This is a genomic window from Mesorhizobium sp. CA16, assembly GCF_020165175.1.
Lineage (GTDB): Bacteria > Pseudomonadota > Alphaproteobacteria > Rhizobiales > Rhizobiaceae > Mesorhizobium.
Map to the genome: position 1 here is coordinate 1 of NZ_JAIUHP010000004.1, position 228,087 is coordinate 228,087.

At 63.9% G+C, this 228,087-nt stretch carries 209 protein-coding genes, 1 tRNA gene, 1 pseudogene and 1 riboswitch (1 of these 212 only partly in view); of the genes and pseudogenes, 108 read left to right on the forward strand and 103 right to left on the reverse strand.

The annotated features are described in order from the left end of the window. The coding region (locus tag LB525_RS07735; RefSeq protein WP_224544185.1) for an Ig-like domain-containing protein at positions 1–1,979 on the reverse strand (1,979 nt) is incomplete at its 3' end. 324 nt (positions 1,980–2,303) lie between these two features. On the opposite strand from LB525_RS07735, the gene LB525_RS07740 reads away from it, so the two are divergent. Then, positions 2,304–3,248, forward strand: a complete 945-nt coding sequence (locus LB525_RS07740; protein ID WP_224544186.1) for a transglutaminase-like cysteine peptidase — start codon at positions 2,304–2,306, stop codon at positions 3,246–3,248. A gap of 84 nt (positions 3,249–3,332) precedes the next feature. On the opposite strand, the gene LB525_RS07745 is transcribed toward LB525_RS07740, so the two are convergent. From LB525_RS07745 to LB525_RS07760, 4 genes are read right to left on the reverse strand one after another with little or no spacing between them, the layout of a single operon-like run. Then, on the reverse strand, positions 3,333–3,974 hold the full coding sequence (locus LB525_RS07745) for a ribbon-helix-helix domain-containing protein (RefSeq protein WP_224544187.1): 642 nt from the start codon (positions 3,972–3,974) through the stop codon (positions 3,333–3,335). Further along, positions 3,964–5,253: an HlyD family type I secretion periplasmic adaptor subunit gene (locus LB525_RS07750; RefSeq protein WP_224544188.1), complete on the reverse strand. Its 1,290-nt coding sequence runs from the start codon at positions 5,251–5,253 to the stop codon at positions 3,964–3,966. The genes LB525_RS07745 and LB525_RS07750 overlap by 11 nt, the downstream gene beginning before the upstream one ends. 15 nt (positions 5,254–5,268) lie before the next feature. Then, positions 5,269–7,401 (reverse strand): type I secretion system permease/ATPase, encoded by a 2,133-nt coding sequence (locus tag LB525_RS07755; RefSeq protein ID WP_224544189.1) that lies wholly within the window; start codon positions 7,399–7,401, stop codon positions 5,269–5,271. Positions 7,402–7,439: 38 nt separating this feature from the next. Next, entirely contained in the window at positions 7,440–8,828 is a 1,389-nt protein-coding gene (locus LB525_RS07760; protein WP_224544394.1) for a TolC family protein, read from the reverse strand. A gap of 471 nt (positions 8,829–9,299) precedes the next feature. On the opposite strand from LB525_RS07760, the gene LB525_RS07765 reads away from it, so the two are divergent. Beyond that, positions 9,300–10,640, forward strand: a complete 1,341-nt coding sequence (locus LB525_RS07765; protein ID WP_224544190.1) for an NAD(P)H-dependent oxidoreductase — start codon at positions 9,300–9,302, stop codon at positions 10,638–10,640. Here LB525_RS07765 and proC read toward each other — a convergent pair. From proC to LB525_RS07780, 3 genes are all read right to left on the reverse strand, one after another. Further along, positions 10,615–11,430: a pyrroline-5-carboxylate reductase gene (gene proC, locus LB525_RS07770; protein WP_140847437.1), complete on the reverse strand. Its 816-nt coding sequence runs from the start codon at positions 11,428–11,430 to the stop codon at positions 10,615–10,617. The two genes, LB525_RS07765 and proC, sit on opposite strands and share 26 nt — an antisense overlap. Before the next feature lie 80 nt (positions 11,431–11,510). Next, positions 11,511–12,830: an O-antigen ligase family protein gene (locus LB525_RS07775; RefSeq protein WP_224544191.1), complete on the reverse strand. Its 1,320-nt coding sequence runs from the start codon at positions 12,828–12,830 to the stop codon at positions 11,511–11,513. Next, complete coding sequence (locus LB525_RS07780; protein ID WP_224544192.1) at positions 12,799–13,797, reverse strand: glycosyltransferase family 2 protein; 999 nt, start codon at positions 13,795–13,797, stop codon at positions 12,799–12,801. Before LB525_RS07780 ends, LB525_RS07775 begins: the two co-directional genes overlap by 32 nt. 168 nt (positions 13,798–13,965) lie before the next feature. On the opposite strand from LB525_RS07780, the gene LB525_RS07785 reads away from it, so the two are divergent. Genes LB525_RS07785 through LB525_RS07795 form a run of 3 tightly spaced genes read left to right on the forward strand, consistent with a single transcriptional unit; the run spans position 13,966 to position 16,849 of the window. Further along, on the forward strand, positions 13,966–15,138 hold the full coding sequence (locus LB525_RS07785) for a glycosyltransferase (RefSeq protein ID WP_224544193.1): 1,173 nt from the start codon (positions 13,966–13,968) through the stop codon (positions 15,136–15,138). Then, positions 15,135–15,929: a WecB/TagA/CpsF family glycosyltransferase gene (locus tag LB525_RS07790; protein WP_224544194.1), complete on the forward strand. Its 795-nt coding sequence runs from the start codon at positions 15,135–15,137 to the stop codon at positions 15,927–15,929. The genes LB525_RS07785 and LB525_RS07790 overlap by 4 nt, the downstream gene beginning before the upstream one ends. Then, entirely contained in the window at positions 15,926–16,849 is a 924-nt protein-coding gene (locus LB525_RS07795) for a DUF6492 family protein (RefSeq protein ID WP_224544195.1), read from the forward strand. Before LB525_RS07790 ends, LB525_RS07795 begins: the two co-directional genes overlap by 4 nt. Before the next feature lie 126 nt (positions 16,850–16,975). Here the strand turns inward: LB525_RS07795 and LB525_RS07800 are convergent, their stop codons facing one another. Further along, positions 16,976–18,271, reverse strand: a complete 1,296-nt coding sequence (locus LB525_RS07800) for a lipopolysaccharide biosynthesis protein (protein ID WP_224544196.1) — start codon at positions 18,269–18,271, stop codon at positions 16,976–16,978. Between the two features lie 199 nt (positions 18,272–18,470). On the opposite strand from LB525_RS07800, the gene LB525_RS07805 reads away from it, so the two are divergent. The 4 genes from LB525_RS07805 to LB525_RS07820 all read left to right on the forward strand — a co-directional run bounded on the left by LB525_RS07805 (position 18,471) and on the right by LB525_RS07820 (position 24,929). Then, a complete protein-coding gene (locus LB525_RS07805; protein ID WP_224544197.1) occupies positions 18,471–20,951 on the forward strand; it encodes a GumC family protein in 2,481 nt (826 codons plus the stop codon). 219 nt (positions 20,952–21,170) lie between these two features. Next, the gene (gene folD, locus LB525_RS07810; protein WP_224544198.1) at positions 21,171–22,070 is read left to right on the forward strand and encodes a bifunctional methylenetetrahydrofolate dehydrogenase/methenyltetrahydrofolate cyclohydrolase FolD; all 900 of its coding nucleotides are present in this window, start codon (positions 21,171–21,173) and stop codon (positions 22,068–22,070) included. 108 nt (positions 22,071–22,178) lie between these two features. Continuing rightward, complete coding sequence (locus LB525_RS07815; protein WP_095765643.1) at positions 22,179–23,186, forward strand: GlxA family transcriptional regulator; 1,008 nt, start codon at positions 22,179–22,181, stop codon at positions 23,184–23,186. Positions 23,187–23,273: 87 nt separating this feature from the next. Continuing rightward, positions 23,274–24,929 carry a vWA domain-containing protein gene (locus LB525_RS07820; protein ID WP_224544199.1) on the forward strand — a complete coding sequence of 552 codons (1,656 nt, stop codon included), beginning with the start codon at positions 23,274–23,276 and terminating at the stop codon, positions 24,927–24,929. 72 nt (positions 24,930–25,001) lie between these two features. Here the strand turns inward: LB525_RS07820 and edd are convergent, their stop codons facing one another. From edd to zwf, 3 genes are all read right to left on the reverse strand, one after another. Then, positions 25,002–26,825 (reverse strand): phosphogluconate dehydratase, encoded by a 1,824-nt coding sequence (gene edd, locus LB525_RS07825; RefSeq protein WP_224544200.1) that lies wholly within the window; start codon positions 26,823–26,825, stop codon positions 25,002–25,004. 61 nt (positions 26,826–26,886) lie between these two features. Continuing rightward, on the reverse strand, positions 26,887–27,603 hold the full coding sequence (pgl, locus tag LB525_RS07830; protein ID WP_224544201.1) for a 6-phosphogluconolactonase: 717 nt from the start codon (positions 27,601–27,603) through the stop codon (positions 26,887–26,889). Then, on the reverse strand, positions 27,585–29,054 hold the full coding sequence (zwf, locus tag LB525_RS07835) for a glucose-6-phosphate dehydrogenase (RefSeq protein WP_140847468.1): 1,470 nt from the start codon (positions 29,052–29,054) through the stop codon (positions 27,585–27,587). Before zwf ends, pgl begins: the two co-directional genes overlap by 19 nt. 305 nt (positions 29,055–29,359) lie before the next feature. Here zwf and LB525_RS07840 point away from each other — a divergent pair, with 305 nt between their 5' ends. Then, positions 29,360–30,106 carry an SDR family oxidoreductase gene (locus LB525_RS07840; protein WP_140847471.1) on the forward strand — a complete coding sequence of 249 codons (747 nt, stop codon included), beginning with the start codon at positions 29,360–29,362 and terminating at the stop codon, positions 30,104–30,106. 135 nt (positions 30,107–30,241) lie between these two features. Beyond that, the gene (locus tag LB525_RS07845) at positions 30,242–31,552 is read left to right on the forward strand and encodes a Mur ligase family protein (RefSeq protein WP_224544202.1); all 1,311 of its coding nucleotides are present in this window, start codon (positions 30,242–30,244) and stop codon (positions 31,550–31,552) included. On the opposite strand, the gene LB525_RS07850 is transcribed toward LB525_RS07845, so the two are convergent. The 6 genes from LB525_RS07850 to LB525_RS07875 all read right to left on the reverse strand — a co-directional run bounded on the left by LB525_RS07850 (position 31,536) and on the right by LB525_RS07875 (position 37,741). Beyond that, positions 31,536–32,426, reverse strand: a complete 891-nt coding sequence (locus LB525_RS07850) for an SH3 domain-containing protein (protein WP_224544203.1) — start codon at positions 32,424–32,426, stop codon at positions 31,536–31,538. The two genes, LB525_RS07845 and LB525_RS07850, sit on opposite strands and share 17 nt — an antisense overlap. A gap of 258 nt (positions 32,427–32,684) precedes the next feature. After that, positions 32,685–33,971, reverse strand: a complete 1,287-nt coding sequence (locus LB525_RS07855) for an NAD(P)/FAD-dependent oxidoreductase (RefSeq protein ID WP_224544204.1) — start codon at positions 33,969–33,971, stop codon at positions 32,685–32,687. Between the two features lie 36 nt (positions 33,972–34,007). Continuing rightward, a complete protein-coding gene (locus LB525_RS07860; protein ID WP_224544205.1) occupies positions 34,008–34,376 on the reverse strand; it encodes a four helix bundle protein in 369 nt (122 codons plus the stop codon). Between the two features lie 45 nt (positions 34,377–34,421). Beyond that, positions 34,422–35,864: a glutamine synthetase family protein gene (locus tag LB525_RS07865; protein ID WP_411971006.1), complete on the reverse strand. Its 1,443-nt coding sequence runs from the start codon at positions 35,862–35,864 to the stop codon at positions 34,422–34,424. 78 nt (positions 35,865–35,942) lie between these two features. Beyond that, positions 35,943–36,917 carry an ATP-grasp fold amidoligase family protein gene (locus LB525_RS07870; protein ID WP_224544206.1) on the reverse strand — a complete coding sequence of 325 codons (975 nt, stop codon included), beginning with the start codon at positions 36,915–36,917 and terminating at the stop codon, positions 35,943–35,945. A gap of 11 nt (positions 36,918–36,928) precedes the next feature. Further along, positions 36,929–37,741 (reverse strand): class I SAM-dependent methyltransferase, encoded by an 813-nt coding sequence (locus LB525_RS07875; RefSeq protein WP_224544207.1) that lies wholly within the window; start codon positions 37,739–37,741, stop codon positions 36,929–36,931. Between the two features lie 87 nt (positions 37,742–37,828). On the opposite strand from LB525_RS07875, the gene LB525_RS07880 reads away from it, so the two are divergent. After that, positions 37,829–38,536, forward strand: coding sequence for an HAD family hydrolase (locus LB525_RS07880; RefSeq protein WP_176477188.1), 708 nt, complete (start codon positions 37,829–37,831; stop codon positions 38,534–38,536). 11 nt (positions 38,537–38,547) lie between these two features. On the opposite strand, the gene LB525_RS07885 is transcribed toward LB525_RS07880, so the two are convergent. The 3 genes from LB525_RS07885 to aceA form a co-directional block, all read right to left on the reverse strand. Then, positions 38,548–38,997, reverse strand: coding sequence for a response regulator (locus LB525_RS07885; RefSeq protein WP_140839547.1), 450 nt, complete (start codon positions 38,995–38,997; stop codon positions 38,548–38,550). Positions 38,998–39,222: 225 nt separating this feature from the next. Then, complete coding sequence (locus tag LB525_RS07890) at positions 39,223–39,465, reverse strand: hypothetical protein (RefSeq protein ID WP_027168360.1); 243 nt, start codon at positions 39,463–39,465, stop codon at positions 39,223–39,225. Positions 39,466–39,519: 54 nt separating this feature from the next. Next, positions 39,520–40,809 carry an isocitrate lyase gene (gene aceA, locus LB525_RS07895; protein ID WP_224544208.1) on the reverse strand — a complete coding sequence of 430 codons (1,290 nt, stop codon included), beginning with the start codon at positions 40,807–40,809 and terminating at the stop codon, positions 39,520–39,522. A gap of 252 nt (positions 40,810–41,061) precedes the next feature. Here aceA and LB525_RS07900 point away from each other — a divergent pair, with 252 nt between their 5' ends. The 6 genes from LB525_RS07900 to LB525_RS07925 all read left to right on the forward strand — a co-directional run bounded on the left by LB525_RS07900 (position 41,062) and on the right by LB525_RS07925 (position 48,180). Then, complete coding sequence (locus LB525_RS07900; protein WP_224544209.1) at positions 41,062–42,504, forward strand: short-chain fatty acyl-CoA regulator family protein; 1,443 nt, start codon at positions 41,062–41,064, stop codon at positions 42,502–42,504. Between the two features lie 167 nt (positions 42,505–42,671). Continuing rightward, complete coding sequence (locus tag LB525_RS07905; protein WP_224544210.1) at positions 42,672–43,634, forward strand: DMT family transporter; 963 nt, start codon at positions 42,672–42,674, stop codon at positions 43,632–43,634. Positions 43,635–44,075: 441 nt separating this feature from the next. After that, a complete protein-coding gene (locus tag LB525_RS07910) occupies positions 44,076–45,173 on the forward strand; it encodes a polyamine ABC transporter substrate-binding protein (protein WP_224544211.1) in 1,098 nt (365 codons plus the stop codon). An 80-nt stretch (positions 45,174–45,253) separates the two neighbouring features. After that, entirely contained in the window at positions 45,254–46,393 is a 1,140-nt protein-coding gene (locus tag LB525_RS07915; RefSeq protein WP_095769945.1) for an ABC transporter ATP-binding protein, read from the forward strand. A gap of 9 nt (positions 46,394–46,402) precedes the next feature. Then, complete coding sequence (locus tag LB525_RS07920; RefSeq protein WP_224544212.1) at positions 46,403–47,365, forward strand: ABC transporter permease subunit; 963 nt, start codon at positions 46,403–46,405, stop codon at positions 47,363–47,365. Further along, a complete protein-coding gene (locus LB525_RS07925) occupies positions 47,362–48,180 on the forward strand; it encodes an ABC transporter permease (RefSeq protein ID WP_224544213.1) in 819 nt (272 codons plus the stop codon). The genes LB525_RS07920 and LB525_RS07925 overlap by 4 nt, the downstream gene beginning before the upstream one ends. 38 nt (positions 48,181–48,218) lie before the next feature. Here LB525_RS07925 and LB525_RS07930 read toward each other — a convergent pair whose 3' ends face one another. Continuing rightward, positions 48,219–50,099, reverse strand: coding sequence for an AsmA-like C-terminal region-containing protein (locus tag LB525_RS07930; RefSeq protein ID WP_224544214.1), 1,881 nt, complete (start codon positions 50,097–50,099; stop codon positions 48,219–48,221). Between the two features lie 264 nt (positions 50,100–50,363). Between LB525_RS07930 and LB525_RS07935 the strand changes: the two genes are divergently transcribed. Then, on the forward strand, positions 50,364–52,322 hold the full coding sequence (locus LB525_RS07935) for an acetoacetate--CoA ligase (RefSeq protein ID WP_224544215.1): 1,959 nt from the start codon (positions 50,364–50,366) through the stop codon (positions 52,320–52,322). A 249-nt stretch (positions 52,323–52,571) separates the two neighbouring features. Here LB525_RS07935 and LB525_RS07940 read toward each other — a convergent pair whose 3' ends face one another. After that, entirely contained in the window at positions 52,572–56,594 is a 4,023-nt protein-coding gene (locus tag LB525_RS07940; protein ID WP_224544216.1) for a PAS domain S-box protein, read from the reverse strand. A 263-nt stretch (positions 56,595–56,857) separates the two neighbouring features. Between LB525_RS07940 and LB525_RS07945 the strand changes: the two genes are divergently transcribed. The 3 genes from LB525_RS07945 to LB525_RS07955 all read left to right on the forward strand — a co-directional run bounded on the left by LB525_RS07945 (position 56,858) and on the right by LB525_RS07955 (position 58,212). After that, positions 56,858–57,322 carry a phasin gene (locus LB525_RS07945; protein ID WP_095769951.1) on the forward strand — a complete coding sequence of 155 codons (465 nt, stop codon included), beginning with the start codon at positions 56,858–56,860 and terminating at the stop codon, positions 57,320–57,322. A gap of 342 nt (positions 57,323–57,664) precedes the next feature. Then, a tRNA-His gene (locus LB525_RS07950) sits at positions 57,665–57,741 on the forward strand. A 219-nt stretch (positions 57,742–57,960) separates the two neighbouring features. Further along, a complete protein-coding gene (locus LB525_RS07955) occupies positions 57,961–58,212 on the forward strand; it encodes a DUF768 domain-containing protein (RefSeq protein WP_095769952.1) in 252 nt (83 codons plus the stop codon). A 34-nt stretch (positions 58,213–58,246) separates the two neighbouring features. On the opposite strand, the gene LB525_RS07960 is transcribed toward LB525_RS07955, so the two are convergent. Next, the gene (locus LB525_RS07960) at positions 58,247–59,365 is read right to left on the reverse strand and encodes a P1 family peptidase (RefSeq protein WP_224544217.1); all 1,119 of its coding nucleotides are present in this window, start codon (positions 59,363–59,365) and stop codon (positions 58,247–58,249) included. 7 nt (positions 59,366–59,372) lie between these two features. After that, on the reverse strand, positions 59,373–60,938 hold the full coding sequence (gene xseA, locus LB525_RS07965; RefSeq protein ID WP_224544218.1) for an exodeoxyribonuclease VII large subunit: 1,566 nt from the start codon (positions 60,936–60,938) through the stop codon (positions 59,373–59,375). A gap of 117 nt (positions 60,939–61,055) precedes the next feature. On the opposite strand from xseA, the gene LB525_RS07970 reads away from it, so the two are divergent. After that, a complete protein-coding gene (locus LB525_RS07970) occupies positions 61,056–63,266 on the forward strand; it encodes an EAL domain-containing protein (protein WP_224544219.1) in 2,211 nt (736 codons plus the stop codon). 2 nt (positions 63,267–63,268) lie between these two features. On the opposite strand, the gene LB525_RS07975 is transcribed toward LB525_RS07970, so the two are convergent. Further along, positions 63,269–64,225, reverse strand: a complete 957-nt coding sequence (locus tag LB525_RS07975) for a LysR substrate-binding domain-containing protein (protein ID WP_140839452.1) — start codon at positions 64,223–64,225, stop codon at positions 63,269–63,271. A gap of 182 nt (positions 64,226–64,407) precedes the next feature. On the opposite strand from LB525_RS07975, the gene LB525_RS07980 reads away from it, so the two are divergent. Beyond that, positions 64,408–64,698, forward strand: coding sequence for a DUF1127 domain-containing protein (locus LB525_RS07980; protein WP_140839450.1), 291 nt, complete (start codon positions 64,408–64,410; stop codon positions 64,696–64,698). A 354-nt stretch (positions 64,699–65,052) separates the two neighbouring features. Here LB525_RS07980 and LB525_RS07985 read toward each other — a convergent pair whose 3' ends face one another. The 4 genes from LB525_RS07985 to LB525_RS08000 all read right to left on the reverse strand — a co-directional run bounded on the left by LB525_RS07985 (position 65,053) and on the right by LB525_RS08000 (position 69,316). Further along, complete coding sequence (locus tag LB525_RS07985) at positions 65,053–66,051, reverse strand: DUF937 domain-containing protein (protein WP_224544220.1); 999 nt, start codon at positions 66,049–66,051, stop codon at positions 65,053–65,055. 102 nt (positions 66,052–66,153) lie between these two features. After that, positions 66,154–67,527: a glutamate--cysteine ligase gene (locus tag LB525_RS07990; RefSeq protein WP_224544221.1), complete on the reverse strand. Its 1,374-nt coding sequence runs from the start codon at positions 67,525–67,527 to the stop codon at positions 66,154–66,156. 274 nt (positions 67,528–67,801) lie between these two features. Further along, a complete protein-coding gene (locus LB525_RS07995; RefSeq protein ID WP_224544222.1) occupies positions 67,802–68,536 on the reverse strand; it encodes a 16S rRNA (uracil(1498)-N(3))-methyltransferase in 735 nt (244 codons plus the stop codon). Positions 68,537–68,668: 132 nt separating this feature from the next. Further along, positions 68,669–69,316, reverse strand: coding sequence for a hypothetical protein (locus tag LB525_RS08000; RefSeq protein ID WP_224544223.1), 648 nt, complete (start codon positions 69,314–69,316; stop codon positions 68,669–68,671). 86 nt (positions 69,317–69,402) lie between these two features. Here LB525_RS08000 and LB525_RS08005 point away from each other — a divergent pair, with 86 nt between their 5' ends. Then, positions 69,403–70,101: a type 1 glutamine amidotransferase gene (locus LB525_RS08005; protein ID WP_224544224.1), complete on the forward strand. Its 699-nt coding sequence runs from the start codon at positions 69,403–69,405 to the stop codon at positions 70,099–70,101. A 291-nt stretch (positions 70,102–70,392) separates the two neighbouring features. After that, positions 70,393–70,524 carry a hypothetical protein gene (locus LB525_RS28515; protein WP_263481599.1) on the forward strand — a complete coding sequence of 44 codons (132 nt, stop codon included), beginning with the start codon at positions 70,393–70,395 and terminating at the stop codon, positions 70,522–70,524. A 42-nt stretch (positions 70,525–70,566) separates the two neighbouring features. Here the strand turns inward: LB525_RS28515 and LB525_RS08010 are convergent, their stop codons facing one another. The 3 genes from LB525_RS08010 to LB525_RS08020 are packed head-to-tail and all read right to left on the reverse strand — an operon-like array spanning position 70,567 to position 73,349. Then, entirely contained in the window at positions 70,567–71,334 is a 768-nt protein-coding gene (locus LB525_RS08010) for a metallophosphoesterase (protein WP_224544225.1), read from the reverse strand. A 59-nt stretch (positions 71,335–71,393) separates the two neighbouring features. Next, a complete protein-coding gene (locus LB525_RS08015; protein WP_224544226.1) occupies positions 71,394–72,530 on the reverse strand; it encodes an alpha-hydroxy acid oxidase in 1,137 nt (378 codons plus the stop codon). A 15-nt stretch (positions 72,531–72,545) separates the two neighbouring features. Continuing rightward, on the reverse strand, positions 72,546–73,349 hold the full coding sequence (locus LB525_RS08020) for an FCD domain-containing protein (protein WP_095769968.1): 804 nt from the start codon (positions 73,347–73,349) through the stop codon (positions 72,546–72,548). A 208-nt stretch (positions 73,350–73,557) separates the two neighbouring features. Here LB525_RS08020 and LB525_RS08025 point away from each other — a divergent pair, with 208 nt between their 5' ends. The 6 genes from LB525_RS08025 to LB525_RS08050 all read left to right on the forward strand — a co-directional run bounded on the left by LB525_RS08025 (position 73,558) and on the right by LB525_RS08050 (position 80,881). Then, positions 73,558–74,880 carry a DUF3422 family protein gene (locus tag LB525_RS08025; RefSeq protein ID WP_224544227.1) on the forward strand — a complete coding sequence of 441 codons (1,323 nt, stop codon included), beginning with the start codon at positions 73,558–73,560 and terminating at the stop codon, positions 74,878–74,880. Positions 74,881–75,041: 161 nt separating this feature from the next. Then, positions 75,042–76,538, forward strand: coding sequence for an FAD-linked oxidase C-terminal domain-containing protein (locus tag LB525_RS08030; RefSeq protein WP_224544228.1), 1,497 nt, complete (start codon positions 75,042–75,044; stop codon positions 76,536–76,538). Continuing rightward, positions 76,538–77,050: an endonuclease domain-containing protein gene (locus LB525_RS08035; protein ID WP_224544229.1), complete on the forward strand. Its 513-nt coding sequence runs from the start codon at positions 76,538–76,540 to the stop codon at positions 77,048–77,050. The genes LB525_RS08030 and LB525_RS08035 overlap by 1 nt, the downstream gene beginning before the upstream one ends. A 214-nt stretch (positions 77,051–77,264) precedes the next feature. Next, complete coding sequence (locus LB525_RS08040; protein ID WP_224544230.1) at positions 77,265–78,482, forward strand: FAD-binding protein; 1,218 nt, start codon at positions 77,265–77,267, stop codon at positions 78,480–78,482. 64 nt (positions 78,483–78,546) lie between these two features. Further along, complete coding sequence (glcF, locus tag LB525_RS08045) at positions 78,547–79,845, forward strand: glycolate oxidase subunit GlcF (protein WP_224544231.1); 1,299 nt, start codon at positions 78,547–78,549, stop codon at positions 79,843–79,845. 31 nt (positions 79,846–79,876) lie between these two features. Continuing rightward, on the forward strand, positions 79,877–80,881 hold the full coding sequence (locus tag LB525_RS08050; protein ID WP_224544232.1) for a hypothetical protein: 1,005 nt from the start codon (positions 79,877–79,879) through the stop codon (positions 80,879–80,881). A 10-nt stretch (positions 80,882–80,891) separates the two neighbouring features. Here the strand turns inward: LB525_RS08050 and LB525_RS08055 are convergent, their stop codons facing one another. Both LB525_RS08055 and LB525_RS08060 read right to left on the reverse strand, forming a co-directional pair. Continuing rightward, entirely contained in the window at positions 80,892–81,812 is a 921-nt protein-coding gene (locus LB525_RS08055) for a bifunctional 5,10-methylenetetrahydrofolate dehydrogenase/5,10-methenyltetrahydrofolate cyclohydrolase (protein WP_140839426.1), read from the reverse strand. Between the two features lie 357 nt (positions 81,813–82,169). Next, positions 82,170–82,910, reverse strand: a complete 741-nt coding sequence (locus LB525_RS08060) for a L,D-transpeptidase (RefSeq protein ID WP_224544233.1) — start codon at positions 82,908–82,910, stop codon at positions 82,170–82,172. 11 nt (positions 82,911–82,921) lie between these two features. Between LB525_RS08060 and LB525_RS08065 the strand changes: the two genes are divergently transcribed. Continuing rightward, entirely contained in the window at positions 82,922–83,083 is a 162-nt protein-coding gene (locus LB525_RS08065; RefSeq protein ID WP_224544234.1) for a hypothetical protein, read from the forward strand. Between the two features lie 40 nt (positions 83,084–83,123). After that, the gene (locus tag LB525_RS08070; RefSeq protein ID WP_224544235.1) at positions 83,124–83,762 is read left to right on the forward strand and encodes a DNA-3-methyladenine glycosylase I; all 639 of its coding nucleotides are present in this window, start codon (positions 83,124–83,126) and stop codon (positions 83,760–83,762) included. A gap of 206 nt (positions 83,763–83,968) precedes the next feature. Here the strand turns inward: LB525_RS08070 and LB525_RS08075 are convergent, their stop codons facing one another. Together LB525_RS08075 and LB525_RS08080 are read right to left on the reverse strand one after the other, a co-directional pair. After that, positions 83,969–84,352 (reverse strand): hypothetical protein, encoded by a 384-nt coding sequence (locus LB525_RS08075; RefSeq protein ID WP_224544236.1) that lies wholly within the window; start codon positions 84,350–84,352, stop codon positions 83,969–83,971. A gap of 27 nt (positions 84,353–84,379) precedes the next feature. After that, positions 84,380–84,616, reverse strand: coding sequence for a hypothetical protein (locus LB525_RS08080; protein ID WP_095769977.1), 237 nt, complete (start codon positions 84,614–84,616; stop codon positions 84,380–84,382). Positions 84,617–84,944: 328 nt separating this feature from the next. Here LB525_RS08080 and hisS point away from each other — a divergent pair, with 328 nt between their 5' ends. The 6 genes from hisS to LB525_RS08110 all read left to right on the forward strand — a co-directional run bounded on the left by hisS (position 84,945) and on the right by LB525_RS08110 (position 92,111). Beyond that, positions 84,945–86,456: a histidine--tRNA ligase gene (gene hisS / locus LB525_RS08085; RefSeq protein ID WP_224544396.1), complete on the forward strand. Its 1,512-nt coding sequence runs from the start codon at positions 84,945–84,947 to the stop codon at positions 86,454–86,456. Positions 86,457–86,630: 174 nt separating this feature from the next. Then, positions 86,631–87,749 (forward strand): ATP phosphoribosyltransferase regulatory subunit, encoded by a 1,119-nt coding sequence (locus tag LB525_RS08090; protein WP_224527528.1) that lies wholly within the window; start codon positions 86,631–86,633, stop codon positions 87,747–87,749. Continuing rightward, positions 87,746–88,447, forward strand: coding sequence for an ATP phosphoribosyltransferase (gene hisG / locus LB525_RS08095; protein ID WP_224527531.1), 702 nt, complete (start codon positions 87,746–87,748; stop codon positions 88,445–88,447). Before LB525_RS08090 ends, hisG begins: the two co-directional genes overlap by 4 nt. Positions 88,448–88,533: 86 nt before the next feature. Beyond that, positions 88,534–90,294: an AMP-binding protein gene (locus LB525_RS08100; protein ID WP_224527533.1), complete on the forward strand. Its 1,761-nt coding sequence runs from the start codon at positions 88,534–88,536 to the stop codon at positions 90,292–90,294. A 10-nt stretch (positions 90,295–90,304) separates the two neighbouring features. Then, a complete protein-coding gene (locus LB525_RS08105) occupies positions 90,305–90,928 on the forward strand; it encodes a poly-gamma-glutamate hydrolase family protein (RefSeq protein ID WP_224527535.1) in 624 nt (207 codons plus the stop codon). A gap of 79 nt (positions 90,929–91,007) precedes the next feature. Next, on the forward strand, positions 91,008–92,111 hold the full coding sequence (locus LB525_RS08110) for a calcium:proton antiporter (protein ID WP_224544237.1): 1,104 nt from the start codon (positions 91,008–91,010) through the stop codon (positions 92,109–92,111). Between the two features lie 46 nt (positions 92,112–92,157). Here the strand turns inward: LB525_RS08110 and LB525_RS08115 are convergent, their stop codons facing one another. Then, on the reverse strand, positions 92,158–93,066 hold the full coding sequence (locus tag LB525_RS08115) for a hydrogen peroxide-inducible genes activator (protein ID WP_224544238.1): 909 nt from the start codon (positions 93,064–93,066) through the stop codon (positions 92,158–92,160). A gap of 172 nt (positions 93,067–93,238) precedes the next feature. Here LB525_RS08115 and katG point away from each other — a divergent pair, with 172 nt between their 5' ends. Next, positions 93,239–95,446 (forward strand): catalase/peroxidase HPI, encoded by a 2,208-nt coding sequence (gene katG / locus LB525_RS08120; protein ID WP_224544239.1) that lies wholly within the window; start codon positions 93,239–93,241, stop codon positions 95,444–95,446. A 65-nt stretch (positions 95,447–95,511) separates the two neighbouring features. On the opposite strand, the gene LB525_RS08125 is transcribed toward katG, so the two are convergent. Next, a complete protein-coding gene (locus tag LB525_RS08125) occupies positions 95,512–96,189 on the reverse strand; it encodes an MIP family channel protein (RefSeq protein WP_095769152.1) in 678 nt (225 codons plus the stop codon). 334 nt (positions 96,190–96,523) lie between these two features. Here LB525_RS08125 and LB525_RS08130 point away from each other — a divergent pair, with 334 nt between their 5' ends. The 3 genes from LB525_RS08130 to LB525_RS08140 all read left to right on the forward strand — a co-directional run bounded on the left by LB525_RS08130 (position 96,524) and on the right by LB525_RS08140 (position 99,149). Next, positions 96,524–97,816 (forward strand): RsmB/NOP family class I SAM-dependent RNA methyltransferase, encoded by a 1,293-nt coding sequence (locus LB525_RS08130; protein ID WP_224544240.1) that lies wholly within the window; start codon positions 96,524–96,526, stop codon positions 97,814–97,816. Between the two features lie 93 nt (positions 97,817–97,909). After that, the gene (locus LB525_RS08135) at positions 97,910–98,371 is read left to right on the forward strand and encodes a PaaI family thioesterase (protein ID WP_140635058.1); all 462 of its coding nucleotides are present in this window, start codon (positions 97,910–97,912) and stop codon (positions 98,369–98,371) included. A 139-nt stretch (positions 98,372–98,510) separates the two neighbouring features. Next, on the forward strand, positions 98,511–99,149 hold the full coding sequence (locus LB525_RS08140; protein ID WP_224544241.1) for a 5'-methylthioadenosine/S-adenosylhomocysteine nucleosidase: 639 nt from the start codon (positions 98,511–98,513) through the stop codon (positions 99,147–99,149). Positions 99,150–99,161: 12 nt separating this feature from the next. Here the strand turns inward: LB525_RS08140 and LB525_RS08145 are convergent, their stop codons facing one another. After that, positions 99,162–99,479 (reverse strand): hypothetical protein, encoded by a 318-nt coding sequence (locus LB525_RS08145; RefSeq protein ID WP_224544242.1) that lies wholly within the window; start codon positions 99,477–99,479, stop codon positions 99,162–99,164. 87 nt (positions 99,480–99,566) lie between these two features. On the opposite strand from LB525_RS08145, the gene LB525_RS08150 reads away from it, so the two are divergent. The 5 genes from LB525_RS08150 to LB525_RS08170 all read left to right on the forward strand — a co-directional run bounded on the left by LB525_RS08150 (position 99,567) and on the right by LB525_RS08170 (position 105,198). Continuing rightward, the gene (locus LB525_RS08150) at positions 99,567–100,049 is read left to right on the forward strand and encodes a MarR family winged helix-turn-helix transcriptional regulator (RefSeq protein WP_224544243.1); all 483 of its coding nucleotides are present in this window, start codon (positions 99,567–99,569) and stop codon (positions 100,047–100,049) included. 58 nt (positions 100,050–100,107) lie between these two features. Next, positions 100,108–101,673 (forward strand): glutamine-hydrolyzing GMP synthase, encoded by a 1,566-nt coding sequence (guaA, locus tag LB525_RS08155; RefSeq protein ID WP_224544244.1) that lies wholly within the window; start codon positions 100,108–100,110, stop codon positions 101,671–101,673. Between the two features lie 208 nt (positions 101,674–101,881). After that, the gene (locus LB525_RS08160; RefSeq protein WP_140847749.1) at positions 101,882–102,247 is read left to right on the forward strand and encodes a VOC family protein; all 366 of its coding nucleotides are present in this window, start codon (positions 101,882–101,884) and stop codon (positions 102,245–102,247) included. Positions 102,248–102,558: 311 nt separating this feature from the next. Continuing rightward, complete coding sequence (locus LB525_RS08165) at positions 102,559–104,484, forward strand: APC family permease (RefSeq protein ID WP_224544245.1); 1,926 nt, start codon at positions 102,559–102,561, stop codon at positions 104,482–104,484. A 132-nt stretch (positions 104,485–104,616) separates the two neighbouring features. Further along, positions 104,617–105,198: a sigma-70 family RNA polymerase sigma factor gene (locus LB525_RS08170; RefSeq protein WP_224527665.1), complete on the forward strand. Its 582-nt coding sequence runs from the start codon at positions 104,617–104,619 to the stop codon at positions 105,196–105,198. A 3-nt stretch (positions 105,199–105,201) separates the two neighbouring features. On the opposite strand, the gene LB525_RS08175 is transcribed toward LB525_RS08170, so the two are convergent. The 12 genes from LB525_RS08175 to LB525_RS08230 form a co-directional block, all read right to left on the reverse strand. Beyond that, the gene (locus tag LB525_RS08175) at positions 105,202–105,363 is read right to left on the reverse strand and encodes a hypothetical protein (protein ID WP_176477115.1); all 162 of its coding nucleotides are present in this window, start codon (positions 105,361–105,363) and stop codon (positions 105,202–105,204) included. Between the two features lie 123 nt (positions 105,364–105,486). Further along, complete coding sequence (locus tag LB525_RS08180) at positions 105,487–105,624, reverse strand: hypothetical protein (protein WP_224544246.1); 138 nt, start codon at positions 105,622–105,624, stop codon at positions 105,487–105,489. Between the two features lie 192 nt (positions 105,625–105,816). Continuing rightward, complete coding sequence (locus tag LB525_RS08185) at positions 105,817–106,035, reverse strand: hypothetical protein (protein ID WP_095768881.1); 219 nt, start codon at positions 106,033–106,035, stop codon at positions 105,817–105,819. A gap of 59 nt (positions 106,036–106,094) precedes the next feature. Next, positions 106,095–107,009 carry a class I SAM-dependent methyltransferase gene (locus LB525_RS08190; protein ID WP_224544247.1) on the reverse strand — a complete coding sequence of 305 codons (915 nt, stop codon included), beginning with the start codon at positions 107,007–107,009 and terminating at the stop codon, positions 106,095–106,097. Next, positions 107,006–107,998, reverse strand: a complete 993-nt coding sequence (locus LB525_RS08195; RefSeq protein ID WP_224527671.1) for a GNAT family N-acetyltransferase — start codon at positions 107,996–107,998, stop codon at positions 107,006–107,008. The genes LB525_RS08190 and LB525_RS08195 overlap by 4 nt, the downstream gene beginning before the upstream one ends. Further along, positions 107,998–109,059, reverse strand: a complete 1,062-nt coding sequence (locus LB525_RS08200) for a glycosyltransferase family 4 protein (RefSeq protein ID WP_224544248.1) — start codon at positions 109,057–109,059, stop codon at positions 107,998–108,000. Before LB525_RS08200 ends, LB525_RS08195 begins: the two co-directional genes overlap by 1 nt. An 18-nt stretch (positions 109,060–109,077) precedes the next feature. After that, positions 109,078–110,013 carry a beta-xylosidase gene (locus tag LB525_RS08205; protein ID WP_224544249.1) on the reverse strand — a complete coding sequence of 312 codons (936 nt, stop codon included), beginning with the start codon at positions 110,011–110,013 and terminating at the stop codon, positions 109,078–109,080. After that, positions 110,006–110,767 carry a TIGR04290 family methyltransferase gene (locus tag LB525_RS08210; RefSeq protein ID WP_224544250.1) on the reverse strand — a complete coding sequence of 254 codons (762 nt, stop codon included), beginning with the start codon at positions 110,765–110,767 and terminating at the stop codon, positions 110,006–110,008. The genes LB525_RS08205 and LB525_RS08210 overlap by 8 nt, the downstream gene beginning before the upstream one ends. A 2-nt stretch (positions 110,768–110,769) precedes the next feature. Continuing rightward, positions 110,770–111,573, reverse strand: a complete 804-nt coding sequence (locus LB525_RS08215) for a nucleotidyltransferase family protein (protein ID WP_224544251.1) — start codon at positions 111,571–111,573, stop codon at positions 110,770–110,772. Beyond that, positions 111,573–112,670: a glycosyltransferase gene (locus LB525_RS08220; protein ID WP_224544252.1), complete on the reverse strand. Its 1,098-nt coding sequence runs from the start codon at positions 112,668–112,670 to the stop codon at positions 111,573–111,575. Before LB525_RS08220 ends, LB525_RS08215 begins: the two co-directional genes overlap by 1 nt. A gap of 14 nt (positions 112,671–112,684) precedes the next feature. Next, positions 112,685–113,281: a histidine phosphatase family protein gene (locus LB525_RS08225; protein WP_140844516.1), complete on the reverse strand. Its 597-nt coding sequence runs from the start codon at positions 113,279–113,281 to the stop codon at positions 112,685–112,687. Continuing rightward, on the reverse strand, positions 113,278–114,381 hold the full coding sequence (locus LB525_RS08230; protein WP_140844510.1) for an inositol-3-phosphate synthase: 1,104 nt from the start codon (positions 114,379–114,381) through the stop codon (positions 113,278–113,280). Before LB525_RS08230 ends, LB525_RS08225 begins: the two co-directional genes overlap by 4 nt. A 152-nt stretch (positions 114,382–114,533) precedes the next feature. On the opposite strand from LB525_RS08230, the gene LB525_RS08235 reads away from it, so the two are divergent. Further along, the gene (locus tag LB525_RS08235) at positions 114,534–116,282 is read left to right on the forward strand and encodes a hypothetical protein (RefSeq protein WP_224544253.1); all 1,749 of its coding nucleotides are present in this window, start codon (positions 114,534–114,536) and stop codon (positions 116,280–116,282) included. Here the strand turns inward: LB525_RS08235 and LB525_RS08240 are convergent, their stop codons facing one another. The 9 genes from LB525_RS08240 to LB525_RS08280 form a co-directional block, all read right to left on the reverse strand. Next, on the reverse strand, positions 116,283–116,432 hold the full coding sequence (locus LB525_RS08240; protein ID WP_224544254.1) for a hypothetical protein: 150 nt from the start codon (positions 116,430–116,432) through the stop codon (positions 116,283–116,285). A gap of 113 nt (positions 116,433–116,545) precedes the next feature. Beyond that, positions 116,546–117,607 (reverse strand): UDP-glucuronic acid decarboxylase family protein, encoded by a 1,062-nt coding sequence (locus LB525_RS08245; RefSeq protein WP_411971007.1) that lies wholly within the window; start codon positions 117,605–117,607, stop codon positions 116,546–116,548. Beyond that, on the reverse strand, positions 117,604–118,713 hold the full coding sequence (locus tag LB525_RS08250; protein ID WP_224544255.1) for a glycosyltransferase: 1,110 nt from the start codon (positions 118,711–118,713) through the stop codon (positions 117,604–117,606). Before LB525_RS08250 ends, LB525_RS08245 begins: the two co-directional genes overlap by 4 nt. Further along, positions 118,710–119,804 (reverse strand): glycosyltransferase, encoded by a 1,095-nt coding sequence (locus LB525_RS08255; RefSeq protein WP_224544256.1) that lies wholly within the window; start codon positions 119,802–119,804, stop codon positions 118,710–118,712. Before LB525_RS08255 ends, LB525_RS08250 begins: the two co-directional genes overlap by 4 nt. Continuing rightward, entirely contained in the window at positions 119,801–120,928 is a 1,128-nt protein-coding gene (locus LB525_RS08260) for a glycosyltransferase (RefSeq protein ID WP_224544257.1), read from the reverse strand. The genes LB525_RS08255 and LB525_RS08260 overlap by 4 nt, the downstream gene beginning before the upstream one ends. A gap of 2 nt (positions 120,929–120,930) precedes the next feature. Then, positions 120,931–122,031 carry a glycosyltransferase family 4 protein gene (locus LB525_RS08265; RefSeq protein ID WP_224544258.1) on the reverse strand — a complete coding sequence of 367 codons (1,101 nt, stop codon included), beginning with the start codon at positions 122,029–122,031 and terminating at the stop codon, positions 120,931–120,933. Then, positions 122,016–123,308 (reverse strand): TIGR04295 family B12-binding domain-containing radical SAM protein, encoded by a 1,293-nt coding sequence (locus LB525_RS08270; RefSeq protein ID WP_224544259.1) that lies wholly within the window; start codon positions 123,306–123,308, stop codon positions 122,016–122,018. Before LB525_RS08270 ends, LB525_RS08265 begins: the two co-directional genes overlap by 16 nt. Further along, complete coding sequence (locus LB525_RS08275; RefSeq protein WP_224544260.1) at positions 123,305–124,378, reverse strand: NAD-dependent epimerase/dehydratase family protein; 1,074 nt, start codon at positions 124,376–124,378, stop codon at positions 123,305–123,307. Before LB525_RS08275 ends, LB525_RS08270 begins: the two co-directional genes overlap by 4 nt. After that, positions 124,375–125,481, reverse strand: coding sequence for an NAD-dependent epimerase/dehydratase family protein (locus tag LB525_RS08280; protein ID WP_224544261.1), 1,107 nt, complete (start codon positions 125,479–125,481; stop codon positions 124,375–124,377). The genes LB525_RS08275 and LB525_RS08280 overlap by 4 nt, the downstream gene beginning before the upstream one ends. A 189-nt stretch (positions 125,482–125,670) precedes the next feature. On the opposite strand from LB525_RS08280, the gene LB525_RS08285 reads away from it, so the two are divergent. Both LB525_RS08285 and LB525_RS08290 read left to right on the forward strand, forming a co-directional pair. Then, positions 125,671–125,943 (forward strand): hypothetical protein, encoded by a 273-nt coding sequence (locus LB525_RS08285; RefSeq protein WP_140833344.1) that lies wholly within the window; start codon positions 125,671–125,673, stop codon positions 125,941–125,943. Between the two features lie 226 nt (positions 125,944–126,169). Next, positions 126,170–126,376 (forward strand): hypothetical protein, encoded by a 207-nt coding sequence (locus LB525_RS08290; protein WP_140542319.1) that lies wholly within the window; start codon positions 126,170–126,172, stop codon positions 126,374–126,376. A 345-nt stretch (positions 126,377–126,721) separates the two neighbouring features. On the opposite strand, the gene LB525_RS08295 is transcribed toward LB525_RS08290, so the two are convergent. Further along, positions 126,722–127,045, reverse strand: coding sequence for a hypothetical protein (locus LB525_RS08295; protein WP_140542275.1), 324 nt, complete (start codon positions 127,043–127,045; stop codon positions 126,722–126,724). Positions 127,046–127,254: 209 nt separating this feature from the next. Between LB525_RS08295 and LB525_RS08300 the strand changes: the two genes are divergently transcribed. Then, the gene (locus LB525_RS08300) at positions 127,255–127,746 is read left to right on the forward strand and encodes a DUF6894 family protein (RefSeq protein ID WP_224544262.1); all 492 of its coding nucleotides are present in this window, start codon (positions 127,255–127,257) and stop codon (positions 127,744–127,746) included. A 311-nt stretch (positions 127,747–128,057) separates the two neighbouring features. Then, the gene (locus LB525_RS08305) at positions 128,058–128,408 is read left to right on the forward strand and encodes a response regulator (RefSeq protein ID WP_224527705.1); all 351 of its coding nucleotides are present in this window, start codon (positions 128,058–128,060) and stop codon (positions 128,406–128,408) included. A gap of 11 nt (positions 128,409–128,419) precedes the next feature. Here LB525_RS08305 and LB525_RS08310 read toward each other — a convergent pair whose 3' ends face one another. From LB525_RS08310 to LB525_RS08320, 3 genes are read right to left on the reverse strand one after another with little or no spacing between them, the layout of a single operon-like run. Continuing rightward, on the reverse strand, positions 128,420–128,794 hold the full coding sequence (locus LB525_RS08310; protein ID WP_224527708.1) for a response regulator: 375 nt from the start codon (positions 128,792–128,794) through the stop codon (positions 128,420–128,422). Between the two features lie 34 nt (positions 128,795–128,828). Further along, positions 128,829–132,401, reverse strand: a complete 3,573-nt coding sequence (locus LB525_RS08315; protein WP_224544263.1) for a CheR family methyltransferase — start codon at positions 132,399–132,401, stop codon at positions 128,829–128,831. After that, positions 132,355–133,410: a chemotaxis protein CheB gene (locus LB525_RS08320; RefSeq protein WP_224544264.1), complete on the reverse strand. Its 1,056-nt coding sequence runs from the start codon at positions 133,408–133,410 to the stop codon at positions 132,355–132,357. The genes LB525_RS08315 and LB525_RS08320 overlap by 47 nt, the downstream gene beginning before the upstream one ends. Before the next feature lie 327 nt (positions 133,411–133,737). Between LB525_RS08320 and LB525_RS08325 the strand changes: the two genes are divergently transcribed. Beyond that, entirely contained in the window at positions 133,738–134,169 is a 432-nt protein-coding gene (locus LB525_RS08325) for a hypothetical protein (RefSeq protein ID WP_224544265.1), read from the forward strand. Between the two features lie 52 nt (positions 134,170–134,221). Here LB525_RS08325 and LB525_RS08330 read toward each other — a convergent pair whose 3' ends face one another. Beyond that, the gene (locus LB525_RS08330) at positions 134,222–134,797 is read right to left on the reverse strand and encodes a response regulator (RefSeq protein WP_224527718.1); all 576 of its coding nucleotides are present in this window, start codon (positions 134,795–134,797) and stop codon (positions 134,222–134,224) included. 458 nt (positions 134,798–135,255) lie between these two features. Between LB525_RS08330 and LB525_RS08335 the strand changes: the two genes are divergently transcribed. Continuing rightward, positions 135,256–135,858 (forward strand): diguanylate cyclase, encoded by a 603-nt coding sequence (locus LB525_RS08335; RefSeq protein ID WP_224544266.1) that lies wholly within the window; start codon positions 135,256–135,258, stop codon positions 135,856–135,858. Positions 135,859–135,872: 14 nt separating this feature from the next. Here the strand turns inward: LB525_RS08335 and LB525_RS08340 are convergent, their stop codons facing one another. Both LB525_RS08340 and LB525_RS08345 read right to left on the reverse strand, forming a co-directional pair. Next, positions 135,873–136,010: a hypothetical protein gene (locus LB525_RS08340; protein WP_181174857.1), complete on the reverse strand. Its 138-nt coding sequence runs from the start codon at positions 136,008–136,010 to the stop codon at positions 135,873–135,875. A 17-nt stretch (positions 136,011–136,027) separates the two neighbouring features. Next, on the reverse strand, positions 136,028–136,231 hold the full coding sequence (locus LB525_RS08345) for a DUF2934 domain-containing protein (protein ID WP_224544267.1): 204 nt from the start codon (positions 136,229–136,231) through the stop codon (positions 136,028–136,030). 149 nt (positions 136,232–136,380) lie between these two features. On the opposite strand from LB525_RS08345, the gene LB525_RS08350 reads away from it, so the two are divergent. Further along, positions 136,381–136,695: a hypothetical protein gene (locus LB525_RS08350; protein WP_224544268.1), complete on the forward strand. Its 315-nt coding sequence runs from the start codon at positions 136,381–136,383 to the stop codon at positions 136,693–136,695. Between the two features lie 617 nt (positions 136,696–137,312). Here the strand turns inward: LB525_RS08350 and LB525_RS08355 are convergent. Next, positions 137,313–137,609 (reverse strand): hypothetical protein, encoded by a 297-nt coding sequence (locus LB525_RS08355; protein WP_224544269.1) that lies wholly within the window; start codon positions 137,607–137,609, stop codon positions 137,313–137,315. A gap of 493 nt (positions 137,610–138,102) precedes the next feature. Beyond that, the gene (locus LB525_RS08360) at positions 138,103–139,863 is read right to left on the reverse strand and encodes a thiamine pyrophosphate-dependent enzyme (RefSeq protein WP_224544270.1); all 1,761 of its coding nucleotides are present in this window, start codon (positions 139,861–139,863) and stop codon (positions 138,103–138,105) included. 143 nt (positions 139,864–140,006) lie between these two features. Here LB525_RS08360 and LB525_RS08365 point away from each other — a divergent pair, with 143 nt between their 5' ends. Together LB525_RS08365 and LB525_RS08370 are read left to right on the forward strand one after the other, a co-directional pair. Continuing rightward, positions 140,007–140,903, forward strand: a complete 897-nt coding sequence (locus LB525_RS08365; protein ID WP_224544271.1) for an alpha/beta fold hydrolase — start codon at positions 140,007–140,009, stop codon at positions 140,901–140,903. Between the two features lie 940 nt (positions 140,904–141,843). Then, a complete protein-coding gene (locus LB525_RS08370; protein WP_224544272.1) occupies positions 141,844–142,107 on the forward strand; it encodes a hypothetical protein in 264 nt (87 codons plus the stop codon). Between the two features lie 35 nt (positions 142,108–142,142). On the opposite strand, the gene LB525_RS08375 is transcribed toward LB525_RS08370, so the two are convergent. From LB525_RS08375 to LB525_RS08385, 3 genes are read right to left on the reverse strand one after another with little or no spacing between them, the layout of a single operon-like run. After that, on the reverse strand, positions 142,143–142,355 hold the full coding sequence (locus LB525_RS08375) for a hypothetical protein (protein ID WP_140696544.1): 213 nt from the start codon (positions 142,353–142,355) through the stop codon (positions 142,143–142,145). 49 nt (positions 142,356–142,404) lie between these two features. Then, entirely contained in the window at positions 142,405–143,004 is a 600-nt protein-coding gene (locus LB525_RS08380; RefSeq protein WP_224544273.1) for a hypothetical protein, read from the reverse strand. A 14-nt stretch (positions 143,005–143,018) separates the two neighbouring features. Then, positions 143,019–143,747: a DUF4142 domain-containing protein gene (locus LB525_RS08385; protein WP_224544398.1), complete on the reverse strand. Its 729-nt coding sequence runs from the start codon at positions 143,745–143,747 to the stop codon at positions 143,019–143,021. A gap of 437 nt (positions 143,748–144,184) precedes the next feature. Here LB525_RS08385 and LB525_RS08390 point away from each other — a divergent pair, with 437 nt between their 5' ends. Further along, positions 144,185–145,099 carry a hypothetical protein gene (locus tag LB525_RS08390; RefSeq protein ID WP_224544274.1) on the forward strand — a complete coding sequence of 305 codons (915 nt, stop codon included), beginning with the start codon at positions 144,185–144,187 and terminating at the stop codon, positions 145,097–145,099. 60 nt (positions 145,100–145,159) lie between these two features. Here the strand turns inward: LB525_RS08390 and LB525_RS08395 are convergent, their stop codons facing one another. The 5 genes from LB525_RS08395 to LB525_RS08415 all read right to left on the reverse strand — a co-directional run bounded on the left by LB525_RS08395 (position 145,160) and on the right by LB525_RS08415 (position 148,652). Continuing rightward, positions 145,160–146,230 (reverse strand): sensor histidine kinase, encoded by a 1,071-nt coding sequence (locus LB525_RS08395; protein WP_224544275.1) that lies wholly within the window; start codon positions 146,228–146,230, stop codon positions 145,160–145,162. After that, positions 146,230–146,973: a Crp/Fnr family transcriptional regulator gene (locus LB525_RS08400; protein WP_224527746.1), complete on the reverse strand. Its 744-nt coding sequence runs from the start codon at positions 146,971–146,973 to the stop codon at positions 146,230–146,232. The genes LB525_RS08395 and LB525_RS08400 overlap by 1 nt, the downstream gene beginning before the upstream one ends. A 485-nt stretch (positions 146,974–147,458) precedes the next feature. Beyond that, entirely contained in the window at positions 147,459–147,677 is a 219-nt protein-coding gene (locus LB525_RS08405) for a hypothetical protein (RefSeq protein WP_224544276.1), read from the reverse strand. A 226-nt stretch (positions 147,678–147,903) separates the two neighbouring features. Then, on the reverse strand, positions 147,904–148,092 hold the full coding sequence (locus LB525_RS08410) for a DUF3606 domain-containing protein (RefSeq protein ID WP_095768840.1): 189 nt from the start codon (positions 148,090–148,092) through the stop codon (positions 147,904–147,906). Then, complete coding sequence (locus tag LB525_RS08415) at positions 148,092–148,652, reverse strand: DUF982 domain-containing protein (RefSeq protein WP_224544277.1); 561 nt, start codon at positions 148,650–148,652, stop codon at positions 148,092–148,094. The genes LB525_RS08410 and LB525_RS08415 overlap by 1 nt, the downstream gene beginning before the upstream one ends. Before the next feature lie 367 nt (positions 148,653–149,019). Between LB525_RS08415 and LB525_RS08420 the strand changes: the two genes are divergently transcribed. The 4 genes and pseudogenes from LB525_RS08420 to LB525_RS08435 form a co-directional block, all read left to right on the forward strand. After that, positions 149,020–149,181, forward strand: a complete 162-nt coding sequence (locus LB525_RS08420; protein WP_224544278.1) for a hypothetical protein — start codon at positions 149,020–149,022, stop codon at positions 149,179–149,181. Positions 149,182–149,274: 93 nt separating this feature from the next. Further along, on the forward strand, positions 149,275–150,081 hold the full coding sequence (locus tag LB525_RS08425; protein WP_095768838.1) for a hypothetical protein: 807 nt from the start codon (positions 149,275–149,277) through the stop codon (positions 150,079–150,081). Next, positions 150,074–150,820 carry a metallophosphoesterase gene (locus LB525_RS08430; RefSeq protein ID WP_224544279.1) on the forward strand — a complete coding sequence of 249 codons (747 nt, stop codon included), beginning with the start codon at positions 150,074–150,076 and terminating at the stop codon, positions 150,818–150,820. The genes LB525_RS08425 and LB525_RS08430 overlap by 8 nt, the downstream gene beginning before the upstream one ends. A gap of 130 nt (positions 150,821–150,950) precedes the next feature. Continuing rightward, positions 150,951–151,112, forward strand: a pseudogene (locus LB525_RS08435) (LysR family transcriptional regulator); the annotation flags it as partial. A 215-nt stretch (positions 151,113–151,327) separates the two neighbouring features. Here the strand turns inward: LB525_RS08435 and LB525_RS08440 are convergent. Genes LB525_RS08440 through LB525_RS08450 form a run of 3 tightly spaced genes read right to left on the reverse strand, consistent with a single transcriptional unit; the run spans position 151,328 to position 154,880 of the window. After that, entirely contained in the window at positions 151,328–152,143 is an 816-nt protein-coding gene (locus LB525_RS08440) for an alpha/beta hydrolase (protein ID WP_224544280.1), read from the reverse strand. A gap of 10 nt (positions 152,144–152,153) precedes the next feature. Further along, a complete protein-coding gene (locus tag LB525_RS08445) occupies positions 152,154–153,638 on the reverse strand; it encodes an NAD-dependent succinate-semialdehyde dehydrogenase (protein ID WP_224544281.1) in 1,485 nt (494 codons plus the stop codon). A gap of 15 nt (positions 153,639–153,653) precedes the next feature. Continuing rightward, positions 153,654–154,880 carry an iron-containing alcohol dehydrogenase gene (locus tag LB525_RS08450; RefSeq protein WP_224544282.1) on the reverse strand — a complete coding sequence of 409 codons (1,227 nt, stop codon included), beginning with the start codon at positions 154,878–154,880 and terminating at the stop codon, positions 153,654–153,656. A 134-nt stretch (positions 154,881–155,014) separates the two neighbouring features. Here LB525_RS08450 and LB525_RS08455 point away from each other — a divergent pair, with 134 nt between their 5' ends. Continuing rightward, a complete protein-coding gene (locus LB525_RS08455; RefSeq protein ID WP_224544283.1) occupies positions 155,015–155,713 on the forward strand; it encodes a GntR family transcriptional regulator in 699 nt (232 codons plus the stop codon). Positions 155,714–155,821: 108 nt separating this feature from the next. Then, positions 155,822–156,415, forward strand: a complete 594-nt coding sequence (locus LB525_RS08460; protein ID WP_095768830.1) for a DJ-1/PfpI family protein — start codon at positions 155,822–155,824, stop codon at positions 156,413–156,415. A 157-nt stretch (positions 156,416–156,572) separates the two neighbouring features. Here the strand turns inward: LB525_RS08460 and LB525_RS08465 are convergent, their stop codons facing one another. Then, positions 156,573–157,337, reverse strand: coding sequence for an SDR family oxidoreductase (locus LB525_RS08465; RefSeq protein ID WP_224527771.1), 765 nt, complete (start codon positions 157,335–157,337; stop codon positions 156,573–156,575). A gap of 103 nt (positions 157,338–157,440) precedes the next feature. On the opposite strand from LB525_RS08465, the gene LB525_RS08470 reads away from it, so the two are divergent. The 9 genes from LB525_RS08470 (at position 157,441) to LB525_RS08510 (ending at position 164,424) form a co-directional block, all read left to right on the forward strand. Next, entirely contained in the window at positions 157,441–157,626 is a 186-nt protein-coding gene (locus LB525_RS08470) for a hypothetical protein (RefSeq protein ID WP_224544284.1), read from the forward strand. Then, a complete protein-coding gene (locus tag LB525_RS08475) occupies positions 157,623–157,895 on the forward strand; it encodes a hypothetical protein (protein ID WP_095768828.1) in 273 nt (90 codons plus the stop codon). The genes LB525_RS08470 and LB525_RS08475 overlap by 4 nt, the downstream gene beginning before the upstream one ends. A gap of 293 nt (positions 157,896–158,188) precedes the next feature. Beyond that, positions 158,189–159,391 carry an ABC transporter substrate-binding protein gene (locus tag LB525_RS08480; RefSeq protein WP_095768827.1) on the forward strand — a complete coding sequence of 401 codons (1,203 nt, stop codon included), beginning with the start codon at positions 158,189–158,191 and terminating at the stop codon, positions 159,389–159,391. A 77-nt stretch (positions 159,392–159,468) separates the two neighbouring features. Beyond that, positions 159,469–160,335: a branched-chain amino acid ABC transporter permease gene (locus LB525_RS08485; protein WP_224544285.1), complete on the forward strand. Its 867-nt coding sequence runs from the start codon at positions 159,469–159,471 to the stop codon at positions 160,333–160,335. Positions 160,336–160,360: 25 nt separating this feature from the next. Continuing rightward, positions 160,361–161,323 (forward strand): branched-chain amino acid ABC transporter permease, encoded by a 963-nt coding sequence (locus LB525_RS08490; RefSeq protein ID WP_224544286.1) that lies wholly within the window; start codon positions 160,361–160,363, stop codon positions 161,321–161,323. Between the two features lie 3 nt (positions 161,324–161,326). Further along, positions 161,327–162,106 carry an ABC transporter ATP-binding protein gene (locus LB525_RS08495; RefSeq protein WP_224544287.1) on the forward strand — a complete coding sequence of 260 codons (780 nt, stop codon included), beginning with the start codon at positions 161,327–161,329 and terminating at the stop codon, positions 162,104–162,106. After that, positions 162,103–162,825: an ABC transporter ATP-binding protein gene (locus tag LB525_RS08500; protein WP_095768823.1), complete on the forward strand. Its 723-nt coding sequence runs from the start codon at positions 162,103–162,105 to the stop codon at positions 162,823–162,825. The genes LB525_RS08495 and LB525_RS08500 overlap by 4 nt, the downstream gene beginning before the upstream one ends. Before the next feature lie 11 nt (positions 162,826–162,836). Continuing rightward, positions 162,837–163,580 carry an aspartate/glutamate racemase family protein gene (locus LB525_RS08505; protein WP_224544288.1) on the forward strand — a complete coding sequence of 248 codons (744 nt, stop codon included), beginning with the start codon at positions 162,837–162,839 and terminating at the stop codon, positions 163,578–163,580. Positions 163,581–163,716: 136 nt separating this feature from the next. Next, complete coding sequence (locus LB525_RS08510) at positions 163,717–164,424, forward strand: GntR family transcriptional regulator (RefSeq protein ID WP_224544289.1); 708 nt, start codon at positions 163,717–163,719, stop codon at positions 164,422–164,424. Positions 164,425–164,470: 46 nt separating this feature from the next. On the opposite strand, the gene LB525_RS08515 is transcribed toward LB525_RS08510, so the two are convergent. Beyond that, complete coding sequence (locus LB525_RS08515) at positions 164,471–165,373, reverse strand: SDR family oxidoreductase (protein WP_224544290.1); 903 nt, start codon at positions 165,371–165,373, stop codon at positions 164,471–164,473. Between the two features lie 80 nt (positions 165,374–165,453). Between LB525_RS08515 and LB525_RS08520 the strand changes: the two genes are divergently transcribed. Then, positions 165,454–166,308, forward strand: coding sequence for a helix-turn-helix transcriptional regulator (locus LB525_RS08520; protein ID WP_224544291.1), 855 nt, complete (start codon positions 165,454–165,456; stop codon positions 166,306–166,308). A gap of 110 nt (positions 166,309–166,418) precedes the next feature. Continuing rightward, on the forward strand, positions 166,419–166,754 hold the full coding sequence (locus LB525_RS08525) for a hypothetical protein (RefSeq protein WP_224544292.1): 336 nt from the start codon (positions 166,419–166,421) through the stop codon (positions 166,752–166,754). Positions 166,755–166,921: 167 nt separating this feature from the next. Here the strand turns inward: LB525_RS08525 and LB525_RS08530 are convergent, their stop codons facing one another. Beyond that, positions 166,922–167,875 carry a LysR family transcriptional regulator gene (locus LB525_RS08530; RefSeq protein WP_224544293.1) on the reverse strand — a complete coding sequence of 318 codons (954 nt, stop codon included), beginning with the start codon at positions 167,873–167,875 and terminating at the stop codon, positions 166,922–166,924. Between the two features lie 85 nt (positions 167,876–167,960). On the opposite strand from LB525_RS08530, the gene LB525_RS08535 reads away from it, so the two are divergent. Together LB525_RS08535 and LB525_RS08540 are read left to right on the forward strand one after the other, a co-directional pair. Then, positions 167,961–168,791, forward strand: coding sequence for a class I SAM-dependent methyltransferase (locus LB525_RS08535; RefSeq protein WP_224544294.1), 831 nt, complete (start codon positions 167,961–167,963; stop codon positions 168,789–168,791). An 11-nt stretch (positions 168,792–168,802) separates the two neighbouring features. Further along, the gene (locus LB525_RS08540; protein ID WP_224544295.1) at positions 168,803–169,312 is read left to right on the forward strand and encodes a hypothetical protein; all 510 of its coding nucleotides are present in this window, start codon (positions 168,803–168,805) and stop codon (positions 169,310–169,312) included. Here LB525_RS08540 and LB525_RS08545 read toward each other — a convergent pair. After that, a complete protein-coding gene (locus tag LB525_RS08545) occupies positions 169,302–169,841 on the reverse strand; it encodes an Lrp/AsnC family transcriptional regulator (RefSeq protein ID WP_224544296.1) in 540 nt (179 codons plus the stop codon). The genes LB525_RS08540 and LB525_RS08545 overlap by 11 nt on opposite strands. A 48-nt stretch (positions 169,842–169,889) precedes the next feature. Between LB525_RS08545 and LB525_RS08550 the strand changes: the two genes are divergently transcribed. Both LB525_RS08550 and LB525_RS08555 read left to right on the forward strand, forming a co-directional pair. Further along, positions 169,890–171,074, forward strand: coding sequence for an MFS transporter (locus LB525_RS08550; RefSeq protein WP_224544297.1), 1,185 nt, complete (start codon positions 169,890–169,892; stop codon positions 171,072–171,074). Positions 171,075–171,165: 91 nt separating this feature from the next. Next, positions 171,166–171,591, forward strand: coding sequence for a GNAT family N-acetyltransferase (locus LB525_RS08555; protein ID WP_224544298.1), 426 nt, complete (start codon positions 171,166–171,168; stop codon positions 171,589–171,591). Here the strand turns inward: LB525_RS08555 and LB525_RS08560 are convergent, their stop codons facing one another. Continuing rightward, on the reverse strand, positions 171,592–172,707 hold the full coding sequence (locus tag LB525_RS08560; protein WP_224544299.1) for an anhydro-N-acetylmuramic acid kinase: 1,116 nt from the start codon (positions 172,705–172,707) through the stop codon (positions 171,592–171,594). Positions 172,708–172,932: 225 nt separating this feature from the next. Here LB525_RS08560 and LB525_RS08565 point away from each other — a divergent pair, with 225 nt between their 5' ends. The 10 genes from LB525_RS08565 (at position 172,933) to LB525_RS08610 (ending at position 181,730) form a co-directional block, all read left to right on the forward strand. After that, positions 172,933–173,622, forward strand: a complete 690-nt coding sequence (locus tag LB525_RS08565) for an SDR family NAD(P)-dependent oxidoreductase (protein ID WP_224544300.1) — start codon at positions 172,933–172,935, stop codon at positions 173,620–173,622. Between the two features lie 203 nt (positions 173,623–173,825). Next, positions 173,826–174,662 carry a substrate-binding periplasmic protein gene (locus LB525_RS08570; protein ID WP_224527822.1) on the forward strand — a complete coding sequence of 279 codons (837 nt, stop codon included), beginning with the start codon at positions 173,826–173,828 and terminating at the stop codon, positions 174,660–174,662. Between the two features lie 2 nt (positions 174,663–174,664). Then, complete coding sequence (locus LB525_RS08575) at positions 174,665–176,026, forward strand: dicarboxylate/amino acid:cation symporter (protein WP_224527825.1); 1,362 nt, start codon at positions 174,665–174,667, stop codon at positions 176,024–176,026. Then, positions 176,023–176,820 (forward strand): aspartate/glutamate racemase family protein, encoded by a 798-nt coding sequence (locus LB525_RS08580; protein ID WP_224544301.1) that lies wholly within the window; start codon positions 176,023–176,025, stop codon positions 176,818–176,820. Before LB525_RS08575 ends, LB525_RS08580 begins: the two co-directional genes overlap by 4 nt. A gap of 198 nt (positions 176,821–177,018) precedes the next feature. After that, positions 177,019–177,861 (forward strand): MetQ/NlpA family lipoprotein, encoded by an 843-nt coding sequence (locus tag LB525_RS08585; RefSeq protein ID WP_224544302.1) that lies wholly within the window; start codon positions 177,019–177,021, stop codon positions 177,859–177,861. Positions 177,862–177,944: 83 nt separating this feature from the next. After that, the gene (locus LB525_RS08590; RefSeq protein WP_224544303.1) at positions 177,945–179,036 is read left to right on the forward strand and encodes a methionine ABC transporter ATP-binding protein; all 1,092 of its coding nucleotides are present in this window, start codon (positions 177,945–177,947) and stop codon (positions 179,034–179,036) included. Next, positions 179,017–179,670, forward strand: coding sequence for a methionine ABC transporter permease (locus LB525_RS08595; protein WP_140844297.1), 654 nt, complete (start codon positions 179,017–179,019; stop codon positions 179,668–179,670). Before LB525_RS08590 ends, LB525_RS08595 begins: the two co-directional genes overlap by 20 nt. 225 nt (positions 179,671–179,895) lie before the next feature. Then, complete coding sequence (locus LB525_RS08600) at positions 179,896–180,915, forward strand: isopenicillin N synthase family dioxygenase (protein WP_224544304.1); 1,020 nt, start codon at positions 179,896–179,898, stop codon at positions 180,913–180,915. 105 nt (positions 180,916–181,020) lie between these two features. Further along, complete coding sequence (locus LB525_RS08605; protein WP_224544305.1) at positions 181,021–181,269, forward strand: hypothetical protein; 249 nt, start codon at positions 181,021–181,023, stop codon at positions 181,267–181,269. 107 nt (positions 181,270–181,376) lie between these two features. After that, positions 181,377–181,730 carry a hypothetical protein gene (locus tag LB525_RS08610; protein ID WP_224544306.1) on the forward strand — a complete coding sequence of 118 codons (354 nt, stop codon included), beginning with the start codon at positions 181,377–181,379 and terminating at the stop codon, positions 181,728–181,730. Between the two features lie 134 nt (positions 181,731–181,864). Here the strand turns inward: LB525_RS08610 and LB525_RS08615 are convergent, their stop codons facing one another. Then, positions 181,865–182,767: a LysR family transcriptional regulator gene (locus LB525_RS08615; protein WP_224544307.1), complete on the reverse strand. Its 903-nt coding sequence runs from the start codon at positions 182,765–182,767 to the stop codon at positions 181,865–181,867. Positions 182,768–182,869: 102 nt separating this feature from the next. On the opposite strand from LB525_RS08615, the gene LB525_RS08620 reads away from it, so the two are divergent. Continuing rightward, positions 182,870–183,856 (forward strand): zinc-dependent alcohol dehydrogenase family protein, encoded by a 987-nt coding sequence (locus tag LB525_RS08620; protein ID WP_224544308.1) that lies wholly within the window; start codon positions 182,870–182,872, stop codon positions 183,854–183,856. A gap of 99 nt (positions 183,857–183,955) precedes the next feature. Further along, a complete protein-coding gene (locus tag LB525_RS08625) occupies positions 183,956–184,915 on the forward strand; it encodes a dihydrodipicolinate synthase family protein (RefSeq protein WP_224544309.1) in 960 nt (319 codons plus the stop codon). Between the two features lie 73 nt (positions 184,916–184,988). Here the strand turns inward: LB525_RS08625 and LB525_RS08630 are convergent, their stop codons facing one another. Continuing rightward, a complete protein-coding gene (locus LB525_RS08630) occupies positions 184,989–185,885 on the reverse strand; it encodes an AraC family transcriptional regulator (RefSeq protein WP_224544310.1) in 897 nt (298 codons plus the stop codon). 149 nt (positions 185,886–186,034) lie between these two features. Here LB525_RS08630 and LB525_RS08635 point away from each other — a divergent pair, with 149 nt between their 5' ends. Further along, positions 186,035–186,760 (forward strand): SDR family oxidoreductase, encoded by a 726-nt coding sequence (locus LB525_RS08635; protein ID WP_224544311.1) that lies wholly within the window; start codon positions 186,035–186,037, stop codon positions 186,758–186,760. A 64-nt stretch (positions 186,761–186,824) separates the two neighbouring features. On the opposite strand, the gene LB525_RS08640 is transcribed toward LB525_RS08635, so the two are convergent. Next, complete coding sequence (locus LB525_RS08640; protein ID WP_224544312.1) at positions 186,825–190,229, reverse strand: acyl-[ACP]--phospholipid O-acyltransferase; 3,405 nt, start codon at positions 190,227–190,229, stop codon at positions 186,825–186,827. Positions 190,230–190,765: 536 nt separating this feature from the next. On the opposite strand from LB525_RS08640, the gene LB525_RS08645 reads away from it, so the two are divergent. From LB525_RS08645 to LB525_RS08665, 5 genes are read left to right on the forward strand one after another with little or no spacing between them, the layout of a single operon-like run. Continuing rightward, a complete protein-coding gene (locus LB525_RS08645) occupies positions 190,766–192,136 on the forward strand; it encodes an SWIM zinc finger family protein (protein ID WP_224544399.1) in 1,371 nt (456 codons plus the stop codon). Beyond that, positions 192,133–193,572 carry a DUF5691 domain-containing protein gene (locus LB525_RS08650; RefSeq protein WP_224544313.1) on the forward strand — a complete coding sequence of 480 codons (1,440 nt, stop codon included), beginning with the start codon at positions 192,133–192,135 and terminating at the stop codon, positions 193,570–193,572. The genes LB525_RS08645 and LB525_RS08650 overlap by 4 nt, the downstream gene beginning before the upstream one ends. A 19-nt stretch (positions 193,573–193,591) precedes the next feature. Further along, complete coding sequence (locus tag LB525_RS08655; RefSeq protein WP_140844275.1) at positions 193,592–194,671, forward strand: ATP-binding protein; 1,080 nt, start codon at positions 193,592–193,594, stop codon at positions 194,669–194,671. 3 nt (positions 194,672–194,674) lie between these two features. Next, positions 194,675–196,933 (forward strand): DUF5682 family protein, encoded by a 2,259-nt coding sequence (locus LB525_RS08660; protein ID WP_224544314.1) that lies wholly within the window; start codon positions 194,675–194,677, stop codon positions 196,931–196,933. Continuing rightward, positions 196,926–198,161, forward strand: a complete 1,236-nt coding sequence (locus tag LB525_RS08665) for a VWA domain-containing protein (RefSeq protein WP_140844271.1) — start codon at positions 196,926–196,928, stop codon at positions 198,159–198,161. The genes LB525_RS08660 and LB525_RS08665 overlap by 8 nt, the downstream gene beginning before the upstream one ends. A gap of 22 nt (positions 198,162–198,183) precedes the next feature. Here the strand turns inward: LB525_RS08665 and LB525_RS08670 are convergent, their stop codons facing one another. From LB525_RS08670 to mtnK, 8 genes are all read right to left on the reverse strand, one after another. Next, positions 198,184–198,384, reverse strand: a complete 201-nt coding sequence (locus LB525_RS08670) for a hypothetical protein (protein WP_095768799.1) — start codon at positions 198,382–198,384, stop codon at positions 198,184–198,186. Positions 198,385–198,484: 100 nt separating this feature from the next. Further along, a complete protein-coding gene (locus tag LB525_RS08675) occupies positions 198,485–200,485 on the reverse strand; it encodes a protein-L-isoaspartate(D-aspartate) O-methyltransferase (RefSeq protein ID WP_224544315.1) in 2,001 nt (666 codons plus the stop codon). Positions 200,486–200,586: 101 nt separating this feature from the next. Then, positions 200,587–201,312: an MgtC/SapB family protein gene (locus LB525_RS08680; RefSeq protein WP_095768797.1), complete on the reverse strand. Its 726-nt coding sequence runs from the start codon at positions 201,310–201,312 to the stop codon at positions 200,587–200,589. Between the two features lie 106 nt (positions 201,313–201,418). After that, positions 201,419–201,577 (reverse strand): peptide ABC transporter permease, encoded by a 159-nt coding sequence (locus tag LB525_RS08685; protein WP_224544316.1) that lies wholly within the window; start codon positions 201,575–201,577, stop codon positions 201,419–201,421. Between the two features lie 144 nt (positions 201,578–201,721). After that, complete coding sequence (fba, locus tag LB525_RS08690) at positions 201,722–202,786, reverse strand: class II fructose-bisphosphate aldolase (protein WP_095768796.1); 1,065 nt, start codon at positions 202,784–202,786, stop codon at positions 201,722–201,724. A gap of 159 nt (positions 202,787–202,945) precedes the next feature. Beyond that, positions 202,946–203,413, reverse strand: a complete 468-nt coding sequence (locus LB525_RS08695; RefSeq protein WP_224544317.1) for a 6,7-dimethyl-8-ribityllumazine synthase — start codon at positions 203,411–203,413, stop codon at positions 202,946–202,948. 80 nt (positions 203,414–203,493) lie between these two features. Next, positions 203,494–203,647: riboswitch (FMN riboswitch) on the reverse strand. 235 nt (positions 203,648–203,882) lie between these two features. Next, positions 203,883–204,977: an S-methyl-5-thioribose-1-phosphate isomerase gene (gene mtnA, locus LB525_RS08700; RefSeq protein WP_224544318.1), complete on the reverse strand. Its 1,095-nt coding sequence runs from the start codon at positions 204,975–204,977 to the stop codon at positions 203,883–203,885. Beyond that, positions 204,974–206,242, reverse strand: coding sequence for an S-methyl-5-thioribose kinase (mtnK, locus tag LB525_RS08705; RefSeq protein ID WP_224544319.1), 1,269 nt, complete (start codon positions 206,240–206,242; stop codon positions 204,974–204,976). The genes mtnA and mtnK overlap by 4 nt, the downstream gene beginning before the upstream one ends. Before the next feature lie 136 nt (positions 206,243–206,378). On the opposite strand from mtnK, the gene LB525_RS08710 reads away from it, so the two are divergent. From LB525_RS08710 to LB525_RS08720, 3 genes are all read left to right on the forward strand, one after another. Next, positions 206,379–207,890 carry a sugar ABC transporter ATP-binding protein gene (locus LB525_RS08710; RefSeq protein WP_224544320.1) on the forward strand — a complete coding sequence of 504 codons (1,512 nt, stop codon included), beginning with the start codon at positions 206,379–206,381 and terminating at the stop codon, positions 207,888–207,890. Between the two features lie 78 nt (positions 207,891–207,968). Further along, positions 207,969–208,964 (forward strand): ABC transporter permease, encoded by a 996-nt coding sequence (locus tag LB525_RS08715; protein WP_224544400.1) that lies wholly within the window; start codon positions 207,969–207,971, stop codon positions 208,962–208,964. Positions 208,965–208,999: 35 nt separating this feature from the next. After that, positions 209,000–210,052: a substrate-binding domain-containing protein gene (locus LB525_RS08720; protein WP_224544321.1), complete on the forward strand. Its 1,053-nt coding sequence runs from the start codon at positions 209,000–209,002 to the stop codon at positions 210,050–210,052. A 73-nt stretch (positions 210,053–210,125) separates the two neighbouring features. Here LB525_RS08720 and LB525_RS08725 read toward each other — a convergent pair whose 3' ends face one another. After that, a complete protein-coding gene (locus LB525_RS08725; protein ID WP_411967836.1) occupies positions 210,126–210,365 on the reverse strand; it encodes a DUF1127 domain-containing protein in 240 nt (79 codons plus the stop codon). Positions 210,366–210,622: 257 nt separating this feature from the next. Between LB525_RS08725 and LB525_RS08730 the strand changes: the two genes are divergently transcribed. After that, positions 210,623–212,128: a winged helix-turn-helix domain-containing tetratricopeptide repeat protein gene (locus tag LB525_RS08730; protein WP_224544322.1), complete on the forward strand. Its 1,506-nt coding sequence runs from the start codon at positions 210,623–210,625 to the stop codon at positions 212,126–212,128. A gap of 54 nt (positions 212,129–212,182) precedes the next feature. On the opposite strand, the gene LB525_RS08735 is transcribed toward LB525_RS08730, so the two are convergent. The 3 genes from LB525_RS08735 to LB525_RS08745 all read right to left on the reverse strand — a co-directional run bounded on the left by LB525_RS08735 (position 212,183) and on the right by LB525_RS08745 (position 216,579). Then, positions 212,183–213,247: a D-alanine--D-alanine ligase family protein gene (locus LB525_RS08735; RefSeq protein ID WP_224544323.1), complete on the reverse strand. Its 1,065-nt coding sequence runs from the start codon at positions 213,245–213,247 to the stop codon at positions 212,183–212,185. Between the two features lie 228 nt (positions 213,248–213,475). Next, on the reverse strand, positions 213,476–215,530 hold the full coding sequence (locus LB525_RS08740; RefSeq protein ID WP_224544324.1) for a bifunctional aldolase/short-chain dehydrogenase: 2,055 nt from the start codon (positions 215,528–215,530) through the stop codon (positions 213,476–213,478). An 83-nt stretch (positions 215,531–215,613) separates the two neighbouring features. After that, on the reverse strand, positions 215,614–216,579 hold the full coding sequence (locus LB525_RS08745; RefSeq protein WP_224544325.1) for a sugar-binding transcriptional regulator: 966 nt from the start codon (positions 216,577–216,579) through the stop codon (positions 215,614–215,616). 204 nt (positions 216,580–216,783) lie between these two features. Here LB525_RS08745 and LB525_RS08750 point away from each other — a divergent pair, with 204 nt between their 5' ends. The 5 genes from LB525_RS08750 to LB525_RS08770 all read left to right on the forward strand — a co-directional run bounded on the left by LB525_RS08750 (position 216,784) and on the right by LB525_RS08770 (position 224,375). Next, positions 216,784–218,424: an acyl-CoA synthetase gene (locus LB525_RS08750; protein ID WP_224544326.1), complete on the forward strand. Its 1,641-nt coding sequence runs from the start codon at positions 216,784–216,786 to the stop codon at positions 218,422–218,424. Between the two features lie 445 nt (positions 218,425–218,869). Then, positions 218,870–219,475, forward strand: coding sequence for a TetR family transcriptional regulator (locus tag LB525_RS08755; protein ID WP_140543365.1), 606 nt, complete (start codon positions 218,870–218,872; stop codon positions 219,473–219,475). Between the two features lie 83 nt (positions 219,476–219,558). Beyond that, complete coding sequence (locus tag LB525_RS08760) at positions 219,559–220,692, forward strand: efflux RND transporter periplasmic adaptor subunit (RefSeq protein ID WP_411971011.1); 1,134 nt, start codon at positions 219,559–219,561, stop codon at positions 220,690–220,692. Positions 220,693–221,004: 312 nt separating this feature from the next. Next, entirely contained in the window at positions 221,005–224,157 is a 3,153-nt protein-coding gene (locus LB525_RS08765; RefSeq protein ID WP_224544328.1) for an efflux RND transporter permease subunit, read from the forward strand. Positions 224,158–224,204: 47 nt separating this feature from the next. Beyond that, positions 224,205–224,375, forward strand: coding sequence for a hypothetical protein (locus LB525_RS08770; protein WP_224544329.1), 171 nt, complete (start codon positions 224,205–224,207; stop codon positions 224,373–224,375). Positions 224,376–224,446: 71 nt separating this feature from the next. On the opposite strand, the gene LB525_RS08775 is transcribed toward LB525_RS08770, so the two are convergent. Together LB525_RS08775 and LB525_RS08780 are read right to left on the reverse strand one after the other, a co-directional pair. Beyond that, complete coding sequence (locus LB525_RS08775; protein WP_140844239.1) at positions 224,447–226,156, reverse strand: APC family permease; 1,710 nt, start codon at positions 226,154–226,156, stop codon at positions 224,447–224,449. Between the two features lie 359 nt (positions 226,157–226,515). Further along, positions 226,516–228,087 carry the 3' portion of a DUF1989 domain-containing protein gene (locus LB525_RS08780; protein ID WP_224544330.1) on the reverse strand. 798 nt of this gene lie beyond the right edge of the window, so 1,572 of the gene's 2,370 nt are visible here — the last part of the coding sequence; its start codon lies off the right edge, out of view; its stop codon occupies positions 226,516–226,518.

The following is a 228,087-nucleotide window of genomic DNA, read 5'->3' on the forward strand; positions in this document are numbered from 1 at the left end:
GCCGCGCCGAGACCATGGGTGCTCGTCCCGGTCTCGACATTGCCGGTCACCGTCTCGCCCGACTGCGCCGCGTCCGTGTCGGCCTTGGCTGTCGGCACATCGTCCTTGATGGAGATGGTGAGTGTCGTGGAAGCGGGGTCGCCGTCGGAATCAACCACTTGGACGGCAAAATCGTCATGCGTGCCGTTACCGGTGGTGCTGTCGAGCAGCGTGTAGGAATAGGTGTAGCCGGTCCCCGGCGTGCCGGTGATCGTCAGGTCGCCATACTGGCCGTGTACGAGAATGCCGCCGGCCGCGTTCGTCACCTCGATCTGGGCGTTGTCCTTGTCGGTCACATAAAGGTGGCCGATCGTATCGCCACCGGTGGTGATCGCCAGCGCGCCGGTCGTCGTCTCGCTGGTGTCGCTGTTGTTGTTGGCGTCGTTGTCGGCGATTTCGCCCGAGCCGGCCGGCAGGCCGGCATGCGGCGGAAGGCCGGCCTCGCTCGCTGCGCTATGGCCGTTCGCATCGGGATTCTGAGGCGTCACGTTGATGGTAGGCGTCGAATCCGGCTTCAGATTGATCGTCACCGTCGCCACCGAGGCGTCGCCGTCGCCATCGACGATCCGATACTGGAAGGTCACGGTTCCTTCTTCGCCAGCAGTCGGCTTGTAAGTGAAGGTGCCGTCATTGTTGTAGGTGACCGTGCCGGCGCCGCCAGTCAGCGAGTTCGCCACATAGCTGACCTTCGCCGGGTCGGTGATGTTGACGCCGTCCGCGCCGGGCACGTCGTTGGCAATTACGTTCACCGTCACCGGCGCGTTCTCGGTTGCCTGCGCGGCAACGTCGTCATGCGCCGTGGGCACGTCGTCTATGATCTCGACCGAGAGCGTGCCGGGAAGCGAGACGTCGCCATCGCTGTCGGTGACCGTCACCGTCATGTTGTCGAAGATGGAATCGGTGCCCGCACCGGAATGCTGCTCGCTGTGCACCAGCGTATAGGTGTAGCTCACCTGGCCGGTGGCGGCGTCGTAGCCGTTGATGGTCAGCGTGTTGCCGAAGGGCGTCGCAATGTTGATCGGTGTCGACGCGCTGTTGGCAAGCTCAGCGGCGGTGATCACATGGCCATTAATGTCCACCGAGCCGATGCCGTCGGGCGAGGTGATGGTGAACGTACCGGTGTTGTGCTCGGACGGGTCGTTGTCCATCGCGGGGTCGGTGCCCGCTTCGCCGGACCCCGTCGCGGCGGCGGTCTCGAGGCCTTTTTCATCGACGCTGGTGTCGCCGCCGCTGGTCGAGGGCGTCAGGTCGAGGATCGTCGGCGTCGAATCGGGCAGCAATCCCGGGAACAGCTCGCGATGGTCAGGCTGGCCGAACGCCAGGTCCGTCGGCGGCAGCAGCGACGTCAGGCCGAAGCCGTCGCCGATCCCGCCTGCGGGATGTTCGAAATTGCCGCCCGCGCTGCCCGGCGAGCCGTTGCCGCCGGCCGAGATCGAGCCGTCGGCGCCGAAGGCGACATCGACATGGCTGGCCTCGAGCGCGGCGATCAGCGCCACGCGCGGCACCTCGACGTCGCCGAGAATGAAGGTCGGCACATTCAGCGCGGCGTCCTTGATGACGATCTGGGATCCGTCGGGCTGCGTGAGGACGAGATCATGTCCGTCGACCTTGATGTTGTCGATTGACACGCTGGCCGGGAGCTTCACGACATTGCCGGCCTCGACATGATATTCATGCGGCGTATTGCCTGCCGCTGCATTTGCCGCCGGTGCGTTCGCAGGGGCAGCAGCCTTGGCGTCGGCCGGCTGGTTTGCGGCCGGCGCATTGGCCGCGCCTTGGGCCGGCGCGCCGCTGCCGACATCGACCGGCACGGGTTCGCTCGCCGCCTGGGCGGCGGTCGCCTGCGCAACCTGCACACCCGTCGAGATATGATTTTCACCAGCGCTGGTGTGCTCGTCCCAGGAATTTGAAACGGCGTCGAATTCGATATTGGTCGTCATAGCTAAAGCCCCTCCGGCATTTCCCGGAAAGAGACATGTCAGGCCCGGGCTTTGCAACAGACGTTCAATCTATTTCATATATTAGAATATGTAGAGAATCGCATTTTTTACACTTGGTAAATTGCGATGATATATCTGGATATGCATGACCTTAACGAGGGTGGGAATGACCGCGCCGCACGCCTTCCGTCTTGGTAAATGGAAGTATAATTTTGAATAAAATTTGATGCAAAACAGAATAGTGTGATTCGCGGAAACTTACCCACCTTCCTTTCCGATAATTTGAGACAAGATTGGTAGCGTCCACAGTCAAAGGTGGGCGTCATGAAAATACAAAAAGCAGCCCCGACGGGGATCAAGGTACTCTTGCTGGCGATCGGCCTTGCCGCTCAGGCAGATCCATCGTCGGCAAGCGGGAATTCGGGCGCGGTTCCGGTCCTGCAAAAGGTGCCTGCGCCGGCGAGCCTCGGCGGCGTTTCGCTGGCCCGGCCGCTGCCCTGGCAGCCGGCGTCCGCATACCGGATCGCGGACGTTTCTGTGGGCTACACGCCGGCAGCGCGTTACGAGGCTGAAGCGCACGCCAAGACCGATCCCGGCATCGACCCGATCCAGACCGCCGCGATCATCCCCGGCGTCTTCGGCTCGGTGGCTTTGTCGATGCGCAACTTTCCGGTCGCGGCGCGCTGGGCTCCTGTCTACAGGGCCATCGTCGATTGCACCGCCGGCAGCGTCTGCGACCGTGAGAGCCCAGCCTTCGCCGAGATCGTCAACATCGCCGGCGACAAGGGCTTTCGCGACAAGCTGTCCTTCGTCAACAGCAGCATCAACCGCCTGATCGCCTATCGCAAGGATAGCGTCGTCTATGGCAAGCTCGACTATTGGGCGAAGCCTTCGGAAATCCTCGAGCATCGCGCCGGCGATTGCGAGGATTTCGCCATATTGAAGATGGCGGCGCTGCTCAGGGCCGGCATCCCGGCGCAGAGCATGTCGCTGGTGGTGCTCCAGGATCGCCGCCGCAAGTTCTTCCATGCCGTCCTGTCGGTGAGCACGGGAAGCGGCGCCTTCATCCTGGACAGCCTCGGCAACGCCGTCCTGCGCGACAGCGATCTGCCCGACTATGTTCCGCTCTATTCCTTCAGCACCGATCGCGCCTGGATTCACGGGTCGAAGTCCGGCGCGCAGGTCGCCGACATCGCCGGCGGCTTCGCCACGGTCGCTCCGGGCGAAGGATCGCCGGAACCATCAGTGGCTTCGAGCCTGAGGCAGTAGTTCGAGCGGTTCAGCGCCTCGCCGAAAATACGCGGTCGCTCTGTTGTCTGCGCAGCCCGGACAGTTCCGGAAGAATGCATAGCTCTAGCCGTTGTAGACGAAGGCCATCAGCAGTTCCGGCTCGGTGACGGGCGCGCGCACGGCGCTGAGCTGGCCGCGATAGCGGCGCTCGCCGGCGCCGATGACGAAACCGCTGGTGACCGGCGTTTCGCCATTGGCGTCGAGCCGGGCGAAGATGTCGGGAACGTTGAGGTCGAGCGCCAGCTTCAGGTCCTGGCGCCCATCCTCCCCGGGCGCGCTCGGCAATTGGCGCCGGACCAGTTGCTGGAACGGCGTGTTGAAAGCCAGGATCTTCTTCGAAGAAGACAGCGCGAAGGCGGGCGAGGGGCAGGCGACCAGGATCGCGTTGATCGTGCGGATCGAAGCGAGCTTGCGCAATTCCATGCTTTCCTCGGCGAGGCCGCGCATGCAGGCGACGCGGATCGCCGAGGTGAGGTTGCCCTGGTCGGGATGATGTTCGGCGATCTCCTCGACCAGCATGCCGATCGTGCATTTGCGGTTTTCGGCCATCTGCTTCAGCGACACCCAGAAGGCGCGCTCCAGCCGAATGCCGCGACGCACGCCGCCGCGCGCCACGACGCGGAATTCGGGGCCGAAATCCTCGGCCGCGAGCGATGGCAGCAGCCTCTCGCGCGAGGTGCCCGGATGGATGGCGCTATCGCTCACTCATTGCCTCCTGACGCGCCTTGTTGATGGGCTTCAAAAGATAGTTGAGGATCGTCTTGCGTCCGGTCTTGATGTCGACCGAGCAGATCATGCCGGGGATGATCGAATAGGTCTTGCCGTTCCTGGTAAGCGTCGATTTGTCGGTGGCGACCCGGACCTGGTAATAGGGCTCGCCCGTCTTCTGGTCGACGAGACTGTCGGCGGTGATGTTGGAGACCTTGCCTTCGATGCCGCCGAAGATCGAGAAATCATAGGCCGTGACCTTGATCAGCGCCTCCTGGTTCGGCTGGATGAAGGCGACGTCGCGCGGCGAAACTCGGGCCTCGACCAGCAGCGTCTCGGAGGTCGGCACGATGCCGGCCACCACCGCGCCCGGCTGCACGAAGGCGCCGAGCGTGTTGACGTCAAGCGTGTTGACGATGCCGTCGACCGGCGAGCGGATGTCGGTGCGCGCCACCTTGTCGGTGGCGCCGCGAATGGTTTCGTCGACCACGGAAAGATCGGCGAGCGCCTGCGTCAGGTCGCTCAACGCCTCCTGCTGCAATTGCAGCCCCAATTCGTTCACCTGAAGCTGCGCCTCGGTGATTGCTCCCTTGCTCTTCTTGATGGTCTCGCCGGCAAGGGTCAGCTGTCCGCGAAGGTCGGTTTGTTCGCGCTCGACGCGGATCTGTTCGGTCCTGGCCATCAGGCCTTTCTTGACCATGGGTTCGACCAGCGCCGCTTCCTGGTCGGTGACGGCAAGGCTCTTCGACAGGCGGTCGGCGTTGGCGGTGGCCTCGTCGAGTTCCTTCTCGCGCTGGTCGAGGCGCGATTTGAGAACCGACAGCTTGACCTCGAAATTGTCGCGGCGCGCGACAAGCAGCCTTTGCTCGTTGTCGCAGATCTCCGGCGCGACCTTCTGGATTTCCGCCGGGCAGGGGAACGACCCTTCGACACTGCCGCTCTGCTCGAACTGAAGCCTGGCGATGCGCGCCTGCAAAGCTCGCGCCTTGGCCTTCTCTTCGCCAAGGCTCGAAGTGTTGCCCGAATTGTCGAGGCGGATGATGAGGTCGTTCTTCTTGACCGTCTGGCCGATCTGGACGGCGATCTCCTGCACCACGCCGGCTTCGCTGGCCTGGATGATCTGCGTCTTCGAAGCGGGTATCACCTTGCCGTCGCCGCGCGCGATCTCGTCGACCTCGGCGAACGAGGCCCAGGCCGTGAAGCACACGAACAGCGCCCCGACGATGTAGACGGACGCCGAGGCGAAAAGTGGTGGCCGGTCTTCCCTTGCTAGCATGTCCATACGTTCCGGTCAGGCATTTGCCTTCTGCAGCGCCTGGATGACTTGTTCCTTCGGCCCGTCGGCGACGACGCGGCCCTGGTCGATGACGATGAGGCGGTCGGCAAGTTCCAGCATGCTGTAGCGATGGGTCGACACGATCAGCGTCGTGCTGCGGTCGAACGCCACCTTGAGCTGTTTGATCAACTGCCGCTCGGAAGCGAGATCCATCGAACCCGACGGCTCGTCCAGGAAGACGATCTTCGGTTTGGTCAAAAGCAGCCGCGCGATCGCCACGGCCTGCCTTTGGCCGCCCGAGAGATTGGTGCCACGCTCGCCGACATTCATGTCGTAGCCACGCGGATGTCGCGAGACGAAGTCGTCGACGCCGGCGGCCTTCGCCGCATCGATGATCTCCTCGTCCGTCGCTCCCGGTGCCGCCATCAGGAGGTTCTCCTTGATGGTTCCCGAAAACAGGTCGCCGGCCTGCGCGACGATGCCGACCGCGGCACGGACCTCCGAGGGGTGGTATTGGCGGATGTCGATGCCGTCGAGCAGCAGCTCCCCCGACGTCGGCAGGAACAGCCGGCCGATCAGCCGTCCCATCGTGGTCTTGCCGGAGCCGATGCGGCCGATGATGCCGACCCGCTCGCCGGGCTTGACCGCGATGTTGAGCCCGCTCAGAACCTCGTTTTCCGTGCCCGGATAGGCGAAGCCGACATTCCTGAAGACCAGCGCGCCGCTGCGGATCGGCCGGTTGACGAAGCCGACGGTGTCGGGGCGGTCCTCCGGTTGCGACATGATCGTGTTGATGATCTTGAGCGACAGCATCGCCTGCCGGAACCGGGCAAGCGTGATGGCGATCTGGCCGAGCGGCGCCACGGCGCGGCCGGCGAGCATCACCGTGCCGATGATGGCGCCGGTCGATACCTGGCCTTCCGAGAACGCATAGGCGCCGGCCACGACCAGGGCGACCGTCACGAATTGCTGGATGGCGCCGGTGATGTTGCCCGCCGCCGCCGAGAGCTCCTTGATTTTTTCCGACGTGTTGGCCGCGTTCTTCGAGTGCTCGCCCCATTTGCGCAGCAGGTAGGCCTCGGCGCGCAGCGACTTGATCGTCTCCAGCGTCGAGATGGACTCGACCAGCAGGGCCTGGCGTTGCGACGCCTCGTTCATTGAGGCCGCGACCCGCTTGCCGATCCGCCGCTGCGTGATCAGCCCGACAATGACGGAGATGACGAAGGCCAGCGCCGGTATGACCACCAGCCAGCCGCCGATGGCGTAGATGACCGCCAGGAAGACGAAGACGAAGATCGTGTCGATGAAGACGCTGATGGTGTTGGAGGTGAAGAACTCGCGCACGAACTCGTATTGCGTGACGCGGTTTGCATATTCACCCGTCGACCCGGGCCGTGCCGAAAGCGAGGAATTCAGCACTTTCTCGAACAGCAGGTAGGAAATTCGCAGGTCCGCCTTGCGACCGGCATAGTCGATCAGCGACGCCCTGGCCGTCTTCAGCAGCAGGTCGAACAGGATCGCCGCGCCGATGCCGAGCGCCAGCACCCACAGCGTCGAGATCGCCTTGTTGGGCAGGATGCGATCGTAGACATTCATGGTGAAGATCGGCGAGGCGATCGCCAGCAGATTGATGAACACCGCCGACAGCACCACTTTCGAATAGGTGCGCCAGAACGCCCCCATCGTGCCGGTCAGCCAGTGGCGCCTTTCGATCCGCGCGGCGGTGCCGACCGTCATCTCCTCGGCCTGATTGGCATAGGTGATCGAGAACGACGTGCCGCCGCTGATATAGCTTTCGGCGAGTTCCGACCTGTCGATCGTGGTGCGGCCGTTTTCCTGCGGCGCTGTCAGATATTGCCCGCCCTCGATCTCCGCCAGGAGGGCGATCGGCAATTGGCTGACGCGAAAGACGACGGCCGGAAGATCGAAGCGGCCGCGCAGGAAATCGCGATGGCTGAAATTCTGCACCTCCAGGCCGATGCGCTCGGCCAGATGACGGATCTCGTCCGGCTCGATGCGCGTCTCCGAAATCGGCACGCCGGCAAACAGCACCGTTTCGGCGCTCGGCCTGCCGAGATAGGCCGCCACAGCGCAGAAGCAGGCTTTGAAAGCCTCCTTTGGCGATAGGATATTAGGTTGCTGGTTCACGATCCGCCCCGAAGGACCGAAGATCGATACTACATCGGCTACTTTTTCCTGACCGGCGCGAGGATGTCGAACGGCAGATCGTTCTTCTGCTCCGACGGCGTGCGCGCATAGGTTTCGGTATCGGCCGTGGCCGGCACACCGAATTCCTCACGCGCGTAGGCCGCGGCCTGCTTGGCCGGCTGGATGTTGAGCGTCTTCAGCAATTCCCCGGTTGCGGCCAGCAGCCGGTATTCCGCGAACAGCGACGCGTAGGACGACGTGTCGGCCAGCGTCGCGGTGTTGAAGCGCGTGTTCTGGGCATCGAGCACGTCGAGCAGCGAGCGCTGCCCGACCTTGAACTGCTCGCGATAGGAGGCGACCAGCTTTTCATTGGTGGCTGCCTGCTGCCGCAGCGTCTTTGCCAGCTCCGCCTGGCGGAAGCGGCGGTCCCATGAGGTCCGGACGGCTTCCTCGATCTCGCGCAGCACTTGGTGCAGCGCAAGGCGCTGCTCGCTGGTGCGGCGAATCTGTTCCTGTTCGTTGGCCTTGTCGATGCCGCCGCGATAGAGGTTCCAGCGCAGCACCACCCGAGCCTGCAGATCGCTCGCGTCGCCATTGTCGCCGTCGATGTCATATCCGCCCCGGGCAACGCCCTCGGCGGTAATCGTCGGGCCGTATTTCGCCCGCGCCGCGTCGACCAGCGAAGCGGCGGCGTCGATGTCGCTGTTGGCCATATGGACGCGCGGATTGTTCTGCCTGGCGAGCCCGATCGCATCGTCCAGCGACCGCGGCAGGGCGGCTGCGACATCGGCGGGCCGCGACGCGTTGGTCAGCGGCTTGCCGACATTCTTGAAGAAGCGGATCTTGGCCGCCTCGAGTTCTTCGGTCGCTTCCTGCATCCGCGCCTTGGCGGCATAAAGGCGTTCCTCGGCCTGCTGCCGGTCGGCATCGTTGAGCGCGCCGCCTGCGATGCCTTGCCTGATATCGCTGAGGATGGACTGATGGAAGCCGAGGTTCTTCTTGGCTTCGACCACGATCGAAGCCTGCAGCATGTATTCCAGATAATCCTGGACGACGGCGAGCCCGATGAACTCGGACCGTTCCAGAACCCTGAAGGACGCTCCATCGACCCGCGAGGCCTGGCGGTTCAGTTCCGCCCGCCTTGCGCCGCTGTCATAAAGCGTCTGCGAGACGGTGAGGTCTGCCTCGTTCGGATAGAGGGCTTTGTGATCCTCGTCGAGAGCGCGCCGCGTGTCGTTGTCCAGGCGGCGAACGCCGGTCGATGCTTCCAGGTCGACGCTGGGAAGGTAAAGGCCTTTGGCCTGTCGCAGCTCGAATTCGATCGCTTCGCGGTTTTCGATCGCCTGTCCAATCTCCGGATTGGACTCCACGGCGACGGCGACAGCTTCTTTGAGTGTGAGTGCGCTGGCGCTACCACAAGCCAACATTGACACCGTGACAGCAAGCGCAACGCGCCAGCCGACGGTAATTTTACCCGTCCTGGTCATTTCTACCCCGTGACTATCCCCGCGCCATCATTTTTTTATTGGCGCTTATTTGCCCAAGCCTGCCACCGGACCTTTCAGCCAGTATCTATCAGATTTTTTGGGGCCGTGAGCATATAATGGATTAGACACCCGCTAAAATTGCGATTTCCGGCATTAGGGTTAAAGCCTGTAGCAAAAATAGCACAGAAACCGGGCGCGCTCGTCGGGACTCTCCCAGTTCAAATCGCGCAGCGATGGTTATGGTCTGAAAGAAACGGCGAATCGTACGGCGGCCATGCACAAGCTCCCGCGAAATCTGCTGCGGCCTTGCAAAGCATGCGCAAGAAATCGTCATTTCAGCCTGGTTTGATTGGCAAACGCGGATCGTTCCCTGTATTGCCGGCCGGAGCAAAAAGCCGTGGATTTTGTTGCATGACCAATATCGCCCTGACCGGGCTTGCCCGCGATCTCGCCCGACGCGCCGCCGAGGGCAGGCCGGTGCGCATCGGCGTCATCGGCTCCGGCGAGATGGGGACCGATCTGGTGACGCAGGGCATGCTGATGCCGGGCATCTCGATCGCGGCCATCTCCACGCGCCGTCCGCACACCGCCCGTGAGGCGATCCGCATCGCCTTTGGCGACGAGGCGATGGCGGTAGAGGCCGAAACCGCTTCCATGGTTACCCGGGCGATCGAGAGCGGCAGGATCGCCATCACCTCGAATGAGGTGCTGGTCACCAATCCGCTGATCGACGTCGTCATCGACGCTACCGGAAAACCTGGCGTCGCCGCCGATTTCGACCTGGTGGCGATGGAGCATGGCAAGCATCTGGTGATGATGAATGTCGAGGCCGACGTGACCATCGGCTGCTACCTGAAGCAGCAGGCAGACCGGCTGGGTGTCGTCTATTCGGTCGGCGCGGGCGACGAGCCGTCAAGCTGCATGGAGCTGATCGAATTCGCCTCGGCGCTTGGGCTAGGCATCGTCGCGGCCGGCAAGGGCAAGAACAATCCGCTCAACCACGACGCGGTTCCCGACGACTACCGGGAAGAGGCGGCGCGCCGCAACATGAACCCGCGCATGCTGGTCGAATTCGTCGACGGCTCGAAGACCATGGTCGAGATGTGCGCCATTGCCAACGCCACCGGCCTGGTTCCGGATGTTCAAGGCATGCACGGCCCCAGGGCCGATCGCGATCAGCTGGCCAAGGTGCTGATCCCGAAAGAGCATGGCGGCCTCCTGTCGAGGAAAGGCGTCGTCGACTACACGATCGGCAAGGGCGTGGCGCCCGGCGTCTTCGTCATCGTCGAGGCGATGCACCCGCGCGTCGTCGAACGCATGGACGATCTCCATGTCGGCACGGGCCCTTATTACGGGCTGTTCCGGCCCTATCACCTGACTTCGCTCGAGGTGCCGCTCACCGCCGCCCGCATCATGCTTTACGGCAAGCCCGATATGGTGCCTCTGCCGAGGCCGGTGGCGGAAGTCTGCGCGGTCGCCAAGCGCGACCTTGCCGCCGGGGAGACCCTGGATGCGATCGGCGAGACTTGTTACCGCTCCTGGACCATGACCGTCGGCGATGCCCGCGCCGTCCGCGCCGTTCCGGTCGGCTTGCTCGAAGGCGGCAAGGTGCTGAAGCCGGTGAACAAGGGCGAGTTGTTGACTGAGGACAATGCCGTGCCGGACCGGACAACGAGGCTCTACGCCCTGCGCCGGCTTCAGGATGACATGCTCTACGGAACGAAGGTTACTTCCCCAGCTCTATCGACCTGAGCCGCGCGGCTTCCACGGCTTCGGTGACGAGCTTCGTCAGGCGGTCGCCGCCCATCAGCACTGCAAGCGCCGCAGCGGTGGTGCCGTTGGGGCTGGTCACCTGCTGGCGCAGCACGCCCGGCTCCTCGTCTGCTTCCGCGGCGAGCGAGGCGGCGCCGAAGACGGTCTGCATGGCAAGCAGCTTGGCGGTTTCGGCGGGAAGGCCGGCCTTCTCGGCCGCGACCGTCAGCGCCTCGATGAAGTGGAAGATATAGGCCGGGCCGGAGCCGGAGACGGCCGTCACGGCGTCCATGAGGCCCTCGTCGTCGATCGTCGTCACGACGCCGCTCGCCGAAAGCAGCTCAAGGACGAAGCGGCGGACGTCGTCGGAGACCAGCGGGTTGGAGAAAACAACCATCATGCCCTTTCCGATCGCCGCCGGCGTGTTCGGCATGCAGCGGATGACCGGCGCGAGCTCGCCCAGGATTTCCTCGAAAGTGGCGACCGGCGTGCCGGCGGCGATGGAGAGAAAGCTGGTCCTGCCGTCGCCGAAGCGCCTGTACTGCGCCGTCACCTCGCGGATCACCTGCGGCTTTACCGCGATGACGACGAGATCGGGCACGGCATCGGCCGGAATGCCGGCGGCGTCGGCGGCAGCACGGCAGCCCAGATGTTCGGCGCGCCGGCGCAGTTCCGCGTTGGGCTCGACCACGAACACCGCTTGCGGCTCGAGCTTGGCGGATTTCAGCCAGCCCGAGAGCATGGCGTAACCCATATTGCCGCAACCGGCGAGAATGAGCCTGATCGTCATGAAAACCTCCGAGAAGGCTCTCCTTAGACGGTTGCGCCGCAGTGGAAAAGAGCAGTCGGCGGGAGATCGATCGGCCAGGATTAGCTTGAAAGGCGAATCGGGATCGGCCGCAGTGAGACTTGTCTCAAGCCGAGTACGCCGAGCACGAAGAACAGCCAGACGGGATCGCCGCGATGGAAGAAGAAGCTTTCCAGGAAACCGTTCAGCGCCGTAAACAGCACCACCATCATGAAGAAATCGCCGAGAAAGATGTTTTCCTTGCGCGCCGGGATGCGCATATAGTCGCGCAAAGGGGCGATCAGGAAGGTGTAGACGGCGACGCAGAGCGCCGGGATGCCCATCAGCACGGCGATGTCGAGATAGCCGTCGTGACCGTGAACGATGGTGCGGATATCCCAGGGCCGGTCGAAGGGCTGGTCCTGGTTAAGCAGCAGCGGCGTCCCCCAGAAGCTTTCATAGCCGTAGCCGGTCCAGGGCTTCTTCGCCAGCATCTCGCCGGCGAACTCCCATAGCGTCGTGCGTCCGGTATAGGTGAGATCGGGGAAATAGATTGCCGCCAGATGTTTCACCGGCGCGATGAAGACGATGCCGAGCGTGCCGACGGCGGTCGCGATGATCGCCAGCGCGAACAGGATCGGCGTGCCGAGCCGCATGCCGATGAGGCTGGGCAGCACGACGATCATGATCGAGAACGGCACCAGCCCGGCAGTGGTCTTGGAGCCGGTGTGGAGCATGAACACCATTGCCGCGCAGAAGATGCCGGCGCCCCACCAGCGCTGGCCGCGCCGGAAGAGATAGAGTCCGGCGAAGCTGAAACAGGCCATGACCGGCCCGGCGATGTTCTTGTGCGTGAAGACGCCGCGCCACAGGCCGGCATGCTCGGGCTCCTGCGAGTCGGCAGTGTGCAGCGCTTCATGCGGGAAGACGATCAGGCCGATATAGGAAAGGCCGATCACCACCACGGCGGTGAAGATGACCACCCTGGCGAAGGAATCGGCATCGCGCGGCAGCACCAGGACGGTCGCCATTGTGATGATGCCGATCATGGTGAAGGAGGCCGCGCGCATCGCCGCGGGGGGATCGGTGGCGAGCACCACCGACAGGAAGAAGAAGCCCAGCATCAGCGCCCAGGAAGGGCTCACCAGCGAGCGCACCACGCGCGGGTCGGCAAAGGCCAGCAGCGAGAAGATGGAGACCGCGCCGAGCGAGCCGAAGCCGAGTTGGTTGACGATGTCGCCGCCGTCGCCGGCCAGTTCCGCGCCTGCCGGCTGGAAGGGCCGGAACGAGACGATGATGACGGTGAACAGGAGCGCGGCGATAGCCGTCGCCACACCTTCCCTGGTGAAGGCGGCACCGAGCGGCGCGCGCTCAATTCTTCTCAGGCTGCCGGTACTGCTCATTGGCATATCCGAATTCGGCGAGCACCCGGCCGAGCGCGACATAGACTGGATAGAGGCCGCTCGTGAGCGAGCCGGTGCGCGCCAGCCGGATGGCGCCGCGCAGCGGCGAGGCGGCGAGCAGCGCCAGGCTCTTCAGGAAAACCTTGAGGCCGGCAAGCGGCGTGCCGGCGCGCTTCTTCTTTTCGACCAGCGTCGAGATCACGCCATTGCGCAGACTGCGGGCGCGGATCCAGTCGGCCTCGACGCGCCGGGCAGGGACAGTCTCGTTGACCTTTGCCTCGGCGCACCAGCCGAGCACAAAACCTTTTTGCGCGCACCGGCTGAGAAAGTCGGAATCGCCGCCGCCCATGAAATTGAACCTGAGATCGAGGAAGGGCGGTCCCATGGCCTCAAGCACGTTGCGACCGAGCAGCAGGTTGCCGGACGAATAGAGCGCCGGCACGCGGCCCGTCTCCCGATAGGGCGGCGCGAACACCGGGTGCTCGGCCCATCTGGCATGCGAGGCATCGGCAAAGATGGGTACCTGCGGGCCGCCGACAACGTCGGCTTCAAGTGTCTCCGCGGCGCCGCACATGCGCTCGAGCCAGTCTGGCTCGGCGATCTCGTCGTCATCGATGACCAGCAGGTGGCGAAAATTGGGAAACTGCAGGATCGCCGTCTGCCAGCCGGCATTGTAGGCGCTGCAATTGCCGCGCTCATGCGCGATGATGACCATGCCGGGCATCTCGCCGCTTTCGAACAGGGGCAGCACCGCCTTGGCTCCCTCGCGCGCCTCGGCCTCATTTTCCATGACGATGACGGCAAAGCACCTGCCGGTCCGCTGCGCCTTGAGTGAAGCCAGCGTTTCCAGCACCTGCTTTGGCCGTTTGAAGGTCGGCAGCGTCACGATCGCCTCGACGGTCTCGGCGGCAAGCCCCGGCGACCGTCCCGCGATCGATACAGAAGCGTCGGACGGCAAAGGGATCATCCTTTTCCAGCAGTGAGGGTTCGCCCTTCGATAGCATCGCGGTGATAACGTTTCGTTAATCACCTTCTCGCCCGTCCTTCGGAAAAGCCGGGTCTTCGGCCTTTGACAGTGCCATTTAATCAAGGCTTCACCGCGTTTTGCTACCGGCTGCAGCCAAGGATAGGTGAGATGCATCTGCTGTTCGCCACATCGATCGTGCCTGATGGCGCTCTCGCCTCAGGCTACGAGATCGCCAACGCCGCGATCATCGACGCGCTGCGGCGTGCCGGCGTGCGCGTGACGGTGATCGGTTTCATCTGGCCGGGCAAGGCCCCGTCCGATCCGCAAAACACCATCGTGCTCGACGCTGTCGAGGTCCGCACCGAAAGCGCGTCGCCGCTGCAAAAGCTTGCCTGGCTGGGCAAGGCGGTTCTCTCCGGTCTTACCTTTTCCTCCGTCAAGCTGCGTGTCGTTGCCGATGCGCAAGTCCGCGACGTCATCGAACGCGCCGGTCCCTTCGACGGCTATGTCCTGAACTCGGTGCAGTTCGCCGGCGCCTTTGAGAAGGTTCTCGCCGACCGTCCATTCGTCTTCGTCGCGCACAATGTCGAGCACCGCTCGGCCGAGGAAAATGCAGCGGCGGCAACCAGCGCGCTCCAGCGCTGGATGTTCCGTCGCGAGGCCAGGCTCCTCAAGGTCATGGAAGAGCGGCTCTGCGGCGCCGCGCGCTTTGTCTTCACGCTGGCCGAGGAAGACCGCGCGGCACTTGGCGTCGCCTCCGACCGGCGCTCCGCGGTGCTGCCGCTGGTAACCCGTGCGCAGGCGCCGACAAGCAGGGCGCAGCGGCATATCGATCACGACGCCGCGCTGATCGGCACCTGGACCTGGCAGCCGAACCGCATCGGCCTCGACTGGTTCCTGACGAAGGTCGTGCCGCATCTGAAGCCGGATTTCCGCATCAGGATCGCGGGCAATGTGCCTTCCGGCATCAGCTCGCCGCATCCCGGCGTTTCCTTCGTCGGCAGGGTTCCGGATGCGCAGGCCTTCGTGCGCGGCGCCGCTGTCATTCCCTTGATCAGCACCGCCGGCAGCGGCGTGCAGTTGAAGACCATCGAGACCTTCGAGCTTGGCCTGCCGTCCGTCGCCACCAGCCGCTCGCTGCGCGGCATCGGCTATCGTCCCGACAATTGCGTGGTGACCGACGATCCGATCGCTTTCGCCGCGGCGCTGCAGGCGGCCGCGGCCACTGTCCGCGACGTGGATGGCAGCGCCTTTCATCGCCGCCAGCTCAAGGCGCTCGACGCCGCGATCGGGCTTGGCCTGGAGAAGCTCGGCGCCGTCAGGCAGGAGGTCGCCGCATGAACATGCACACCGCGCGCGCCGCTTTCGGTTTCGACACGCTCAAGACCATTTTGGGTATTCCGGTGCTTGCCATACGCTGGGACGAGGCCATCGCCTTGCTCACCAGACTGATCGACGAGCGTCGCTTCACCAAGGTGAGCTTCCTCAACGCCCATAACGCCAACCTTGCCTGCACCGACCCGGTGTTTGCCGAGGCGCTGGAAAACTTCCTCATCCTGCCCGACGGCGTCGGCGTCGACATGGCGGCAAAGCTGCTTTACGGCGAGCCTTTCCCCAGCAATCTCAACGGCACCGATTTCATTCCGGCCTTCCTGCAGGCCTCGTCGCACCCGCTGACTGTGGCGCTGCTCGGCACGACGCGCGCCAATGCCGAAGCCGCGTCCGCGAAGCTCTCGACGCTCGCCATGCAGCACAAATTCGTCGTCGTCCATGACGGCTTCTTCTCGGCCGCCGAGGAGCCAGCGATCCTCGAGCGCATCGCCAGGCTGCGGCCGGATGTGCTGCTCGTCGCCATGGGTGTGCCGCGCCAGGAATTGTGGATCGAGCGCCACATCGACAGCCGCCATTGCACGCTGCCGGTCGCAGTCGGCGCCCTGCTCGATTTCATGAGCGGCTCGGTGCCGCGCGCGCCGCTATGGCTGCGCCGGCTGCGGCTCGAATGGCTGTTCCGCCTGTGGATCGAACCCGGCCGCCTGTGGCGCCGCTATATTGTCGGCAATCCGCTCTTCCTGTGGCGCGTCGTCAAGCAGAAGCTGTTGCGCATGCCGCTGCCGCTAGAGGCGCGCCGGTGAACAGCCGCTTCGTTCCGGACGCCTCCACTGCGGTCGAAGCGCTGCCGCGCATGCCCTTGGCTGCGATCGTCACCGCAAGCTACGCTCCCGATTTCGAGCGCTGCCGGCTTTTATGCGAAACCATCGATCGCCACGTCACCGGCATTGCGCATCATTATATCCTCACCGAACATCGCGATGTCGCGCTGTTTCGTCAGCTGGAAGGCAGCCGCCGCAGCGTTGTCGACGAGCGGGACTTGTTGCCGCGCTGGCTGCGCGTGTTCGACGATCCGCTGAGCGGCTTCCGCCGCCGCGTCTGGCTGAGCCTGAAAACGCAGCCGCTGCGCGGCTGGCATGTGCAGCAGCTGCGCCGTATCGCCATTGCCCGGCAGGCAAAGGAAGACGTGCTCGTCTTCTGCGATTCCGACGTCGCCTTCCTGAAGCCGTTCGACGCGAACGCCTTCTGGCGCGACGGCAAGGTGCGGCTGTTCCGGCGTGACGGCGTGCTGGCGAGCGATGGACATGACGAGCATCGCATCTGGTCGCGCAATGCCGGCGCCGTGCTCGGCATCGATCCCGCCAATCCATCGAGCCACGACTACATCTCGACGCTGATCGCCTGGCGCCGCGAGACGGTCAACGCCATGTGCGAGCGCATCGAGAAGGTGCATGGTCGCGACTGGGTCGGCGTCGTCGGCTCGGCGCGAAAATTCTCCGAATGCATGATCTATGGCCGCTATGTCGACGACGTGCTTCAAGGCGCAGGCCATTTCCGCGGCTCGGAGGAGTTCTGCCGCGTCCACTGGAACGGCGAGCCGCTGTCGGACGAGGAATTCCGCCGCTTCGTCGACACCATGGCGCCGGAACAGGTGGCGATCGGCATGCAGTCTTTCATCGGCACAGATATTGGCCGCATCCGCCGCCTGATAGGGCTTGATTAGCCTGCGCGGGATTCAGGTCAGGCCGAGTCGAAAACAGTGGCTTCCGAGAACCGGAGCGGAGCGTACTAAAGTACGTGAGCACCGGAAGCGCAGGGAGCCGCTGTTTGCAGGCCGGCCTGACCTGAATCAGATCGCCTTCGCCGGGCGGCGCATGGCCGAATAGGTAAGCAGCATCGAGGCGAGATAAAGCAGCAGGAAGACGATGTTGAGCGACAGGACCAGGTTGGCCGTGTCGGGGATGGTGGTCAGCACATAAGTGAGCAGAACCGCCTTCAGGCCGGCGAGCAGGCCGAGATTGATCGCCCGCACCGCCGTCTGACCGCGCGCGAAGAGAAGCTCGGCCTGATATTCGACGAGGTTGCGCAGACCGGGCACGCAGACCGCCAGCGTCACCAGCGGCGCTGCCTCGGCGACATTCCTGCCGAGCGCGTTTGGGAAGAAGTGCAGCACGATGCCGAGCGATGCCAGCGCCAGCGTCGAGACCAGGAACACGCCGCCTTCGATACCGCTCTTCACCGCCAGCCGCGACAGAAGCTCCGGCGCCCGCATCATGCGCTGCACCAGCATCATCGAGAAGGTGCGGATCGGGATCGCGGTGAGGTCGACCAGCCGCATGATGATGGCATAGATGCCGGCGAGATGCGGCCCGCCGATCGACAGCACCAAGAGCTTGTCGAACTCCATCTGCAAATAGAACAGTACTTCGGAGCCGGCGACATAGACGGAATCGGCGAGCCGCCGGAAATACAGTTCGGCGCGCAGCCTCAGCCGCTGGCGCGGATAGAAGAAGACGAAGGCGACGATGAGCGAGGCGACATTGGCGCCGATGTAGAACAGCGACCAGACGCCGATGCTGTGCTGCGCGCCAAGCATGAACAGGATCGCGCCGACTGCCCTGAGCGCCGTCGCCAGGATGGCGAGCACGGCCGCCCGCCCGAACTTGCCGAGCCCGTTGTTGACGATCAGCGCCACTTCGACCGGCCGCCACAAAAGCGCCTCGGCGAAGACGACAGCGGCGAAGGCCGGCAACGGCACGGTGCCGGCGAAGAAGATCAGATAGACGCCGTAGGACGCGGCGGCGAGGAATGGCAGCGACAAGGCGCCGAGAAGCAGGAAACCGGCGGTGAACGTGCCGATCAGGTTGGGGCGGATCGTGGCGGTGCGGTAGAGCGCCGAAATAAAGCCGAAGGCCAGGATGCGCGACAGCATGATGCCGGCGGCCGAGGCGGTTGCGAACATGCCGAATTCGGCGATCGAAAGCGTGTTGGCCAAAGCGATGAAATAGGCGAGCGAAAACACCAGCCGACCGCCGGCGCCGCTGATCGCCGAGCAATAATCGAATACCAGTTTCCGGCGGGTGGCCACGAAGTGGCCGATCCGCGCGAAGCTCCGCCCTTGCGGCATGTCGCTGGCCTGGGTCATATCCGGGGCGATAGATAGGCTGCAAAGTTTAACGCGGCGTTCTGGCGGCCGTCCCGGCGGCCTGAAATGCGGTGAACAAGGGCGAAAACTGTGCCCGCCGAGGCGCAAAATTAACCGTTTGTTTTCTATGCCTGTTTAGTGTGGCTTAACGATTGGCCGATCCGCGCGCCCAAGCCGCCAGAGAGCAAGTTCCAGGACAATGGTCGACAGGGATAACCGTGATGACTGGAGGCGCGAGCGTTCTCTGCTCGCGCTCGGCCAAGCGATGCGTGGCGACGACAAGACGGTTTCGATCGGCGACCGGGCCAATTCCTCTTGGCGCGAGGACGCCGCCGCGCGCCATCGCGCCGCGCGTTCCGAGCGCGAAGAAAAGTTGAATCCGCGCCCCACCGAAATCGGCGGATTTGACCACGATCAGGCGGATCCCGTCGAAACAGGCGACGACCGGGCCGCGTCACTAGGGCAGGGCTACGGGGGCACTGCGGGAGGCCACCAGCCGCAGGCCGCTCCCGAACCTCGTGTAGGCCGACCACCCGCTGCCGACGAATCCCAGGAATGGAAACCGCTGATCGACCCGGTGCAGGTGATTGGCGGCATCGCTCGCTCCAAAGCGCTGATCCTGTCCACCACCATCCTGGGCGCCGCCCTTGGCATAGCCCTCGCGCTATCGACGCCGAAGAAATACGAAGCCACGACCGAGCTAACCATCGAGCCGGGCGACCTGAAACTTGCCGACCGCGATCTCACCCAATCGGTGGGTGAGCCCGACGCGGCATTGGCCGTTGTCGAAACCCGCATCAGGATGGTCACATCAGGCAAGGTCCTTGACGAGGTCGTCAAGGAACTCAACCTCGTCAACGACCCGGAGTTCAACGGTCAGGGGTCTGGTGGGCTCGGCGTCACGTCGTTCCTGCGCTCGATGATTTCGCGGGATGACCAGCCGGCCGGCAGCGACGAGATTCGCCGCCAGGCGCTGGCCGTCGGCAATCTGGCCGACAGCCTGTCGGTCGAGCGCACCGGCAAGACTTTTGTCATCTCCATTAGCGCCACCACGCGCAATGGCGAGAAATCGGCAGAGATAGCTAACACGACGAGAGACGTCTTCCAGCGGGAGATCGGCAACTACCAGTCAGAAATGGCCGGACGTGCGACGACCGCGCTGACGTCGAAGCTCGATGAGCTGCGCAAGGGCGTCGAGACGGCCGAACGCAACGTCGAGGATTTCAGGGCGACGCACGACCTTGTCGACGCGCAGGGCCACCTGATCAGCGACGACCAGATGCTGAAGCTCAACGAGCAGCTTTCCGTCGCCCGCGCCCGCACGCTCGAGCTGAACGCCCGCGCCGCCTCGGCACGCTCGCTGAACGTCAACTCGGTCCTCAGCGGCACGTTGCCGGAAGAGATCAACTCCAACATGATGAGCGAGCTGCGCTCGCAATATGCGTCCCTGAAGCAGGAAGCCGACCGCGCCGCGATCAAGTTCGGCCCGCGTCATCCTGAGTTGCAGGCGCTAAACGCCCAGCTTGCCGGCGCGCGCGAACGCATCACCGCGGAGCTGCAGCGCATCGCGTCCTCGCTGCAGGTCGACCTGAAGCGCTCTGTTCAGCTCGAGCAGGACTTGTCCTCGCGCCTGGCCCAGGCCAAGGTGCAGAGTGGCGATGTGAACAACAATCTTGTTTCGCTGCGCGAGCTGGAACGCGAAGCCGCCGCCAAGCGCTCGGTCTATGAGCAGTATTTGCTGCGCGCCAAGGAAACCGGCGAGCAAAAGAACGTCAATTCGGCCAACATCAACGTGCTTTCGCCGGCTCAACCGCCGCTGGAAGCCAAGGGGCCGTCGCGTGTCGTGATGGCCTTGGCGGGGCTGTTCGCCGGCCTGTTTGCCGGCATCGGCCTCGGCGCGCTGCGCGGCATCCTTGCCAGCCTGCGCGAGACGGCCAATGCACGCTCGCGTCGCGCGACTGAAGACCGTCCTTCTGCGCTTGAGAGCAATTCCAATCGGGCCGCCCCACCGGCGCCGCCACCACTCGCCACGCCGGCGGCGGCTTCGCCTGTCGCTCCGCCGCCACCTCCGGCTTTCACATCACCACCTGCTCCGCCTTTCACGCCGCCTCCGGCTTCATCCTTCACGCCGTCGCCGGCAGCGTCCTTCACACCGTCGCCTGCTTCACCGCCGGTTCCACCACCTGTGCAGGCGGCTGCACCGGCTCCGGTCCAATCCGTCACGCCACCGCCGGAACCGGCCAACGATGCCGGCCGTCCCGGGCTTTTCGGCTCGCTTGCCTCGGCGGTTCGCTATTTCGTGCGGCGCGAGCCGGCTGAAACGGTCGATATGGACTCTGTCCCGCCTGAAAGCGCCTGGCGGGCGCCCACCCTGGAAGAACGCTATCCCCGGGCTCAACCATCGGCGCGGGAGAATTTCCGGCAGCCATACGAGCAGGGCTATTCCTATTCGTACCGGCCGGGCCACGGCCGGACCGATCCCTACGACGATCATTATTCGGCATCGGCGGCATCCTATCATCCGCGGTCGCCGGCCGCCGGCGAGGCCGACCAGCCCCCCGCCGACCAGCCCCCTGCCGGCCAGCAAGGCGAGATCGACGAGATCCGCGCCAGCCTGCGCGAATTCCGCGAGGCGGTGCGCGAGCTGACCGAAAGCCGCACGCGCCGCCGCTATTTCTAAACTATCCGTATTTCTGGACGGCTCGCGGTTCGATAAAAGCGGCTGGTTTCGGGTTTACGGCATCCGACGACGCTTTGACGGGATTGCCTTGTCGAATTTTCGTGAAAATGCCGCGCTGCATTCCGGCCGCAAGCGTCTCGCTTTGGCGGATCGACAATGCCGATCGAGGAAATGGGGCCGTGCATCGATGCGGCCTCGAAGCGAAGCTGAGGGTTAGTGATGGCCGAAGTGATTGATGGAAAGCGTGTCGCCGAGGACGTGGTTTCGAAGGTCAAGGCTCTGACCGCGGAGCTGTCGGCCAAAGGAGCCACCAAGCCCGGCCTTGCGGTGGTGATCGTCGGCGAGGATCCGGCAAGCCAGGTCTATGTCGCCTCGAAATCGCGCACCGCCAAGGAATGCGGCTTCCATTCGCTTCAGCATACGCTGCCGGTCGACACCACCGAGGAACAGTTGCTGACGATCATCGGCGACCTCAACGCCGATCAGTCGATCCACGGTATCCTCGTGCAACTGCCGCTTCCCGGTCATATCGACGCCGGCAAGGTGATCCAGACGATCGCGCCGGAAAAGGATGTCGACGGCTTCCACTTCATCAATGTCGGCAAGCTCGGCACCGGCGAGCTCGACACGGCCTTCGTGCCCTGCACGCCGGCAGGCTCCATGCTGTTGATCGAGCGGGTGCGCGGCAAGGACCTTTCCGGCCTCAACGCCGTCGTCGTCGGCCGCTCTAACATCGTCGGCAAGCCGATGGCCAACCTGCTGCTCGCCGCCAACTGCACGGTCACGATTGCCCACAGCCGCACCAGGGACCTGCCGGCGCTGGCTCGCACCGCTGATATCCTGGTCGCCGCGGTCGGCCGTCCGGAGATGGTCAAGGGCGATTGGGTCAAGCCCGGCGCGACCGTCATCGACGTCGGCATCAACCGCATCCCCGCGCCCGAAAAGGGCGAAGGCAAGAGCCGCCTGGTCGGCGACGTCGCCTATCCCGAAGCGGCCAAGCTCGCGGGCGCCATCACGCCGGTGCCGGGCGGCGTCGGACCGATGACCATTGCCATGCTGATGGCGAACACTGTAGCTTCCGCCTACCTCGCGGCCGGGTTAAAGCGGCCGTCCTTCTGATTGAGAAAGCCTCGGCATTGCCGAACCTGACCGCTCCCCAGCATTTTGCAGCCAAGTGGAACCACTTGGCGCCGCACAAATGCGGCTGAAATAAAGGGACAGAGCGGGATGCCCCACTCGAACCAGTCGCATCCCGTTCTCGAGCGGCCGATCACGAGCGATCCCGTTCAGGGCGGCCGCCAGTTCGGCTTCCTCTTGGTCGACAAATTCTCGATGTTCTCGCTGGCGGCCGCCATCGACTGCTTCCGCTCGGCGAACCGACTGCTCGGCCGCGATTTCTATGGCTGGACGACGATCTCGGCCGACGGCGATGCGGTCATGGCCTCGAACGGCCTGCCGTTGAAGATCGACTATTCGGTCGCCGACATGCCGCCGGTCGACATCCTGTTCGTTTCGGTCGGCCTCTCCATCGAATTTCCCGGCAAGAGCAAGGTTCTGGCGGCGCTGCGCAGCTGGGGCCGGCGCGGCAATGCGCTCGGCGCCCTGTCGGTCGGCTCCTATCTGCTTGCCGAAGCCGGGCAGCTCGACGGCTATCGCTGCACCATCCATTGGGAGAACCGCGCCGGCTTCATGGAGCGCTTCCCCGACATCAATTGCACCGGCAACGTCTTCGAAATCGACCGCAAGCGCTACACCTGCGCCGGCGGCACCACCTCGATCGACCTGATGCTGGAGATCGTGCGCGGCGATTTCGGCTCCAACCTCGCCAACGGCGTCGCCAACCAGTTCCAGCACGAGCGCATACGCTCGGCCGGCGACCGCCAGCGCGTCGGCCCCGAGCGGGACCTCACCGGCAAGTCGGAAAAGCTCAGGCGCATCGTCGAGTTGATGGCCGATCATCTCGACGAACCGCTGTCGGCGGTGCAGCTCGCCAAGTCGGCGGGGCTGTCGGTGCGCCAGGTCGAGCGCCTGTTCCTGCGCCATTTGAGCGTCACCCCCGGCCGCTACTATATGCGGCTGCGGCTCGAACGCGCGCGCGAGTTGCTGCGCCAGACCAACATGCCGATCCTCGACGTGGCGATCGCCACCGGCTTCACCTCGCATTCCTATTTCGCCCAGAGCTACCGGCTGCAGTTCGGCCGCCCGCCATCGGAAGAGCGGCGCACCACTTATTGAGTGACTCGCCGGCCTTCGGACTTGTCTCCGAATGCCGCCTCAAATAGCTTTCGCAACGCGGACGAGGGTTGCTCTCAGGAGATTTCCATGGCGGGACTGATACGGAGCGTCGCTGCGGCGCTCCTGCTTTTGTCGATGACCAGTTTCGGCTTTGCCGCCAACAAGGTCATCATCATCCTTGATGCATCAGGCTCGATGTGGGCCCAGATCGACGGTAAGCCGAAGCTGGAGATCGCGCGTGAATCGCTGCGCACGGTGCTGCAGTCGGTTCCGGCCGACGACGAGATCGGCTTCATGGCCTATGGCCATCGCACCAAGGGTAGTTGCGACGACATCGAGCTGATCGTGCCGCCGCAGGCCGGTTCAGCCAGCGCCATCTCGTCAGCAGCCGACAGCATGAAATTCCTCGGCAAGACGCCGCTCACGGCCGCCGTCAAGCAGGCGGCGGAAGCGCTGAAATACACCGAGGACAAGGCCACCGTCGTGCTGATCACTGACGGGCTCGAGACCTGCGGCGGCGATCCTTGCGCACTCGGCAAGGAGCTGAAGCAAAGCGGCGTCGACTTCACCGCCGATGTCGTCGGCTTCGGCCTGACCGCCGACGAAGGCAAGCAGATAGCCTGCCTCGCCGAAAACACCGGCGGCAAATACATCCAGGCCTCCGACGAGAAGGCGCTGCAGGAAGCCCTGGTCGAGACCGTCGCGGCTCCGACTCCGGCGCCGGCGCCCGAACCGGCGCCGGCTCCCGCGCCCGAATCGGCCAAGCCGGAGTTCAATTTCATGCCGAGCGTGATCATGGCCGAGGGCGGCGATCCGATTACCGACGGCAATGCCTGGGAGATCTACAAGGCGAAGTCCGATGGCACGCGCGGCGACCAAGTCATGACCGAATATGGCGTGCTCAAGACCAATCTCGAGCCGGGCGACTACATCGTCGTCGGCCGCGACGACGAGGCAAGGAGCGAGCAGAAGATCAAGATAGAGGCTGGCAAGACCTACAGCCCGCTGTTCACGCTGAACGCCGGCACTTTGGTCATCCATCCGCATGCTAGCCAGGGCTCGGAGATCAGCGGCGAAGCGCGTGTCGACTTCGCCTATCCTGGCGGCAGCACCACGCACTATGGCGACGCCAAGGCGACCGTCCCCGCCGGCGAGCAGAAGGTGACGGTGCAGATCGGCGCCGGCACTGCGACCGAGACCGTCCAGCTTGCCGCCGGGCAGACCGTCGAGAAGGACATCGTCGTCGGCGTCGGTCATGCCGTGCTCAACGCCTACTACACCGCCGGCGGCGACAAGGCCGACAATTCCGGCATCGGCTTCGAGGTCGTCAAGGCGAAGAAGAAGATCGACGGCTCACGTGAAAGCGTGGAGCATTCCTACGGTCCGGACAGCAAGTTCTGGCTGCCGCCGGACGACTATGTCGCGGTCACGACGCTCGATCTTGCCGTCGTCGAGCAGCCCTTCAGCATCAAGGCCGGCGACAATCAGGACATCAAGGTCGCGCTCGATGCCGGCGTGCTGGCGATGTCGGCACCCGGCGCCTATTCGATCGAGGTGTTGTCGTCGAAGAAGGACATCGAAGGCAAACGCAAATCGCTGGGCCTGACCTACGGTGATAGCTGGCAACAGGCGATCCCCGCCGGAGACTATGTGGTCGTGCGCCACATGTCCGCTGAAGGCCAGGAGAAGGAAATGCCGGTGACGATCAAGGCCGGCGAGCGCACCGAGGTCATTGTGCAGTAGGCGTGGTTAGCGAACGAACGAAAAAGGGCGGCTCCGAGCCGCCCTTTTTCGTAAGGCACATTGGGGAAGACGTCAGGCGTTGCCAAACGCGGCCGCGCCATGATCGGCCCGCCCGACCAGTTGCCGGAAGCCTGCGAACAGCTCGCGGCCGAAGCCGAACTCGTTGCCGATGAGGTCGGCGTCGGCCGTGCGGCGCAGCGCGAATTCCGACCCCGGCACCAGCACTTCCAGCGTGCCGGCATCGGCGTCTAGCCGGATGACATCGCCGTCATGGATCCTGGCGATCGGTCCGTCCTCGACCGCTTCCGGCGTCACATGGATCGCTGCCGGCACCTTGCCGGAGGCGCCCGACATGCGCCCGTCGGTCACCAGCGCGACACGCTGGCCGCGATCCTGCAGGATGCCGAGCACGGTGGTCAGCTTGTGCAGTTCCGGCATGCCGTTGGCCTTCGGCCCCTGGAAGCGGATCACAGCGACGAAGTCGCCGGTAAGCTGGCCGGCCTTGAAGGCGTCGTTGAGGCCCTGCTGGCTGTCGAACACCTTGGCCGGCGCCTCGATGACGCGACGTTCGGGCTTGACCGCAGAGGTCTTGATCACGGCATGGCCGAGATTGCCGGCCAGCACTTTCAAGCCACCCGTCGGCTGGAACGCTTTCTTGACCGGCGCCAGCACCTTCTCGTCGCCGCTGTTGAGCGGCGCCGCTTCGCGCACGACGCTGCCGTCATCGCCAAGCCTCGCCTCGACCGCGTAGGGCCGCAGGCCTTCGCCCCACACCGTCTGCACATCCTCGTGCAACAGGCCTTCGTCGAGCAATTCGCGGATCAGGAAGCCGAGCCCGCCTGCCGCGTGGAAGTGGTTCACGTCGGCAAGCCCGTTCGGGTAGACGCGCGCGAGCAGCGGCACGGCCTCCGACAGGTCGGAAATGTCCTGCCAGGTCAGCGCAATGCCGGCGGCGGCGGCCATCGCGATGAGGTGGATCGTATGATTGGTCGAGCCGCCGGTGGCATGCAGGCCGACCACGCCGTTGACGATCGAGCGTTCGTCAATCATGCGCCCGACCGGAGTATAGGCATTGCCGAGCGCGGTGATCGCCAGCGCGCGCTTTGCCGCTTCCCTGGTCAGCGCGTCGCGCAGCGGCGTGCCCGGATTGACGAAGGAGGCGCCGGGCGTGTGCAGGCCCATGATCTCCATCAGCATCTGGTTCGAATTGGCGGTGCCGTAGAAGGTGCAGGTGCCCGGCCCGTGATAGGATTTGGACTCCGCTTCCAGCAGTTCGGCGCGGCCGACCTTGCCTTCGGCATAAAGCTGGCGGATCCTGGCCTTCTCGTCATTCGCGAGACCGGTCGTCATCGGCCCGGCCGGGATGAAGACGGCAGGCAGATGCCCGAAGGTGAGCGCTGCGATCACCAGCCCGGGCACGATCTTGTCGCAGACGCCGAGGAAGACGGCCGCGTCGAACATGTTGTGCGACAGGCCGATCGCCGCCGCCATGGCGATCACGTCGCGCGAGAACAGCGACAGCTCCATGCCGGGTTGGCCTTGGGTGACGCCGTCGCACATCGCCGGCACGCCGCCCGCGACCTGGGCGATGCCGCCCGCTTCCCGCGCTGCTTCCTTGATCAGCGCCGGGAACGTCTCGAAGGGCTGATGTGCCGACAGCATGTCGTTGTAGGAGGTGATGATGCCGAGGTTCGGCACGCGGTCGCCACCGAGCGCGATCTTTTCGGCGGGGCTGCACACGGCAAAGCCATGGGCGAGATTGCCGCAGCCCAGCACCGCGCGGTTGGCGGTGCGGCTGGAAGCCTCCGCGATACGGCCGAGATAGGCTTCGCGGCCGGCCTTCGAACGTTGGCGGATGCGTTCCGTGATGGTTTCGATGTCGCGTCTGGCTGTCATGGTCCGTCCTTTCGAGCCCGGCAACGTCCTCCCTCTGCCGCCGGGCTGTCCTCATCTGAAATCAGGGTGCCCAGAACACCTCTATCGGTCTAGGCGCCGCCTCGATCACTCTGCGGATGGGCTTCTTCGCGCCAGGATCCATCGCGCCGTTGAACGCGGCGCGCTTGTCCTCGCCTTCGATGTGGAGCGCAACGAAGCCGGCGGCAACGATGCGCGCCATCGACAGCGTGAGCCGCGGCTCGCCCCCGCTTGCCGCATGCACCGGCAGCACGATCCGCTGCGAGGCCGGGTCGAGCAATTCCTCGAGATTGCCGGCATCCGGGAAGAAGGATGCCGTATGGCCGTCGGCGCCCATGCCGAGGATCACCACGTCGAGCGGCCAGGGCAGCGCCCGTAGCGCTTCGCTGTCCATCGACGCTGCATTCTCGATGTTCGCCGCCTCGTGGTAGAGCGGTACGAAGCGCGCCGCGGCGGCCTTGTTCTGGAGCAGGTTCGCCGCCACCAGCCCGGCATTCGAACGCGGCGAGGACGGCGGCACGAAGCGCTCGTCGACCAGCGTCACGGTGACCTTGTCCCAGGTGATGGGCGCGGTCGACAGCGTGGCGAACAATTTCGCCGGCGTGGTGCCGCCAGACACTGCGAGCAGCGCTGTGCCGCGTTCCGCGATGGCGCTGTCCAGCCGGTCGGCAATCTGTCCGGCCAGCGCCGTCGCCAGGTCCTGGCGATCGGCAAAGCCGTTCCAGCCGTAGCGGACTTGGCTCAATTGCTCTCGTGCCATGTTCGTCCGTCACGTTCGATGAGCGCGATCGAGGCCGACGGCCCCCAGGTTCCGGCGGTATAGCCCTGAGCTTCCTGCCGGGCGCTTTCCCAGGCGTTCTGGATCGGGTCGATCCATTTCCAGGCAGCCTCGACTTCGTCGCGGCGCATGAACAGCGTCTGGTTGCCGCGCACCACATCCATGATCAGTCGCTCATAAGCGTCCGGCGCACGACCTTGGAAGGACTGCGCGAAGCTCATGTCGAGCGAGATCTGGCGCAGCCGCATGCCGCCCGGCCCCGGATCCTTGATCATTATGAACTGCTTCACCCCCTCGTCCGGCTGCAGGCGGATGACCAGCTGGTTGGGGAAGATCGGCCCGGCGCTGTCGCCGAAGATGGAATAGGGGATCGGCTTGAACTCGATGACGATTTCCGAGACGCGGGTGGCGAGCCGTTTGCCGGTCCTCAGATAGAAGGGAACGCCGGCCCAGCGCCAGTTGCCGATCTCGGCCTTCACGGCGACGAAGGTCTCGGTGTTGCTGTCCTTGCCGAGCTCCTCGACATAGCCCTTGACAGGCCCGCCGGCCGAGGCGCCGGCGCGATACTGGCCGCGCACGGTGTGCTTCGGCGCCTCGTTGCCGTTGATGCGCTTCAGTGCCCGCAGCACCTTCAGTTTCTCGTCGCGCACCGCGTCGGCGTCCATCGACGACGGCGTTTCCATGGCCACCAGGCAGAGCAGCTGCAGAATGTGGTTCTGCACCATGTCGCGCAACGCGCCTGCCTTGTCGTAGTAGGTGACGCGATCCTCGAGACCAACGGTCTCGGCGACCGTGATCTGAACATGGTCGATCTGGGCGGAGTTCCACAACGGCTCGTAGAGCGCGTTGGCAAAGCGCAGCGCCATCAGGTTCTGCACCGTTTCCTTGCCGAGATAGTGGTCGATGCGGAAGATCTGGCTTTCGTGGAAATCGTCACCGACAGCGTCATTGAGCGCCCGCGCCGAGGTGAGGTCGCGGCCGATCGGCTTTTCCAGCACGATGCGCGAGTTCGGCGTGATCAGCTTGTACTCCTTGAGCTGGTGCGAAATGTCGCCGAACAGCGCCGGCGCCACCGCAAGGTAGAAGGCGCGGATGCGGTCGCTGTCGCCGATTGCTTTCTTCAACTTGTCGAAGCCGGCGCCAGTGGTTGCGTCCGCCGACACGTAGGAGAGCCTTGCCAGGAATATCTCCAACTCCTTCGGATCGATATCGGCAGGCTTCACATGATCTGATATCGCCTTCTTGGCGAAGCCCTGGAATTCGGCATCGGTCATTTTGGCGCGCGAGGTGCCGATGATGCGCGTCGGCTCGGAGAACTGGTGGCCGCACTGGCGATAGTAGAGCGATGGCAGGAGCTTGCGTTCCGACAGGTCGCCGGTGCCGCCGAAGATGATGAAGTCGAATGGGTCGACAGGGATGATCTGGCTGGTCATGGTCAGTCCGATTTGATGCCGGGCGCCGGCAGCGTGGTTGGTATATTCTAATCGATTTAAATTTTCCAGTGCCATGGTGTCACATGCGAGGACCAATGGCTTGCACTTGCATCGGTCCACATGTTTCCCGACACTCACGCCGCCGGCAGGCCTGTCGGCAAGCCATGGCTTCCGGAAGCGTTCGCGGCTGCAGCATAGAACGCGAATGTGACGAAAGCTAAGGGAGATGTAGCCTGGCGCGCGACGTGCCGGGCGGCAGATGGAAAAATCACGTCAAGCTGCGGAATCCAAAGAGCAGGAAAACCATGCGTCTGGAAAACAAAGTCGCCGTCATCACCGGCGCAGCGTCGGGCTTCGGCGAAGGCATGGCCAAGCGCTTTGCCGAAGAGGGCGCGCGCGTGATCGTCGCCGACCTCAACGCCAGGGGGGCCGAGCGGGTGGCCGAAGAGATCGGCGAGAGCGCCATCTGGATCCAGACCGACGTTTCCCTGCGCTCCGAATTCGACGAGATGATCTATGCCGCCAAGAGCGCCTTCGGTCGCATCGACATCATGGTCAACAATGCGGGCTTCACCCATCGCAATGGCGATATGCTCGGCGTCGATGAGGAAACCTTCGATCTGATCACCGCCGTCAACATGAAGGCGATCTACCACGCGGCGCTTGCCGTCGTGCCGATCATGGACCGCCAGGGCGGCGGCGTCATCCTGACCACGGCCTCCACGGCCGGGCTTCGGCCGCGGCCGGGCCTGACCTGGTACAACGCCTCCAAGGGCTGGGCGATCACCGCCACCAAGTCGATGGCCGTCGAGCTGGCGCCGAAGAACATCCGCGTCAACTGCCTCTGCCCGGTCGCCGGCGAGACCGGCATGCTGGAGAAGTTCATGGGCGCCGACACGCCTGAGATCCGCGAAAAGTTCCGCGCCTCGATCCCGCTCGGACGGCTCTCGACACCGCTCGACATCGCCAACGCGGCGCTGTGGCTGGCCTCGGATGAAGCCGCCTTCATCACCGGCGTGGCGCTGGAGGTCGATGGCGGGCGTTGTATCTGAGCCGCTCCTGGAAGCACATCGCGGTTTCCGCTCCTGGTTGCGGTGAACGAACGGATTGGCGCCGTCCGGCCGAGCTCCAGTTTGACTTGATGGTCCGCCGAAGGAATAACGGATCGGGGTAAGGGAAACTGGCGGGTGGTTAAGCTCAGGCTGCGCGAAATTGGCAACGACCTCGGCTGGCGATTGCGTCGCTATCGGGCAGAGCGTGCACGTGCGCGAAGCAAGGCGACCTTCATCGGCATAACCGGCAGCTCCGGCAAATCGACGGCAACGAGCTTGCTTGGTCATATCCTGGCCAGTCACGGCAAGGTCTATACCCAAGTTCTAGCCAACACGCTCAAGGCGCTTGTCCGCACGCTCTACAAGCGGATGAAACGTGCGGGCAAGGTCGACTATGTCGTCTTCGAAGCCGGCGCGTTTGAGCCCGGCTCAATCCGGTCGATGGCGCAGATGCTGAAGCCGGACGTAGCGGTCGTAACGATGGTCAGGCTGGAGCACGTCACTCAATTCCGGACCCTGGATGCTGTCGCCCAGGAAAAGAGAGCGCTGGCTGAGGTGTTGTCGCCGGGCGGACTCGCGATCTTGAACGCCGACGACCCGCATGTGCTTGATATGGCTTCGGGCGCAAGGTGCCGCGTGGCGACTTTCGGTCAGTCGGAAGCCGCGGACTATCGTGTAACAGACATCCATGCCGCCTATCCGGACCTGCTCAGATTTTCACTTCGCTGGCGCGGCGGCGACATAGACATGCAGACACGATTTCCTGGCGAGCACTTCTGGCTGCCGGCGGCGGCCGCCGCCGTCACGGCGCTGGAACTTGGTGTCCCGCCGGAAAAAATCGCCGCAAGGACAGCATCCTTCGAACCTCTAGCCAACCGCTGCACGGTGCTGGTGACCGATCGGGGTCCACAGTTCATAGTCGATGCCGCCAAAGCGCCCTGGCATTCGCTGAACATTGCGTTCGAGATGATGGCCAAAGCCAAGGCCGTTCGCAAACGGATCGTCGTCGGACAGATTTCCGACTACACCGGTTCGTCGAGAAAATATGGCGCTGCTTACGGTATCGCGCGCGACGTCGCCGACGAGGTCATCTATACCGGCGACAATGCCCATCGCTCACGCGCCAGCCAGGCGGATCGGGACAGTGGCCGTTTGATCGAGCTTCGCACCCCGAAGGAAGTCTCCGATCACATCAAGCAGACGGCTGTCCCCGGAGAACTGATCCTGCTGAAGAGCTCCGGCAATCTTCATCTGGAGAGGGTCGCGCTTGCCTGGACGCACGATGTCAGATGCTGGATACCAGCGTGCGGCAAGAAGGAAGGGTGTTCCACTTGCGGCCTCTACGAAGTGCCGTTCGAGGAACACAAGTCCTTCGTGGCAAATCGCCGACTTGAACGCAGAAGACGCCGTTTCGGATGGCTGCTTGGCCTCACGCGCCGGTCTTGACGTAGCTTTTGTAGACCCAGCCGTGCTTGCCGTTATAGACGATCTCGCACCATTTCTTACAATTCATCACCTGCACCGATGCCTTGGCCGGCACCGTGGTGATTGCGGCGGCACCTTTCTTCGGGCCTGAGCGCATGGTCACGGCCCTTAAGACGCGCCCGTTTGCGGCCGCGCTGGCTTTTTGAGCTTTCGGCTCAGGCTGCGCCGAGCTGTCTGTCGCTGCCGGCTGCGTATCTGGAACCTGCGGCTTGGCTTCGGGAATGGCGGCGGTTTGGGCGCCATCCATCGTGTCGCCCGGCTTCTTCGCTGCCGCTGCTGTCTCGCTGGCGGAACCGGTGACCTGCGACAGCGCGTGCGCGGCGTCGTTCTCGGCATCGGCCTCGGCAAAGGCGGTATCGGTCGATTGCGCGGGGGCCGCGCCGGCGGCCTGCTTGGATGGAGCTGGCTGGTTCTCGGCCGGGGCAGGTGGCGTCTTGGCATCGGAAGCCGTCCAGCGGGGGTTGTTTGATGCCAGGGCCGGAATGTTGGCTTCGCGGGCCGCCGTCGTGGGCGTTACCGCGTCCCCCTTGCGCGCGGCCTGCGGCGCCGTCGCCACGGTGACCGCCGCTGCCGCCGGAGCGACTTTCGTGGTCTTCACCGGAATCGCCGGAACGGTCTGCTCGGCACTCGCCGCGGCCACTTGCCGGTCGCTGCCCGGAAAGCATAGCCATAGCGCCACCGCGGCCACGCCGATCAGCGCGGCGGTGCCGACCGCCGCAATGACCAGATGTGCGTTCGACTGTACCTTCTGCCAGAAGGATGGCCGTACGTTATAGCCGAACTGCATTGTAAAGCGCTGCCGTTCCGGCGCGCCGAAACTGAAGGGCTCGTTCACTCAAACCACCTCCAACAAGCGGGCCGACGTTCTTTCGATCATTGCCGTAACGATCGGCTTCGATCAGCATCGGTCCCTAAATCACTGCGGACAAAGCCCGCGAAATCCCCGGATTTTCGCCCATGATCGCACCTTTTACTGCTGATTATGGCATGAGTGAGCCAAATTGCGAAATTCTGCGTGCCTATTAAGGCTTCCACAACCTGCCGCGTGGAAGCCGCCGGCGTCGAATCGGCGGCTTCGGCTGGGCAGCCAGCTTTAAATCCTGTCACGCAACGCGAACCAATTCAGCGCCAGGAACAAGAGCGGCGCGCGCAAACGCCGGCCGCCTGGGAAGGCGGGGATTTTCAGATCCTCGATCAGTTTCAAGCGGTCGCGATTGCCGGCAACGGTCTCGGCATAGAGCTTGCCGAAGAAGTTCGACAGCATGACGCCGTGGCCGGAATAACCGCCCATCGAAATCACTCTCGGCATCACTTCGCGTACGAACGGCTTTCGCGGCACCGTGATGCCGACATAGCCGCCCCAACCATGCGTGATCTCGACATCCTTAAGGTCGGGGTAGAGTTCGGCGATCTGCCTTCGGATGTGAATATGGATGTCCTTCGGATCGTTGACGGCATAGATCTCGCGGCCGCCGAACAACAGCCGGCCGTCCTTCGACTTGCGGAAATAGCGCACCACGAAACGGGAATCATCGACCGACTCGCCGCCCGGCAGCACCTTGGAAGTGGCGCCGAGCGGCACGGTCGCGCCGATGAAGGAACCGATCGGCATGATGTGCGCCGCGCTCACCGGCTCCAGATTGCCGCCATAGGCATTGACCCCGACCAGGCATTTGTCGGCTGTGATCGTGCCCCTGGGCGTCGTGACCGTCACCTTGCCGCCATTGGAAACGATGCCGGTGGACGGCGTCTGCTCGAACAGATGCGCGCCGGCGGCGGCCGCCACCTTCGCCGTGCCGACCACCAGTTTCAGCGGGTGGATGTGCCCCGTGCCGGTGTCGCGCGTGCCGCCGAAATAGCGTGTCGAGCCCAGCCTTTCCGCGGTTTCCGCCGCGTCCATGAAGCTTATATGCGGGTAGCCGAAGCGGCTCGCCATGATCTCGGCGTGGCGCCTGTAGTCGTCGACATAACGCCGCTTGTGCGCCACCGAAAGCTGACCCGGCATATAGTCGATGTCGATCGCGTTGGCGGCGGCGAAGTCCAGCAGATGCGCCTTGGCTTCTTCGGCCAGGTCGAACAGCGCCTTGGCGCGGGAAAGGCCGTATTCGGCTTCCAATTCCTCCGCCCAGGCGCGCTGGCCGGTGCCGAGCTGCCCGCCATTGCGCCCCGACGCGCCATCGCCGAAGCGATAGGAATCGATCAGCACGACATCCGCGCCGGCCTTCGCCAAATGCGCGGCTGCCGACAAGCCAGTGAAGCCGCCGCCGATGATGACGACGTCGCAAATACGGTCGCCGTCGAGAGCCGGATATTCAGGCCGGGATCCGACCGTGTCCTCATACCAGGAACGACCGGGGGAGATGGGGGATTGGTAGGACATGATGCTCGGGAGTAGGGGAGTAGGGAGTAGGGATAGCTAGTCGGCTGCCAATTTTCGAATCAAAAGTCGAAGAAGCTTGCCGACACTTTCGGTGCTGGCCAGCAGTGTGGCCGTCGTTTGTTGTGACGCGATACCGGTACGTTCCGCGATCAGAAGCTGAGTTTCCAATTCCTTCAGCGATCCTTGAGCAATGCGGAGAAATTGCTGATAGGAACCTCGAATCTCTCTGCCGTAACCCTCCGCTATATTTGAGGGCACTGAAGTTGCGGAACGACGCACTTGGCTGGTAAGTCCATAGAGCTCGTCCTTCGGCCAGGATCTCGTCGCGCTGTAGACCGACACAGCCAAATCCATCGCCTGCTGCCAAACCACTAAATCCTTGTAGGAGCCTGTTTTTTCAGCCACCGTCCCTACTCCCCTACTCCCCTACTGCCTTACTCCCCTACTCCCCTAAACATTCAGCAACAAATACTCCCGCTCCCACGGGCTGATCACTTCCATGAAGGTTTCGAACTCGGCCCGCTTGATCGCTGCGTAAGTGGCGGCGAAGGATGTGCCGAGGATAATGCCGAGCTCCTTGTCGGCCTCGAACAAATCGACCGCTTCCAGCAAGCTGCGCGGCAGGTCGATCTCGTCGGCATTGGCCGTGGTCAGAACCGGCGGTTCAGCTTTGATCTTTCTGGTCATGCCGATCAGCCCGCAGGCAAGCGACGCGGCAAGCGCCAGATAAGGGTTGGCGTCGGAAGACGGGATCCGGTTTTCGACGCGCCGTGCTGCCGGATCGGAGCGCGGCACGCGGAAGGCGGTGGTTCGGTTATCGTAGCCCCATTTGTTGTTGACCGGAGCCGAGGCCTGCTGCGTCAGCCGGCGGTAGGAATTGACGTAGGGCGCGAACATCACCAGCGCGTTCGGCACGTGCTTCTGCATGCCGCCGATGAAATGGAAGAAGGCGTCCGTCTCGGAGCCGTCCTCGGCCGAGAAGATGTTCTTGCCGGTCTTCTTGTCGATGACCGACTGGTGGATATGCATGGCCGAGCCCGGCTGCCCCTGGATCGGCTTGGCCATGAAGGTGGCGTAGATCTCATGCTTCAGCGCCGCCTCGCGAATGGTGCGCTTGAACATGAAAACCTGGTCGGCGAGCTCGATCGGATTGCCGTGTCGCAGATTGATCTCGAGCTGGCCGGCGCCTTCCTCATGGATCAGCGTGTCGATCTCCAGGCCCTGACGTTCCGAGAAATGGTAGATGTCGTCGATCAGTTCGTCGAACTCGTTGACGCCGGCGATCGAATAGCCGGCGCCGGCGCCGCCGCCGATCGGCCGGCCCGAGCGCCCGACCGGCGGCGTCAGCGGATAGTCCGGGTCGGGATTCTTGCGCACCAGATAGAATTCGATCTCGGGCGCCACCACCGGCTTCAGGCCGCGCTCGTCATAGGCGGCAAGCACGCGCTTCAGCACGTTGCGCGGCGTGAACTCGACCGAGCGGCCGTCCTGGTGGACGAGGTCGCAAATCACTGCCGCCGTCGGATCTTCTTCCCAGGGCACAGCCGTCAGCGTTGAAAGATCGGGCAAAAGCTTTAGGTCGCCGTCGTCCTCGGGATAGTGGAAGCCGTTGCCGTCCTCGGGATAGCCGCCCGAGATCGTCGTCATGAACACGGCTGAAGGCAGCGCCAGCGAGGTGTTGGAGGTGAATTTCTTCGACGGCATCATCTTGCCGCGGGCGACGCCCGCCTGGTCGGGCGTGATGCACTCGATGTCCTCGATGCCGCGCCATTCGAGCCAGGCGCTGGCTTCCTTCCAGTTCTTCACGCCGCGTTCGTTTTTCAGGAATGCAGGCGTGCGAGCGCGTCCCCCCCGGCTCGACGGACGGACTTCCTTTTTTTCAGGCGGCATCATTCACCAGATTGTGTTGCGGATTTCGAACTATAGCCGGGCGCAACGGGGAAAGGGAAGGGGAGGCGCCGGACGGCTTGCTCAGGGAGCCGCTCTTTGCGAACCGGGCTGCAGCCTCTGCCGGTCGTTTGCGTCGAGCCATCGCAACAGCGCCGCCGCATAGACTTTGCGCCAACCTCGCTGGGGCGTCGATAGGAACCAGGCCTGGCGTATGTCCCAGCTATCGCAGGCCAGATCGCGCAGCTTGGTGTTGATGATGCCTTTTCCTGACAGCGGGTAGACCGAGAACTCGGAAAAATAGATTTCGCCGTCGATCTCGTAGAAGTCGCAGCGCATGTGATCGAACGGTGCCGTCAGCCGCTCCGCTATCTCGCGCATCCGCAGAAACGATGGCGGCAGATCGATCTTCACCCATTGGCTGCCGCTGCCCGGCGGCACGGGTGCGTGATTGCCGTCGCGGTCGAAATGACTTTTCAACTCGTTGCCCCATCTGTCCCGCTGTGCGGCGTAGACGTAAGCCGTCTTCCCGTTCGAGATATGAAATTTATACTCCAGCGGGACCGGCACATCGTCCTCGAGAAGCATCTCCTCAACGAAGATGAGCCGTCTCGCGCCCTTGTAGGCCCATTCACCGAATTTCCTGCCGTAGCGATTGCGCATCCAGCGCGCCGTTCGCCGCCGCAGCTTCGGCCTGTCCACCTCGCCGTTGCGGATCATCATGTTCCAGCGGCAGCCATGGTTGGCCTTCACCACGACATTTCCGGCAAGCAGCGCCGGCGGGATCTGCGTGGCGTCGCGGCCGCTCCACAACACTTTCGCGGTTTTGAGTTCCGGGCATGTTGACAGGGCGTAGTCCTTGGACGCCAGCTTGTCGCATGCCGTCGCATAGACGGGATTATGGTCGAAGATCTTCCGCCACAAGAACTTGTCGACGTAAGACCTCGGCCTGGCCGGGTCGGGAAAGACGCCGCTGTGATCATAGGTTCTTTTCCAGATCAGCGGATGGCGAAGCAGGCACCATGCCAAGGTTGCGGCCAGGACCGCGCGATCGGCCATGCCCGCTGCCATTAGCCTGCGCTTCCGCGCCCGGCGGCGCCAGGCCAGAAGCGGACGAACACATCACGGGTCATGTTGCGCGATACGCGGGTGCGGCCGACCACTTCCAGCCGCGGGTCGAGCGTCTCTTCCGCGCGCTCCGACCACAAGCGGGCCAACGAATACGGTTCCCATAGAACGAGCTGGAGATCGGGTGGGGCCGTGTCTGCGACGCGCGACACGACAGCTGCTTTGGGCGAGACCATGCTGGCGATATAGACAAGCTGGGCGCCGCGATAGTCATAGTCGCGCCCGTTGCGGAATTCGGCGCGCATTCGGATGTAGCCGAGTTTGGCTGCCAGAATATTCGCTGTCTCGACCGCTTCCGGCACAATATCCAGCCCGACGATCTCGGGAACCGGTGTCTGATCGCAGATACGGAACATCGTGAACGGGCGGCCGCCGCAGCCGACCATCACGGCACGCGTGCATCGGCTGAAGTCGACATGCTCGAAGACCTCATCCAGGCGCTTGTAGGCGTCTTTCGAGGACATGACGCCGATGGTCGTTTCCTCCGCCGCTATCTGCCCGAACGAGGTTGGATGCTTCAGCTCCAGCATCTGCCTTATTTCGGCGACGTCTTGCGCATGAACCATTTCAATGAAGGCTCGCGTAAGCATGGGCCGGTGGGCAAACAGTTCCGGGTGGCTGTCTAGCAGCGCTTCGCCCGCCTCATGGCCCATGGCGACGCCGATATCTCGGATGCCGTTGATCAGTTCCGTTGGCGTGCGCTCACGAGCGCTCGCCATGAAGCCTTCCAGCTCGTCTTTCCACGAATTCAGCATGCACCCCCGCTTTGCCGATCTTCGGCTAGAGCTAGCAGTGCCCGGCGAACGCGTCTACACCGCGTTCCGAAGGAGGATGACGTGACAATATCCGCTCTTACCACGATAGGTTTCGATGCCGACGACACGTTGTGGCAGAACGAGCAGTTCTTCCGCATGACTGAGAAGCGCTTTGCCGCAATGCTGGCGGAGCACGGAGACCACGACCAAATCGCGGCAAGACTGCTCGAGGCGGAAAGGCGCAATCTCGCCCTCTACGGCTTCGGCATCAAGGGCTTTACCTTGTCGATGATCGAGACAGCGGTCGAGGTTACCGGCGGGGAGGTGCCTGGTTCGATCATCGGCGAGATACTGGCTGCCGGCCGCGAGATGCTCAGCCACCCGATCGAGCCGCTGCCGCACGCGCGCGAGACGATCGAGAAGCTGGCGGGTTCCTACCATCTGGTGCTGATCACCAAGGGCGACCTCTTCGATCAGGAGCGCAAGCTTGCGCAGTCGGGAATGGGTGACCTTTTCGACGCAGTTGAGATCGTCAGCGACAAGAGCACCGCCACCTATGCCCGCATCTTCAGCCGCTATGGCCGTGGTCCGCAGAACAGCATGATGGTTGGCAATTCCCTCAAGTCCGACGTGATTCCCGCCATCGAGGCCGGCAGTTGGGGCATCCATGTGCCGCACGAATTGACCTGGGCGATCGAACAGGCCGAGGCGCCTGTCGCGGCGCCGCGCTTCCGTCAGATTGCAGATCTTGGCGAGTTGCCGAGCCTTGTCGAGGCTATCGCAAAGGCCGAGTGAACGCTCGAGCCTTAGCCGCGCCCGACCAGGCGATCCACCACCGGTTGCAGTCTCTCGGGCGTGATCGGCTTGGCGACCACCGCATCGACCACGCTCGACAGGCCAAGGCTCTCCGGCGTGCCATTCCTGGTTGAAAGCAGTATCACCGCCGGCAGCGGCTTGCCGGAGGCGCGCCGCAGCGCGTCGATTGCCGACATCAGCCGGTCGCAATCCTTGTTGTCTGGGCCGCCGTCCAGGATGACGGCGCAGGGCAACTGGCCGGTGAGCGTCTTCTCGGCGGTTTCGGGCGTTTCCGAGATCGGTTTCAATCCCGATTTCTCGACGATTTTCGATACCACGACTCGGTTGATCGACGATTTTCCGACAACGAGCACCTTGGAAAAATTCGCCTCGATCGCGCCGGTCCAGGCTGCCGGTTTCGGATGTTTTTCGGAGTGGTCGTCACGGTTGGCGGGACACATCGGCGGGCAGGCACTCTGGTTCAATGCAGGGTTGAAACCTGAGGCACAATTGGGTGAGATCGCGGCCGGTGTCAAGCTGAAACGATCGAGGTCGAAAATATAGCAAGAAATTCCAGAATTCAGCGCAAGTCGTACCTCCTGGCGACGAAGGCAAATCGAAAAAATGCGATAGTCTCCCGGACGTGTAGCGCGCGGAAGACTATCGCCGAGACTGTTGACGTTACGTCAAGTATGACTCTGCTGGGTAACGATCACCGGGATCAAAAGGTCTCCCCAGTTGCCGTCGCCGCCATGGTGCCTGGCCGAACGCACCAGCTCCACCGAGACGCCGGCCTCGACTGCCTTCATGACCGACTGGTTTAGCCTGTGCAGATCGTTGGCGAGCATGCGGATCGTCGCCTGCTGGTCGACGCTCATCGCGCTCGATTGCTCTTCTGCCCTTTCCTTGACGCGGCTTATCGATGCCATCGCTCTTCTCCTCGATGTAGATGCCCTGCGGGCGTTTCCTCTGGTTGTTATCCGTTACTCGGCCGCCGGCCTGAATTGGGCGTGCTCGGTCGATTCATGCATGGCGGTGGTCGACGACTGGCCGCCGGTGATCGCCATCGACACGGCGTCGAAATAGCCGGTACCGACCTCGCGCTGGTGCTTGGTCGCCGTATAGCCGTGGGCCTCGGCCTCGAACTCGGCCTCCTGGAGTTCCGAATAGGCGGCCATCTGGCGATCCTTGTAGCCGCGCGCCAGCTCGAACATGCCGAAGTTCAACTGGTGGAAGCCGGCGAGCGTTATGAACTGGAACTTGTAGCCCATCGCGCCGAGCTCCTTCTGGAACTTCGCGATCGTCGCGTCGTCGAGGTTCTTCTTCCAGTTGAAGGACGGCGAGCAATTATAGGCGAGCAGCTTGCCCGGATGGTGCCTATGCACGCCCTCGGCGAATTTCCTGGCTTGCGCCAGATCTGGCTTCGAGGTCTCGCACCAGATCAGGTCGGCATGCGGCGCATAGGCCACGGCGCGCGCGATGCAAGGCTCGATGCCGTTCCTGACATTGTAGAAGCCCTCGACCGTGCGGCCCGAGTCGTAGTCGACGAAGGGCCGGTCGCGCTCGTCGATATCGGAGGTCAACAGCTTTGCCGCCTCGGCGTCCGTGCGCGCCACGACCAGCGTCGGCGTACCCATGACGTCGGCCGCAAGGCGCGCCGCGTTGAGGTTGCGGATATGCGCCGCGGTCGGGATCAGAACCTTGCCGCCGAGATGGCCGCACTTCTTTTCCGACGCCAGCTGGTCCTCATAGTGGACGCCCGCGGCGCCCGCCTCGATGAACGCCTTCATGATCTCGAAGGCGTTGAGCGGGCCGCCGAAGCCGGCTTCCGCGTCGGCCACGATCGGCGCGAACCAGGTCTCGACCGACAGCCCCTTGCCCTCGGACGTCTCGATCTGGTCGGCGCGCTGCAAAGTGCGATTGATGCGCTTGACCAGTTCCGGCGCCGCATTGGCCGGGTAAAGCGACTGGTCTGGGTACATCGCCGAGGCGGTGTTGGCATCGGCCGCCACCTGCCAGCCCGAGAGATAGATCGCCTTCAGGCCGGCCCGAACCTGCTGCATGGCCTGGTTGCCCGACATCGCGCCCAGCGCATTGACGAAATCCTCCTCGTGGATGAGCTTCCACAGCCGGTTCGCACCCATCTCGGCCAGCGTCTGGCGAATCTGCACGGAGCCGCGCAACCGCTTCACATCCTCCGGCGAGTAGGGGCGCTCGATGCCGTCGAAACGGCCTTCCGGCGCGGAAGGGACGAGGTTGTAAAAATCGGTCATTGGTCACTCCGGATCGTTTGGAAACTGCGTCAGCGCTGCATCGCAAAGGCATGTTCTGCGACGCCCTGCGTATGACATTCTTTACATTGCAGCGCGAAAGGCACCTAGAAAAACTGGCAACTCCCGCGGAAAATAAAGGAAAAGCTGTGTTGCCATTGACAGTTCACCTCTGTAAATTTGTCACGATTGTAAAAGCGGCGAAGCGCGCACCGCACTCGACGTTCATGTAAATTCTTGTCAAGGATGGCAGGGATGGCCGACCAGAAGATCTTCGCCGGGCCGCGGCTGCGCCGGCTGCGCAACGCCAGGAGCCTGACCCAGACGGCGATGGCCGAAGGGCTGGGCATCTCGCCTTCCTATCTCAACCTGATCGAGCGCAACCAGCGACCGCTGACGGTGCAGCTCATCCTCAAGCTTGCCTCCGTCTACAAGGTCGATCCGCATGAATTGCAGGGCGAGACAAAAGGCTCGATCGCGGCCTTGCGCGAAGCCTTCAGCGATCCGCTTCTTGCCGGCGAGCTGCCCGGCGATCAGGAACTGATCGACTTCGCCGAAACAGCGCCGAACGCTTCGGCGGCGATGGTGAAACTCTTTCGCGCCTATCGCGAGCAGGCCGAGCGCCTGTCCGATCTCAACCAGCTTCTGGCGAAGGAGGGCAGGGCAACCGCGCTGTCCGGCACCCGCATGCCTTCCGACGAAGTCCATGACGTGTTTGAGCGCCGGCCGAACCACTTCGCTTCGCTGGAAGAGGAGGCGGAGGCTTTCACATCGGTCCTTGACCCCGGTGATGATCTGTTCGGCGCGCTCAAAGCCTGGCTGAGGCGCGAGCACGGCATCGTCGTCAAGGTGCTGCCGGTCGCCACCATGCCCAACTGGCGCCGCCGCTACGATCGCCATTCGCAGCGTCTCTTCCTGTCCGAGCGGCTGTCGCCTTTCGACCAATTGCGCGAAGTCGCGATGGAGGCGAGCCTCATACGCATGTCGGTAGCCATCGCGGCTGAGATCCAGGCGCTGAAGCTCGGTACCGACGAGGCCCGCCGGCTCGCTCGCTTCGAGCTCGGCCGCTATGCCGCGCATGCGCTGATGATGCCCTATCAGGCTTTCCATGCCGCCGCCGTTCGCGGCCGTTACGACATCGACGTCCTGCGTTCCCGTTTCGGCGTTTCCTTCGAGCAGGCGGCCAATCGACTGACCATGCTGCAGCGGCCGGGCGCGGCGGGCGTGCCGTTCTTCATGCTGGAAGTCGACAATGCCGGCAACCGCTTCCGCAAGGCCGGCAGCCAGGGCTATCCGCAGAGCCGCTTCGGCGGCGGCTGCCCCAAGCTTCCCGCCCATGCGGCGTTCTCGCAGCCCGGCCAGATCCTCGTCGAAGCGGTCGAGATGCCGGACGGCGCCGAATTCCTCTGCATCGCCCGCACGCTGGAAGGTCCGCAGGGCGCCTTCTCCGAACGGCCGCGCCGCACCGCGCTCCTGCTCGGCTGCGATATCGGCTTTCGCGACGATATCGTCTATGGCGCGGCGCTGCCGGCCGCAGCCGCCGGCAAGCCCGGTCAAGGCTTCGCCACGCCGGTAGGCCCCGCCTGCAGGCTTTGCGAGCGCGTCGGCTGCCTGGCGCGCGCCGAGCCGCCGGTGACACGCCCGCTCGGCCTCGACGAGATGGTGACGGGCCTCAGCGCCTTCGATTTTCAAGGATGACATCTGCGGATGTGTCCTAAGTCTCGCCGGCTGCTGGATCACGCCGGGCCGGCGTCTTTGCGCTACGCGAGTGAGGCATAATTCTTTCTGGGGCACAGTTCTGTCGTCTAAGACACAAGTCTCGGTGTCCTTGCTGCATCGAACGCAACTCGCTGACAGTCATGTCCATGACCGATACCGCCTCACCCGGCGCCCCGTCCTCCACTGCCTTGCCGGCCGTCTCGCCGCGCGAGGAGCGGATCGGTATGCTCCTGGTCTTCCTTTCGGCGCTTATGTGGAGCTTCGGTGGCGCCATCGCCCGTTTCATCCATGTCGGCGACAGCTGGACCGTGGTGTTTTGGCGTTCGCTATGGGCCGTGGCCTTTTTGATCGCCTTCATGCTGTGGCGCGACGGCTGGCGCGGCACCCTGAAGCTCTTTCGGCACATGGGACTGCCCGGCCTTGGCGTCGCCTTCTGCTTCGCCACCGCCTCGACCAGCTTCGTGGTGGCGCTTGCCTACACCACGGTCGCCAACATCCTCCTGATGCAGGCCGGCGTGCCGCTGCTTGCGGCGCTCCTTGCCTGGCTGCTGTTTCGCGAACGGGTCGCCCCGGCCACCTGGATCGCGATCGCCGCCGTCATCGCCGGCGTCGCCATCATGGTTTCCGAATCCCTGGGCGGCGCCGTCTCGCCGATCGGCGACGGCCTGGCGCTGCTGATCGCGGTGATGTTTTCGCTCGCGACCGTGATCACCCGGCGCTTTGCCCATGTGCGCATGGTGCCGGCCACCTGTCTCGGTGCGCTGCTCGCCGGTGCGTTCGCCGCTTCCCAGGCCTCGGCATTCGCGGTGTCGGGGCGCGACATGGGCTTCCTCTTTGCCTTTGGTGTCATCAACCTTGGCGTCGGCCTCGCCTTTTTCGCCATGGGCGCGCGGCTGGTGCCGGCGGCGCTCGCGGCGCTGCTCGGCACCTTCGAGCCGATCCTTGGGCCGATCTGGGTCTGGCTTGTCCATTCCGAAGTGCCGTCGGTGCGCACCATCATCGGCGGTGCGGTCGTCGTCACGGCGCTGCTCGTCCACATCGGTCTGGAGTTCAAGCGACAGGCGCGGCCTGCACGTCCCGGCGTAACCGGCCTGCCGTCGCCCAATTGACGTTAATGCATGTCGCCCAAAAGTGCGCAGCGGTTTTGGGAGAGCGACATGCATCAAAACAAAGACTTAAAGCGCTTCGCCTAAATCCCTTTCAGCGTGACGCGCTTTAGTCAGCCTCCCCCATTGACAACCCAGTTGCCGGGCGGGCAGGCTGCGATCACGGCAACAACAACACAGGCGTATCTTGCCAAGTGACTCCGCCGGCCTGCTCGGGACCGGACTGCATCGTCATAGCTCTCAATACGCCACGGTGAATGCCGTTGACGCCGCCCGGGTGCCTCGCCTGGGAGGGTGGGACGCCTCGAACCTCGATGCCTTGATCGACCTTGGCGTGGGCAGTTCACGCTTGTCGCTCTCCGGAAAGCTCAATAGTCTGAAACCAACGCCGCGCCGCCATATCGCGACGAGCCGGCGAGGGAACACTCACCAAAGGAGAACACCATGATCCGCAAAGCGCTTTGGCTTTCGGCGACGTCGGCATTTCTGACACTTTTCACAATAAGCGGCCACGCCGAAGACCGCGTCGTCAACGTCTACAACTGGTCGGACTATATCGACAGCTCGATCATCGACGACTTCACCAAGAAGACCGGCATCAAGGTCGTCTACGACACCTTCGATTCCAACGAGATCCTGGAGACGAAACTGCTTGCCGGCGGCAGCGGTTATGACGTCGTCGTGCCGAGCGCCCATTTCCTGGCGCGTCAGATCCAGGCAGGCGTGTTCCAGAAGCTCGACAAGTCGAAGCTGCCCAACATCTCCAACATGTGGGATGTCGTTTCCGAGCGTACCGCCAAATACGATCCGGGCAACGAATATTCGGTCAACTACATGTGGGGCACAGTCGGCCTCGGCTACAACGTCAAGAAGGTTGAGGCCGCGCTCGGCACCGACAAGATCGACAGCTGGGACGTCTTTTTCAATCCGGACAAGCTGGCCAAGCTGAAGGATTGCGGCGTCTACGTGCTGGACTCTCCCACCGACATCATTCCGGCGGCGCTGAAATATCTCAGCCTCGACCCCAACAGCACCTCGCCCGATGACATTGCCAAGGCCGAGGAGGCCTTGCTGAAGGTCCGGCCCTATGTCCGCAAGTTCCATTCGTCCGAATACATCAACGCCTTGGCCAATGGCGACATCTGCCTGGCGATCGGCTGGTCGGGCGACGTCTTCCAGGCGCGCAACCGCGCCGAGGAAGCCAAGCAGGGCGTCGAAATTGCCTATTCTGTGCCCAAGGAAGGCGCCCAGATGTGGTTCGACCAGATGGCGATCCCCGCGGACGCCCAGCATGTCGCCGAGGCGCTCGAGTTCATCAACTACATGATGACGCCCGAAGTCATCGCCAAATCGTCGAATTACGTGCTCTACGCCAACGGCAACAAGGCTTCGCAGCAGTTCATCGACAAGGCGATCCTGGAGGATCCTGCGGTCTATCCGGACGAAGAGACGATGAAGAAGCTGTACACGGTTGCGCCATACGATCCCAAGACACAGCGCATCATCACGCGCACCTGGACCAAGATCGTCACCGGCCAGTAAGCATAGAGACACGACCCCGGCAGCCAACTGCCGGGGTCGTATTCTTTTGGGGAATTTAAGAAAGTAACGGAGTGGGGACCATGAAATCGCTTGGCAGCATCCGCAGGGATTTCTCGCCTTGGAACGACCCGAACGCCAAGCCTTATATCCAGTTTGACAAGGTGACCAAGAAGTTCGGCGATTTCACCGCCGTCAACAACCTGTCGCTGACCATCTTCGAGCGCGAATTCTTCGCCCTGCTCGGCGCTTCGGGCTGCGGCAAGTCGACCCTGCTCAGGATGCTCGCCGGCTTCGAGGAGCCGTCGGCGGGCCGCATCCTCCTCGACGGACAGGATTTGCGCGGCATCCCGCCCTACAAGCGGCCGGTCAACATGATGTTCCAGTCCTACGCGCTGTTCCCGCATATGACGGTGGAAAAGAACATCGCCTTCGGCCTCAAGCAGGAGGGCATGCCTGGACCCGATATCGAAAAGCGCGTGGCCGAGATGCTGAAGCTCGTCAAGCTCGAGCAGTTCGCCAAGCGCAAGCCGCACCAGCTCTCAGGCGGCCAGCGCCAGCGCGTGGCGCTTGCCCGCTCGGTCGCCAAGCGCCCGAAGGTTCTGCTCCTCGACGAGCCGCTCGGCGCTTTGGACAAGAAGCTGCGCGAGGAAACGCAGTTCGAGCTGATGGACCTGCAGCAGGAGCTCGGCCTCACCTTCGTCGTCGTCACCCACGATCAGGAGGAGGCCATGACCATGGCCGACCGCATCGCCATCATGGACAAGGGCGAGGTGATGCAGGTCGCGACGCCTGCCGAGATCTACGAGGCGCCGGCCTCGCGCTTCGTTGCGCATTTCGTGGGCAATGTGAACATGTTCGAAGGCAAGGTTGCCGAACATATGACAAGCACCACGCGCATCACCGGCGCGACAGGAGCGCAGATCGTCGTCGACAATGGCAGCAACGCCGCTGCCGGCTCCGATATCGTCTTCGCGATCCGGCCGGAGAAGATCAAGGTCTCCTCGAAAAAGCCGGCCGATGCCGTCAACGCGCTCGAAGGCGAGGTCTATGACGTCGCCTATCTCGGCGACATGACCGTCTATCATATCAAGCTTGACGACGGCCAGATGGTGCGGGCAAGCGCGTTGAACGCTTCACGCATCACCGAGGATCCGCTCACCTGGAACGATCGCGCCTGGGTTTCCTTCCGGCCCGATGCCGGCGTCGTGTTGACCAGGTAGGAGGCTGAGATGACGGACATCGCAGCGACCGCCGCCCCATCGACCGAAACCGCAACACTGCCGGCGAGGCTGGCGACAGGCTTCGTCAACCGCCTGGTCATCATCGTCCCCTATCTCTGGCTGCTGTTCTTCTTCCTTGTACCCTTCATCATCGTGTTCAAGATTTCGCTGTCGCAAACGGCGATCTCGATGCCCCCCTATACTCCGGTGCTCGGCTTCAAGGACGGCGTTTCGGGATTTTTCGCCGGCGTCCGCGAGCTCAACTTCAATAACTACACCTGGCTCACCCAGGACGCGCTCTATTTCAACGCCTATGTGACGAGCCTGGTCATCGCGGGAATCTCGACGATACTTACCCTGATCGTCGGCTATCCGATCGCCTATGGCATGGCGCGGGCGCCGGCCACGATCCGCCCGACCTTGCTGATGCTGGTGATCCTGCCCTTCTGGACCTCGTTCCTGATCCGCGTCTATGCCTGGATCGGCATCCTGAAACCCGAGGGCCTGCTCAACCAGGTTCTGCTCGCCACCGGCTTGATCAGCCAGCCGCTGGTAATCCTCAACACCTACACAGCCATCTTTATCGGCATCGTCTATTCCTACCTGCCTTTCATGGTGCTGCCGCTCTATTCCTCGCTGGAGAAGATGGACTATTCGCTGATCGAGGCCGCGCAGGACCTCGGCTGTCCGCCGACCGGCGCCTTCTGGAAGATCACCTTCCCGCTGTCGCTGCCAGGCGTTGTCGCCGGCTGCCTGCTGGTGTTCATCCCGGCCGTCGGCGAGTTCGTCATCCCCGACCTTCTCGGCGGCTCACAGACGCTGATGATCGGCAAGACGCTCTGGAACGAGTTCTTCTCCAACCGCGACTGGCCGGTCTCGTCGGCGGTGGCCGTCATCCTGCTGCTGGTGCTGACCATTCCGATCATGTTCTTCCAGCAGGCTCAGGCCAAGGCACAGGAGCAGGGCAGATGAACTCCACCTGGAGCCGCTTCAACATCGCCTCGATCGTGCTGGGCTTTGCCTTCCTCTATTTGCCGATCGTGCTTCTGATCGTCTTTTCCTTCAACGAATCCAAGCTCGTCACCGTCTGGGGCGGCTTTTCGACCAAATGGTACGTGTCGCTGTTCCACAATCAGGGCCTGATGGACGCCACCTGGGTGACGGCGCGCGTCGGCGTTATCTCCGCGACCGTCGCCACCGTGCTCGGCACGCTCGCCGCCATCACGCTGACGCGCTACACGCGCTTCAAGGGACGTGTGCTCTTCTCGGGCATGGTGTTCGCGCCGCTGGTCATGCCGGAAGTCATAACCGGCCTCTCGCTGCTCTTGCTCTTCGTCGCCGTCGGGCTCGACCGCGGTTTCGTCACGGTGACGCTCGCCCACATCACCTTCACCATGTGCTTCGTCGCCGTCGTCGTGCAGTCGCGGCTGGTCACGTTCGACCGTTCGCTGGAGGAGGCGGCGATGGATCTCGGCGCGCCGCCGGTGAAGACCTTCTTCCAGATCACCTTGCCGATCATCCTGCCGGCGATCATCTCGGGCTGGATGCTGGCGTTCACGCTCTCGCTGGACGATCTGGTCATCGCGAGCTTCACCTCGGGTCCCGGCGCCACCACGCTGCCGATGAAGATCTACAGCCAGGTGCGCCTCGGCGTGACGCCCGAGATCAACGCCGCCTGCACCATCCTGATCGCGGTGGTGGCGGTCGGCGTCATCATCGCCTCGATCGCCAATAAGCGGCGCGAGATCCAGCGCCAGCTCGACGAGCAGGCCGCGCAGCGCGGTTGAGCGTGACGAGAAGCGGGGACGCTTTGCGTCCCTCGCGTTTACTGGCCTGAAACGCCGGGAGCGATCGGCGATATGAACGGCGCGCTCCAGTTGCCGCCGACGAAGAACAGCGGCTGGCTCGGCGGCGCGGGAGCCGGACTGGCCGTCTGACTGTTGGCCTGCTGAGGCTGCTGCGCCGGCTGTCCGTTGGGCACCACTCCGCCCGAGAGCGCCAGCCCGCGTCCGACATAGGAGGCGATGCCGGACAGCCAGATCTTGTATTTCTGCGAATTGATCTCGGCCTTGTCCAGGCGCGCCACGCCCTTCGAAATGCTTGCCTTGATCTCGGCGCCGTCGATCGGCAGCGATCCATTGGCGACGTCGTCGAGCGCGAAGAAGCCGCCTTGCTGGTTGCGCTTGAGGAAGGCCGGCAGGTCGAGCCCGTTGATAGTGCCCGGACCGAACGTCGCCGAGAACGATCCGTCGGCGTTCTCGAAGATGGAATTCCAGGCCTTGCCCGGTCCCTTGAGGATGACCGATACGGTCCCGGTGCTGGCCGGCACCAGCCGCGTCATTCCCGCCGCCGTGGCAAAGGCTCCCGTGTCTACGTCCGATGCCAGGAGCCGCATCTCGACCTGCGTGCCTTCCGGCTTGCGGTCGAAGCGCAGGCTGCTCTGGATGTTGCCGTTGAAGGCCGACGCGTCGGATATGTCGAAAACGGCAAGACCGTTCTTGACCTGCGCGGTCGCCGCGACGTCGGCGAGCTGGACCGGCCCCGCCATGGCATGGGCCGCCGACAGCCTGAGGTCGAGATTGATGCGGTCGGCGAAACTGGTGTCGATATTGCCGGGGCCGGCCTCGCCGGTCGGCGCGATAGGCGTGAAAGCCGACAGGAAAGATCTGAGATCCAGCGTGTCGAAGGCGAGCGTGCCGGCAATCACCGGGCTCCCCTCGGCGACGGAGAAATCCAGCGCGCCCATGCCCGGATTGTTGTTGAGCGTGACCGTGGTGTTCTCGAATTTCGCGCGCCCTGCCGAGGCGTTCACCTTGCTGGCGATCGAGACCGCGCCGATCGCAGCACCCGGCGCGATCCCTGCCTGCGACCACTCCAGCACGCGCCGCAGCGACGGGGCGGCGAACTTCGCCTGGCCGTCCAGATAGGCGTTGTCGGACATCGAGGCCGTTCCGTCGAAGGAGAATGTCGCGGGCGCGGCCTTGAAGGAGAGGGTGACGGGTGCCGCTCCTCCGCCAAACAGCACCAGCGGTTTCGCCGAGGAGAAATCGAGCTGCATGCTTTCGCCGCGCCAGATTCCGCTCGCGGTCAGCGACGCCTCGCTGTTCATCGCTTCCCAGTTCACCTGGCCGCTCAGGCTGCTCAGGATTTCGATATCCTTGCCGTCAACCGAAGTCACCACGCGACCATCGCGGAATTCTACGGTGCCGAACGGATCGGATGGCAATTTGCCGAGATCCGGCTTCTGCGGGTTGGCGGTGACAACGCCGCGCGCGGTGTCGATCGAGCGCGTGATGCGCCCGCCGGTCGGAAGCGGCGGCAGATAGAAGCCGCTGGCGGTGCGCTGCACCCTGATAGTCGGGCGCACCAGCCTGGCGGTCGAGAAGGCGACGTTGCCCTGCAAGGCCGCCATGGCGGAGAGGTCGACTTCCACGCGATCGGCCTCGACCACTGGCGGCGCTTCGGTCTCGGTCCATTGCGACAGCGTCACGTCGCTGAGGATGGCCCGGAATTTCGGCCATACTTCAATGCGCGGTGAGCCGTCGATCGTGACCCTGAAGCCGCTCCAGGCACTCAATTCCCAGGCGATGCGGTCGCGCACGATGCGGGTCGAGGCAATCAGCGGCAGCGCCGCGACCGCGAGCGCGATGACGAGCACGGCAACGCCGATCGCCCACACCCCGCGCCGGATCAGAGATGATCGCATTTCGCCCCGTATGCTTTCGTTGCCAACAAAATCGCCCGACGGGTGTAACCGAGCGCCGACGCTTTTCAAGTCTTTATGGCCTTGCGATGGCATTTGCACAGCGGCCGCCATGGGCCGCCCGAACAAAATCTTGCTCTGCTGCGCCGCAATATGCATAAGCGGTCTGCACGATCCCGATCCGCAATCGCACGCCGTTTCTGGGACGATGGCATATGCGACGTTGGGCTTAACTGGCTCGAACGCGACGCTTTGGGAGGAGCGATCATGGCCGCCGACACACCTTTGTGGACCCCGACGCAGGAGCGGATCGACGCAGCGCCGATGACCGCGTTCATGAAGGCCGCGGGGGCAAAGACAGCGCGTTCTTTCTCCGGCTATGCCGAACTGCATCGCTGGTCGGTCGACGACCGCGAAGCCTTCTGGGACCTGGTCTGGGATTTCTGCGCGCTTGTCGGCGACAAGGGCGAACGGCGCCTCGTCGACGGCGAGCGGATGCCCGGCGCAGCTTTCTTTCCCGACGCCAGGCTCAATTTCGCCGAGAACCTTTTGCAGAAAACCGGCGCCGGCGAGGCGATCGTCTTTCGCGGCGAGGACAAGGTCGAGCGGCGGCTCTCCTGGAACGAGCTCCACGCGCTGACCTCGCGCCTGCAGCAGCTCTTCCTGTCGCTCGGCGTCAAGGCCGGCGACCGCGTCGCCGCCATGATGCCGAATATGCCCGAAACCATCGCCGCGATGCTGGCGGCAAGCTCGATCGGCGCGGTCTGGTCGTCATGCTCTCCCGATTTCGGCGAGCAGGGCGTGCTCGACCGCTTCGGCCAGATCGAGCCGATCGTCTTCATCGCGCCGGACGGCTATTGGTACAACGGCAAGGCGATCGAGGTGGCCGACAAGATCCGCGCTGTCGCGGACAAGCTGGCAAGCCTGAGCAAGGTGCTGATCGTCGACTATCTCGGCACCTCGAGCGATGTCGCGGCCACCATCGACAAGGCAGCCGCGCTCGAAGACGCGCTCTCGCCTTTTGCCGCAAAGCCCGTCGGCTTCGAGCGGCTGCCCTTCGCGCATCCGCTCTACATCCTGTTTTCCTCGGGCACGACCGGCATCCCGAAATGCATCGTGCATTCGGCGGGCGGCACGCTGATCCAGCACGTCAAGGAGCACCGGCTGCATGCCGGCCAGCTCGACGCCGATCGCCTGTTCTATTTCACCACCTGCGGCTGGATGATGTGGAACTGGCTGGTCTCGGGCCTCGCCTCCGGCGCGACGCTGCTGCTTTATGACGGCTCGCCTTTCTACCCCGACGGCAATGTGCTGTTCGATTTCGCCGATGCCGAGAAGATGACCTATTTCGGCACTTCGGCCAAATTCATCGATTCGGTTCGCAAGGCCGGTCTGAAGCCGATCGCGAGCCACGATCTGTCGCGCGTGCGCACCATCTCCTCGACCGGCTCGCCGCTGTCGCCGGAGGATTTCCGCTTCGTCTATGACGGCATCAAGAAGGACGTGCACCTGGCCTCGATCTCGGGCGGCACCGACATCGTTTCCTGCTTCGTGCTCGGCGTGCCGACCGAGCCGGTCTGGACCGGCGAGATCCAAGGCCCCGGCCTTGGCCTGGCGGTCGACGTCTGGAACGATGACGGCAAGCCTGTGAGGCAGGAGAAGGGCGAGCTTGTCTGCACCAAGGCCTTCCCGTCGATGCCGATCGGCTTCTGGAACGACCCCGAAGGCATGAAATATCACGCGGCCTATTTCGAGCGTTTCGATAATGTCTGGTGCCATGGCGACTTCGCCGAATGGACGGAACATGGCGGCATGATCATCCACGGCCGCTCCGATGCCACGCTCAATCCGGGCGGGGTCCGGATCGGCACGGCCGAGATCTACAACCAGGTCGAGCAGATGCCGGAAATCCTCGAGGCGCTCTGCATTGGCCAGGATTTCGACAATGATGTCCGTGTCGTGCTGTTCGTGCGGCTCGCCCCCGGCGTGACCCTGGACGAGGATCTGGAAAAGCGCATTCGCGCCAGGATCCGCACCGGCGCCAGCCCGCGCCACGTGCCGGCCAGGATCGTCGCCGTCGCCGACATCCCGCGCACCAAGTCCGGCAAGATCACCGAGCTCGCCGTACGCGACGTGGTCCACGGCCGTGCCGTGAAGAACAAGGAAGCGCTCGCCAATCCCGAGGCGCTGGAGCTGTTCCGCGACCTGCCGCAGCTGGCAAGCTGACCGATGTGGTTAACGAAATCTGTCCGGCGAATTTACCTAGATTTCACGGGTGGTACACATTCGTAAATTTTTTCGCGGCCAGGTAAGGACTTGTTAAGAGACGACGCTGATAGTCGCGTGTAACTTGAGGGAGAAATCCCGTTCCTCGTCCCCTGAGGTTCTGCTCAAGCCCCCGTTGTGACAGCATCCCATTTCTCAAGGCGTCCTCTTGGACGCCTTTTTCTTTGGCCGTCGCAGTCCTATGCAACGTTATTCGGCGAGCACGCGCGTGGAGGGGAAGCCGACCTCGACCAGGGTTCCTTCGCCTGGCGTCGAGGTGATGGCGAAGCGGGCGCGGTTCGCCTCCACCATGGCCTTGGTGAGGGGCAGGCCGAGGCCGGTGCCGTCGCCGCGTCCGCGCTTCAGCGCATTGATCTGCTTGAACGGTTTCAGCGCCTGCTCGATCTCGGCCTGGGTCATGCCGATGCCGGTGTCGCGCACGCGCATGACGACGTCGCCCGAGGCTTCGTAGGCGGTCGAGACGATCACCTGGCCGCCGGCCTGGGTGTAGCGAATGGCGTTGGACAGGATGTTGAGGGCGATCTGGCGCACGCTTCTCAGATCCGCCACCACTTCCGGCAGCCGCGAGGCGAAGCTGGAGCGGATGATGACGCGCTCGCGATTGGCCTGAGGCTGCATCATCGCCACCGTCTCGGCCAGCGTGTCGTTGAGCGACACCGCCTCGTAATCCATCTCCTGCTGGCCGGCCTCGATCTTGGAGATGTCGAGCAGGTCGTTGACGAGGTCGAGCACATGGTTGCCCGAGCGGTTGATGTCGCGCAGGTAGTCGCGATAGCGGTCGTTGGTGATCGGACCGAATTTCTCGTCTACCATCAGCTCGGAAAAACCGATGATGGCATTGAGCGGCGTGCGGATCTCGTGGCTGATGCGGGCCAGGAAATCCGTCTTCTGCGAGGAGGCGCGCTCGGCCACTGCGCGTGCCTGCGTCAGGTCTTCCTCGGCCCGCTTCCATTGCGTGATGTCGCGCACGACGGCGCAGAAGCCGCTGTCGTTAGGCAGCCTGCCGATGGTCATGAACAGCGGGATGAAACGCCCCTGCGCCTCGCGGCCGATGACCTCGCGGCCGTCATTGAGCACGCTCGCGACACCCGGCTCCGAAAGCCCGGCCAGATAGTCGCGCGCCGCGCGCTGGCTTTCTATGGCAAACAGCGAGGCAAAGGGCTTGCCCGCGACCTCGTCGCTGTCGAAACCGAACAGCGCTTCCGCCGGCCGGCTGATCGAGCGGATGTTGCCGTCGCGGCCGATCAGCACGACGCCGTCCGTAGCGGTATCGATGATGGTGCGCATCTCCGCAATGCGCGATTTCAGTTCCGGCACGTCCGGCTGCAGCGCCGGCTCGTCATTCGCGGCGGTGAAGTGCGCCGCATCGTCCTCGCCGGAACGCCGCACCACCAGCATCAGCGCCTTGCCGCCGCGCCACGGCACCGAGCGCAGCAGCGCGTCGATCGGGAATTCCAGGCCCTGGCGGGTCCTGAGCTTCAGCGAGTGGTCGCTTTCCTCCGCCGCGGTGTCCTCGGCGTAAGGGTCGGCAAAGAGCGCGCCCAGGCCGCCTGCATCCGCGAGGTCGTCCAGCGCATCATAGCCGGTGAGTTCGAGGAAGGCGTCATTGGCATAATGCAGCATGTCGCCCGAATGGATGAGCAGCGGCACCGGCAGCCTGGCGAGGATGGACGTGTCGGGTGCCTTGGCTTCCTCTCCGGTCGAAAACGCGGACGGCACAAAACCGGAAAGTTTAAGCGGCGGCACGTCGAGGCGTCGCCGCGCCGCGGCTGTCGCTTCCGGTTCTTCCGGCTGTTCTTCCGCGGCCTTGGCGGCATCTGTATCGGAGCCTGCCCAGTCCTCATTGTCCTGCGCATCGCGGAAGTCGTCGGCGGTCATGCTGTCGTCGGCCGTCGCATCGGAGGCGGGCTGCCCGGCCGCGACCGGCTGCGCCGCAGGCTCTTCGACGGGCCGCTGCGGCTTCGCGGCAGCAGGTTCGGCGGCCTCCCGGGCGCCCTCTGCTTGCTCGTTCTGGGAAACCGGCGCGACGCCGGCGTCTTCCATGGGTTTCTCGCCATCGGCAAAGTTGAGCAGCGAGCCGGAAACAGCCGAGGTCTCGGCCGGGCCGGCGTCGTCTACCTCGGCGGCGCCATCGATGCCGTCGAGCCGCGCCAGATCGTCCTGGTCTTCCGCCTCGGTCTCCGCTTCCGCGGCCTTCGCGTCGTCGGCTTCCGAGGGCGAGGACAAGGTCGCGCCCCGGGCGGAATCGTCGTGCTCCGCCGCATCGGGTGGAAGCGGCTGGCTTGCGTCGGCCCTTGTTCCGCTGGCCGCTTCCTTCACCGTTGCCGCATCCTCGCTGGCAACAGCGGCATCGGGCCGCTTGTCGGCTTCGGGGGCGCGTTCCTCGGCAGGGGCGGAACTGTCCTTGCGCAGCCGCTCGCCGATCTCGCGGAAGGCGCTGCGCTCGAGGATCGACAGGCCCTTGTGATTTGCCGGCGTGTCGCTTCCCGGTTGCTTGTCGTTGGCCGGCTGGCGATGCTCGGCCAGCCTTATCACCTTGTCGGCAAAGCGTCGCTCCGGCTTCGGCACTATGGTCAGCGCCGGCACTTCGCCCCGGAAGGGGTCTTCGGGCCTTGGCTTTTCCAGAGGCGCCTGCTCTGCCGGCTGATCGCCCGACGCGTCGGGCCCGCCGGAGGTGGCCCCGGCTGGCGCGGCATTCGGCACCAGAGCCATGCCCAGCGCTTCCGGATCGACCACGGCGTCGGCGCTGCGCGCGACGCCAAAGCCGCGAAAACCCTCGAAGGCGCGGCTGCGGCCATAGACGGGCAGGGCCGCCAGATCGACGGGGATCTTCAGACCCGTTCCGGCCACCGGCCACAGTACCGAGCGGCCGGACCAGGTATCGCGCCGGTCGAGCAGGCCGGCGATCTCGCCCGAGGCGTCGAGACCGAAAGTGGCGGCGACATCCTTGAAGCGGCGACCGATCACATCGGCGGCAGGCTGGCCGACGATGTCGGCGAATTCGGGCGACAGCGCGCTGAACCGACCTTCGGCGTCGGTGCGCCAGACGAAGCGCAATGGGGCCGCCGACCGGTCGATGTCGCGCGGCAGGCCCGGCTGGGCTGATTTGGTAGTTTCGCGTGCAGCGGCTTCGCCAGCATCTTGGCCTTCGGCTGCGGCGGCACCTTCCGGCTCGTCCTTCGCCGGCGCTGCCGGTTGAGCATGCCCGGCGCCATCGTCGCCGGCGTTGAAATACCAATGGTCGTGCTGGCCGGCGCCGGCGTCGGCGGCCTGATGGTCTGTCCGGGCAGGCCGCTGGCCGGCCAAGGTCCGGCCCTCCGCGTCGGGCTGTGCGTCGCCGTCGGGAGCCTCTGGCGCCGGCTCGTCCTCTTTGCCAGCCGCCACGGTAGGCACTGGGTTGTCCTGGGCAGGCTGAGACTCGGGCTCGATTGCCGCGCTTTCACCTTGCGACGGGGCGCTGACCGCCTCTGGCGCCGCAATTCCCTGATCGCCGGTCCGATCGCCTTGGCCGGCGGCCGCCCGATCGTCCTGGCCGCTATCGGAGCCGTCGAGCTGCGCCTCGTCGATCACCACCAGCAGATGCCGCGTGTCGGTGAGCCGCGCAAAACCGGCCGGGTAGGCGGTGTCGGTGCCCGGCACGAGGCGTTTGACGATGCGGTCGCCGCTGCTTGCCACATCCGCAACCAGGGCAGCCAACGTCCGCGGCTCGATGCCGAGCGCCGCAAAGCCGTCCGAGGATGCCTCGACCCCGCCTTGCGCGTCGACAAAGGCAATGAAATGTCCTGCCTCGGTAAAGCCGCCGATGGCGCGGCTGGCGATCTCGACGGCGCTGCGCGAAGTGGTCTGTGCCGCTGGCACCGCCAGCATGATTGCCGCCTCGCCGTCCGGCATCGTCACTGCGCTGGCCAGAAAGCCGACGGCGCGGCTTTCCATGCCGGTGGCCAGCCTCACCGTGACGGCGCGGTCGCTGCCGATGTCGGGAAAACCGCTGGTCGCCATGATCTGCCGGCGGGCGATCAGCGGCAGCCGCGCCGAGGCGCCGATGATGGCCTCGATATCCGGATAGCCGAAGGCCGACGCCCCCGGACCGTTCGCCCAGATCACCTGTTCGAGGCCGACCGACAAAATGGCCAAAGCATCGCCCGCGGCAAAGCGCTGGCGCACCGCGTCGAGCACGGCAACGTCGAGGAAGGAGTAGTTTTCAGGCGGCATGCGCTGGCCAACCCTCCGGAGCGGGCATTTTTCAGTTAACGCTTTGTTAATAAAAGCCCGCGGCCCGGAGGTCCACAAGCCTAAGCTTGCATCGGTCGAAATCTCTGGGCTCTTGGTTAACGGCTCTCGTGGCTGACGCAGGGGAAAGATTTTTATGGTGCGGTGCAGCAAAGATATTGCAATGCACAAAAAATCCGTTATATTGCCATCATACATGAACGAGACGGCTTTCTGTCAAAGCCGCTGCCGCGAAAGGTTGGAAAATGTCCAAGACCACTGCCAAATCCGCCGAGACCATCGAAAACGTCGAATTCCCGAGCTTTGATGCTTCCAAGGCCACCGACCAGATCCGCGCCTTCGCCGAGAAGGGCGTCGAGCAGTCGAAGGAAGCCTATGCCAAGCTGAAGACCGGCGCCGAGGAGACCCAGAAGGTTCTGGAGTCGACCTACGAGACCGCCAAGACCGTTTCCAGCGACGTTTCGCTGAAGACCATCGCCGCGCTGCGCGCCAATGCCGAGGCCAGCTTCTCGCACCTCGAAGCCCTGGTCGGCGCCAAGACCCTTTCGGAAGTCGTCGAGCTGCAGACCTCCTTCCTGCGCAAGCGCGTCGAAATGGCCGTCGAGCAGGCCAAGGAGTTCCAGACCGTTGCCACCAAGGCGGTCGAGGACGTCTCCAAGCCGGTCAAGAGCGCCTTCGAGAAGGCGATGAAGGACGTCAAGGCCGCCTGATTTCAGCGCACAACCTTGCGATGCATCAAAACGTCGCATTTCGTCAGACAAATAGTCGTGCGATACGTTGAGCAATCAGATACCCGGAAATGGAACCTCCTCCCTCCATTTCCGGGGTGACCAGCCAGCACCTCCTCCCGCTGGCTCGTAACAGGAAAAGGCCGGCACCTCCTCCCGCCGGCCTTTTCTTTTGCCTTGACGAAAGGCGAATGAGGAAACCAATCGTTTACCTTATCAAGGCCCTTGAATTAGAATCCGATAGCCCGTATTTGACGCATCGCCGAACGACAGAGCGGATCACGGAGAATGAAGCTTTCACCTCGATCCAGCTCAGGCAGGCAGGCCGTTGTAGCTCAGCTGGTTAGAGCGCCGGATTGTGGATCCGGAGGTCGCTGGTTCGATCCCAGCCAACGGTACCATCACTCTCGATGATCTGAACGTGCACCTTGAACCCTTCCATTCCTTCGGCTCCGCGGACCATGGGCAAGCTCTCTTGTCTCTAGGGCGAGATATATTGTCCCATGGACAAGGTGTCTTGCCGGTCGAGGCCGACTCGGCTCGAATGGAGCATGCATCCTTTGCAGGGATGCGGACGTTCATGACGACCAACCGGCTTTGCCGCTAGGGAAAAAAGCAGTATGAGTGAACATGCGATCGAGTTCTTGCGCGGATGGATTGGCGAGAAAGTCCAATGCCAGCATTTGCCGATCAAGATCGACAAGCAGGCCGAGACCCTTGCGAAGGAATGCTGCGCCAAGGCCGCCGAGGCAGGCATTCTGCTGGAGGACATCCAGGAAGAGGTCGGCGACATCCAGGAATTGATCGCGTCGCGCCTCGAGGAAGCCGTTGAAGAGGGCAGCAGCGAAGTCAACCCAGACAAACCGGAATAAACCCCGGTCCGCCACGGGCCGGCGGCGCCGTTTCTCAGCCGAATTTTTCCTCCAGCCATTCCTTCGGCAGCGCCGGCACGAAATTGCCGTCGCGCCCCGTCATATCCGCATTGGCAACCAATGCGTTGAGGATCGCTTCCTCCACGCCTTGCACGACCGCGTCGAAGAACGGGTCGATGTCGACGTCCGGGATGAATTCCGCGCGGGCGATGCGGCCTGAAGGCGCCAGCGCGGCCTCGGCATTGGCGGTCGAGAAGGCGAGAAAAATATCGCCAGAACTGTGATAGCCATAGCCCCCGGTCACGGCAATGCCGAGCGGCACGCGCCGGGCGAGCCGCTTCATCTGATGCGGCAGCAACGGCGCGTCGGTGGCGATGATGGCAATGATGGAACCCTTTTCGGCGCGCGGCGCGCCCTCGCGGATGGCCGGCTGGGCCAATTCGGGGCCGACACGCCGGCCGCGAATGGTGAAATTGTGCCTTTTGCCGAAATTCGCCTGCACGAAGACACCAAGCGTGTAGCGCCGGTCCCGCCATCCGACGATGCGCGAGGCGGTGCCGGATCCGGCCTTGAAGCCGAAGCTTATCATGCCGGTTCCGCCACCGACGCTGCCTTCCTCGATGGCGCCGCCGCTGGCGCTGTCGAGTGCTGCGGTCACATGGTCGACGCTTACATGATGGCCGTTGATGTCGTTGAGGAAGCCGTCATAGGTCTCTGCCGCCACTGGCAGGCCCCAGCCGCTATCGAGCGCAGCCGGCAAGACGCGATGCATCCAGCGCAAGGTGGCATCGCGGGTCACGCCGCAGGAATGCGTGTTGGTGATGGTGACCGGGAAATTGAAGGCGCCGGTTTCCTCGATGATATGCGTTCCGGTCAGCTCGCCATTGCCGTTCTGGCTGAACACGCCGCCGAACACCGGCGTCGCGAGTTCCCGAACCGGCCTGGGCAGGATCGCGGTCACGCCGGTGCGCACCGGACCGTTTCCGACCTGCAGCGGGCCGTCGCCTGAAATCAGCGTCGTGTAGCCCACCGACACGCCCGGCACGTCGGTGATGGCGTTGAAAGGGCCCGGCGTGCCGTCGAGCGCGATGCCGAACGAGCGCAGGCGCGGCTTGCCAGATGGCGTGCGAAGATGCGGGTCGTGGTCGCGCATGGAAACCTCAGAACAACGAACCCTGATTGCCCGGCTCCTTGGCCTTGGCGGGCGATTTCGCGGCCAGCTTCGGCCGCGCCCCGCCGGAGGTTGCGATGGCATCGGCAGTGCCGTCCGCGAATTCAAGCTGCAGCACCGCGCCCGGTGCCAGCTCCGCGACCCCTTTGACGACGGCGCCTTCGGCGTCCTTGACTAGCGCGAAGCCGCGCGCCAGCACGGCCTTGTGCGACAATGTTGAAAGCAGCCGGTCCGCCTGGGTAAGAGTCGCGCGCAGCCGGTCGAGGCGCCGCGCCGTCGCCTGCTCCCGCCTGCGCGACAGCGCTGCCAGCGTGTCGGCCTGTTGCTTCTGGCGCCGCACGATCGGCGCCGGCGACAGCCTTGCCGCCGTGCGTTTGAATCGCGCGCGCCTTTCGCGCACGATGGCGAAGAACGCGGCTCGCGCCCGGGCAATATCGCGACCCGTCAGCGTGCGCGCTTCATTGAGGCGCCGCGACAGGGTTGCCGGCGTCAGCCTTTGCCGCTCCAGTGTCGCCCGCTTGCGCTCGATATTCACCGTCAGCCCTCGGCCGAGGCGGCTGGTCGCATCGTCGAAACGGCGGCGCGGCAGCGCCAGCAACTGGTCGGGCGAGGGGAGCGCGCGCGCCGCCGCACGCACCGCCTGGCGCTTGCGTTCCAGATGCCGCGAGGCGCAGGCGTTGAGCCGCGCGGCAAGGCTGGCCAGGGTAGCCTCCAGATCCGCCCTGACCGGCACGGCAATCTCGGCCGCGCCCGTCGGCGTCGGCGCGCGCATGTCGGCAACAAAGTCGATCAGCGTCGTATCGGTCTCGTGCCCGACGGCCGAGATCACCGGGATGGCGGACGCCGCCACCGCCCGCGCCAGCCCTTCGTCGTTGAAGCCCCAGAGGTCCTCGAGGCTGCCGCCGCCGCGTGCCACGATCAACAGATCGGGTTGGCGGATGGGTCCGTCCCATGTCAGCGCATTGAAGCCGTTGACGGCCGCGGTCACCTCCCTGGCCGTCGTCTCGCCCTGGACCCTCACCGGCCACACCAGCACATGAAGCGGAAACCGGTCCTTGATGCGGTGGATGATGTCGCGGATCACCGAGCCGGTCGGCGAGGTGACGACGCCGATGACTTTGGGCATGAAAGGCAGCCGACGCTTGCGGCCGGCATCGAACAGGCCTTCGGCCTGCAGCCGGCGCTTGCGCTCTTCGAGCAGCGCCATCAGCGCGCCGGCGCCCGCCGGCTCCAGATTGTCGATAACGATCTGGTAGTTGGATTTGCCGGGATAGGTGGTCAGCTTGCCACTGGCGATCACCTCCATGCCTTCCTCGGGGCGGAACTTCAGCCGCGCCATGGTGGTCTTCCAGACCACCGCATCGATCCGCGCGCGGTCGTCCTTCAACGCGAAGTAAGCGTGGCCGGACGAATGCGGGCCGCGATAGCCGGAAATCTCGCCACGCACCCGCACATTGCCGAAGGCGTCTTCGACAGTGCGCTTCAGCGCGCCGGAAATCTCGCTCACCGTATATTCGGTGGCGTTGCTGCGTGATTCGGTTGCTGTTTCACTCATTGCGCGATTGGGGAACGCTTATCGGCCCGCGTCAAGCGCGGCGAAACCGCGCCAATATCATAACGCGATCTTAAGCCCGATTTGCTTTGACAGGCCCAGAAGAGCGGCCGGGGACCGATGAGCGCACGCCAAAACAGCAGCCCGTTGACCCGTCAGGTCACGCTGACCGTGCTGACGCTCGCCACTTTCGCTTTAGCCATCGTCGTGGGCTTCGGCTTCTACGCGGCCAGCCAGGCCGATGATGCCTCGCTCGTACGACAAAAGATGTTCATCGCCGATGGTTTGAAGGACCAGATTGCGTCTGTTCAGCGGGAGCAGGAAAGCGTTTCGGTCTGGGATGACGCGATCATCAATGTGAGGGCAGGCAACCAGACCTGGATCGAAGAGAATCTCAGTGTCTGGATGTACACCTATTATGGTCACAACCGGGTCTATATTCTCGACGCCGCCAATCATGCGATCCACGCCATGCGCGAGGGCAAGGTGGTCGACGCTTCCGCCTATGGCGAGGACCAGCCCACGCTTCTTCCGATCATCGAAAAACTGCGTCGCATGCTGGCTGGGCCGCCGCAGACCGATGCGTACGGCCAGCCTGCGAAGATGGTGGCCGAGGATCTGGTGTCCCTCGATGGCGCGCCAGCGATCGTCAGCGTCGCGCCGCTCCTGCCGAGCTCGGACAGGATCAGCCAGGCGCAAGGCACCGAATATCTGCATGTGTCGGTCGAATTCATCAATGACGCGGTGATCGGCAAGATCGCCGGAAAGTACCTGCTTGATGGCGCGCGGCTGGTGCCTTTGTCACAGCCGGCTGGCCCAGCCGCCGTGCCGCTGGTTGATTCGCGCGGCGTCATCCTCGGCTATATCGGCTGGGACCAGCTGCGGCCCGGCCTTGCTCTGGTGCGCGAGATCGCTCCTGCCTTGGCGATCGCGCTGCTGTTGGCGGGCGGCGTGCTGGTATTCCTGTTGAGCAGGTTGCGTCGGGCCTCGACGGCGCTGCAGACCAGCCAGGACCAGGCGCAATATCTCGCCTTCCACGACACGCTCACCGGCCTGCCCAACCGGGCGCTGTTCGAGGACCGCTTGCGGCGCACGCTGCTGTTCGCCAGCAGGGACAAGACGCACGTCGCGCTGCTCTACCTCGACCTCGACCGCTTCAAGCATATCAACGACACGCTCGGCCATCCGGCCGGTGACGAGCTCGTGCGCCAGACGGCGGCGCGGCTCAAGCATACGATCCGCGAAGTCGATACCGTCGCGCGGCTCGGCGGTGACGAATTCGCCGTCATCCTGCTTGACGTTCCCGACGTCGGAAGCGCCGAGGACATCGCCGAAAGGCTGCTCTTGAAGCTGCGTGAGCCGTTCCGGCTGATCGACGACCAAGTCTTCGTCAGCGCGAGCGTCGGCATCGCGCTGTCGTCTGGATCGGACATCGACGCGGACGAGCTGTTGCGCAAGGCCGACATCGCGCTTTACGAGGCCAAGAAGAACGGTCGTGGCCGCTGCGAGCTGTTTGCCGGCGACATGGACGATCTCTTGCTGCGCAAGCGCAAGGTCGAATCGGAACTCCGCAAGGCGCTGGAGGGCGAAGGTGGCATCAAGCTCGCCTATCAGCCGGTTTTCTCGGCCGACGGCCGCGCGATACTGGGGGCCGAAGCGCTGATCCGCTGGGGCCATGAAGTGCACGGCGCTTTGCCGGCGGCGCAATTCATCGCCATCGCCGAAGAGCGCGGCCTCATCGGCGATTTGGGCAAATGGGCGCTGGGCGAAGCCTGCCGCTTTGCCGCCGGGACGGAATTGCCCTGGATCGCGGTCAACATCTCCCCGATGCAGCTGCGTGACATCGGCTTTGCCGGACAGGTCGCCGATATCCTGAGCGAAACCGGGCTCGATCCCTGTCGCCTGCAGCTTGAGACCACCGAAAGCGTGCTGCTCGAGCACAATGATACGATCGGCACGGTGATTGCCGCGCTGCGTCAATCCGGCATCTGCATCGTGCTCGACGATTTCGGCACCGGCTATTCCTCGCTGAGCTATCTGCGCCGCCAGGCGATCGACAAGTTGAAGATCGACCGCTCTTTCGTGCATCTGCTCGACGAGGACGAAAGCGCGCGCGCAATCGTCAAGACACTGATCGAGCTGGCGCAGGCGCTCAAGGTCGAGGTGACCGCCGAAGGCGTCGAGACCGATGCCCAAAAGGCCTTGCTGGTCGGCATGGGCTGCCGCCAGTTGCAGGGCTATCTGCTGTCGCCGCCGCTGGAGCCCGGCCAATTGCTTGCGCTGCCGGGTGTTTCACCTGCCGACCGGGAACGTTCCGCCGCTCGCGCCTGACTCTACCAGCCAGGCATGATCTGGTTCGCCTTGACCCGCTTCATCTTGGCGAAGGCGAGGGCGGCGAAGTCGAAGCTTCCCGCCTCCTCGCCGAGCGGCACGGAAATGTTGTCGAGGCTTTCGGCAATGTGACGGGCCAAAGCGTCGACGATCTCCGGCTGCGAGGTCTGGCCGCGCATGATGCCGATGCGGCAGTCCGGCAACTGGCCGAAGCCGTCGGCCTCGCCGAGCACGCGCATGCCTGGCCGCAGCGCGCATTCCGGCAGCACCGAGACCGCCAGGCCGGAAAGCACGGCCGCGGTGATCACCGTGGCCGAGAAGCTGGAGAACAGCACGCGGTACTCGCGGTTCTGCCGGTCGAGCACGTCGACCGCCGCGCGCCGCCAGATGCAGTTCGGCCGGCCGAACGCCATCGGCAGGGTTTCCTGTTCGTGAGTGGCATGGTTGGCGGACGTCACCCACAAAAGCGGCTCGCGCCGTACCACTTCCGACTGGCCGCGCGTATCGTTATGCGTCACCAGCGCCAGGTCGAGATTGCCGCGCTTGATGTGCTCGACCAGCCCTGGCGTCGGCTCGCAGACGACCGTCAGTTCGACGCGCGGGTTGGAGCGCGAGAAACGCGCCATGATCTCGGGCAGGAAGCGATCGGCATAATCGTCCGGCGTGCCGATACGGATCGTGCCTTCGAGCCGCTGGTCGTCGAAGGCGGCCAAAGTCTCGCGGTTGAGATGGATCAGCCGCCGCGCGTAGGCAAGCAGCCTTTCGCCCTCCTCGGTCAGCTTGTTGGTGCGGCCGTCCTTTTCGAACAACGGCTTGCCGATCCGCTCCTCCAGCCGCCGCATCTGCATCGACACTGCCGACTGTGTCCGATGCACCTCCTCGGCCGCGCGGGTGAAGCTGCCGGTGTCGGCGATCGAGATGAAGGTTTGCAACTGATCGAGGTCGAGCGGCGCTTTCATCGGTCAAACCCATCATTGATGTTGATGCTACAGATTAAAAACATTCGTTGGATTAATCAATCTCGCGATGGCAAATTGGCATTGTCCACATGACAGCATGTGAATGGAAACCGGAACGGCGCTTCTCCCAAGGCGCCGATCGCCTGGTTTCGTCCGCTCGGCTCCTGGAAGGAGAGACTGACATGACCACGATTGAATTCGCTTCCGAGACCCCGCGCATCACCACGCGTCCGGCCGTTGCGACGCGCGTGCTCAATGCTCTCGCCAACGCCTATGTCGCCTGGAAAAACCGCCGTGCCTTCTATCGCCTGGGCGAGATGTCGGACGCCGAGCTTGCCGATATCGGCCTGACGCGCTCCGACCTTCATCTCGCCGTCGCCGTGCCCTTCGGGCGCGATCCGACGGTGAAGCTGCGCGCCATTGCCAGCGAGCGCGCCGACACGATCGAGGATCTTGCTCGTCGGGTGGCCTGAACGGCCGCATTGCCCGGATTTCCGGTCGCGTTGAACCTTTTCACGGCTCGGCGCGACCAAGTTTCATGCAGGCTCCCACACTCCCTGCCGGTTCCCCGCCGGCCAGCCTGCACATTGCCCGGTTCCTCCTCCAGGACCGGGCATTTTTCTTTTAGTTCGTCATTCTAGGGCGGAGCAAGGAGCGAAGCGACGCGCGCAGACCCTAGAATCCATGCCGTGACGTTGATGTGCTGCAACTGTGCAGAATTCTGCTCCGCTGCACCTTCGGCGAAGGTAACGGCATGGATCCTCGGGTCTACGCTCCGCTTCGCGTCGCTCCGCCCGTGGATGACGACCTCGCCGTCGGCGCGATACTCACCGCCGGTCCATGTCGCGCTTGAACTGGTCGAAGATCGTCCCGACGCTCTTCTCATATTCGTCGCGCTGCTGGGCACCGGTCTCGAACATCTTGCCGAAGATATCGTCGAACGGGTTTCGCGGCCGGCCGCTCGGATTGGTTTGCGGCTGTTGCGGCGCGCTCTGCTGCGGCTGCGGCGCCGGTTGTGCCCCAGGCATGCCGAAACCGCCGCCGCCCTGGCGCAGCATCTCCTCGAAGATCTTGCCCAGCGGGTTGTCGCCATAGGGACTTTGCGGCTGCTGTGGTTGAGTCTGCTGCGGCTGCTGCGTCGCGCCGCCGCCGAACATATCCTGCAGCACCTTCCCGAGCGGGTTTTCGCCGTACGGACTGGGGGCCTGCTGGGGCTGACTTTGCGGCAGCTGCGTGCCGCCGCCGAACATGTCCTGCAGCACCTTGCCGAGCGGGTTCTCGCCATAGGGCGCCGGCTGCGGTGCCGGCGTGAGGCCGCCTTGGCGCATCATCTGCTCGATGATCTCGCCAAGCGGATTGCCGCTGCCGCCGAAGCCGGCGGCCTGCATCTGCCCCCCACTCAATTGATTGTTGGTCTGTTTGAACAGCCCGCCCATCATCATCGAAGCCATGGCCGGCAGCATCTGCTGCAGCACCTGCTGGCTCAAGCCCGTCGCCTGCGCGGCTTGGGCTGCCACGGCGCGCGACAAATCCTTCGAGCCGAACAGATGGCCGAGTATGCCGTTGCCCTCATCGATGCCTTGCGGCGAAAAGGCCCTCGTGGCGTCCTCGAAATACTTGGCGTGCTGGCCGCTCGCCATAGCCGTCATGAATGCGCCCATCCCGTAGGGATCGGCGGTGTTGCGCTGCAGCCCTTGCGAAAATGCCGGCAGCAGCGCCTGCACCGCGGCCTGCGTCTGCTGCATCGAAAGCCCGTATTGCTGTGCCAGCGCCTGTATGCCGGCGCCGTTCTGGGCCTGGGCGAAAATGTCGAACAGGGAAGGCATTTGGGTTCTCCTCCGAGAATATCCTCATCGGAGAGCCTAGTTCGTTTCCATTACCGATTGAAGCGGCTTTTGGCGCCCAACCGCTCGGCGCATGCCGGACGGTTAATACGCATATTCCATGAACACCGGCTCGATCGAGCCGCCCCAGCGCGTGTGGTAGGCCGACAGCATCTCCTCGGCGCTGGTGGTGCCGCGCGCGACCACTTCGTCGAGCGTGTTGAGGAACGACGTCTCGTCATAGCCGTCGCGGTTCTTCTTGGCCCGGTTCTTCAGGCCCATGCGCGAGATGGCGAGCACGTCGCGGGCGACGTCGCGCAAGGTGGCGTTGCGGAACGGCGCGGCAATGCCAAGCTCCGGCACGGCGTTGCGCATCGCCAGCGCTTCTTCATAGGTCCAGCTCGAAGTCAGCGCTTCGGCGGCGTCAAGCGCCTGCTCGTCGTAAAGCAGCCCGACCCAGAAAGCGGGCAGGGCGCAGATGCGCCGCCACGGTCCACCGTCGGCGCCGCGCATTTCGAGGAAACGCTTCAGGCGCACGTCGGGGAACAGGGTCGAGAGATGATTTGCCCAGTCGCCCATCGTCGGCAGGCCGTCAGGGAGTTCATTGCGGGCAGCGCCCGCCATGAACTGGCGGAAGGTGTAGCGCGTCATGTCGTGATAGTGGCCGTCGCGAATGACGAAATACATCGGCACGTCGAGCGCCCATTCGACATAGTCGGCGAAGCCGAAATCGGGCGAGAAGCAGAATTCGAGCATGCCGGAGCGCTGGTTGTCGGTGTCGCGCCAGATGTCGCCGCGCCAGCTCTGCAGGCCGTTCGGCCTGCTCTCGGTGAAGGGCGAGTTGGCAAACAGCGCCGTCGACAGCGGCTGCAGCTTCAGCGACACCTGCATCTTGCGGCGCATGTCGGCTTCGCTCTCGAAGTCGAGATTCACCTGGATCGTGCAGGTGCGGTACATCATGTCGAGGCCCTTGGTGCCGACCTTCGGCATGTAGCGCGTCATGATCTCGTAGCGCGACTTCGGCATTTTCGGCGTATCGGCCAGCGACCATTTCGGGCTGCCGCCGAGGCCGAGGAAGCGGATGCCGAGCGGCTCGGCGATCTCGCGCACCTGCGCCAGATGCGCGTTGCCCTCGCGGCAGGTCTGGTGGATCGATTCCAACGGCGCGCCGGAAAGCTCGAACTGGCCGCCGGGCTCCAGCGAGATCGCGCCCTGGCCGGTCGGCTCGACCAGGCCGATGATACGGCCGGCATCCATGATCGGATCCCAGCCGAGTTTTTCGCGCATTCCCTCGAGGATGGCGCGGATGCCGCGCTCGCCGCCATAGGGCACCGGCGCGTTGCCGTCGACATAGAAGGGGAACTTCTCATGCTCGGTGCCGATGCGCCATTTGTCGCGCGGCTTGTTGCCGTCGGCCAGATAGCCGACAAGTTCGTCGACGCCTTCGATGAGCTGGGTATCGGTTGTGTCGCGCGCCATTAGAAAGCCCTCCGCAGCCATCAACTGGCCGCCGGGCGCTAGATGGACGAAATGTCAGTAGCCGATCAAGCGAAAAATCCTGAGCCACGGCTCAACTGGATTTGATCTGCATGGCTTACCTTCCCTTCTCCCCCTTGTGGGAGAAGGTGGATCGGCGCGTAGCGCCGAGACGGATGAGGGGTGTTCCAGCGGAGTGAGAGGCGGGTGTCTTCTGGAACACCCCTCATCAGTCGCCTTCGGCGACACCTTCTCGCAAAAGGGAAGAAGGCAAATCCTACCAGTCGCCGATCGTCGCCTGGATCACAGCCAATGCGGCCACCGCCGCGGTGTCGGCGCGCAGGATGCGCGGCCCGAGCGGGATGGCGGTGACGAAAGGCAAGGCCCTCAGCATCTTGCGCTCGTCCTCGGAAAATCCGCCCTCCGGACCGACCAGAAGCGCAAGTCTCTTCTCACTGACCGCTTGCAGGGCCGGCAGCGGATTGTTGGTCGAGGCATCCTCGTCGCAGAAGATCAGCCGCCGCTCCTTGTCCCAACCGGCGAGCAACCGCTCCAGCTTCTCCGCTTCGCGCATTTCCGGCACCGCCAGTATGCCGCATTGCTCGGCCGCCTCGACGACATTGGCGCGCAGCCGATCGATGCCGGGCTTCGCCACCTGCGTGTGCTGGGTGATGACCGGCTGCAGGGTGCCGGCGCCCATCTCGACAGCTTTCTGCACGAGGTAGTCGAGCCGGCCCTGCTTCAGCGGTGCAAAGCAATAGAGGAGATCGGGCAGCGGCGGCTGCGGCCGCTGCAGCGCGAGCACCTTCAGCCGGACCGCCTTCTTGGACTTTGCAGCGACCGACGCCGACCATTCGCCGTCGCGGCCGTTGAAAAGGAGGATTTCGGCGCCTTCGCCGAGCCGCAGCACATGGGCGAGATAATGGCTCTGCTGCTGTCCGGCGTCGAATTCGAGGCCGGGTCCGAGATCGTCAGGCACGAACAGCCGCTGCATTTTGTAGTTGGCGCGCATGGCCCAAGCAGGTTCCGCAAAAGTGTCTCGCGGTTTTGCGATCAGAACCTGCGAAAAACAAGGGAATCTAAGCAGATATTCGTGGGACATCCCACGATATCTGCTTGGGAACGAGCGAGGCCGGCTGCGGCATCAAATATCGGCGGTCGGATGCCAGACAGGCGCAAAGCCTTGCCGCAATACCGCAATGGTGGTCGCCGGCGTCAGCAGGCGCAGCGACCCTCCGGTGAGGCGATCGAAGGCGATGGGACTCGAATAGCCCGCGAACGACCATTTGCGTGCCTTGCCGCCGCGCAGCGCATAAGCAGCGTCGCCCTGCGCTACCACCGTTCCATCCGGCAAGCCTCCGAGCTCCGGCGCGGTCACGAGAGGCGGCCGTCCGCCGGAAGCCAGCCGCTCCTTGTGCAGCCGTTTGTCGACCATCGGCGCGCGCGGTTCTTCAATCCCGAACGCCTTACCGAAACGGCTGACGAAGTCGGTCGCCCGTTCACGCCGGCAGAAGAAGCAGGGCCGGTGGCCGGCGGCCAGCGCCGTCACCTCGTCGAGGAAGAACAATTCGGTCCAGCCGGCTTTTCCTCCTGGCCGGTTGCGGCCCATTGGCTCGCGCCGCACATTGCCGAATTCGCAGACGCAGATGATCCAGGCCGGCAAGGCCCAGCGCTTCCTCAGCAGCGTCTTCGTCTCGGGATCATGGATGATGCCGCGATTGCCGGTGAACAGGCCGCGTTCCGGCACGGCGTGAATGGCGCCGAAAGGGTCGACCCGGTTCTGCAGTGGCATAGCTTTCTCTCCGGCACGCATCTTGGCTGAAACACGGGCCGCATGATATCGCTCGCCCCAGCGTTTTTCATGTCAGCAGGTTTTCGATGCGGGTTTTGGTCGTCCAGAATTTCGACAATGAGGGCCTTGGCCAGATTGGCGCTGCCCTTGTGGAAGCCGGCGCCGATATCGACCTGCGCAAGCCCTATCGCGGCGATACGCTGCCCGGCGACAGCACCGGGCACGATGCCATCGTGGTGCTAGGCGGCGCCCAGAACGCGCTCGACGACGAGATCTGTCCCTATTTCCCCGCATTGCTCGACCTGGCACGCGATTTCGCCGACAAGGATCGCTCGGTTCTCGGCATCTGTCTCGGCAGTCAGCTTCTGGCGCGGGCCTTCGGCGGCACCAACCAGATCGGCGGCGCCACCGAGTTCGGCTGGCATAGGGTGTCGCTGACGCCGGCCGCCAAATCGGATCCGGTCATGGCGGCGCTGCCCGAGAAATTCCCGATCTTCGAATGGCATGACGACACGTTCGGCCTGCCGGAAAACGCCGTGCGGCTGGCCGGCAGCGCGGTCGCCGAAAACCAGGCCTTCCGCCTCGGCCGCGCCGTCTATGGCTTCCAGTTCCACTTCGAGGCGGATACGCCGATGGTGCGCGACTGGAGCACCTCCTTCGCCGCTATGATCGCCGAGCGTCATCCCGACTGGAACGATCGTCTCGACGACGAACTGGCCCGCAATGGTGCCGACGCCGATAGCGCCGGACTGGCGATAGCCCGCGCCTGGGTTGCGACGATCTGAACTCCACCCCGATCGGGCGAAGCGTGGCATAATTGGCACGCCTCAGCGCTTCCGTCTGGGGACAACATTCTTCTTTCTTGGTTTGTGTCCGGCCGCTCTTTTAAGAGGGCGCGCTTTGTATCGTCGATGCAACCGCCATGAACCTTTTGTGTGATCCAGCCGACACACCGGCGAAACAGAATCTGCTTAGAAGCGCGAAATCGTCGAAACATTGAGACGCATTTTATCGTTTCAACGCATTGGTAACCGCCTCGTGCCCAGATGCAGAAAGCTTAACCAGAGATGACGTCCGTGAAAGCAGCTCTCCTGTCTTTTGTCATGCTGTCTGCCATCGTGCTCTGCGGCCTGGGCATTTATGCCGCCGACGCAGCGACCAACCACCGCGCCGTCGACGGCTATGGCGTCACCGCCTCGCTGAACTAGGCCACAATCAAAATCGCAAGCAGGCCTGCGCCGGGATCGCGCCTAAAACGCTTTCCCCTGCATGGCGAGGATGCGTTTGTCGCCGCCATTGACGGCCAGCGCGCTTAGCGTTCCGGATTTCCAGGCGAGCGTGTCGACATTGACGCGGTTGGCCTTCACCTCGGCTTCCGGGACGGGCGTGTGCCCGTGCACGATCACCTTGGAAAAAAGCCCTGGATGGTCATGGAAGGCGTCACGGATCCAGATCAGATCCTGCTGGTTCTGACGGTCGAGCGGCACACCCGGTCTTATCCCGGCGTGGCAGAAGAAGAAGTCGCCGAAGGTCGCCGAAAGCGTCAGCGATTGCAGGAAATCGATATGGCTGTGCGGCACCGCTTTCACCAGGGCCATATGTCCCCGGGCGATGGCTTGCGCCTTGCCGTACCAGTGGGCGTCGCCAAGAAGATCGACGCCATAGGACTGCGCCGTCTGCACGCCGCCGTAATTCACGAACAGGCCGTCCGGCTCTGCCTCGGCCAGGAATTCGAGCATGCCGATGTCGTGGTTGCCGGCGAGCATGATGTTGCGCGGATCGCGCTTGCGCGTCTCGATCAGAAAATCGATGACGCTTCTGGAATCCGGTCCGCGGTCGACATAGTCGCCGAGATGGATGATGCGCCAGTCCGACCCGGGCGCATATTCCAGTTCGCTCTCGATGTGGCGATGCATGGCGGCGAGCAGGTCGTGGCGTCCGTGCACGTCGCCGATCGCGTAAAGCCGCATGCCGTCCGGACCGCGCGCGTCGAGATAATGGATGCCGGTCTCAGTCAAGGCGTACGTCTTCCCGTGTGGTCCACCACGGGAAACTAGGGCGGATCGGTGAATAAGGCCTAGCGCCGCAACTGGTCCTTGCCCATGTCGGTTACCAAACGCTTACCGCACAGCGCCAGCGTGATGTCCATTTCCTTGCGGATGATTTCGAGCGCCTTGGTGACGCCGTCCTTGCCCATCGCACCGAGGCCGTAGAGGAAGGGTCGGCCGATATAGGTGCCCTTGGCGCCGAGGCAGAGCGCCTTGAGCACGTCCTGGCCGGAGCGGATGCCGCCATCCATATGGATTTCGATCCTGTCGCCGACCGCATCGGCGATTTCTTCCAGCACCGAGATCGAGGACGGTGCGCCGTCGAGCTGCCGTCCGCCGTGATTGGAGACCACGATCGCATCGGCGCCAGTCTCAGCCGCCATCAGCGCGTCCTCCTTGTCGAGGATGCCTTTCAGGATGAGCTTGCCGCCCCAGCGCTCCTTGATCCAGGCGACGTCCTTCCACGACAGATGCGGATCGAACTGCTCGTTCGTCCAGGACGACAGCGAAGAGACGTCGCCGACACCCTTGGCGTGGCCGACGATGTTGCGGAAGGTGCGGCGCTTGGTACCCGCGATCCCCAGGCACCAGCGCGGCTTCAGCGCAAGGTCGACGATGTTGGCGAGCGTCATCTTGGGTGGCGCCGAGAGACCGTTGCGCACATCCTTGTGGCGCTGACCCAGGACCTGCAGATCGAGCGTCAGCACCAGCGCCGAGCATTTCGCCGCCTTGGCCCTGTCGATCAGATTAAGCACGAAGTCCTTGTCGCGCAGCACATAGAGCTGGAACCAGAACGGCTTTTTGGTCACCGAGGCGACATCTTCGATCGAGCAGATGCTCATGGTGGACAGCGTGAACGGCACGCCGAACGCTTCCGCCGCCTGCGCCGCCAGCATCTCGCCGTCGGCATGCTGCATGCCGGTAAGCCCGGTCGGCGCGAGCGCCACCGGCATCGCTACCTTCTCGCCGACCATGGTCGATTCCAGCGAACGGTTGCTCATGTCGACCAGCACGCGCTGGCGGAACCTTATCTTGCCGAAATCCTCTTCGTTGGCCCGGTAGGTGCTCTCCGTCCAGGCGCCGGAATCGGCATAGTCGAAGAACATCTTCGGCACCTTGCGGCGTGCCAGGTCCTTGAGGTCGGCGATGGTGAGGATTTCGCTCATGGTTGTCCCCGCTGCTTAGGAGCGTTTTCGTGTGGGTTCGATGTCGCCGGCGTCCGAGCGCTGTCTGAGGCGCAGCCTGGATACGCGCTGCCAGTCGCCACTGCGCTCGGCTTCAGCCATCGAGCGCTCGACGTAGGTGATGTGGTCCATCGCAGCCTTGCGCGCCGCGATTGGGTCTGCCGCTTTGATCGCGGCATGGATCGCCCGGTGCTGCTCAAGCAGCGCCTCGCGCGCGCCGGGCACGCCGAACACCAGAAGCCTGTTCTGGAACACGCCTTCCGACAGCAGCCGGTAGCAGGAACGCAGCGTGTGCAAAAGGATGATGTTGTGCGCGCATTCGCAGACGGCGTGGTGGAACTCGACGTCGATTTCCGCCTCATCGTCGAAATCGCCGGTCCGGTGCGCCTCGTCCATGCGTGCCATGATGCGGTCGAGCAGGGCGAGGTCCTCCGGCGTGGCGCGGCGCGCCGCGTATTCGGCCGCGACAGCCTCGATCTCGCGCCGGTATTCCAGATAGTCGGTCACCGCCTTGCGGTGCGTGGAAATGAGATCGGTCACCGGCTTGGTGAAGAGCTGGCCGATGACGTCGGCGACATGCGTGCCGCCGCCGGCCTTGGTCGTCAGCAGCCCGCGGCCTTCCAGCGCCTTCAGCGCGTCGCGCAGGATCGGCCGCGACACGTCGAACTGGCGCGCCAGCTCGCGCTCGCCGGGCAACCGGTCGCCGGTGCGCAGCACGCCTTCGAGGATCAGGCTCTCGATCTGCTGCACCACCTCGTCGGCGGTGCGCGAATGCTCGATCCTGGAGAAGATGTCGCTCAACGGAAGGGTGCCTGGAAGCGGGACGGATGTGGCGCAGATTAAAGCCTCTGTCGCCAACTGGTCAAATTATTTATCCAATTCGCCCAGCCCGTCGCATTGCCGGCCGCGTGCTAACCGGCCTGGACGGAGATATTTGCTGTTTACGCGTCCCGCCGATTGCCGCAAGACGGCAGGGTTTGCACGAAGGTCGAAACCAGGGGGACCAACCGTGTCCGACGAGATGTCCAGTCTCGAATTCCAACCGCGCGCCCAAGGCAGCGTGATGGGCTTTCCGGCGCATGAGGGACGGCCTGGCGCGCTGGGCGAGGTCCATGCCCGCCCGCACCCGCTGATCGAGAAACCGCGCGTACTCGTCCAGCTCTCCTTCATGACCGAGGGCGGCACCGCGGTCGATCATGCCGTGCTGTCGGAACTGTCGCGGCGGCTGGGCATCGCCGCGCCCGAGCGCAATGCCCGCCACCATGCGATGAAATGGGGCAAGGGCACGCTGCGCTGGGAGCGCCATACGGAATTCTCGACCTATCTCTGGGAAGGGCCGCTGGCCGAGAACGGCCGGGGGCAAGAGGATTCGCCCTTCGGCAATGGCTTCTCGCCGCCCGGCACCGTGATTTCCGGCATCCGTCTGGAAATCCGCAAATGGACGCAGGCGAGCGAAAGGCTGATCGCCGGCTTCGACCCGACCAGCCTGTGCTATTCGCTGGTCGAGCGGGGCGCTGCCGCCATCGTCACCGATTTCCGCCAGGACGGCGACGGCCTGACCCGCATGCTGGTGCTCGATCGCGGCCTGACGCCGGCCAGCACCGGGGCCCTGTCGCAGCGGCTGATCGACATCGAGACCTATCGGACGCTGGCCATGCTTGGCCTGCCGATGGCATTGACGCTGTCAGGCCGCGCCCGTCGCATCGAGGACCGCCTGGCGCAGACCACACTGGAAATGAAGGCGGTCGAGACCCGCGACAGCCAGACCTTGCTCGCCGACCTCACCGAACTCGCCGCCGAGCTCGAGGCCGACGCCGCGTCCAGCCTCTATCGCTTCGGCGCCAGCCGCGCCTATGACGGCATCGTCACCGCGAGGCTGGAAGCGCTGGATGAAGAGCCGGTGCAAGGCTACGACACCTGGGCGGGCTTTCTCTTGCGACGCATGGCGCCCGCCATGCGCACCTGCCGCTCGGTCGAGGAGCGCCAGGCCAACCTGTCGCGAAAACTCACCCGCGCCACGACGCTGCTGCGCACCTGGGTCGATGTCGATGTGGAGAAGCAGAACCGCGACCTGCTGGCCTCGATGAACAACCGCGCCCGGCTGCAACTGCGTCTGCAGCAGACCGTCGAAGGCCTGTCGGTCGCCGCCGTGTCCTATTATGTCGTCGGCCTCATCGGCTATGTCGCCAAGGGCGCCTCGGTCTTCGGTCACGCTTTCGCGCCCGAAGTGGTCACCGCGGCCTCCGTGCCGGTCGCCATCCTGCTCGTCTGGTGGGGCGTGCGCCGCGTGCGGAAGATGCATTCCGAGCCGGCAAAGCATCCGGGCGAGTAGCGGACAACCATCTTCATGCGCGGGTCTGTCCGCAGCGGCAGATTGCCGCTGCGGAAGCTTGGCGTCACGCTCGCCGCCGAATGCAAGCGAAGCAGCATTTACAACAAAACCGTCGGGCTGGTAAAAGATTTTGACCAGTCAAGAGCGGATGAGGCTGCCCGATGTCCGGCTTAGCCATGCCCAAGCCAGATGCCGAAACGATGCGCCGGCGCGCCGAGATCGTCGCCGACATGCGCATCATCGTGCCGGGCGAGGGCGTCGTCGACGCGGCCAATGAAATGCGCGCCTTCGAGAGCGACGGCCTCACCGCCTATCGGCAGTTGCCGCTGGTCGTGGTGCTGCCGGAAACGGTGGCCCAGGTCTCGCGCGTGCTGAAATACTGCAACGAGCGCAACATCCGCGTCGTGCCGCGCGGCTCAGGCACTTCGCTGTCCGGCGGCGCGCTGCCGCTCGAGGATGCGGTGCTGCTGGTTATGAGCCGCTTCAACCGCATTCTTCAAATCGACTATCCTAATCGCGTTGTCGTGGCCCAACCGGGCGTCACCAATCTCGGCATCACCACCGCCGTCGAGCAGGAGGGCTTTTATTACGCCCCCGATCCATCCTCTCAGATCGCCTGCTCGATCGGCGGCAATGTCGCCGAGAATTCCGGCGGTGTGCACTGCCTGAAATACGGGCTCACCGCCAACAATGTGCTGGGCATCGAGATGGTGCTGATGAACGGCGAGGTGGTGCGGCTCGGCGGCAGCCATCTCGATCAGGAAGGCTACGATCTGCTCGGCGTGATGACCGGCTCGGAAGGCCTCCTCGGCGTCGTCACCGAGGTGACGGTGCGCATCCTGAAGAAGCCGGAGACGGCGCGCGCTCTCTTGATCGGCTTTCCGACCAGCGAACAGGGCGGTCAATGCGTCGCCGACATCATCGGCGCCGGCATCATCCCCGGCGGCATGGAGATGATGGACCGCCCGGCGATCCACGCGGCCGAGGATTTCGTCCATGCCGGCTATCCGCTCGACGTCGAGGCGCTGCTCATCGTCGAGCTCGACGGACCGAGTGTCGAGGTCGACCACCTGATCGGCCTCGTCGAGGCGATCGCCTACAAGAACGGCTCGACCACCTGCCGCATCTCGCAGTCCGAGCAGGAGCGGTTGAGCTTCTGGGCCGGCCGAAAGGCGGCCTTCCCGGCGGTCGGCCGCATCTCGCCGGATTATTACTGCATGGACGGCACCATCCCGCGCAAGGAACTGCCCCGCGTGCTCGCCGGCATGCGTGATCTCTCCGAGAAATACGGCCTCGGCGTCGCCAATGTCTTCCACGCCGGCGACGGCAATCTGCACCCGCTTATCCTCTATGACGCCAACGTGCCGGGCGAGCTCGACAAGGCCGAAAGCTTCGGCGCCGACATTTTGCGCCTTTGCGTCCAGGTCGGCGGCGTCTTGACCGGCGAGCATGGCGTCGGCGTCGAGAAGCGCGACCTGATGCCGGAAATGTTCAACCAGGTCGACCTCGACCAGCAGATGCGGGTGAAATGCGCCTTCGACCCCAACCACCTGCTCAACCCCGGCAAGGTGTTTCCGCAACTGCGCCGCTGCGCGGAGCTTGGGAGGATGCATGTGCATCGGGGGCAGGTCGCGTTTCCGGATATTCCGAGGTTTTGATGAAGACTCAGGATCAAAGTTCCTCGCCCCCGCAAAGCGGGGGAGAGGTGGCTCGGGCAAAGCCCGAGACGGAGAGGGGGGCGGCCTATCAGCCAAGCCGCCGCTCGCCCGAGAAAATTGCCCGCGCCCGCGCGCTTCGTAGCGGCGACAACCATGCGGAAGCGATCCTCTGGAACGAACTGAAGGCAAGAAGGCTAGGCGGATACAAATTCGTTCGCCAGATGCCCATCGGTCCGTATTTCGCGGATTTTGCGTGCAGGAGCGAAAAGCTGATTGTGGAACTGGATGGCAGCCAGCACGCGGACAGTTCGTACGACAGGCGGCGGGATGAATTCATGCGGGGCGAGGGCTTCTCGGTTTTGCGGTTTTGGAGCTTCGATGTCTTGAAGAACAAGAGGAGCGTTTGCGAGACGATCTTTGCGGCGTTGGAAGGACGGCTTGCCGAAGACGTAGTTGCTGCCGACCTCAGGTTTGTTTTCGCAACCAGGAAGACGGGAGATAGCGCTCTATGATGGCCCCCTCTCCGTCTCGGGCTGCGCCCGAGCCACCTCTCCCCCGCGTTGCGGGGGCGAGGAACCCAAGCTTTCCAAGGTCGCAACGTCGGCGGTCGGTGTTTCCTCGCCTCCATGAAATGGGCGAGAGGTGTGCGCGTAGCGGACAGAGAGGGGGCAGCGCTGCCATATGCGATTGCCCTGGCCTCGCTGGGGCGAGGAAAGGCGCCCCCTCGTGACCACCTTCACCCCATCTTCTTCCGCCGAAACCCTCTCCACCATCCAATGGGCAGCCGCCGAGGAAACGCCGCTCGAAATCCTCGGCCATGGCTCGAAGCGCGGCATCGGCCGCCCATTGCAGACCGAACACACACTCGACTTGTCGCACCTCATCGGCGTAACCCTCTACGAACCGGCCGAGCTCGTGCTGTCGGCCCGTGCCGGCACGCCGCTCGCCGAGATCGAAAAATTGCTTGCCGAAAACGGCCAGCAATTCGCGTTCGAGCCGATGGACTACGGCCCGTTGCTCGGCGGCGAGCCGGGCCAAGGGGACAAGAACGGCACGATCGGCGGCGTGCTGGCTTCGAACCTGTCCGGCCCGCGCCGCCTCAAGGCAGGTGCAGCGCGCGACCACATTCTTGGCGTCGCCGCCGTCTCCGGACGCGGCGAAGCCTTCAAGTCCGGCGGGCGCGTGGTCAAGAACGTCACCGGCTACGATCTCTCCAAGCTGATGGCGAACAGCTGGGGCACGCTCGCCGTCTTGACCGACGTCACCTTCAAGGTCCTGCCGGCCGCGGAAACGGAAGTGACCTTGGCCATACGCGGCCTGCTCGACGATGCCGCCGTGGCCGCAATGGCGCTGGCGGTCGGCTCCAGCGCCGAGATTTCGAGCGCCGCGCACCTGCCGGAGCGCATCGCCGCGAAGGTTGCCGGCGGCAAGCATGGCAGCGATGCTGCCACGCTGTTGCGGGTCGAGGGATTTGGCCCGTCGGTCGTCTATCGCATCGAGGCCCTGAAGCGGCTGCTTGGCAAGGCCGGGCCGCTCGAGGAGATCGCCGGCGAGGCCTCGAAGGTGATCTGGCGCGACATCCGCGATTGCCGGCCCTTCGCCGATGGCGGCGCGCGGCCGGTCTGGCGCGTCTCGATGGCGCCATCCGCGGCGCATCACGTGGTGATGGCGCTGCGCATGCAGGCGGCGGTCGATGCCTTCTATGACTGGCAGGGCGGTCTGGTGTGGCTGTCGATGCGCGAGGACGATCCGGAGGCCGATCTGTTGCGCGGACTGATCCGCAAATATGGCGGCGGCCACGCGACGCTGGTGCGCGCATCCGCGCCGCATCGCGCGGCGCTGCCGGTGTTCGAGCCGCAGCCGCCGCATCTGGCCGCGCTTTCGGCGCGGCTCAAGGCCGAGTTCGACCCGAAGCAGATTCTCAACCCCGGCCGCATGGCCTAAAGCAATTCCAGGAAAAGTGTGAAACGGTTTTCCGTCCGGAATTGCATTTAACAGAGACGGCGATATGCAGACCAATTTCTCCGCCGCGCAGCTTGCCGATCCGCATGTCGCGGAATCGGAAAAGATCCTGCGCAAATGCGTGCATTGCGGCTTCTGCACCGCCACCTGCCCGACCTATGTGACGCTGGGCAACGAGCTCGATTCGCCGCGCGGCCGCATCTACCTCATCAAGGATATGCTGGAGAACGGCCGGCCCGCCGATAAGGAAATCGTCACCCATATCGACCGCTGCCTCTCCTGCCTCGCCTGCATGACGACATGCCCCTCGGGCGTGAACTACATGCATCTGGTCGACCATGCCCGCGCTCATATCCAGGAGACCTATAAGCGTCCGCTGATCGACCGGCTGATCCGTGCCGTGTTGGCTGCCGTGCTGCCTTACCCATCACGCTTTCGCGCCGCGCTGAAGTTTGCCGGGCTGGGCCGGCCGTTCATTGGATTATTCGAGAAATTGCCGGGGTTGAAGCCGGTCGCGGCGATGCTGAAGCTCGCGCCGTCCGCGATCCCGCCGGTGTCGCCGATGGCGAAACCGAGGACGCATGCTGGGCAGGGTGCAAAGCGAGGCCGCGTCGCCATCCTCACCGGCTGCGCGCAATCAGTGCTCGACCCGGCCATCAACGAAACCACCATCTCCCTGCTGACACGGCTCGGCGTCGAGGTCGTGGTGCCGGAAGGAGAGGGCTGCTGCGGCGCGCTCGTCCATCACATGGGCCGCGAGCATCAGGCCCTTGCCTCGGCCAGACAGAATGTCGACGCCTGGATGCGCGCCATTGAGCAGGGTGGGCTCGACGCTATTATCATCACCGCGTCCGGCTGCGGCACGACGATCAAGGATTATGGCTTCATGCTCCGCCTCGATCCCGCCTATGCCAAAAAGGCGGCGCGCGTCTCGGCATTGGCCAAAGACATCACCGAATATCTGGCAGCCCTCGACCTGCCCGAGCCGGTGCGCAAGCCGGGCACGGTCGTCGCCTATCATTCCGCCTGCTCGATGCAGCATGGCCAGAAGATTACGCGTCAGCCGAAGGAGCTTCTCGCCAAGGCGGGCTTCGTCGTGCGCGAGCCGCGCGAGGGACATCTGTGCTGCGGCTCGGCCGGCACCTACAACATCCTGCAGCCCGAAATCTCCGCCAAGTTGCGCGACCGCAAGGTGAAGAACATCGAGGCGACCGGGGCCGAAATCGTCGCTACCGGCAATATCGGCTGCATCACGCAGATTGCGTCCGCAGCGAAACTGCCGGTGGTGCATACGATAAAACTGCTCGACTGGGCCTATGGCGGCGAACCACCCCAAATGAGTTGATCGCAAGACGCTTGCTCGTAACAATAGCGGGATGACCGATTTGGAAATCCTGGAAATCGAAACTGTAGTTCGGCTGCTCTCGAAGACGCCGCGCCTGACCCTTCAGGCGCGCTATGAAGATTGCACGGCAATCACCGCGCGGCATCTCAAGGACGGATCCGAATTCCTTTTTGCACTGATCAAGGCAGCGATCGAATCCGGCGTTCACCAGGCCACTTTGATCGAGGATGCTGTTTCGTTTCTAGACGATGCTCATCTGATCCGCCTCGCATTTTTTCTGCAAGGGGAGGTGAAACGCGGGATCGATGTAGAACATCTCTTATCCCAGGTTATGCTGCAGGCACCAGAATTGTTCCCTGACAGCGCACTGGCCACCAGCTACGATTTTGCGGATTGGCAGACCCATGCCGATCCCCGCTCACCTCCAGCATGTCACCATTTTATCTTTGAAGGAGGCGCCCCGGACGGCCCGTCTTTTCCAACACGCCTCAATCATCCTACCTGGCATTTGCCGACGGCGGGGCAGCCATTCACGATCGGTGGTGCAGGAGCAGATCAGTGTCCTGCCTGCGGCGGAACGCTGGTGCATCTGATCACCTTGGACGACTTCTGCGTCCCGAATTTATCCCTTCCTCGGCTATGCATTGAGACGTGCCAAGGCTCGCTGGAGCCGACCTATTATGCGCACGATGCAGAGGGCAGGCCGACCCCGATTGCGCCGTTTCATTCCGATAATGATTTCACGCCCGAGCCGATGACAAGGAAGAGCATCGTCCGTCTGGCGCCCACGCCGCCGCGCTGGCTCAGACAGTCCTGGGGGACCAGCAATTCGCGGCAGAATCTGTTCCGGCTCGGCGGGCTGCCGTCATGGGTTCAGGGACCGCAGTCCCCACTGGTCCCTGGAACCGATCGGGAAATGAAATTCCTGCTGCAGTTCGATTCGCTCGCCGGCTTCTTCTGGGGCAGCGGTGGCATGCTCTACGTCTTCTGGGATGAAGAAAGCCGCATCACCTGCCACGTGCCGCAATACACCTGACGGCTATCGCCTACTCCGCCGCGAGTTGATCCGGCACGCCATAAGTCGCGCGATAGAGCGCGCGCTGGCGGTTCAGCGCCACCATCGTGTTGCGCAACAGGATCGCCACGGTGAGTGGGCCGACGCCGCCCGGCACCGGCGTGATCCAGGAGGCCACGTCCTTGACGCTGTCCGTGTCGACGTCGCCGACGATGCGGGTTTCGCCGTCGGATCCGACCTCGGAATTGATGCCGATGTCGATGACGGCAGCGCCCGGCTTCACCATGTCGGCCTTGATCAGCCTGGGCTTGCCGACGGCGACGAACAGCGCGTCCGCGCGCCGCGCATGCGCCGCCACCGATCGCGTCATGTGATGGCAGACCGTCACCGTCGCGCCTTCGCTCATCAGCAGGAAGGCAATCGGTTTGCCGACGATCTCGGAATGGCCGACGACGACCACTTCGAGCCCCTGGAGCTCGAGGCCGGTTTCCTTGAGCAGCTCAACCGAGGCAGCCGCGGTGCAGGGCGCCAGGTCGAGCTGGTTGTAGACGATGTTGCCGATCGAGGCCGGATGCATGCCCTCGACGTCCTTCAGCGGATGCACCGCCGCCTGCAGCGTCTTGATCGGGATATGCGCCGGCACCGGCCGCTGGATGATGATTCCGGTGACGCGCGGGTCGGCGTTGAGGCCGTGGATCGCAGCTTCAAGTTCGCCGGCGGTGATGTCGGCGGCAAAGCGCCGCTCCTCGAAGGAGATGCCGGCAAGGGCTGCCTTGGCGCGCTGGTTGCGCACATAGACATCGACCGCTGCGGTATCGCCGACGGTGATCGAGACAAGCTTCGGCGGGAAACCTTCGGCCGTGGCGATCGCTGCGTCCTCGCGCACCGAAGCGATGATGCGCTGGGCGACCGGGCCGCCTTTCAGGTAGCGGCTGTCGTCGGTCCGGGTCATGGCTGGCACCTCTGCCTTCTGAGGCAATTCAAGGAAAGGCGCACTGCCCTCCGGAATTGCGTGACTATCAAGATTTGTGCACTGCAATAGCAGAGGAGCGCCGGGAAATCAGCCCCGGAAACGAAATGCCCTGCTTTCGGGGCGACTTGCCACCTCATGCATGGAAAAAACAAAAAACGAAAAAGGCAGCGCGGTTTCCCTGCGCTGCCTTTTCGCGACTGGCCGTATCCCCACACGGCCCGTCCCCCATAAACCCCTTCGCTGGTTAAAGCACATCCCGCAGGATGGCACTATGACTTGGCTGCAACAGCATCAGACAAAAAGTGCTGCGCCGTCTAACCAGCTGATTCGCTGCGATTATATCACCTCGACCGTGGTCCCGACATTCACGCGCTCGTAGAGGTCGACGACATCTTCGTTGCGCATGCGGATGCAGCCGGAAGAAACCGCGCCGCCGATCGTCCAGGGCTGGTTGGTGCCGTGGATGCGGTATTCGGTGGTGCCGAGATAGAGCGCGCGCGCGCCGAGCGGGTTCTCGATGCCGCCGGCAAGATAGGTCGGCAGGTAACGGCCCTTGGCCGCCTCTCGCTTGATCATCTCCGCGGGCGGGCGCCAGTCCGGCCAGACCTTCTTGTCGGTGATCTTGTGGGTGCCCGACCATTCGAAGCCGGGCTTGCCGGTGCCAACGCCGTAGCGCCGCGCCTTGCCGTTCTTCTCGATCAGGAAGAGGAAGTTCTGGTGCGTATCGATGACGATGGTGCCGGGCTTCGCCGGCCCGTCATAGGCGACTTCCTGAGGCAGGTAGATCGGATTGATCTGCGGCCGCATCACTACGCGCTTGGCCGGCTGCTGCACGGCCGCCGTGCGCTGCTGGTCGGGCTGCGCCTGGAAGAGGCGCCTCAGCGGCTGCTGCGTTGCCTGCCGCGTCGGGCGCACGATGCCCGGCGCGTGGCCAAGCTGCAGCACCCAGGGAGCCGAAAGGTCGGGGCTTACCATCACCGGCGGCACATCGGCATAGCGGTCATTGGCAAGGGAAGTCGTGGCGCCGGCGGCAAGAATGGCCACCGCGCCGAGCAGGGAACAAAACGCTGTCTTCATGGGAACGCACCTTGATCGAACTCATCCGGGGCGGCGAGGGCGCCGTCGGTTTCGCGATCCTTGGCGCGGAGCGGCAAGCAAAACATGAATCGGAATGCGTAAAATGCCGCTTTGTCAGTAAACCTTTTGGTGTGGTTACCGGCCGGTTCAGGAATCTGGTAAAGCCGCGGTAAAAGCGGCGCTGAAGCGCATTAACGAATGGATCTGCTGACGATGGCGATTGAAAATACCGGCATTCTCGATGGCCCGGACGGCAGGGCGCGCTGCTTCTGGCACGGCAATTTGCCGGACTATCTTCATTACCACGATCACGAATGGGGCCGGCCAGTGACGGATGATCGCCGGCTGTTCGAAAAGATCTGCCTCGAAGGCTTCCAATCGGGCTTGTCGTGGCTGACCATCCTGCGCAAGCGCGAGAATTTCCGCGAGGCCTTCGCCGGTTTCGACTTCGACAAGGTGGCGGCGTTCACCGACGCGGATGTCGAGCGCCTGCTCGGCAATGCCGGCATCATCCGCCACCGCGGCAAGATCGTTTCGACCATCAACAACGCCAAACGCGCCCGCGAGATGGTCGACGAGTTCGGCTCGCTTGCCGCCTGGTTCTGGAAGTTCGAGCCGGGTCCGGGCGAGCGGCCCGAAATCGTCGACCTGGCGCATCTGCGCGCCAACCCGACGACGGCGGTGTCGGTCAGGATATCCAAGGAATTGAAGAAGCGCGGCTGGAGCTTTGTCGGCCCGACCACGGTCTATGCCTTCATGCAGGCGATGGGCCTGGTCAACGACCATCTCGAAGGCTGCTACTGCCGGGCAGAGGTGGAGAAAGAGCGCAAGACGTTCAAGCGGCCGAAGTAGGGGTGCTTTCTTCCTTCTCCCCTTGCGGGAGAAGGTGGCCGCGAAGCGGCCGGATGAGGGGTGTTCCAGGGAATGCCAGCGTCTCACTCCGCCGGAAGAGACGGCAAGATTGCCAGCGTCTCACTTCGTTGGAGCACCCCTCATCCGTCTCGGCGCTAACGCGCCGATCCACCTTCTCCCACAGGGGGAGAAGGAAAAGAGGCGCGCTACTTCTCGAACCTGCCCTTATGGCCGCTGCCGTTGATGTCCCAGACCAGACTGGAGCCGGACACCGTCAGCACCAGTCCGCTGAAGCCGCTGTCGTCGGGCGTATGATGCGTGGAGGCGGAGCTGCGGCCTGCCGGTATGACCTCGACAGTCGAGCCCTTCCGCACCCAGCAGCCCTTGCCGTACTGGTCGTTGGCGCCATAGGCGAGCGCGAATTCGAAGCTGCCGTCGTTCTTCAGCAGCAGTTCTGAACCGACCTCCATGACGCCGTTCAGGTAATAATGGCCGGCAAGACGGGCATCACCCGCCTGGCAGGCATTGGCGGCAACGGGCATGCTACAGAAAAGCGCGCCGGCAAGCGCGTACGCGAATTGCAGATGCATGATGATCCCCCGATCGTTAAGTGAAAGTCAGACGCTGCCGGCGCCGGCCAGGAACAGTCCGGCAATGATCGCCGCCACCGCCGCGAAGGCCGGATAGATCACCAGCAGACCGGTCACCAGCGCGTCGCGCACGGTGGGCTTGCGCGCCTCGGCCGCGACCTCGAATGGCCCGGCCGGCTGCTGGGCCGGCTTGAGCATAAAGCCGCCGGCAGGGCGCAGCCTGGCCGATGTGCCGCTCTCGATAATGTCGTTAGCTGTCGTCATGGCCCCGGACCCCTCGTTTCGACGCGCTTTAATGGTCGCCGATTGTGTCGGCAGCATGCCGCGCCGACGGCGGAATTGTTTCGTTTTTCGCGTGGTTTGTTTCAGTTTTTCCTTCTTCCCTTGTGGGAGAAGGTGGCCGCGAAGCGGCCGGATGAGGGGTGCTCTAGGGAATGCCGAGGCCTCACTCCGCTGGAACACCCCTCACCCGTCTCGGCGCTAACGCGCCGATCCACCTTCTCCCATAAGGGGAAGGCGAGGCGCTAACCCTTGCCGCTCCAAGCGGCATCGTTTAGGAAACGCGCGCCCATTGACCAGAAAGACCGATCCCATGGCCGACAAATCGGAAAAGACGAAAGCGCGGCTGCCGCGCGGATTTGCCGACCGCAGCGCCGAGGATATTCGTGCCGTCGAGAAGATGATGGCGACTATCCGCTCGGTCTACGAGCTCTACGGTTTCGAGCCGGCCGACCAGCCGATGATCGAATACACCGATGCTCTCGGCAAATTCCTGCCCGATCAGGACCGGCCGAACGAAGGCGTGTTCTCCTTCCAGGATGATGACGACCAGTGGCTGTCGCTGCGTTACGACCTGACCGCCCCGACGGCGCGCTTCGTCGCCGAGAATTTTGACAAGCTGCCAAAACCCTATCGCAGCTACCGCTCCGGCTGGGTGTTCCGCAACGAGAAGCCTGGTCCCGGCCGCTTCCGCCAGTTCATGCAGTTCGACGCCGACACGATCGGCACGCCGGGCGTCGCCGCCGACGCCGAGATGGCGATGATGATGGCTGACGTGATGGAAGCGCTCGGCATCAAGCGCGGCGACTACGTCATTCGCGTCAACAACCGCAAGGTGTTGGACGGCGTGCTGGAAGCGATTGGCCTTGGCGGCGACGAGAACATTGGGCGCCGACTGCAAGTGCTGCGAGCCATCGACAAGCTAGACAAGTTTGGACCACAGGGGGTGAAACTCTTGCTGGGCAAGGGTCGTTGGGATGGCGGCAAGGAAGGCGAAGGTGATTTCACCAAGGGAGCCGGCCTTGACGATGTCCAAGTTGAGGCCGTCCTTTTCGCTACCGCAAAGCCTGATCGAGCCAGCGAGGGCCACCAAGATTCGGCTATTCGAGCGAGCCAATTCTTCAATGACGGTCTGGCTGAATTGTCGACTATCGAAGCTTTGGTCAGGGCCGCTGGCTATGGCGAAGACCGCATCGTGATGGATCGCTCCGTCGTGCGCGGCCTCGAATACTACACCGGCCCGGTCTTCGAGGCCGAGTTGCTGGCCGAGATCCCCAATGACGAAGGCCAAATCGTGCGCTTCGGCTCGGTCGGCGGGGGCGGGCGCTATGACGGGCTGGTCTCGCGCTTCCGCGGCGAGCCGGTGCCGGCGACCGGCTTCTCCATTGGCGTTTCGCGGCTAATGACGGCGCTGAAGAACCTCGGCAAGCTCGACGCCTCCGATGTCATCGCGCCGGTCGTGGTGCTGGTCATGGACAAGGACACCGAAAGCCTCGGCCGCTACCAGAAGATGGTTGCCGACCTGCGCGCCGCCGGCATCCGCTCCGAAATGTATCTCGGCGGCGCCGGCATGAAGGCGCAGCTGAAATATGCCGACCGTCGCGGCAGCCCGGTCGCTATCATCCAGGGCGGCGACGAGCGCGCCAAAGGCGAGGTGCAGATCAAGGACCTGATCGAAGGCGCGCGCCTGTCGGCCGAGATCGCCGACAATGTCGAATGGCGCGCGGCAAGGCCGGCGCAGGTGACGGTGGCGGAGAGCGAGCTGGTTGGCGAGGTGAAGAAGATCCTGGCGGCGCAGGCTGAGGAGCGCGCACGTGGCCGATAGGGCGCCGACCTCCCCTTCTCCCCTTGTGGGAGAAGGTGGCCGAGCGAAGCTCGGTCGGATGAGGGGTGTTCCAGGGAACGCCGGCGTCTCATTCCTTCCAACACCCCTCATCCGTCTCGGCGCTGCGCGCCGATCCACCTTCTCCCACAAGGGGAGAAGAGGAAGGGGCGCCGCATGACCACCCGTCCCGCCATCGCCGCCGACATCGTCGCACTTTTCGCCACCCGCGACACCCACGCCGTGGAAGTCGCCGTGCTGCAGCCTGCCGACCCGTTCCTCGACATGGCCGGCGAGGATCTGCGCCGCCGCATCTTTCTCACCGAGAGCGAGACCGGCAAGACGCTGTGCCTGCGGCCCGAATTCACCATTCCGGTCTGCCTCGATCACATCTCCAGCCAGGCCGGCACGCCGCGCCGCTATTCTTATCTCGGCGAAGTGTTCCGCCAGCGCCGCGACGGCGGCAACGAGTTCTTCCAGGCCGGCATCGAGGATCTCGGCGACCGCGACACGGCCGCCGCCGATGCCCGCTCGCTGGCCGACGCGCATGCGCTGCTGTCGCTGGTGCTGCCTGGCTGGAAGCTCGCCGTCACGCTTGGTGACCAGACCTTGTTTGAGGCCGTGCTGGCGGCGCTCGGCCTGCCGCGCGGCTGGCGCATGCGCCTTGCCCGCGCCTTCGGCTCGGCGCCGATGCTGGAGGCCGCCCTTGCCGATCTCGCCAATCCGCCGCGCAACAGTCAGCTTTCCGGTCCGGTCGCGCTGCTGGTGCTCGACGGCGATGCGGAAGGCCTTGCCGCGCATATTGCCGACGGCATGGAGGAAGCCGGGCTGTCGGCGTCATCCGGCCGCGCGCCTGCCGACATTGCGCGCCGGCTGATCGAGAAAGCGCAACTGCGCAGCGTGCGGCTGTCCGACGAGGCCTTCTCGGCGTTGAAGGGCTTTCTCGAGATCGACGTCGCGCTCAGCGACGCGACCGCGGCGCTGGAAAAATTCGCCGCCGATGCGGGCCTGTCGCTGGGACCGGCGCTGGCGAATTTCGCCGCTCGCGCCAAAGCGATCGAGGCGCATGGGCTGTCGGCGGCAGAAATCCGCTATGACGCCGCCTTCGGCCGTCCACTCGACTACTACACCGGCCTCGTCTTCGAGATCGCGGTCCAGGATGGCGATCGGCCGCTGGCCGGCGGCGGTCGCTACGACCGGCTGCTGACGCTGCTGGGAGCAAAAAAGCCGATTCCAGGGGTCGGCTTCTCGGTTTGGCTCGATCGCATCGAAGCCTTGCGGGAGAATGCCAAATGATCACGCTGGCGATCCCGTCGAAGGGCCGTCTCAAGGAGCAGTCGCTCGAAGTGCTGGCCAAGGCCGGCCTGGCCGTGAGCCTGCCTGAAGACGACCGCAAGTACCGCGCCCGCATCGACGGTCTCGACAATGTCGAGGTGGCTTTCCTGTCCGCGTCCGAGATCGCCGGCGAGATCGGCCAGGGCGCGGTCGATCTCGGCATCACCGGCGAGGACCTTTTGCGCGAGAACCTCGCCGACTGGGAAGCGTGCGCGGAGATCGTCGCCCGCCTCGGCTTCGGCCATGCCGATGTCGTGGTGGCGGTGCCCGACATCTGGCTGGACGTCGACAGCATGGCCGACCTCGATGATGTTGCCGCCGATTTCCGCCAGCGCCATGGCCGGAGGCTCAGGATCGCCACCAAGTACTGGCGGCTGACGCAGCAGTTCTTTTCGCTCAAGCATGGCATCCAGGTCTACCGCATCGTCGAAAGCCTCGGCGCCACCGAAGGCGCGCCGGCCGCGGGGCTGGCCGACGTCATCGTCGACATCACCACCACCGGCTCAACGCTTCGCGCCAACCACCTCAAGGTGCTGGGCGACGGTGTGATCCTGAAGTCGCAGGCTTGTCTCGTTGCTTCGAAGAAGCAGCGCGATGCGGCCGACGAAGCGATCCTGCGCGACATCGCCGCGAAGATGAGCGTCCTGCCTCCTCCCTGAGCGCCCTCAAGCAGAGGGGGACCATTGACGGATTTCCACCGTCCCCATCGGCTGATAGGCTGGCTTATCCCGGGAGGAGAACGGCGATGGCGATCAAACTCGACGAGCTCATGAACGCCACCAATCTGCGCAAGACGCGCAACAGCTTCGTTGCCCCGGTTGGCGACAAGGCGCATGTGTCGGGCGACCGGTCGGTGCCGCTGCTCGACAAGACCATTCCGGAATTGTTTTCCGATACGGTGAGCAGATACGCGACGCTCGACGCCGCCGTCTTCGTCGGCCAGGACAAGCGTTTCACCTGGAGCGAGCTGTCGGACGCGGTCGACGCTTTGGCTGCCGGTTTCCTGGCGCTCGGCCTCGAAAAAGGCGACCGCGTCGGCATCTGGTCGCCGAACCGCTGGGAATGGCTGGTGACGCAGTTCGCCACCGCCCGCATCGGCCTGATTCTGGTTAACATCAACCCGGCCTACCGGCTGACCGAGCTCGAATACGCATTGAACAAAGTCAGCTGCAAGGCATTGGTCACCGCCGCGCAGTTCAAGACCTCCGACTATCTCGGCATGATCGAGACATTGGCGCCTGAATTAGCCAGGGCCGAGCCTGGCAAGCTCAAGGCGAAAAAACTGCCGGCGCTCAGGATCGTCATCCGCATGGGCGACGACAATTCACCCGGCATGTTCAATTTCGGCGATGTTCTGGCCATGGCCGGTCGTGACGAGCATGACAGCCTCGACCGCATCTCCGAAGGGCTGAAGCCCGGCGAGGCCATCAACATCCAGTTCACCTCAGGCACGACCGGCGCGCCGAAAGGCGCGACGCTGACGCATTCCAACATCGTCAACAACGGCAATTTCGTCACCTCGGCCATAAAACTCACCACCGAAGACCGGCTCTGCATTCCGGTGCCGCTCTATCACTGCTTCGGCATGTCGATGGGCACGATGGGCTGCGTGTCGAAAGGCGCGACCATGGTCTTCCCGGGCGAAGGTTTTGACGCCGGCGCAACGCTGAAGGCGGTGGCGCAGGAGCGCTGCACTGGGCTATACGGCGTGCCGACCATGTTCGTCGCCATGCTCGACCATGCGGATTTCTCCAGCTTCGATCTCTCCAGCCTGCGCACCGGCATCATGGCCGGCTCGCCTTGCCCGATCGAGGTGATGAAGAAGGTGGTGTCCCTGATGCATATGTCTGAGGTGACCATCGCCTACGGCATGACCGAGACCAGCCCGGTCTCCTTCCAGAGCAGCGTCGACGATCCGCTGGAAAAGCGCGTCTCCACCGTCGGCCGCATCCACCCGCATGTCGAGGTCAAGGCGATCGGCGCCGACGGTGGCACCGTCGCGGTCGGCGAGCCGGGCGAGCTCTGCACGCGCGGCTATTCGGTGATGAAGGGCTATTGGAACGACGCCGAAAAGACCCGCGAGGCGATCGACGCCGACGGCTGGATGCATACCGGCGACCTCGCCACGATCGACGCCGAGGGCTATTGCAACATCGTCGGCCGGGTCAAGGACATGGTCATCCGCGGCGGCGAGAACGTCTATCCGCGCGAGGTCGAGGAATTCCTCTATCGCCATCCCAAGATCAAGGAAGTGCAGGTCTTCGGCATCCCGGACGACAAATATGGCGAGGAGCTCTGCGCCTGGATCGTGCTGAAGCCCGACCAGATCGCCACCGCCGAGGAGATCAAGGCCTTCTGCGCCGGCCAGATCGCGCATTACAAGGTGCCGCGCTACATCCGCTTCCGCGCCGAGCTGCCGATGACGGTGACCGGCAAGCCGCAGAAGTTCCTGATGCGCGAGGCGATGGTGGAGGAGCTCGGGCTGGTGGCGCAGAAGACGGCGTGAAACGGCATCTATGGACAACGAGTTTCCAAATTTCGCGGCGCTGAGAGCCGCCAAAATTGAAAACGTGGATTATCGCATCGTCGTCCGGCGGGGCGCGCGAACCGGAAGTGCCATCGTCATGGCCCCGCATGGCGGTAAGATCGAGCCTCGCACCTCCCTGATCACCGAGACGATAGCAGGGGCCGATCTCGATATGTATTGCTTTGAAGGGCTCATGCCGGAAAGCAACCGGGAGCTGCACATAACGTCCAGGAACTTTGACGAGGCAACCGCGCTCGAACTGTTGCGGACGAAGTCCACTGTCGTCGCCATCCACGGCCGTCAGGATCGCGACGATTTTTCGACAGTCTATCTGGGCGGCAAGGACGCCGCGTTGGTTTCAGAGATAGCCGGGCGTCTGCAGGGGGCCGGTTTCCAGACAAAAAGAGACAATCATCCCTTTCCCGGTATCCAGGATTCGAACATCGTCAACCGCGGGCTGACGGGGAAGGGAGCGCAGCTGGAAGTGCCCTTCTCGCTGCGCCGCCGACTGGGCAACGAGCCGGAGCTTCTGGAAAAATTCTGTGGGGCGGTTCGCAAGGCCATCGAGACATTCGACGCCATAAACGGCGCCCGGTCCCCGGTCATGTTTTGAATGCTGCAACGATGCCCGTGATGCTCCCCAGGCGCTTTTCCGCTAAGCTCGCGTAAACGCCTGGCATTCGGGGGCTTTGATGTCTGGTTATGCGCGATCGGTGACGTCCTACACGATGCCGTTGGTGGCGCTGGCAATGGCTTTCGCGGTCAGGGCCAGCGGCCTTTCGGTCGACGAAGGGTCGCTGAATACCAGGATCCTCATTGGGGTGCTGTCGAGCGCCATCATGTTCACCACCATTTTCGTCGTGCTCGACCACGCCGAGGCAGTCGCCTCGCGCGTGGGCGAGCCCTATGGAACTTTGGTGCTGACATTTGCGGTGACGGCAATCGAAGTGTCGATCATCGTCTCCATGATGCTGCATGGAGAAAACAACCCGACGCTGGCGCGCGAGTCCGTTTTCTCGACGGTGATGATCACCTCCACCGGCGTCGTCGGCATCTGTCTCACGCTTGGCGGCTGGCGCTACCGCAAGCAGGCGATCCTGCGGCAAGGAACCAGCGCATACCTGTCGGTTCTGATCGCGCTGACCGTGATGACGCTTATTCTTCCGACCTACACCCAAGCCACGGATCCCGGCACGTTTTCGGCGGCTCAGCTTGGTTTTGTCAGCGTCCTTTCGGTGCTGCTCTATGCGAGCTTCGTATTCGCCCAAACCGTCCGACACCGGGAGGACTTCGTCCAGGGGCAGGCGCACGACGCTCCGACGCGAACTGCAACCCACGGAAGCATCTCCGTCAGCGCGCTCCTGCTGCTGAGCGGGCTCGTCGGCATTGTCCTGCTCGCCGAGCAGGTCGCCGCGAGCGTGGAGGATGCGCTCGCCGCCTATAAGGTGACCCAGGCCGACAGCATCGTAGGGGCAATGATTGCGGCACTGGTTTTGATGCCGGAGGCGATCTCGGCGATCCGCGCTTCCTTCAAGAATGAGCTGCAGCGCAGCCTGAACGTCGCGATGGGCTCGGCCTGCGCCACGATCGGTTTGACGATACCGGCGGTCGCGGCGGCCAGCCTGCTGACGGGCAGGGGCCTGACCTTGGGGCTTCCGGCGTCCGATGCCGTGCTTCTGGTGCTGGCGCTTTTCATATGCAGCGTGAGCTTCAGCACCGAACGAACGACGTTCCTGACCGGCATGGTGCATGTCGTGGTGTTTTTTACCTATGTGTTTCTGATCTTTGTGCCGTGAAGTGCCGGCCGGCGGGCGCAGGGATGGAGATGCGTCGAAGCGCGCTTCACACCCCCAGCACTGCCCGATCCAGCCCACGTATGATCCGCGCCAGTTCCACGCACTCGTCCTGGCGCACCTTGTTCTTGCGCCAGGCCATGCAGATCATGCGCTGCGGCATCGGCTCCTGGAACGGCACGATCCTTAGATCCGGCATGACGCCGGCAGCACTTGCCGCCATTTCCGGCACCAGCGTGACGCCGAGCCCATGCGCCACCATCTGCAGGAGCGTCGTCAGGCTGGTCGCGCCGTAGCTTGCCATCGCCACCGGCCGCACATTGCCGCAGACGGCCAGCGCCTGCTCGCGCAGGCAGTGGCCTTCCTCCAGAAGCATCAGCCGCTCCAGCGCCGGGCTCTCGGGCGGCACCGGCGGCGAGGCGAAGGCCGGATCGCCGGCGGGAACGGCGAGGAAGAAGCGGTCTGGAAAAAGCGTTTCGGTTACGATCGCCGGCTGATCGAGCGGCAAGGCCGCGATGAAGGCGTCGAGCCGGCCGGTGGCCGCGTCCTCGACCAGCGACGCGGTTACCGCCTCGCGCAGTTCGAGCTGGAGGGCAGGATAGTGCTTTTTCAGCTCCGGCAGCACATGCGGCAGGAGATAGGGCGCGACCGTCGGGATCATGCCCAGCCGGAAGCGTCCTTCCATGGTCGGGCGGCCGCGCCGGGCAGTCGTCTCGACGTCACGTATGTCCGCCAGAATGCGCTCGATACGCGGCTGCAGGGCAAGCGCCTCGTCGGTCATGCGCACCGTCTTGCCGCCGCGTTCGAACAACAGACAGTTCAGCCGCTCTTCCATCTCGGCGATCTGCGCGGAAAGGGCCGGCTGGCTGACGCCGGCGAGTTTCGCGGCGCGGCCGAAATGCAGCGTCTGCGCCAGCGCGTCGAAATACTGCATTTGCCGGACAGTGAGGCCAATCATAAGAAAATCCTATCAAACGAAACAGGAAAGGCAATTTGTCTTTATCGGTAGGCCGGCCTAGTCTGGAATCGTTCCAGGTTGGCGCGGCCAGTGGCTGCCCCCGAAATTTCGGGAAAATCAACCTCGGCAAAATTCAACCACGGCAAAACCTCGGCAGAATCGGGAGACTAAGATGGACGCGAAAACCGACGACAACAGCGCTGGCAAATGCCCGGTGGCGCATGGATCCGCACGGACCAACCGCGACTGGTGGCCGAATCAGCTCGATCTTGCCGTTCTCCACCAGCAGTCGAACCTCTCGGACCCGATGGACGAAGATTTCGACTACGCCAAGGAGTTCGCAAGCCTCGACCTTGATGCGGTGATAGCAGACCTGCACAAGGTCATGACGGATTCGCAGGACTGGTGGCCGGCCGACTTCGGCCATTATGGGCCGCTCTTCATCCGCATGGCCTGGCACAGTGCCGGCACCTATCGCATCGGCGACGGCCGCGGCGGCGCCGGTTCGGGTCAGCAGCGTTTCGCGCCGCTGAACAGCTGGCCGGACAACGCCAATCTCGACAAGGCGCGCCGGCTGCTGTGGCCGGTCAAGCAGAAATATGGCCGCAAGATTTCCTGGGCCGACCTTCTGATCCTCACCGGCAACGTCGCGCTGGAATCGATGGGCTTCAAGACCTTCGGCTTTGCCGGCGGCCGCGCCGATGTGTGGGAGCCGGAGCAGGACGTGGACTGGGGCTCCGAGACCAAGTGGCTTGGCGACGAGCGCTATTCGGGCGACCGTGAGCTTCGCGGCCATCTCGGCGCCGTGCAAATGGGCCTCATCTACGTCAACCCGGAAGGCCCGAACGGCAAGCCGGATCCTGTCGCGGCCGCGCGCGACATCCGCGAGACCTTCGGCCGCATGGCGATGAACGACGAGGAAACCGTCGCGCTGATCGCCGGCGGCCACAGCTTCGGCAAGACGCACGGCGCCGGCGACGCCTCGCTGGTGGGCGCCGAGCCGGAGGGCGCCGGCATCGAGGCGCAAGGCCTCGGCTGGTCGAGCAAATATGCCTCCGGCATTGCTGGCGACGCCATCACCTCGGGCCTCGAGGTCACCTGGACGACGACGCCGACCAAATGGAGCAACAATTTCTTCGACAATCTCTTCAACTATGAATGGGAGCTGACGAAGAGCCCGGCTGGCGCGCATCAATGGACGCCGAAAGGCGGCGCCGGCGCCGGCACCGTTCCGGACGCGCACGATCCCTCCAAGCGTCACGCGCCGGCCATGCTCACCACCGACCTCGCGCTGCGTTTCGACCCGGCCTATGAGAAGATCTCGCGCCGCCTCCACCAGAACCCGGACCAGTTCGCCGACGCCTTCGCCCGCGCCTGGTTCAAGCTCACTCATCGCGACATGGGCCCAGTGGTGCGCTATCTCGGTCCGCTCGTGCCGAAGGAAGAGCTGATCTGGCAGGATCCGATCCCGGCCATCGACCACGAGCTGGTGAGCGAGGCCGACATCGCTGCGCTCAAGGCCAAGATCCTGGCCTCCGGCCTGTCGGTGTCCGAGCTGGTCTCGACCGCCTGGGCCTCGGCCTCGACCTTCCGCGGCTCGGACAAGCGCGGCGGCGCCAATGGCGGCCGCATCCGTCTGGCGCCGCAGAAGGACTGGGAGGTCAACGAGCCGGCTCAGCTCGCCAAGGTGCTGGCCAAGCTGGAAGCCATCCAGAAGGAGTTCAACACCGCGCAGGCCGGCGGCAAGAAGGTCTCGCTCGCCGACCTCATCGTGCTTGGCGGCGTCGCCGCGGTCGAGAAGGCGGCGAAGGACGGCGGCACGGAAGTCAAGGTACCCTTCACGCCGGGCCGCATGGACGCTTCGCAGGAGCAGACGGACGTCGCCTCCTTCGCCGCGCTGGAGCCGAAGGTAGACGGCTTCCGCAACTATGCCCGCGGCAGGTTGCCGATGTCGGTCGAAGCGATGCTGGTCGACCGCGCCCAGTTGCTGACGCTGACCGCGCCGGAGATGACGGTACTTGTCGGCGGCTTGCGCGTGCTCGGTGCCAATGCCGGCGGTTCCAAGCATGGCGTCTTCACCGACAGGCCTGGCCAGCTCACCAACGACTTCTTCGTCAACCTGCTCTCGATGGCGACCGTTTGGGATCCGGCGGCCGGGTCAGAGCCGGGCTCGGACGAGGTTTACGAAGCGCGCGACCGCAAGACCAAGGAGGTCAAGTGGACCGGCACCCGCGCCGACCTGATCTTCGGCTCGCACGCGCAGCTGCGTGCGCTCTCCGAAGTCTACGCCTCGGCCGACGCCACGGCCAAGTTCGTCAAGGATTTCGTCAAGGCGTGGACGAAGGTGATGAACGCCGACCGCTTCGACATCGCGAGATAAGGTCGTACCTCCCAAGCAAAAAAGGCGCGGGTCATGCCCGCGCCTTTTACTTTATCGAACTGCGGTCAGTCTTTTTCGAAGACGCCGGCCTTGGCGACGACGCCGGCAATCGCGCCGCCGACCAGCGGCGCGACGATGAACAGCCAGAGCTGGCTGAGCGCAGCGCCGCCCGAAAACAGCGCCGGGCCGATCGAGCGCGCCGGATTGACCGAGGTGCCGGTCACCGGGATCATGGCGAAGTGGATGCCCGCCAGCGTCAGTCCGATGGCCAGGCCGGCAAAGGCGGTGGTGTGCTTGGCGTTGGTGACGCCGAGGATCACGGTGACGAAGGTGAAGGTGCCGATCAGCTCCCACAGGAAGGCTGAGCTCATGCCCCATTTCGTTTCGTCCCAGCCATTGGCGCCGAAGCCGCCGGTGTGGCCGCCGACCTGGCCGGAAACGATGATCCACAGCGCCAGCGAGGCGATGATGGCGCCAATGATCTGCGCGATCCAGTAGGGGACGACATCCTTGGCCGGCATCCGCCCCGCCAGGAACACGCCGAGCGTCACCGCCGGATTGAGATGCGCGCCCGAGATCGGGCCGATCGCATAGGCCGCGGCGATCAGGCCGATGCCGAACGCCAGGCCGATGCCTTCCTGTCCGAGCGGCAGCGCGCCGCCGAAGCCGCCCGTGACCACGGAGGCGGTGCCGATGAACACCAACAAAAACGTGCCGAGAACTTCTGCCAGATAAGTCTTCATTGCCCTCTCCTCATAGGATCCGTCGAAACCGCGTTTCCTGCGTCGCGAATCACTACCGGAAGAGTATTCCTGCCGGAAACACTTGAAAAGCTTGGAGGTTAAGCCGGTTTGCTTTCTTGCAGGCGTCAATCAACAACATTAGAAGTCTTTCATGTTCTGATCGATTGTTCTTGTTTCCTGACTCGGGCTCCCACCAACGGAAAAATCGTTCGGCCAAATGGGCCGGTCTTGAAACGCCATTTCATCGGCAAACCGAACGGAACTGTTTCAATCCTGGCCGGAAAGGCTTTATGAGCGGGCTGGAACCGATTTGTAACAGCTACGGAAAACGGGGATGCGACTGGGCGGAAGGCTGGCGGCGGCCATAGAGGTTCTTGAAGACATCGGCCGGCGCCACCGGCCGGTGGCCGACGCCCTGCGCGACTGGGGCCTGTCGCATCGCTTCGCCGGCGGCGGCGATCGCGCCGCGATCGGCAACATCGTCTATGACGCGCTGCGCCGCAAACGCTCAGCCGGCTGGCTGTTCGGAGAGGACACGCCGCGCGCCATCGGCTTCGGCGCGCTTTTGCTGGAGTGGGGGCAGACGGCGCAGTCGCTCAACGATGCGCTGGACGGCGACAAATTCGCGCCGCCGCTGCTCAGCGCGTCCGAGTTGAAAGCGGCTGCCGAGCGCAGGCTTGGCGAGGCCCCCGATGTGGTACGGGCCGATATCCCGGACTGGTGCGCGCCGCTGCTCGAGCAAGCCTATGGCGACGCCTGGGTCAAGGAAGGCGCCGCCCTGGCGCAGCGCCCGCCGCTGGACCTGAGGGTCAACACGCTCCAGGCCGATCGCGCCAAGGTGCTGGCCGAGCTCCAGGGCACGGGTGCCGCGCCAACGGCGATCGCGCCGCACGGCATCCGCATCCCGCCGATCGACGGCGATGGCAGGCATCCGAACGTGCAGGCCGAGCCCGCCTTCCAGAAAGGCTGGTTCGAAGTGCAGGACGAGGGCTCGCAGCTTGCCGCGGCGCTCGCGGGGGCTGCGCCCGGCATGCAGGTGCTCGACTATTGCGCCGGCGCCGGCGGCAAGACCCTGGCGCTGTCGGCCGAGATGGACAATCGCGGCCAACTCTTTGCCCATGACGCGGAAAAGGTGCGGCTGGCGCCGATCTTCGAGCGCATCCGCCGCTCACACAACCGCAACGTCCAGGTCGTCAGCAAGCCCGCGGAGCTTGCGTCGCTCACCAACCATATGGACATCGTGCTGATCGACGCGCCCTGCACCGGCAGCGGTACCTGGCGGCGGCGGCCCGACGCCAAATGGCGTTTGACGGAAAGGCAGCTCGATGCCCGCAAGGCAGAGCAGCAGGCGATCCTCGACACCGCGCAAGCCTTCGTCAAGCCGGGCGGCCTGCTGGTCTACATCACCTGTTCGGTGTTCGATGCCGAAAACGGCGATCAGGTCGCCGCGTTCCGCGCGCGCCATGAAGGCTTCGCGCCGGTCGATCATCGCCAGCTCTGGGACAGCCGCTTCCCGGGCCATGAAGGGGCCGCGCGCATTGCCGATACCGGCGGTATCTCGCTGTCGCCGGCGCTCAGCGGCACCGACGGGTTCTATCTCCACGCCTTGCGCAGGACTGTCTCTTGAAGACAGCCCGCTTTTGCTGCGTTGCAGCATAAAAGATTGCCTGTCTTGCCTGGCTCTGCAATAAACTTCGCCAGCAATGTGAGGCAAAGCGCTATGGCGGCAGCCAAGATCGTACCCGCTCCGGATTTCGAGGAACGCGTCAGGGCGTCCTTTGCCCGCCAGGAGGCGATGGCGACAATCGGCGCCGAGCTGACGCTGGTGACGCCCGGCATCATCGAGATCGAGATGCCGTATTCCGCCTCGCTGACCCAGCAGCACGGTTTCCTGCATGCCGGCGTCATCTCCACCGCGTTGGACTCCGCCTGCGGTTACGCGGCCTTTTCGCTGATGCCGGAGAATTCCGGCGTGCTGACCATCGAGTTCAAGGTGAACCTGCTCGCGCCGGGCAGGGGCGAGCGGTTCCTGTTCCGCGGCTCCGTGACCAAACCCGGCCGCACCATCATCGTCGCCGACGGCCAGGCCTACGCCTTCGCTGCCGACGGCGAGGCCAAGCTGATCGCCACCATGACCGGCACGATGATGACGGTGGTCGGCCGCGACGGGATAGAGGGGTGAGGAGCGGTCCGCGCAGCGGACGAAAAGCTCCCAAATGGGCTTTTCGAGCGACGAACGCCCGGAGCCATAGCGAAGGGCCGGCAGGCGGCGAGGCACGTTGTCCCTTTCGCGTCGTCGTAGCAAATAGGGGTAAAGCTTCATGACTGTCGAAGTGTCACGCCTGTCGCAAAAATCCGTTCTCTTCGTCATGGCGGCTGAGGCCGAATACGGCCCGCATCTGAAGAACCTGTTCACGCCGCTGATGACCGGGGTCGGTCCGGTCGAGGCCGGGGTCAGGCTGGGCGCCGAGCTCGCGGCGTTGAAGGCTGAAGGAGCGCTTCCGGACCTGGTCGTCTCGCTGGGCTCGGCCGGCAGCCGCAGGCTGGAGCAGACCGAGGTCTATCAGGCCGTTTCGGTGAGCTATCGCGACATGGATGCTTCGCCGCTCGGCTTCGAGAAGGGCGCGACGCCTTTCCTCGAACTGCCGGTGTCGGTGCCGCTGCCCTTCGTCATTCCAGGCATCAAGACCGCCACGCTCTCGACCGGCGGCGCGATCGTCTCCGGCGTTGCCTATGACGCCATCGATGCCGACATGGTCGACATGGAGACCTTCGCCTGCCTGCGTGCCTGCCAGCTGTTCGGTTTGCCGCTGATTGGGCTCCGCGGCATTTCCGACGGCGCGGCCGATCTCAGGCACGTCAACGACTGGACGGAATATCTGCACGTCATCGACGAGAAGCTCGCCGCGGCCGTCGTCCTGCTGGAACAGGCGATCGGCGGCGGCCTGCTTGGTGGCTGACTGCCGGTTGGATCAGGCAGCAAGGCGTTGCGGATCGCCGAAATCGATGCGTGAAATGCGTCCACGGGAGGCGCCTGTCGCATCGATATAGTCGATTGCCCCCGCTGTATGATCGAGTTTCCACCCGCCAGCGGGGCCGTTTTTCCATTCGACCTTGTAGCCGTCGTCAAGCAGCGTCCAGGTCCCGTGAAAGCGCGTGCCATCCGGCAGGAGCATGTGCGCCCGATCGTCGGTTTCATAGTGGATGAAGGCGCTCTTGCCGTCCATGTCGATGACATGCGTGGTTCCGACCATGATAATGGCCAGCGTGTCCCTGTTCAGTATCGTCATTGTTCCTGTCCGCGGGGTTGCGTTTCTCGAATGGCCTCGACGCCAAGAATATCGTCAAGTATCTTGACTATACGGAGTTCGAACTAAATGGTCAAGGAGCTTGACGAAAAAACTGACGGGTTGCCCGATCACGTGGGTTGGCGGCTGTGGCAGGCGAGCCGTGCCTGGCAGGCAGAATTCGCCGCTGCCATGCGGGCCGCCGGCCACGCTTGGTTCAGCGAAGCGCGCGCCGGGCTGCTTGGACACATCCCGCGCAACGGCACGCGCCAGTCGGCATTGATCGAGCGCGCGGCGACCTCCAAGCAAGCGGTTCAGCAATTGCTCGACGGGCTGGAGGCGGAAGGCGTGCTGGAGCGATTGCCCGATCCACGGGACGGGCGCGGCAAGCTCGTGCGCTATACGCGCAAAGGCCTGGATGCCTTGCGCGACGGCGATCGCATCAAGCTTCAGATCGAACGCAGCTATATCGACCGCATCGGCGAGCAGCGGTTCGCGGCGCTGATGGACGCCTTGCGCTCACTTGACGCCGAGCAGGGCGATGCATCGGGAGAAGCACCAGCATCGAAGTGAACGGCGCGACCGCGCGCAACCCATTGCGCCGACTCGTTTCTTTCTCTAAAGGCTCGCCATGACGACGACAGCCAATCATCCCGACACCGTTCTGATTGTCGATTTCGGCAGCCAGTTCACGCAACTCATCGCCCGCCGCATCCGCGAGGCCGGCGTCTTTTCCGAGATCGTGCCGTTCCAATCGGCCGAAGCGGCCTTCAAGCGCATCAAGCCGAAAGCGGTGATCCTGTCGGGCGGCCCGGCCTCGACCACCGACATCGGCAGCCCGCGCGCGCCGCAGGTGGTCTTCGACGCCGGCGTGCCGGTGCTCGGCATCTGCTACGGCCAGATGGCGCTCTGCGTGCAGATGGGCGGCGTCGCCGAAAGCTCCAATCATCGCGAGTTCGGTCGCGCCTTCGTCGAGATCGAGAAGGAGAGCCCGCTGTTCGAAGGCCTGTGGGCGCCCGGTCAGCGCCACCAGGTGTGGATGAGTCACGGCGACCGGGTCATCGAGTTGCCGCCGGGCTTCAAGGTGCTCGGCAAGTCGGAAAGCTCGCCCTTCGCCATCTTCGGCGATATCGAGCGCAAGATGTACGGCATCATGTTCCACCCGGAAGTGGTGCACACGCCGGACGGCGCGAGGCTACTCCGGAACTTCGTCCACAACATCGCCGGCATCGAAGGCGACTGGACGATGCGCGCCTATCGCGAGCACGCTGTGGAATTGATCCGCAAGCAGGTCGGCAAGGGCAAGGTCATCTGCGCGCTTTCGGGCGGCGTCGACTCCTCCGTCGCCGCACTTTTGATCCACGAAGCGATCGGCGACCAGCTGACCTGCATCCTCGTCGACCACGGTTTGATGCGCAAGGACGAGGCTAAGGGCGTCGTGGAGATGTTCCGCCAGCACTACAACCTGCCGCTGATCCTGGTGGACGCGTCCGACCGTTTCATCTCGGCGCTGGAAGGCGAGGCTGACCCCGAAAAGAAGCGCAAGACCATCGGCCGCTTGTTCATCGAGGTGTTCGAGGAAGAAGCGAAGAAGCTCGGCGGCGCCGATTTCCTGGCCCAGGGCACGCTTTATCCCGACGTCATCGAGAGCGTCTCCTTCTCCGGCGGCCCGTCGGTGACGATCAAATCGCATCACAATGTCGGCGGCCTGCCCGAACGCATGAACATGAAGCTGGTCGAGCCGCTGCGCGAACTGTTCAAGGACGAGGTGAGGGCGCTCGGCAAGGAGCTCGGCCTCCCCGAAAGCTTCATCGGCCGCCATCCCTTCCCCGGCCCAGGTCTTGCCATCCGTTGCCCGGGCGGCATCACGCGCGAAAAACTGGAGATCCTGCGCGAGGCCGACGCCATCTATCTCGACGAGATCCGCAAAGCCGGCCTCTACGACGCCATCTGGCAGGCCTTCGCCGTGCTGCTGCCGGTGCAGACGGTGGGCGTCATGGGAGACGGCCGGACCTACGAATTCGTCTGCGCGCTGCGCGCCGTGACCTCGGTCGACGGCATGACGGCGGACTTCTACCACTACGACATGAACTTCCTCGCCGCCGCCGCCACCCGCATTATCAACGAGGTCAAGGGCATCAATCGGGTGGTGTATGACGTGACGTCGAAGCCGCCCGGGACGATCGAGTGGGAGTGACAGGGATCGCCATGCAGTAGCATGGGATAGGAGGATGTATAAGCGATTGGAGACCAGCGACAGATAAAAATCGAGCGACGCGGCTCCGCAGGCGGTAGAAGCCCAGGTCGTGTCCTCATCAGCCGACTGTCAGACTATTGGCCGCCAATGCCAAGGAACCACATTCCCATCGGCCAGTTCACTTTCTATGGTGAAAGGAGCACGGGCCATGGCATCCGTCCGATACATTGTGACAGACGTTGACAGTTCGGTCGCGTTTTATCGCGATAACCTCGAGTTCGAGGTTGACATGCACAACCCTGGCAAGTTCGCAGCGCTCATTCGCGATGATCTCACGCTTTACCTTAGCGCTCCGGGGGCAGGCAGTGGAGGAACTGCTGGCGGCAAACCAGAACCTGGCGGATGGAATCGATTCATGATCGTCACGAAGGACATAGATGTCGTCGTCGGCCGGTTGAACGATGCAGGCGTCAAATTCAAAGGAGAAATCAGCGAGGCGGGAGCTGGTCGCGCCAGACTTCTGGAAGATCCGTCGGGCAATCTGGTTGAGCTGTTTGAATTCAAGAAGAAATGAATGGGCGCGCAGATCGTCAACAACGACGTTCATGTTCATGCGCTTCGCAAGTCCGAGCGAATGTAGCTGAGGGATCTGCCCGGCTGGCATTGAAGTGCGTGGCCGCACTTGATGCCACAGTTGCTGAAACCAAGCAGACAAGCAATCCGAGCGCTCGCGCTGCGCGACCGCCCCATAGCGCCACGAGATCCGCTCGCGGCCGGTGATTCCTAGCGACCGGCCCATTCCCGCCCGCCCTCAGAATCGGAAGGCGCAGTCGAGGAACATTCTTCTCCCCGCGCTATTCGGGAGAAGTTTCTCGGGACAACGACATGTCGATACTGGGCTGGATTCTCGGCCGGCGCCTGGCAAATCAGGAACAGTCGCAACGCAAGATCGGCGTGTTCGAGGGCGTGCCGGCAATGGGCCTCGATGGGCTGGGTTCGTCGGCCTATGGGCCAGAAGCGGCGCTTACGATTCTGATTCCGCTCGGCGCGGCGGGTCTCGGCTATATCGGTCCGATCATGGGCGCCATAGTCGGTTTGCTTGCGGTCCTTTATCTTTCCTACCGCCAGACCATCGCCGCTTACCCCGGCAATGGCGGCGCTTATATCGTCTCGCGCGAAAATCTTGGCCGCAATGCCAGCCTGCTCGCCGCCGCCGCGCTGATGGTCGACTACGTGCTCAATGTCGCCGTAGGCATCTCTGCCGGCGTCGGCGCGCTGGTGTCGGCGCTGCCTTCGCTGCATGCCTACACGCTTTGGCTCTGCCTCGGGATCCTGCTTTTGGTAACCGTCGTCAACCTGCGCGGCACGCTCGATGCCGGCCGGTTGTTTGCCCTGCCGACCTATCTGTTCGTTGCGAGCTTCCTGGCGATCCTGGCGATCGGCGTCTCGAAGACGCTTGCCTCCGGCGGTCAGCCGGTGCCGGCAATTCCACCGCCGCCCCTGCAGCAGCCGTCCGAAACGGCAAGCCTGCTCCTCTTGATGCACGCCTTTGCCAGCGGCTGCACGGCGATGACCGGCGTAGAGGCGGTCAGCAACGGCATGACCGCATTCAAGGATCCGCCCGTCAGGCACGGCCGGCGCACGCTGGCGGCGATCTGTCTGATCCTTGGACTGCTGCTCGGCGGCATCGCCTTCCTGTCGGCACGCTACCGCATCGGTGCGATGGATCAGGAGAAGGATGGCTATCAGAGCGTGCTGTCGCAGCTTGCGCATGCCGTCGTTGGCGACGGGGTCTTCTACTATGTCGCCATCGGTAGCCTGCTTTGCGTGCTGGCGCTTTCGGCCAATACAAGCTTCGTCGATTTCCCCCGCCTTTGCCGCATGGTGGCGGAAGACGGGTATCTTCCCAAGCCCTTCGCCATGGTTGGCCGCCGGCTCGTTTTCTCCATCGGCATCCTTTACCTCGCCTCGTCGACAGGACTGCTGCTGGTCGTGTTCGGCGGCATCACCGACCATCTGATCCCGCTTTTCGCCATCGGCGCCTTTCTGACCTTCACGCTGTCGCAGACCGGGATGGTGATGCACTGGGTAAGGGCGCTTCGCACGACCAAGGATACGAGCCGGACGGGCAACCGGATGCATCTGGCGATCAACGCGTTCGGCGGCATAGTCACCGCGCTGGCGCTCATCGTGATTGTCGTCGCCAAATTCAGGGAAGGCGCCTGGATCACGGTGATCGTCATCCCGGTTGTGATCCTCCTGCTGCGGCTGGTGAGGCGCTATTACGACCAGCTCGAGGCAAGTCTGCGCGAGCCCGGGAAAGTCGATTTGAGCAGCACCGAGCCCCCTGTCGTTCTTGTCGTGACCCAGCAATGGAACAGGATGGCGGACAAGGCGCTCAGCTTTGCCTTTCACCTGTCCGAAGATGTCATCGCCGTCCATGTGGCGCGGCTGTCGGGTGAAGAGAGCGACGAAGAGCGCGCAATTCGCGGGAGGTGGTCGCAGGATGTGGAAGCGCCGGCGAGGGCGGCTGGCCTGCGCCCGCCACGCCTGCTTCTCCTCAATGCCGACTACCGGCTGATGTACGAGCCGTTATTGAAGGAGATCAAGGCGCTGCGCGGCGAGTTCGACGGCCGCACCATTGCAGTGCTGCTCCCAGAGGTCGTGCCGCCCAATTGGTGGCAATATATGCTGCATACGCAGCGCGCTCGCCGATTGCACGCCAAACTGCTCGAGTTCGGCGGATCGGACATCGTGATCATTTCCATGCCTTGGTATATCGAGGAACCGAAGATCGAGGCGGCTCGTTGAATGTTGCCGCTCCCTTCGATCACGCCACCTCACCAAAAGTTTGGCCGAGCGATGGAAAACAGGAACGTTCCGATTTCTCAAACATTCTCCCTAGTCTGCACTGCGTAATTCCTACTTGCTGGGGCCGGAACATTGTCATTCAGAGAGCATAATCTGCCGAACCCCAGCACCGAGGAGATCTCCATCGTCAACCTCATTCCTGCCTTGCGGGCTTTTGCGCGGACCTTCTGTCGCGTGCCCGACGATGCCGACGATCTTGTGCAGGAAACGTTGACCAAGGGGCTCTCCAACCTGGACAAATTCGAGCCCGGCACGCGCCTGAAGTCCTGGCTCTTCACCATCATGCGCAACACGCACTACACGCGTGTCAAAGCGGCGGCCAGGGAGGCCCCCGGGCTGCTCGACTGCGCCTCCAGCCGGCCGATTTCGGAACCGTCCCAGGATTGGTCCGTGCAAAGCAGGGAAGTGCATCAAGCCATCCAGAAGCTGCCGTCCCATCAGCGTGAGGTCTTGATGCTGATCGGCGTACTGGGCGTAAGCTACGAAGAAACCGCGCAAATATGCGGTTGCGCTGTCGGCACCGTCAAAAGCCGCCTCAACCGCGCCCGTGCCGGCGTTCTGGAATTCCTCGGAGAAAGCTCGCCGCAAGCGCTGATCGAGCCACGACGTCAACTTTCGGACAATCATTGGGATACAGAGGGCGCGAGGCGCTAAATCCTACCGGCGCTGGGCTGCTGTCATGACTTTAGCCTCTCTCATCAACGAGGCCCAATTCAGGCCGAGCAGAGAAACAAGTTCGAGCGCTTGCGCTTCGGTGATGCCCGTCTGCGCGACCAGCCGCCGAACGAGTTCGTCCACTTCCGGAGTTCTGCCAGCCATCGGGATGATCCCCAATCGGCTACAACGATTAACTTATGTTAAGGTTCCACCGATCACGCTACAGCGGGCGATATCGATGGCTTCCCGTCTCCAAGGAATGCCGCATCCTTGCTGGTGACATCTTCAACCGCGCTCACCCGTCATGTCGCCTTTGCGCTTTTCGATCAGAGCGTTCTGCAGTTCGAGAGCAAGCCTTGTCAGCCGGTCAGGGACCTCCTCCCGCTCGATAGCGTTCAGCAGCGATGCGATCTCCTGGTCCAAGCTCTGGATTACCTGGGCGCAAAGGTCGCGCTGACTCCTGTGAGACATGGCATTCTCTTAACAAACAGAGGCCCCTTCAAATCTCACAGAGGCATAGCCGACCGGCCTATGCAAGGCGCCTGCCGCAGGCTGTAGGGTTTCCGGTCCGTTGTCCCCGGATTTTGCGGCAAGAGGTGATCTGGAAACATCAGCTCAATCCTTGGGAAGGCGGTTCGCAGCGTGATCCTGATACTGATCGGATTTGATCCGGTTGCCGTCCAGACCTCGTTGCTCGGTGTGCTGCTTCTTGTCCCGGTTGGACAGCACGTCGTTCTCGCCGACCATGTCCTTTGCAAGCGTCGTCTTGGCTCCGGTTCCGGAACCCTTGCCCTGGCTGCCGCGGCCCATCTGTTTCTTACCGCCGGATGCCATCTGCTTCTCCCTGTTCTGCTGGCCTGGAACTGTTCGGTGACCGAACTGCCGCCGGTGCGTTATGTTCCGCCGTCACGACGGACAAGAAAGACCATGCCGTCCCAACTGCCGAACGGCATTTCGCCGTCGACCACGAGGTCCATGCCGCATGCATGAGAAAGACGGCTGATGTCGCCAGAATCGATACCCGGCGATGTCCGATAGGAATAGTTGAGGATCGCTGCCATTCCTCCCCGCCGCAGCACGCGCGCGATCTCGATGAAATGCCGCTCGGCAACCCCGGCGAGCACCAGGTAAGGAAAACTGTCCAGGGCCAGCACGCCATCAAAGCTTGCCTCGGCGAAATCACCGAGATCAAGGCCTGAGGTCAGGTGAAATTCCACATTGGCAAGGCCGGCGCATCGCCGGCGCGCGATTTCGATCATTCGCGACGAGATATCGATGCCGACGACATATCCTGCGTGGGTGCCGAGCGCATGTTCGAGACGCCCGATGCCGCAGCCGATGTCGAGTATGTGCTTATGGGCACCAACGAAGCCCTGCTGTTCCAGCCATGCGACAATCTCGGCGGTGGTGGTCGACAGCCTGTGCTCGTCGCCAAGCGAGGACAACTGGACGCTGGCCGCGGGAGATATGGCGGCCGCCCGATCGAAGCTGCCGGCCAGCCTTTTGACGGTCATGGCGGCCGGTTCGCTATCCGGCCGGTCATGCGACACGCAGGCAGCCGCTCTGCGGACCTTGTCGAAGGCGTCCGCCTTGCCACGAAGCATCGTGGCGACCTCCTCCAGCCAGCATCGCCGGGGAGCATGGCTTGGACGCATATCCAGCGCGATATCCGCCAGTTGCGCCGCGCTGGTCGTCTTCTCGGTATAAACGGCCAATCTGGCCAGCGCGTTGTCGACGGAAAGGCCGTCCGTCATGCAATCCTCGAGCAGGCGCCTGGCAATCGCGCCGGGTTGCCTCGCGACGTTCACGGCGATGCGCTCCTGGTCCAGACCTTCTGCGCCGTCCAGCGGTCCTTCGCGCCCCAGCCATATTTGTAACCTTCCCTGCCGCGCAGGAAATCGAACTCCAGCGCGCCCTCGCTGGCGGCTCCGGTGATGGCATGCCCGATCAGAATCGCGCCGGGGCTTTCGTCGGCATAGGCCGGATCGAAACCGCCAAGATAGGCATAGGCCCGGTCGCGGTGATGAAAACCGTAATAGGCGCCGACGACGGCATCGTCGATCTGGATCGTCAAGCATCGCGCCATGCCGTTATCGGCAAGCCGCGGCAGGGCCCGGCGATGAAATTCCACAGCCGTGTCGGACAGGACGCCACCGCCATGGCGGGTCCAGCGCGCGCCATGCAGTCGGATGAGCCTGTCGAGAAATGTCTGCGGATCGGATTCGCCGCGGCTGACAATGACGGCTCCTTTTCGCCGGGCAGCTCTCTCGGCGCGGCGCAACTGACGCCTCCGTCTCGCCGGAACCGAGCGGGCCAGAGTCCGATCGCCGTCGAGCAACAGCACAGGACAGGCCGCGTGCGCCATCGATCGGCGCTCTTCGGCATTCGGCAGCTCAAGGCTCAGCGATATGGCGTCGGCCGAGAGATCGGGCAGGATCCACTGCGACCATTCCAGCGACAGCGCCGCTTCGGCTATGGCGGCCTCAGTCTCCGCCTTCAGTTCCGGCGCGCACAAAATGTCGAGATAGTCGCTCAGCGAAATTCCGATGGGGAGCATTCGCTGACCGCCGTCATGCCTTTCGATATAGAGCGGCGCCAGTCCGGCGAGTTCGTCTCCGCTCCACACGGCAATTGCGGTGAGATCGCCTGGCGCGAATGTACGCCACCAGGGAATGAGCCAGGCAGGAGACTGGAACGGCGTGGCCGAGATGCTCCGTCCCCAGAGCTGCCACCAGCACGGCTCGAGGTCCTCGAACGTCCCTGGATCGCGAATGATCTCGGTGCGCAGACCGCCCATCAGGCGGTCCCCAGCAAGGCGCGGCGGGTGCCAAGCTTCGCCAGCGATTCGTAAGCATCCATGTAGGATGTGACCATGCGCTCAAGCGAGAAGCGGCGGCGCGCCTCGGCCCGGCAGGTCTCATGGTCCAGCGCTCCAGAATGGACGATGGCCTTAGCCATCTCCTCGACGTCATTGACCAAAAATCCGGTTCTGCCATGCTGGACGACGTCGGGAAGGGCGCCATTCGGGAAAGCGACGACCGGCGTGCCGCAGGCAAGCGCCTCCATTGCGACAAGCGAGCTTGTTTCGGCGGCAAGGCTGGGGACGACCAGGCAGCGGGCGGCGTTGAGCAGCCGCCGTTTGGCGCGAAACCCCAGCGGCCCGAGAAAACGCCGCTGCCGATCGAGACGAGGACGGACCTCGTCGGCGAAATAGCGCAAATGTGTGTCATAGGGATAGACCTGGCCGGCGATCGCCAGGGGAGTGCCGGCGCGCTTGGCTGCCTCGATTGCGAGATGGATGCCCTTTTCGGGACAGACGCGGCTGAGCACCAAAGCGAAATCGCGCCGCAGCCGGGACTCGTTCAGCGCATCGATATCGACGCCGTTTGGAATAGGCTTCGCAAGCCTCGACCCTGCCGGCGCTGTCCGGTGCTGCGCCTCTGAGACCGCGTGCAGCCACAGGTCCTCGCGCGACGGCCCAAGCACTTCGGAGGGATACCAGCCCAGCGGCAGGTGCAACGTCACCAGGGTTGGGCCGTCGGTGGGCAGATAGGCATCGAAGTCGATGCCGTGGAGGTGAACGACGTCGATAGGCCAGCGCGCCCGGGCGGCCGCGATCGCGTCGCGATGCGCCTGCTGGGCCCGGTCCTTCGCCGCCTTGTCGAGCACGCCTGCTTCGGCCGGCGTTTCCACCAGGACGCCGGCCGTCTTTGACCCGTGGCAGGCGACGACAACCGACTGGTGGCCTTTCTCAACCAGCGCCCGGTCCAGCGCCGACAGCACCTGCTCGGCGCCGCCGACCGCATCCGGCCCGACAGGCGCTAGGGGGTAGGCGACGTTGAGGACAGTCAGTGTCATCGCCGATCGAGCCGGGATTCAGCATGCCGCCGACACGCGCCGCGTTCGTGTCATGTCGTCGCTGATCGCAGGAGCGTAGCGGCGGATCATCGCGGCGCAGAATTCGGCGAATTCCTCGGGCACCTGCGGCGGACTTGTGTGGTGGGGCTGAAGACCCCGATGTTCAGGCGTGAAGCAGAAGGTCACCGTGACGTTGAAGTCGGCGAGCGCTTCCATCTGGCGATCGAACCAGCCCAGCGCGTTCGGCCGGAAGCTGTCCGCCCAAGACAGGCCAGTGCGCAGGTGCGTCACGCCCAGTCGGTGCATCCAGGCTACGGCATCATCCAGCCGATGGTCCTCGAAATGGAACCACTGTACCAGGCCCATTTGCGGGGTGTGGCGCACGAACTCCTCGAGTGCCGGCTTGGGCGTGCCGTCCTCGCGCAGCAGGCCCATGTAGAAGTGCCTGTAATAGGACGAGCCTTCCGCCTCGCGATGGCGCGTCGTCGCCTCCCATGAACGCGGCAGGTCATAGAGGCTGTACCACTGCACCCGCGGCGCGATGCCAAGCAGCAGCTCGGCCGTGCGGCGCAGACCCCAGAGCTGGATCTCCTCGGCGCCGAAGGTCGACACGCCGACTTCGCTGACCCAGATCGGCAGATCGGTGATGGCGGCGATCTCGCCGAGCTTCTGCGGCCATTCGTCGATTTGCCAGAGATTCCAGTCGAGCGGGAAGCCATGAACCGCGACGGCGTCGACATGGTCGAGCACGCCGAAATCCTTCATGCGTGTCATGAAGCCGGCATCGATCGGCGAAATACCGCCCAGCACCTTCGTGACGGCCGGGTTTTCCCGGTCGATCGCATCGGCGGCCAGGATTGCCATCGAGGCAAAACGGCTCCAGTCCGGATCGAGCTCGGGATCCCAATGCGATTTGTTGTTGGGCTCGTTCCAGATCATCGCGGCTTCAATCATCGGCCTCTCCTTTCGCGGGATAGACGGCGGCGCCGTCGGCCGGATTGCCCGCCGCACGGCAGAAATAGACCTCGTCCTCAGGGTGCAGCACGATTTCGAAGCCGGCGCTGCGCAGCATCGCTTCGGTGCAGGCACGGTTTGGAATCCACCAGTTGGTTGGGTCGTCCGCATAGCGATGCTCGATGAAGTGCAGTTTCGGAAATTCAGGTCGATCGAAGAGGTCGCGTGTCCAGAAATGGTAGTTCTGTTCGAGCGGCAGGACGTCCCCGCTGCCCCTCTGCATCGACTGGAAGATCATCAGGTCGCCTGCGACATGCGCGCGGATCAGGTCGAGCGCCAGCAGCGGATGGCGCAGGTGGTAGAGCACACCCATGAACAGCACGATGTCGAAGCGTTCGCCAAGCGCCCCGACGTCGTAGACGGACATTTCCCGGAATTCGATATCGCAGCCGGCGATCTCGGCGGCGAAGCGCGCCTGGGCGAGGTAGGCCTGGTCGAAATCGATGCCGAGCACGCGATCGGCGCCGCGCTTCTTCATCTCGATCGAATAGAAGCCGGCGTTGCAGCCGATATCGAGCACGGACATGCCCGAAAGGTCAGTCGGAATGGCATCCGCGAATTTGCGCCATTTGATCAGTGGATAATTGCCGAGGAAATGATCCGGCGCGGTTTCCACGCCCGCAAGCTCCATATTGTGGAACCACGGTCCCAGCGCGTCGATGCGGCGGCGTATTTCCGTGCTGGAATGCAGCATGGCTAAGCTCCTTCGCCTGGAAGGGTTGGCACCGTTGAGAGATCTTGCGATGCGAACATCGGCGGGGTCTCATCTTCAACGACATCGTTGCTTTCGAGCAGCCTGAGCGCCGTGCGATATCCGTCGAAAGTGCCGACGTCGACATAGGCCGTTCCGGCCTTGACGCCGTAAGCCTCGCCTCCGGCTGCGAGATAAGCGTTTATCAGCGTGCCGAAATACTCGTCGAAGCCGTCGCGCTGGCGCCACAGTGCCGCGAGCTGGTGGAAGATACGGCCAGGCATCTTGAAGGCGCCCCAGACCCAGTTTGTTGCGGCATCAGCTTGCTTGACCTGGATTTGCTCGACACGTCCGCCCTGATCCAGGACGACGGCGTCGAACAGTTCCGGGCGATCGACCGGAAACATCAGAAAGGACAGCCGGTCGTCGGCCAGGCGGCAGAAGCCGTCCTCGGGGAACCAGATCGTGTCCGGCAGGCCGATCAGGACCGTTTCTTCCGGCGTGACCAGCGGCTCGGCACGGAAGATCGCATCGCACAGTCCGATCGGGGAGGGCTGCGCGACGAAGATTGCAGCGGCGGTGTCATAGCCGGCGGCGTAGTATTCGAGGATATCCGACTTGCCGGAACCGATGATGAAGCAGATGCGGTCGACGCCGTTTCGGACCATCCGCCGCACCAGATATTCGCTCACCGCGCAAGGGCGCTCGGTCTGCCCGTCCAGCCGGCTGCCGACCGGCAACAGCTCCTTGGAAAAACCCAGCGGCTGAATGCGGCTGCCGCGGCCCGCGGCAGGCACGATCCCCAACATCAGACGGCTTCCTCCATTGCTCCATCTGCCATGGACGCGGCGGCGTTCAAGATGCGATCGAGTTCGGCGGCGCGGTGCGCGGACGTGTGCTCGTCGAGGACGCGTTCACGGGCGCGGCGGCCAAGCGCCTCGATTTCGTTGTCCGACAGGCCAAGCGCGGCGACGACATCGCCGGTAGCGTGTGCCAACAGAATCTCGCTGCCGGGCGTGAAGAAGCTGTCGAGGCCGGCCCAATCGTCGGAGATGATCGCGGCGCCGCAGGCGGCTGCCTCGAACAGCCGGCCTGACGGGCACCAGCCCTTGCGCGCCATCGCTTCGCGGGTGACGTTCAGCGTCAGGCGCGAGGAGGAAAAGAAGGCGGGGTGATCCGCGGGCGGCAGGTGCCTGACGAAGAAGATATTGCCGCTCCATGGAAAGTCCGCTGGATATTGTGCGCCGCCGATGATGAAGCGGCGGTTCGGCAGTTGGGCCGCTGGAGCTACGAGCAGTCTTTCCACGGCCGCCTGCCGGTCCTCGGCATAGGTTCCGAGATAGGAGAGATCGCCGGCGAACTCGGACCGTGGCGGGGCCGGCCGGTGCCGGTTGGGGTCGACATGTCCGTAGAGCGGCAGGACATGGCGCACGCCGAGAATACCCTTCAGCGCATCGATCGCCGGTCCTCCGGTATAGCTCAGGATCAGGTCGAAATCGCGCAGGCCATCCGGCTCGAAATAGGCCGGATAGTCACCTTGCTCGATTCTCGCCAGCGTTACCGGTGTATCGAGATCGTAGAACACCTTCAGCCCGCGACAGCTCTCGTTGGCGAGCCGCGAGGCCCTCACGGCGTCCGGACAATAAGAGGTGACTATGACCACGTCGGCCTGCCGTATCGCGGCCTCAGCCTCATGGCGGATACTCTCCCAGTCCGAGTAGAGAATGATGTTGCAGGCATCGAGCCGGTCGAGGTCCCTGGCACCGGCGTAATAGGGCGTGTCGCGCTCGAAGAAGCTGATCGACCAGCCAAATGGGGCCAGAGCGCCTATCAGCCCGCGCCAGAGCGTGGCATGGCCGTTGCCCCATGAGGACGTGACGGTGAGACCGAATATGACCATGCGCATCGCCAGCCGCTCCGTCAGGGGAGTTCGTTGAGGCGGATGAGCTTGGAACCCCAGTCGCCATGAACGACTGTGGTGATCGAGGCCGGCGCAATATCGAAGCGGAAGCAGTCGCCGAGCTGCAGGCCGAGAATCGCGCAGACGGCTGCCTTGATGACGTCGGCATGGCTGATAAGGGCGATGCACTGACCCTGCCCATTCTCGCGCAACGCATCCATCAGGCCGACGATCCTGTGTTGGACATCCAGCATCGTCTCGCCGCTCGGCGTGCGGGCGCTCTGGCGCTGGTCATTCCAAAGCCGCCAGCTTGCGTCGCCGTTCAGTTCTTCGAAGGTCTTGCCGGACCACTCGCCGAAGTCGATCTCATCGAGTTCTTTGCAGATCGCGATCTTCTCGACCTCGCAGGCGATCGCGATCGGCTTTGCGGTCTCCAGCGTGCGTTCGCGCGGACTGCTCAAGATGGCAGCGAGCGGCTCGCGCGCCATGCGGCGCGCGAGATGCAGCGCCTGCGCCTGTCCGGCCTCGCCGAGGCGAACGCCATCGAGCCGCCCGGCCAAGTAGCACCCGACATGATCATGAGCCGCGTGGCGGATGAGAAAGAAAGTCGTGGTCATTCGGCGGCATCGAGCAACGGCTCGTCCCCGCCGGCGATGAAGGCCAATGTGCGCAGGCGCGCCTCGGCGTCGGTGAACTGCTGGGGCGGCGACTTCATGAAGTAGCTGCTGGGGCCTGTGAGCGCGCCGGCAATGCCACGGTCGAGGGCCAGCTTTGCGCAGCGGACGGCGTCTATGACCACGCCCGCGGAATTGGGCGAATCCCAGACCTCCAGCTTGAGCTCGGCATTGAGCGGCACGCCGCCGAAGGTGGTGCCTTCGACCCGTATATAGGCCCATTTGCGGTCAGTCAGCCACGGGACATGGTCACTGGGGCCGACATGGATGTTGCCGGCCTCGAGCGGGACGTCGATCTGGCTGGTGACGGATTGCGTCTTGGAAATCTTTTTCGATTCCAACCGCTCGCGCTCAAGCATGTTGAGGAAGTCGGTGTTGCCGCCGAAGTTGAGCTGATAGGTGCGATCGATGCGCACGCCGCGCTCCCGGAAGAGATTGGCGAGCAGCCGGTGCACGATTGTTGCGCCGACCTGGCTCTTGATATCGTCGCCGACGAGGGGAAGGCCGCGCTCCTCGAAGCGCTGGCGCCATTCCGGCCGCGAGGCGATGAAGACAGGAATGCAATTGACGAAGGCGCAGCCGGCCTCAAGCGCGCATTCGGCATAGAAGCGCGTCGCCTGTTCGGAGCCGACCGGAAGATAGGATATCAGCACCTCGACCCCGCTCCCCCGCAGCCGGCCGGTTACGTCTGCTACCGGTTCATCCGACTCTTCGATCTCGTCTCGGAGATATTTGCCGATGCCGTCGAGTGTTGGGCCGCGCTCCACACGGACGCCGGTCGGCGCGACATCAGCAAAACGGAAGGTGTTGTTGGGCGCGGTGTAGATCGCTTCCGCCACATCGCGCCCAACCTTGTTTTTCGCGACATCGAAGGCGCAGACGACCTCAATGTCGTCGACATGATAGCCGCCGAGGTCGGCATGCATCAGCCCGGGGATCGGCTCGTTGCCGTTGGCGTGGCGATAGTAGGAGAGACCTTGCACAAGAGATGACGCGCAATTGCCCACGCCAACGATGCCGATGCGAACTTTCTTCGATGTCACGAACCGCTGCCTCTTTGCTGAAGGTAAGTTCCTCGCGCCGAACCGGGAGCGACCTCGAATGTTCCTTCGCGCCGTGAAAAATTGCTGAGCCGGATCTCGGATCAAAGAGGCGCCGCTTCGCGTTGGCGGCCAGACAGCGGGATAGGAGCCGCATGATCGTCTTCGGCGACCACAAGCGAACGCGCAGCGCACAACAGCTCAGGGAAGCTGACTTGGCCGCAGCGGCAGCAATCGGCGATCTGCCCGCCGGTATCGAACGTCACGCCGCCGTGGTCGATCTTTTCGTCAGTGCCTCCGAACTTGTGCAAGGCCTTGCCGATGCGGAATTCGACACCAGGGGTGCCGATTGCAATTCGTCGACACAGAAGCTGGGGTCGGAAATTCTCGTCGAGTTGTCGGAGGAAGTGCTGCGATCCTGGCAACAAGGATTTGTCCGGAGCGGAGCGCTCGACCCGTTGCTGCTTGCGAAGCTTGCCACCATCGATTGTAGCAGCGAAATAATCACCGGCCCGGCCGAAGGCTACGCGCTTTATGCGCTATATCCGGAAACCTATCTGCTTGCGGCGCTGCAGTCGGGCCTCGACGCAAACACCTGCGTCATCGGGATCCGCAGCATCGGTCTAGGTCTCGCGGCGATGGTCGCCGCCGCGCTGCATGCGCCGCCGCCCATCAGTGTGAGGCCGATCGGGCACCCGTTTAGCCGCCACATATGCGCCGCGCCCGAACTCCTCGGCGGCTGGCGCGACAGACCTCATGCCAAATTTGCCATCGTTGATGAAGGTCCGGGGCTCTCCGGCAGCTCCTTTCATGCTGTCGTTGCCTGGCTGCGCCGGCAGGGCATCGACCAGGAGCGCATTCATTTGTTCCCGAGCCACCGCGGCGGGCCGGGCGTGCAAGCTTCGGCAGACATGCAGGCTATTTGGAGCCACTGCTCGCGCCATGTCGCGGATTTCGAAGCGGCCTTCGATGGATGCGTCGCGCCGAACCTTCGCCACTGGGTGGCGAACCTGCTCGGCAAGGTCGATGTCGAACTCTGCGAGATTTCCGGCGGCGAATGGCGCAAGCATATTTCCACGCCACCGGAGCATTGGCCTCCGGTGTTTGCCGGCTTTGAGCGGCGAAAATTCATGGCACTGGCGGGCACGGAGCGTTGGTTGGTCAAGTTCGCCGGTCTCGGCGGGACCGGCCAGCACAAGCTGCACACGGCGAGGTGGGTGCACAGGGCCGGTTTTGGAACGCAGCCCGCCGGACTCTGCCACGGCTTCCTGATCGAGCGTTGGACAGATGCGGACAGGCTGGATCGGACAGAGCTGGCCAGGGACCTGCTGGTCGAATGGCTTGGACGCTATCTCGGCTGGCGCGCTGCCGAGTTGCCGACCGAAGAGGCCGGCGCGTCGCTGGATGGGCTTGCGGACATGACCGTGCAAAACTGCAGGGAAGCCTTGGGGGAAGGGCCGGCCGAAGCATTAAGGGGTTGGTTCGCCCGCCACTCCTCACATCCCTTCCTGCGGAGGATCGAGATCGACGGACGCCTGCACCCGTGGGAATTTCTGGTTCGGCCGGAGGGAACCCTGCTCAAGACGGACGCCGTCGATCATTGCCGCTCGCACGACATTGTCGGCTGTCAGGACATAGCCTGGGACATTGCAGGCGCGACGGTGGAATATGAGCTTTCCGCCGCCGAGCTTTCGCGGCTCATCCAAGGCATTGAGGCACAAGTGTCGCGTGCCGTCGATCATTCTTTGGTGGATTACATGGAGCCCTGCTATCTCGCCTTCCAGCTTGGGCTATGGACGATGGCCGGACAGTCGACACACGGCGATGAGCGGGTAAGGGCCACGCGCGCCGCCGACCGCTACGAAACCGGGCTTTCGCGTTTTATCGAGCGCGCGAGGAGCTGATCAGTCCAGCCTGCGCAGCATGTCCGCTTCCTGCTCCAGAATTGTGGCCACTTCCTCGCGCTGCAGATGTGTCATCATGAGGCTGACGCAACATTCGAGATAGGTGATGGAGGCTCGCCGCAGGAACGCGGCGGTTTCGGCGGCCGCCATCTGGTCGATGTCCTTGATTGATCGCTTCGGCTGCACAGTTCTTCTCCATGACGGTTGTCATGTCCAACCGCAATCCCGGTCGGTTGTTCCGCTACCGCGAAAGAAGCCACGCCTCAGAGCTGAAGGTTCCGTACTTTTCCGGCCTCAGTCCTGTTGACCGGAGCGATGGGCTCCATCGCGAGGTCGTCGAGGCTCGAGAAAAAGACGATGGTTTGCAGCAGGCCTTGCCTGAGAGGCACCTTGGGCGACCAGCCGAGAAGCGCCCTTGCGCGGCCTATGTCGGGCCGCCGGCGGCGCGGGTCGTCCTGCGGCAAGGGCAGGAATTTCACGGGCGATTTGGTGCCGGTCAGTTCCCGAACCAGCCTTGCCAGTTCAAGGATCGAAAACTCGCCGGGATTGCCCAGATTGACCGGCTGTCGCGGATTGGGATCGACATCCATAAGGCGCCGCAATCCTTCGATCATGTCGCTGACATAGCAGAATGACCGGGTTTGCCGGCCGTCGCCGAATATCGTCAGCGGCCGTTTCTCGATCGCTTGCATGACCAGGTTGGACACGATGCGGCCGTCGGCCGGGTCCATTCTGGGACCATAGGTGTTGAAGATGCGGGCGATGCGAATATCGGCCATCTCGGCCCGCAGATAATCGAAGCAGAGCGTCTCCGCGGTGCGCTTGCCTTCATCATAACAGGCGCGCGGTCCTGTGCAGTTGACGTGGCCGACATAGTCCTCGCGCTGTGGGTGCTGTTCCGGATCGCCATAGACTTCGCTGGTCGACGCCTGCAGGAAGCGGGCGCCGTTGCTTGCGGCGAGCTCGAGCAGATTGAGCGTTCCGATCACACAGGTGCGCGTGGTGTGGACCGGATCGGCCTGGTAGCGGGGCGGCGATGCCGCGCAGGCCAGGTTGAAAACGCGGTCGACAGTCTCGCCGAGTTCCAGCGGGACGCAAACGTCCTGCTCGATCAGCCGGAACCGGGCTTGGCCGATCAGCGAGCTGACATTCTCCATTCGGCCGGTAAGAAAGTTGTCGACGCATATGACGCGATACCCTTCGTGAAGCAAGGCCTCGCATAAATGCGAACCGAGGAAACCGGCACCGCCGGCGACAAGCGCCGTCTGTGTCTGCTGAACCCTTCTTGATCGCCGCATCTGCAAAGTCTCCTGTCTGCTATTCATGCTGCACTTTCCACGTTCAGATCGATCGCCGCGCGCGCATGGACAGATTGGGTCAAAGCCTGAACGAATTCACGCGCCCGAGCGCCGCCGGTGTGGCTTGCAAGCACCGCCTCGCGTGCCGAACGGGCCATATCGAGTCTGGCCCGCTCCGATTTGGCTGTGAGGATTTCCTGCACGTCGCCGGCACTGGCTGCGGTCTCGATCGTCGATTCCGGGAAGAAGCTATCGAGACCGGGCCAGCGGTCGCTGATGATCGGTGTGCCGCAGGCAGCGGCCTCGAAGAGCCGCACGCTGGGCGACCATCCTGCCGCGATCATCGACGCGCGCGTGAGGTTCAGCGTGTAACGCTGGCGGCTGTAGAAGGCGGCATGTTCGGCGGGCGGCAGGTGCTCGATCCGCTCGACATTGTCCGGCCAGGCGATATCGGACGGATATTGCGAGCCGGCGACGACGAAGCGACGCTCCGGCAGGCGCCGCGCCGGCTCCAGCAGCAGCGTTTCGAGGGCGAGCTGCCGGTCGGCGCTGTATGTTCCAAGATAGCCGAGATCCCATTCGATCGCGTCTCTGGTGCGATGGTGCCGCTTTGGATCGACCGAGCAGTAGAGCGGCTCCGTTCGGCGGGCGCCGAACTCCGATCTGAGGCGCTGCAACGTCGGTCCGCCGGTGAAGGAGAAGTAGACGTCGAAATAGGGGATCTGCCTGCGGGCAAGGTAATCGCAATCGTCCTCGGCAACCCGCGCCAGCGTCACCGGCGTGTCGATGTCGTAAAAGCAGAACTGTCCAGTGCACAGCGAAGCGAGGTCGTCGATGATGGCCCTGCCTTCCGGCACGAAGGAGCCTATCACCACCGCGTCGGCCCGCTGCAACTCCTGCCGGTGATTGCGGGGCAGCTCGGAGACTGTCTGGTAGTAGCGCAAGTCGCAGAAATCGGGGTCGCGCAGGTCCCGGTGATGCGCGTACCAGGGCACGTCGCGTTCGAGGAAGGTGACGCGATGGCCGAGCTCGTTGAGCGCGCGCAGCAGTCCCCGGAAAGTCGTCGCGTGGCCGTTGCCCCAGGATGAGGACAACGAAAGTCCGAGGAAAACGATGTCGAGCGGTTTCGTCATTCCGCGGCCTCCATTGCCCGGCGCTCGAAATGCGCCTTGAAGATGTCGTCCACCAGCTGGGCTCGCAGCGTGTAGGTATGCTCGGCCAGAACGCGCCGCCGCGCTGCGGCGCCGATCGCCTTCGCCCGTTTCGGGGTCAGCGTGCGCACGATCTCGGCGACGTCGGCACCGTCCCGCGCGACCAGGATCTCTTCGCCTGGGGTCAGGAACAACTCGACGCCGAGCCACGCATCGGTGATTAGGCATGCGCCCGCGCCCGCCGCTTCGAAGACACGTGTCGCGGGCGAGAACCCGTTGGCCGCCATGCTGTCGCGGCTGATGTTGAGCACCGCCTTCGGCGTCACGTTGAAGGCGTTGTGATCGCGCGTACCGACATGGCCGAGCCACGAAACGTTCGCCGGCAAGGGCTTGTCGCCCCAGCCGGATCCACCGAGCCGGAAGCGTTGGCTGCCAAGCACACGGGCCGGATCGAGGAAGAAGGCGTCGACGCGCGCCTCGCGGTCGGGCAGCCGATTGCCGAGGAAAGCCAGGTCGCAGGCAAAGCGCGGATTCGCGGCGACCGGATGATGTGTCTCAGGATCGAGCGCGTTGTAGATCGGCACGCATTCCGCGGCGCCGAGCGCGCGATAGTCCCAAACCACGGGATCGCCGCCGCCATAGGTCAGCACAAGGCCGATCCTCGTCAACGCCTCATGCAGCGGGTGTTCGGCATGATTGCGCAGCTCGCTTAGGGTCGCCGGCGCATCGACGTCCCAGAACACGGTCAGCGCATCCGGGCGAGCGTTGTCGAGAACCGCATGCAGCAGCGCCTCGTCCTCGAAACCGACGCCGCTTGCCTTGACCACGACGTCTGCCTGCGCGGCGCGCGAGGCGACCTGCATCAGCGCATGCGCTGTCGGCTCGTAGACGACGACGCTGCACCAGTCCGGCGCCTCGATATCGCGATGCTTCTGGCGATCGTATACATCGGGCTCATAGAAGACAATGTCATAGCCGCGCTTCGACAACGCCTTGAGCAAGCCCCGATAATAGGTGGCCGCGCCGTTCCAGTAGGACGACAGAAGGCTCGATCCGTAAAAGGCGATCTTCATGCGACGGCCTCCCTTGCAGGTTTGATTTCAGCGACCTCGCGATTGCCGCATGCGGCGAGGATGTCGAACAACTCGTCGACGCGGTGCCGGCATGTGTGGCGCGCAAGGATGGTTTCCCGGCCGGACGCGGCCAGCGCCTCCGCACGCTGGCTGTCGTTCAGCACGTCGCGAAGGTGACCCCGCATCTCGGCGCCGTTCCGGGCGAACAGGAAATCCGTGCCGGCACGGAACAGTCCTTCGACATCCGACCATGGCGCCGAGACCAGCGGAATGCCGCAGGCCATCGCCTCGAACATGCGTATGGTCGGAATGCCGGGCAGGCTCTCCCGATAAGGCCGGCGGGGGATGTGCATGGTGACGCGATGCCTGGCGAAGCTCTTCGGCACGTCGGCATTGGCAATCCAGCCATCATAGCGCAGCCCTGCCTCGGCAAGCGCGGCTCGGGCATCGGTAGGATAGCGCACGCCGTGCACGGTTCCCGACAGCGCGAGAGCGCTCGCCGGCTCGATCAGGAACTCGGCGATCTCGGCGCTGCGTTCGTCGTCGCCCCAATTGCCGATCCAGACGAGGTCGGAGACGGGCTCGACATCCGGGCACGGCTTGAACAGCCGGTCGTCCGCCGCCTCATGCCAGGTGAAGACCCGTTTGCCCCAGCCGGCGCGAAGATAGCTCTCGCGCAGCACCTCGCCGAAGACCAGCACTCCGTCATAATGCTCGAGCTGAAGTGCCGCTATCGCCTGCGTCGCCGATACGGCGCGGTGATGAGTGTCGTGGAACAGGAGCGTGAAATTGCCATAGGCTCGCGCCTGTCCGATGCGCGCGACAAGATCCTTGTCCGTCCATTCGTGGACGATCACGACATCCGCGTCGGCGAGCCAGGCTTCGTGCGCGAAGCCGGGCCCATAGGTCAGCGCCATCAGCTCCGGGAAATCCTTGCGGAAACGCTCGATGGCGAAAGGGCCTTGCTCGGCAAGCAGATTCGATCGGCTCCAGCCGTCGGCGGGCTCCAGCGCGACCGCCTCATGTCCGCGCGCGACGAGCTCGCGCATGATGCCGCGCTGGAAATGCGCGTTGCCGTGATTCCAGTCGGAAACGGCGGAGTGGGTGTAAAACAGGAAGCGCATGGTCAAAGCCCTGCCATGGCCGTCGCCGCCCGATCGTAGACCTCTCGCATCCGCGCCGTCTGGGCGCTGAGCGAGAATTTACGCGCCCGTCGGGCGGCGCGCTGACCGAAATGGCGCCGCAAGCTTTCGTCACGTGAGAGCATGGCGATGCAGCCGGCAAGCGCGTGGGGATCGCGCGCGTCGAAGAACGTCGCTGCTCCGTCCCAGATCTCGCGGTAGGTGGCGATGTCCGCCAACACCAGGGGGGTGCCCGCAGAGGCTGCCTCCAGGGCGGCCAGCCCGAAAGGCTCGTAGATGGACGGCGAGACAAACATGCTGGCCCGCGCCATCAATTGCCGAACCTCGCAATGGCTGATCGAGCCGAGCGAGATGCAATTGTCAAAGAACAGGCGCTGTCCGTCCGGGCCTTCCGTTTCGCCTGCGGCGAAAACGGGAGGGCCGCACAAGGCAGCCGCGGCGTCGAGCGCCAACCCGTTTTTACCCTCATCCCACCAGCGGCCGGCAGCGAGAACGAAGGACTCGCGATGCGCGCCTGCCGAGCCTGGGAGCGCGCCATTGTGGACGACGCTCAAGCCGGCGATCGGACCGTAGCAGGCTCCGAGCATGGCGGCATGGCTTCGGCTCGGCGCGACAATGGCTTCGGCGCGGTCGAATCCGGCCCGGTTGCGCTCTCGTTGCCAAGCCCAATCGCCCTCGGGCGCTTGCGCCCGCACTGCATGCAGCCATGTGACCACGCAGGAATGCGATACCGCGACGATCGGACAAGTCAGCTCAAGACCGGCTGCGTGCGCCGGCGCATTGAGATGTACGAGATTGATTGCATAGTCCGACGCAAGCTCCTGCAATTCGCTGGGCAACCGGTCGAGATCTTTCGTGTCGCGCGTCATCCAGTCCGGCGGGCATTTCAGCCAAACCAGAGTGGCGAAGGACCGCGCCTCCCGGGCCTGTTCGGGGGAAGGTTCGGGTCCCAGCCCGGCAAGCACGATGCTGTCGCCGCTGGCCGCCAGCTCCCGCGCCAGATCGAGCGAATAGCGCCAGACTCCGCCGACGGCGTCGGTCGTCATCAGAATGCGCCGCGGACGATGGGTCAGTGATTGCAGCATGAGGACTCCAACTCAGCCAGCGCATGCGGACGCTGGTCCTGGATGTCGCTGAAGGATCGGAAGGAGGCGAGGTAGTGCTCATGCGCTCGCTCCCAGGCAATATCGTCGGGTTCGCCCCAGAGTTCGCGGTAGCTGGGCGAGCTCGGATAGGGATAGAGCGGCACGGGCTCGTTCGCCCAAACGCCGTGATCGATGAGGTGCTTGCGCCAATAGTCCACCAGCGCCGGGTCGTCCTCGACCACGCCGATCAGATTGGCCTGAACGAAAGGCACGTGGCGACGGGCATCGACCAAAAGCGCGGCCAGATCCTCCGTGTCGAGCCGGCATCGCTTGGCGAGCATCGCACGGCCCTCGACGGTCAGGCTTTCAAGGCCGGCTTCGATCGAGACGCAGCCGGCCTCGCCGAGCAGCTTGAGCAGGTCCGGCTTCCACAGGTCGATGCGGGTCTGGACACCGAACTGGATATCGCGGTCGACCAGCGCTTCCAGCAACGCCTTCTGCGGCAGGAAGATTTCATCGATGAAATAGATGTAGCCGACCCCTTGAGCGATCAAACCGTCGATCTCGGCTATGACGGCATCGTGCTTCCTGCGCCGATACGCATCGCGGAAATCGATCTTGGCGCAGAAGCTGCAATTATAGGGGCAGCCGCGCGACGCTTCCACCTCGGCGCCGGCGCCCTTCTGGTGGGCATCGAACCTGTGGTGGTGGTGGCCATGCGCGGCGATCCAGTCGGACGGCCAGGCGAGCGCAGGATGATCGACGAACGGGCTGGCATGCACCCCGCCATTGCACACTGGAAAGTCGTCCTGGAGCCGGGCCGTATGCGCAACCTTGCTCCAGTCGCTCTGCCGTGCAAGCTCCGTCACGACCTCCTCGCATTCACCGCGCACGACGACATCGACGCCGAGCTTGCGCAGGGTCGGCGCCGGCGTCGCCGAGCCATGCGGTCCGACCGCCACCGTGCGTCCGCCGCGCCCGGCGAGATGATTGAGGAATTCCGCCGGCACGCGCAGCTCGGGCGGCGCGCAGCGCCAGAACAGATAGGTCGGCGCGGTTGTCACGACGGTCATGTCCGGTGCGAAAGCCGCAACGCTTTCCGCAAGGGCGGCGTTGTCCAGCCCTTGCAGCAAGCCGTCCAGCATCAGCACGTCGTGCCCTTCGGCTTCCAGCATCGCCTTCGAGTAGCCGAGCTCCAGCGGCAGATGCGGCTGGCGGCAGCCGAAATAGATGCTGTGCTCGTATGTCCAATGAGGATTGACCAGCGCTACCTTCATGCGACGTACCTCGTGGCTTCGGGGTGCGGTTGGAGCCGATGCCGCAGCAGCCAGCTGGCGAGATCGCTGACGCCTTCGCGCCATGGGACACGCGCCTGCCAGCCGATCGCTGCTTGCAGCTTGCGCGTGTCGGCGACGAAGAAGGGTTGGTCGCCAACGCGCTCGCGGTCGTGGCGAAGCGCGACGTCGCTGCCCGTCATATCGGCGATCTCCGCCAGCAGCACGCGCAGGCTGACCGCATTGCTCGGGCCGCCGCCCAGGTTGAACGCCTGGCCCTTGAGGGCCTCAATCCTGGCCAACACGCCGCGATAGGCGGCTACGGCATCGGACACATGCAGGATGTCGCGCACCTGCCTGCCGTCGCCGTAAACGGTAATCGGCCGGCCGGACAAGACGCTGAGAAGAAAATGCGCGACCCAGCCCTGGTCCTCGGTGCCGAACTGGCGCGGCCCGTAGATGCAGCTCATGCGCAGCACCGCTGTCGGCAGTCCGTAGGATTTGGAATAGTCGAGCACATACTGATCGGCCGCGCCCTTCGAGCAGCCATAGGGCGTGCAGAAATCAAGGCCTACCTTCTCATCGACCCCGCTCGCACGCACCTTCTCGTCGAGCGGCTCGTAGTGATCATCGGCTTGCCGCACCGCGATCTGGGGCAGGCTGCCATAGACCTTGTTGGTGCTGGCGAAGACTACCGGGGCGCCGGTGCTGCGAGCGGTCTCCAGCACGTTGAACGTGCCTTTGAGGTTGATGTCGAAATCCTGCGCGGGATCGGTCAGGCTGGTCGTCACGGCGGTCTGGGCGGCGAGGTGAAAGATCGCCTTTGCCGGCGCCAGCGCCGCTGCCAGTGCGCCGGCATCGCGTATGTCGACGATTTTGGCGCTCAGCCGGTCGCCATGCTTTTGCGCCAGCCAGTCGAGATTCTGCTCGACGCCCGGGCGGCTGAGATTGTCGACGACCAGCACGGCCTCGCCATCGGATAGCAGGCTGTCGGCCAGGTTGGAGCCGATGAAGCCGCTGCCGCCAATGACGGCTATCGGTGCCTTGCGCGGATGCCGGTGGCCCTGGGTCATGAGACCAATCCCCGCTCTTCCAGCTCGCGCCGCATGTCGGCGCCCCGGTCGATAACGACGCTGTTGCGAACCCATGCCGCGAATTCGCCGAGCGAATCTTCCAGTCGATGCTTCGGCTCAAAGCCGAGCAATTCGCGCGCCTTGGCAATGTCGGCGAAGCAGTTGCGTATATCGCCGGAGCGCGCCTTGCCGAGAATTTCGGCGGGGCGCTTCGGAACGCCCATGGCCTTGGCAAGCAGCCGGGCCACCTCGCTGATCGAATAGGCGCGGCCGCTGCCGATGTTGATGGCGTGGCCGGCTGCCTGGCGCTGCTCCAGCGCCAGACGGAACGCGGTGGCGACATCGCGCACATGGACGAAATCGCGCTTCTGCTCGCCGTCCTCGAAGATCGTCGGCTGTTTGCCATTGGCGAGGCGCGAAGCGAAATTGGCGAGGACCCCGGTATAGGGATTGGAAAGCGCCTGTCCGGCGCCGAACACGTTGAACAGGCGCAGTGCAACGGCATCGACGCCGTAGGCCTGGCCGAAGATCAGCACCGCGCGTTCCTGCGCATATTTGGTCAGCGCGTAGATCGAGGCGAGATCGGGCCGCTTCTCCTCGTCCGTCGGAAGAGGCGACAGTGCTTGGCCGGTCGCCGATACCAAATCCCAGCGGCCCTCCTTTATATCGGCAGGCTTTCGGCGCGCATTGTCGATCCGCTCGCCGTCCGGAGTCTGATAGAGGCCTTCGCCATAGATGCTCATGGAGGACGCCACGACGATCCGCTCGACCGGATGCTTGATCAATGTCTCCAGCAGCACCGCGGTGCCGAGATCGTTCGCGCCGACATAGCGGGCGATCTCGTACATGGACTGGCCGACGCCAACCTCGGCCGCCAGATGGATCACGGCATCGGCGTCGGAAACCGCTTCGGCGACAGCGTCGCGGTCGCGCACGTCGCCCTTGATCAGTTCGGCCCCCGCAGGGAGGTTGATGGCTTCGGCGCCGTGCACCTGATCGACAAGCGCATCGAGCAGGCGCACCTGATAACCATGGTCGGTGAGTTCCTGGGCGACGTGGCGGCCGATGAAGCCGCAACCTCCCGTAACCAATACACGTTTCACGATGACTCCCTTGTGGACTTGGCTTCGGCGCCCCGAACTGCGCGGCAAAAGGTTTGTTCCCTGCTTCAACAAAGTTCCCGTCGCAGGAGGTGCCGCAGCTTCGACAGGGAGCCGTTCCACCATCTGGAACATTGCCTGTTGGCTGCCGTTAGGACCGCTCATCGGTCCCCGCTGCAGAAAGGAAAGTCCATGTCCGAGGCCAAGACGACCACCAATCACGACGAAATCCGCAAGTGGGTAGAAGAACGGAATGGCCAGCCGGCTGTCGTTCGCACGAAAGGCAAGGGCGGCATTCTGCGCATCGACTTCGGCGAGCCCGAAGACACGCTCGAGCCAATCGAATGGGACGAATTCTTCCGCATCTTCGACGAGAACGATCTCGCCTTCCTGCATCAGGATAAAGCCGGCAGCGGTGGAACGAGCCGCTTCAACAAATTCGTCGAGCGCAGCCAGAAAGGTTGAGAGGCCGAAAACCTGGCGCCGTTGGAGGGGAGGAGGCCCTATAATGGCGCGCGGCAGGCGGGGTCAGGCTGCCGCATTTATTCCGCTGAGCTCAATCGAGCGGCTGTCCGTCGGCCTGGGCGTCGCTCCAAGATCGTGGCCATCCCCGGCGCGGGGTTCCCGAATGGCGTCGGCAGTGGGAACCGCGTGGGCGCTCCGGCTGTTGGATCAGCAAGGAGCAATGGCTATGGGACTCTTTTCCGACCTGAACAAGAAGCTGACCGAAAACCTGTACGCCCATGGCAGTTATCTGAGCGACCCGAGCGCCGACCTGCCGCGGCGGGTGGAGGAGACGGTCGACCTTCTGATGCCCTTCGTGCGGCCGGAGGCCCGCGAAACGGTGAAGCTGCAGATCCTCGGCATCATCCACGAGCATATCTATGACGAGGACTGACTGCGGCGACTGCTCGATCCGCCGGAGACGCTAGAGCAATTACAGGAAAAGTGTGAGCGGTTTTCCGTCCGGAATTGCGTAAAAAACAAAGAGATAGGGCGTTTCGCCGTTTCCGTGAAACGGTGAAACGCACTAGCCGAGGGACGCTTTCAGCCATTATCCCGAACGCCGGGATCTGCCTTGCTTTTCGGCTTCGCGGAGCAGCCGCACGATGGCGTCCACCGGAGACGGGTTCGTGGTCGGCTGCGCTTTCCAGCGCCATAGATGACGAAACAAACTTCTCAAGCGCGGCATCGCAATTACCTCCTTGCGCTATCAAACCTGGGACGGGGAACGATGTTCCTTTCATACCTGGCGGAAGATCGCGGCGAGCAGAAACACAACCGCGGCCAGGACGACCAGCGCCACGATCACCAGCACCGGGCCGTTCCTGCGCGGCTGCAGGCCGGGCGCGTTCTCTGGCGGCCGCATCGCGTTGGCAAAGCTTGCCTGGTTGGTGAAGCTCGGTTCGCGCGGCCCTGCCGGCTTGGCGGAAGTCGGGACATCGCCGGCCTCGGCATCCGTCTCCTGCGGCGCCGCCGCAGGGTCGAACCCAGGGGTCTTGTCCTGCGTCCTGCCGGCCTGGATTTCGCCGCGGGCTTCGGCGGGCGTGCGTTGGTTGGGTGACATTCGGCGCCTCCTTTGTTTCCAAACCTGTTTCCGGCCCCGCTGTTCCAACCGCGTCTTTAAGACGGATATCGATCAGGGCGCTGCCTTCGAGTTCATCGCTAGCGTTGCGGGATGTCGGGCGCTGCTATCCAAGTCGATTCGTGAACTCCGGCGGAACTTTCAGGAGCAGGCGAGCTTTGTATCCTCGACACGGAGACGAAGAGGCAGGAATGCAAGTTCTCGACACAGCGATACATGCCGGTCCTGGAGACGTGACGGTCGAATTTCTCGGCGAGGGCGGGGAAAAGATCGCTGTCACCATGGTTGTGTCCGACCCGTTGCCCGGCGATGCCGCGCTTGTCGATCGCGCCAAAGAGCTGATGGTTCAGTGTGCTGCATTCGGCGGCCGGTCTGCGCAAGGCCAGGACGGGTCCGTGGATGCCGTCCGACCCGCCGTCGAGAGGCCAACCGACGTGGGCCAGGATCTCTACACATTCGAATATCGTGACGGTGGCAGTTTGAGGCGGCTAGAAGGGGTGGAATTGCCCAACCTCGAAGCTGTTCATGATGAAGCGTTGCGCTCCGCGATCGATCTTCTCGACGATCCGGCTGCCGAAGCTCGGCGGGAGGGCTGGGCGGTTCGGGTTCGCGGCGGCGACGGCGATGTAATCTTGTCGGTCGATTTCGATGAGGCAAGGCGGGAAAAGGCCGCCGCATTGTGATGGAGGCAAGTCTGTGAAGGATCGGACGATAAAGACCTTTATGCCCCTGCACGCGATTGCCGCCGCACGGGGAGATGGGCTGAGGCCGGAATTTCTTCGCCTGTTCGAGGCCCGCGCGGCCTTGTCAGACCTCGACGTGATCCAGCTCAGCCGGGGCGAGGACGCAGGCTTGGACCAAGCCGGCCCGAATCCTATCGGCAGCCGCGCAGCCGTTTGCGGGCAAAACGTCGTGCGCTTCCCTCGCCGGCGGAGTACAACAAGTGTGCCAGGAGGAGGTAAGCGTGTCAGAGGAGGTCGTTATGGGAGCGCCCTTGGCACTGATCATTGAAGATGAATATCTGATCGCTTGCGACGTGGCGGATGGCTTAAGGGCACTCGGCTTCGAGGTGGCTTGCGTGGCCTCGGAACGGGCAGCCGCGACCTGGCTGGACGACAACCAACCGGATTTGGCCATCATCGACATCCAATTGCTCGACGGCCAAAGGGGGGCCGCCGCCGCTCGCCTCAAGGAGGCGGGTGTGCCCTTTGTCGTGCATTCGGGCTACGATCCGGCCTTCCAGTCGCCTGTCTTCCATGGCGCGCCTTTTCTGCCGAAGCCTGCGCCGATCCGGCATCTGGTCGAGCTTGCGAGCCGGTTGATAGGCGATCGCACCATGTCGTAGGCCAGGCTTTCTCAGTCCGGCGCATCGCTCTTGCGGAACCGCGACACCGCTTCGATCAACAGGTTGTAATCGACCGGCTTCGACAGCTTGGGCTTGTCGCGAAACTGGTCGGGAAAGACAGTGATGCTGTCGTAGCCGGTGAGGAAAATGAAAGGGACACCGCCGAGCGTGAGATGCTCGGCCAGCGGAAAGCTTTGCTCGCCTCGAAGGTTCACATCCAGCACGGCTCCGTCCAGAGCAACGCCCTCGATTTGTGCAAGCGCCTGTCTGACCGTAGGTGCCGGGCCGATCACTGTGCATCCTGCTTGGGTCAACTGGTCGGTGAGGTCCTCCGCAAGCATAAACACGTCCTCGACCACAAGGACATTCAGGCCGGACAAGAGCATGTTGTGTCCACTCCTCATCGCTCAGCGGCAAATGTCAGCGACCCGTGCCTGACGCCAGCGGAATTTCTATGTCGCATTCAAGTCCGGAGCGTTCGAACCTCAGATCGACCTTCCCTCCCAGCTCGTACTCCAAACTTTGCTGGATGAAGGTCGTTCCGAAATTCCTCCTTAGCGGCTCTTCGACGACAGGTCCGTCGATTTCCCTCCAGCGGATTGACAGAATGCCCGGTTTGTCGGTGTTCCAGGCTACTTCGACGCGACCGTCCTCTGTCGATAGGGCTCCGTATTTCGCGGCATTGCTGGCAAGCTCGAAGAATACCATGCCGAGTGTCGCGGCCGCGCTCGCGCCCAGCTGCAAAGGGCTTCCGAGGATGATGATATTCTGGCGCTCCTTGCTGCTGTAAGGCGACAGGACTGCCCGCAGCAACTGCTCGAGATCGGCATCCGTCCAGTTGTAGGAAGACAGCACGTCGTGCGTTCGACCCATTGCCTGCAGCCGCTGCTGGAAGGACGTGAAAAAATCGCCCATCGAACTGGATGTGCGAACCATGCGGGACGTCAGCGCGGTGACCGTGGCCAGGATATTCTTCACGCGGTGCTGCAATTCGTGCAGCAGCCTTTCCTGGCTGCGCTCGGCCTCCTTGTGACTGGATATGTCGACCAGCGCCGCAATGGCGCCGCGGACCTTGCCCTTTTCGTCGAACAGCGGGTTGGCCGACATCATAACGTCGATTGCGGTACCGTCCTCATGCTGGATCCTCGCTTCATAGCCCGGAATTGCCCTGCCGGTGCGCATTGTCTTGAGCAGCGGCTGGTCATCGGTGCCTACCTTGGTTCCATTGAAAGTCAGCGGCAGGATCGCGGGCACGGATATCAGCTTGGTGCCGGTAGCGGGCCGACCCAACAGCTCCGCCGCGCGCCGGTTGGCGCGGATCTCCACGCCGGCGCCATCCTCGGCGATGAAGATGCCGATCGGCACGAGATCGAGCAGGGCTCCCAGGCTTTCGCCGCGGTTGCGCAGGTCATGCGAGAGCGCGCCGATCCTTTTCTCGGCCTGCGTGATCTGGGTGATGTCGACGAAGGTGACGACGACGCCCGCTATGATATTGTCGACTGTCCGGTAGGGCAGCACCCTCATGATATAGCTCTGGCCGTTGTCCATGCCCTCGACCTGCCGCTCGATCGTGCCAAGCCTTTGCAGCACCTGTTCCATGTCGGCCTGCAAGCCGTCGGCAGTGAAGCGCGGACGGACATGCGCCAGCGGCCGTCCGACATCGCTTTCCACCAGCCGGAACAGGTCGCGCGCGGTCGGCGTGAAGTTCTTGATGCAGAGGTCGCGGTCGAGGAAGATGGTGGCGATTTGCGTGCTTTCGAGCAGGTTCGCCATGTCGTTGTTGGCGCGGGTGAGCTCGTCGACGCGCAGACTAAGCTCGGCATTGACGGTGTGCAACTCCTCGTTGATCGACTGGAGCTCCTCTTTCGAGGTCTCCAATTCCTCGTTGGACGACTGCAGCTCCTCGTTGATCGAGGAAAGCTCCTCGTTCGAGGATTTCAGCTCCTCATTGGAGGATTCGAGCTCCTCCGTCGTGATCTGCAGACGCTCCTTGGTTTCCCTCAGCTCCCTTTCGAGCTGACTGACATTGGCGCTTTCGACATCGTCGGTTGTGTGGACGGCCTCGTCCTCGGCTTCCGGCTTGATCCCGCCGACATCCCGGAAGACCAGCATAAAGAGCGGGTCGGAAGAACCATCGCCCGGAAGCGGCTGCACAGCCAGGCTGATCGTCTGACGCCCGCCATTGGTGCCGATGCTGATCTTGTTCTGGACCGCCACCTGTCCGGTGCTTACGGCCTTGTGGAGCGCGGCCCTCAGATCCATGCGCAACCCGCGACGCGCCATGGAGAAGACGTTGTGGCTGGGGGCGCCGGCAGCGAGCTCCAGATATTTGCCCGTGCCGCCTGAGCTGTGCATCATCTCGCCGGCGGCATTCACGATCACATAGGCCGGCGAATAGCGCTCGACGAGCAAACGCTCCGCGGTTTCCTGCAGGGTTCCGGCCGTTGCCCGCCGGCGCGCACTTGGATCCGTCGATCTCGCCGCGGTAGCGAGCGGGAATTCCGGCAACCGATGTGCGGTGGCCCCGTTGCGCCTCTGGAAGATGCGGCTTGTCTTATCCACCGTCGAGAACAGCTGTGGATGGCGCGTGACGTTCTCCGAGGAACCGAGAAGGAGATAGCCATTGTTGCGCAATGCGTAGTGAAAGATCGGGACGATCTTTTCCTGCAGTTCCGGGCCCATGTAGATCAAAAGGTTGCGGCACGCGATCAGGTCGAGCTTCGAAAAGGGCGGATCGCGCAAGAGATTGTGCACCGAAAACAGGCAGATCTCCCGCAGGTCGGCGGAAATGCGATACGTACCGTCCTCGCGCGAGAAGAACTCCTTCAGCCGCTTCGGCGTTATGTCCGGCGCGATCGTCGCCGAGTAGCGGCCGGCACGCGCTACTTCCAGCGCGCGCTCGTCGATGTCGGTGGCGAAGATCTGCAAGTTGGGCGAGGCGGCGCCGCGCGGCGCGTTCTCCTTCAAGAGCATGGCGATCGAATAGGCTTCCTCGCCTGTGGCGCAGCCCGGCACCCATACCCTGATCGTCTCGCTGGGTTTGCGGTTCTCGAACAGCCGGGGAATGACCACACGCTCGAGAGCGTCGAAAGCCTGCGGGTCGCGGAAGAAGCTGGTGACGCCGATCAGCAGGTCCTGGAACAAAAGATCGACCTGCTGCGGGTCCTCGCGTAGCCGCTGGTAGAAGACGGTGGGATCGTCGATCTGCAGCACCAGCATGCGGCGCTGGATGCGCCGCAAAATGGTGTTGTCCTTATAGCCGCTGAAATCATGTCCTGTGCGCGAGCGAAGCAGGGCGGCGATGCGCGAAAGCTGTTCGGTCACTTCGCGCTTGCGCCGGTCCCGCTCGGTTTCGGTGCGGCTCGCGTGGGTGAAATAGCTGACCAGCTTGCCGGCCATCTCCTCAGCCGGAAGCACCATGTCGACCAGGCCGCTCTGGACGGCGCTGCGCATCATGCCGTCATATTCGGCGCTCTCTTGCGCAAGCGTCAGCCCGCCGCGCTCCTTGATGGCCCTCAAGCCGACGGTGCCGTCACTGCCGGTTCCGGAAAGAATGATCCCGGCGGCGTTCTCGGCCTGCTCCTGCGCAAGCGAGATGAAGAAATCGTCGATCGGCGCCCGTCTGTCGCGCGCGGCCGCGATCTTGACCAAGTGAAAGCGCCGCTCTTCAATCCTCACCGAAACACCTGGCGGGATCACGTAGATGTTGTCGGGTTTGACCTCTACGCTTTCGGCAACTGTTTGCGTTGCGATCGCGGTTGAGCGCTGGACGATGCTGGCAAGCGCACTTTCATGCTCGGCGTCGAGATGCTGGATGACGACATAGGCGAAGCCGCTGTCGGCGGGCACTTCGGGAAAAAAGCTCCGCAATGCCGCGATGCCACCCGCCGATGCGCCGATGCCGACAATGGGGAAGGACGCCGGCTGCTTTTCGTCGTCGCGCGAACTAACCCTTGCCTTGTGAGTACTTGCCTTCCGCGCTGACTTCGCCATTGCCCCTTACCTGAACCCGCCTGCTTCCGAGGATGCGTTCGATCACAGCGGCATCCGCCTCATATTCCTTCGCCCGCCTGCCCATTTCGGCGGCGAGTCCGGAGCGGCGCTTCGCCCGCTCCCGCTCTGCCATACGCCTGGCAAACGCCGCCCGCTGCTGATGCGAGCGGAGCAGGCTCCACAGGATCTCTTCGGCCTCCACCGCCTGCATCTCCATCACCGCGTCGGTGGTGAAGGCATGCCCGGTATGGCACCGATAGCGCAGCATGTCACCGTCTTCGATCTCCCACAACGGCCCGTGACATTCCGGGCATGTGAACACCGACAATTCGCCAAGTCGATCCGCTTCCTGCATCGTCGAATGCTCCTGCGCGGCAATGGCCGCTTCCAATCTAACCGCCGGCGGGGGAGGAAAGGATTCTCCGGCCGGCTCGACCGCAAGTTTTGCCAGCAAAGGGCCGAGCTCGGCAGCGGGCAGGCAGTGGTCGACCTCGACATAGCGCAGCGCGCTTTCAATCATTGCCGGCACCAGCGCGTCCTTGGGGTGCTGGACGACTGCCAGCCCGCCGACTGATTTGACGGCCCTCAACCCGGCGGTGCCGTCAGAAAGCGCGCCCGACAGCAGAACCCCGATGACGCTCGCGCCGTAGCTCAGCGCCGCCGAGCGGAACAAGGGGTCGATGGCCGGCCGGGCAAGATTCTCGCGCGGGCCGCGCCGCAGCATCATATGATCATCGTGAAGGAGAAGATGGAACCCGGGCGGCGCGACATAGATGCAGCCGGTCCTGAACTCTTCGCCGTTCGTTGCCGGCTGCGTTTTGAGCGTGCCCGCGCGGTCCAGGATCTCCGGCAGGCAGCTGACCTGGCCGATGTGCACCACGACAAAGATGGCCGCCGGCAGATCGGCCGGCAGGTTGGCGACGATCTGCTTCAACGGCTCGATTCCGCCGGCCGACGCGCCGATGACGATGATGTTGTGATGGTTGGATGGACCTCTGGAACGGGCCATTCCGCTACGAGCCTCCAAACTGGGCTGTAAGAAGTGTTCCGTTGGGGTGACGGCATCATCGCGGTTCAGCGACAGGTCAGATGTTTAACCCTGTAATCTGCACGAAGTTCCAATCGCTGCCGGCCCAGGCCCGTCGCGAAAGATGGCGGGAACATAGGGGATGACTGGCAGTTGGGGTTCGCTTCAGACGCCATGCCAGGCGTTTGTCGAAGATCGGTGGGCAACACCTGATCGGTCTGCGCCTGTCCTTGCAAGCGCGGGCTTCAGGCCCGGCAGGCCTGCCGCGCCGCTGTACAGATGTCGCCGCCAAAACCACAGGAGACAGCAATGAAGCATCAGACCTCATATGAACTTCAATCGGTGGCAGTCGTCGACCGGCTTGGATTGATTCCCCTTGCCACGAGAACGCAGCGGATCGAGCGGTGGGCGGAACTGCTGGATCGCAATCCGCTTCGGTGTCTCTCCGCGTTGACCGGCACCGAATATGTCGATCCCGAGGTTCGGGAACATGTGCGGGCGGACGGATCGCCGCTCGCGGTTGCCTTCGATGATCCGTTGCTGCGCGCGGCCGGTTTGCGGTCAGACACCTACGGCGAGGCGAAGCGCTTTTTCGAATTGTCCGATTGGCAATTGCATGACGTCGTGTGCAGCTGTCATGCCGGCGCGACGATGCAGGCCAGCTGGGCTGCCGCGCGGGTCCGTCGGATCATAAAGGGCAACCGGATCATTGCCTGGCTCAGAAGCTGCCTGACCCATTGAGAATGCTGGTCGCCAGGCGAGCGCAGGTCGCCGGCGGCTCGGCTGCCTGCGATTAGTGCAGCAGACAAGCTCCGCGCAGCCGCGCTATCTTGCGCATGATGGTGTTCAGCCAGTCGGCGATCGATGACCCGGCGGGCCTTTTGTCGATATCTTCAAGCGCCTGCTCCAAAGTGTGCTCGACAAGGCGGTCGGAAGCGCCGGCATCGTCCAGCAGCAGACGCGCGGTGAGCCGGAGCTTGGGGAGCAGCGCAACGACGTCCTCCGCCGCGGGCGCCGGCTGCGCGACGGTCACCGGCTCCGCAAAGGGTTCCGGCGGGAACAGCGCATCAACCACGACGGCGCCGTTCGAGGACTTGCTCAGGCTGCTCGCGAAACGCAAACGCTCGGGGATGGCGATCTCGTCATAACCGCTGAAGAAGACGAAGGGCACGTTGCGCCGCATCAATTCGTCCGCGACCGGGAAGACGAGGCGACCATGCAGATTGACATCCAGAATCGCTGCGTCCGCCGCTTTTGCATGCCGCCCGGCCTGCTCCACTGTCGCTGCCGGTCCGAGGATGATAGCGCCCATCCCAGCGAAGAAGGTCGCCAGATCGCTGGCCAGCAGCCACTCGTCTTCCGCGATCAAGAGGTGAAGTCCCCTGAGGTTTCGCACACGAAGCTCCTTAGTTCATATTCTGACGTTGGTGAGACCTCAGTCACGGGGCATGTCGCGTCGATACCGGCGCGTGTATCCATGAGGTCGCAGGGAAGCCAACTGGTAGAACGCGGCGATGGGTGAACCGTTCCGGCGGTTCGCTGCGCCGGATCTGACAGCTCTGGAACCATTCCGCCGGCCGGCGGTTCGACACCAGGCGGGAGTCGGCCGGGAACGATGACCCATGACGCCGCAGGGCGAAGCTTCCAGGGAAGACAGCGAGCGCCAAGATACCGACCGTATCCGCGAGCTTGCGGAAAGAACGAGAATTCCAAGCGGGTTGGCGCTGGCGCTGATCCTGAATACGGCAACGAGCCGAACGTGCTCGATCGCGAGGCTGCAAAGTTCAGGCGCGACGCGAAGAACGGCGGCAGGTAGGGAGCTGCGGCGTGCTGGCCGATCCCATGGTCCTCATCCTGATGTACTTCATCCTGCCGGTCTGGCTGGTTGCGGGCCTTGCCGACTGGCTATGCCATCGCGCCACCCACATCGAATCGACGACCGGTGCGAAGGAATCGCTCATTCACTTGCTGATGTTCGCCGAGGTTGGAATCCCGCTGCTTGCGGCAATGTTCCTGGAGGTGAACGCCTTGGTCATCGCCGTGATGATCGTCACCTTCTTCATTCACGAAGCGACGGCGATATGGGACGTGCGCTATGCGACCACGGCTCGCACGGTGAGCCCCGTCGAGCAGCACGTGCACAGCTTTCTGGAAATGATTCCGCTGATGGGGCTGGTCATCGTGGTGGCGCTGCATTGGGGCCAATTCCTGGCGCTGTTCGGCGCCGGAACGGAAAAGGCTCGCTTCGATTTGACCTGGAAAGAACAGCAACTGCCGGTGATATACATTGCCGCCGTGATGATCGTGATCGTGCTGTTCGAGCTGCTGCCCTATGTGGAAGAGTTCTTCAGAGGCCTGCGCGCCAACTCAGGCCGGTTAGTGCCTGACAAGGCGAGGCGGCATGAGCCCGGCGACACGGCGACGCGCTGAGGCTGGCTGTCCTCTCAGCCATTCTGGTCGATAGCGTGCGGCGAGGGCTGCTGGGCGCCGCCGCTCGGGCGCCCGCCGTTTTGGTCAGCCCAGACCCAAACGGCGACCAGAACGATCACCAGAATGCCGAGAGCAATTAGGATACGACGCATCTCCGGGCCGCCGTGCTTCAGCCGCCTGGCCGGTTGGCGGCCGGATCAGAGCCGGCGCCAACCGCTGGATCGGGCGCCACCGGACCGCGATCGACTTCCGAACCTTCCGACTCGATCTCCTGGACGGCTTGATCCCAGTGTTCCTGCTGGCGGCCCTGAGGGCGGCCCTCACGCTCCCAGATCTCATGGGCGCGTTGCCTGATGCGTTCTTCCCTGTCCATGCCTGGCTCCTCTCGCACGGCTGAACTGCATTGTCTGCGCCTAATCGGATGCCTGAGGGTTTGTTCCACCGGACTTGAAACGGACTGCCCAGCTGTTGGAACGCCGCTCTCGCGCCGGTGTTATCTTTCATCCAACCGGAGATAGAGTCATGAAGAACAGTCAGAACCGTCGCGAGACCGGCGCTACGAAATATCCCGCCAATACCGATCCGGATCCGAGCGACGAATTTTCCCAGGACGCCGCCGGCAATGAAAGGCCCCTTGTCGATCCGGGCCTCAGCCGCAAGCAGGGCGAGGTCGAGGACAAGACCCGTCAATCTGAGGGCCGCAATCCGCCGCGACAGCCGACGCCAAGCACGGCGACGGAAAAGAGCTCAGGGGCAGGTCCCGCTGTCGCGGAGCATTCCAAGGACGCCAAGGCGCCTAGGAGCGGCCGTCAGCCCGGCGCCTATGTAAAGGAATGAACGCGGGCCGCTCCCTCTGGAACATAGCTCTGAATTCTAAGTTCGGTAGCAATCGTCTCCGCCGGTTCCGGCATCGAGGCGGCGAGTAGCCAGGCTCCGAGACCATCCGGTTGCTGTAAAACGGCGGACCGACGATGAACAGAAAAGCCCCGAGCATACATTTCCGGAAACGAGCGGGCGCGATGACATGTCGCCCGCCTGTTCAGCGCCGAACGAAGGCTTGGCTGGTTTTGCCGGCAAGCCTCTTGGCAGGTTCTCTTTGTGCCCCGGCATCGGCGCACCAGGCGCCGGCGGGCTGGCAGTACGATCCTTCCTGCTGCGCCGGAGTGGATTGCTATCAGGCTCCACCTTCGGACGTGAAAGAGACGAAATACGGCTACCAACTCTCGACCGGCGAGCTGATCCCCTACAGCGACCACCGCATCAAGCGATCACGTGACGAATATTTTCACGAGTGCAAGCCCGGGGGCGACACCAGTTCCCAGCACTCCTTCTGCCTTTATGTTCCGGACCGCGGGATGTGAGGCGCAGCGGTTAGATCCAAAGTCGTGACCAAGGAGGCCCGTCCTCGACACAGGCGGACCTTCTCGGTGTGCGAAAGCTACAGGCGCGAACGGCTACTTGTTGCAATTCTGCATGTTGGATGTGGTGTTGCCGCTAGCGGTATTGTTGTCGATATCGTTGCCAGCCGCGTCCTTGCACCGGTCGCCCATGCCGCCGGACGGGTTTGTGGTCGTGCTGTTTGTGGCGTTTGGATCGACCGTGCCGCCATTGCCGTTGTTGTTCATGCCGTTGGTTCCGGTCGTGGTGCCTGTTCCAGACCCGCTGCCACTGGTTCCAGAGCCGCTGGATTGGGCCATTGCGGATGTAGCCAGGACAATTGCAACAGCCGAAGCCGAGAGAAGTCTAATCATGGGGAAGTCTCCTGTTTGATCGCCAGATTGCGATATGTCTCAAACAAGAAATCCCTGTCGATGTTCCAGACTGGCAGGTGCTATTCCATAACTTCTTGTCGATTACACCTGAAACCAACAATGCTGCCATATCGAATGCGCGTCATAGAACAACTAGGCTTATTTGTTGTTCGAATTTTCTGCCTCGGGTCGATCCCGGCCGCGATGTTGGAGTCGTTTCACATCGCCTTCGACCGTGTCCCGCCATGGCTCCTTGATAGTGCCCTTAGAGATGCCGATGCCGGGATCGTTCCATATCAGCGTCGCTCGGATTTTTTGGATTTCGGGCGCTGGTTTCCCTGATGACCATTCCTCATAGCCCGGTCCATCAAGACTTCACGCTGAACCTCCGCATCGCCGCCAGGATTTCCCGATCCGGGGTGCCGCCGCCGCCGAGATGAACATCGACCATTCGACGGCGCTGGCGGGAAAGGTCGAGTGTCAGAATTCCCGCCTATTCGCCGGCCTCCATCATCGTCTTGGCTGGCTCCTGTGCGACGTTTTCCTCGATCTGGTCGCGGCCCGGAGTTCGAGGCAGCGCCTTGCGGAAGTTCTTGGCGTAATCGGGCGGCATTTTCGGCGGCATCATCGGCTCATAGGCGTCGACGAGCGCTTCTATGATCACCGGCCCGCTGGCGGCGAAAGCCTGGTCGAGCACGCGCTCGACCTCCTCCGCCCGCTCGATGCTGAACCCTTTTCCACCCATCGCCTCGGCGGCCTTGGCAAAATCGATCGGCTGCAGCTCGCAGCCGAATTGGGGATTGCCGAGGAACATCATCTGCTCCCAGGCGATCTGGTTCAGCATGTTGTTCTTGATGACCAGGAGTTTCAGCGGAATGCCATAGCGCACGGCCGTCGAAAACTCGCCCAGTTGCATGGCGAGCCCGCCGTCGCCGACGATCGCCGCGATAGGGCGGCCGGGAAAGGCCATCCCGGCGGCGATCGCATAGCTGAGGCCGCAGGACATGGAGGCAAGCGCGCCCGAAACGCTAAAGGCTTGCCCCGCGCGGAGATCGACATGACGGGCGGCAAGCTCCGTGTTCTGGCCGGAATCGGTGGCCAGAATCGCATTCTCCGCAAGACGTTCGCCGAAGGCGCGCGCGACGCGTTGCGGCTTGAGAGGATGAGCCAAGTCGTCTTCGGACTGGCGCATCATCTCGCGCCATTTGCGCATCGAGCTTTGCGCCGTCGCCAGGAACCCGCCGTCAGCTTTCTGCTTCAGCCGCTTGTTGAGGGCGCGCAAGGTCTCCGCCGCATCGCCGACCAGACCGGCTTCGACCGGAAAGCGCAGGCCGATGCGCTGCGCATCGCAATCGATCTGGACGCCACGCGCCTTGCCCGGCCGGGGGTAGTACTCGATGTAGGGGAAGGTCGAGCCGACGATGAGCACGGCGTCGCATGCTTCCATCGCCTCCTGCGACGGCAAGGTGCCCAGAATGCCAATGCCGCCAGTGGTGTAAGGATGGTCGTCCGGCAGCACCGCCTTGCCCAGCAGCGCCTTGATGACCGGCGCCTGCAACAGCCGCGCCGATTCTTCAAGCTCGGCCGCCGCGCCGATCGCTCCGCGTCCCGCAAGGATCGCCACGCGCGCTGCGTCGTTGAGAATGGCCGCGGCCTTGTCCAACTCCGCGTCTTGCGCGACGCAGTGAGGAGCGAACATGCCCTGCGGCGTGTGCGCCGGCCGGTTGCGCTTGGATCGCTTTGCCGCGTCGGCGGGCTGTTCCTGGATATCGCTGGCGATTGAAAGATGGGCGACGCCCTTGCGGGCGAGCGCGGTGCGGCAGGCGAGGCTGGCCACGTTCTCCATATGCGCCGCGTCCGAGACCTGGACGTTGTAGACGCTGACGTCGTTGAAGACGCGGGTGAGATCGACATCCTGTTGCGTGAATGTCTCGATCAGGTCATGGAACTGCATGCCGGTAATTGCCAGCACCGGCGCCTGGTCGAGCTTGGCGTCGTAGAGGCCGGTGAGAAGGTGAGTACCGCCGGGCCCCGACGTTGCGAGGCACACGCCGAGCTTGCCTGTCCATTTGGCGTAGGCGCAAGCCATGAAAGCGGCCGATTCCTCATGCCGCACCTGGACGAAGGATATCCTGTCCCGGTTTTTGCGCAGCGCCTCCATGACGCCATTGATGCCGTCGCCGGGAAGGCCGAACACGACTTCGACGTTCCAGGCAATCAGGGTGTCAACGAGGATTTCGGCTGCGTTGGGCATGGCGAGGCTCCGCTGTTGGCTTCCGAACCGGCAAGACCACGGTTGGTTCCCTCGTCGGATCGGGCCGGGCCGCGGTCACAAGGAACAAACCTGATTGCAAGGGGTTGGGCGGCCACTGCAATGTGCTGCTCTGAGGAGGATCTGTGGAAGAGCCTGTTTTCTGCGACACGCCGCTGCTGCGGGTCGCCTATGTGAGCGGCGGATCCGAGGACGGAGCGCCTGTGCTGCTCCTTCATGGCTGGCCGGACGATGCGACCACTTTTGCAGACGTGTCGCCATTTCTTCATGCCGCGGGCTTTCGCACCTTCGCGCCATGGCTGCGCGGGTTTGGAGGAACCGTGTTCCACTCCAGCGAAACGATGCGCTCAGGCGAGATCGCCGCCATGGCGCAGGACGCGCTCGACTTTGCCGATGCCATCGGCCTCGAACGGTTCGCGGTTGTCGGCCACGACTGGGGGGCACGCATCGCCTACCTGCTCGCCTCGGTGTTTCCGCAGAGGATAAGATGCTGCGCGGGGCTTTCGCTGGGATGGCAACCCGGCTCGCTTCCGACGCCGCCTTTGGAGCAGGCGAGGGCCTTCTGGTATCAGTGGTTCATGGCGACCGAGCGCGGCGAGGAGTTCGTGCGACAGCACGGCCACTCCTTCGCGCGATTCCAGTGGGGCAGCTGGAGCCCGCCAGGCTGGTTTGACGACGCGCTGTTTGAACGTGTGGCGAAGTCCTTCAAAAATCCGGACTGGCCGGATGTGACGCTGCATTCCTATCGCGTGCGCTGGGGGGAGGCGGATCCCGATCCGCGCTACGCTGAACTCGCGCGCAAGCAGGCTGAGGCGGAGGTCATCTCGGTGCCGACACTGGTCCTTCATGGCGATGACGACCGCGTCGTTCTGCCGGGTTCGTCCGAAGCCAAGGAGAAGTATTTCTCGGCAAGCTACGAACGTGAGCTTCTGCCGGGCGTCGGCCACTTTCCGACCCGCGAGGCGCCTGAGCAGACCCGAGAGGCGCTGGAGAGCTTCCTGATAAGCTTCGGCAGGCAATAAGGCTGCGCCGACTTCGATATTCGGGACAGCTGCCCCGAGAGGAAGTTCGTCGGTCCAGCAGACTGGCGAGACAGGAACCTTTTTCCTGTCAGTGGGTTAGTGGGGCAGGCATTAACCCATGTTAGGGGAGCGGCCGTGACACGCAAGCTTCGTCAAGTGCTCGGATCGGAGGAGGAGCCCTCCAAGATCACGACGCCGGAGCGCGAGACGAGCGTCGCGTTGGAGGCGCTGAGATGCGAGAATGCACCGTCTCGAATGTTGGCACTGGCGCGTAAGCTCGATGCCGCGATAGCGTTGCGGACGCGCAAAGCCCGCCCGCATTGATTGCCGACTGGGACGTTCCGATAGCGACGATGCGGAACAATCATGGCCGGCAGTTGTTCGTCTCCAAACCTTCCATGGGCGATCGGATGAAAGGCATAATTCAAAGCCTGATTGCCGAGTTTCTGCCGCGATGGTGGCGCCGAAAATCTCGCGCCCCAGCACCGAGGCAAGCGCCGGTTCGTGTGTTCTCGCGGGCAAAATCGGACAGTGCCCAAGCGACCGGGGCAGGGGAAGGATCGGATGAAGGTCCAAGATAGCGCAAGCTAGGGCAAGCCCGCTCCGCCGGCTGAAACATTCGTCCGATTGCTCGTTCGGCAACATCATTTCAGCGGGCGCGAGGCGACACCGAAAATGCCGAAGAAAATTTTCCCAGTACCCGACGCGCTGGAAACGTGAAACTTTCTCCGGAACATTTCTGTCGCCTGCCGGTTCGAAAGCCGATCGCCCTCCCTCTAGCGATCCAGGGTCCCATCAGGCCCATGGCCCGTTGCCGCATGCAGGCAGCGGGCCTTCTTCGTCTGGATCGCCGCGTGGCTCCCGAACCGGGCGCAGGGGAACAAGCGGGATATCTTCGGGTTCCTCTGAGATAGCGGGAACTGTCAACCAGGAGGCCGCAATGAGCGAGGCTATGACGACCTCAAATCACGAAGTGATCCGAGCTTGGATCGAGGCGCGCGAGGGCAGGCCTGCCGTCGTAGCCGGGCCGGGGAAGGGCGCGATCCTGCGGGTCGATTTCGGCGCAGGCGACGAAGATCTGAGGCCGATCGAATGGGAAGACTTCTTCAAAGTGCTGGACGACGACAATTTGGCGTTCGTCCACCAGGACATGACCGCGGAGGGTGCCATCAGCCGCTTCAACAAATTCATCGCGCGCGAGTAGGCCTCCAGGAAAGAACGGATATCGCGCTCGAACTGTCACTGAACCCCCGGCATCTTGCTGGCATCCTGCGGATTCTTCGTGATGCCGGCGGCCGGCGAGGTATCCTGCGGCGCGTTCCCGCCCTGGTTTTGCTCGGGCGTCCGTTTGACGGGCGCTGTTTGCCAGCCTGTGCCGACATAGACGAAGGCCCAATAACAGAGCACCAGGACCACCGCAGCCAATATCAGTGGCAGAAGCACCCGTCTCATGTCGAACTCCTGGCTGGCTTTGCGTCTGTTGTGGCCGCCGACGGCGAGGTTAGGTCGTCCTTCGGCGCGCCGCTTCCCGCTCGACATCCTCAGCTGAATAACTGCCGGCAGCCGGATCGAAGGCTGCCCACCCGCCCGCTTCATATTCGCTGCGGCGGTCGGCGACGTTGACCGACGCGGAGCTGTGAAGGACTTCCCGGGCTTCCGAAGCGAGGTCGTCCTCGACGCGAGCTGTCACCAGCGTGCCGCCGCGGCGGACGCCTTCGGCATAGACATGCGCGTCTTCCTCCGGCACGCCGGCATCGGTCAGGCTGCCGATAATGCCGCCGGCCGCGCCGCCCACAATCGCTCCGGCGACGGCGCCCGCGGCTGTCGACGCCAGCCAGCCGGCCGCGACGACCGGCCCGACGCCAGGTATCGCCATGGCGCCCAGGCCTGTTGCCAAGCCTCCGGCGCCGCCCACGACCGCGCCGATACCGGCGCCGCTGGCGGCATCCTCGGCGGCCGGGGATTGCGTGTTTCGATACCAGCCGCGGGCATTGTTGGCCATGATGCTGATGTCGGATGACGGGACGCCAATGGATTCCAGCTCGCCCACCGCGTCAGCGGCGTCGTCATAGTCGTCGAACAGCGCGGTGATCGTTTGCATGTCGGTTCTCCTGTCTATTGTTGGCCGGCGAAGACGTTGCCCTGATAGTCGAGTGCAACGGAGGTGCCCTTGCCATCCTTCGTCGCCTGGCCACGCCAGATGCCCTGCTCGTCCTTGGCGAGCGCTGACACGTCCGCATAGCCGGCATCCTGGATGCGCTTCTTCGCCTGCGCCTCGGTGAAGCTGTTTGCGCCGGGAACCGGAGCGGGTGGTTTGGGTGTCGATGCCGATTTGACCGCCGGCATGCTCGCGCTGGCGCGGGCGATCTTCTCGATCATGTCCTGATGCATTTTCAGTGTCGGCAGGGTTTCCGCCGCGAAAGATTTGAGCGCGGGATTGTCTCCGTCCTTGGCGTAGGCCTCGAACAGGCCGACCGCGTCCGCATGTGCCTTGCGTTGCATCTCCACGTAAGGCTGATCCAGCGAGGCCGTCGTGCTCTGCAACCGTTCCAGATCGCTCTTATGCTCCGCATCGGATCCCGTCGGTACCTGCAATTTCTGCTCGGCGGCGATCTTCTGCAGTTTGGCGTTCGCCGCGCCGTGGTCGGTGATCATCCGCTTGGCGAAATCCTTGATCTGCTGATCCTTCGCATTGTCTTGCGCGATCTTGCTGGAATCCACTTCGAACATCCCGCCGATGGCAGCCTTGTCGACGAAGGTCTGCGCGTCGTCGGCCGCGAAGGCCGGAAGGGCAAGCATCAACGCGACGGCCGTCGATGGAACGAGCAACATACGCAAGCTCATGGCTGAAGGCTCCTTGCTGTTTGATGGGGCCCGAACCGCTATTCCCGGCCTTTGTTCCGCGACAGACTTGTGGCGTTTCAAAAGGCCAAAATGGAATCCGCCAGCTCTGGCCGGGCGGGTTTCTGATCGATCGACCATGGCGAAGCCCGGTCAGCGGGCAAGAGAGGAGCCGGTGAATTCGTCGACGAGGATCGGCCCCTTTTACACAACGGGGACAGGCCTTTGCCTCAATCAAGCGCTCGGAGTCGAGGCGAAACCGGCCTTTGCCTCAGAGCTCTGCCCGCAGGTGGAACGAAAGCCGAATCCGGGAATTACCTACAAGCACTGAAGATTACTTGCAGGAGGAAGAAATGGGACGAGGTATTCTACTCTGGCTGCTCGGCGTTCCGATTCCGATCATTATCCTTTTGATGCTTTTCGCGCGGTAGGAGCGGACAATGACCAATGCCTTTTCCGCGGTCGACGAAGCCGCGATCGAAACATCTTCGTCTGCCGTCAATTGGGGACCTATCGTGGCGGGCGCTTTCGCCGCGGCCACTCTGACGCTCGTCCTCATGCTCGTCGGTTCCGGGCTTGGTCTGACGATGATGTCGCCCTGGGGCAGCGCTTCGCTGACGACATTCGCCGTGTCGACCGCGGTCTGGCTGGTCATAGTGCAATGGCTGTCATCCGCGCTTGGCGGCTATATTGCCGGACGGCTTCGCACCAAGTGGGTCAACGTTCATACCGATGAGGTGTATTTCCGCGATACCGCGCACGGGTTTCTGGCCTGGGCGCTTGCCACCTTGCTGGTGGCCACCGTCCTTGGTACGGCGATCTCGGGAATTGTCGGCACAGGCGCCCAGGCGACGACCGGCTTGTTGAGCGGCGCCGCAGCCGGTGCAGCTTCGCAGGCCTCGTCGGCGCAGGCGCCATCCGCCAATGATTTGGCTGGCTATTTCGTCGACGCGTTGTTCCGGCCGGCCGATAACGCAGCCGCTGCGACACCACCGGCCGGCACGCCTCAGAACAATGCCGATGCCGCTGGGCAGGCAACACGCATACTGGCAATCAGCGCTGCGAACGGGGAAATGAGCGCGAATGACAAGGCATATCTCGCCCGCCTGGTGGCATCGCGGACGGGCCTTCCACAGGCCGATGCGCAGAAGCGGGTGGACGAGGTCCTCGCCAGCGTCGAGGATGCCAAGAACAAAGCCAAGGCGGCCGCCGACAAGGCCCGCAAGGCAAGCGCCACCACTGCTCTGGTTGGCGCATTGTCGCTGGTGATCGGCGCCTTCATCGCGGCCGTTGCGGGAGTGCTTGGCGGCCGGCAAAGGGACGAGGACGAGGCTCGCTTTTCCAGAAGCAGCTGACGGTCATCGCGCCTAGTCTGGAAGAGGGCGGCAACCATGTCGCCGACAGCCGTGGTCGTGCTACTGGCCGCCGATGGCCTCAAGCGGGATGGCAGCCGTGAAATTGAGCCCGCTCGGAGCCAGCCGCAAGTCCACTGTCGCTCCCAGTTCGTACGGCAAGGTGCCCTCCAGAACCTCCAAGCCGAAGCCGCGCCGCTCGACGGGTTTGAAATCGTGGGATCCGCTCTCCATCCATTTGAAATGGAGCAGGTCCTCTTCCAGCTGCCATTGGATGTCGATGCGGCCCGCGCGGCTAGACAGTGCTCCGTATTTCAGGGCGTTGGTCGCTAACTCGTGAATGGCCAGCCCCATTGTCTCGGCGGCCTTGGGTGCAAGCGTCAAGGCCGGACCTTCGATCGTCAGGTTCTCGCCTTCCCGGCCGCCCGCAGCACGCAATTCTTCCGCCACGATCAATGCCAGACTGATGCCGATCGACGGGCGGCGTGTGATGGCCGCCTGGACCCGGGCGAAGGCGTTGATGCGGCCTTCCAGATGGGCCGCGGCTTCGTCCAGGGATTCGCTCTTCTCCATCGTGCGCCGCACGAGCGAGCGGATGATGGCCAGGGTGTTGCGCACGTGATGCTGCAATTCGGCGAAGCGGGCCTGGTGTTGTTCCTCGCATTCCTTCTGACGCGTGATGTCGTGACCGATGCCCCCGATCTGGGCGACCTTTCCCGCTTCATCGCGCATCGGAAAATCGGCGTTGCGCAGCCAGCGTATCTCATTGTCGGCCGGCCGGCATATACGGTATTCGAAGGTGACGCTTTCGCCGTCGCGAATGCGCTCGATCTGGGCCAGCACATGCTCGCGGTCTTCAGGCAGGACAAGGTCGATCCAGCTGGCGAAGTTGTCGCCGGCCAGGGCCATTTCACGGCTCATGCCGTAAATGGCGTCGAAAGCCGGGCTCAGATATTCCCACTGCAGCGTCTCGGCGTTGCGGATCCAAAGCACGTCCGAGGCGGCCTCTCCGAAATCCTGCAGGTTCTCCTCGCCTGCGCGCAGCCCGGCTTCGGCACTCGCATGCTCGTGCAGGGCCGCCTTGACCTCGGCCAGGCTGCGTTCAAGCGGCTTTTTGGGTGGGCCCTTTGACATCACTCTTCATTGGCATCGAGATGCCTGCCTTCGCGATCGAGATGCAGATAATTGGGATTGAACAGCGCGACGTCCTGCAATGCCTGAAGGTTGGGAATGGTCAGCGTCCTGTCCTTCAGCACGATGAGGTTCGAGGCGCGCAGCTCCTGCAGGGTGCGATTCACATGAACCGTCGACATGCCCAGCGTCTCGCCCAGTTCCGTCTGCGTCAGCGGGAACTCGCAACTGCTGTTGCTCGTGCAGCCCGCGGCCTCCAGCCGGATGAACAGCTCGCATAATAGATGCGCCATGCGCTCCAGTGCATCGCGCTGCCCGAGATTGACCGTCCACTCGCGCTGTATCGCCGCTGCGACGAGCGATTCCCACCACAGTGCCTGGGTGATGCGCGGATGCCCGATCATCATTTCGTCGAAGGCCGTGCGCGAGATTTCCGACACCACGACCGGCGTGATGGCGCCGATAGAGTGGTCCATTTCCTTCAGGACGAAGACATTCAGATCGCACAGGTCCCCAGGCAGGAAAAATGCGATGATCTGCCTGCGCCCGTCTTCGAGGGTCTTGTAGCGGCAGGCCCAGCCCTCGCTGATCAGATTGATGAATTCGGGCTTCTCGCCCTCGTGGATGATATCCTCGCGCGCGGCGAAACGTCGAACCCGTTGCGCCGCTATTCTGAGCAGCATGTCCTTGTCGGCTTGCGAGAGCCGCGTGAACTTCTCGAGCTTCCGGATCAGAGGCCGCCTCATCCTTATCCTTCTTGTCGGTGATACACAGAACGATCGGGCAACGACCTTACCTATGTTAACGTCCGTTTGCCGCGGACGACTGCGCGCAGGAAGGAAGCGCATATGGACGAGAAAGTCGTCGATGCCCGTGCACCGTCCTGGAGACGCGTATTTTCCTGAGCAGGATATCACAGCCGCGATTTTCGCGCTCGGTTTCACGGCGATCGATCCCGGTCGCGATCAGCCAGAAGGCCTTGGAAGCGCCTGGTCAAGGTCACGTCGAGACGGCCGTAACCTATCTCGACGGCCGGACCGCCGATTGATCATGCGTCGTGAGCCAAGCGCTGAGAAGCGGCTGCCGCGGGTGTGCGCCACCGGCTACGACGCGGCCGCGCCCCTCTCGTGTTGCCAATCGCAGCTGGACAGCCCACTGCCGACCAATCCGGCGCGTCACCCGCTGGACATGGCGCGCCGGCCTTGCGGCCCCTTGAGAGATCCTCGCCGGATTAGACCGACATCAAGTCGAAGCTGACGGCGTGTCCATGCTTGACGGCCGACCGCGCGATCATGTTGCTCAATTGAGGAGACTCTACCGAGCAATCCGGCATGACAGTCAGGATGGCCCGCGTGGCCGCGGCCACCGACACCGGCGAGCGGTGCGAGGAACGCGTTTCCATATAGTGCTCGATGAGTTCGTTCAGCCGGACAGGATGATATTTGATCACGCCGCACCTCCCTAAGCCGCGCTTATTCTCTTGCAGCCAACGAATGCTCCCGGTCTCGCGGTCGCGCATTAACCCATGAGAGGGAGTCGGGAAAATTCTTTGAAGCTTCGACGGTGCAACGACACGTCTGGAGACGTTGGCGCTTCGATCAATCACACTGGCTTTGCGCGCGCATTCCCTTCGCCTGCGGCTTCAGCCAGACGCATCCGCGCAAGGTCATTCCGGGCTAACGGGAACCGAGCGCCTTGGCTTCGCGCTCCAGCGTCGCGCGGTCATTGCCGTGTTTGCGAATAAGCTCCCGGGCTTCGGGCATCGTCAGCTGGAATTTCCGCGCGAAATACGCGACCTCATATTCCTCATCGCCCGATACGCGGTCGCGGTCGCGGAAATCGCGCTTGTTCTTGTCGTCGGCCATCACCGTTCCTCCTGGTTGAAGAACAACGTCCGCCGGTAAACGTTCCGTCGGTCGCTGCACGGAACATGCGGCTCGGTGTGGTTCGGAAGTCCCCCCTCGCACCCGCCGGCGTACCGAGCGCCTGATCGGAGAAACGGCATGGCCATCGCGGGGAGCCGCCTTTTTGCTGGAACGATCCCGCTGGGCTGCTGGCTCAGATCGGGGCGGGCAAAATCTCGGCTCGCCCATGGCGGACCCGGGATGCGTCTGATCTCAGCTCTGGTCGCCAAGCAAATTCTGGCGTCCTCGGCAGCAGCGATGAAAGCCTGGCGTGCGACCCTTGGCGGCTCCTGATTGCGCAACACCGCAAGGCAGGCCTGGATCGCGCGGCGCCGTGTCCTCAAATGAGGCTTGGGCCAATCGTGCAAAAGCACGTCAGCCGCATCCAGCACCGACACGACGACGCGGTCACGGTCGATGCGACCTGGCTGCACCACGACCGGTTTGCGAAAACGTTTGCTGCGATAGCGCATGGCCGCTTTGCCGCTGAAACGGTGATCGGACACGGCATCATCCTTCAATCGGCGTTTGCGACAACAACCTATGTTAAGGCGGCGCGACCGATCGTGGCGCAGACTGCGGCGGCCTTAGTTCCCTCACCGAGGCAGGCCCGGTCTGCGCTCCTGTGTCACCAACGAGGATAAGCAGACCGGGCTTTCAATGGCTCCGCAATGCCTGCGGAAGGCCTTTAGCGATCCCATTCTCCATGGAAAGCGCGCTTCTTCAGTAAACATGGACGCGACCGCTACGTTCCGTCTCGTCGAGCAAGGGCACGGCCGTGAGTCGAGATCGGCTTAACTGTCGCCTCGCACGGACGGTGGGCGGAACATTTGGCCGCCAACTCGGTTAGCCGGACGACCGACCGCCTCCAACCGGGAAGGAAAAGCCATGCTCGGTATCGATCTGTGGGCCTTCGTCGTGATCGGCGGGCCGATTATTCTCCTGCTTGTGCTCGTTTATGCTCTTTTGACCCGCCGGCACCGAGGACCGGCCGAACGCCGCGAGAGCGATCGTGCAACCGAGCGCCTATACCGCAACCAAGGGGAGTGAGGTGAGGCTCACCCACAGTCGCCGGCAACGGAACCAGCCGGTCAGGTTGCTGTTTACATCCCGGATGAAGATTTGAGCTCGGAGCAACGGTCGATGGCCGATGACGAGTTGCCGGGCGTGCTGGCGACGCTGCCTGTGATCGACGCCAAGGCGGAGCCGACGCTGAAGAGCGCGGAGGCGGAAGCTTTCTATACGCACGCGATCCGCGAGCTCGCCGCCACCGACATTCCTTTTCTGGTTGCCGGGACATATGCGGTGAGCGCCTATACCGGCGTCGTGCGCCAGACCAAGGACCTCGATATCTTCTGCAAGGCAGGCGATTGTCCGCGCATCCTCGCCCATTTCAAGGATATCGGCTACGCCGTCGTGATCGAGGACGATCGCTGGCTGGGGAAGGTCTTCGAAGGTCCGCATTTCTTCGACGTGATCTTTGCTTCCGCCAACGGCACCATGCAGGTCGAGGACCAGTGGCTGGAGCATGCCCGGCAGGTCGAGCTGCTGGGCAGCCGGGTCAGGATCATCGGACCTACGGAACTTATCTGGTCGAAATGCTTCATCCAGGACAGGGGACGGCACGACGGCGCCGATATCGCCCATACCATCCTCAAGGCACATGAGCAGATCGACTGGCAAAGGCTGCTGTCTTATCTCGACATTCACTGGGAGGTGCTGCTGATGCAGTTGCTGAATTTCCGCTGGATCTATCCCAGCGAACGCGACCGCATTCCCGACTGGTTGCTTGACGATCTGCTCGACCGGCTCGCCAGGCAGCGGCAATTGCCTTCACCGAGGATGAAGATCTGCCGCGGTCGACTGCTGTCGCAGGTCGACTACGAAATCGATGTCAAGGAATGGGGCTTTGCCGGGGTCGGCGGCGTTGGAGAATTTCACGATGGCTGAACAAAGCAGGGCAAGCAAAACGAGCGGAAACGGCAAAATCAAAGTCGCCGCGGTAGGCGATCTGCATGTTCAGGAAGATGCCCAGACCTCCCATCGCGACCTGTTCGGCGAGGTTTCGCGCGAAGCCGACGTCCTGGTGCTTACCGGGGACCTCACCAATCTCGGCAAGCCAAAGGAGGCCGAGCTTTTGGCGGAGGATCTCCGGGCCTGCTCGATTCCCGTGGTCGCGGTGCTCGGCAACCACGACTACGAATCCGATTGCGCCGAGCAGATAGGGGCGACACTTCGCCAGGCCGGCGTTTACCTCCTCGACGGACAGGCGACGGAACTGATGGAAGTCGGCTTTGTCGGCGTCAAAGGTTTTGTTGGCGGGTTCGGCTCGAGGATGCTCGGGTCCTTCGGTGAGCCGGCAATCAAGGCCATGGTGGCCGAGAGCGTCAGCGAGGCGATGCGGCTGGAAAATGCCATGCGGCAAGTCCGCGCCAAGCGGACGCTTGTTGTGCTTCACTACGCCCCGATCGCGGAAACGGTCGCTGGCGAGCCGCCTGAAATCTTCCCGTTCCTCGGCTCTTCCCGGCTGGCCGAAACGATCGACCGGTTCAAGGTGAGCGCCGTCGTGCATGGTCACGCGCATCGAGGCACCTTCGAAGGTCAAACTCCCGGCGGCGCGAAAGTCTACAATGTCGCCATGCACGTCGCGAAGCCGACGGGCCGGCCCTATGCGCTGCTCGAGATCTGAGCCGGCCAGCGACTTGGTGGCTAGACCTCGTCGAACTGGCTGCCTTCCTTGGAAGGGCCCGCGGTGTGGACAGTCCACAAGGAGCGGATGAAGCGCTCGAAGGCGCACAATGTTTCTCTGTCGCGCCAAGCGCGTGCCGGGAACCGACCTGCACATGTACGGAACGCTCTGGCTTCTCACGCAGGGGGAGTCCCGCAAGACGAAGCGCGTGCGGCTCTTCACCGAGTTCATATCCCGCAGGCTTGCCGCGCACGCGCCGCTTCTCGCCGGGCTGTCCATATCGCGCGACTGACGCGTGGCAGGTCGCCGGGGACGCTTGCGCATCTGACGTTCGGGCGATGGCAACCTTCAAGGCGGAGAACTTTTTGAGCGGCTACGGTCTCTTACGGTTTGACGCTTTTGTCGCCATAGCCGCCCCATGCAGCCGGCGCGCTTGCGGCCTGCGCCGCTTGAGCGGGATTGAGCGCAGCATTCCACTTCGCAGGCCAGCGGTATCTGGATAGGGCTCTATGTGGCGATGAGCTTGGCCAGACGATCCGATGCCTCGGTTCCACTCACTCCAAGGTCGCGAACGCTGCTCATGTGATTGGCACCGGAGAGGGCGGTTTGAGAGACTGCCAGCCCTTGTTTTCGCAGATGCTTCGCAAATGCCTCGGCCTGGCTGTGGAACGGCGGCGTTTCCTCGGCTCCAACAGCAATCTCGACCTCTACGGCGGGATCGAAGCGATGTGTCAGCGGCGACAGGCTGGCGGCCTCCTCGTCCGTTATGGCGATCTCGGCGGCAAGGAAGGAGGTCTGCAGAGGCTTCAGCTCGTACAAGCCGCCAAGCAGCAGCGCGCCTTTGACGCTTGATGATCGGCCGTCATCGTTGAACAGCATCGTCGCCAGATGGGCGCCGGCGGAGTGCCCGCTGACCGTCAGGCGGCCGCAATCGCCGCCATGCTCGGCGATGTGCTCGAGCACCCAACGCTTGGCTCGGCGCACCTGCTCGACGATGGCGGCCATCCTCACCGAGGGCATCAGTGAATAGTCGACGATGATCGCGATCGCGCCCGCCCGCGTCACCGTGTCCGCGACATAGGAATAATCGCGCTTGGAGAACATGCGCCAGTAGCCGCCGTGGATGAACATGTGCACCGGCAGGCGATCGCGTTTTCCCAGGGGAAAGAACAGATCGACGGTTTCGGCGGCGTCCGGTCCGTAGGCGATATCGGCGACGCTCGGGATTTTCGCCCGGGTCTCCGCGCTGCGGCGAACGATCTCGGCGACGATATCGTCGAACTCCGCAACGTGGTCGCGGATGCGAAACGGATCCCTGGTCACGCCTGCGCCCTCACATCGTCACGGCGATATATTTGGCTTCCAGGAACTCGCTGATGCCGTGCTTTTGCCCGCCTTCGCGTCCCAGGCCGCTCTGCTTGACGCCGCCGAAGGGAGCCGCAGGGTCGGACATCAGGCCCCGATTCAGCGCTATCATACCCGACTCGATCCTTGATGCCACGCGCATGCCCTTGGCCAGATCGCGCGTATAGATATAGGCCGCCAACCCGTATTCGGTGTCGTTGGCGCGCGCGATGACTTCGGCCTCATCGTCGAAGCGCATGATTGGAGCGACGGGACCGAATATTTCCTCGTGCGCCATCTCCGAATCCGGGGCAACGTCGCAAAGAACCGTCGGCGGGTAGAAAAAGCCCTTGTCATCCGAGGCTGCGCCTCCGCACAGCACCTTTGCACCGCGACGGACCGCGTCTTTGACGAGCCGGTCGATTTTCTCGAGGGCTTTGCGGGTGATCATCGGGCCGCATTCGGTCTCGACGTCCGTGCCGGGGCCCACCTTGAGGGCGGCCATGCGCTTGCGCAGTCCCTCCGCGAACGCATCATGTATACCCGCCTGGACATAAAGCCGGTTGGCGGCAGTGCATGCTTCGCCGGCGTTGCGCATCTTGGCAATCATCGCTCCGTCGAGCGCGGCCTCCAGGTCGGCGTCGTCGAACACGACAAAGGGAGCGTTGCCGCCAAGCTCCATCGAACAGGAGATGACGTGCCTGGCGGCTTCGGCCAGAAGAACGCGCCCAACGCCGGTGGAGCCGGTGAACGAAAGTTTGCGCACTCGCGGGTCGGCCAGCATGGCAGCGGTCAGCGGCCCCGGTTTGGACGTGGTGAGAACGTTCACGACACCGGGCGGGACGCCGGCGTCCTCATACAGCGCGGCAAGCGCATAGGCAGTCAGCGGCGTTTCGCTGGCGGGCTTCAGGATCACGGTACAGCCGGCTGCGAGCGCCGGCGCGATCTTGCGTGTGGCCATGGCAGCTGGAAAATTCCATGGCGTGATCAGCACACATATGCCTATCGGCTGGTAGTCGACGACGATACGGTTTGCGCCGGAAGGCGCAAGGCCGAACTCGCCGCTGATGCGAACCGCTTCCTCGGCGTTCCACCGAAAGAACTCGGCCGCATAAGCGACTTCGCTGCGTGCATCGCGCAGCGCCTTGCCGTTCTCCAACGAAATCAGCACGGCCAACGTCTCCGCCCGCTCGGTCATCAGTTCGAAGCAACGTCTCAGGATCTCCGACCGTTTGCGTGGGGCGGTTTCGCGCCAAGCAGCCGCCGCCTTGGCCGCGGCGTCGACGGCGGCCGCGGCGTCAGCCAGCGTAGCATCGGGAACGGCTGCGATGACGGATTCCGTCGATGGATCGACCACCTCGATAACGCGCCCGTCCGACGAGGGCCGCCATTGCCCGCCAATATAGAGCCCGTGTGAGAACGTGGCATATTCGGAGACCTCGTCCTCGTCCAAAAGCCCTGGAGAAGCGTTCATCAGGTGTCTCCTGTTTCACATCAGAACGGCGGGCATGTCGCCGTCATAGGCCGCTTGCACCAGCCGTCGCATAGCGGCGGCGTCGAAAGGGCGGGGGTTGTTTTTGATCAGGCGGTCGATGCCGAGCGCCTGCTCGGCGGTCCACTCGATCTTGCCGGCAGGCAGGCCCAGATCAGCCAGCGTCCGTGTGATGCCGATCGCGCCGAAAAGCCGTGAGACCTCTGCGATGGTCGCGGAAGCCCTGTCCTTGAGTTCAATGTCCGCCTGGGGCAAACCGAGCGCGGCGCCGACCTCCGCAAACTCGCTGGCGGCGGCGGGCAAGTTGTAGTTCATCACATAGGGAAGCATGGTCGCCACCCCCAACCCATGCGGCGTGTGGGTAAGCGCGCCAACCGGATACTGCACGGCATGGGCGGCGGCTGTCCCGGCCGTGCCGAAAGCGCAGCCGGCCGCCAAGGCGCCCATCATCACATCGGCGCGCGCATCCTCGTCCGCACCGTCCCGGTAGGCCCTTTCCAGGCTGCGGCCAAGAAGCTTGACGGCCAATAGCGCGAAATGGTCGGTGAGAGCGCTCTTGCCCACAAAGACGTGCTGCTGCGGCAGTGTCGGATCGGTTCCGCGTCTCGCCGCCGTAAAGGCTTCGATGGCGTGCGTCAGGGCATCGGCGCCTGCAATTGCCGTGAGCGAGGGCGGGCAAGTCGCGGTCAGCTCCGGGTCGCATAGCGCGACGGCGGCGATGAGGTGAGGACTTGAAATGCCGACCTTCAGCAGGCGCTCCGGATCGGAGATGACGGCTACGGGCGTCACCTCCGATCCGGTGCCGGCGGTGGTCGGCACGGCAATCAGCGGCAGTGCTGGGCCCGGGACCTTGAACTCACCATAGTAGTCTTGAAGCCTGCCGCCATGACTGATCAGCAGCGCCGCGCATTTAGCCATGTCGAGGCAGCTTCCGCCACCGATCCCAACGACCATGTCGGGTTTGAAATCCTTCGCCTCGGCAACACAGACCGCGACGCTGTCCCGGGGCACGTCCGGCAGAGTGCGGTCATGGACAAGGATTTCAACCGAGGCATTGCTCAGCGCGGCCATCATCTCGCCGAATATGGCCGTTGCCGCGAAGCGCTCGTCGGTGCAGACGAGCGCGCGCTTGCCATGCCTGGACGCGACCTGCGGCAGCACCTGGCGCTGACCTTTGCCGAACAAGATTTCACGCGGCAATCGCGCTGCGGCGAACAAGGTCATCGAGTGAGCCCTTCCAGTATGGATCGGCGATCCATCGCTTCCATTTAGGCGTATCCGCTATAAAATCGTATAGGATATAGGATTGAATTGGCCGGAGCATCGTGTTAGTGGTCCTTCCTGTCAAGAGGCAAAAGATGCAGAACCCCGATGTGAAGCTTGATGACGACGCGCGGCCGACAGGCAGAATTCAGCGCGCAAACAGCCTCGCGGGAGACGTCTACGAGGCGATCTTCCAGCAACTCATGTCGCTCAAGATCGCGCCGGGGTCGCGCATAACCGTGGACAATCTCGTCCGGGAACTGGATGTCTCGCATACGCCGATCCGCGAGGCTCTCGGGCGCCTGGAAGGCGAAGGCCTAGTGATCAAGACCCATCTGATCGGCTATCGCGCCGCACCGCAGATCACACGCCGGCGTTTTGACGAGCTTTACGAGTTGCGCCTTTTGCTTGAGCCTGCCGCCGCGGCCAAGGCAGCGGCCGGCCTGGACGCTGCCCGGCTGGCGGCCCTGCAAGAGGCGGCGGGGGTCATGACCCGCGGCGAGGGCAGGGACGAGCGCCTTCGCTATTCCAACTTCGCCCGCCAGGATGCGATCTTCCATGACAAGATCATGGAGTTCGCGCAGAACGAGATCATCCGCGAGACGCTGAACCACCAGCACACGCATTTTCACATTTTCCGGCTGATGTACCACTCGCGCGTAACCGAGGAGGCTCTCGACGAGCACGAAGCCATTCTCTCGGCTTTCGCAGCCGGCGATGCGAACGCGGCGCGAACGGCGATGCGGGTGCACATCGAGAACTCGCGCGACAGGCTCCTGCCTGCGTTCGAATAGGCGGCCGGACGTTCCAGGCGGGTGAAACATGCCCTTTGCTGACATCCACAATCCGATGCCCAAAACCCAAGGCGCGCCTTGCACTGCCACGCAACCGAGAGGAAGACCATGCCAGCCAAAAAGATACTGATGCTGACCGGAGAGTTCACCGAGGAATACGAAATCTTCGTCTATCAGCAGGCCATGGAAGCCGTAGGCCACACCATCCATGTCGTCTGCCCCGACAAGAACGCCGGAGACCGGATCAAGACCTCGCTGCACGACTTTGAGGGCGACCAGACCTACACCGAGAAGCCCGGACACTACGCGCTGATCAACAAGACGTTTTCCGAGGCGGAAAGGCAGATCGACCAGTATGATGCGGTCTACTGCGCCGGCGGCCGCGGGCCGGAATACATCCGCACCGACAAGCGCGTTCAGGCCATGGTCCGCCACTTCCACGAGACCGGGAAGCCGATCTTCACGATCTGCCACGGCGTGCAGATTCTGATAGCGGTGGACGGTGTCGTGCGCGGCAAGAAGGTCGGTGCGCTGGCGGCCTGCGAGCCGGAGGTCACCCTTGCGGGCGGCACCTATATCGACCTCTCGCCCACCGACGCCTATGTAGACGGCACGATGGTTTCGGCCAAAGGGTGGACCGCACTTGCTGCCTTCATTCGTGAGTGTCTGAAGGTGCTCGGCACGGAAATCCACCATAATTAGCCACTGCCGGCCGCTGCGCTTGAGAAGGCGGGCGACCTGGCACAAATGCAACGGCGGATCCCGGTTTCGGGTCGGATCGCGACGCGTTTCCCGCGGCCCTTTGCCAAGGCCGCGACGTCCTTCGATTTAAGTACGAAGCACGCCGTGCTTCGCTTTGCTACCAGCACACGAAGCCGCCATCCACGATAAGATCGATGCCGGTGACGAAAGACGCGGCTCGACTGGCCAGAAACACCGCCGGGCCTATCATCTCCTCGGGTGCCGCGAGGCGACCCATGGGCGTATCGCGCTCGAAGTTCTTCACTTGCTCGGCCACTTCCGGCCTGCGGTTCATCGGGGTCAGCGTGTATCCGGGGCTGAGCACGTTCAGCCGCAGTCCGCGGTCCGACCACTCCATCGCCAGGCTCTTGGTCATGTGAATGACTGCTGCCTTGGACGAGTTGTAGTGCGTCTGGAGGAGACCACGGTTGACGATCGAGCCGGATATGGAGGCCACGTTGATGATCGACCCCTTGCGGCGCGGCAGCATCACGCGAGCCTCGGCCTGGCAGGACAAGAACACACCGCCGACATTGATGCCGTAGAGTTCTTCCCACGTGGCCAGCGGCAAGGTCTCGGCCGCGTGCGCGCCGCCTATACCTGCATTGTTGACGGCAACCGTAAGCGCGCCGAGCTCCCTTTCGATACGCTCGACCGCGGTGGCGAGATCGGTTTCCGACGTCACCGAGCCGGTTATCGCAAGCGCCTTGCGGCCGAGCGCGGTGATCCTTTGGGCCGTCGCCTCGAGCCCTCCCTTCGAGGCGTGACCGAAGCACGCGACGTCGGCACCGGCCTCCGCAAGGCCGACCGCTATCGCCTGACCGATGCCGCTGCCGGCGCCGGTGACCAGCGCAACGTCGCCGTCCAGTTTGAACAAGTCCATTGGGTAGTTCCTTCCTAATTCCTTGATCGCAATCGGGCGAACATACAGGAGTCTTGGTCTCGGCTGCGGTTTTTGTCGCACCCCATCCTTGCTGGTCGCTCAAATGCTGCTGCTGAACGTGGCGGCGATCCACACCTCGAGTGCGAACTGCTCCCCTATCCATGATGCGCATCGCACAAATTTCTGTGTCGAGGAACTCACCGGCCGCGAGTGCGAAACGGGAACTTTTGTTCCACTGGCGATTTTGGCTATGCTGCAGATCCGAATTGCCGGAAGGTCGCTGCCATGACGAAATATTTTGCAATCGCCGCGCTCGTGCTTGCCGCAGCAGCCATGATGGCGGGCCCGGCCGCCGCTGGCGAACAGCATCGCTACCGCGTCGTCAAACAGGAGCGTTATGTTCCAGCCAGCGACGACATCATCGAGACGCTGTTCGGCGGTCCGCGCTATTACGATCAGCAGATGACCACCACGGCGGCGGGCGCCTGCGCGTATCACCGCGTCGGACCGGACGCGAATGCGGTGAACTACATCAACGATAACTATTGCGGGAAGTAGGATTCCCTGGGGGCGGCGTTCCTCGGAGCGTTTTCGACAAGCCTCGACCCTCTTTGCGTTATGGTCTCTGCGAACTTATCGGAGTTCGCCGGGGTGGCTGTGGTTGGCCGGACGTGGCCTCTTTGAATACCGATCCTCTCGCGGGTCTGCGGGTCATCGCACACAGTCGACCCAGACATTGTATACAATAATGAAGAAAGATGTTGACAATCGACCTCGGCCGGTTTCCCTTACGCTATACGCGCAGCCTACGAGCAAAACACAAAGCGCGATAACCAAGGGGAACTGAAACTATGATCAACCGTCGCTCGACTCTGAAATCAATGGCGCTCGGCGCCGTCTCGACCCTGGCGCTTGCCGCTCTCGGCATTTCGTCCGCGCAGGCTGAAAACAAGGAACTGAAGATCGGCTTCGTCGGCGTTACCAGCGGCCCCGCTGCCGCCTGGGGCACGTCGAACGTGCGCTCGATGCAGACCCGCGCCGCCTGGATCAACGAGACAGGTGGCGTCAAGATCGGCAACGACACCTACAAGATCAATATCGTGACCTTCGACGACCAGAAGGATCCCAAGCGCGCCATCGCCGGCATGGAGAAGATGGCGCAGGAAGGCATCCACTATGTCGTCGGGCCGAATGTCGATGACGGCGCCGCCGCGGTGCGCCCCGTCGCCGAGGCCAACGGCATCATTTATTTTCCCTACGCTTTCCCCAAGGCGCTCTACCAGAAGCCGGCCTCCAATGCGGTGCTCGGGATGATCGCCAACTATCAGTCAGGCCCTGCGATCTACAAATATCTCAAGGAAAACAAAGGCGTGAAGAAGATCGCCTTTGTCGCGGCCAATGAATCCGACCCGCTCAGCCAGCGCGACAGCGGCGTCGAGGCGGCGAAGGCACTTGGACTGGAAGTCGTCGCCCAGAACGACACCTACCAGAATGACACCCGCGACTTCACGCCAGTGCTGACGCCGATCGTCGCTTTGAAGCCCGACCTGCTCGTCCTGTCCGGCGTGGCCCCGGCCAACGCGCCGCTGCTCATCCGCGCCGCCCGCGAGCTCGGCTATGAAGGCCTGATCTCGACGGAAACCGCGCAGGACGCCAAGGTCCTGGAAGAGGGCGCCGGCGAATACGCCAACGGCTTCATCTCCGTCGGCGGCGCCTCCACGCCGGAGATCGCCTCGGACGCGATGAAGGAATTCGTCGCCCGCTACACCAAGATGTTCGGCGAATACAACGACGAGTCAAACACCAAGGTCTATGCGCTCGAATACATCATCGAGACCTTGAAGGCCAATCCGGCGGCCATCAACAACGTCGAGGAATTCAAGAAGACCATGGACACTTTCTCGGCGCCCAATCCCTTCCTGAAGGGCGACGCGAAGCTCAGCTATGTCGGCATGACCTCCTTCGGCCAGAAGCGCCAGCTTTCGGTGCCGATGGTGGTCAACGAATATAAGGACGGCGCTTTCCAGACCTTGTTCGTCGGTTCCGTCGACTAGCGCCACCTTCGAGCGTCATTCCTCCAGCTTGCCGCGGGGTCCGATAGGCCGGACCCCGCGGAAGATCGAAGGTATCCATGGAACAGGTCATCGCCAACGGATTGTATCTCGGTGCCCAATACGCGCTGATCGCGCTGGGCTTGACCCTGATCTTCGCCCTGATGAACGTGCTCAATTTTGCTCACGGGCAGATGTATGTGCTGGGCGGGTTCATCACCTACACTGTCTACGGCCAGCTCGGCCTGCCTTTCGTGGTCGCGCTGCTCGCCTCTGGCGTCACGCTCGCCGTCATCGGCGCGCTGATGGAGAAATTCCTCTTCCGCACCGTCATCAGGCGAAGTCACCGCGAGGAGAGCACCATGCTGCTCGCGGCCGCGACGGCCTTTTTCTTCGACGCCGTCATCCTGCTTCTGTTCGGCGAAAAGCAGCGCGGCGTTCCCAAGATAGTCAAGGGCGTCTTCAACGATGCCGGCATCATCATGCCTTACGATCGCATGGTCGTCGGCGTGCTGGCGATCGTCTTCATCGCAGCCTTCGTGCTCTATATGCAGTACAGCCGGGTCGGGCGCGCCATGCGCGCGCTTGCCCAGGACCGCGTCGCGGCCCAGCTGATGGGCGTCCGCGTCGACCGCTATTCGATGATCGGTTTCGCGATGGGCGCCATGCTCGCGGGCGTCGTCGGCGGGCTGCTGGTCACCATCACCGGCGTCAATTCCGGCATTGGCGGGCCGATCTCCATCAAGGCCTTCCTGATGGTGATGATCGGCGGCGCGGGCGTCGTCGGCGGGGCCATCGCCGGTGGCTTCATTCTCGGCATGATGGAGTCGGTCGGCCTCACCGTGCTGCGCGAATATGGCGACGTGACCTACCTCGTCATATTCGCCGCCCTGATGGTGTTCCTGTCGGTCCGTCCCAACGGGCTGATGGGCAAGCCGTGGGGTTGATGGCGCCATGACCCGCAACCGCAACATGAAAATCGCATCGGTCGCGGCCTTCCTGGCGATCGTCTTCATCGCCGTGCCGGCCGCGATCTCGGCAAGCGGTCGTTTTGATCTCTACTACACGCTGACCTCGGTGGCGCTGCTCAGCATCGCCAGCGCAGGTGTCTGGCTCACCTTCTATATCGGCCGCATCAACATCGGCCAGGGTGCCTATGCGCTGATGGGCGGCTACGTCTCGGCCATACTGGTGATGAACTATGGCTGGTCGTTCTGGTTGACCTTGCCGGTGGCCGGACTTTTTTGCGCCGCTGCGAGCGTGCTGATCGGCCTGCCGATCCTGCGGCTGCGTGGCGTCTATTTCGCCATGGTCACGCTGGTGCTGACGGAGGTGGCGCGGCTGCTCGCGCTGGCGCTGCCGATCACCAACGGCGCCAAGGGCATCGTCAGCATCCCGCTGCCCGGCGCGCTGTCGGTCTTCGGCCTGACCATCATTCCGGATTTCGCCACGCTGCAGAATTCGCGGCTTGCCTTCTATCTTCTGGCGGTCACGCTAATGGTGATCTGCTTCGGGGTGATGTACCGCCTGGTCAATTCGCGCATCGGCAAGCTCTGCCAGTCGCTGCAGCAGAATGAGGAACTGGCCTCCTCGATCGGCGTCAACATCGCTTATCTGCGCATCATCGCCTACGCCGTGTCGTCCTTCTTCGGCGGCGTGGCCGGCGCCATCTTCGCCGCCATCTCGCAATCGATCTATCCGTCGAGCTTCACGGTCACCGATTCCGTCAACTTCATGCTGAACTGTTTCCTCGGCGGCCTCGGCTATGTGTTCGGGCCGATGCTCGGCACACTCGTGCTCTATTTCGGCTGGGACCTCCTGTTCCAGACCGGCCAATTCCAATTGCTCATCTATTCCGGCCTGATGATCGTCCTGATGCTGGTGCTGCCCAACGGCCTGCTCAGCCTCGCCGAAACGACCCGGAAGAAGGGTTGAGCCATGGCCGAAATGCTCGAAGTCTCAGGCATCACCAAGCGCTTCGGCGGTCTCGTCGCGGTCAACAACGTCTCCTTCTCGGTGCGCGAGAAGGAGATCCTGTCCGTCATTGGCCCCAACGGCGCCGGCAAGTCGACTTTGTTCAAGCTGATCTCGTCATTCCTCAAGCCCACGACGGGCGAGGTGCGCCTGAAGGGCGAACGCATCTCAGGCATGGCGCCGCATATCGCCGCGCGCAGGGGCGTGGTGCGCACCTTCCAGGAGACGACGATCTTCAAGAACATGAGCGTGCGCGACAACGTCATCATTGCCCATCATTTGCGCTCCAAGGCGAGCCTCTTCGGCTTCTTCCTCGGCACCGGTGCGGCGAAGGCGGACGAAGCGGCCTTCGGCGCCTCCGCCGACCAAATCCTGGCGCTGCTCGGCCTCTCCTCGCTCGCCAATGAGACCGCCCGCAACCTGCCGCACGGCCATTTGCGCGCGCTGGGTGTCGCCATCGGCCTTGCGACCAATCCTTCGATCCTGCTGCTCGACGAACCCTTCGCCGGCATGAACCATGACGAGACGATGCGCATGGTGGAGATGGTGCGACGCCTGCGCGATCTTGGCCTCACCATCTTGCTTGTCGAGCACGACATGCCGGCCGTGATGAAGATTTCCGACCGCGTCGTCGTGCTCAATTTCGGGCAAAAGATCGCCGAGGGAACGCCGTCGGAGATCCAAGCCAATGAGAAGGTGATCGAGGCCTATCTGGGCAGCGAAGACGAGGCTATCGGCCTATGAACCAGATCCTGAACTTCGCCAATGTCGAGCTCTACTACGATCATGTCTACGCGCTGAAAGGCGTCTCGCTCGAGGTCAATGAAGGCGAGACCGTCGCGCTGATCGGCGCCAACGGCGCTGGCAAGTCGTCGATCCTTCGCGCCATCACCGGCTTGCGCAAGATCAGGTCAGGCGAGATCCATTATGGCGGCAAGCGCATCGACGCCGCCGCCCCCGACGAAATCGTCAAGATGGGCATCGCCATGGTGCCGGAAGGACGCCGCGTCTTCCCCTTCATGTCGGTCAGAGACAACCTCCTGATGGGCGCTTTCACCCGCACCAGCAAATCCGAGATCGCCGCGTCGATGGAGATGGTGTTGGGGCGCTTTCCGCGGCTGAAGGAGCGCTTCTCGCAGGCCGCCGGCACGATGAGCGGCGGCGAACAGCAGATGCTGGTCATCGGCCGCGCACTGATGGCCAAGCCGAAGCTCCTGCTGCTTGACGAGCCGTCGCTCGGCGTCGCGCCAAAACTCGTCCAGGACATCGCCCGCTCGATCGTCGCCATCAACCGCGATGAGAAGGTCAGCGTGCTCCTGGTTGAGCAGAATTCGCGCATGGCGCTGCGTATCTCGCAGCGCGCTTATGCGCTCACCACCGGCAGCGTCGCGCTGAGTGGCAACTCCGCCGAATTGCTGACCGACGACCGGGTCAAGCGTCTTTATCTCGGCGGTGAGATCTGAGGCTGATTTCAATGCGCATACTCGTCATCAACCCCAACACGACCGCCTCGATGACCGTCAAGATCGGCGAGGCGGCGCAAAGCGTCGCCTCCGCGGGAACCGAAATCCTGGCGGTCAATCCGGCCGACGGTCCGCCAAGCATCGAGGGCTACTTCGACGAGGTCTTCGCCGTGCCGGGCATCATTGCCGAGATGCGCAAGGCCCCGGCGGCCGATGCCTATGTGATTGCCTGTTTTGACGACACCGGGCTCGACGCCGCGCGCTGTGCCAGCGGAGCTCCCGTCATCGGCATCGGCGAGGCGGCGTTCCATATGGCGAGCCTCATCGCCGGCAAGTTCAGCGTCGTCACCACGCTTGCTCGATCGGTGCCCGCAATCGAGCACAATCTGGCGAAATACGGTCTCGCCTCGCGCTGCGCCAAGGTGCGCTCGTCGGAAGTCGCCGTGCTCGAGCTCGAGCGTCCGGGCTCGAATGCAAGGCACAGGATATCGCGGGAAATCGCCCGCGCCATAAGCGAGGATCACGCCGAGGCCATCGTGCTCGGCTGCGCCGGCATGGCCGATCTTGCCAAAAGCCTTTCCGAAGAACATGGGCTCCCCGTGCTCGATGGCGTCGTCTGTGCCGTCACGTTGGCCGAGAGCCTGTGCAAGGTTGGCTTGAGGACATCGAAGATCGGCGGCTATGCCGCGCCGCGCGGCAAGCGGTTCGCCGGCATGTTCGCACCGCTGTCGCCTACGGAAGTCGAAGTCATCTAGGCGGCTTCATGCTGCCGGACGACCGGCCGCCGCCCGGGCAGGTGGGATTGACCGCCGCGCGAGCGGTACTAGATTGGACGGGCTGCCGGCGATTTGGGGGGCAGATCGGGCCATTTCGGGCCCGCGCATTGAAAGTATGTTGACGGTACTCAAGGAAGAAGATCGAGACGACAGGCCGGCGGCGCGCTGGTCGCCGATCTATTATGGGCTGAGGGACGCCATCGTCAGCCATCGTCTCGCGCCGGGCACCAAATTGCCGGAAGACGAGTTGGCCTCCATCTATTCGGTGAGCCGCACGGTGGTCCGGTCCGCGCTGCAGGCCCTTGCCCATGACCGGCTGGCGCGGCTGGAGCCCAATCGCGGCGCCTTTGTCGCGCAGCCGTCGAAGATCGAGGCGCGCGAAGTGTTCGAGGCGAGGGCGCTGATCGAACCCAAGGTGGCCGCGCTCGCCGCCAGGACGGCGGTGCCGCCCGATATCGCGCAATTGCGGTCACACCTGGAGAAGGAGCACGACGCGCTGCACGCCGGCCGCGACAGTGACGCCATCATGCTGTCGGCGCGCTTCCACGTCGGCATCGCCGAGATCGCCGCGCATTCGGTATTCACCAACTTCGTGCGCGATCTCGTTTCGCACTCCTCGCTGATCATCGCGCTCTACTGGAAGCGCCGCGACGCCACCTGCGAGAAGCACGCCCATCACGCGCTGGTCGACGCGATCGAGGCCGGCGACAGCGCCGACGCCGCCGCCCTGATGAACAGCCATCTGGTCGACCTGCTGTCCGGACTCGACCTTACCGACAAGGTGGAGAAGTCCGACAGCTTGGCGGATCTGCTTCGAGCTTAGAGCGAACGGCGGTTCAGCCGGGTCGCTGAACCGCCGGAGGACCAGGCTAGGCTGCGGCCGCCTGCTTGTAATCCATTCGCTCGAGATCGGCGATGAGGCCCGGTCCGGTAGGCTGCCAGCCGAGATGCGCGCGCGTCCATTCGCTCGACGCTTGCATGTCGAGGCTGGCGAACATGGCTAGCCATCCGAAATGGTCGGCTGCCTCTTCCTGCGACAGCGAGACCACCGGCACGTTGAGACCGGCGCCGATCACTTCCGCGATCTCGCGCACCGGAATGCCTTCCTCCGCGACGGCGTTGTAGCGCACGCCGGCCTCCTGCTTGTCCAGCGCCAGACGGTAGAGCTTCGCGACATCCAGCACATGCGCCGCCGACCACCGGTTGCGGCCTTCGCCAAGATAGGCGGACACGCCCTTGGCGCGCGTCTGCGCGATCAGCGATGTAATCAGGCCTTGCTTCACCGTGTCATGCACCTGCGGCAACCGCACCACCGACACCTTGACGCCCTTCTCGGCCATCGCCGCGCCGGTGAGCTCCGACAGGATGCGCGGATTGGGATGGTCGGTGTTGAACACGTCTTCTGTCGCCGGCTGTCCGTGCTCGGCGGAACCCATGCCCACACCCGACGTGATGATAAGCAACCGGTCCGAGCCGGCCAGCGCGCCGCCCAGCGCTTCGATGGCGCGCTTGTCCTTCTCGCAATTCGCCGCGAAATTCGAGAAATTGTGATCGAAGGCGGTGTGGATCACCGCATCCGATTTCGCCGCGCCATCGCGCAGGCTGTCGAGGTCTTCGAGGTCGCCGCGATGCGGCTCGGCGCCTGCGGCGACAAGCGACCGCGCGCCGGCATCGGAGCGGGTCAGGCCAAGCACCTTATGGCCGGCGGCAAGAAGTTCGGGCACAATCCTGGAACCGATGAAGCCGGTCGCGCCGGTAAGGAATACACGCATGGAGGGTCTCCTGTGGTTGTTCGGAGGCCTTATTTGCGCTATAAATCATTCTGTTAAAGTAGTGACTTTATCATGGTATAATGGTCAACAGGATCGCGATGGCGCTCGAAACGACCAACAAGCTTGGCACCTTTTTGCGGGATCGCCGCATGCGCCTCGACCCCGCCGCCTTCGGCTTCGCCACGGGGCGCCGGCGCACACAAGGGTTGCGCCGCGAGGAGGTGGCGCAGCGCGCCAATATCAGCCCGACCTGGTACACCTGGCTGGAGCAGGGGCGGGGCGGCGCGCCGTCCGCCGACGTGCTGAACCGCATCGCGACCGGGCTGATGCTGACCGAGCCCGAGCGCGAGCATTTGTTCATGCTGGGTCTCGGGCGGCCTCCGGAAGTTCGCTACAAAAGCGTGGACAGCGTGACGCCGCGACTCCAGCGTGTCCTCGACGCTTTGGACCCCAGCCCGGCGATCATCAAGACCGCGACCTGGGACGTGGTTGCCTGGAACCGTGCGGCGGCGGCGATGCTGACGGACTATTCCAAGCTGCCGCGCGAGCAGCGCAACATCCTGCGCCTGATGTTCGGCAATCCGCGCGTGCGCCATGCGCAGGACGACTGGCAGAGTGTCGCGCGTTTCGTGGTCGGCTCCTTCAGGGCCGACGCCGTCCGCGCCGGCGCCGGCGCGGAGGTCGCGGAACTTGTCGAGGAGCTTTCCAGGGTGAGCCCCGAGTTCGCGGCACTCTGGCGCGACAATGACGTCGTCCCGGCGCATGGCGAAGGCGTGAAACGTCTGCGGCATCCCGAAATCGGGCTGATCGAGCTGGAGTTCTCGGTCTTCGCGGTCGACGGCCGCCCGGAACTCGGCATGATCGTCTACAATCCCGTCACGCAGTCGGATGCGGAACGTATTCGATCACTGATCGCGGCTCGCGCCGCAGAATGATGGCCGCCATGCGCGGTTTTCCGCCAAGGTGGGGCGAAGCGGAAAACAGGTCACAAAGTCGACCCGGTTAGGATAATATCCACCGCCCGACTCCTTCGTGGAAGATGTCTATGACCTTGAATGAGCTTAGTTGGTCGCCCTCCGAAAAGAAAGTTGCCCGCGCCGCATATGACAAGGCTTTTGAGAGGGCACTGGCCAGCATCATGGCCGAATTCAAAAGACGGGCGAACGCCGCGACCACACCCTCCGAGATGTGGGAGGTCGAGGAATATCTGAAGGAGCAACGTCGCGATTTGGATCGGACGTTCGACTATCGCTATTCGCAACTGACCGTCGTTTTCGCAACTCTCATCCGGCAAGGATATCTGGACGAGGACTTACTCTCGGGCCTGTCGGAAGAAAAACGCGAGGAGATCCGCAGAATGCTTGCGTGGCACAAGGGATAAAGGCTTAGAAGGCGTTACCTTCGCGCCCCCGCACGCCGGATCGCTTGCGGTGGTTGGCTGAAGCTCCTCATGAAGGCGCGGCGCATGCGGCCGGCATCGCCGAAGCCGCTCTGTTCGGTCGAGCGGATTACTGCCTGACTTAACCGCCTTCACGGGCCTTCGAAGCGTCAGCTTTGCCGCCGCCTGCCTGATCGCTTCGGGGCGGCGTCAGCGCCGCCCGGCTGCCTGATGTGGTCGATGAAAGCGCGCAGCTTGGGCAACACCTGGTGCCTTTCCGGATAATAAAGAAAAACGCCCGGCGTGGTTACCGCGAAGCGGCCGAGCAGCGCCTGCAGTCGCCCGTCGGCGATCGGCGCTTCGGCGATCGGGCCCGGCACCTGCGCCAGCCCGACACCCTGGATCGCCGCGCCGAGCAGCGACGGATAGTCGTGCGCGATGAGCGGTCCCGACACGATTGCCTCGACGGCCTTGTTGCCGTCGACAAAAGACCAGGGCGCGACCGAACCATTCGAGCGGCGCAGGCGCAGGCAGGCATGGTCGCGCAGATCCTCGATGCGCTCGGGCGCCGCGCGCTCGCGCAAGTAGTCCGGACTGCCGACGACCGCCATCGGAAAGGAGGGCGTCAGGCGAACCGCGACCATGTCGGGCGCGATCAGGTCGCCCATCCGGATGCCGGCGTCGAATCCTTCGGCGGCGAGATCGGCGAGCTCGCCGCTGGCAACGATCTCCAGCTCGATCTCGGGATAGGCCTGGCAGAAGGAGGCGACCATCGGCTCCAGCAGCATCGGCACCACGGCCGGCGGTACCGAGAGGCGCAAGAGCCCCGCCGGCCGCTGGCCCATCCCGCGCGCGATCTCGCTCGCCGCGATCAGTTCCTCGAAGGCGGGCCGTGCGCGGGCGAAGAAGCGCTCGCCGGCTTCGGTAAGGCCGACGCTGCGAGTCGTGCGGATGAACAGCGCGGTGCCGATGCGCGCCTCGAGCGTTCGTATCGCCTGGCTGATCGCTGACGGCGTGACGGCGAGCTCGGCCGCTGCCTTGCGGAAATTGCGATGCCTTGCGACGCTCAGGAATGCTTCGACGCCGTCGAGCGCGCCGTGCCTGACTGTGAAGTTCTGCTTCATGACCCATCGACATTATCGTGGATAGTGGTTGGCGGAAAGCGGCCGTATTTCTTCCATGACTTTGGAAGCCTGAAGGGAAGTGGCAATGACCGATGAACTCGATCGCGTGCGCGATCACTATCGCGCGACCGGCTTGACCGATCGATTGAAGAACGCACTGGCGGTGTTTGGGCCTGAGCAACAGCGGCTGAAGCCCGAACAGCTGGCGACCCTCGACCAGTTCCACACCCGCGGGCTGGCCGCGACGGCGGAGCTCGCCGATCTTGCCGCCATCAAGGCCGATATCTCCGTGCTCGACGTCGGATCGGGCGTCGGCGGGCCGGCCAGGTTTCTTGCCGAGACCTATGGCTGCGCGGTGACCGGCGTCGATCTCAGCGAACCCTTCGTCGAGGCCGCGCGTTACCTGACCACGCGCACCGGCCAAGACGACAAAGTGTCGTTCGAAGCCGGCAGCGCGCTGGCGCTGCCTTTCGAAGACAGCCGTTTCGATGCCGCGCTCTTGCAGCATGTGGCGATGAACATCGCCGACCGGCCGTTGCTCTACCGCGAGATAAGGCGCGTGCTGAAACCGGGTGGAAAATTCGCGACCTTCGACGTCGTGCTGAATGGCGGCGATCCGCACTATCCGGTGCCCTGGGCGAAGACGCCGCGCGAAAGCTTCCTGCTGACGGCCGAGGGGACCTGCGAGGCGATCGAAGCCGCCGGCTTCGGCACGCTCGTCCGCCGCGACGACACGGCTGCCGCCAAGGCCTGGTTCGCCGAGCTCCGTGCCTCCGGCCCGCCGCCGTCGCTCAATCTCGGCGTCGTCATGGGCCAGGGTTTCGCCGACTTCGCCACCAATCTCGGGCGCAATCTCATGGAGGGACGGCTGGGCATTCTGACGGCAGTGTTCGAGGCCGTTCCGGCCAAGGCTTGATCGGGGCGAAGATGTCACCTGCGATGATCTTCAACATCCATCTCGTGCTCGGCTACGTGCCGTGGCTGCTTTGCTTCGCCGCCTATATCTGGCCAAGGCTGAGGTCGATGGAGCCGATAGAGGCGCAGCGCGCCATCGCAACGCTGCACAGCTTCCGCTTCTTCGGGCTCGTCTTCCTCATCCCGGGCGTCGTCGGCCCCGACCTTGCACCTGCCTTCGCAAGCTTCGCCGCCTATGGCGACTTCGCCACCGGCCTGCTCGCCACGCTGGCGCTATTCACCGTGGCGAGGCCTGTGATCTTCTGGCCGCTGGTCGTGACCTTTAACCTCGTAGGCGTGGTGGACATCGTCGTCGACTACTATCACGGCGTCGTGCTCGACCTTCCGGGGCAGGCCGGACAGTTGAGCGCGGCTTACGCGATCCCCATCCTCTACGTGCCGCTTTTGATGATCACGCATGTCGCGGCTTTCTCTCTGCTGGCACGTTCAGGCGCCATCAGTTGGCGGCGACCTAGTACATAGGCGTCGCCATATGTTTCGGCGCCGGCCATTCGTTCGTGATCTCGGGCTGCACCGGCCGCTCGAGATAGGTCGAGAGCACCACATAGCTGCGTGTCGAGGTGACGCCGGGCGTGTCATAGAGACGGGCCAGCAGGCCTTCCAGCGCGCGCGTGTCCTCAGTGCGCACCTTGAGCAGCATGCAGGTGTCGCCGGCGACCGTGTGGATCTCCTCGACCTCCGGATATTTCGAGACCGCCATCAGCTCCGGCGTCTTGCCCCAGCCCCTTGTGTCGATATGCACGAAGGCAAGCAGCGGCTTCTTCACCGCCCTCGGATCGATGATCGCCGATGTGGCGCGGATGGCGCCGCTGCGCTTCAGCCGCTTGACCCGCTCATGCGCCGCCGGCGCCGACAGGCCGACGCGCTCACCGAGCTCGGCATAGCTGATGGTCGCGTCCTCGACCAGGACGCCTAATATCTTTCGGTCGATCGGGTCAACCTCGCGGGCCGGATGCTTGTTCCGCTGAATGTCATCTGTTTCTGCGTCCATATGGAAATTCTCCATTGATGCGGAATTTAATTCGGCCATTATGATGATATGTCGAACAGCAATCAATCAGCAATCATAACCGAGGCGCCGCGCGCGTCGATTCCAGCCGCGGCCTATCTGCTGACCGGCTGCATCGCCGTCATCGGCTCCAATTCGCTGGTTCTCGGTCCGATCGCGCCCGCCGTCGCCGCATCGTTCGGCGCCAGCGTGCCGGGGGTGATGACGGCTGCCGCCGCCTTCGGCCTCGGCACGTCGGCCAGCGCGCTCTTCCTTGCCCGCTACATCGACCGGATCGGCGCGCGCCGCATGCTGCAGGGCGCATTGCTGCTGCTGGCAATCGCGCTGGTCGCCAGCGCCCTAGCGCCGACAGTGGCGATGCTGGTGGCCGCCCAGCTCGTTGCCGGCATTGCCGCCGGCATCGCCATGCCGGCGATCTATGCCAGCTCGGCCGCGATCGCGCCGCCCGGCCGCGAAAGCGGCACCATCGGGGTCGTGCTGACCGGCTGGACGCTTTCCATGGTCGCCGGCGTCTCGCTGTCGGCGGTGATTGCCGATCTTATCCACTGGCGCGCCGTCTTCGCCGCCGTTGCGCTGCTCGCTGGAGCGGCCGTTGCCGGCCTGGCGATGAGCTCGCTGCACGACACCGGGAAAAGCGGCCCCGCGCCGTCGCCGCTCGGCGCGCTCGCCGTTCCCGGCATTCTGCCGCTGCTCATTGCCTGCGGCGCCTTCATGACCGCCTTCTACGGCGTCTACGGCTATCTCGGCGATCATCTCCACCAAGCCCTCGGCGAGCCGGTCAGCGCCAACGGCCTGGCGGCGGTCGCCTACGGTCTCGGCTTCGGCGCGGCCGCCTTGCTCGATGGCGTCATCGACCGGCTCGGCGCCCGCCGCGTCATGCCCTTCGCCTATTTGCTCGTCGCCGCCGTCTATGTCGCGATCGCGCTGGCGAGCGGCGGCTTCGGTCTGCTGATCGCGACGATCGCGGCCTGGGGCCTTGCCAACCATTTCGGGCTGAACGTGCTGGTCATGCGCCTCACCGCGCTCGACCCGTCGCGGCGCGGCACCATCATGGGCCTGAACAGCGCGGTCACCTATCTCGCCGTCACCGTCGGCACGGCAGGCTTCGGCCCGCTCTACACCGGCCTCGGTTTTGCCAATTGCGCGCTGATCGCGGCGGCACTGATGCTGGTGGCGGCGGGCGCAGCGGCGTGGCGGTCAGTCGGTCCTCGGTAACAGGCCTCAGTCTTCGCTTGCGGCCGGAATACTGTTTCGCACTTTTCCTGGAATTGCTCTAAGGCTGGCTTGCGAACCGGAGTCGCAGCCGATGAAGACGAGTCTCGAGATCACCGCCGAGCCCTCGCCGCAGGACCTCGCTTTCCTGGGCGGAAGCCTTACCGCTTTCAACGATGCCGATGTCGGAGCGTCAGGCCGAAAGTCGCTCGCGGTTTTCGTGCGCGGGGAAACCGGCGCCCTCGTTGCCGGTATTTCCGGCTACACCGCCTGGGGCTGGCTCTACGTGCAGTGGCTGTGGGTCGACGAAAGACTGCGCGGAAAAGGCATTGCCGCCGGCATGCTCGACGCGGCCGAACAGGAGGCTGCCGCGCGCGGCTGCCACGGCGCCTGGATCGACACTTTCAATCCGATCGCCGAGAAGGTTTACCGGCGCCAGGGCTATCAACCGTTCGGCACGCTGCCTGACTTCCCCATCGGCCGCAGCCGTGTCTTCCTGCAGAAGAAGCTGTCGGCCTGATCAGCCCGCCAGTTTTCCGCCGCGCATCGGCTTTGGCGCGCCGGTGGTGCTCGGAAAGCTGATCGGCAGGCCGCGCAGCACGCGCACGGCGAGGAAAGCAAAACACTCTGCTTCGACCGCGTCGCCCTTCCATCCGAGCGTCTCGGCCTGCACCACTTCGACGCCGGCGCGGCTCTCGAGCATTGCCATCATCGTCGGGTTGTGACGACCGCCGCCGCTGACCGCGAGCCGCTTCGGTCGCCGCGGCAACAGGTCGAGCGCCTTGCCGACGGCCGAGACGGTGAAGGCGGTCAGCAATGCTGCGCCATCCTCGGCGTTCAGCCCTTCGGCCATCGCCGCGGTGAAGTCGAAGCGGTCGAGCGATTTCGGATAGGGCTTCGTCAGGTACGGATGCTGCAAGAGCCTGGCGAGCCGTTCCTCGTCGACCTTGCCGGCGGCGGCCAGCCTGCCGTCGCGGTCCATCTCGCCCAGGCCTTTCGACTTGATGAAATCGTTGACCGGCGCATTGGCCGGACCGGTGTCGAAGGCGACGATTGCGTCTTTGCCGTCCCACCATGTGATGTTGCCGACACCGCCGAGATTGAGCACCGCGGTGTCGCCGCTGGCGTCCGCCTCTTTAAGCAACGCGGCATGATAGGCGGCGGCCAAAGGCGCGCCTTGCCCGCCGGCCGCGACATCGGCCGAGCGGAAATCATAGGCGACCTTGGTGCCGAGCAGCGAGGCCATCAGCTCGCCATCGCCGAGCTGGCGGGTGCGGCCGATGCGTCCCGGCTGCGGGGCGCGATGCAGCACGGTCTGGCCGTGGAAGCCGACGACGCCGATATCGGCCATGCTCATGCCCTGGCCCTCGACCAGATCCCTGACCGCCGCCGATTGCGCGCGCGTCAGCGCCTCCTCGGCTTCGCGAAAAATCGCCGGCTCCGGCCCTTCGAAATTCCAGGCGCGCGCCTGGCGCAGCGTTTCTTCCAGCAGGGCGCGGATCGATTGCGGATAGGGAGCCAGCGTGTAGGTGCCGGTGTCGGCGATGCGCTCTCCGTCCGTCTTGATCAGCGCCACGTCGATATTGCCGTCGAGCACCGTGCCGGTCATCAGGCCGACGGCCCAGATTGGTTCCATGGTCGTTCCTCGAATCGCCCTTCATTCACGTGTCGGACGGATCGGCGCGGCAGGCAAGTGTCTCGTTACACCCGAGCAGGCGGCGCATAGACCGACGGCTTTTTGCATCGAATGGTGAAAACGGAGCAACGCCGTTCTTGCCTCTCGGCGAAGAAGGCGCGAGGCTGCGAACAAGACCATCGGCCGGGCGACTGCCCGGATGGACTATCGCAAGGAGAAAACGCCATGGCAGCCAATGTCGCAGTGATCGCGGGCGCCGGCTCCGGGTTAAGCGCCTCACTGGCGCGGCTTCTCGCCAAGGAGGGTTTCCGTGTCGTCCTTGCCGCCCGCAACGTCGACAAACTGGCCGCGCTGGTCAAGGAAACCGGCGCGCAGGCCCTCGAAACAGACGTATCGGACGCAGCCTCCGTGGAGCGCCTCTTCGAGACGGCCGACAAGGCAGGTCCCCTCGAAATTGCCGTCTTCAACGCCAGCGGCCGCACGCGCGGCCCAATCGCCGAACTCGACGCGCAAGCGGTCAAGCAAGCCCTGCTCGTCGGCGCCTATGGCGGCTTCCTTGTCGGCCAGCAGGCGGCGCGCCGGCTTCTTGCACGTGGTTCCGGCTCGATCCTGTTCACCGGCGCCAGCGCAAGCCTGAAAGGGTTCTCCGGCTCCGCCGGTTTCGCCATGCCGAAATTCGGCCTGCGCGGGCTGGCGCAATCGATGGCGCGCGAGCTCGGCCCGAAGAACATCCACGTCGCCCATTTCATCATCGACGGCCAGATCGAGCCGGCCGGACAGGTGCCCGAGTCCGACCGGCCGGATCGTCGCCTCTCGCCCGATGCGATCGCCGAGACCTATCTCTCCGTCCATCGCCAGCATCGCAGCGCGTGGAGCTTCGAGGTCGAGCTGAGGCCCTGGGTCGAGACGTTCTGACGATCCCTCGCACGAACCGGGCAACAACACGCCCCGCCGCGGACTCGTTTATTTTAGAAAGTATGCATGTATCCTGAGGCCATTTCGGCCGTCTGCAATGTAAAAAAGCGCAAAACAAAAGATACCTTTACTTAACTTCGGCGTGCATACTGCGCATCGGTCAGAATTGTTGTCCGGCTCTCCTGCACGATAGAGAAATGCGCATGCCGCTTACACGTCGCACGCTGTTTGCAGCCGGAGGCGGAGGGCTGCTGCTCGCGCAAGCGCAAGCCCTGGCCACGCCGGCCCAGGCGCAAGACGCTCCCAAACCCATCGTCAGCGACAACAAGCTACGCATCGCCATGCCGGCTTTCGCTTCCGATCCCTTCTTCCCGGCCGACGGCTCTGGGGAGAGCGGCATCGATATGGACCTGGCGCGTGGCATAGCCGCGGAACTCGGCGTCGAACCGGTGTTCGACCGATCAGCCGGGACCTTCGACGCCATGGTGCAGCAGCTGACGTCCGGCCAGGCGGACCTGGCGATCGGCAAGCTGAGCCGCACCCTCCGGCGCGGCCGCTCGATCCTCTATTCGCGGCCTTATGCCATGCTGCACCAGGGGCTGCTGGCGAACCGCGTCAACCTGGCGCGCATCACGCAGGGCAAGCCGGCTGAACAGATCATCCGTGATTTCTCCGGCGATCTCGGCGTGATCGAAGGCTCGTCCTTCGCCACCTACGCGGCCGCCACGTTTCCGCACGCCACTATCCAGCGCTTCGCCGGCTGGAACACGGTCATCGATGCGATCCGCAACGGCACGATCGACCTCGCCTATCGCGACGATTTCGAGATCAAGAAGCTGATGGTCGACGATCCGTCGATGACGGTGGTCGCACGCTCGATCACGCTGACCGACAAGGTCGACACGATCGCCGTCGGGATCAGCCCGGCCAACCCGCATCTGGCGGCCTTCGTCGATCTCTATCTCGATCTCGCGCGAGGCCAGCAGGTCCTCAACACCGACGAGATCATCGCGCGTTATCGCCAGGGGAGCAAAGCCTGACAATGGCCGTCTCGGATGTAGCCGCAGCCATGCCTTTCGATTGGCGCCTGGCGGCAAAGCGCATCCTGCGCTCGCCGGCGACGACGATCATCATGATCCTGGCCGGGATCCTGTGCGGCCTCTATTACCCGGCCTTCGCCCATGCGATCAGCCCTGTCGCGCAGGTCTACCTGAATTTCCTCAAGATGGTCGTCCTGCCCTATCTGGTCTCGTCGGTGATCTTCTCCATCACCGCCATGGTCCAGGACCCGAAATCGGTCCGCTATCTCGGCAAAGTCGGCATAGCGGTACTGGTCGTGTCGTTCCTCGCCGTGCTGGTCAGCGGCACATATTCGCTGATCCTCAAGCCCGGCCAGATCGAGAACCCGCAGTCGCGCATCGAGCTCGGCGAGTTCATCAATTCGCAAGGCAGCGTCTCCACCGATCTCGCATTCCCCTTCCAGCCGCCGCCGACCGGGGATCCGAACAGCGGACATTCGATCTTCCTGGATCTGGTGCCGAACAACGTTTTCAACGCGCTGGCCTCGGGCCAGACCATCCAGGTCCTGTTGTTCTGCCTGCTTTTCGGGCTCGCGATGGGCAAGATTCCCCAGCCCTCGTCGCTCAGCCTCTCACAGGCGCTCAACGCGGTGTACAAGGCCTGCACCGTGCTGACCAACTGGTTCGTCTGGGGATTGCCCTTCGCTACCTTCATCCTGATCGCCGACCAGACCGCGTCGACCGGCATCAAGCCGCTGATGCTGATGGGTGGCTACCTGCTGGTGATGGGCCTTTCCTGCGTGACATTCCTCGCCGGCGCGTTTGCCGTCATCGCCATACGCTCGCGGCGGAGCTACTGGGCCACGATCAAGACCCTTCAGCCGCTTCTGATGGTGGCCATCACAACGCGCTCCACGGTCGCCTCGCTGCCCTGGGTCATCAACCTTTTGACAGAGCGCCTGAGGTTCAACCTGGTGGTCGTCGAGCTGCTCGTGCCCCTCCAGGCTGCGCTTCTGCGGACCGGCCCGGCGCTGGTCTACACCTCGGGCGTCCTGTTCATCGCCCAGCTCTACGGCCATCCCCTGGCGATACCGGACCTCTTGCTTGTCGGCGTCGTCTCCGCGCTTCTGGCGCTGACGACAGGCGGCATGGGCAGCCTGCTCATCCTGTCGCAGATGTCCATTGTCTGTGGCTATCTGAAGCTTCCCTTCGAGGCGGCGTTCGTCCTGTTCGTCGCGGTGGACGCGGCCGTGGACACGCTGATGACGCTGTCCAGCGTCTCCACCGTGGCCGCAAGCACGGCAATGATCGCGCCCAGCCATCGGGAAGCGGCGCAGGCCGCTGAAACAGTCGCACAAGAGCTCGAAGCCGAGCCCGCCCGATGATCGACGACGGCATCCGTCCGCAGCTCGGCATCATCGGTGGTCTTGGGCCGCTCGCATCGGCCGACTTCTACTTTAAGCTGACCCGGATGACCGGGGCGCTGCGCGACAACGAGCATGTGCCTTCCGTCATCCTCAGCGTGCCGCAACTGCCCGACAGGACCGAAGCGATCCTGGCTGGTCATGACGGGCCGCTGGCGCCGCTGCAAGCTGCGGTCTCGACGCTCAACGCGCTCGGCGTTTCCTACATCGCCATGCCCTGCAACACCGCCCATCATTGGTACGACAGGCTGGCGGCGAACTCGCCAGCCGAGATCATCCACATCGGCGACGCGGTGGTGGCGGAGATCCGCCGGAGCCTGGACCGGGGCAGGGTTGCGAACCTCGCAACGCGGGGCACGCTTGCCTCCGGCTTTTATCAGGACAGGATTTCGCCGGCGGGGTTCGAGGTCTGCGTTCCGGCAGACGCGGAATTCCAGGAACGCGTCGACAGCGCGATCAATCTCGTAAAGGCGGGCTCGATTGCGGAAGCCGCGGCTGAGACTGAGCGCGCGCTCGATCTCGCGCAAATGGCCGGCGCCGATGTGGCACTTCTCGGCTGCACCGAACTGTCCGTGGTGGCCGCCAGCCTGAACGATCCGAATGGGCTGCTGGTCATCGACAGCAATGCGGCCCTGGCGCGGGCCTGCCTGACCCGATTGGGCTTTGCCACGCAGGAGGCGCGCGGCTTGCCGTCCGTCTCGTCGCTGCCGGGAGGCGACCGATTGCCCTTGCGCCTAGCCCGGCGAGCTTCATAGGCGCTGCCCGCCTTTGCCATGTCGAACATCCGCTCACCGGGCGTGCTCCAAGTCATCAAATCTTTGAGAGAATATTTCCCGCGCTCCGCTTCAGAGGAAATGCGCTTCTTTGCCCGATGAGGCAGCATTGATGATCCTGAGAACAAGGCTTCGCATTCCGCCAGGCCGAACTGATTTCAGGATTGCAAGGAACGCATCATGTCCGACGCTTCAAAGTCTCTCGTTACGTCAGTCACCAGGCGCGCCGGACTTGGCGTGCTTCTCGCCACGACATTGGCCGTCATCGGCCTTGGTGCGTCGTCGCCATCCTTCGCCGAGGACAAGAAGTCGATCAAGGTCGGCATCATCAGCGGCGAGGATGAGGATGTCTGGCGCGTCGTCACGGCCGAGGCGGCCAAGAAAGGGCTGACCGTCGAGACCGTCGTCTTCAACGACTACACCCAGCCCAACGAGGCGCTGGAGCGCGGCGAGATCGACGCCAATGCCTTCCAGCACAAGCCCTACCTCGACAACCAGATCAAGACGCAAGGCTACCACATCGTGCCGGTCGGCTATACCGGCGTCTGGCCGATCGGCCTCTATTCGAAGAAGCATGCCAAGGTCGCCGACCTGCCGGAAGGCGCGGTGATCGGCCTGCCGAATGATCCCTCCAACGAAGGGCGCGCGCTGCATGTCCTGGAGCATGAAGGCCTGATCAAGCTCAAGGACGGCACGGGCATCCTGGCGACGACCGCCGACATTGCCTACAACCCGAAGAAGCTCGAGATCAAGGAACTCGACGCCGGCATCGTCGGCCGCTCGGTGGACGATCTCGACGCCGCCGTCGTCAACACCGACTGGGCGCTGAAGAGCGGCCTCGGCCCTGAAAACCGTATCGCGCAGGAGCCGGTCGCCGACAATCCCTACCGCAACTTCATCGCCGTCAAGGCCGGAGCCGAAAGCGAGCCCTGGGTGAAGACGCTGGTCGCTTCCTACCAGAACGAAACGGTGAAGGCTGAGTTCGATAAGGTCTACAAGGGCACCGGGATCAGCGCCTATTGATCGGCGCCTGGCTGCCAGAAATAGGCGGCCCGCTGCTGAGCGGGCCGCCGTCGCGTTTGCGCGGCACAGAAACGGACATGGAAATGAACCAGCATGTCACGGCCGAACGGGCCGATCCGATCCACATCCAGCCGACCGGGCGGGAAGACGTTGTCCGCCTCGTCGGCCTGAAGCGCCGCTTCGGCGCGACGCCGGCGCTCGACGACGTCTCGCTCACGGTGCGCAAGGGCGAGATCCTCGGCATCATCGGCCGCAGCGGCGCCGGCAAGTCGACGCTGATCCGCTGCCTGAACGGGTTGGAGCGGGCCGATTCCGGCGAGGTCTTCATCGAGGGCCGCGAAATCGGCCGCCTGAGCGAACGCGAGCTGCAGCCGCTCCGCCGGCGCATCGGCATGGTTTTCCAGCACTTCAACCTTCTGTCGGCCAAGACCGTCGAGGAGAATGTCGCGCTGCCACTCAAGATCGAGGGCCGCCCGCGCGCCGAGCGCTTGGCCCGCGCGGCGGAACTGCTGCAGCTCGTCGGTCTGTCGGAGAAAGCCAAGGCCTATCCGGCGTCGCTGTCGGGCGGACAGAAGCAGCGTGTCGGCATCGCCAGGGCGCTCGCCGCGCGGCCGGCGCTGCTCTTGTCGGACGAGGCGACCTCGGCGCTCGATCCGGAGACGACGCGCTCGATCCTGGCGCTGCTCAAGGACATCAATTCCAGGCTCGGTCTCACAATCCTGCTCATCACCCACGAGATGGAGGTGATCCGTTCGATAGCCGACCGCGTGGCGGTGATCGATGCCGGCCGGATCGTCGAGGAAGGGGCCGTCTGGCAGGTCTTCGCCAATCCGGAATCGGAGATCACCCGCAGCCTGCTCGGCAGCATCCGGCCGCAATTGCCGCCCGAGATCGCCAGCCGATTGATTCCGGGCGAAGGCGCGGAAACGATTCTCCGGATCGATGTGGCCGGCGAGGCAGCGCGCGGTGCTTTGCTTTCCGATCTTGCCGCAGCGGTGCCAGGCCAATTCCGCCTGGTGCAGGGCGGCGTCGATCATGTCCAAGGTCAGCCTGTCGGCACGCTGTTCCTGGCCGTTGCCGGCGCTGAAGCCGCGCATCTTGCGCGGGTGACGACATTCCTGAAGGACCGCGGCGCGCGGGTGGAGGTGCTTGGCCATGTCGCCGGTCCTGTTTGAACTCCTGCTTCGCTCGATCTGGGAAACGGTGCTGATGACCGGCGCGTCCGGTATCATATCGCTCGTCTTCGGCCTGCCGCTCGGCCTTGCCTTGGTCGCCACCGATCGCGGCGGCATCGCCGAGAGCCTTTGGGTCAACCGTACTCTCGGCGCCGTCATCAACGGCTTCCGGTCGGTTCCTTTCATCATTTTGCTGGTGGCGCTGATCCCGGTGACGCGGCTGATCGTCGGCACCTCGATCGGCACCTGGGCGGCGATCGTGCCGTTGTCGATCGCCGCCACGCCCTACTACGCCCGCATCGCCGAAGTGTCGCTGCGCGAGGTCGACCACGGGCTGATCGAGGCGGCGCGCGCCATGGGTGGTAATCGCTGGACGATCATCCGCGAGGTGCTGGTGCCGGAGGCGCTGCCCGGCATTGTGGCGGGCTTCACCGTGACGCTCGTGACGCTGGTCGGCGCGTCGGCCATGGCCGGCGCCATTGGCGCCGGCGGCCTCGGCGACCTTGCCATCCGCTACGGCTATCAGCGCTTCGAGACCAGCGTCATGGTTGCCGTGGTCGTCGTTCTCATCGTGCTGGTCTGCGGCATCCAGTGGATCGGCGACCGGCTCGTCGCGCGGCTGGATCATCGCTGACCGGGCGAGCAAGGGCGCCGGCGCGAACGCAATTTGCCGCAAAAGACGGGAATTGAGCGCCGGCTTGCTCCGTTTGCAACGAGATTGGGCGGTGCGTTTCTTCACCCGCAATGGCGCGCATGTCATCGTGCCGCGGGGTAGCTGGAGCAATTCGGGGAAAGTGCGCAGCGGTTTTCCGTCCGGAATCGCGAAAAACAAAGAGTTGGCGCCAAGAGGAGCCTGTCCATGGCAAGAATAATTCCGGTGCTCGATCTCGACCGCCTGGAGCAGGGCGCATCGGAACTGCGGACATTCTTGTTCGATCTGCGCACCGCCGCCCGCGATGTCGGTTTCTTCTATCTGAGCGGCCACGGCATCACCCAGCCGGAGATCGATGCGGTGCTGGGCGCCGCGCGTCGCTTCTTCGCCTTGCCGGAGGCCGACAAGCTCGACATCGAAATGGTGAAGTCGCCGCAGTTTCGCGGCTATACGCGCGCCGGCGGCGAGCTGACCAGGGGCAAGGCCGACTGGCGCGAGCAGCTCGACATCGGCGTCGAACGCGCGACCATTCCGCAAGGGCCAGGCGTGCCGGCCTGGACGCGGCTGCAGGGCCCGAACCAGTGGCCGGCCGCGCTCCCCGATCTCAAGCCCGCGCTGCTTGCCTGGCAGGCCAAGGCGACCGATGTCGCGATCCGGCTGCTGAAAGCCTTCGCGCTGTCGCTCGACCAGCCGGAGGACGCTTTCGATCCGATCTATCGCGGCGAACCCAACCATCGCATGAAGATCGTGCGCTATCCCGGCCGCAATGCCACCGGCGACGACCAGGGCGTCGGCGCGCACAAGGATGGCGGGTTTCTCACGCTTCTGCTGCAGGACGAGAACAAGGGCCTCCAGGTCGAATATGACGGCAGCTGGGTCGATGTCGACCCGATCCCGCGAACGCTCGTCGTCAACATCGGCGAGTTGCTGGAGCTCGCCTCGAACGGCTATCTCAGGGCGACCGTGCATCGCGTCGTCACGCCGCCGGCCGGCGTCGAACGCATTTCGGTGCCGTTCTTCTTCAGCGCCCGGCTCGATGCCACGATCCCGCTGCTCGACCTGCCGGAGGAGCTCGCTGCCGAAGCGCGCGGCCCGGCCAGCGATCCCGGCAATCCGCTCTTCCGCAACGTCGGAACCAATGTGCTGAAAAGCCGCCTGCGGTCGCATCCCGACGTAGCGCGGCGTCACTATGCCGACCTTCTGGAAAAAGCAGCGGCCATCGGCTGACGATTTCGTTGCATTTGAGCGAGATTTTTTCGCGTTTCCCGTCTTTTTTGGAATTCCGTTCGTGGAAAATATGCCGCTTCAGGCCCACATAGGAACCATCGCTCGGTGTTTTCCTCCCATTGCGCCGGGCGATGTTCCCCTCTGAAGGTTATGACCTTCACACTTTGGCCGGGCCGCTTTCGCGCCCGGCCTTTTTCTTATCTGCGTCGGGAATCCGCCGATCAGACCGGCGAGGCGCTCGCCCTGCATTTGGATGTCGATCCCTTCACCGGCTCCGGTCCCGGCCGCCGCCGGCTCGAATATTTCGCGCTCGAGCCTCAAGCGCGTTTTCCTCGCTATTCCATCCTGACATGAATGCGCGAACCGTTGTGTTACGGTGTTGGTGATGTTCACGGCATCCGCTCGGACCTGCCGTAAAGTGAAGAGGAGAGTTCGCCACGTCCAGGATCAGCCGCCGCGCCTTGCTCTTTCATTCCGGCTGCGCGGTCGTCGCCTCGACCGTCGCAGCAAACGGTCACGGCACGAAGGCGCTGAGGCGTGACCGGCAACCATCCAAGGACCTGTTCGCCCTGATTGAGGCGCACAAGGCAGCGTACGCAGCGTTCGGCAAGGCCGTCCACAAAAGGGGCAGCCATAGCCGTGACCACATCGAGGCCGGGCGAGAGGAGGAGAGGGCGCTGCTGGCCATCTGCGCCTATCGGGCGGTCAAGCAAGGCGACCGCCTGGCCAAGGCCAGATATCTTTTGGAGGTCGAGGCGCGCGGCGAGCTCGACCTGCCAGAACATATGCAGGCCATTCTGCGCTCTACGGTGTGAAAGGCATGAGACTTCCAGCGCATAGACCGTCGAACCCGCCGCAGTGCTGAAGGTTTCGGGGCTTACGATCATCTGTTCGCGACGAAGGTGCTGAAGCTGCTCGGTGTGATGCAGCGACTGAAACCGGCGTGGACTTAGCTCATCATCTTCGGCAATCCCGCCGCCAGCGCGTCGATGGCCAGCCGCACTTTCAGCGGCAGATGCGGCGCCTGCAGCCAAAGCGCGTGGCAGTCATAGAGATAGTCCGCTTGCTCAGACAGCAGGCGGACCAGTGTGCCGCCCTCGATGCGTTCACGCACCAGCCAGTATGGCAGCCAGGCCAGTCCCATGCCGTCGGTTGCCGCGTCGGCGATGGCGTCGAGGTCGTCGAGCCGCAGCCGGCCGGCGGGGGCGATCTGCGTCACCGAGTCATCGTCGCGCGTAAACAGCCATGGCTGCAGCACGTGGCCGAGCCGCCGGTAGACGATCGCTTGATGGCTGGCGATGTCTTCGGGCTGATGCGGTCGGCCGAAGCTTTCGATGTAGGACGGCGACGCGCAGACGATCATGCGCTGCCGCGCGACGCGGCGCGCGATGATGCCGGCCCTGTCATCCAGCGTGCCGGTGCGGGTCGCCAGGTCGAAACCGTCCTCGATGAGATCGGCGAAGCGATCGCTGAGCGACAAGTCCAATTCCAGCGTCGGATAACGCCGGGCCAGCTCGATTAGGATCGGCGTGACGCAGTGGCGACCGAAATGCGCCGGCATCGTCACGCGTAGTGTGCCGCGCGGCTCGGACAACCGATCGGCTGCCAATGCATCGGCCGCTTGCGCTTCGGCCAGCACGATGCGGCAGCGCTCGTAATAGGCGCGCCCGAAATCGGTTAGGCTCTGTCGGCGCGTGGTGCGGTTGATAAGCCGCATGCCGAGCCGCTCTTCGAGGAAGCGGACATGCTTGCCGACCATCGGCCCCGACAGGTCGAGCGCCGCCGCGGCGGCCGCGAACGAGCCGAGATCGACAGCCTTGACGAACACTTCCATGCTTTCGAGGCGATCCATATTCAAAACCAATTGTTTCGACTGTTCTGCCTGTGTGCCGATTTATCGGTTCTCGATACCGCTGCATAGTCCATTCCATCGGTTGGGTTTGGAGTTTCAGGCATGGCAAGGGTTGTTCGCTTTCACAGTCACGGCGGTCCCGAGGTGCTTCGCATCGAGGATATGGATGTTCCGTCGCCGGGACCCGGCGAGGTGCGGATCCGCGTCAGGGCGCTGGGCTTGAACCGCGCCGAAGCCTTGATGCGCAACGGCTCTTACATCGAGACGCCGACGCTGCCGTCCGGCCTCGGCCTCGAAGCGGCGGGGATCGTCGAGGCGGCGGGAGCCGGCGTGGAAGTCTTCGCACTGGGTGATGCGGTCAGCATCATCCCGCCGCGCTCGATGGCGCGCTGGCCGGCCTATGGCGAACTCGTGAATTTTCCCGCCGAGCTTGTGGTGAAACATCCGCCATCGCTTTCGTTCGAGGCCGCCGCCGCGACATGGATGCAATATCTCACCGCCTATGGCGCGCTGGTCGATATCGCACGTCTCGGCCCTGACGAGCCTGTCGTCATCACCGCCGCGTCGAGCAGCGTCGGACTGGCCGCCATCCAGATCGCCAACAGAATTGGCGCGGTGCCGATCGCCGTCACCCGAACATCGGCCAAGAAGACGGCGCTGCTCGATGCCGGCGCGGCGCATGTGGTGGCCTTGGCCGAGGAGGATATCGAAACGAGGCTGAGGAAGATCGCACCGCAAGGCGTGCGCGTCGTCCTCGACGCGGTCGGCGGCCCGATCTTCACGCCGCTTACGGCCGCCATGGCGCGCGGCGGCATTCTCATCGAATATGGCGGCCTCAGCCCCGAGCCGACGCCGTTCCCGCTGTTCGAGGTCCTGGCGAAGACGTTGACGCTGCGCGGCTACCTCGTCCACGAGATCACCGGCGATCCCGCCCGGCTTGAAGCCGCCAAGGCCTTCATCCTCGACGGCCTCGCCGCAGGCGCGCTGAAGCCGGTCATCGCCAGGACGTTTCCGTTCGAGGAGATCGCCGAAGCGCACCGCTTTCTGGAAGCAGGGGAACAGTTCGGCAAGATCGTGGTGACCGTTTGAGGCTCTCTTCAGCCGGAAAAGCGACTATCTGCTTGGCAAGCGGTGCTGCGTCGGGCCAAACTGGTCATTCCGCATGCCTGCCTCAAGGAGACTTCGAAAATGCCCGCCAATGTTTTTTCCGGCTGCATGCCGGCGCTGATGACGCCTTGCACCGATGACCGACTTCCGGACTTCGCCGCGCTGGTGCGCAAGGGGCGCGAGCTGATTGCCGCCGGCATGTCGGCCGTCGTCTATTGCGGCTCCATGGGCGACTGGCCGCTGCTGACCGACGCGCAGCGAATGGAAGGCGTCGAGCGCCTGGTGAAGGCCGGCGTTCCGGTGATTGTCGGCACCGGCGCGGTCAACACCGCCAGCGCCGTGGCGCACGCCGCCCACGCGCAAAAGGTCGGCGCGCGGGGCCTGATGGTGATACCGCGCGTTCTCTCGCGCGGGCCGTCGGTGACGGCGCAGCGCCATCATTTCAAGGCGATCCTTGCCGCCGCGCCCGACCTGCCGGCCGTCATCTACAACAGCCCTTATTACGGCTTTGCCACGCGCGCCGACCTTTTCTTCGCGCTGCGCGCCGAGCATCCGAACCTGGTCGGCTTCAAGGAGTTCGGTGGCCCGGCGGATTTGCGCTATGCGGCGGAAAACATCACCAGCCGCGACAACGAGGTTGCGCTGATGATCGGCGTCGACACCGCCGTCTTCCACGGCTTCGTCAATTGCGGAGCATCCGGCGCCATCACCGGCATCGGCAATGTCCTGCCCAAGGAAGTGCTGCATCTCGTGGGCCTCAGCCAGGCGGCGGCGAAGGGCGATGCCGAAGCGCGCCGGCTGGCGCAGGAACTGGACGCGGCACTGGCCGCGCTGTCCTCTTTCGACGAGGGACCGGACCTCGTGCTCTATTTCAAGCACATGATGGTGCTGAAGGGCAATCCCGAATACAGGTTGCACTTCAACGAGACCGACGCGCTGAGCGACAGCCAGCGCGGTTATGCCGAGCAGCAGCTCAAGCTCTTCGACACCTGGTATGCGCAGTGGTCGAGGCAGCCCGTCATGGCAAGATACGCTGCCTGAGCCGATCGGTCCGGCGCAAAGTCTCCGGCGATCCAGGGCCTGTTTGACAGCTGCACCCCGTTCGGCCAAAGCCTCAATAGGCCGTGGCCGAGCCGGGTATGGCTTGAAGACGCTCGATGTCCTGACGGGGCGGGGCGCCGAACAGGCGCCGATATTCGCGGCTGAACTGGGACGGGCTGTCATAGCCGACCGCGAAACCGGCCGTGCCGGCGTTGGCCCCGTCGGCCAGCATCAGCCTTCGCGCTTCCTGCAGGCGTAGCTGTTTTTGATATTCCAGCGGAGTCATGCGCGTGATCGCCTTGAAGTGAGCATGAAGCGACGACGCGCTCATGCCTGACGCCGCGGCAATCTCGTCGATCCGCAACTGCGCCTGGAAGCCGTTCCGAATCGTAGCGATCGCGCGGCTCACCTGGTTCAGGTGGCTGTCCACGGTTCCCATTTGACGAAGCGTTGCGCCATGCGGACCGGTAAGCAGACGGTAGAGGATTTCGCGCTCTATCAGCGGGGCCAGAACATCGATGGTTTCGGGGCGATCGAGCAGCTTCACCAATCGGCTCGCGGCATCGATCAGGTCCGGGTCGCTCGGATAGACCGCAAGCACAGGCAAGTCCTTTTCGCCAGAAGTCCGCCGCTCCGTCACCAGCAGATCGGCAAGTGCCGCGAGGTCGAAGTCGATCTTGCAGCATAGATATGGCGCGGCCGGACTGGCCTCGAGAACATGGCCGACCAGAGGCAGGTCGACCGAAACAAGAAGATAGCTCGATGCATCATAGACCACGCTCTGGTCTGCCAGCGAGACGCGCTTCGACCCTTGGGCGATTATGCAAAGCGAGGCTTCATAGACCGCCGGCACCGGCGCGCTGGGCCGGCCCGCCTGAATGAGCGTCAGCCGGGGGATCGCGGTGCTTGAAATGCCGGGACCCCTGGCATGCCGGGCAATCAGCCCGGCCAGTTCGGTGATTTTTTCCATGCCGCATAAATCTGCATGACGCGGAATGTTGCAAGCCTTGTCCGCCTCGCTTGGAGGATTGTGCAAACTCTTTGGACGATCACGCTACCGGTCTTCGCCTGTGCGGCGCCATTTTCCATCCCGTCACCGCAAGCCAAAAAGGAACGATCATGACGGGACTGAAAGACAAGGTTGTACTCATCACCGGCGCATCGAGCGGCATCGGCGAAGCGACGGTGCGAGAGCTTGCCGCGGCCGGCGCCAGACTGTTCATCGGAGCCCGACGCGCCGAGCGTCTGAAGGCGCTGGCCGAGGAAATCGGCGAACGCGTCGCCTGGCGCGAGCTCGACGTAACGGATGCCGAGAGCTTCGAGGCTTTCGCCGATGCCGCTCATGCCCAATTCGGACGGATCGATGCGCTGGTCAACAATGCCGGCGTCATGCCGCTGTCGCCGCTTGCCGCGCTGAAGCGCGATGAGTGGGCGCGCATGATAAACGTCAACATCTTCGGCGTGCTGAACGGGATCGCTTCGGTGCTGCCGCGCTTCGTCGCGCAGAAAAACGGGCACGTCGTCAACGTGGCGTCCGTCGGCGCGCATCTCGTGCTGCCCACCGCGGCGGTCTACTGTGGCACGAAATATGCGGTGTGGGCGATCACCGAAGGCCTGCGGCAGGAGCACGACGACATCCGCGCCACGATCATCTCCCCCGGCGTGACCGCGACCGAATTGGGCGACGACATCAGCGACCCGCAGGTGGCAGCGGCTTTGAAAGAGTGGCGGCAAAAATCACTGAAGCCGGACGCCATTGCCCGCGCGATCCGCTTCGCGCTCGAACAGCCCGACGGCGTCGACGTCAACGAAGTGATCGTGCGCCCGACCGCCGCCGACATGTGAGTGAACGGCAGGGACTGGCAATGAACAGGCCGGAGCTTGTTGCCGGCCTGTTCGCACGCGCGGGTCAGGCGGCCTTGACCTTCAGGTCTTCCGCGCCGCGCACCATCCTGGTCACGCCGGCGAAGTCGAGCTTGCCGGAACCGAGCACCGGCACTTTCGCCACGACACGCACTTCGGCCGGCACCATCAGGTCCATGGCGCCGTTCGCCTTGGCGAAGGCCAGGAAGTCGGCGCGGGTGGCGTTGGGCGCTTCCGTGATCAGGATCAGCTTCTCGCCCTTGCGCGCGTCCGGCAGTGTGGCGACGGCCGACAGCGAGCCTTTCCAGAGTTCGCCGGCCAGCGCCTCCACCGCGGCAAGCGAAACCATCTCGCCACCGATCTTGGCGAAACGCTTGGCGCGGCCGCGGATCGAGATGAAGCCCGCATCGTCGACGGTGACGACATCGCCGGTGTCGTGCCAGCCGTTTTCCAGCGGCTCGATCACGCCAGGATTCTCGGCGCGCAGATAGCCGGCCATGACGTTGGGGCCGCGCACGAAAAGGCGCCCGCCTTCGTCGACGCCGGGCACCGGCTGCAGCCGATACTCCATGCCGGGCATGATTTTACCGACGCTGCCCGACTTGTTGTACATCGGCGTGTTGATGGCGATCACCGGCGCGGTCTCGGTCACGCCATAGCCTTCCAGGATGCGCAGGCCGAATTTCTCCATATAGGTCGTGCGCGTGGCGGCCTTGACCGGCTCGGCGCCGGCGAAGCAGTAGCGCACCGAACGGAAGTCGTAAGGATGCGCCGTGCGGGCATAGCCCGACAGGAAGGTGTCGGTGCCGAAGATGATCGTGGCGTTCGAGGCATAGATCAGTTCCGGCACGATGCGGTAGTGCAGCGGCGAGGGGTAGAAATAGACCGGCACGCCTGAGATCAGCGGCAGCACCGTGCCCGCCGTCATGCCGAAGGAGTGGAAGATCGGCAGCACGTTGAACACCTTGTCGCCCGAATGGAAGTCGATGCGCGAGGCGGCCTGGGCGGCATTGGCCAGGATGTTGCGGTGGGTGAGCACCACGCCCTTGGGCGTGCCTTCCGAACCCGAGGTGAACAGGATCGCGGCCGGATGGTCCGCCTTGCGCGCCACCCGCGGGGTCGCCTTGCGGAGCAGGCCGAACAGCTTGTCCTTGAGTCCGATCGTGGCCCGCAGGTCGTCGAGCCAGACGATGTCGACCGAGCGGCCGATCTCCTCGACGACCGGCCCGAGCTTTGCCTGCTCGACGAAGGCGCGGGAGGTGAGCACGGTGCGCACCTCGGCCGCCTTGCAGGCCGACAGGATGTTCGCTGCGCCGGCGGTGAAGTTGATCATCGCCGGAACCTTGCCGGCCGACATCACGCCGAGAAGTGCCGCGCAGGCGCCGTTGGCGTTGGGCAGCATGATGCCCAATGTCTGCTGGCCGGCATAGAGATGCTCAAACTTCTCGCCGAGCACGGCGGCGGCCGTCAGGAGCTTGCCGTAGCTCAGCGACCCGGTAACCGGATCCTGCACGGCGAGCTCCTTCATGCCGCGCTCGTTGGCGGTCTCGATGATCTTCTCCAGCACCGTCTTGCCGATGTCCTGGGTGCGGAAGACCAGGTCCGACATCACCTGGTAGAGCGCGGAACCGGCCGCGGCGCGACGCTGGCGGCCCTTCAGTTCCTGCGCGACTTCGAGCTTCACCGGCTCCAGTATGGTCACCTTGACCTTCGGGAACAGGCGGCGGCGCACATGCTGCGAGGTCAGCCGGGAGAAGTAGCTCTTCTCCAGCCCCTCGATGCGCACCGGCACCACCATCGAGCTGGTCTTGTCGGCCACCATGGCCGCGCCGTCATAGACCTTCATCAGGCCGCCGGTGACAGTGATGCGGCCTTCCGGGAAGATGACCAGCGGGTCGCCGCCCTGCACGATCTTTATCAGCGTGCGGGTCGACATCGGCTTCGCCGGATTGAGCGGCAAGGCGCGAGCAAGCTTCATGAACGGCTTCATCCACCAGGCCTGTGCGATCGTATAGTCGATGGCGAAGACTGGTTCCTCGTCGGTCAGGGTCAGGGCCAGCGGACCGTCGAGGAAGCTGACATGGTTGAGGGCAAGGATTGGCGCCTTGCCGGCCGCCTTGAGGTTTTCGATGCCCTCGATCTCCAGGCGCAGGAAGGCGCGGAAGAGGATAGAGACGAAGTCGCGGAACGGATTGGTCGGCAGGTATTTCAGCATCAGCCAGGCGGCGACGGCGTTGGCCGCGACGAGGCCGAACAGGATGCCGGCGATCGAGACACCCGTAGCCTGGATGGCCGCGACGAGAATGCCGCCGACGGTCATGAAGCCCGCATTGACGATGCTGACCGCGGCCACGACGCGGGCGCGGCGCGCTTCCGGCGACCAGGCCTGCACGGCGGCGAAGGTCGGCACCACCAGGAAGGCGGCGGCAATGGCCATGCCGGCGAGGTCGATGGCGACGCGGATGGTGTTCGGGCCGGCGAAGAAGGCGGCAAGCGTCTCGGCCTTGGGCGAAGGCTGCATGCTGCCGATGGTCCAGGCAAGATGCAGGCCGAACAGCGCCAGCAGCGCCGTGCCGACCGGCGCCGGCAGCAGCACCATTCGTCCTTGCGACATCCAGGCGGCGATGGCCGAGCCGATGGCGATCGAGACGGCGAACACGGCGAGATAGGCGGTGACCGCGATCTCGTTGCCGCCGAGCGAATCCTTGATCAGCGTCGGCAGGATCGACAGCACGATGGCGCCGACCAGCCAGAACCAGGAGGTCATCAGGCCGGCGCGCCAGATGCGCGTGTCGGTGCGCAAGTCGGCGACCTGCCGCCAGGTCGAGCGGAAGATGTTCTTGTCGATGGCAAGGTTGGGTGCGGCCGAGCCGGTGGACGGGATAAAGCGGCTGACGAACCAGCAGCCGACGGCCAGCGCCATCATGATCGGTCCGAACACCCAAACGCCGATGCCATCGGCGGAGACGACGCCGCCGGCGATGGTGCCGCCGAGGATCGCCGCGAACGTGGCCGACTCGATCCAGGCATTGGCCTTTGGCAGTTCCTTGCGCTCGAGATGATCCGGCAGGATGCCGTATTTGATCGGCCCGAACAGCGCCGAGATGGTGCCGAACATCAACAGCGCCGTCATCAGCACCGGGATCGACGACAGCGCGATGCCGGCGACGGCGACGGCGGCCGCGGCGATCTCGGTGAACTTCAGCCGCCGCGCGATCAGCGCCTTGTCGAAGCGGTCGGCGATCTCGCCGCCAAGCGCCGACAGCAGCAGGAAGGGCGCCATGAAGACAGCCCCCGCCAGCGTCACCAGCGACGCGGCCTGGTCCTTGGCGAGCGTGAAGAGAATGAGGAACACCAGCGTGTTCTTCAGGAAATTGTCGTTGAAGGCTGAGAGGAATTGCGTCCAGAAGAGAGGCGCGAAGCGCCGCGACATCATCAGATGGGTGTTCATGGCAATTTCCATTGGGCAAGTCCGGCTGGCAATCCGATTGGACTGAGCGGACACTTGCGCGGTTTGAGCCTTGTTTATCGGGAAGCCGTTAAACTTCGTTACTGCGATTCAATCCAATCCATTTGTTTCTTGTTCTTGGCGCCTGGAATCTGTCGTCCACGATCGGTCTCCAGGCCTTCCAGGCACGTGACTGTTTGCGGGCTTGGCTGTCGGCGAGCATCGATATGATCCTTTCGTTTCAGCGTTAAGCCGGATCGGCGCCGGTCTGTTTCAGGCCGGATACATTGCCTTGAACGCTGTTCACGAACGCACTATAGCATATCGTGAACGACGTTCAAGAGAAAAATGAACGATGTTCACAAATGGCCTGACCGGTGCTGTCAGGAGAGCAACGGAACGTTAGACAGGTTCTCAAATTTTACGGCGGCTGGAACTACACCGGCGCGCCGCAAACGGCTATCAATCGTTGCGACGTCATTGCTTCGGGGTGGTGAGAGGCGCGCGGCTTGCAGCTGGATTTGAAGACAATCGAGGCATTGGCCCCCGATCAGGCTTCGCTTGGCGCCGCGGCCAAGCTGACCAAGCGGTCGAACTGGCCCAGGCTTGAAGCACATGAACAGCTTCCGCTCATCTGGGGCGAATGCCAGGGCTCAGGATCCAACCCGTACCGGGTCGCATTCGACGCCTCCGATCACGGCTATAAATGCACGTGTCCGTCGCGAAAATTTCCGTGCAAGCACATACTGGCGTTGGCGTGGATCGGTGCCACGGCGCCCGACAGCTTCGCGCGTGTCGACCAGACGCCCGACTGGGTGAACGACTGGCTCGGCCGGCGCCGCAAGCCAGGACAGCCGCCGGCGCAAGCGCCCGCGCGCGCGGAAGGCAAAAGCATCGACGAGGCATCGCGGCCGGAAGAGACCGCTCCTGTTGAGGACGCTGCTGCCGCCGAACGCCGCGAGGCCGCGCAGCGCAAGCGGGCCGAGGACACGCGCAGCGCGGTTTCTGCGGCGCTCGATGAGCTCGACCAATGGATCGCCGACCAGCTTCGGCTCGGTCTCGCCGGTTTTGTCAACGCCAGCAGTGAACGCTGCCGCCGCATCGCGGCGCGTCTTGTCGATCTGAAGGCGACGACGCTCGCCGGGCGCATCGACGAGTTGCCGGCGCGGCTGATGGCGCTGCGCGGCGAGGAGCGCCCGGACGCCGCGATCCGCGAGCTCGGCAAGCTGGTGCTGCTCGGCAAGGCCTGGCGTGCCGCGCCCGACGATGCCGAATTGAAGCGCCTGGTCTCGACGTCGGAGACGCGCGACCAGATCCTCGCCAACCCCGATGCCGTCCGGGTCGAGAGCGACTGGGAGGTGCTTGGCGAAAAGATCGAGACGCGGCGCGACGGCCTTGTGAGCCACGCCACCTGGTTGCTCGATCTCAGGAGTCCAACTCCACGATTTGCACTCCTGCTCGATTTCTTCCCGGCATCAGCGGGGCGGCGCTCCGGCGCTTTTGCCCCCGGGGACCGCTTCAAGGCGAGGCTGGTGTTCTACCCATCCCGCAATCCGCTCAGGGCCCTGGTCGCGGAGCGGCTGGGCGACGCGTCGCCTGGCGCATGGCCGGCGTTCGCCAGCGGCGCCGAGGCCGATCCGCTCGCCGCTTATTCCGTATTCCAGGACAAAACGCCTTGGCTGTCCGATTGCCCGCTCATCCTGCCGGCCGGCGCGATCGCGCTGGACGAAAGGGACGGCGCCTGGTGGCAGGCGGCGAACGATCCGCATGGCATCGCCTTGCCTGTCGCGGGTTCGGTCAATCAAACCTTGCTCGGTCTCGACCTCGCGGCGACGGCCGCGCTCTGGAATGGCGCGAGGCTCGAGCTTCTGGCTTCGCAAAGCAGCATGGGGAGGCTCGACCTGTCGTGAACGAGCTCGACCAGGCAGGGCTGGCGAGGCTGCGCGACGGCTGGATTTCCGGCGGCGCTGCTTTCGAATTTGCTCCCGCCGAATGGAAGGAAGTCGTGGCGGCGGCCAGCCCGGACGAGCAGGAGCGGCGGCTGCTGGCCATTGCCGCGCAGGCGCTGGACGTCGCGCTTCGCCCGGCGGCGCCAAAAAGTTTGAAACGCCGTCCGCCACTGCCGGTGCTGGCCTTGCCGATGCTTCCTGAACGGCTGCGGCCGTCGCTGCGTGCCGCACTGAAATATGCAGCCGATGCGAGGCTCAAGGGTCGCGTGGCCACGCTCGTCGTCAGCCGAGGCTTCGTGCTGCATCCGATGGATTGGATGCCCGCTGCGACGGATCAGGAAAGCCCTGATGTCTATGCGCCATGGATCGACTGGCAGGCAGGCGCCGAAGGCGAAAAACGGTCCGGCCGCGAGCAACTGACGGCGGAAACCTGGGACGACTTCTATCCAGCCGCGCGCCGTATTGCCTTGATTGATTTACGGCGCACCAGGCCTGCCTTGGCGCGGACTCTCATCGAGACCAAAGGGACAAGCGAACTGGCGGAGGTCAGGCTTCCACTTGTCGAACTCATGCGTTTCGGCCTTGGTACCGATGACGTTCCGTTTCTGAAGAGCTTGTCTGCCGATCGCTCCGGCAAAGTGCGCGAAATGGCCGGCCGGCTCCTGGCAAGGTTGGGCGAACGTGGCAATCCAACTGATGGCGGGCCGGAGAATCCGATAGCCGAGCTCGCCGCTTTCATCGAGGAAGGCAAATCCGGCTTCATCCGGCGCCGCACCACCTATGCGCCGATAAAAATCAAGTCGCCCGCGCAACAGGCACGTCGCGCCGAGTTGTTCGCGTTTGGTTATTTCGGCGATCTCGTCGCTCACTTCGGCAAGACGGAGTCCGATTTCATCGAGGCATGGCAGTTTGGCGTCGATGATAATGCCGACCTCTTTCTCGTTCGAATGGTCTCGGCGTCCGGCGGTGATGCGTCGGTGGCTTGTTTGGCGGATCTGCTCGTCGCCGCCGGCGGCAGGTTGGCGCTTCTCGTCCTCCAGCTCATGTTGCGTTTGGACGGCGGCAGAAAACGTCTCCTGATCAGGCAGATCCTGAATGACGCTCAAAATCTGGCCGCGCTCACCCTGGTTGAAGGCGCGGAAGCAGGCTGGCTGGAATGGGGCGACCTCACAAGCGGCAAGGCGCTTTCGGCGCTGCGTGCCGCCGTCTCGGGTGACAACGACATCATGAAACGAAGCGCCGAGCAGTATCTCGAAACCATGGGTTTTCTCGCCACGGCGGCGACGGCGGAAAAATTGATCGGCGAGGTCGTTGCCGCAGGCTTGCCGCCCGCATCGCCATCGCTCGGTCTGCTGCGGCTCAACGCGGCGCTTGCCCAGAACCAATCCCACAGATGATCAAACTGGAGACGATCGCATGAACGCAGCCATCCGCCTTCCGGTCGAAGAAATCTATGCGTCGGAACTGCAGGCGCTGGCGCGCGGCGACGACCGTCAGAAGCCTGCCGGCTGGAGCCTGTCGCCCAAAGCAGTGCTCACCTATCTGATGGGCGGCAAGGCCAGCGACGGCACGGTGATTTCGCCGAAATATGTCGGCCGCCGGCAATTGATGGAAACGGCGGTCGCCACTTTGGCTACCGACCGGGCGCTGCTTCTGCTCGGCGTTCCCGGGACAGCGAAATCCTGGGTGTCGGAACATCTCGCCGGCGCCATCATGGGAAACTCGACGCTGGTCGTGCAATGCACCGCCGGCACCGACGAAAACCAGATCCGCTATGGCTGGAACTATGCCCAGCTGTTGGCCAAGGGCCCGAGCCAGGAGGCGCTGGTGCCGACCCCGCTCTACCGCGCCATGCAGGACGGCAAGCTCTGTCGCCTGGAAGAATTGACGCGCATGGGCTCCGACGTCCAGGACACGCTGATCACCGTGCTCTCGGAAAAGATGATGCCGGTGCCGGAATTGAACACTTCGATCTATGCGCAGCGCGGCTTCAACATCATCGCCACGGCCAACAACCGCGACAAGGGCGTCAACGAGCTCTCCTCGGCGCTGAAGCGTCGCTTCAATGTCGTGGTGCTGCCCTTGCCTGAGGACATGAACGAGGAAGTCTCCATCGTCTCCCGGCGCGTCGGCGAGATGGCCGGTGGGCTTGACCTGCCGGTGCCGAAGAATGTCGGCGAGGAGATCGCCCGCGTGCTCACCATCTTCCGTGAGCTGCGCTCGGGCGCCACCGCCGACGGCAAGGTGACGCTGAAGACGCCGTCGGGCTCGCTGTCCACCGCCGAGGCGATCGCCACGATGGTCGGCGGCCTCAGTCAGGCGGCCTGGTTCGACGACGGCAAGCTTCACGCCGCGGGCCTTGCCTCGAGCCTTGTCGGCGCCATCGTCAAGGATCCGGTGCAGGACAAGGTGGTGCTGGAGGAATATCTGGAGACGGTGCTCAAGAAGCGGCCGGACTATGCCGGCTATTACGCGGCGCTCAACGCGGCCATCTGAGCGATGATTGAGGGCGGCATCAGCTATTTCGGCATTCGCCATCACGGGCCGGGCTCCGCCGAGAGCCTGGTCAAGGCGTTGCAGGAATTGCGGCCCGTCGCCGTGCTGATCGAGGGGCCGGTGGATGCCACGCCGCTGCTGCCGCTGCTCGCCAGCCCCGACATGAAGCCGCCGGTGGCGCTGCTCTGCTATCCCGAGGATGATCCCGCGGCAACGAGGTTCTGGCCTTTCGCCGAATTCTCGCCCGAGTACCAGGCGGCGCTGTGGGCCGTAGCCAACAAAGCGGCGCTTCGCTTCATCGACCTGCCGTCGGCGGCGCGGTTGGCCGAGAAGACGACTGAAAGTGCGACGGACGCCGATGGGGCCGAAGCGGAGGCGACGGAAGAGCAGGGCGAGGAGGCCGAACGCATCCGAGATCCGATCGGCACCCTGGCGCGCGCCGCCGGCTACGAGGACGGCGAGAGCTGGTGGTCGGATATCATCGAGCAGAATCCTGCACCCGGCCCGATCTTCGCGGCCATTGCCGACGCGATGACGACGCTGCGCGACGGCGAGGGCGCGATCGGCAACTTCGAGGCGATGCGCGAGGCGCATATGCGTCTCGAGATCGCCGCCGCGCGAAAGGAATTCGACGGACCGTTGGCCGTCGTCTGCGGCGCGTGGCACGTGCCGGCCCTTCGGGCGGCGCACACGCAAAAGAGCGACCAGGCGCTGCTCAAGGGCATCGGCCGACGCAAGACCACGATGACCTTCGCGCCATGGACCGGACCGCGCCTGGCGCTGGGCTATGGCTATGGCGCCGGCGTCGTCGCTCCCGGCTGGTGCAAGCATCTGTGGGCGACGCGCGGGCGCGATGATGCCTCGGTCCTTTGGCTGGCGCGGATCGCCGCGGTGCTCAGGGGTAAGGGGCATATGGTTTCCACGGCCTCTCTGATCGAGGCAGAGCGCTTGGCTCGCGCGCTCGCCGCCATCCGCGACAGGCCGAAGCCCGGCTTCGAGGAACTGCGCGACGCCTCGGTCTCGGCGCTCTTCAACGGCGAGGCTTTGCTGTGGAAGATGGTCGAGGCCGAGCTGCTGCTCGGCGCCGATGTCGGCGAGATTCCGCCAGACACGCCGCTTGCCCCACTGATCGATGATCTGCAGCGCAACCAGAAGGCGGCCCGGCTGAAGCCCGAGGCCCTTGAGCGGGAACTTTCCGTAGACCTGCGCAGCGAGAGCGGGCTCTTCCGCTCGACATTGCTGCACCGGCTGAATGTGCTTGGCGTCAACTGGGGCAGGCTGACGGATGTCGGCCGCAGTCGCGGCACGTTCCGCGAGCGCTGGATGTTAGCCTGGCAACCGGAATATGCGGTTCGCCTGGTCGAGAACCTGGTCTATGGACCGACCATCGAGAAGGCCGCCAATGGCCGCCTGATCCAGATGATCGGCGCGGCCGCGACACTGGATACGCTTGCCACACTGGTGCAAAACGCGATCACGGCGGGGCTGAGCGAGGCGTCCGCCGCCGGGCTGGCGGCGCTGGAGGAAAAGGCGGCGCACAGCAGCGAGTGCCTGGAGCTGCTGGCCTCGGTGCCGCCGCTGGCCGACATCATCCGCTACGGCGAGGCGCGCAAAACCGAGAACGAACGCCTCGCCGGCCTCTTGGAACGGTTGATCATCGAAGGATCGATCGCGCTGCCTTATGCGGCGCGCGACCTCGACGCGCAGGCCGCCGCGGCATTGATGGCCGCGTTGCGCAAGGCCGACGAGGCGATCAGGCTGGTCGAACCGGACGAGCATGTCCTGGAGGCCTGGCGCAACGGTCTGGCTGCCGTGCTCGATTCATCGCGCTCGACGGCGCTCGTCGCCGGCTGCGCCGCGCATCTGCTCTACGAGCACGGCCGGCTCTCCGCCGAGGCGACCGCTAATCTGCTCGCAAAGCGTCTGTCGCCGGGGACGCCCGTTGCCGATGCCGCGGCATTCTTCGAAGGCTTTTTCAGCGGCGCCGGCCAGAGGCTGATCTACGACGAGGGCCTGCGCGGCGCCGTCGATACCTGGTTGGCCTCGCTGGAAGAGGAAGCTTTCGTGGCGCATCTGCCGCTGCTGCGCCGCGTCTTTTCCAACCTCGACAGCATGGAGCGCCGGCGCCTGATCGAGGCCGTGCTTGGCAAGAGAGCGAGCCTGCCCACCGGGCTGACGCCGGCGCCGGACGGCGGCGAGGCCTGGCGCAGGCATTTTGCCCTTCTTGGAAAGCTGCTCGCAGGGGAGCCCCGCCATGGCTGACGAAGCGACTGGGCCGGAGCTCGATCAGACGCTGGACAATCGGGAGCGTCGCTGGCGGCTGGCGATCGGCGCCGACGAGGAGACATCGTCGGCGCTCTCGGCCGAGGATCGGCGGCTGTCTGCGGCGCTCGACGCGCTCTATGGCGACGGCAGCGGCGACACCGCCGGCGATCCGCGTAAGCGGCGTGGCGGGCTTGGCCGCTCGGCGCCGCGCGTCGCTCAATGGATGGGCGACATCCGCTCCTTCTTCCCCGAGCAGGTCGTGCAAGTCGTGCAGAAGGATGCCTTCGAGCGGTTGAACCTGAAGCAGATGCTGATGGAGCCGGAATTCCTCAAGGCGATCGAGGCCGACGTCAATCTCGTCGCCGACCTGATCTCGCTGCGCTCGGCAATGCCGGACAAGACCAAGGACATCGCGCGCTCGATCATTACCGATATTGTCGCGAAGCTGATGCAGCGTCTGGAGCAGAAGACCGCGGAGGCGATCCGTGGCGCGCTCGATAAGTCGCGGCGCACCAACCGCCCGCGCCAGCGCGACATCGACTGGCCGCGCACTATTACGGCGAACCTTCGCCACTACCAGCCGGACCACAAGACCGTCGTGCCGGAAAAGCTGGTCGGCTTCATGCGCCGCCAGCGGCGGCTGGTCGATCTCGACGAGGTAACGCTCTGCGTCGACCAGTCCGGCTCGATGGCAAGCTCGGTCATCTACGCCTCGATTTTTGCCGCCGTGATGGCGTCACTGCCAGTCGTGCGCACCAAACTCGTATGTTTCGACACCGCCATCGTCGATCTGACGGAAGAGCTCAGCGATCCGGTCGAGGTGCTGTTCGGCGTCCAGCTCGGCGGCGGCACCGATATCAACCAGGCCGTCGCCTATTGCGCCGAGCGCATCGAGCGGCCGACCAAGGCGCATTTCATCTTGATCACCGATCTCTACGAGGGCGGCAACGGCAAGGAGCTTCTGCGAAGGCTGGCGACGCTGGTGCGGTCGGGCGTCAACGTGGTCGTGCTGCTCGCGCTTACCGACCAAGGCCGCCCCGGCTACGACCCTTCCATGGCCGGCTCGGTCGCGGCGCTGGGCATTCCGGTCTTTGCCTGCACGCCGGATCACTTCCCCGACATGATGGCGGCGGCGCTGCGCCGCGAGGACATCGGCGCCTGGGCGGCAGGGGCCGACATCAAGCTCGTTCGCGCCGACGCGGAAGAGCCAAAAACGGATGCGTGAGGCACGCGCCTGGCTTTAGACTCTATTTGTTCGTGCGCATTTTTTGCCGCGGATTGATGCCGCCGCTGGCCGTTGTGTCGTTCTCGACGTCGCCTTCGGTCGTGTTCTCGCCGAGCTCGAGATCATCGCCTTCCTTGATGCTGCCCTTTGACGTTCCGATGCCTGGATTGTTTTCCAGATCGGCGTCGCTCGGTTTGCGCGATTTGAGATGCTTGGTGCTCATGGCAGGCTCCTTCCAAGATTTGCTGGATGAGGAACTGATTGGCCGAAGCGAATGTTCCGAGCCCAATTGGCCGCCGCCCCGTTCCGAGACTCCGACTTCGTCAAAGTCCGAACGGATAGGTTTCGGGTACACCGGTCCTGGCATGCTCCGGCCCAAGCGGCGTCACCGCTTTCGTCTTGTCGAACCAGACGAAGGCGTCGAACTGTCTCGGCAGCGAGGCATCGGCATAGTGGCTGCGCAGTTCGGTTTCCGGTCTGTAGATCACGCCGATGAAGCGCTCCAGCCGCCGCTCCAGCAGGCGATGTCTCAGCGCGGCGTCGCGGTCCATATCGAGCAGGAACCGCGACACCCCGCTGTCGTGGCAGAGCCGTTCGTAGCTGTCCGCATGCGAAGGGCGCACCCGCATGACCTGCATCGGATCGTCCCAATCGGAAGCCGCGGCCACCGTTCCGGAATGGGTGCCGAAGCCGATCAGCGCCACTTGGTCGCCGAAGCGCTCGCGGCAGAGCTGGCCGATGTTCAACTCCTGCCTGATCGTTCCCATCTCGGTGAAGCGGGCATCGCCGATATGCGAGTTGTGGGCCCAGACGACGGCCTTTGAGTCCGAGCCGCGCGCCTCGAGTAGATGCTCTAGCGTCTCGAACATGTGCGTGTCGCGGAGATTCCAGGATTCCGCCCCGCCGTAATACATGATGCGATAGTAGCGTTCAGCGGCTGCGATCAGCCTTGCGTTCTGCGTGGCATCGAGAAAGTCGGCGCCGTCTTGTCGAGCGTAGTCGAGCTGTCTTGCAAGCAGCTCCTGACATTGCTCCAGCACGGCTTGTTCGCATTTGCGATAGCCGGCGGTGAGCACGGCGCGCCCGTATGTGGAAGGCTCTTTCTGCCACGGCGTCAGGCAGCCATAGCGTTGCCGCGCAGCGGCGGCGGCATCCGGATCGACCTGATCGAGATAGCGCAGGACGGCCGCAATCGACGCGCTCATATTGTAGATGTCGAGACCGTAAAAGCCGGCCCGGCGGTTTACATCGTCGAGGCCTCCATTGTGATCCCGCATCCAGCCGACGAATGCGTCGACATCGGTGTTGCGCCACATCCATGTGGGAAAGCGCTGGAATGGCGGCTCTGTGGCCGCGCGCGGCGGCCGATGGCGGACATGGCGGTCAATGGCCGCAGCATCCGGCCAGTCCGCCTCAACCGCGACGATGCTGAAGCCATGCTTTTCGATGAGCCGACGCGTGATCGCGCCGCGCGCCTTGTAGAATTCGGAGGTGCCGTGACTGGCCTCGCCGAGAAGGACAACACGCCGGTCCGCGAAGCGGTCGAACAGATCGCCGAAGACCGGGCCTTCGAAATCCGGCAGCGGCTCGGCGGCGGCCGCGATCATCTCCGGCAGGCTTCTTTCGCGCGGCTGCGGCGTGACCACAGCCGGTCGATCGGCTCCATATCGAGGCCGTTCCGCCCAGCCTTGTTCGCCGATGAGCGGAACGAACTGCACGCCACCGAGGTCTTCTTCCTCGTAGGTCGTTGCGCCGGTTCGGGTGACCTTCAGCAGCCGCTGGTCGTCGACCTCCTTGCCGACGGGGATCACCAGACGGCCACCGACATCGAGCTGTTCCTGAAGCGCCAGCGGCGCGCCGGGACCGGCTGCGGCCACCAATATGGCATCGAACGGAGCGGCGTCGCTCCATCCCTTGGTGCCGTCGCCGGCGCGAACCTCGATATTGTCGTAACCGAGGCGTTCGAACCGCTGCCGGGCGATTTCGGCGAGCATCGCATGGCGCTCTATCGTGTAGACGCGGGCTGCAACACGACTCATCACTGCCGCCGCGTAGCCCGAACCTGTGCCGACCTCGAGAACGCGGTCGCCAGGATCGATCTCGGCGGCTTCGATCATGTAGGCGACCATGAAGGGTTGCGAGATCGTCTGACCCTTGCCGATCGGCAGAGGGGTGTCCTCATAGGCGAATTCCTCGAAATCGGGGTCGACAAAGACCTCGCGTGGAACCTCCCGCATGGCCTCCAGAACCCGGCGGTCATGAATTCCACGCTGGGCGATCTGGACATCGACCATCCGGCCGCGCGTCAGAGAAAGTTCGGCCATCAATGCCTACCGATCATGGACAAGTACCATCTTGCCCAGAACCATCTGCGGGCGGGAAAGTTTCATGTCCGGGACGATTTCAAGCATCCTCCGTTACGACACTAGAACGGCTTCTCGCTGATCACCTCGAAGCGCTCGACCGCGCAATGCTCGCCGACAAGCGTCAGCACGTCGGTCGAAGGTGGAATAGCGTCGGGCTGCTTCCACAGAATGTTGAAGGAATAAACAAAGCGCTCACGGTCTGCGTCATGCTCCATGCCGACGAAGCGGGCACTGTAGCCAAGCGGCCGCACCATTTCCTGGAGGTCGGGCGGCGCGTTTTTCGGCCAGGAGACCGAAAGGATTGCCTTGTGATCGCGCCGGATCTTGAGGTCGACCCATTTCAGCGCCTGCAGTGTCACCAGCGTCAGCACGGTTGCGATCGCGCCGAGGCCGTACTGACCGCCGCCGAAGGCAAGGCCGATCATGGTCATGATCCACATCGTGGCGGCGGTGGTGACGCCGGTGACCAGATCGCCGCGTCGCAAGATAGCGCCGCCGCCGATGAAGCCGACACCGGTGAGCACGCCGAGGGCAAGACGCATCACATCCATGCGCACGAAGGAGTCCGGTCCTTTGCCCGAGACACCGAGCAGCATGTTGGCCTGGACCATTGCGACGCAGGCCGCAAGGCCGACCAGGATGGTCGTCCGCAACCCGGCGGAATGACCGCGGGCCTCGCGGTTCAGGCCAATGAGGAAGCCTGCAAGCACCGTGACCAGCAGCCGCGCGACGAGGTCCGGCCATGTCGGATGAAGCGGCATGTCGCAGCAAAGCGGCGTGAGCATGGTCCGTCGGGGCAGCCTAAGCGCGCCCTCCGTTGCGTCTGGAATGCTCAACTAGGCTTGGCCGCCGATGGTTCCCTGGCCGCTACTCTATCATGCGCGAATCGCCTCACCGGACGGCAATGCTCAGCACCAGCGCCAGCACGACGATGCCGACCAGCCCGGCGATGAAGATGATGCGACGGGTGCGCGTGCGCAGGATGATTTCGCCCTGTCGCGCGCCCTGCCCCGAAAACACCGGACCTTCGCTGTCGCGGTCCTTGCTCATGGTTGTCTCCTTCCCTGTGAGCGGGCACGGGAGGCGTCAGAGCAGGAACCGTTTTGGCCGGCATGAAGTTCCGCCACGCGGATGCTGAGGCGAGGCAGGGCCGGCTACCGCGACCGGCCGAAAACCGGCCGCGGGAAAGTTGGCTCAGCCGAATTTCGGGTCGAGGCTGCCCGATTTGTAGCGCTTGGCCATGTCGGCCAGCGGGATCGGCTTGATCTTCGAGGCGTTGCCGGCGGTGCCGAACTGCTCGAAGCGCTCCTTGCAGAGCTTCTTCATCGCGGCCATGGCCGGCGTCAGATATTTGCGCGGATCGAACTCCGATGGGTTCTCGGTCAGCACTTTTCGGATCGCGCCGGTCAGCGCCATGCGGTTGTCGGTGTCGATGTTGATCTTGCGCACGCCATGCTTGATGCCGCGCTGGATCTCCTCCACCGGCACGCCCCAGGTCGGCTTCATCTGGCCGCCATATTTGTTGATGATCTCCTGCAGTTCCTCCGGCACCGACGACGAGCCGTGCATGACCAGATGCATGTTGGGCAGGCGGCGATGGATCTCCTCGATCACGTTCATCGCCAGCACCGCGCCGTCCGGCTTGCGCGAGAATTTATAGGCGCCGTGGCTGGTGCCCATGGCGACGGCCAGCGCGTCGACATGCGTGTCGCGCACGAACTGCTCGGCCTGCACCGGATCGGTCAGCAACTGGTCGTGGCTGATCGCGCCCTCGACGCCGTGGCCGTCTTCCTGCTCGCCGCCGCCGCTCTCCAGCGAACCCAGCACGCCGATCTCGCCTTCCACCGAGACGCCGCCCCAATGCGCCATGTCGACGACGCGCCGCGTGATGCCGGAATTATAGGCGTAGTCGGCCGGCGACTTGCCGTCCTCCTTCAGGGAGCCGTCCATCATCACCGAGGTGAAACCATACTGGATCGCGGTGACGCAGGTCGCTTCGTTGTTGCCGTGGTCGAGATGCATGCAGACCGGGATGTCGGGATGGATCTCGACCAGCGCGTCGATCAGCTTGGCCAGCACCACGTCATTGGCATAGGCGCGCGCGCCGCGGCTGGCCTGCAGGATGACCGGCGACTTGGTCTCCTCCGCCGCCTCCATGATAGCGAGGCCCTGTTCCATATTGTTCATGTTGAAGGCAGGCACGCCATAGCCATGTTCGGCAGCATGGTCGAGCAATTGTCTCAGTGTGATGCGAGCCAACGAATAGTCTCCCGTATCTGGTTCGAGCCCGTGTTTGAAAAGGTCGCCCGGGCGTCGGGCGGCCCCGTTGCTTCTGGCCGGATTTCGGAGCTACCGCAACCTTTCGGAGCCTTTTCGGTCGCAATTCTTGTTGCAGGGCTGAAATCCGGCGCTTCGGACTTAGGCGGCGATCTTTGCGCGGGCGGCGAGGATCTCGACGCAGGCTTTCGCCGCTTCCTTGCCCTTCACGGTGAAATGCTCGTGGAAGAAGCGGTGATGCTCGGCGCTGTCATGGTAGTTGTGAGGCGTCAGCACCGCCGACAATACCGGCACGCCGGTCACGAGCTGCACATTCATCATGCCGTCGATGACGGCGCTCGCCACGAAGTCGTGCCGGTAGATGCCGCCATTGACGACGAAGGCGGTGCCGAGGATCACGGCGTAACGGCCGGTCTCGGCAAGGGTCTTGGCGTGCAGCGGGATCTCATAGGCGCCCGGCACGTCGAAGACCTCGACGGCAAAGCCGCCGAGCGCGGCAAGCTCCGCCTCGAAGGCCTGCACGCATTGGTCGACGATATCGGCATGCCAGCGCGCCCGGACGACGGCGACACGATGGGCAGTATGGTCTTTGGGGAAATGCTGATTCATGGGTCCTTCCTTCCGTTTCGAACCAGAATCAGGACGCACGACGCAAAAACGCGGCCCGCGCGAGCGGAGCCGTCTCCTGCGATCGTTCTCTTCCATCCGGACTGTAACCGTCGGCTCCGGAATCGCACCGGATCTGCTGACCCTTCCGATAGGTTGGAAGGCGCTCGCGGGCTTGAGCGATCGAAAATCGCCCTTACCGCCGGTGGGGACTTTCACCCCGCCCTGAGAACATTAACGCAGGTTTTATGGGAGGGCAGGGCAATAGTGTCAACTGGCGATGACATCGCGGTCGTCATCCTAGGGCGGAGCAAGGAGCGAAGCGACGCGCGCAGACCCTAGGATCCATGCCGTGGCGCTAAGGCATTGCAACGGTTACAGAATTCTGCACCGTTGCGCTCGATGACGGAGGTCACGGCATGGATTCTCGGGTCAAGCCCGAGAATGACGACGTGCTGGGGAGATCAGCTAATTACCCACGCTCCGGAAACATTGCCTTCAGCCCCTCGCGCGAGGCCTTCGCCACGCCGCGCTCTGTAATGAGCCCGGTGACCAGCCGCGCCGGCGTCACGTCGAATGCCGGATTGGCCGCCGGTGTCGCATCCGGTGAGACCCGCACCTGCGCGACCTTTCCGTCGGCCGTCTTGCCCCACACCAGCGAAACCTCGTCGCCGGAGCGCTCCTCGATCGGGATTTCCTTCAGCCCGTCGGCCACGGTCCAGTCGATGGTGGGCGAGGGGAGCGCGACATAGAAGGGCACGTCATTGTCGGCGGCCGCGAGTGCCTTGAGATAGGTGCCGATCTTGTTGCAGACATCGCCATCGGCCGTGGTGCGGTCGGTGCCGACGATCACCATGTCGATGTCGCCGCGCTGCATCAGGTGGCCGCCGGCATTGTCGACGATCAGCGTGTGCGGTACGCCGTGTCCCGCCATTTCCCAGGCGGTGAGCTGGGCGCCCTGGTTGCGCGGCCTCGTCTCGTCGACATAGACATGCACCGGAATGCCGGCCTCGGTCGCCAGGTAGATCGGCGCGGTGGCGGTGCCGTAATCGACCGTCGCCAGCCAGCCCGCATTGCAATGGGTGAGGATGTTGACGCTCTCGCCCGGCTTCTTCTTCGCCGCGATCTGCCTGATAATCGCAAGCCCGTTTTCGCCGATGGCGCGGTTCAGCCCGACATCCTCATCGGCGATCTCGGCGGCCCGTCTGTAGGCCGCTTCGGCACGCTCTGCAGGCGCGAGCGGCTTGAGGTGCTGGCGCATCTCGTCCAACGCCCAGCGCAGATTGATCGCCGTCGGCCGTGTCCTATGCAGCGTCTCCCACACCGCGTCGAGCGCTTCGTCCGATGGGTCGTCCATCATCTGGATGGCAACGCCATAGGCCGCGGTGACGCCGATCAGCGGCGCGCCGCGCACCCACATGTCGCGGATCGCGGTGGCGATGCCGGTGACGCTTCCGATCTTCTCGATGCGGAATTCATGCGGCAGCCAGCGCTGGTCGATGATCTCGACCGAGCGCTTGTCGTCGCTGAGCCAGATGGTGCGATAGTGGCGTTCGCCGACGTTCAAAGGCTCTTCTCCTGTTCGATCAGCGCGGCCAGCTTGTTGACCTCGTCGATGCTGTGGATCTGGCGCCGGTTGACGGCGATATGGCGGCCGAAGCGCAAAGCCTTGGCTTCACATCTGGCGCGCAGGTCTTGATCGGCAATGGTCTCGAAATCGGCATTGTGGGCGAGACCCAGGATGCGCCGGTGCACCTCGATGCCGGCAAAGCCGAGCAGGTCGGTCCAGATGGAGTGCAGCATATGGTCGAGCGCCTGCTCGGAGCCGAGCAGATCGCCCTGATCCTCGAACAGGCTCTTCTGGTAGAGGATACCGCTGCGCTCGGTCCGCCACAGATGCGAGAACTCGGCGCGGAAGGTCGCCCAGGTCTCAGCCGTGACGCCGAGCAGATAGGCGCGCATGGAGTCGCGGCCGCCTTTCTCCTCGTGGCCGCGTTGCGAGAAGAAGGCCATCCAGAAATTGGCGAGCAGCATGCCGACGTCGAAGGCGATCGGGCCGTAGAAGGCGAATTCCGGATCGATCATCCGGGTCTCGCTGTCGGTCACCATGATCGAGCCGGAATGCAGGTCGCCATGCAGCAGCGTCTCGGCATTGGCGGCGAACAGATGCTTCAGCCGCTGCGCCTCGACCTTGAGGTCGCGGTCGGCGCGCAGCTCGGCGACCAGGCCGTCGAGCTGCGGCGAGGTATGCCGGTTCATCTTGGCATCGAAATAGGGGTCGGAGAACACCAGGTTCTCGGTGATGTCGCACAGCTCGACATTGTCGGCGAACAGCGCAAGATCGGCCTTGCGCTCTTTCGTCACCATCGACAGGTCGGAGCCGCGGAACAGTGTGCGCGCCATGAACAGGCCGATGTCGCGTGCGATGTTCGGTAGTTCGCGGCCGTCGATCAGCGCCCGCCTGAGGATGATGTGCGGCGGCGCCAGATACTCCATGACGATCAGCGCCTGGCTCTCGTCGAAATGGTAGATCGCCGGTACCGAGCCGGGCGCACGGCGCTCCTGCCTGGTCAGCGCATGATATTCGAAGAACGAGCGTTTGAGCGGCAGCGGCCAGCTGTCGCCGACCAGCCGCACATAGGGCAGCGCCTGCTTGACCACCGCGGCACCCTTGTCGCCTTCGACGATGAAAACGAGGTTGAGATTGCCGTCGCCGACCTCCTGTACCTTCCAGCGGCTAGTGTCCTTGCCGATGCGCTCCGTGAGGGCCGCAGTCTCGCCAAGGCGCTCCGGCAGCGTTTCCACCGACAATGCTTCGAACTTCCCGGTCATGCTCTCCCTCCTGCGCGTGGTTTCCGACGATAGCGGAGCCACAGCGGCGGGGCCAAGCTAGGAAGCGCTCTGGCAAATGTCAATCGTGTTGACAATTGCCGGATGAGCCCATAGCGTCACGATCCGGGAGGAATGGATGGGCGCAGATGCCGTGTTCCATGTGGAGGGCCTGAGGAAATCCTTCGGCCAGAACGAGGTGCTTGGCGGCATCTCGCTCGACCTCTTTGCGGGCGAGGTGACCGTGCTCATGGGCGCCAACGGCGCCGGCAAATCCACCCTGGTCAAGATCATCAGCGGCGTCTACGAACACGGCGCAGGCTCGATGCGGCTTGCCGGCAAGGCCTTCGACCCGCAGACACCCGCCGAAGCCATTCGCGCCGGTGTCGTCACCGTGCACCAGAACATCAATGACGGCGTCGTCGCCGACCTCGACGTCGCCACCAATCTGACGCTCGACCGGCTAAGCGGCAAAGGCGCGTCGTTGCTTTTCAAGCCTGCCGATGTCCGCGCCGAGGCGAGAGCCGTCGCCGACCGCATGGGACTTGCCATCGACCTCAAGGCGCGCGTCAGCGACTTGTCGTTGGCGGATCGGCAGATGGTGGCCATCGCCCGCGCCATGGCGCATCGGCCTAAGGTCCTGATCCTCGACGAGCCGACCTCTTCGCTATCGAGCGCCGAGGCCGATCGGTTGTTTTCGCTCATTGATCGGCTGCGCGGCCAGGGCGTCGCCATCCTCTATATCTCGCACCGGATGTCCGACATCAGGCGACTGGCCGACCGCATCGTGTCGATGCGCGACGGCGTGGTCTCCGGCATTTTCGACCGGAAGCCGCTCGACTATGAGGGCGCGGTCAACGCCATGCTCGGCCGCAAGATCCATCTCGACAGGGTGGTTGCCAGAAGCTCGGCCCGAGCCGTCTTCTCCGCCGAAGGGTTGCGGCTGGCGCAAGGATCGAGACCGATCTCGATGACGCTCGGCGCCGGCGAGGTGGTGGCGATCACCGGCCTGGTCGGCGTCGGCAAGACGGCGCTGGCGGAAACGCTGTTCGGCGTGCGCCGGCCGCTCGCCGGCACCATGCATATGGACGGCAAGCCCCACGCGCCGGGCTCGGCGCGCGAGGCGATCGCCGCCGGCGTCTTCCTGGTCGCCAAGGACCGCGCCGCGAGCGGCATCGTCGGCGGCTTCAACATCGAACGCAACATCAGCCTGCCGTTCCTCAAGCGCATGTCGGACCTCGGCGTCATGAAGAAGCGCGCCGAGCGCGCCGCCGCTCGCCGCCAGATCGACGAGCTCGGCATCGTCTGCCGCTCGGAGAAGGACGAGCTTTCGGCGCTCTCCGGCGGCAACCAGCAGAAGGTGATGGTGGCGCGCTGGATGTCGCAGGCCTCGCGCCTGTTTATCCTCGACGAGCCTTTCCAAGGTGTCGACATTTCGGCGCGTCGCGACATTGCCGCCAAGCTGAGGGCAAGCGCCGACGGCCGCGCGACGCTGATCTTCGTTACCGAGCTCGACGAGGCGCTGGAGACCGCCGACCGCATCCTGGTGATGTCGGAACACACGATCGTCGGCGAGCACCGCAACGATGACATCGATCTCGACCGGCTGCTGGCGGAAGTGGCCGGCGGACCGCTTCACAGCGCGGCGTGAGATCGCAGGATGACGAGACTCGGGAGTGCAGGCATGAGTTCCAGTTTGGCGGGCAAGGCAACGGCGCGGGAGCGTTCGATGACATTGCGCGATTACGCCATCCGCTACGGCTTCATCGTCCTGCTGGTCGGGCTGATCGCCTATTTCGCGGTCGCCGCCGATGGCTTCGCTTCGCCGCAAAGCGCTGTGTTCATCTTCCAGTCGGTGGCCATCACCGGCGTGCTGGCGCTCGGCGTCACCGCGACGCTCGTCGTCGGCGGCTTCGATCTGTCGATCGGCTCGGTCGCCACCAGCGCCATGATGGCGGCCTCCTACGCCATGGTCGTGCTGGAGCAGAACGCGATCGTCGCCGTCATCGCCTGCCTTGTCATCGGCGTCATCGTTGGCCTGATCAATGGCTGGCTGATCGTCTATATGCGCGTGCCCGATCTTCTGGCCACGCTCGGCATGATGTTCCTGCTGCTCGGCCTGCAGCGCATTCCGACGGAAGGCCGCTCGATCGCCACCGGCATGACCATGCCCGACGGCTCGGTCGCCAACGGCAAGTTCTCGGAGGCTTTCCTGGCGCTCGGCCGTCACCGCATCGACTTCTTCATCCCGAACCTGATCCCGGTCTCGGTGGTGGTCCTGGTCGCGCTCGCGGCGCTGATCTGGTTCTTCCTCGAATACACCCGCTTCGGCCGCATGATGTATGCCGTTGGCAGCAATGAGAGGGCGGCTGAGCTCGCCGGCGCGCCTGTCAAGGCATACAAAATCTGGGCTTATGTGATTTCGGGAGTTTTCGCCTCAATCGGCGGGATTTTGCTTGCCGCCCGGCTTGGACGCGGCGACATCGCCTCGGGTAATAATCTGTTGCTCGACGCAGTCGCGGCGGCGCTCATCGGCTACGCTGTGCTTGGCGCCGCCAAGCCAAACGCCTTCGGCACCGCCGTCGGCGCGGTGTTCGTCGGCGTCCTGCTGCAAGGCCTGACGATGATGAACGCGCCTTACTATACGCAGGATTTCGTCAAGGGCGCGGTACTTGTCGTCGCCCTTGTCTTCACCTTCGCCCTTTCCGGCAGGGGCAAGAGATAGTTTCGACCGGGGCATAACAAATGGAGGAAAACGAAGTGAACATCACAAGAAGACTTTTGGGGAAGGCGGCACTCGGCCTCGCCGGCGCGGCGCTGCTGATGCAGGGCACGGCATTGGCGGCGGACCGCCCGGCGCCGTTCGACAAGCCCGGCGTCAAGATCGCGCTGGTGCGCTATCTGTCGACAGGCGACTTCTTCCAGGCCTATCTCTCCGGCGTCGAGGCGCAGGCCAAGGCGCTCGGCGTCGACCTGCGCGTGCTGGACAGCCGCCAGGACGCAGCGCTCCAGGCCGACATGGTCGACCAGGCGATCGCGCTTGGCGTGCAGGGCATCATCATCCAGCACGGCCTGACGGAATCGATGAAGGACGCCGCCCAGCGCGCGGTCGATGCCGGCATCAAGGTCGTCGCCTTCGACGTCAATGTCGAGAACCCGAAGATCCCGCAGATCGAGCAGTCGGACAAAGACCTCGCAAAGCTGGCGCTCGAGCAGGCGGTCAAGGACAATGGCGAGAGCTGGAAGGCCGGCTATGTCTATGTTGCCGGCATCGCTCCGCTCGACCGCCGCAACGAGACCTGGGTGGAGGTGAAGAAGAAATATTCGGGCATCAGCGAGGTCGCGCAATTCGGCACGCTCGACAATCCGATCGCCAACTCCGTCGCCAATCAGGCGCGCTCGGTGCTGCAGGCGCATCCCGATATCAAGGTGATGTTCGCGCCCTATGACGAGTTCGCCAAGGGCGTGAAGATCGCCGTCGACGAGGCGGGGCTGAACAAGGCCATCAAGATCTATTCGGCCGACATCTCGACCTCGGACATCGCCGCCATGCGCGAGCCGGACAGCGCCTGGGCGGCGACCGCCGCCACCAACCCGGCCGTCGTCGGCCAGGTCTCGGTGCGCGCGCTGGCGCAGCTGCTTGCCGGTGAAGATCCCGGCCACAACGTCATCGTGCCGCCGACGCTGATCACCCAGAAGGAGCTGATCGACAAGGACATCAAGAACATGGAAGACCTGTCGGCCAAGCTGCCGCAATTCGCCCATGCCGACGTCGCTATGCCTGCCTGGATGCCGAACCCGAACGCCAAGTAAGTTTCTGCCGGCCGCAAATGAAGAGAGCGGTCCAACGGACCGCTCTCTGCCCTTCGGCCGGCCCAAGGCGGTTTTATCGCTGCCAGAAGGGCAGCTTGGCGATCTCCGCCTCGACCTCTTTTCTCGTCAGCCCGATGTCGTCGATCAGATGCGGATTGTCCCTCGCTATACGCTTGAGCTCGAAGCGGAAATAGGCCTGCTTGCGCCGCTCGGCGATAAGGCTGCGCAAGGCCGCCAGGCTAAAGCGCCCGCGCCTTGAGTGCATTGCCGGTGCCGCCGCCAGACACATAGAGGGCGTGAAGCTATCGTTCATGGCAACCTCCATCGAATGAGGGTTTTGAACCCTCGACCTGATTGAGATAGCAGTGTGCCGCAGGCGGCTGGCGGCGTAATTAAGCCGTCCCAAATAGTTCTCAAAACTTCCAAATCGGCTAGAGCGGTTCACCGTTTCACGAAAACGGCGAACCGCTCTATCCCTTTGTTTTTACGCAATTCGGACGGATGGTTACGGCGAAGTCGCCGAACTTAACCGCTTCACACTTTTCCTGGAATTGCTCTATAGATCGCCGCATGCAGGGATCGCGCTTCGCTTTCGGACCGTTCGTGCTTGATCCGGGCGCGGGAACGCTGCTCCGGGGCGATGTTCCCGTCGCCGCCAGCCATCGCGGGCTGAAGCTGCTGGAGGCGCTCGTCGCGCGTCCGGGCGAAATCCTGGCCAAAGCCGAGCTGATGGATGCGGCTTGGCCTGACATGGCAGTCGAGGAAGGCAATCTCACCGTCCAGATCGCGCAGCTCAGGAAGCTGCTTGGTCCGGCGACCGGTGGCGGTGAATGGATCGCCACGGTGCCGCGCGTCGGCTACCGCTTCACCGGCACCGTCGAACGGCCCGATGCCCCACGCAAATCCTTGCCGCTGCCCGACAAGCCGTCGATTGCCGTGCTGCCCTTCGTCAATCTGAGCAGCGATCCCGAGCAGGACTCTTTCGCCGACGGCCTGACCGAAGACCTGATCACCGATCTCTCCCGGATACCGGGCCTCTTTGTCATCGCGCGCAACTCGGTCTTTGCCTACAAGGGCAAGGCCATGGACGTGCGCGCCATCGCCGGGGAGCTCGGCGTGCGCTACCTGCTGGAAGGCAGCGCCAGGCGCGCCGCGGGGCGGGTGCGCATCAATGCCCAGCTGATCGACGCGCTGAGCGGCGAGCATCTCTGGGCGGAGCGTTTCGATCGCAGTCTTGAGGACATTTTCGCCGTTCAGGACGAGGCGACGGCCAAGATCGTCGAGGCGCTGCTCGGGCGGCTGCGCGCGCTGCCGGAGCGCAACCGGCCGAAGAGTCTCGAAGCCTATGATCTCGTCGTGCGGGCGCGAAAACTGTTCGACGAGTCGCCGCAAATGGCGCGCGAAGCGCATCTGATGCTGACGCGCGCGGTTTCGCTCGACCCGGACTACGCGGAGGCCTATCGCTGGCTGGCCATGAACCATTGGATGGGCTGGGTGCATTGGGGCGAGCCGTTCGAGCCTGCCCGCAGCACGGCCCTGGAACTGGCGCGCAAGGCTGTGGCGATCGATCCCAACGATGCCGGTTGCCGCTGGGTTCTGGCGAACCTTCTTGCCTATGAACGCGATTTCGAACGGTCCGAGGCGGAATTCGCCAAGGCGATCGAGCTCGACCCGAACGAGGCGGATATCTGGGCGACATTGTCCGATATCGACGTGCTGGGCGGGCGGATAAGCGAGGGCCTGGAGCACATCCGCAAGGCCTTCCGGCTCAACCCCTTTCCGCCGAGCTGGTACTATCTGACGCTCGGCCAGGCACAGTATGCGGCCTGTGACTACGAAGCCGCCGTCGAAACGCTGCGCCGCGACGAGACCTACCGCACAAGCTCGCGCCGCTTTCTGGCGGCAAGCCTGGCGCAGCTCGGCCGTCTCGACGAGGCGCGCACCGAGGTCGCGCTGTTCCTCGTCGGCAATCCGCATTTCTCCACGCAGCGCTGGGTCGAGACGGAGCCGTTCCGCGACGACGCGATGCTTGAGCATTTCGTCGACGGCTTCCGCAAGGCCGGCCTGCCGGAGTGATGCGGCGATGTGGCCCACTGGCCGCTGCCGAGATTTCGAATCCTCAGGTCTTTTTCACCGGCCGGCGCGCGCCAGCCCATGCGCCACCAGACGGTCGATGACCTCCGGATAGCTGACGCCGCTCGCCGCCATGGCCTTGGCGTACATGCTGATGTTGGTGAAGCCGGGAATGGTGTTGAGTTCGTTGATCAGGAAGTTCATGTCCGGCATCAAGAAGAAGTCGACGCGGGCCATGCCGTCGCAGCCGAGCGCCCTGAACGCCCTTGCAGCCGCGTCGCGCATGGCATCCTCGACCTTCTGCGGCAGCTCGGCTGGCACGATGAGTGCCGCGCCGTTCTCGTCGATATATTTGGCGTTGTAGTTGTAGAAACCGTGGCTCTCCGCAGGCACGATCTCGCCCGGCCGTGAGACGAAGAGTTCGCCCGCGGGGCTCTCCAGCACGCTGTATTCGATCTCTCGGCCACGGACGAATTCCTCCGCCAGCAGCTTGCGGTCATGTTGGAATGCTTCCGCCAGCGCGTGGTCGAATTCCTGGCTGGCATTGACCTTCGCGACGCCGACCGACGAGCCCTGCCGCGCCGGCTTGATGAACAGCGGCAGGCCGAGCTGGTCTTCCAGTTCGGCGAGCGGAGGCGCGGCACCTTCATTGATCGTCACCGAGCGCGCCACAGGCAGTCCGGCCGCCTTCAGCAGCCGCTTGGCGATGTCCTTGTCGAGCGCCGTGGCGGAGCCGAGGATGCCGCAGCCGGCGAGCGGCACGCGCGCCACCTCGGCCACGCCCTGCACCGCGCCGTCCTCGCCATGCAGGCCGTGCAGGACCGGAAACAGGATATCGATGGGAGGCAGGTCGTGGGGCACACCGCCGGCAGGGATCGCCAGCACCCGTCCATGGCCGCCCGGCACCAGGCAGAGCTGCGTGCCGGCCGACGGCGTCGCCAGCGCGCCGTCCTCAAAGCGGCTCAGCAGCCATTGCCCTTCGCGGGTGACGAAGATCGGAACGGCATCGTATTTCGCCGGGTCCAAGGCAGCCATGACGTTGGTTGCTGAAAGCAGCGATACTTCATGCTCGGCGGAGCGCCCGCCAAAGAGCACGCCAATACGAAGTCTTTTCGCCGCCATCTGGAGCTCCACCAATGATCAGGGTTGGAGCCCCGCATGCGAACACGAGGCGCCCTTAAACTGGCTGAGCAATACGCGAAGGATTGGTGTGGATTTTGACGGGTTCGAGCAGTTCTTCAGCAGAAGCGCCAAAGGCCTTCGGTTCAAACTGCGTCAAGACAATGGGACATGGAGCGGCTCGTCGTTTCGCGAAAACGATGAACCGCTCCAGTGCCTGCCTTTACATCATCAGCGCAGCGCAGCCGCGATGTTGCCGCCGTCCACCGTTGTCACATTCGCCGTGGTGCGCTCGGCCAGCGCCTGGTGCAGGAAGGCCTGCGCGACGTCGTCGGCCGTCACTTCCTGTCCCAGCAGATTGCCGGACATGTACTCCTTCTCCGAGACGCCGCGCGCGCCGGAACGGCTGGCGATCATCGCGTCGGTCAAGAGACCCGAGCGGATGCGGTCGGCGTTGACCGCGTTGGAGCGGATGCCATAGGCGCCGTAGTCAAGCGCATATTGCCGCGACAGGAACAATGTCGCGGCTTTCGGAATGCCGTAGGCGCCGAATTTCGGGCCGGGATTGATCGCTTGCTTGGAGGTGTTGAAGAGGAGCACGCCGCCCGTACCCTGTTCCAGCATGATGCGCACCGCATTCTGCGCCGCCGACTGGTGGGCGAAGAAATTGAGCTCGAAGCTTTTGCGCAGCGTCGCGTCGTCCAATTCGCCGATGCGGCCTTCCCAGGCTGCACCCGCATTCGAGACCAGGATGTCGACGCCACCATAGATGGCGACCGCCTTGTCGAAAGCGGCGCGCATCTCGGCCGGCTTGGTGATGTCGGCGCCGACGCCGATCGAGTTGTTGCCGGCCGCCTTCGCCGCTTCCGCTGCCTTGGCTGGGTCGAGATCGACGATCACGGCATGCGCGCCATTGGCCGCGAACAGTTTTGCCGTCGCGGCGCCGATGGCGCCGGCGCCGCCGGTGATCAGCACCACCTGGCCGGTCAGCGGCTTCGGCTTGTTCGAAGCGAGCTTGGCCTGCTCGAGCGACCAGTATTCGAGCGGGAAGAGGTCGGCCTTGGAGAGCGGATGGAAATTGCCGATCGCTTCTGCGCCGCGCACCGCCTCGATCCACATCTCGCCGACATCCGACGCGATCTTGGCCTCCTTCAGCGTGCGGCCATGGCCGAACATGCCGAGACCCGGCACCAGCGTCAGGCGCGGCATCGGGTCGAGCATGGTGCGCTTGACGTCGTCCAGCGCGTCATTGGTCTCGAAATAGGCGGTGTAGTCCTTGACGAAGGCATCGACATGGCTGCGGACGACGGCCTTGTAGTCGCCGAGCTTGTCGACGTCGGGCGCCGGTACCGCCATCGGTCCGGTCTTGATGCGGATCGACAGGTCCGGCGTCGAAACGCCGCGCCCGGCCAGCTCGGCGATCTTGGCGGAATTGATGAAGTCGACGATCGCGTCCGAGGTGCGGAAGTCGCTGATCATGCGGTCGAAGCGGCCTTCGCCGCGCGCCACGGCAACGGCGCCGCGCAGCGTCGGCGCGATGTCGCTGGGCTTGGCAAGCTTTGCCGGCAATGCTGCCTTGGCCGGCTGCGGCTTGCCGTTTTTGGCGACATAGTCCTCGGCCATGGTCACATAGTGGATCATGCGGTCGTAGGCCTGTTTGGCATCGTCGCCGAAGGTGAAGATGCCGTGCTTGTCGAGGATCAGGCCCTCGACTTTTCGGTCGGCGTCGAAGATTTCCGCCGCAGCCTTGGCGAGGTCGAAGCCCGGCTTGATGTAGGGCACGTAACCCATCTTGTCGCCGAACACCTTTTTCACCAATGCCTTGCTGTCTTCCTGGTCTACGACGGCGAGGATCGCTGTCGAATGCGTGTGGTCGACGAACTTGTGCGGCAGGAAGGCATGAAGCAGCGTTTCGACCGACGGGTTGGGCGAGGACGGATCGATGAGGTTGGAGCGCTGCAGCGCCACCATGTCCTCGTCGGAGAGCTTGTCCAAAGACCGCGCCTTGAGCAGCGCGCCCATCTTCACCGCCGGCAGGCCTTGCGGCTCGATGACCGCCATGTCCCAGCCGCTGCCCTTGACGCAGAGCACGTCCCATTCGTCGCCGACGAGATCGGTGGCTTTGGTCTTGCAGGAGGTGTTGCCGCCGCCATGCAGCACCAGGCGCGGCTCGCCGCCGAGCAGGCGGGTCGTGTAGACGCGCAGCGCAAGGTCGCGGCCGACGCCCTTCCTGGCATAGTCGGCAACCATCTTTTCCGCGTCGGCGTCATTCCAAAGGTTCTGCATGTCGATCCGTCCGATTCCGTCTTTTCTTGCTCATGAACAGAAGGCCGCGACGTCGTGATGACAGAAGCGGCGAGGGTGGTTTTCTACGAGGCCTTTTTCGTTGCCGCGCCGGCGTGCTGAAGCAGGCGCTCGGCCATATGCGCGCCGACCACCAGATGCGTGCACAGCCCGCCGGCGATGGCCGCAAGCAGCGGCTCGAACTTGGTATCTTCCTGCACCACCATCAGCCGCTTCTCGATGGCGCGCAGCGAGGCGAGCTCGGCGGAGATGACGCGCCTATTGTAGCTGCAGTCGAGCACCTCGCCGCCGGCGTCGATGATCTGTCCGGCGATGACGCCGGCCGCACCCTGGCGCCGCAACGTTTCCATCTCGGCCGCCGACAGCGCGCCGCATTTCACCAGATGGCTGTCGGCGTCGACCGCGCCGACGGAATAGAGCGCCAGATCGCAATCGGCGATGCCGGCCATCTGGTCGCGGATCACCGGCTCGGCACGCAAACCTTGCGCCAGGCCTTCTGTCGACAGAACCAGCGGCGCGTAGAAGTTGAGGCCCTTGGCATTCAGCCGTCGCGCGATCTCCATCGTGCACTGGTCGGGCCGGTAGGAATAGGGCGCGCCGAGATTGCCGCAGAGCTGCACCACGGTGACGTCCTGCAGGTCGGCATAGGACATGATGTCGGCGATGGTGTAGACGGTGCGGCCCCAGGCGACGCCGATGCGGTCGCCTTTCTTCACCAGCTCGAGAAAGACGCTCGCCGCCAGCACGGCGATATCGGTCGATGGATCGGCGAGGTAGGCATTTTCCGGCGCGATCCAGACGGCGTCGAGATCGAACGCATCTTCCAGCCGTCGCGCCATGACGTCGTCGGTGAAGAGCTGGGTCGAGGTCGAGATGTTGACGATGCCGGTCTCGCGCGCCTTGCGCAGATACATGGCGACCGAGGCGCGAGAAATGTTGAGCTGGCTCGCCACTTCGTCCTGACGCAGGCCATGCGCATAGTAAAGCCAGGCGGCCTTGTGGATGAGCTGTTCTGCCGGTCTGATAGCCATGCCGCCTCCTCGGCTGACATTAGTCACGGCTCTCGACAAAAGTCAAATTTGCCTGCGCGAGCTGCGATCGTCTCGCGGCGCGGTCCAATCCGGATCGCCATTTCACCAAGCCGGCGCAGCATAGCATTTTCAGCCGCGGAAGGGGGATAGCGTGACGGCGGGCCTAAGGTTAGAAAGCTCGAAAAGAACATCGGGGAGAACGGGATGGCCAATCCTTACGAACAGGATCTCGACAGGAACGCTGCCAACCACCAGCCGCTGACGCCGCTCACCTATCTTGAGCGCGCGGCCAAGACCTATCCCGACCACATCGCCATCATTCATGGCAACCAGCGCATCACCTATCGCGATTTCTGGCGCCGCTCGCTGAAGCTTGCCTCGGCGCTCGCGAAGCACGGCATCGGCAAGGGCGATACGGTGACGGTGATGTTGTCCAACACGCCGCCGATGCTGGAAGCCCATTTCGGCGTGCCGATGGTGAAGGCGGTGCTGCATTCGCTGAACACCCGCCTCGACGCCGCCGTCATCGCGTTCCAGCTCGACCATGCCGACAGCAAGGTGCTGATCGTCGACCGCGAGTTCTCGGGCGTCGTTAAGGACGCGCTGGCCTTGGCCAAGGTGAAGCCATTGGTCATCGACTATGACGATCCGGGCTATGCCGCCGACGCACCCTATCCGAAGGGCGAACGGATCGGCTCAGCTGATTACGAGGAGTTCGTCGCCGCCGGCGACGAGACCTTTGTCTGGTCGATGCCCGATGACGAGTGGGACGCCATCTCGCTCAACTACACCTCCGGCACCACGGGCAATCCGAAGGGCGTCGTCTATCACCATCGCGGCGCGGCGCTGATGGCCTACACCAACACCATCCATGCCGGCATGGCCAAGCACGCGGTCTATCTCTGGACGCTGCCGATGTTTCATTGCAACGGCTGGTGCTTCCCCTGGACCTTGGCCGTGCAGGCCGGCACCCATGTCTGCCTGCGCTGGGTGCGGGCAAAGCCGATATACGACGCCATCGCCGACCACGGTGTCACCCACCTGTGTGGCGCCCCGATCGTCATGTCGGTGCTGATCAACGCGAAGGATGAGGACAAGCGGCAGTTCGCGCAGACCGTCACCTTCAACACCGCCGCAGCGCCCCCGCCGGAGGCCGTGCTGTCCAGCATGGCCGATGCCGGCTTTGCCGTCACCCATCTCTACGGCCTGACCGAGACCTACGGCCCGGCGGTCGTCAACGAGTGGCACTATGAGTGGGACGCGCTGGAGAAGGGACCGAGGACGCAGAAGAAGGCACGCCAGGGCGTGCGCTATGCAGCGCTCGAAGGTCTTGCGGTGATGGATCCCGGGACGATGATGGAGACGCCGGCCGACGGCGAGACCATCGGCGAGGTCATGTTCCGCGGCAACATCGTCATGAAGGGCTATCTGAAGAACCGCAAGGCCACCGACGAAGCCTTCGCCGGCGGCTGGTTCCATTCCGGCGATCTCGGCGTCATGCATACGGACGGCTATATCCAGTTGAAGGATCGCTCCAAGGACATCATCATCTCGGGCGGCGAGAACATCTCGTCCATCGAGGTCGAGGACGCTCTCTACAGGCATCCGTCGGTTGCCTCGTGCGGTGTGGTTGCCCGCGCGGATGACAAATGGGGCGAGGTCCCGGTCGCCTATGTCGAGCTGAAGCCCGGCAAGAGCGCGACCGAGGCCGAGATCATCGAGCACTGCCGAGGGCTGCTGGCGCGTTTCAAGGTGCCGAAGGCGGTGGTGTTTGCCGAAATCCCGAAGACCTCGACGGGGAAGATCCAGAAGTTCAGGCTGCGGGAGATGGCGAAGGGGGTGTAGTTCGCTCCTCCCAACATGGCTTTGACGTCGACAATTTGCGGCAGCGCCCGCGACGTCGTCATCCTAGGGTGGAGCAGTCGCGAAGCGACGTTGCGGAAACCCTAGGATCCACGCCGCTACTTTGCGGCCGCGCTCCGGCGGTTGAGAATAGCCGCAGCGGACGGAAAGTGCTGACCGGCGTAACATCTTGATCTGCTTCGTTCTTCGACCGGCGTCACGGAATGGATCCTCGGGTCTGCGCGCGTCGCTTCGCTCCTTGCTCCGCCCGTGGATGACGACGTCGCAGGCGCCAATGGCTAATCGTCAACGTACTCACCGCAGACCTAGCAACTGTCACCATCTGTCACCAAATTATACGCGTACGTCGATTTCGCGTTGACTCCTCGCCGCTTTCGTTTTACGACTGATGAAAATTGAAATTCGTCACTCATCAAACGAAAGCGCTATGTCAGAAGCCGCCAACATCGTGGCAGACCCCGCCAGACAGGAGAATGTGACCCGCATTCTCGACTGCGCCGAGCGCCTGTTCCGCCACTATGGCTACGGTAAGACCAATGTTGCCGACATCGCTCGCGAGCTCGGCATGTCGCCCGCCAACATCTACCGCTTCTTTGCCTCCAAGGTCGAAATCCACCAGGCCGTCTGCGGCCGCATGCTCGGCGCCAGCTACAACATGGCCTATGAGATCATGCACCTCCCGATCAGCGCCGAGGAGCGACTGAGCCGCTATATTCATGCCCAGTACAAGATGACGCTCGAGACCATGCTGGACGAGCAGAAGGTGCATGAGATGGTTATCGTCGCGCTGGAGCGCGACTGGTCCGTCATCGACAAGCATGTGAACAGTATCCACGACCTGTTCGCCGAGGTGATCCGCGAGGGCATCGAGGCAGGCGAGTTCAGGCAGCAGGATCCTGAAACCGCTGCGCGCTGCTTCGGCGCCGCCACCGTCATTCTGTGCCACCCGCAGATGGTGGCGCAGTGCCTTGCCAAGACCAACCGGGCAATGCCCGACGAACTTATCGACTACGCCATCAGAGCCTTGAAATAGAAGCCGCCCGCCGCGTGCGGTCGACAGATCATCTCCAGTTCGGGAGTGCTAAAGTGTCTTTGCCCAGTTCCATCCTCCGCAGGCTGCCGGCCGCCGGCCTCCCCGCCATCGGCATCGTCGTCGCCGCGCTTGCCCTTGCCGGCTGCAGCCAGGAAAAGGCCGAGGTCGTTCAGGAAGTCGTCCGGCCGGTCAAGGTGGTCGAGATCGGCGAGGCGCGGACCACCCGCCAGCTCGACTATTCCGGTTCGGTGCGCGCCCGCATCGAGATGAATCTCGGCTTCCGCATCGCCGGCAAGGTCACCGAGCGTCTGGTCGATATCGGCCAGCATGTGAATGAAGGCGACGTGCTCGCCCGCGTCGATCCGTCCGACTACGAGCTGTCGGTGAAGAGCGCGCAGGCCAGCCTGGACGCCGCCGAACGCCAGGTCGAGACCGTCGATCTCGCCAGGAAGCGCGCCGAGCAGCTCTATGCCAAGAACTTCGCGCCGAAGTCGCAGCTCGATCAGGCGCGGCTGGCCTACGACCAGGCCGTGGCGACGCGCGATGCCGCCCGCTCGACGCTGGCCCAGGCGCAGAACCAGGTCCATTACACCGATCTCAAGGCCAGCCAGGCCGGCATCGTCACCGCCATCTCTGCCGATGTCGGCCAGGTGGTCGGCGCCGGCACGCCGGTCATGACGGTCGCGGTGGACGGCGAGAAGGAAGTTTCGATCGCGGTGCCGGAGATGGATATTGCAGGGTTCAAGCCCGGCAAGGAAGTCAAGGCAAGCTTCTGGTCGGACGAAGGGCTGACGCTTGACGGCAAGGTCCGCGAGGTCGCCGGCAGCGCCGATCCGCAGTCGCGTACCTTCGCTGTCCGGGTTTCGCTGCCCAACGATCCGCGCGTGCTGCTCGGCATGACGGCCAATGTCGAGGCAACCGTCGGCAGCAAGGCGCAGCTCGTGTCGATCCCGCTGACCGCGATGACCGAGAAGGATGGCAAGCAGATCGTCTGGACGGTCGACCGCGCCTCCGAAACAGTCCATCCGCGCCCGATCAAGGTCGCCAACTTCACTGCCGACGGTGTTGCCGTGGCGGACGGCCTCAAACAGGGCGACGTCGTAGTGGCGGCCGGCACACAGTTCATGACCGAGAACCTGAAGGTTAAGCTTGCAAGCGACGCCCAGCAATCCGCCTCGGCGGAGGACGACGTCGCGACCACCAGCAGCCTGCACTGATGCTTGTCGCCCAAAAGTGCGAAGCGGTTTTGGGACAACGACATGCATCGAACTAAAACCTGAAGTCAGGCGTAACGAACGCCTTTCCCGCTCTCGCTGCTTGCGCCGCGAGCCGGGGAAAGCATGGGTTCCGGGCGGCGAACGCCCCGATCGTGAGATGCCGGCATGTTGGCTCCCCCGCAGCAGTGCCGCGTCGAGCGCGATTTGCGAGCTCTCTCCGCTTGAGGGGTCTCGCCGCCCGGAAGCCCACCGAACTGGAAGCGGCATGCCAAGCGAGCGTGCCTTGCCGATCAATTGGACTGGACGTGTGCCATGACCACCAGCGACAGCAGCACTGAAAAGCGGCCCTTCAATCTTTCGCGTTGGGCGATCGGACATCCGAGCATCGCGCGCTTCCTGTTCGGGCTGATCATCCTTGCCGGCGCGCTCGGCCTGATGCGCATGGGCCAGAAGGAAGACCCCGACTTCACCTTCCGCGTCATGGTGGTGCAGGCGGTCTGGCCCGGCGCCTCGATCCAGGACATGGAGGATCAGGTCGTCAACAAGATCGAGCGCAAGCTGCAGGAAACGCCGCATCTCGATTTCGTGCGTTCCTACACCCGCGCCGGCAGCGCCATCATCACCTTGCAGGTCAAAGGCGACACCAACACCGAGGAAGTGAAGGACGCATTCTACCAGGTGCGCAAGAAGGTCGGCGACATCTCCAATGAATTGCCGCAGGGCCTGCTCGGCCCCTATTTCAACGACGAGTTCGGCGACACCTTCATCACGCTGCATTCGATCAGCGGCGACGGCTTCACCTATCCGGAGCTGAAGAAGTTCGCCATCCAGGCGCGCGACATGCTGTTGACGACACCGGGCGTCGAGAAGGCCGTCATCATCGGCGACCAGCCTGAGAAGATCTATATCGATGTCTCGTCCAAGGCGTTGGCCGAGCGCGGCCTGACCATCCTTGACCTGCAAAACGCCGTGAAAGGCCAGAACGCCGTGGATCCGGCGGGCTCGGTCGACACCGGCCTGCGCTCGGTGCGCATCTCGGTCGAGGGCGATGTCACCAAGGCCGCGGATATCCGCGAGCTCAGGCTGCGCTCGGGCAACCAGGTGACGCGCCTCGGCGACATCGCCACCGTCTCTTCCGGCCTCCAGGATCCTTACGACAACAAATACCTCTTCAACGGCCATCAGAGCGTCCAGCTCGGCGTCGTCATGGCCAAGGGTTTTAACGTCAGGGATGTCGGCAAGGATGTCGAGGCGACCTATCAGCGTTTCGAGGCAGGGCTGCCCTATGGCGTGTCGGTCGATCAGATCTCCGACCAGCCCCAGGTCGTCAAGGACGCGGTGAGCGAGTTCATGGAGGCGCTCGGCGAGGCGCTGCTCATCGTGCTTGCAGTCTCGCTGCTGTCGATCGGTTGGCGCTCGGGCCTGGTGATCGCCATAGCCATCCCGCTCGTCTTGGCCGCCACCTTCGCCATCATGTACGAGATCGGCATCGACCTGCAGCGCATCTCGCTCGGCGCGCTCATCATTGCGCTCGGCCTTTTGGTCGACGACGCCATGATCGTCGTCGAGATGATGGAGCGAAAGCTGGAGGAGGGGCTGGTCAAGATCGAGGCGGCGAGCTTCGCCTACACCTCGACCGCTTTCCCGATGCTGACCGGCACGCTGATCACCACGGCTGGCTTCATCCCGGTCGGCTTCGCCGCCTCCACCGCCGGCGAATATGTGCGCACGCTGTTCTATGTCGTCGGCATCGCGCTGGTCGTGTCGTGGTTCGTCGCGGTCTATTTCACGCCGTGGCTGGGCTACATGATCCTCAAGCAGCGCAAGCATGCGGGCACTCATCACGATGTCTTCGATACCGGCTTCTATCGCCGGCTGCGCGCGACGGTCACCTGGGCCGTGCGCCACCGCATCATCGTTTTGGTGATGACGCTGGTTACTTTTGCCACCAGCCTGTGGGCCTTCCAGTTCATCCCGCAGAACTTCTTTCCGCAATCCTCGCGCCCGGAAATCCTGGTCGACCTGTGGCTGCCGGAAGGCACCTCGATCAAGGATGTCGAAAACCAGGCCAAGTCGTTTGAAGGCAAGATGGCGGACGATCCGGACAAGCGCTTCATCGCCACCTATATCGGCGAAGGCGCACCACGCTTCTTCCTGCCGCTCGACCAGCAGCTCCGTAACCCGAACTTCGCCCAGCTCCTGGTGATGGCCAAGGACGAGCCGGCGCGCGAGCGGCTGATCGTCAAGATGCGCAAGATCCTGGCGCAGGACTTCCCCTCGATCCGCGGCAAGGTCGACCGCCTCTTCCTCGGTCCGCCGACCGGCTGGCCGGTGCAGATGCGCGTCATGGGCCCGGACCGCAAGGAGGTGCGCCGCATCGCCGACGAAGTGAAAGCGAGGTTCCAGGCCAATCCGCTGCTCGGCGCCATCCACGACGACTGGCTGGAACCGGTGCCGGCGATGAAGCTGGTGATCGACCAGGATCGTGCCCGAGCCCTCGGAGTCACCTCGCAGCGCATCCGCCAGATGCTGCAGGCCACCATGTCCGGCGCGCCGCTCGACGACTTCCGCGACGGCGAGGAGACGGTCTCGATCGTCGCCCGCGAGCCGGAGGCGAGCCGTCACCTGCTCTCTTCGGTCGACTCGGTCTATATTCCGACCGACTTCGGCGGATCGGTGCCGCTCTCGCAAGTGGCCAAGGTCGTGCCGGTGATGGAGCAGGGCGTCGAATGGCGGCGCGACCGCCTGCCGACGATCAGCGTGCGCGCCACGCTGCCGGACGGCGTGCAGTCCAACGACGTCGTCACCAAGATGTACAACGACATGAAGGACCTGCGCGCCGGTCTTGCACCCGGCTACAACGTCGAGATCCAGGGCGGCGCCGAGGACTCGGCCGAAAGCCAGGCCTCGATCGCCGCCAAGGCGCCGATCATGCTCGCCGTCATCGTCGTGCTGCTGATGGTCCAGCTGCAGCATTTCGGCAAGTCGATGCTGGTGCTGGCCACGGGACCGCTCGGCATCATCGGCGCCGCAGCGGCGCTGCTGATCAGCGGCGCGCCGTTCGGCTTCGTCGCCATCCTCGGCGTCATCGCGCTGCTCGGCATCATCATGCGCAACTCGATCATCCTGGTCGATCAGATAGACCAGGATATCGCCGCCGGCATGGAGCGATCGGAAGCGATCGTGGGTGCAGCCGTGCGCCGCTTCCGGCCGATCATGCTGACGGCGCTGACCGCGGTCCTGGCGCTGATCCCGATCTCGCGCGGCGTTTTCTGGGGGCCGCTGGCCTACGCCATGATGGGCGGCATCCTCGTCGCCACCGTGCTCACCATCCTGGTGCTGCCGGCCGGCTACGCCCTGTTCTTCGGCCGCGCGCCGAAGAAGGCCAAGACCGACGAGCAGGCGCCCGAGCCGGAGAACGTCGAAGGCATCGAAAGACCGCAGCTGGCCTTGGCTGCGGAATAAAAGGTGGCAACCTTGGATCATCCGTCATCGGCGAAAGCCGGTGGCGGATGACCCGCGTCAAGATCCGCGGGGCGGAAAAATGCGCTGCGGCAAGGCTTCCGCAAAACAGAATTCTTTCTCAGCAACGCCATAAAGGTTCGACGCTGCGCGAGAATCTCGGCCTGAAGCGTCCAGAAAATCGGCTCTTTGTAAGCGAGGCGGTCCGAAAGGCCGGCTGATGCCGGGACGGGCGATCGCAAAAAAGAACGGGCGCGCCGAGGCGCGCCCGTCTGTTTTCAAGGCTGCCGCGTCAGATGACGAACACCCAGTTGGCGATCAGCATCACCACCACGCCGGCAATCAGCGTCAGGTAAGGCAGCATGCCCGCCTTCTTGACCGAGAGGTCGGCCCCCGCCATGCCGAGGTCTGCCAGCATGTGTTCGGGGAACTTGCCCTTGTCCTGGACGTAGTGGCGGAAGCAGAACACCGGGATGATCAAGGCAGCGGTGATCAGGCCGGCCCACAGCGCCATCGGGTTCCACACCTTGGCGCCGGCGCCCATGAAGATGGCGTTCACATAGGCGAAGATCGCGCCGATGCCGAGCAGCCAGGTCGGCGCCTTCCAGGGGCGGTTGATGTGGCCGTTGTCGATGCGATGGATCCAGCCGGCATTGAGGTTGAGGAAGTTGAAGATGATGTAGCCGCAATTCGACACGGCGAGGATGAAGAAGAAGCTCGTCGCGTCGGCCGAGGCGATGGCCAGCACGATCAGGTTGAAGCAGAGGTCGGTCCACATCGCCCGCGTCGGCGCGCCATGCTCATTGACGTGGCTGAGATAGCGCGGCAGCCAGCCGTCGACCGAACCCTGGTAGAGCGTGCGCGAGGAACCGGCCATCGCCGTCATGATGCAGAGCACCAGGGCCAGGATCATCAGCATGACCAGCAGGCTGTGGATGATCTTGCCGCCGCCGACCATGCCGGCCAGCGCGTCGGCGACGCCCGAGCCGTCGACGATCGGCGTCGCCAGCATGCCGTTCAGGCCGAGCACGCCCTGGAAGGTGAAGGGCACCAGGATGAACAGCAGCATGCAGAGCAGGCCGGAATAGAAGATCGCCTTGAACGTGTCGGTGCCGGGGTTCTTGAACTCCGACGTGTAGCAGACGGCCGTCTCGAAGCCGTAGGTCGACCATGCCGCGATGAACATGCCGCCCAGCACCAGCGTCCAGCCGGCGATGTTCCACGAACCCGGATCGGGCGCGTAGGCGGCCGCCAACGGCACCAGCGGCGAGAAGTTCGCCCAGTCGATCTGGCCGGTGAAGATCGGCACGACGCCGACGATCAGCATCGGGACGATGACCAGCAGGCCGATATATTTCTGCACATTGGCCGTGCCGAGGATGCCGCGATGCTGGATCGCGAAGATGATCAGCATCAGCACCGCGCCGATGAAGAAGGTGGCGTTGAAGGTGAAGGACACTGGACCCAGCGTATGGCTGAACAGCGACCAGGTGCGGATCGCGGGCGTGGCGGCGGCCGCCACCGCGGCGATGGCGTCGGCGGGCGCCGTTCCGGCATGCGCAGCGATGTAGGCGACGACTTCCGGCGATGTCTCGGTGAAGGCCGGGATCGGCGCCAGCGCGTTGAGGATGTAGGCGGCGGCGATCGAGCAGCCGAGCGACAGCACCGGCGACCAGGCGAACCAGTTGCACCACACCGATAGCGGCGCGATGAACTTGGAATAGCGCAGCCATGCCGTGGCGCCGTAGATCGAGGCACCGCCGGATTTGTTCGGGAACAGGCCGGCGATCTCGGCATAGGTGAAGGATTGCAGGAAACCCATGATCATGGATACCGTCCAGATCAGGAAGGCCAGCGTTCCGGTCGTGCCGGCAATGCCGCCGATCGAGAACAGGACCAGCGCTGGAACGCCGCTTGCCACCCAGAAGGCGCCACGCCAGTCGATATGCCTGAGCAGCTTGCTTTCGACAGGCTGCTCGAGGGCCGTGCTTATCGTGCTCATATCTTGTGTCTTCCCCTTTTTGTTGTTCCCCGCCAGCGATGCTTCGGCTCTTGCGAAGCTTGCTCCCCGGCAAATCGACATCGGCCTGTCGTGTTTCCACTCAGTCGTATTTTTTTCTTAAGAGTGAAGATTGATCCGACGCGCTTTCGCGTCAAGCGTTTTGTGGATGTCATGCACATCGCGCTTGCGAAACATGCTCTTTCTCTCCTTTGTGGGAGAAGGTGGATCGGCGCGTAGCGCCGAGACGGATGAGTGTTCCAGCGAAGCGAGCGGCTGGTGTCTTCTGGAATACCCCTCATCCGACCGAACTTCGCTCGGCCACCTACTCCCACAACGGAAGAAGGCAAGGGTTGCCGCTATCAGGAACGCGGCTTGGTCTTCTGCGGATCGTAATGGGCGAAGCCCACGACACGCGCCGGCAGCCGCTTGGCGTGGCCGTCGAGCTTGCCGATCTCGACCTCCGTGCCGATCTCGGCATGAGTGACGTCTAGCCGTGCCAGCGCGATGGTCTTGCCGAGCACCGGCGAACGCATGCCGGAGGTGACGACGCCGATCTGGGCGCGGCCGACATGGACGCAGTCGCCGTGGCCGACGGCGACATTGGCATCGATGTCGAGACCGACGAGCTTGTGCTGCGGATGCTCCTTGCGCCGGATCAGCGCGTCGCGGCCGATGAAGTCGTCGGCCTTGGTCTTGAGTGGCACGGTGAAGCCAATGCCGGCCTCGAACGGATCGGTCTGGTCGGAGAATTCGTAACCGGCGAAGATCAGTCCCGCCTCGATGCGCACCATATCGAGCGCCTGGAGGCCCATCGGCTTCAGCCCGTGCGGCTGGCCGGCCTCCCAGACGGCGTCGAACACTTTTTCGGCGTCGCGCGGATGGCACCAGATCTCGTAACCGAGCTCGCCCGTATAGCCGGTGCGTGAGACGACGACGGGCACGCCATTGCCGCCGCCGATGCGGGCGACGGCGAAGCGGAACCATTCAAGCTCCCCGATCGATGGCTGCACGGGCGAGGTCCAGACCACTTCCTTCAATATGTCGCGGCTCTTCGGACCTTGCACGGCGATGTTGTGCATCTGGTCGGTGGAGGAGCGCACCAGCACGTTGAGGCCGAGCTTCTTCGCCGTCTCGCGCAGCCATTCGCCGGAAAGATCGTCGCCGCCGACCCAGCGAAAATTATCCTTGCCGAGCCTGAGCAACGTCCCGTCGTCGATCATGCCGCCATGCTCGTAGCACATCGCGGTATAGACCACCTGGCCGACCCCAAGCTTCTTGACGTCGCGGGTCAGCGTGTATTGCAGCAGCGCTTCGGCATCCGGACCGGTGACCTCGAACTTGCGCAGCGGTGACAGGTCCATGATCACCGCGGCCTGCCGGCAGGCCCAGTATTCGGCGATGGGGCCTTCCTTGGCGAAGGAATTGGCGAGCCAATAGCCGCGATATTCGACGAAGTCGCGCGTGTGCTTGGCAAAGCTCGAATGAAAGGCTGTCTCGCGGGTCATCTTCGGTTCCGAGTCGGGCTTCATGCGTCTGGCGATCGCTCGCGAGAATTTGTGCTGGCCTGAATAGGCGCGCACATGGATGTCGGTGAGGTCCCAGCCATTGGCGGGCGTGGTGTCGTCCGGGCAGGCCGAGGAGACGCAGACGATGTCGGTCAGGGCGCGCAAGAGCACATAGTCGCCAGGTCGCGACCACGGCTCGTCCGACACCATCACGCCATGCGCGTCGATCGCCGTGTTGAAGAAGAAATTGATCGCCATCCAGCCGGCGCGGGGCGTCACGCCCTTGTCCGACAGCGCCTTGTTGAAATTCTCCGAGCAGTTGGTGTGTCCGGGATAGCCGATGTCGTCGTAATATTTGGCGGCGCAGGCAAGCGCGAAGGCGTCGTGCCGGCCGCATGTGTCCTGCACCACCTCGACCAGCGGCTC

Coding starts and splice junctions, on each gene's coding strand:
- LB525_RS07740 (WP_224544186.1), top strand. CDS start 2,304: ATGAAAATACAAAAAGCAGCCCCGACGGGGATCAAGGTACTCTTGCTG.
- LB525_RS07750 (WP_224544188.1), bottom strand. CDS start 5,253: ATGCTAGCAAGGGAAGACCGGCCACCACTTTTCGCCTCGGCGTCCGTC.
- LB525_RS07760 (WP_224544394.1), bottom strand. CDS start 8,828: ATGTTGGCTTGTGGTAGCGCCAGCGCACTCACACTCAAAGAAGCTGTC.
- LB525_RS07765 (WP_224544190.1), top strand. CDS start 9,300: ATGACCAATATCGCCCTGACCGGGCTTGCCCGCGATCTCGCCCGACGC.
- proC (WP_140847437.1), bottom strand. CDS start 11,430: ATGACGATCAGGCTCATTCTCGCCGGTTGCGGCAATATGGGTTACGCC.
- LB525_RS07775 (WP_224544191.1), bottom strand. CDS start 12,830: ATGAGCAGTACCGGCAGCCTGAGAAGAATTGAGCGCGCGCCGCTCGGT.
- LB525_RS07780 (WP_224544192.1), bottom strand. CDS start 13,797: ATGATCCCTTTGCCGTCCGACGCTTCTGTATCGATCGCGGGACGGTCG.
- LB525_RS07785 (WP_224544193.1), top strand. CDS start 13,966: ATGCATCTGCTGTTCGCCACATCGATCGTGCCTGATGGCGCTCTCGCC.
- LB525_RS07790 (WP_224544194.1), top strand. CDS start 15,135: ATGAACATGCACACCGCGCGCGCCGCTTTCGGTTTCGACACGCTCAAG.
- LB525_RS07800 (WP_224544196.1), bottom strand. CDS start 18,271: ATGACCCAGGCCAGCGACATGCCGCAAGGGCGGAGCTTCGCGCGGATC.
- LB525_RS07805 (WP_224544197.1), top strand. CDS start 18,471: ATGGTCGACAGGGATAACCGTGATGACTGGAGGCGCGAGCGTTCTCTG.
- folD (WP_224544198.1), top strand. CDS start 21,171: ATGGCCGAAGTGATTGATGGAAAGCGTGTCGCCGAGGACGTGGTTTCG.
- LB525_RS07815 (WP_095765643.1), top strand. CDS start 22,179: ATGCCCCACTCGAACCAGTCGCATCCCGTTCTCGAGCGGCCGATCACG.
- LB525_RS07820 (WP_224544199.1), top strand. CDS start 23,274: ATGGCGGGACTGATACGGAGCGTCGCTGCGGCGCTCCTGCTTTTGTCG.
- edd (WP_224544200.1), bottom strand. CDS start 26,825: ATGACAGCCAGACGCGACATCGAAACCATCACGGAACGCATCCGCCAA.
- pgl (WP_224544201.1), bottom strand. CDS start 27,603: ATGGCACGAGAGCAATTGAGCCAAGTCCGCTACGGCTGGAACGGCTTT.
- zwf (WP_140847468.1), bottom strand. CDS start 29,054: ATGACCAGCCAGATCATCCCTGTCGACCCATTCGACTTCATCATCTTC.
- LB525_RS07840 (WP_140847471.1), top strand. CDS start 29,360: ATGCGTCTGGAAAACAAAGTCGCCGTCATCACCGGCGCAGCGTCGGGC.
- LB525_RS07855 (WP_224544204.1), bottom strand. CDS start 33,971: ATGTCCTACCAATCCCCCATCTCCCCCGGTCGTTCCTGGTATGAGGAC.
- LB525_RS07865 (WP_411971006.1), bottom strand. CDS start 35,864: ATGATGCCGCCTGAAAAAAAGGAAGTCCGTCCGTCGAGCCGGGGGGGA.
- LB525_RS07870 (WP_224544206.1), bottom strand. CDS start 36,917: ATGGCCGATCGCGCGGTCCTGGCCGCAACCTTGGCATGGTGCCTGCTT.
- LB525_RS07875 (WP_224544207.1), bottom strand. CDS start 37,741: ATGCTGAATTCGTGGAAAGACGAGCTGGAAGGCTTCATGGCGAGCGCT.
- LB525_RS07885 (WP_140839547.1), bottom strand. CDS start 38,997: ATGTGTCCCGCCAACCGTGACGACCACTCCGAAAAACATCCGAAACCG.
- LB525_RS07890 (WP_027168360.1), bottom strand. CDS start 39,465: ATGGCATCGATAAGCCGCGTCAAGGAAAGGGCAGAAGAGCAATCGAGC.
- aceA (WP_224544208.1), bottom strand. CDS start 40,809: ATGACCGATTTTTACAACCTCGTCCCTTCCGCGCCGGAAGGCCGTTTC.
- LB525_RS07900 (WP_224544209.1), top strand. CDS start 41,062: ATGGCCGACCAGAAGATCTTCGCCGGGCCGCGGCTGCGCCGGCTGCGC.
- LB525_RS07905 (WP_224544210.1), top strand. CDS start 42,672: ATGACCGATACCGCCTCACCCGGCGCCCCGTCCTCCACTGCCTTGCCG.
- LB525_RS07910 (WP_224544211.1), top strand. CDS start 44,076: ATGATCCGCAAAGCGCTTTGGCTTTCGGCGACGTCGGCATTTCTGACA.
- LB525_RS07915 (WP_095769945.1), top strand. CDS start 45,254: ATGAAATCGCTTGGCAGCATCCGCAGGGATTTCTCGCCTTGGAACGAC.
- LB525_RS07920 (WP_224544212.1), top strand. CDS start 46,403: ATGACGGACATCGCAGCGACCGCCGCCCCATCGACCGAAACCGCAACA.
- LB525_RS07925 (WP_224544213.1), top strand. CDS start 47,362: ATGAACTCCACCTGGAGCCGCTTCAACATCGCCTCGATCGTGCTGGGC.
- LB525_RS07930 (WP_224544214.1), bottom strand. CDS start 50,099: ATGCGATCATCTCTGATCCGGCGCGGGGTGTGGGCGATCGGCGTTGCC.
- LB525_RS07935 (WP_224544215.1), top strand. CDS start 50,364: ATGGCCGCCGACACACCTTTGTGGACCCCGACGCAGGAGCGGATCGAC.
- LB525_RS07940 (WP_224544216.1), bottom strand. CDS start 56,594: ATGCCGCCTGAAAACTACTCCTTCCTCGACGTTGCCGTGCTCGACGCG.
- LB525_RS07945 (WP_095769951.1), top strand. CDS start 56,858: ATGTCCAAGACCACTGCCAAATCCGCCGAGACCATCGAAAACGTCGAA.
- LB525_RS07955 (WP_095769952.1), top strand. CDS start 57,961: ATGAGTGAACATGCGATCGAGTTCTTGCGCGGATGGATTGGCGAGAAA.
- LB525_RS07960 (WP_224544217.1), bottom strand. CDS start 59,365: ATGCGCGACCACGACCCGCATCTTCGCACGCCATCTGGCAAGCCGCGC.
- xseA (WP_224544218.1), bottom strand. CDS start 60,938: ATGAGTGAAACAGCAACCGAATCACGCAGCAACGCCACCGAATATACG.
- LB525_RS07970 (WP_224544219.1), top strand. CDS start 61,056: ATGAGCGCACGCCAAAACAGCAGCCCGTTGACCCGTCAGGTCACGCTG.
- LB525_RS07975 (WP_140839452.1), bottom strand. CDS start 64,225: ATGAAAGCGCCGCTCGACCTCGATCAGTTGCAAACCTTCATCTCGATC.
- LB525_RS07980 (WP_140839450.1), top strand. CDS start 64,408: ATGACCACGATTGAATTCGCTTCCGAGACCCCGCGCATCACCACGCGT.
- LB525_RS07985 (WP_224544220.1), bottom strand. CDS start 66,051: ATGCCTTCCCTGTTCGACATTTTCGCCCAGGCCCAGAACGGCGCCGGC.
- LB525_RS07990 (WP_224544221.1), bottom strand. CDS start 67,527: ATGGCGCGCGACACAACCGATACCCAGCTCATCGAAGGCGTCGACGAA.
- LB525_RS07995 (WP_224544222.1), bottom strand. CDS start 68,536: ATGCGCGCCAACTACAAAATGCAGCGGCTGTTCGTGCCTGACGATCTC.
- LB525_RS08000 (WP_224544223.1), bottom strand. CDS start 69,316: ATGCCACTGCAGAACCGGGTCGACCCTTTCGGCGCCATTCACGCCGTG.
- LB525_RS08005 (WP_224544224.1), top strand. CDS start 69,403: ATGCGGGTTTTGGTCGTCCAGAATTTCGACAATGAGGGCCTTGGCCAG.
- LB525_RS08015 (WP_224544226.1), bottom strand. CDS start 72,530: ATGAGCGAAATCCTCACCATCGCCGACCTCAAGGACCTGGCACGCCGC.
- LB525_RS08030 (WP_224544228.1), top strand. CDS start 75,042: ATGTCCGGCTTAGCCATGCCCAAGCCAGATGCCGAAACGATGCGCCGG.
- LB525_RS08035 (WP_224544229.1), top strand. CDS start 76,538: ATGAAGACTCAGGATCAAAGTTCCTCGCCCCCGCAAAGCGGGGGAGAG.
- glcF (WP_224544231.1), top strand. CDS start 78,547: ATGCAGACCAATTTCTCCGCCGCGCAGCTTGCCGATCCGCATGTCGCG.
- LB525_RS08050 (WP_224544232.1), top strand. CDS start 79,877: ATGACCGATTTGGAAATCCTGGAAATCGAAACTGTAGTTCGGCTGCTC.
- LB525_RS08055 (WP_140839426.1), bottom strand. CDS start 81,812: ATGACCCGGACCGACGACAGCCGCTACCTGAAAGGCGGCCCGGTCGCC.
- LB525_RS08060 (WP_224544233.1), bottom strand. CDS start 82,910: ATGAAGACAGCGTTTTGTTCCCTGCTCGGCGCGGTGGCCATTCTTGCC.
- LB525_RS08070 (WP_224544235.1), top strand. CDS start 83,124: ATGGCGATTGAAAATACCGGCATTCTCGATGGCCCGGACGGCAGGGCG.
- LB525_RS08075 (WP_224544236.1), bottom strand. CDS start 84,352: ATGCATCTGCAATTCGCGTACGCGCTTGCCGGCGCGCTTTTCTGTAGC.
- LB525_RS08080 (WP_095769977.1), bottom strand. CDS start 84,616: ATGACGACAGCTAACGACATTATCGAGAGCGGCACATCGGCCAGGCTG.
- hisS (WP_224544396.1), top strand. CDS start 84,945: ATGGCCGACAAATCGGAAAAGACGAAAGCGCGGCTGCCGCGCGGATTT.
- LB525_RS08090 (WP_224527528.1), top strand. CDS start 86,631: ATGACCACCCGTCCCGCCATCGCCGCCGACATCGTCGCACTTTTCGCC.
- hisG (WP_224527531.1), top strand. CDS start 87,746: ATGATCACGCTGGCGATCCCGTCGAAGGGCCGTCTCAAGGAGCAGTCG.
- LB525_RS08100 (WP_224527533.1), top strand. CDS start 88,534: ATGGCGATCAAACTCGACGAGCTCATGAACGCCACCAATCTGCGCAAG.
- LB525_RS08105 (WP_224527535.1), top strand. CDS start 90,305: ATGGACAACGAGTTTCCAAATTTCGCGGCGCTGAGAGCCGCCAAAATT.
- LB525_RS08110 (WP_224544237.1), top strand. CDS start 91,008: ATGTCTGGTTATGCGCGATCGGTGACGTCCTACACGATGCCGTTGGTG.
- LB525_RS08115 (WP_224544238.1), bottom strand. CDS start 93,066: ATGATTGGCCTCACTGTCCGGCAAATGCAGTATTTCGACGCGCTGGCG.
- katG (WP_224544239.1), top strand. CDS start 93,239: ATGGACGCGAAAACCGACGACAACAGCGCTGGCAAATGCCCGGTGGCG.
- LB525_RS08125 (WP_095769152.1), bottom strand. CDS start 96,189: ATGAAGACTTATCTGGCAGAAGTTCTCGGCACGTTTTTGTTGGTGTTC.
- LB525_RS08130 (WP_224544240.1), top strand. CDS start 96,524: ATGCGACTGGGCGGAAGGCTGGCGGCGGCCATAGAGGTTCTTGAAGAC.
- LB525_RS08135 (WP_140635058.1), top strand. CDS start 97,910: ATGGCGGCAGCCAAGATCGTACCCGCTCCGGATTTCGAGGAACGCGTC.
- LB525_RS08140 (WP_224544241.1), top strand. CDS start 98,511: ATGACTGTCGAAGTGTCACGCCTGTCGCAAAAATCCGTTCTCTTCGTC.
- LB525_RS08145 (WP_224544242.1), bottom strand. CDS start 99,479: ATGACGATACTGAACAGGGACACGCTGGCCATTATCATGGTCGGAACC.
- LB525_RS08150 (WP_224544243.1), top strand. CDS start 99,567: ATGGTCAAGGAGCTTGACGAAAAAACTGACGGGTTGCCCGATCACGTG.
- guaA (WP_224544244.1), top strand. CDS start 100,108: ATGACGACGACAGCCAATCATCCCGACACCGTTCTGATTGTCGATTTC.
- LB525_RS08160 (WP_140847749.1), top strand. CDS start 101,882: ATGGCATCCGTCCGATACATTGTGACAGACGTTGACAGTTCGGTCGCG.
- LB525_RS08165 (WP_224544245.1), top strand. CDS start 102,559: ATGTCGATACTGGGCTGGATTCTCGGCCGGCGCCTGGCAAATCAGGAA.
- LB525_RS08175 (WP_176477115.1), bottom strand. CDS start 105,363: ATGGCTGGCAGAACTCCGGAAGTGGACGAACTCGTTCGGCGGCTGGTC.
- LB525_RS08185 (WP_095768881.1), bottom strand. CDS start 106,035: ATGGCATCCGGCGGTAAGAAACAGATGGGCCGCGGCAGCCAGGGCAAG.
- LB525_RS08195 (WP_224527671.1), bottom strand. CDS start 107,998: ATGGGCGGTCTGCGCACCGAGATCATTCGCGATCCAGGGACGTTCGAG.
- LB525_RS08200 (WP_224544248.1), bottom strand. CDS start 109,059: ATGACACTGACTGTCCTCAACGTCGCCTACCCCCTAGCGCCTGTCGGG.
- LB525_RS08205 (WP_224544249.1), bottom strand. CDS start 110,013: ATGATTGAAGCCGCGATGATCTGGAACGAGCCCAACAACAAATCGCAT.
- LB525_RS08210 (WP_224544250.1), bottom strand. CDS start 110,767: ATGCTGCATTCCAGCACGGAAATACGCCGCCGCATCGACGCGCTGGGA.
- LB525_RS08215 (WP_224544251.1), bottom strand. CDS start 111,573: ATGTTGGGGATCGTGCCTGCCGCGGGCCGCGGCAGCCGCATTCAGCCG.
- LB525_RS08220 (WP_224544252.1), bottom strand. CDS start 112,670: ATGCGCATGGTCATATTCGGTCTCACCGTCACGTCCTCATGGGGCAAC.
- LB525_RS08225 (WP_140844516.1), bottom strand. CDS start 113,281: ATGACCACGACTTTCTTTCTCATCCGCCACGCGGCTCATGATCATGTC.
- LB525_RS08235 (WP_224544253.1), top strand. CDS start 114,534: ATGATCGTCTTCGGCGACCACAAGCGAACGCGCAGCGCACAACAGCTC.
- LB525_RS08240 (WP_224544254.1), bottom strand. CDS start 116,432: ATGGCGGCCGCCGAAACCGCCGCGTTCCTGCGGCGAGCCTCCATCACC.
- LB525_RS08245 (WP_411971007.1), bottom strand. CDS start 117,607: ATGAATAGCAGACAGGAGACTTTGCAGATGCGGCGATCAAGAAGGGTT.
- LB525_RS08250 (WP_224544255.1), bottom strand. CDS start 118,713: ATGACGAAACCGCTCGACATCGTTTTCCTCGGACTTTCGTTGTCCTCA.
- LB525_RS08255 (WP_224544256.1), bottom strand. CDS start 119,804: ATGAAGATCGCCTTTTACGGATCGAGCCTTCTGTCGTCCTACTGGAAC.
- LB525_RS08260 (WP_224544257.1), bottom strand. CDS start 120,928: ATGCGCTTCCTGTTTTACACCCACTCCGCCGTTTCCGACTGGAATCAC.
- LB525_RS08265 (WP_224544258.1), bottom strand. CDS start 122,031: ATGCTGCAATCACTGACCCATCGTCCGCGGCGCATTCTGATGACGACC.
- LB525_RS08270 (WP_224544259.1), bottom strand. CDS start 123,308: ATGAAGGTAGCGCTGGTCAATCCTCATTGGACATACGAGCACAGCATC.
- LB525_RS08275 (WP_224544260.1), bottom strand. CDS start 124,378: ATGACCCAGGGCCACCGGCATCCGCGCAAGGCACCGATAGCCGTCATT.
- LB525_RS08285 (WP_140833344.1), top strand. CDS start 125,671: ATGTCCGAGGCCAAGACGACCACCAATCACGACGAAATCCGCAAGTGG.
- LB525_RS08290 (WP_140542319.1), top strand. CDS start 126,170: ATGGGACTCTTTTCCGACCTGAACAAGAAGCTGACCGAAAACCTGTAC.
- LB525_RS08295 (WP_140542275.1), bottom strand. CDS start 127,045: ATGTCACCCAACCAACGCACGCCCGCCGAAGCCCGCGGCGAAATCCAG.
- LB525_RS08300 (WP_224544262.1), top strand. CDS start 127,255: ATGCAAGTTCTCGACACAGCGATACATGCCGGTCCTGGAGACGTGACG.
- LB525_RS08310 (WP_224527708.1), bottom strand. CDS start 128,794: ATGCTCTTGTCCGGCCTGAATGTCCTTGTGGTCGAGGACGTGTTTATG.
- LB525_RS08315 (WP_224544263.1), bottom strand. CDS start 132,401: ATGGCGAAGTCAGCGCGGAAGGCAAGTACTCACAAGGCAAGGGTTAGT.
- LB525_RS08320 (WP_224544264.1), bottom strand. CDS start 133,410: ATGGCCCGTTCCAGAGGTCCATCCAACCATCACAACATCATCGTCATC.
- LB525_RS08325 (WP_224544265.1), top strand. CDS start 133,738: ATGAAGCATCAGACCTCATATGAACTTCAATCGGTGGCAGTCGTCGAC.
- LB525_RS08340 (WP_181174857.1), bottom strand. CDS start 136,010: ATGCGTCGTATCCTAATTGCTCTCGGCATTCTGGTGATCGTTCTGGTC.
- LB525_RS08345 (WP_224544267.1), bottom strand. CDS start 136,231: ATGGACAGGGAAGAACGCATCAGGCAACGCGCCCATGAGATCTGGGAG.
- LB525_RS08350 (WP_224544268.1), top strand. CDS start 136,381: ATGAAGAACAGTCAGAACCGTCGCGAGACCGGCGCTACGAAATATCCC.
- LB525_RS08355 (WP_224544269.1), bottom strand. CDS start 137,609: ATGATTAGACTTCTCTCGGCTTCGGCTGTTGCAATTGTCCTGGCTACA.
- LB525_RS08360 (WP_224544270.1), bottom strand. CDS start 139,863: ATGCCCAACGCAGCCGAAATCCTCGTTGACACCCTGATTGCCTGGAAC.
- LB525_RS08370 (WP_224544272.1), top strand. CDS start 141,844: ATGAGCGAGGCTATGACGACCTCAAATCACGAAGTGATCCGAGCTTGG.
- LB525_RS08375 (WP_140696544.1), bottom strand. CDS start 142,355: ATGAGACGGGTGCTTCTGCCACTGATATTGGCTGCGGTGGTCCTGGTG.
- LB525_RS08380 (WP_224544273.1), bottom strand. CDS start 143,004: ATGCAAACGATCACCGCGCTGTTCGACGACTATGACGACGCCGCTGAC.
- LB525_RS08385 (WP_224544398.1), bottom strand. CDS start 143,747: ATGAGCTTGCGTATGTTGCTCGTTCCATCGACGGCCGTCGCGTTGATG.
- LB525_RS08390 (WP_224544274.1), top strand. CDS start 144,185: ATGACCAATGCCTTTTCCGCGGTCGACGAAGCCGCGATCGAAACATCT.
- LB525_RS08395 (WP_224544275.1), bottom strand. CDS start 146,230: ATGTCAAAGGGCCCACCCAAAAAGCCGCTTGAACGCAGCCTGGCCGAG.
- LB525_RS08400 (WP_224527746.1), bottom strand. CDS start 146,973: ATGAGGCGGCCTCTGATCCGGAAGCTCGAGAAGTTCACGCGGCTCTCG.
- LB525_RS08410 (WP_095768840.1), bottom strand. CDS start 148,092: ATGGCCGACGACAAGAACAAGCGCGATTTCCGCGACCGCGACCGCGTA.
- LB525_RS08420 (WP_224544278.1), top strand. CDS start 149,020: ATGCTCGGTATCGATCTGTGGGCCTTCGTCGTGATCGGCGGGCCGATT.
- LB525_RS08425 (WP_095768838.1), top strand. CDS start 149,275: ATGGCCGATGACGAGTTGCCGGGCGTGCTGGCGACGCTGCCTGTGATC.
- LB525_RS08430 (WP_224544279.1), top strand. CDS start 150,074: ATGGCTGAACAAAGCAGGGCAAGCAAAACGAGCGGAAACGGCAAAATC.
- LB525_RS08445 (WP_224544281.1), bottom strand. CDS start 153,638: ATGAACGCTTCTCCAGGGCTTTTGGACGAGGACGAGGTCTCCGAATAT.
- LB525_RS08450 (WP_224544282.1), bottom strand. CDS start 154,880: ATGACCTTGTTCGCCGCAGCGCGATTGCCGCGTGAAATCTTGTTCGGC.
- LB525_RS08455 (WP_224544283.1), top strand. CDS start 155,015: ATGCAGAACCCCGATGTGAAGCTTGATGACGACGCGCGGCCGACAGGC.
- LB525_RS08460 (WP_095768830.1), top strand. CDS start 155,822: ATGCCAGCCAAAAAGATACTGATGCTGACCGGAGAGTTCACCGAGGAA.
- LB525_RS08465 (WP_224527771.1), bottom strand. CDS start 157,337: ATGGACTTGTTCAAACTGGACGGCGACGTTGCGCTGGTCACCGGCGCC.
- LB525_RS08470 (WP_224544284.1), top strand. CDS start 157,441: ATGCTGCTGCTGAACGTGGCGGCGATCCACACCTCGAGTGCGAACTGC.
- LB525_RS08475 (WP_095768828.1), top strand. CDS start 157,623: ATGACGAAATATTTTGCAATCGCCGCGCTCGTGCTTGCCGCAGCAGCC.
- LB525_RS08480 (WP_095768827.1), top strand. CDS start 158,189: ATGATCAACCGTCGCTCGACTCTGAAATCAATGGCGCTCGGCGCCGTC.
- LB525_RS08485 (WP_224544285.1), top strand. CDS start 159,469: ATGGAACAGGTCATCGCCAACGGATTGTATCTCGGTGCCCAATACGCG.
- LB525_RS08490 (WP_224544286.1), top strand. CDS start 160,361: ATGAAAATCGCATCGGTCGCGGCCTTCCTGGCGATCGTCTTCATCGCC.
- LB525_RS08495 (WP_224544287.1), top strand. CDS start 161,327: ATGGCCGAAATGCTCGAAGTCTCAGGCATCACCAAGCGCTTCGGCGGT.
- LB525_RS08500 (WP_095768823.1), top strand. CDS start 162,103: ATGAACCAGATCCTGAACTTCGCCAATGTCGAGCTCTACTACGATCAT.
- LB525_RS08505 (WP_224544288.1), top strand. CDS start 162,837: ATGCGCATACTCGTCATCAACCCCAACACGACCGCCTCGATGACCGTC.
- LB525_RS08510 (WP_224544289.1), top strand. CDS start 163,717: ATGTTGACGGTACTCAAGGAAGAAGATCGAGACGACAGGCCGGCGGCG.
- LB525_RS08515 (WP_224544290.1), bottom strand. CDS start 165,373: ATGCGTGTATTCCTTACCGGCGCGACCGGCTTCATCGGTTCCAGGATT.
- LB525_RS08520 (WP_224544291.1), top strand. CDS start 165,454: ATGGTCAACAGGATCGCGATGGCGCTCGAAACGACCAACAAGCTTGGC.
- LB525_RS08525 (WP_224544292.1), top strand. CDS start 166,419: ATGACCTTGAATGAGCTTAGTTGGTCGCCCTCCGAAAAGAAAGTTGCC.
- LB525_RS08530 (WP_224544293.1), bottom strand. CDS start 167,875: ATGAAGCAGAACTTCACAGTCAGGCACGGCGCGCTCGACGGCGTCGAA.
- LB525_RS08535 (WP_224544294.1), top strand. CDS start 167,961: ATGACCGATGAACTCGATCGCGTGCGCGATCACTATCGCGCGACCGGC.
- LB525_RS08540 (WP_224544295.1), top strand. CDS start 168,803: ATGTCACCTGCGATGATCTTCAACATCCATCTCGTGCTCGGCTACGTG.
- LB525_RS08545 (WP_224544296.1), bottom strand. CDS start 169,841: ATGGACGCAGAAACAGATGACATTCAGCGGAACAAGCATCCGGCCCGC.
- LB525_RS08550 (WP_224544297.1), top strand. CDS start 169,890: ATGTCGAACAGCAATCAATCAGCAATCATAACCGAGGCGCCGCGCGCG.
- LB525_RS08555 (WP_224544298.1), top strand. CDS start 171,166: ATGAAGACGAGTCTCGAGATCACCGCCGAGCCCTCGCCGCAGGACCTC.
- LB525_RS08560 (WP_224544299.1), bottom strand. CDS start 172,707: ATGGAACCAATCTGGGCCGTCGGCCTGATGACCGGCACGGTGCTCGAC.
- LB525_RS08565 (WP_224544300.1), top strand. CDS start 172,933: ATGGCAGCCAATGTCGCAGTGATCGCGGGCGCCGGCTCCGGGTTAAGC.
- LB525_RS08570 (WP_224527822.1), top strand. CDS start 173,826: ATGCCGCTTACACGTCGCACGCTGTTTGCAGCCGGAGGCGGAGGGCTG.
- LB525_RS08575 (WP_224527825.1), top strand. CDS start 174,665: ATGGCCGTCTCGGATGTAGCCGCAGCCATGCCTTTCGATTGGCGCCTG.
- LB525_RS08580 (WP_224544301.1), top strand. CDS start 176,023: ATGATCGACGACGGCATCCGTCCGCAGCTCGGCATCATCGGTGGTCTT.
- LB525_RS08585 (WP_224544302.1), top strand. CDS start 177,019: ATGTCCGACGCTTCAAAGTCTCTCGTTACGTCAGTCACCAGGCGCGCC.
- LB525_RS08590 (WP_224544303.1), top strand. CDS start 177,945: ATGAACCAGCATGTCACGGCCGAACGGGCCGATCCGATCCACATCCAG.
- LB525_RS08595 (WP_140844297.1), top strand. CDS start 179,017: ATGTCGCCGGTCCTGTTTGAACTCCTGCTTCGCTCGATCTGGGAAACG.
- LB525_RS08600 (WP_224544304.1), top strand. CDS start 179,896: ATGGCAAGAATAATTCCGGTGCTCGATCTCGACCGCCTGGAGCAGGGC.
- LB525_RS08615 (WP_224544307.1), bottom strand. CDS start 182,767: ATGGATCGCCTCGAAAGCATGGAAGTGTTCGTCAAGGCTGTCGATCTC.
- LB525_RS08620 (WP_224544308.1), top strand. CDS start 182,870: ATGGCAAGGGTTGTTCGCTTTCACAGTCACGGCGGTCCCGAGGTGCTT.
- LB525_RS08625 (WP_224544309.1), top strand. CDS start 183,956: ATGCCCGCCAATGTTTTTTCCGGCTGCATGCCGGCGCTGATGACGCCT.
- LB525_RS08630 (WP_224544310.1), bottom strand. CDS start 185,885: ATGGAAAAAATCACCGAACTGGCCGGGCTGATTGCCCGGCATGCCAGG.
- LB525_RS08635 (WP_224544311.1), top strand. CDS start 186,035: ATGACGGGACTGAAAGACAAGGTTGTACTCATCACCGGCGCATCGAGC.
- LB525_RS08640 (WP_224544312.1), bottom strand. CDS start 190,229: ATGAACACCCATCTGATGATGTCGCGGCGCTTCGCGCCTCTCTTCTGG.
- LB525_RS08655 (WP_140844275.1), top strand. CDS start 193,592: ATGAACGCAGCCATCCGCCTTCCGGTCGAAGAAATCTATGCGTCGGAA.
- LB525_RS08660 (WP_224544314.1), top strand. CDS start 194,675: ATGATTGAGGGCGGCATCAGCTATTTCGGCATTCGCCATCACGGGCCG.
- LB525_RS08665 (WP_140844271.1), top strand. CDS start 196,926: ATGGCTGACGAAGCGACTGGGCCGGAGCTCGATCAGACGCTGGACAAT.
- LB525_RS08670 (WP_095768799.1), bottom strand. CDS start 198,384: ATGAGCACCAAGCATCTCAAATCGCGCAAACCGAGCGACGCCGATCTG.
- LB525_RS08675 (WP_224544315.1), bottom strand. CDS start 200,485: ATGGCCGAACTTTCTCTGACGCGCGGCCGGATGGTCGATGTCCAGATC.
- LB525_RS08680 (WP_095768797.1), bottom strand. CDS start 201,312: ATGCTCACGCCGCTTTGCTGCGACATGCCGCTTCATCCGACATGGCCG.
- LB525_RS08685 (WP_224544316.1), bottom strand. CDS start 201,577: ATGAGCAAGGACCGCGACAGCGAAGGTCCGGTGTTTTCGGGGCAGGGC.
- LB525_RS08695 (WP_224544317.1), bottom strand. CDS start 203,413: ATGAATCAGCATTTCCCCAAAGACCATACTGCCCATCGTGTCGCCGTC.
- mtnK (WP_224544319.1), bottom strand. CDS start 206,242: ATGACCGGGAAGTTCGAAGCATTGTCGGTGGAAACGCTGCCGGAGCGC.
- LB525_RS08710 (WP_224544320.1), top strand. CDS start 206,379: ATGGGCGCAGATGCCGTGTTCCATGTGGAGGGCCTGAGGAAATCCTTC.
- LB525_RS08715 (WP_224544400.1), top strand. CDS start 207,969: ATGACATTGCGCGATTACGCCATCCGCTACGGCTTCATCGTCCTGCTG.
- LB525_RS08725 (WP_411967836.1), bottom strand. CDS start 210,365: ATGAACGATAGCTTCACGCCCTCTATGTGTCTGGCGGCGGCACCGGCA.
- LB525_RS08730 (WP_224544322.1), top strand. CDS start 210,623: ATGCAGGGATCGCGCTTCGCTTTCGGACCGTTCGTGCTTGATCCGGGC.
- LB525_RS08735 (WP_224544323.1), bottom strand. CDS start 213,247: ATGGCGGCGAAAAGACTTCGTATTGGCGTGCTCTTTGGCGGGCGCTCC.
- LB525_RS08740 (WP_224544324.1), bottom strand. CDS start 215,530: ATGCAGAACCTTTGGAATGACGCCGACGCGGAAAAGATGGTTGCCGAC.
- LB525_RS08745 (WP_224544325.1), bottom strand. CDS start 216,579: ATGGCTATCAGACCGGCAGAACAGCTCATCCACAAGGCCGCCTGGCTT.
- LB525_RS08750 (WP_224544326.1), top strand. CDS start 216,784: ATGGCCAATCCTTACGAACAGGATCTCGACAGGAACGCTGCCAACCAC.
- LB525_RS08755 (WP_140543365.1), top strand. CDS start 218,870: ATGTCAGAAGCCGCCAACATCGTGGCAGACCCCGCCAGACAGGAGAAT.
- LB525_RS08765 (WP_224544328.1), top strand. CDS start 221,005: ATGACCACCAGCGACAGCAGCACTGAAAAGCGGCCCTTCAATCTTTCG.
- LB525_RS08770 (WP_224544329.1), top strand. CDS start 224,205: ATGACCCGCGTCAAGATCCGCGGGGCGGAAAAATGCGCTGCGGCAAGG.
- LB525_RS08775 (WP_140844239.1), bottom strand. CDS start 226,156: ATGAGCACGATAAGCACGGCCCTCGAGCAGCCTGTCGAAAGCAAGCTG.